Annotated in this window: 210 protein-coding genes, 9 tRNA genes, 1 other RNA gene, 1 pseudogene, 1 riboswitch and 1 other annotated feature (2 of these 223 only partly in view); of the genes and pseudogenes, 161 read left to right on the top strand and 60 right to left on the bottom strand. The window is 25.7% G+C overall.

Translation table 4 applies throughout. The features are described 5' to 3' along the window. The 4 genes in view from LT335_RS01410 to LT335_RS01395 are tightly spaced (at most 23 nt apart) and all read right to left on the bottom strand, a layout consistent with a single transcriptional unit that may run on beyond the window. Positions 1–506, bottom strand: the 5' portion of a protein-coding gene (locus LT335_RS01410) for a DUF4430 domain-containing protein (RefSeq protein WP_249728085.1). The gene continues 19 nt to the left of window position 1, outside the view; 506 of the gene's 525 nt are visible here — the first part of the coding sequence; the start codon lies at positions 504–506; the stop codon falls past the left edge of the window. Next, a complete protein-coding gene (locus tag LT335_RS01405) occupies positions 478–1,338 on the bottom strand; it encodes an ABC transporter permease (RefSeq protein ID WP_249728083.1) in 861 nt (286 codons plus the stop codon). Before LT335_RS01405 ends, LT335_RS01410 begins: the two co-directional genes overlap by 29 nt. Positions 1,339–1,361: 23 nt before the next feature. Then, the gene (locus LT335_RS01400; RefSeq protein ID WP_249728081.1) at positions 1,362–2,369 is read right to left on the bottom strand and encodes a hypothetical protein; all 1,008 of its coding nucleotides are present in this window, start codon (positions 2,367–2,369) and stop codon (positions 1,362–1,364) included. Positions 2,370–2,375: 6 nt separating this feature from the next. Continuing rightward, positions 2,376–2,759, bottom strand: a complete 384-nt coding sequence (locus LT335_RS01395; protein WP_249728079.1) for a hypothetical protein — start codon at positions 2,757–2,759, stop codon at positions 2,376–2,378. Between the two features lie 144 nt (positions 2,760–2,903). After that, positions 2,904–3,069, bottom strand: a riboswitch (cobalamin riboswitch). Positions 3,070–3,408: 339 nt separating this feature from the next. On the opposite strand from LT335_RS01395, the gene LT335_RS01390 reads away from it, so the two are divergent. The 10 genes from LT335_RS01390 to LT335_RS01345 all read left to right on the top strand — a co-directional run bounded on the left by LT335_RS01390 (position 3,409) and on the right by LT335_RS01345 (position 13,305). Further along, positions 3,409–5,007 (top strand): MATE family efflux transporter, encoded by a 1,599-nt coding sequence (locus LT335_RS01390; RefSeq protein WP_249728078.1) that lies wholly within the window; start codon positions 3,409–3,411, stop codon positions 5,005–5,007. A 133-nt stretch (positions 5,008–5,140) separates the two neighbouring features. Next, the gene (gene hprK / locus LT335_RS01385) at positions 5,141–6,094 is read left to right on the top strand and encodes an HPr(Ser) kinase/phosphatase (RefSeq protein ID WP_249728076.1); all 954 of its coding nucleotides are present in this window, start codon (positions 5,141–5,143) and stop codon (positions 6,092–6,094) included. 23 nt (positions 6,095–6,117) lie between these two features. Next, positions 6,118–7,329: a prolipoprotein diacylglyceryl transferase gene (locus LT335_RS01380; RefSeq protein WP_249728074.1), complete on the top strand. Its 1,212-nt coding sequence runs from the start codon at positions 6,118–6,120 to the stop codon at positions 7,327–7,329. After that, positions 7,313–8,272, top strand: a complete 960-nt coding sequence (gene trxB, locus LT335_RS01375) for a thioredoxin-disulfide reductase (RefSeq protein WP_249728073.1) — start codon at positions 7,313–7,315, stop codon at positions 8,270–8,272. The genes LT335_RS01380 and trxB overlap by 17 nt, the downstream gene beginning before the upstream one ends. A 27-nt stretch (positions 8,273–8,299) precedes the next feature. Then, on the top strand, positions 8,300–9,214 hold the full coding sequence (whiA, locus tag LT335_RS01370) for a DNA-binding protein WhiA (protein ID WP_249728071.1): 915 nt from the start codon (positions 8,300–8,302) through the stop codon (positions 9,212–9,214). Between the two features lie 35 nt (positions 9,215–9,249). Next, entirely contained in the window at positions 9,250–9,552 is a 303-nt protein-coding gene (locus LT335_RS01365; RefSeq protein ID WP_249728069.1) for a helix-turn-helix domain-containing protein, read from the top strand. Between the two features lie 153 nt (positions 9,553–9,705). Then, a complete protein-coding gene (locus LT335_RS01360; RefSeq protein ID WP_249728067.1) occupies positions 9,706–10,134 on the top strand; it encodes a hypothetical protein in 429 nt (142 codons plus the stop codon). A 21-nt stretch (positions 10,135–10,155) separates the two neighbouring features. Beyond that, a complete protein-coding gene (gene tyrS, locus LT335_RS04485; RefSeq protein WP_249728065.1) occupies positions 10,156–11,766 on the top strand; it encodes a tyrosine--tRNA ligase in 1,611 nt (536 codons plus the stop codon). A gap of 141 nt (positions 11,767–11,907) precedes the next feature. Next, positions 11,908–13,044 (top strand): hypothetical protein, encoded by a 1,137-nt coding sequence (locus tag LT335_RS01350; protein ID WP_249728064.1) that lies wholly within the window; start codon positions 11,908–11,910, stop codon positions 13,042–13,044. Between the two features lie 87 nt (positions 13,045–13,131). Continuing rightward, positions 13,132–13,305, top strand: a complete 174-nt coding sequence (locus LT335_RS01345; RefSeq protein ID WP_249728061.1) for a hypothetical protein — start codon at positions 13,132–13,134, stop codon at positions 13,303–13,305. Positions 13,306–14,138: 833 nt separating this feature from the next. On the opposite strand, the gene rpsD is transcribed toward LT335_RS01345, so the two are convergent. Then, positions 14,139–14,750: a 30S ribosomal protein S4 gene (gene rpsD, locus LT335_RS01340; protein ID WP_249728060.1), complete on the bottom strand. Its 612-nt coding sequence runs from the start codon at positions 14,748–14,750 to the stop codon at positions 14,139–14,141. A gap of 332 nt (positions 14,751–15,082) precedes the next feature. Between rpsD and LT335_RS01335 the strand changes: the two genes are divergently transcribed. The 11 genes from LT335_RS01335 (at position 15,083) to fakA (ending at position 25,389) form a co-directional block, all read left to right on the top strand. Continuing rightward, a complete protein-coding gene (locus LT335_RS01335; RefSeq protein WP_249728058.1) occupies positions 15,083–16,480 on the top strand; it encodes a hypothetical protein in 1,398 nt (465 codons plus the stop codon). A 117-nt stretch (positions 16,481–16,597) separates the two neighbouring features. Further along, positions 16,598–16,894 (top strand): citrate lyase holo-[acyl-carrier protein] synthase, encoded by a 297-nt coding sequence (locus LT335_RS01330; RefSeq protein WP_249728056.1) that lies wholly within the window; start codon positions 16,598–16,600, stop codon positions 16,892–16,894. A gap of 50 nt (positions 16,895–16,944) precedes the next feature. Beyond that, complete coding sequence (locus LT335_RS01325; RefSeq protein ID WP_249728054.1) at positions 16,945–17,919, top strand: L-lactate dehydrogenase; 975 nt, start codon at positions 16,945–16,947, stop codon at positions 17,917–17,919. Positions 17,920–18,206: 287 nt separating this feature from the next. After that, a complete protein-coding gene (locus LT335_RS01320; RefSeq protein ID WP_249728052.1) occupies positions 18,207–19,037 on the top strand; it encodes a DUF3800 domain-containing protein in 831 nt (276 codons plus the stop codon). 108 nt (positions 19,038–19,145) lie between these two features. After that, complete coding sequence (rplM, locus tag LT335_RS01315; protein WP_249728051.1) at positions 19,146–19,580, top strand: 50S ribosomal protein L13; 435 nt, start codon at positions 19,146–19,148, stop codon at positions 19,578–19,580. A 15-nt stretch (positions 19,581–19,595) separates the two neighbouring features. Beyond that, positions 19,596–20,000 (top strand): 30S ribosomal protein S9, encoded by a 405-nt coding sequence (gene rpsI, locus LT335_RS01310; protein WP_249728049.1) that lies wholly within the window; start codon positions 19,596–19,598, stop codon positions 19,998–20,000. 89 nt (positions 20,001–20,089) lie between these two features. Continuing rightward, positions 20,090–20,166: transfer RNA gene (locus LT335_RS01305), tRNA-Ile, on the top strand. Positions 20,167–20,266: 100 nt separating this feature from the next. After that, positions 20,267–21,379, top strand: coding sequence for an ABC transporter ATP-binding protein (locus tag LT335_RS01300; RefSeq protein WP_249728047.1), 1,113 nt, complete (start codon positions 20,267–20,269; stop codon positions 21,377–21,379). 8 nt (positions 21,380–21,387) lie between these two features. Beyond that, complete coding sequence (locus tag LT335_RS01295; protein WP_249728045.1) at positions 21,388–22,809, top strand: ABC transporter permease; 1,422 nt, start codon at positions 21,388–21,390, stop codon at positions 22,807–22,809. 77 nt (positions 22,810–22,886) lie between these two features. Next, entirely contained in the window at positions 22,887–23,306 is a 420-nt protein-coding gene (gene hpf / locus LT335_RS01290; protein ID WP_249728043.1) for a ribosome hibernation-promoting factor, HPF/YfiA family, read from the top strand. A 421-nt stretch (positions 23,307–23,727) separates the two neighbouring features. Continuing rightward, positions 23,728–25,389 carry a fatty acid kinase ATP-binding subunit FakA gene (gene fakA / locus LT335_RS01285; protein ID WP_249728042.1) on the top strand — a complete coding sequence of 554 codons (1,662 nt, stop codon included), beginning with the start codon at positions 23,728–23,730 and terminating at the stop codon, positions 25,387–25,389. A gap of 93 nt (positions 25,390–25,482) precedes the next feature. Here the strand turns inward: fakA and LT335_RS01280 are convergent, their stop codons facing one another. Beyond that, positions 25,483–25,620 (bottom strand): hypothetical protein, encoded by a 138-nt coding sequence (locus LT335_RS01280; protein WP_249728040.1) that lies wholly within the window; start codon positions 25,618–25,620, stop codon positions 25,483–25,485. A gap of 150 nt (positions 25,621–25,770) precedes the next feature. Between LT335_RS01280 and LT335_RS01275 the strand changes: the two genes are divergently transcribed. Next, entirely contained in the window at positions 25,771–26,586 is an 816-nt protein-coding gene (locus LT335_RS01275; protein ID WP_249728039.1) for a hypothetical protein, read from the top strand. A 16-nt stretch (positions 26,587–26,602) separates the two neighbouring features. Here the strand turns inward: LT335_RS01275 and LT335_RS01270 are convergent, their stop codons facing one another. The 9 genes from LT335_RS01270 to polA all read right to left on the bottom strand — a co-directional run bounded on the left by LT335_RS01270 (position 26,603) and on the right by polA (position 36,951). After that, positions 26,603–27,232 carry a hypothetical protein gene (locus LT335_RS01270; RefSeq protein ID WP_249728037.1) on the bottom strand — a complete coding sequence of 210 codons (630 nt, stop codon included), beginning with the start codon at positions 27,230–27,232 and terminating at the stop codon, positions 26,603–26,605. Between the two features lies 1 nt (position 27,233). Continuing rightward, positions 27,234–27,962, bottom strand: a complete 729-nt coding sequence (locus LT335_RS01265; protein WP_249728036.1) for a hypothetical protein — start codon at positions 27,960–27,962, stop codon at positions 27,234–27,236. Between the two features lie 154 nt (positions 27,963–28,116). Next, complete coding sequence (locus tag LT335_RS01260; RefSeq protein ID WP_249728035.1) at positions 28,117–28,788, bottom strand: hypothetical protein; 672 nt, start codon at positions 28,786–28,788, stop codon at positions 28,117–28,119. Next, positions 28,788–29,981, bottom strand: coding sequence for a phosphoglycerate kinase (locus LT335_RS01255; protein WP_249728033.1), 1,194 nt, complete (start codon positions 29,979–29,981; stop codon positions 28,788–28,790). The genes LT335_RS01260 and LT335_RS01255 overlap by 1 nt, the downstream gene beginning before the upstream one ends. Before the next feature lie 117 nt (positions 29,982–30,098). After that, complete coding sequence (gene gap / locus LT335_RS01250) at positions 30,099–31,103, bottom strand: type I glyceraldehyde-3-phosphate dehydrogenase (protein ID WP_249728032.1); 1,005 nt, start codon at positions 31,101–31,103, stop codon at positions 30,099–30,101. 110 nt (positions 31,104–31,213) lie between these two features. Continuing rightward, positions 31,214–32,092 (bottom strand): ATP-binding protein, encoded by an 879-nt coding sequence (locus LT335_RS01245; protein ID WP_249728031.1) that lies wholly within the window; start codon positions 32,090–32,092, stop codon positions 31,214–31,216. Between the two features lie 49 nt (positions 32,093–32,141). Next, entirely contained in the window at positions 32,142–33,254 is a 1,113-nt protein-coding gene (locus tag LT335_RS01240) for a DnaD domain protein (protein WP_249728030.1), read from the bottom strand. Positions 33,255–33,459: 205 nt separating this feature from the next. After that, on the bottom strand, positions 33,460–34,290 hold the full coding sequence (mutM, locus tag LT335_RS01235) for a DNA-formamidopyrimidine glycosylase (RefSeq protein WP_249728028.1): 831 nt from the start codon (positions 34,288–34,290) through the stop codon (positions 33,460–33,462). Positions 34,291–34,326: 36 nt separating this feature from the next. Further along, a complete protein-coding gene (gene polA / locus LT335_RS04480) occupies positions 34,327–36,951 on the bottom strand; it encodes a DNA polymerase I (protein ID WP_249728027.1) in 2,625 nt (874 codons plus the stop codon). A gap of 162 nt (positions 36,952–37,113) precedes the next feature. Between polA and LT335_RS01225 the strand changes: the two genes are divergently transcribed. Both LT335_RS01225 and LT335_RS01220 read left to right on the top strand, forming a co-directional pair. Further along, on the top strand, positions 37,114–38,340 hold the full coding sequence (locus LT335_RS01225; RefSeq protein WP_249728026.1) for an AAA family ATPase: 1,227 nt from the start codon (positions 37,114–37,116) through the stop codon (positions 38,338–38,340). A 64-nt stretch (positions 38,341–38,404) separates the two neighbouring features. Beyond that, on the top strand, positions 38,405–38,944 hold the full coding sequence (locus tag LT335_RS01220) for a hypothetical protein (RefSeq protein WP_249728025.1): 540 nt from the start codon (positions 38,405–38,407) through the stop codon (positions 38,942–38,944). Between the two features lie 402 nt (positions 38,945–39,346). Here the strand turns inward: LT335_RS01220 and LT335_RS01215 are convergent, their stop codons facing one another. Continuing rightward, entirely contained in the window at positions 39,347–41,341 is a 1,995-nt protein-coding gene (locus LT335_RS01215) for a hypothetical protein (protein WP_249728024.1), read from the bottom strand. A gap of 177 nt (positions 41,342–41,518) precedes the next feature. Here LT335_RS01215 and LT335_RS04475 point away from each other — a divergent pair, with 177 nt between their 5' ends. The 9 genes from LT335_RS04475 (at position 41,519) to LT335_RS01170 (ending at position 54,913) form a co-directional block, all read left to right on the top strand. Continuing rightward, complete coding sequence (locus LT335_RS04475; protein ID WP_249728022.1) at positions 41,519–46,339, top strand: ABC transporter permease; 4,821 nt, start codon at positions 41,519–41,521, stop codon at positions 46,337–46,339. Between the two features lie 132 nt (positions 46,340–46,471). Further along, positions 46,472–47,473, top strand: a complete 1,002-nt coding sequence (ftsY, locus tag LT335_RS01205) for a signal recognition particle-docking protein FtsY (protein WP_249728021.1) — start codon at positions 46,472–46,474, stop codon at positions 47,471–47,473. Beyond that, positions 47,466–47,780 carry a YlxM family DNA-binding protein gene (gene ylxM / locus LT335_RS01200; protein ID WP_249728020.1) on the top strand — a complete coding sequence of 105 codons (315 nt, stop codon included), beginning with the start codon at positions 47,466–47,468 and terminating at the stop codon, positions 47,778–47,780. The genes ftsY and ylxM overlap by 8 nt, the downstream gene beginning before the upstream one ends. Before the next feature lie 29 nt (positions 47,781–47,809). Next, positions 47,810–48,643 (top strand): TIGR00282 family metallophosphoesterase, encoded by an 834-nt coding sequence (locus LT335_RS01195; protein ID WP_249728019.1) that lies wholly within the window; start codon positions 47,810–47,812, stop codon positions 48,641–48,643. Positions 48,644–48,660: 17 nt separating this feature from the next. Continuing rightward, positions 48,661–49,632 carry an alpha/beta fold hydrolase gene (locus LT335_RS01190; RefSeq protein WP_249728018.1) on the top strand — a complete coding sequence of 324 codons (972 nt, stop codon included), beginning with the start codon at positions 48,661–48,663 and terminating at the stop codon, positions 49,630–49,632. Positions 49,633–49,670: 38 nt separating this feature from the next. Beyond that, positions 49,671–50,873 carry a methionine adenosyltransferase gene (gene metK, locus LT335_RS01185; protein WP_249728016.1) on the top strand — a complete coding sequence of 401 codons (1,203 nt, stop codon included), beginning with the start codon at positions 49,671–49,673 and terminating at the stop codon, positions 50,871–50,873. A 158-nt stretch (positions 50,874–51,031) separates the two neighbouring features. After that, on the top strand, positions 51,032–52,729 hold the full coding sequence (locus LT335_RS01180; protein WP_249728015.1) for a phospho-sugar mutase: 1,698 nt from the start codon (positions 51,032–51,034) through the stop codon (positions 52,727–52,729). Then, positions 52,722–53,684, top strand: a complete 963-nt coding sequence (locus LT335_RS01175) for a 3'-5' exoribonuclease YhaM family protein (RefSeq protein ID WP_249728014.1) — start codon at positions 52,722–52,724, stop codon at positions 53,682–53,684. The genes LT335_RS01180 and LT335_RS01175 overlap by 8 nt, the downstream gene beginning before the upstream one ends. 188 nt (positions 53,685–53,872) lie before the next feature. Next, positions 53,873–54,913: a hypothetical protein gene (locus LT335_RS01170; protein ID WP_249728012.1), complete on the top strand. Its 1,041-nt coding sequence runs from the start codon at positions 53,873–53,875 to the stop codon at positions 54,911–54,913. A 179-nt stretch (positions 54,914–55,092) separates the two neighbouring features. Here LT335_RS01170 and LT335_RS01165 read toward each other — a convergent pair whose 3' ends face one another. The 4 genes from LT335_RS01165 to LT335_RS01150 form a co-directional block, all read right to left on the bottom strand. After that, positions 55,093–55,461: a hypothetical protein gene (locus LT335_RS01165; RefSeq protein ID WP_249728010.1), complete on the bottom strand. Its 369-nt coding sequence runs from the start codon at positions 55,459–55,461 to the stop codon at positions 55,093–55,095. Continuing rightward, complete coding sequence (locus LT335_RS01160; RefSeq protein WP_249728009.1) at positions 55,445–55,900, bottom strand: HIT family protein; 456 nt, start codon at positions 55,898–55,900, stop codon at positions 55,445–55,447. Before LT335_RS01160 ends, LT335_RS01165 begins: the two co-directional genes overlap by 17 nt. Positions 55,901–56,014: 114 nt before the next feature. Next, on the bottom strand, positions 56,015–57,691 hold the full coding sequence (locus tag LT335_RS01155) for a hypothetical protein (protein ID WP_249728007.1): 1,677 nt from the start codon (positions 57,689–57,691) through the stop codon (positions 56,015–56,017). A gap of 18 nt (positions 57,692–57,709) precedes the next feature. Then, positions 57,710–59,752, bottom strand: coding sequence for a hypothetical protein (locus LT335_RS01150; RefSeq protein WP_249728006.1), 2,043 nt, complete (start codon positions 59,750–59,752; stop codon positions 57,710–57,712). A gap of 212 nt (positions 59,753–59,964) precedes the next feature. On the opposite strand from LT335_RS01150, the gene LT335_RS01145 reads away from it, so the two are divergent. From LT335_RS01145 to LT335_RS01095, 11 genes are all read left to right on the top strand, one after another. Further along, positions 59,965–61,248: an aminotransferase class V-fold PLP-dependent enzyme gene (locus LT335_RS01145; protein ID WP_249728005.1), complete on the top strand. Its 1,284-nt coding sequence runs from the start codon at positions 59,965–59,967 to the stop codon at positions 61,246–61,248. Beyond that, positions 61,232–61,687, top strand: coding sequence for an iron-sulfur cluster assembly scaffold protein (locus LT335_RS01140; RefSeq protein WP_249728004.1), 456 nt, complete (start codon positions 61,232–61,234; stop codon positions 61,685–61,687). The genes LT335_RS01145 and LT335_RS01140 overlap by 17 nt, the downstream gene beginning before the upstream one ends. Further along, positions 61,680–62,240 (top strand): 5-formyltetrahydrofolate cyclo-ligase, encoded by a 561-nt coding sequence (locus tag LT335_RS01135; RefSeq protein WP_249728002.1) that lies wholly within the window; start codon positions 61,680–61,682, stop codon positions 62,238–62,240. The genes LT335_RS01140 and LT335_RS01135 overlap by 8 nt, the downstream gene beginning before the upstream one ends. 159 nt (positions 62,241–62,399) lie before the next feature. Then, positions 62,400–62,729 (top strand): S1 RNA-binding domain-containing protein, encoded by a 330-nt coding sequence (locus tag LT335_RS01130; protein ID WP_249728000.1) that lies wholly within the window; start codon positions 62,400–62,402, stop codon positions 62,727–62,729. Between the two features lie 118 nt (positions 62,730–62,847). Further along, on the top strand, positions 62,848–64,161 hold the full coding sequence (locus LT335_RS01125) for a glucose-6-phosphate isomerase (protein ID WP_249727998.1): 1,314 nt from the start codon (positions 62,848–62,850) through the stop codon (positions 64,159–64,161). 35 nt (positions 64,162–64,196) lie between these two features. Then, positions 64,197–64,448 carry a hypothetical protein gene (locus LT335_RS01120; protein ID WP_249727997.1) on the top strand — a complete coding sequence of 84 codons (252 nt, stop codon included), beginning with the start codon at positions 64,197–64,199 and terminating at the stop codon, positions 64,446–64,448. A gap of 118 nt (positions 64,449–64,566) precedes the next feature. Beyond that, positions 64,567–65,361 (top strand): ABC transporter permease, encoded by a 795-nt coding sequence (locus tag LT335_RS01115; RefSeq protein ID WP_249727995.1) that lies wholly within the window; start codon positions 64,567–64,569, stop codon positions 65,359–65,361. A 64-nt stretch (positions 65,362–65,425) separates the two neighbouring features. Then, positions 65,426–66,025, top strand: a complete 600-nt coding sequence (locus LT335_RS01110; RefSeq protein ID WP_249727993.1) for a hypothetical protein — start codon at positions 65,426–65,428, stop codon at positions 66,023–66,025. A 114-nt stretch (positions 66,026–66,139) separates the two neighbouring features. Beyond that, on the top strand, positions 66,140–67,045 hold the full coding sequence (locus tag LT335_RS01105) for an ABC transporter ATP-binding protein (RefSeq protein WP_249727991.1): 906 nt from the start codon (positions 66,140–66,142) through the stop codon (positions 67,043–67,045). A 68-nt stretch (positions 67,046–67,113) separates the two neighbouring features. After that, positions 67,114–67,716, top strand: a complete 603-nt coding sequence (locus LT335_RS01100) for a hypothetical protein (RefSeq protein ID WP_249727990.1) — start codon at positions 67,114–67,116, stop codon at positions 67,714–67,716. A gap of 209 nt (positions 67,717–67,925) precedes the next feature. After that, the gene (locus LT335_RS01095; RefSeq protein WP_249727989.1) at positions 67,926–68,531 is read left to right on the top strand and encodes a hypothetical protein; all 606 of its coding nucleotides are present in this window, start codon (positions 67,926–67,928) and stop codon (positions 68,529–68,531) included. Positions 68,532–68,659: 128 nt separating this feature from the next. On the opposite strand, the gene LT335_RS01090 is transcribed toward LT335_RS01095, so the two are convergent. Next, positions 68,660–68,965 carry a hypothetical protein gene (locus tag LT335_RS01090; RefSeq protein WP_249727987.1) on the bottom strand — a complete coding sequence of 102 codons (306 nt, stop codon included), beginning with the start codon at positions 68,963–68,965 and terminating at the stop codon, positions 68,660–68,662. Positions 68,966–69,135: 170 nt separating this feature from the next. Between LT335_RS01090 and LT335_RS01085 the strand changes: the two genes are divergently transcribed. The 12 genes from LT335_RS01085 (at position 69,136) to LT335_RS01030 (ending at position 72,530) form a co-directional block, all read left to right on the top strand. Then, positions 69,136–69,209 (top strand) — tRNA-Val (locus LT335_RS01085). Positions 69,210–69,223: 14 nt separating this feature from the next. Beyond that, positions 69,224–69,299: transfer RNA gene (locus tag LT335_RS01080), tRNA-Thr, on the top strand. Between the two features lies 1 nt (position 69,300). Continuing rightward, positions 69,301–69,385, top strand: a tRNA-Tyr gene (locus LT335_RS01075). Between the two features lie 8 nt (positions 69,386–69,393). Further along, positions 69,394–69,471 (top strand) — tRNA-Gln (locus LT335_RS01070). Positions 69,472–69,478: 7 nt separating this feature from the next. Further along, a tRNA-Lys gene (locus tag LT335_RS01065) sits at positions 69,479–69,553 on the top strand. Between the two features lie 21 nt (positions 69,554–69,574). Further along, positions 69,575–69,662: transfer RNA gene (locus tag LT335_RS01060), tRNA-Leu, on the top strand. 61 nt (positions 69,663–69,723) lie between these two features. Continuing rightward, positions 69,724–69,805: transfer RNA gene (locus tag LT335_RS01055), tRNA-Leu, on the top strand. A gap of 139 nt (positions 69,806–69,944) precedes the next feature. Continuing rightward, positions 69,945–71,477: a sodium-dependent transporter gene (locus LT335_RS04470; RefSeq protein ID WP_249727986.1), complete on the top strand. Its 1,533-nt coding sequence runs from the start codon at positions 69,945–69,947 to the stop codon at positions 71,475–71,477. Between the two features lie 3 nt (positions 71,478–71,480). Then, positions 71,481–71,618, top strand: a complete 138-nt coding sequence (locus LT335_RS01045; RefSeq protein WP_249727984.1) for a hypothetical protein — start codon at positions 71,481–71,483, stop codon at positions 71,616–71,618. A 79-nt stretch (positions 71,619–71,697) separates the two neighbouring features. Beyond that, positions 71,698–71,772 (top strand) — tRNA-Gly (locus LT335_RS01040). 84 nt (positions 71,773–71,856) lie between these two features. Beyond that, positions 71,857–72,315: a DxFTY motif-containing membrane protein gene (locus tag LT335_RS01035; RefSeq protein WP_249727982.1), complete on the top strand. Its 459-nt coding sequence runs from the start codon at positions 71,857–71,859 to the stop codon at positions 72,313–72,315. 77 nt (positions 72,316–72,392) lie between these two features. Continuing rightward, on the top strand, positions 72,393–72,530 hold the full coding sequence (locus LT335_RS01030) for a hypothetical protein (RefSeq protein WP_249727980.1): 138 nt from the start codon (positions 72,393–72,395) through the stop codon (positions 72,528–72,530). Positions 72,531–72,570: 40 nt separating this feature from the next. Here the strand turns inward: LT335_RS01030 and LT335_RS01025 are convergent, their stop codons facing one another. Continuing rightward, complete coding sequence (locus LT335_RS01025; RefSeq protein WP_249727979.1) at positions 72,571–73,248, bottom strand: MBL fold metallo-hydrolase; 678 nt, start codon at positions 73,246–73,248, stop codon at positions 72,571–72,573. A 165-nt stretch (positions 73,249–73,413) separates the two neighbouring features. On the opposite strand from LT335_RS01025, the gene LT335_RS01020 reads away from it, so the two are divergent. The 22 genes and pseudogenes from LT335_RS01020 to LT335_RS00915 all read left to right on the top strand — a co-directional run bounded on the left by LT335_RS01020 (position 73,414) and on the right by LT335_RS00915 (position 99,021). Continuing rightward, entirely contained in the window at positions 73,414–73,959 is a 546-nt protein-coding gene (locus LT335_RS01020) for a type II toxin-antitoxin system antitoxin SocA domain-containing protein (protein ID WP_249727977.1), read from the top strand. After that, positions 73,943–74,416, top strand: a complete 474-nt coding sequence (locus tag LT335_RS01015) for a hypothetical protein (RefSeq protein ID WP_249727975.1) — start codon at positions 73,943–73,945, stop codon at positions 74,414–74,416. The genes LT335_RS01020 and LT335_RS01015 overlap by 17 nt, the downstream gene beginning before the upstream one ends. 241 nt (positions 74,417–74,657) lie before the next feature. After that, complete coding sequence (locus tag LT335_RS01010; protein WP_249727973.1) at positions 74,658–75,164, top strand: type II toxin-antitoxin system antitoxin SocA domain-containing protein; 507 nt, start codon at positions 74,658–74,660, stop codon at positions 75,162–75,164. A gap of 3 nt (positions 75,165–75,167) precedes the next feature. Then, complete coding sequence (locus LT335_RS01005) at positions 75,168–75,641, top strand: hypothetical protein (protein ID WP_249727971.1); 474 nt, start codon at positions 75,168–75,170, stop codon at positions 75,639–75,641. A 703-nt stretch (positions 75,642–76,344) separates the two neighbouring features. Next, positions 76,345–78,690, top strand: a complete 2,346-nt coding sequence (locus LT335_RS01000) for a hypothetical protein (protein ID WP_249727969.1) — start codon at positions 76,345–76,347, stop codon at positions 78,688–78,690. Then, positions 78,671–78,970 (top strand): hypothetical protein, encoded by a 300-nt coding sequence (locus LT335_RS00995; protein ID WP_249727967.1) that lies wholly within the window; start codon positions 78,671–78,673, stop codon positions 78,968–78,970. Before LT335_RS01000 ends, LT335_RS00995 begins: the two co-directional genes overlap by 20 nt. Before the next feature lie 172 nt (positions 78,971–79,142). Further along, positions 79,143–80,486, top strand: a complete 1,344-nt coding sequence (locus tag LT335_RS00990) for a hypothetical protein (RefSeq protein WP_249727966.1) — start codon at positions 79,143–79,145, stop codon at positions 80,484–80,486. Positions 80,487–80,657: 171 nt separating this feature from the next. Then, complete coding sequence (locus LT335_RS00985) at positions 80,658–82,097, top strand: hypothetical protein (protein WP_249727964.1); 1,440 nt, start codon at positions 80,658–80,660, stop codon at positions 82,095–82,097. Between the two features lie 127 nt (positions 82,098–82,224). Continuing rightward, positions 82,225–82,306, top strand: a sequence feature (ribosomal protein L21 leader region). 6 nt (positions 82,307–82,312) lie between these two features. After that, a pseudogene (rplU, locus tag LT335_RS00980) lies at positions 82,313–82,603 on the top strand (50S ribosomal protein L21); the annotation flags it as partial. A gap of 270 nt (positions 82,604–82,873) precedes the next feature. Then, the gene (locus LT335_RS00975; protein ID WP_249727962.1) at positions 82,874–83,188 is read left to right on the top strand and encodes a ribosomal-processing cysteine protease Prp; all 315 of its coding nucleotides are present in this window, start codon (positions 82,874–82,876) and stop codon (positions 83,186–83,188) included. Between the two features lies 1 nt (position 83,189). Further along, on the top strand, positions 83,190–83,474 hold the full coding sequence (gene rpmA / locus LT335_RS00970) for a 50S ribosomal protein L27 (RefSeq protein ID WP_249727960.1): 285 nt from the start codon (positions 83,190–83,192) through the stop codon (positions 83,472–83,474). Between the two features lie 167 nt (positions 83,475–83,641). After that, positions 83,642–84,922 carry a GTPase ObgE gene (obgE, locus tag LT335_RS00965; RefSeq protein WP_249727958.1) on the top strand — a complete coding sequence of 427 codons (1,281 nt, stop codon included), beginning with the start codon at positions 83,642–83,644 and terminating at the stop codon, positions 84,920–84,922. 35 nt (positions 84,923–84,957) lie between these two features. Next, entirely contained in the window at positions 84,958–85,704 is a 747-nt protein-coding gene (nadE, locus tag LT335_RS00960; protein ID WP_249727957.1) for an NAD(+) synthase, read from the top strand. 23 nt (positions 85,705–85,727) lie between these two features. Beyond that, complete coding sequence (locus tag LT335_RS00955; protein ID WP_249727955.1) at positions 85,728–86,447, top strand: YebC/PmpR family DNA-binding transcriptional regulator; 720 nt, start codon at positions 85,728–85,730, stop codon at positions 86,445–86,447. A 137-nt stretch (positions 86,448–86,584) separates the two neighbouring features. After that, a complete protein-coding gene (secDF, locus tag LT335_RS04465) occupies positions 86,585–89,524 on the top strand; it encodes a protein translocase subunit SecDF (protein WP_249727953.1) in 2,940 nt (979 codons plus the stop codon). Positions 89,525–89,561: 37 nt separating this feature from the next. Beyond that, positions 89,562–90,083, top strand: a complete 522-nt coding sequence (locus tag LT335_RS00945) for an adenine phosphoribosyltransferase (RefSeq protein ID WP_249727951.1) — start codon at positions 89,562–89,564, stop codon at positions 90,081–90,083. Positions 90,084–90,087: 4 nt separating this feature from the next. Continuing rightward, positions 90,088–92,322 carry a RelA/SpoT family protein gene (locus LT335_RS00940; protein ID WP_249727950.1) on the top strand — a complete coding sequence of 745 codons (2,235 nt, stop codon included), beginning with the start codon at positions 90,088–90,090 and terminating at the stop codon, positions 92,320–92,322. A gap of 77 nt (positions 92,323–92,399) precedes the next feature. After that, the gene (gene hisS, locus LT335_RS00935) at positions 92,400–93,683 is read left to right on the top strand and encodes a histidine--tRNA ligase (RefSeq protein WP_249727948.1); all 1,284 of its coding nucleotides are present in this window, start codon (positions 92,400–92,402) and stop codon (positions 93,681–93,683) included. Beyond that, the gene (gene aspS, locus LT335_RS00930) at positions 93,683–95,446 is read left to right on the top strand and encodes an aspartate--tRNA ligase (RefSeq protein WP_249727946.1); all 1,764 of its coding nucleotides are present in this window, start codon (positions 93,683–93,685) and stop codon (positions 95,444–95,446) included. Before hisS ends, aspS begins: the two co-directional genes overlap by 1 nt. Positions 95,447–95,523: 77 nt before the next feature. Continuing rightward, positions 95,524–97,533, top strand: coding sequence for a transketolase (tkt, locus tag LT335_RS00925; protein WP_249727944.1), 2,010 nt, complete (start codon positions 95,524–95,526; stop codon positions 97,531–97,533). Between the two features lies 1 nt (position 97,534). Then, complete coding sequence (locus LT335_RS00920) at positions 97,535–97,771, top strand: YneF family protein (RefSeq protein WP_249727942.1); 237 nt, start codon at positions 97,535–97,537, stop codon at positions 97,769–97,771. A gap of 113 nt (positions 97,772–97,884) precedes the next feature. Further along, a complete protein-coding gene (locus LT335_RS00915; protein WP_249727940.1) occupies positions 97,885–99,021 on the top strand; it encodes an acyltransferase family protein in 1,137 nt (378 codons plus the stop codon). Positions 99,022–99,150: 129 nt separating this feature from the next. Here the strand turns inward: LT335_RS00915 and LT335_RS00910 are convergent, their stop codons facing one another. From LT335_RS00910 to LT335_RS00875, 8 genes are all read right to left on the bottom strand, one after another. Next, complete coding sequence (locus tag LT335_RS00910) at positions 99,151–100,083, bottom strand: hypothetical protein (protein WP_249727939.1); 933 nt, start codon at positions 100,081–100,083, stop codon at positions 99,151–99,153. Positions 100,084–100,268: 185 nt separating this feature from the next. Continuing rightward, entirely contained in the window at positions 100,269–101,189 is a 921-nt protein-coding gene (locus LT335_RS00905; protein ID WP_249727937.1) for a hypothetical protein, read from the bottom strand. 32 nt (positions 101,190–101,221) lie between these two features. Then, positions 101,222–101,464, bottom strand: coding sequence for a hypothetical protein (locus LT335_RS00900; protein WP_249727935.1), 243 nt, complete (start codon positions 101,462–101,464; stop codon positions 101,222–101,224). A gap of 149 nt (positions 101,465–101,613) precedes the next feature. Further along, on the bottom strand, positions 101,614–102,342 hold the full coding sequence (gene plsY / locus LT335_RS00895) for a glycerol-3-phosphate 1-O-acyltransferase PlsY (RefSeq protein ID WP_249727933.1): 729 nt from the start codon (positions 102,340–102,342) through the stop codon (positions 101,614–101,616). A gap of 111 nt (positions 102,343–102,453) precedes the next feature. Then, positions 102,454–102,762 (bottom strand): SWEET family sugar transporter, encoded by a 309-nt coding sequence (locus LT335_RS00890; RefSeq protein WP_249727931.1) that lies wholly within the window; start codon positions 102,760–102,762, stop codon positions 102,454–102,456. After that, positions 102,762–103,079: an SWEET family sugar transporter gene (locus tag LT335_RS00885; protein WP_249727930.1), complete on the bottom strand. Its 318-nt coding sequence runs from the start codon at positions 103,077–103,079 to the stop codon at positions 102,762–102,764. The genes LT335_RS00890 and LT335_RS00885 overlap by 1 nt, the downstream gene beginning before the upstream one ends. Positions 103,080–103,151: 72 nt before the next feature. Continuing rightward, positions 103,152–103,562, bottom strand: coding sequence for a hypothetical protein (locus LT335_RS00880; protein WP_249727928.1), 411 nt, complete (start codon positions 103,560–103,562; stop codon positions 103,152–103,154). 18 nt (positions 103,563–103,580) lie between these two features. Then, positions 103,581–103,733, bottom strand: coding sequence for a hypothetical protein (locus LT335_RS00875; RefSeq protein ID WP_249727927.1), 153 nt, complete (start codon positions 103,731–103,733; stop codon positions 103,581–103,583). Between the two features lie 161 nt (positions 103,734–103,894). Between LT335_RS00875 and LT335_RS04460 the strand changes: the two genes are divergently transcribed. From LT335_RS04460 to budA, 4 genes are all read left to right on the top strand, one after another. Beyond that, positions 103,895–105,802, top strand: a complete 1,908-nt coding sequence (locus LT335_RS04460) for a DNA gyrase/topoisomerase IV subunit B (protein WP_249727925.1) — start codon at positions 103,895–103,897, stop codon at positions 105,800–105,802. A 25-nt stretch (positions 105,803–105,827) separates the two neighbouring features. Beyond that, positions 105,828–108,452: a DNA topoisomerase IV subunit A gene (gene parC / locus LT335_RS00865; protein ID WP_249727924.1), complete on the top strand. Its 2,625-nt coding sequence runs from the start codon at positions 105,828–105,830 to the stop codon at positions 108,450–108,452. Positions 108,453–108,568: 116 nt separating this feature from the next. After that, complete coding sequence (locus tag LT335_RS00860) at positions 108,569–110,023, top strand: sulfite exporter TauE/SafE family protein (protein WP_249727923.1); 1,455 nt, start codon at positions 108,569–108,571, stop codon at positions 110,021–110,023. A gap of 44 nt (positions 110,024–110,067) precedes the next feature. Next, positions 110,068–110,793 (top strand): acetolactate decarboxylase, encoded by a 726-nt coding sequence (budA, locus tag LT335_RS00855; RefSeq protein ID WP_249727922.1) that lies wholly within the window; start codon positions 110,068–110,070, stop codon positions 110,791–110,793. A 55-nt stretch (positions 110,794–110,848) separates the two neighbouring features. Here the strand turns inward: budA and LT335_RS00850 are convergent, their stop codons facing one another. After that, positions 110,849–111,334, bottom strand: a complete 486-nt coding sequence (locus LT335_RS00850) for a UU032 domain-containing protein (protein ID WP_249727920.1) — start codon at positions 111,332–111,334, stop codon at positions 110,849–110,851. A gap of 222 nt (positions 111,335–111,556) precedes the next feature. On the opposite strand from LT335_RS00850, the gene LT335_RS04455 reads away from it, so the two are divergent. Continuing rightward, positions 111,557–113,350: an APC family permease gene (locus tag LT335_RS04455; RefSeq protein WP_249727919.1), complete on the top strand. Its 1,794-nt coding sequence runs from the start codon at positions 111,557–111,559 to the stop codon at positions 113,348–113,350. A 45-nt stretch (positions 113,351–113,395) separates the two neighbouring features. Here LT335_RS04455 and mnmA read toward each other — a convergent pair whose 3' ends face one another. The 4 genes from mnmA to LT335_RS00825 form a co-directional block, all read right to left on the bottom strand. Continuing rightward, positions 113,396–114,508 (bottom strand): tRNA 2-thiouridine(34) synthase MnmA, encoded by a 1,113-nt coding sequence (gene mnmA, locus LT335_RS00840; RefSeq protein ID WP_283778543.1) that lies wholly within the window; start codon positions 114,506–114,508, stop codon positions 113,396–113,398. Between the two features lie 93 nt (positions 114,509–114,601). Continuing rightward, positions 114,602–115,102 carry a hypothetical protein gene (locus LT335_RS00835; RefSeq protein WP_249727918.1) on the bottom strand — a complete coding sequence of 167 codons (501 nt, stop codon included), beginning with the start codon at positions 115,100–115,102 and terminating at the stop codon, positions 114,602–114,604. Positions 115,103–115,170: 68 nt separating this feature from the next. After that, on the bottom strand, positions 115,171–115,995 hold the full coding sequence (locus LT335_RS00830) for a DUF3800 domain-containing protein (protein ID WP_249727917.1): 825 nt from the start codon (positions 115,993–115,995) through the stop codon (positions 115,171–115,173). A gap of 188 nt (positions 115,996–116,183) precedes the next feature. Continuing rightward, positions 116,184–117,566 carry a DEAD/DEAH box helicase gene (locus LT335_RS00825; protein ID WP_249727915.1) on the bottom strand — a complete coding sequence of 461 codons (1,383 nt, stop codon included), beginning with the start codon at positions 117,564–117,566 and terminating at the stop codon, positions 116,184–116,186. Between the two features lie 546 nt (positions 117,567–118,112). Here LT335_RS00825 and LT335_RS00820 point away from each other — a divergent pair. Together LT335_RS00820 and LT335_RS04450 are read left to right on the top strand one after the other, a co-directional pair. Next, complete coding sequence (locus LT335_RS00820) at positions 118,113–118,376, top strand: hypothetical protein (RefSeq protein ID WP_249727914.1); 264 nt, start codon at positions 118,113–118,115, stop codon at positions 118,374–118,376. A gap of 27 nt (positions 118,377–118,403) precedes the next feature. Beyond that, the gene (locus LT335_RS04450; RefSeq protein WP_249727913.1) at positions 118,404–121,607 is read left to right on the top strand and encodes a PDDEXK-like endonuclease domain-containing protein; all 3,204 of its coding nucleotides are present in this window, start codon (positions 118,404–118,406) and stop codon (positions 121,605–121,607) included. Positions 121,608–121,686: 79 nt separating this feature from the next. Here the strand turns inward: LT335_RS04450 and LT335_RS00810 are convergent, their stop codons facing one another. Genes LT335_RS00810 through LT335_RS00790 form a run of 5 tightly spaced genes read right to left on the bottom strand, consistent with a single transcriptional unit; the run spans position 121,687 to position 129,127 of the window. After that, positions 121,687–122,781, bottom strand: coding sequence for a hypothetical protein (locus LT335_RS00810; RefSeq protein ID WP_249727912.1), 1,095 nt, complete (start codon positions 122,779–122,781; stop codon positions 121,687–121,689). Between the two features lie 17 nt (positions 122,782–122,798). Beyond that, positions 122,799–123,791: a hypothetical protein gene (locus LT335_RS00805; protein WP_249727911.1), complete on the bottom strand. Its 993-nt coding sequence runs from the start codon at positions 123,789–123,791 to the stop codon at positions 122,799–122,801. Positions 123,792–123,802: 11 nt separating this feature from the next. Then, positions 123,803–125,509 carry a hypothetical protein gene (locus LT335_RS00800; protein WP_249727909.1) on the bottom strand — a complete coding sequence of 569 codons (1,707 nt, stop codon included), beginning with the start codon at positions 125,507–125,509 and terminating at the stop codon, positions 123,803–123,805. 13 nt (positions 125,510–125,522) lie between these two features. Then, a complete protein-coding gene (locus tag LT335_RS00795) occupies positions 125,523–128,099 on the bottom strand; it encodes a hypothetical protein (RefSeq protein ID WP_249727908.1) in 2,577 nt (858 codons plus the stop codon). 32 nt (positions 128,100–128,131) lie between these two features. Continuing rightward, on the bottom strand, positions 128,132–129,127 hold the full coding sequence (locus tag LT335_RS00790) for a hypothetical protein (RefSeq protein WP_249727907.1): 996 nt from the start codon (positions 129,125–129,127) through the stop codon (positions 128,132–128,134). 222 nt (positions 129,128–129,349) lie between these two features. Between LT335_RS00790 and LT335_RS04445 the strand changes: the two genes are divergently transcribed. From LT335_RS04445 to LT335_RS00740, 9 genes are all read left to right on the top strand, one after another. Then, positions 129,350–131,497 (top strand): ATP-dependent Clp protease ATP-binding subunit, encoded by a 2,148-nt coding sequence (locus LT335_RS04445; RefSeq protein WP_284069517.1) that lies wholly within the window; start codon positions 129,350–129,352, stop codon positions 131,495–131,497. Between the two features lie 70 nt (positions 131,498–131,567). Continuing rightward, the gene (gene hrcA / locus LT335_RS00780) at positions 131,568–132,578 is read left to right on the top strand and encodes a heat-inducible transcriptional repressor HrcA (protein ID WP_249727906.1); all 1,011 of its coding nucleotides are present in this window, start codon (positions 131,568–131,570) and stop codon (positions 132,576–132,578) included. A 21-nt stretch (positions 132,579–132,599) separates the two neighbouring features. Further along, on the top strand, positions 132,600–133,229 hold the full coding sequence (locus tag LT335_RS00775) for a nucleotide exchange factor GrpE (RefSeq protein ID WP_249727904.1): 630 nt from the start codon (positions 132,600–132,602) through the stop codon (positions 133,227–133,229). A gap of 10 nt (positions 133,230–133,239) precedes the next feature. Beyond that, entirely contained in the window at positions 133,240–135,078 is a 1,839-nt protein-coding gene (gene dnaK, locus LT335_RS00770; RefSeq protein WP_249727902.1) for a molecular chaperone DnaK, read from the top strand. A 40-nt stretch (positions 135,079–135,118) separates the two neighbouring features. Then, positions 135,119–136,276 carry a DnaJ C-terminal domain-containing protein gene (locus LT335_RS00760; protein ID WP_283778541.1) on the top strand — a complete coding sequence of 386 codons (1,158 nt, stop codon included), beginning with the start codon at positions 135,119–135,121 and terminating at the stop codon, positions 136,274–136,276. A 112-nt stretch (positions 136,277–136,388) separates the two neighbouring features. Continuing rightward, the gene (locus tag LT335_RS00755) at positions 136,389–137,318 is read left to right on the top strand and encodes a hypothetical protein (protein ID WP_249727901.1); all 930 of its coding nucleotides are present in this window, start codon (positions 136,389–136,391) and stop codon (positions 137,316–137,318) included. Positions 137,319–137,421: 103 nt separating this feature from the next. Continuing rightward, positions 137,422–138,456, top strand: coding sequence for a zinc-binding dehydrogenase (locus LT335_RS00750; protein WP_249727900.1), 1,035 nt, complete (start codon positions 137,422–137,424; stop codon positions 138,454–138,456). A 399-nt stretch (positions 138,457–138,855) separates the two neighbouring features. After that, positions 138,856–139,722 (top strand): hypothetical protein, encoded by an 867-nt coding sequence (locus LT335_RS00745; protein WP_249727899.1) that lies wholly within the window; start codon positions 138,856–138,858, stop codon positions 139,720–139,722. Positions 139,723–139,787: 65 nt separating this feature from the next. Further along, entirely contained in the window at positions 139,788–140,579 is a 792-nt protein-coding gene (locus tag LT335_RS00740; protein WP_249727897.1) for a hypothetical protein, read from the top strand. Between the two features lie 72 nt (positions 140,580–140,651). On the opposite strand, the gene LT335_RS04025 is transcribed toward LT335_RS00740, so the two are convergent. Continuing rightward, positions 140,652–140,777, bottom strand: a complete 126-nt coding sequence (locus LT335_RS04025; protein WP_283778540.1) for a hypothetical protein — start codon at positions 140,775–140,777, stop codon at positions 140,652–140,654. 382 nt (positions 140,778–141,159) lie between these two features. On the opposite strand from LT335_RS04025, the gene LT335_RS00735 reads away from it, so the two are divergent. The 5 genes from LT335_RS00735 to lpdA all read left to right on the top strand — a co-directional run bounded on the left by LT335_RS00735 (position 141,160) and on the right by lpdA (position 146,471). Then, positions 141,160–141,324 (top strand): hypothetical protein, encoded by a 165-nt coding sequence (locus LT335_RS00735; protein ID WP_249727896.1) that lies wholly within the window; start codon positions 141,160–141,162, stop codon positions 141,322–141,324. A 128-nt stretch (positions 141,325–141,452) separates the two neighbouring features. Further along, a complete protein-coding gene (locus tag LT335_RS00730; RefSeq protein ID WP_249727895.1) occupies positions 141,453–142,652 on the top strand; it encodes a thiamine pyrophosphate-dependent enzyme in 1,200 nt (399 codons plus the stop codon). Continuing rightward, positions 142,619–143,656 carry an alpha-ketoacid dehydrogenase subunit beta gene (locus LT335_RS00725; protein WP_249727894.1) on the top strand — a complete coding sequence of 346 codons (1,038 nt, stop codon included), beginning with the start codon at positions 142,619–142,621 and terminating at the stop codon, positions 143,654–143,656. Before LT335_RS00730 ends, LT335_RS00725 begins: the two co-directional genes overlap by 34 nt. Positions 143,657–143,682: 26 nt before the next feature. After that, a complete protein-coding gene (locus tag LT335_RS00720; protein ID WP_249727892.1) occupies positions 143,683–144,975 on the top strand; it encodes a dihydrolipoamide acetyltransferase family protein in 1,293 nt (430 codons plus the stop codon). A gap of 29 nt (positions 144,976–145,004) precedes the next feature. Further along, a complete protein-coding gene (lpdA, locus tag LT335_RS00715) occupies positions 145,005–146,471 on the top strand; it encodes a dihydrolipoyl dehydrogenase (protein ID WP_249727891.1) in 1,467 nt (488 codons plus the stop codon). Here the strand turns inward: lpdA and LT335_RS00710 are convergent. Beyond that, positions 146,461–147,423, bottom strand: coding sequence for a hypothetical protein (locus LT335_RS00710; RefSeq protein WP_249727890.1), 963 nt, complete (start codon positions 147,421–147,423; stop codon positions 146,461–146,463). The two genes, lpdA and LT335_RS00710, sit on opposite strands and share 11 nt — an antisense overlap. 362 nt (positions 147,424–147,785) lie before the next feature. Between LT335_RS00710 and rpsP the strand changes: the two genes are divergently transcribed. From rpsP to ribF, 15 genes are all read left to right on the top strand, one after another. Beyond that, positions 147,786–148,220: a 30S ribosomal protein S16 gene (gene rpsP, locus LT335_RS04020; RefSeq protein WP_283778539.1), complete on the top strand. Its 435-nt coding sequence runs from the start codon at positions 147,786–147,788 to the stop codon at positions 148,218–148,220. An 18-nt stretch (positions 148,221–148,238) separates the two neighbouring features. Next, complete coding sequence (locus LT335_RS00700) at positions 148,239–148,484, top strand: KH domain-containing protein (protein ID WP_249727888.1); 246 nt, start codon at positions 148,239–148,241, stop codon at positions 148,482–148,484. Beyond that, on the top strand, positions 148,485–149,000 hold the full coding sequence (rimM, locus tag LT335_RS00695; protein ID WP_249727886.1) for a ribosome maturation factor RimM: 516 nt from the start codon (positions 148,485–148,487) through the stop codon (positions 148,998–149,000). After that, positions 148,993–149,805, top strand: a complete 813-nt coding sequence (gene trmD, locus LT335_RS00690) for a tRNA (guanosine(37)-N1)-methyltransferase TrmD (protein WP_249727884.1) — start codon at positions 148,993–148,995, stop codon at positions 149,803–149,805. The genes rimM and trmD overlap by 8 nt, the downstream gene beginning before the upstream one ends. Then, a complete protein-coding gene (gene rplS / locus LT335_RS00685; protein ID WP_249727882.1) occupies positions 149,756–150,127 on the top strand; it encodes a 50S ribosomal protein L19 in 372 nt (123 codons plus the stop codon). The genes trmD and rplS overlap by 50 nt, the downstream gene beginning before the upstream one ends. 62 nt (positions 150,128–150,189) lie before the next feature. Next, the gene (gene ylqF / locus LT335_RS00680) at positions 150,190–151,062 is read left to right on the top strand and encodes a ribosome biogenesis GTPase YlqF (protein ID WP_249727880.1); all 873 of its coding nucleotides are present in this window, start codon (positions 150,190–150,192) and stop codon (positions 151,060–151,062) included. 147 nt (positions 151,063–151,209) lie between these two features. Then, on the top strand, positions 151,210–153,354 hold the full coding sequence (locus tag LT335_RS00675) for a hypothetical protein (protein WP_249727878.1): 2,145 nt from the start codon (positions 151,210–151,212) through the stop codon (positions 153,352–153,354). 40 nt (positions 153,355–153,394) lie between these two features. Next, on the top strand, positions 153,395–155,587 hold the full coding sequence (locus tag LT335_RS00670; protein ID WP_249727876.1) for a hypothetical protein: 2,193 nt from the start codon (positions 153,395–153,397) through the stop codon (positions 155,585–155,587). A gap of 267 nt (positions 155,588–155,854) precedes the next feature. Further along, positions 155,855–158,218 carry a hypothetical protein gene (locus tag LT335_RS00665; RefSeq protein WP_249727875.1) on the top strand — a complete coding sequence of 788 codons (2,364 nt, stop codon included), beginning with the start codon at positions 155,855–155,857 and terminating at the stop codon, positions 158,216–158,218. 153 nt (positions 158,219–158,371) lie between these two features. Beyond that, complete coding sequence (locus LT335_RS00660; protein ID WP_249727873.1) at positions 158,372–158,785, top strand: hypothetical protein; 414 nt, start codon at positions 158,372–158,374, stop codon at positions 158,783–158,785. Then, on the top strand, positions 158,766–159,029 hold the full coding sequence (locus tag LT335_RS00655) for a hypothetical protein (protein WP_249727871.1): 264 nt from the start codon (positions 158,766–158,768) through the stop codon (positions 159,027–159,029). Before LT335_RS00660 ends, LT335_RS00655 begins: the two co-directional genes overlap by 20 nt. Beyond that, positions 159,004–159,636 carry a ribonuclease HII gene (gene rnhB / locus LT335_RS00650; RefSeq protein WP_249727869.1) on the top strand — a complete coding sequence of 211 codons (633 nt, stop codon included), beginning with the start codon at positions 159,004–159,006 and terminating at the stop codon, positions 159,634–159,636. The genes LT335_RS00655 and rnhB overlap by 26 nt, the downstream gene beginning before the upstream one ends. 122 nt (positions 159,637–159,758) lie before the next feature. Continuing rightward, positions 159,759–161,735 carry a type I DNA topoisomerase gene (gene topA, locus LT335_RS00645; protein ID WP_249727867.1) on the top strand — a complete coding sequence of 659 codons (1,977 nt, stop codon included), beginning with the start codon at positions 159,759–159,761 and terminating at the stop codon, positions 161,733–161,735. Positions 161,736–161,756: 21 nt separating this feature from the next. After that, entirely contained in the window at positions 161,757–162,656 is a 900-nt protein-coding gene (gene truB, locus LT335_RS00640) for a tRNA pseudouridine(55) synthase TruB (RefSeq protein WP_249727866.1), read from the top strand. Beyond that, complete coding sequence (gene ribF / locus LT335_RS00635; protein ID WP_249727864.1) at positions 162,637–163,554, top strand: riboflavin biosynthesis protein RibF; 918 nt, start codon at positions 162,637–162,639, stop codon at positions 163,552–163,554. Before truB ends, ribF begins: the two co-directional genes overlap by 20 nt. Here ribF and LT335_RS00630 read toward each other — a convergent pair. Then, on the bottom strand, positions 163,547–164,353 hold the full coding sequence (locus LT335_RS00630) for a phosphotransferase (protein WP_249727862.1): 807 nt from the start codon (positions 164,351–164,353) through the stop codon (positions 163,547–163,549). The genes ribF and LT335_RS00630 overlap by 8 nt on opposite strands. Positions 164,354–164,432: 79 nt before the next feature. Here LT335_RS00630 and LT335_RS00625 point away from each other — a divergent pair, with 79 nt between their 5' ends. Together LT335_RS00625 and rdgB are read left to right on the top strand one after the other, a co-directional pair. Continuing rightward, a complete protein-coding gene (locus LT335_RS00625) occupies positions 164,433–164,966 on the top strand; it encodes a cob(I)yrinic acid a,c-diamide adenosyltransferase (RefSeq protein WP_249727861.1) in 534 nt (177 codons plus the stop codon). Further along, positions 164,966–165,562 carry an RdgB/HAM1 family non-canonical purine NTP pyrophosphatase gene (gene rdgB, locus LT335_RS00620; RefSeq protein ID WP_249727859.1) on the top strand — a complete coding sequence of 199 codons (597 nt, stop codon included), beginning with the start codon at positions 164,966–164,968 and terminating at the stop codon, positions 165,560–165,562. Before LT335_RS00625 ends, rdgB begins: the two co-directional genes overlap by 1 nt. A gap of 22 nt (positions 165,563–165,584) precedes the next feature. On the opposite strand, the gene LT335_RS00615 is transcribed toward rdgB, so the two are convergent. Beyond that, positions 165,585–166,229, bottom strand: a complete 645-nt coding sequence (locus tag LT335_RS00615) for a hypothetical protein (protein WP_249727858.1) — start codon at positions 166,227–166,229, stop codon at positions 165,585–165,587. A gap of 209 nt (positions 166,230–166,438) precedes the next feature. Between LT335_RS00615 and LT335_RS00610 the strand changes: the two genes are divergently transcribed. From LT335_RS00610 to LT335_RS00600, 3 genes are all read left to right on the top strand, one after another. After that, positions 166,439–167,740 (top strand): hemolysin family protein, encoded by a 1,302-nt coding sequence (locus LT335_RS00610; protein ID WP_249727856.1) that lies wholly within the window; start codon positions 166,439–166,441, stop codon positions 167,738–167,740. A gap of 199 nt (positions 167,741–167,939) precedes the next feature. Then, positions 167,940–168,431: a Panacea domain-containing protein gene (locus tag LT335_RS00605; protein ID WP_249727854.1), complete on the top strand. Its 492-nt coding sequence runs from the start codon at positions 167,940–167,942 to the stop codon at positions 168,429–168,431. Between the two features lie 15 nt (positions 168,432–168,446). Further along, positions 168,447–168,833: a hypothetical protein gene (locus tag LT335_RS00600; protein WP_249727853.1), complete on the top strand. Its 387-nt coding sequence runs from the start codon at positions 168,447–168,449 to the stop codon at positions 168,831–168,833. Between the two features lie 224 nt (positions 168,834–169,057). Here LT335_RS00600 and LT335_RS00595 read toward each other — a convergent pair whose 3' ends face one another. Together LT335_RS00595 and trpS are read right to left on the bottom strand one after the other, a co-directional pair. After that, a complete protein-coding gene (locus tag LT335_RS00595) occupies positions 169,058–169,921 on the bottom strand; it encodes an HAD-IIB family hydrolase (protein WP_249727851.1) in 864 nt (287 codons plus the stop codon). A 21-nt stretch (positions 169,922–169,942) separates the two neighbouring features. Further along, a complete protein-coding gene (gene trpS, locus LT335_RS00590; RefSeq protein ID WP_249727849.1) occupies positions 169,943–170,956 on the bottom strand; it encodes a tryptophan--tRNA ligase in 1,014 nt (337 codons plus the stop codon). Between the two features lie 282 nt (positions 170,957–171,238). Here trpS and LT335_RS00585 point away from each other — a divergent pair, with 282 nt between their 5' ends. The 3 genes from LT335_RS00585 to LT335_RS00575 are packed head-to-tail and all read left to right on the top strand — an operon-like array spanning position 171,239 to position 172,943. Next, a complete protein-coding gene (locus LT335_RS00585) occupies positions 171,239–171,634 on the top strand; it encodes a Spx/MgsR family RNA polymerase-binding regulatory protein (RefSeq protein ID WP_249727848.1) in 396 nt (131 codons plus the stop codon). 39 nt (positions 171,635–171,673) lie between these two features. Further along, complete coding sequence (locus tag LT335_RS00580) at positions 171,674–172,507, top strand: NAD(+)/NADH kinase (protein WP_249727846.1); 834 nt, start codon at positions 171,674–171,676, stop codon at positions 172,505–172,507. A 19-nt stretch (positions 172,508–172,526) separates the two neighbouring features. Further along, positions 172,527–172,943 carry a PTS sugar transporter subunit IIB gene (locus tag LT335_RS00575; RefSeq protein ID WP_249727845.1) on the top strand — a complete coding sequence of 139 codons (417 nt, stop codon included), beginning with the start codon at positions 172,527–172,529 and terminating at the stop codon, positions 172,941–172,943. Positions 172,944–173,104: 161 nt separating this feature from the next. On the opposite strand, the gene LT335_RS00570 is transcribed toward LT335_RS00575, so the two are convergent. Both LT335_RS00570 and LT335_RS00565 read right to left on the bottom strand, forming a co-directional pair. Then, entirely contained in the window at positions 173,105–173,443 is a 339-nt protein-coding gene (locus LT335_RS00570) for a type II toxin-antitoxin system PemK/MazF family toxin (RefSeq protein ID WP_249727842.1), read from the bottom strand. A 76-nt stretch (positions 173,444–173,519) separates the two neighbouring features. Then, positions 173,520–173,828, bottom strand: coding sequence for a rhodanese-like domain-containing protein (locus LT335_RS00565; RefSeq protein ID WP_249727841.1), 309 nt, complete (start codon positions 173,826–173,828; stop codon positions 173,520–173,522). Positions 173,829–173,934: 106 nt separating this feature from the next. On the opposite strand from LT335_RS00565, the gene LT335_RS00560 reads away from it, so the two are divergent. The 3 genes from LT335_RS00560 to LT335_RS00550 all read left to right on the top strand — a co-directional run bounded on the left by LT335_RS00560 (position 173,935) and on the right by LT335_RS00550 (position 178,926). Then, positions 173,935–176,043, top strand: coding sequence for a polyribonucleotide nucleotidyltransferase (locus LT335_RS00560; protein ID WP_249727840.1), 2,109 nt, complete (start codon positions 173,935–173,937; stop codon positions 176,041–176,043). A 66-nt stretch (positions 176,044–176,109) separates the two neighbouring features. Beyond that, the gene (locus tag LT335_RS04440) at positions 176,110–177,933 is read left to right on the top strand and encodes a ribonuclease J (protein WP_249727839.1); all 1,824 of its coding nucleotides are present in this window, start codon (positions 176,110–176,112) and stop codon (positions 177,931–177,933) included. 15 nt (positions 177,934–177,948) lie between these two features. Continuing rightward, complete coding sequence (locus tag LT335_RS00550; RefSeq protein ID WP_249727838.1) at positions 177,949–178,926, top strand: hypothetical protein; 978 nt, start codon at positions 177,949–177,951, stop codon at positions 178,924–178,926. A 76-nt stretch (positions 178,927–179,002) separates the two neighbouring features. Here LT335_RS00550 and LT335_RS00545 read toward each other — a convergent pair whose 3' ends face one another. Then, positions 179,003–179,629 (bottom strand): hypothetical protein, encoded by a 627-nt coding sequence (locus LT335_RS00545; protein WP_249727837.1) that lies wholly within the window; start codon positions 179,627–179,629, stop codon positions 179,003–179,005. 246 nt (positions 179,630–179,875) lie between these two features. Here LT335_RS00545 and uvrC point away from each other — a divergent pair, with 246 nt between their 5' ends. Next, positions 179,876–181,645, top strand: a complete 1,770-nt coding sequence (gene uvrC / locus LT335_RS00540; RefSeq protein WP_249727836.1) for an excinuclease ABC subunit UvrC — start codon at positions 179,876–179,878, stop codon at positions 181,643–181,645. A gap of 37 nt (positions 181,646–181,682) precedes the next feature. Here uvrC and rpsO read toward each other — a convergent pair whose 3' ends face one another. Together rpsO and LT335_RS00530 are read right to left on the bottom strand one after the other, a co-directional pair. Further along, complete coding sequence (gene rpsO, locus LT335_RS00535) at positions 181,683–181,952, bottom strand: 30S ribosomal protein S15 (RefSeq protein ID WP_249727835.1); 270 nt, start codon at positions 181,950–181,952, stop codon at positions 181,683–181,685. A gap of 148 nt (positions 181,953–182,100) precedes the next feature. Beyond that, a complete protein-coding gene (locus LT335_RS00530; protein WP_249727834.1) occupies positions 182,101–182,790 on the bottom strand; it encodes a DUF4145 domain-containing protein in 690 nt (229 codons plus the stop codon). A 446-nt stretch (positions 182,791–183,236) separates the two neighbouring features. On the opposite strand from LT335_RS00530, the gene LT335_RS00525 reads away from it, so the two are divergent. After that, a complete protein-coding gene (locus LT335_RS00525; RefSeq protein ID WP_249727833.1) occupies positions 183,237–184,010 on the top strand; it encodes a DUF3800 domain-containing protein in 774 nt (257 codons plus the stop codon). Between the two features lie 100 nt (positions 184,011–184,110). Here LT335_RS00525 and LT335_RS00520 read toward each other — a convergent pair whose 3' ends face one another. Both LT335_RS00520 and LT335_RS00515 read right to left on the bottom strand, forming a co-directional pair. Continuing rightward, positions 184,111–184,416 carry an HNH endonuclease gene (locus tag LT335_RS00520; protein ID WP_249727832.1) on the bottom strand — a complete coding sequence of 102 codons (306 nt, stop codon included), beginning with the start codon at positions 184,414–184,416 and terminating at the stop codon, positions 184,111–184,113. A 134-nt stretch (positions 184,417–184,550) separates the two neighbouring features. After that, positions 184,551–185,405 carry a formate/nitrite transporter family protein gene (locus tag LT335_RS00515; RefSeq protein WP_249727831.1) on the bottom strand — a complete coding sequence of 285 codons (855 nt, stop codon included), beginning with the start codon at positions 185,403–185,405 and terminating at the stop codon, positions 184,551–184,553. Positions 185,406–185,682: 277 nt separating this feature from the next. Here LT335_RS00515 and mraZ point away from each other — a divergent pair, with 277 nt between their 5' ends. The 6 genes from mraZ to LT335_RS00485 all read left to right on the top strand — a co-directional run bounded on the left by mraZ (position 185,683) and on the right by LT335_RS00485 (position 191,829). Next, a complete protein-coding gene (gene mraZ / locus LT335_RS00510) occupies positions 185,683–186,129 on the top strand; it encodes a division/cell wall cluster transcriptional repressor MraZ (RefSeq protein WP_249727830.1) in 447 nt (148 codons plus the stop codon). A 3-nt stretch (positions 186,130–186,132) separates the two neighbouring features. Next, positions 186,133–187,074 carry a 16S rRNA (cytosine(1402)-N(4))-methyltransferase RsmH gene (gene rsmH / locus LT335_RS00505; protein WP_249727829.1) on the top strand — a complete coding sequence of 314 codons (942 nt, stop codon included), beginning with the start codon at positions 186,133–186,135 and terminating at the stop codon, positions 187,072–187,074. A 16-nt stretch (positions 187,075–187,090) separates the two neighbouring features. Further along, entirely contained in the window at positions 187,091–188,362 is a 1,272-nt protein-coding gene (locus LT335_RS00500; RefSeq protein WP_249727815.1) for a cell division protein FtsA, read from the top strand. Between the two features lie 44 nt (positions 188,363–188,406). Further along, the gene (gene ftsZ / locus LT335_RS00495; protein WP_249727813.1) at positions 188,407–189,561 is read left to right on the top strand and encodes a cell division protein FtsZ; all 1,155 of its coding nucleotides are present in this window, start codon (positions 188,407–188,409) and stop codon (positions 189,559–189,561) included. Next, entirely contained in the window at positions 189,562–189,867 is a 306-nt protein-coding gene (sepF, locus tag LT335_RS00490; RefSeq protein ID WP_249727812.1) for a cell division protein SepF, read from the top strand. A gap of 123 nt (positions 189,868–189,990) precedes the next feature. Continuing rightward, positions 189,991–191,829: a hypothetical protein gene (locus LT335_RS00485; RefSeq protein WP_249727810.1), complete on the top strand. Its 1,839-nt coding sequence runs from the start codon at positions 189,991–189,993 to the stop codon at positions 191,827–191,829. A 60-nt stretch (positions 191,830–191,889) separates the two neighbouring features. Here the strand turns inward: LT335_RS00485 and LT335_RS00480 are convergent, their stop codons facing one another. The 3 genes from LT335_RS00480 to LT335_RS00470 are packed head-to-tail and all read right to left on the bottom strand — an operon-like array spanning position 191,890 to position 197,851. After that, the gene (locus tag LT335_RS00480) at positions 191,890–192,786 is read right to left on the bottom strand and encodes an ABC transporter ATP-binding protein (protein ID WP_249727808.1); all 897 of its coding nucleotides are present in this window, start codon (positions 192,784–192,786) and stop codon (positions 191,890–191,892) included. 10 nt (positions 192,787–192,796) lie between these two features. Continuing rightward, positions 192,797–196,981: an ABC transporter permease gene (locus tag LT335_RS00475; RefSeq protein ID WP_249727807.1), complete on the bottom strand. Its 4,185-nt coding sequence runs from the start codon at positions 196,979–196,981 to the stop codon at positions 192,797–192,799. Positions 196,982–197,026: 45 nt separating this feature from the next. After that, on the bottom strand, positions 197,027–197,851 hold the full coding sequence (locus LT335_RS00470; protein ID WP_249727805.1) for a hypothetical protein: 825 nt from the start codon (positions 197,849–197,851) through the stop codon (positions 197,027–197,029). 221 nt (positions 197,852–198,072) lie between these two features. Between LT335_RS00470 and LT335_RS00465 the strand changes: the two genes are divergently transcribed. The 21 genes from LT335_RS00465 to LT335_RS00365 all read left to right on the top strand — a co-directional run bounded on the left by LT335_RS00465 (position 198,073) and on the right by LT335_RS00365 (position 219,612). Further along, a complete protein-coding gene (locus tag LT335_RS00465; protein ID WP_249727796.1) occupies positions 198,073–201,051 on the top strand; it encodes an SMC hinge domain-related protein in 2,979 nt (992 codons plus the stop codon). A gap of 44 nt (positions 201,052–201,095) precedes the next feature. After that, the gene (locus tag LT335_RS00460) at positions 201,096–201,749 is read left to right on the top strand and encodes a hypothetical protein (protein ID WP_249727790.1); all 654 of its coding nucleotides are present in this window, start codon (positions 201,096–201,098) and stop codon (positions 201,747–201,749) included. A gap of 50 nt (positions 201,750–201,799) precedes the next feature. Beyond that, positions 201,800–202,165: a hypothetical protein gene (locus LT335_RS00455; RefSeq protein WP_249727789.1), complete on the top strand. Its 366-nt coding sequence runs from the start codon at positions 201,800–201,802 to the stop codon at positions 202,163–202,165. 31 nt (positions 202,166–202,196) lie between these two features. After that, positions 202,197–202,583: a hypothetical protein gene (locus LT335_RS00450; protein ID WP_249727787.1), complete on the top strand. Its 387-nt coding sequence runs from the start codon at positions 202,197–202,199 to the stop codon at positions 202,581–202,583. Between the two features lie 47 nt (positions 202,584–202,630). Further along, entirely contained in the window at positions 202,631–203,299 is a 669-nt protein-coding gene (gene cmk, locus LT335_RS00445; RefSeq protein WP_249727785.1) for a (d)CMP kinase, read from the top strand. 2 nt (positions 203,300–203,301) lie between these two features. Next, positions 203,302–204,633, top strand: a complete 1,332-nt coding sequence (gene der / locus LT335_RS00440) for a ribosome biogenesis GTPase Der (RefSeq protein ID WP_249727784.1) — start codon at positions 203,302–203,304, stop codon at positions 204,631–204,633. A gap of 117 nt (positions 204,634–204,750) precedes the next feature. Next, positions 204,751–205,020: an HU family DNA-binding protein gene (locus LT335_RS00435; protein WP_249727783.1), complete on the top strand. Its 270-nt coding sequence runs from the start codon at positions 204,751–204,753 to the stop codon at positions 205,018–205,020. Between the two features lie 160 nt (positions 205,021–205,180). After that, complete coding sequence (locus LT335_RS00430; protein ID WP_249727781.1) at positions 205,181–205,510, top strand: DivIVA domain-containing protein; 330 nt, start codon at positions 205,181–205,183, stop codon at positions 205,508–205,510. Positions 205,511–205,539: 29 nt separating this feature from the next. Further along, positions 205,540–205,908, top strand: an RNA gene (gene rnpB, locus LT335_RS00425) — RNase P RNA component class B. Positions 205,909–205,971: 63 nt separating this feature from the next. After that, positions 205,972–206,457, top strand: a complete 486-nt coding sequence (locus LT335_RS00420) for a CinA family protein (protein WP_249727779.1) — start codon at positions 205,972–205,974, stop codon at positions 206,455–206,457. Positions 206,458–206,507: 50 nt separating this feature from the next. Further along, positions 206,508–207,509 carry a recombinase RecA gene (gene recA, locus LT335_RS00415; protein ID WP_249727773.1) on the top strand — a complete coding sequence of 334 codons (1,002 nt, stop codon included), beginning with the start codon at positions 206,508–206,510 and terminating at the stop codon, positions 207,507–207,509. A 119-nt stretch (positions 207,510–207,628) separates the two neighbouring features. Beyond that, complete coding sequence (gene rny, locus LT335_RS00410) at positions 207,629–209,185, top strand: ribonuclease Y (RefSeq protein ID WP_249727770.1); 1,557 nt, start codon at positions 207,629–207,631, stop codon at positions 209,183–209,185. 103 nt (positions 209,186–209,288) lie between these two features. Beyond that, on the top strand, positions 209,289–210,650 hold the full coding sequence (gene ffh, locus LT335_RS00405) for a signal recognition particle protein (RefSeq protein WP_249727768.1): 1,362 nt from the start codon (positions 209,289–209,291) through the stop codon (positions 210,648–210,650). A gap of 20 nt (positions 210,651–210,670) precedes the next feature. Beyond that, positions 210,671–211,300, top strand: coding sequence for a CDP-diacylglycerol--glycerol-3-phosphate 3-phosphatidyltransferase (pgsA, locus tag LT335_RS04435; protein WP_249727766.1), 630 nt, complete (start codon positions 210,671–210,673; stop codon positions 211,298–211,300). A 24-nt stretch (positions 211,301–211,324) separates the two neighbouring features. Further along, complete coding sequence (locus LT335_RS00395; protein WP_249727765.1) at positions 211,325–211,546, top strand: hypothetical protein; 222 nt, start codon at positions 211,325–211,327, stop codon at positions 211,544–211,546. Then, on the top strand, positions 211,539–212,345 hold the full coding sequence (locus tag LT335_RS00390) for an SDR family NAD(P)-dependent oxidoreductase (RefSeq protein WP_249727763.1): 807 nt from the start codon (positions 211,539–211,541) through the stop codon (positions 212,343–212,345). Before LT335_RS00395 ends, LT335_RS00390 begins: the two co-directional genes overlap by 8 nt. Positions 212,346–212,397: 52 nt before the next feature. Then, positions 212,398–212,694 (top strand): hypothetical protein, encoded by a 297-nt coding sequence (locus LT335_RS00385; RefSeq protein WP_249727762.1) that lies wholly within the window; start codon positions 212,398–212,400, stop codon positions 212,692–212,694. Positions 212,695–212,801: 107 nt separating this feature from the next. After that, a complete protein-coding gene (frr, locus tag LT335_RS00380) occupies positions 212,802–213,347 on the top strand; it encodes a ribosome recycling factor (protein WP_249727760.1) in 546 nt (181 codons plus the stop codon). 22 nt (positions 213,348–213,369) lie between these two features. Next, a complete protein-coding gene (locus LT335_RS00375) occupies positions 213,370–214,377 on the top strand; it encodes a phosphatidate cytidylyltransferase (RefSeq protein ID WP_249727759.1) in 1,008 nt (335 codons plus the stop codon). A gap of 94 nt (positions 214,378–214,471) precedes the next feature. Beyond that, positions 214,472–218,776 carry a PolC-type DNA polymerase III gene (locus tag LT335_RS00370; protein ID WP_249727757.1) on the top strand — a complete coding sequence of 1,435 codons (4,305 nt, stop codon included), beginning with the start codon at positions 214,472–214,474 and terminating at the stop codon, positions 218,774–218,776. A 53-nt stretch (positions 218,777–218,829) separates the two neighbouring features. After that, complete coding sequence (locus tag LT335_RS00365; protein WP_249727755.1) at positions 218,830–219,612, top strand: Pr6Pr family membrane protein; 783 nt, start codon at positions 218,830–218,832, stop codon at positions 219,610–219,612. A 433-nt stretch (positions 219,613–220,045) separates the two neighbouring features. Here LT335_RS00365 and LT335_RS00360 read toward each other — a convergent pair whose 3' ends face one another. The 4 genes from LT335_RS00360 to LT335_RS00345 all read right to left on the bottom strand — a co-directional run bounded on the left by LT335_RS00360 (position 220,046) and on the right by LT335_RS00345 (position 223,471). Then, positions 220,046–220,306, bottom strand: coding sequence for a hypothetical protein (locus LT335_RS00360; RefSeq protein ID WP_249727754.1), 261 nt, complete (start codon positions 220,304–220,306; stop codon positions 220,046–220,048). 193 nt (positions 220,307–220,499) lie between these two features. Next, positions 220,500–222,572 carry an autotransporter outer membrane beta-barrel domain-containing protein gene (locus tag LT335_RS00355; protein WP_249727753.1) on the bottom strand — a complete coding sequence of 691 codons (2,073 nt, stop codon included), beginning with the start codon at positions 222,570–222,572 and terminating at the stop codon, positions 220,500–220,502. A gap of 185 nt (positions 222,573–222,757) precedes the next feature. Then, on the bottom strand, positions 222,758–223,069 hold the full coding sequence (locus tag LT335_RS00350; RefSeq protein ID WP_249727751.1) for a single-stranded DNA-binding protein: 312 nt from the start codon (positions 223,067–223,069) through the stop codon (positions 222,758–222,760). A gap of 78 nt (positions 223,070–223,147) precedes the next feature. After that, positions 223,148–223,471, bottom strand: coding sequence for a holo-ACP synthase (locus tag LT335_RS00345; RefSeq protein ID WP_249727749.1), 324 nt, complete (start codon positions 223,469–223,471; stop codon positions 223,148–223,150). Between the two features lie 104 nt (positions 223,472–223,575). Between LT335_RS00345 and rnhC the strand changes: the two genes are divergently transcribed. The 7 genes from rnhC to LT335_RS00310 form a co-directional block, all read left to right on the top strand. Further along, positions 223,576–224,454, top strand: coding sequence for a ribonuclease HIII (rnhC, locus tag LT335_RS00340; protein WP_249727737.1), 879 nt, complete (start codon positions 223,576–223,578; stop codon positions 224,452–224,454). Positions 224,455–224,588: 134 nt separating this feature from the next. Then, on the top strand, positions 224,589–225,788 hold the full coding sequence (locus LT335_RS00335; protein WP_249727735.1) for an arginine deiminase: 1,200 nt from the start codon (positions 224,589–224,591) through the stop codon (positions 225,786–225,788). 18 nt (positions 225,789–225,806) lie between these two features. Continuing rightward, on the top strand, positions 225,807–226,805 hold the full coding sequence (gene argF, locus LT335_RS00330) for an ornithine carbamoyltransferase (RefSeq protein ID WP_249727733.1): 999 nt from the start codon (positions 225,807–225,809) through the stop codon (positions 226,803–226,805). A gap of 30 nt (positions 226,806–226,835) precedes the next feature. Further along, positions 226,836–228,392, top strand: a complete 1,557-nt coding sequence (locus LT335_RS00325; protein ID WP_249727732.1) for a YfcC family protein — start codon at positions 226,836–226,838, stop codon at positions 228,390–228,392. Between the two features lie 39 nt (positions 228,393–228,431). Next, entirely contained in the window at positions 228,432–229,364 is a 933-nt protein-coding gene (gene arcC / locus LT335_RS00320) for a carbamate kinase (protein ID WP_249727730.1), read from the top strand. A 142-nt stretch (positions 229,365–229,506) separates the two neighbouring features. Further along, positions 229,507–230,103, top strand: a complete 597-nt coding sequence (locus LT335_RS00315) for an SAV1803-related protein (protein ID WP_249727727.1) — start codon at positions 229,507–229,509, stop codon at positions 230,101–230,103. 30 nt (positions 230,104–230,133) lie between these two features. Next, a protein-coding gene (locus tag LT335_RS00310) for a thymidine phosphorylase (RefSeq protein WP_249727721.1) crosses the window boundary here: on the top strand, positions 230,134–230,686 show its 5' portion. The gene runs 755 nt beyond the window's last position; only the first 553 of its 1,308 coding nucleotides appear in the window; it begins with the start codon at positions 230,134–230,136; the stop codon falls past the right edge of the window.

The raw sequence follows: 230,686 nt of genomic DNA, 5'->3' as shown, positions 1-230,686 counted from the left end.
TGTTTGTCCTGAGCAATTTTTTCGTAATATAAATCTATTTTGTCATTCATATGTAGTTTTAAATTATCAATTCCGACTGGTGCTTCTTTGCCATTATAATATATTTTTCAAAAATCTTGACTACCATTAATAAAGTCTCCTTCAATTCATTTTTTATTTGAATCATCATAAATTCCAGTTAATATTCTTCCCAACCCGGCATTTTTTAAATGATAAGTATTAGTATATGATGCCATTAAATCACCAACAGTTGCCATTGTTGATTGATAATGAAATAAGAATAATAAATTTGTGTTTAAAGTATCATCTGAATTATTATAAGCAGTGATATCAATATTTAAAGTATGATCACTACGATTTTTTAAAATAAAGTATTTTGGTAAATAAGTAATATTAACAATTATTGATACTCCTAAAATTACTAAAACTAAATTTCAAATCGTTCATTTTCAAATTTTTTTATTTTTTAATATTTTTTTATTTAGTTCTTTTTCATCTTTTAGCATTAATTTTCTCCTGCAAATTCTTTTTTATTTTATAAGGTAAAGTTTTAATTGCTTTGTGAAACAAAATAAAACTTAATAAGACAACAATAATAATTAAAGATATTATTAATGGAATTAAATAATTAGTAAAGATACCATAATCTTTATAACTAATTAATTCTTTACCATTATAAGTTGGGGTAAAGTGATACCAACTATAAATCATCAAGGAACTAGCATATGTTCCAGGTATAATTAAAGCTAAATATTTTAAAATCGCACTCGTTCTAATAACAAATAAAGGCAAATAACAACCTGATAAAAAAACTGTTAATAAGAAAAAAGCAATTGCAATAATTAAATTAATCTTAAAATCTTCAATGAATATATTAAAAATAAAACCAATTAAACACGAAGTAATACTGTTGATAATAATAGTAACAAAAAGTCATGCTCAATTGATTCAGTCAAAATGAATTTGTTTATGATAAATTGCGGCACTAAAACCAAGCAATTGAGCAGAAATAATTAAAATGATTAGTAAATGATAAAAAACAAGACTATAGAAAAATTCTGACATTTTTAAAGGCATTGATTTTAAGCGTTTAAAAAATAATGTTTGTTTAAAATCAGTTAAGATTAAAGTTAAATTTAGAATACCAATTGTTGGTCCAATACTAATAATGACGCCAGGTAGGGCTAAAAAAGCACCATTACTACTAATAGGTTGTTGGATTGTATTAGAAAAAGCAACACAAAAAATTAAAAAAATAAATGGCAAAATAAAACAAAGTAAAAAGCTAAATCATGATTTAACTTGGTATTTAAATAGTAATTTTAAAACGGCAATCATTTGAAATAGCTTTCTGAAATATTTTAAGCAATATAATTTGCTTTAAATTTGGTTTGTTCTTGACTATTGAAAGATCAGAATCCTTTTGTAATAAATAAATAATTAACAATATCTGATTCATTAAAAGCATTATCTAATTTAAGTAATTGTGGTGTTTGAAAGATTGTTTGATTTTTGTAGTTAAGTTTTAAAGTAAATCCTCAATGTGGTGTTGGAATATTAATTACATTCCCAGTATTATCAATTCATGCTTCTTTAATTGTGTTTTGCAATAAAAAAACATGGTTAAGATCAGTTGTCTTAATTGTAAAAGAATTTTCATTAATTAAACTTAATGGTACATTCATCCCAATTCCTGATTGTCCAATTCATTTGTCATATAATTCTTTTTGCGAATGATTATTTGGTAAATCATTTTTAGTTCTTAATAATTTTTCTCAACCATTTGAATTTCATCAATCTTGTTGTCCAACTGTAGGTCGACCTGGAAAACTACCAGTTTCACTAAATCATTTTTTTTCATCTGCAGTTCATGTTGTTAGTGCTTTCTTACCGGTCTTAATTTCTTGATATTTTTTAATATCCATTAAAGCATTACCATTTATCGTTGTATCTTCAGTAATAAAACTCTTATTAGTATAAGTTGTTTCATTAACTTTTTTTCAAGTGACAGGTTCTTCAATACCAATTGTTCATTTTGGACTAGCACTGTCATCAATAGTAATTTCTTGAACTGCTTCAGTAATATTATTTGCTTGTGGTAAATAAAGATATAAATTATTATTAGTATTAAGATCAACTCAATCATATTGTTGTCATGGATCAGTTTTATCTGTTTTCTTGTTAACTAAATAATAGTGATCATAACCAATATTAATTGTTCCTGAATTATTTTGACTCATTTTATGAACTCAATCAGGAGTTTTTTCTACTAAATTAATTTGACTAATGTTTTTATTAGTATTTACGATACCAAGTGGTGTTAGTGCTGCTACTAAACTAGTTGAAAGTAGCATTAAAAACTTACGCATTATTTTTTACGCTCCTTCTAATAATATGCCGGTTTTAATAAAATAAGGTTGAGAAGAATTTTGCTTTTTATCTTGATAATTAATATTGATAATTATTTGATTAAACATATTGTCTCTTGATATTTTAAGATTTATTATTGAAATTGCATCAAAATTTTTAACATGTTTTTGTAAATAATTTAAAAAATCTGATTTAATTGTTTCATCTAATGTATCTTTTGTTCAGTCATACGGATTAAAAGCAGTTTCTTTTTCTAATTTTGCTAGTGTTTCATTTAAAATTGGTATTATTCCAATTTGATTTTCTTCTTGATTATTACAAGCAATTACGGTTGTACTTACTAAAGTTGTTAAACTTAAAGTATTTAAAATACTTAATATTTTTTTCATTAATTAATATACCTGCTTTCTCTTATAATTGTGATAAAAAAATGTCCATCTCTAGGATAATGGACACTATTTAAAAATTATTTGTTTTTTACAAAGTAAAAAAAGCAATAATATTTTAAATATTCAAACCCCAGGAATAATAAATTACTTTTTGAAAATCAGACCGGTCTACTGGCTTAACCTCATTTTACTAGTTGTCCTTCTCAAAATTGGATTTCAATGGATAATTCAACGTTCATTAGTATTACAGTTGCTGGGACAGCAAAGAGTTTTCATCTTTTTCCCGAACATCTAAGTTTCAATTATTTATATTTAGTTGTGAATTTATGTTATTACAATATTTTTTGTTTGTAAAGCAATTTAATTTATCAAAAATATTTTTTTGATTCTATTTTTATTAATAATAATTTTTATTAAAAAAATATGTTAATAGAAACTTTTTTATTGCTTAATTAACTTTTTTCTGCTATAAATAAATTACAATTTATTTTTGCTTTTTTAATATTTTTTGGAAAAATTTTCATTTTATCAAAAAATTATTTGTCTTTATTAGTAAGTAAAAAAAGATAAAATAATTTTTTTATTGAATAATAATTAAAATTTAACTTTTTATTAAAGAATAAAATCTAATGAAAGGAGCAATATTATAATGGCAGCATTGCTAACTACTCGTGAAAAAAAATTGCGTTATGGAGCCCCATGAAAAGTAATTGCTTATTTTTGTATTCCAACAATTTTAATTATGGTAATTCAAGGTTTTTATAATATTATTGATAAAACTTTAGCTTTACAATTTGCTTCTCGTGACTTAGCTCATGATCCTTGATATATTGATCAATATAATCATCTGACTAATAGTAATGTATCAGTTGTGCCCCTTGATCAAATCAAAATTTATATTAATGTTGCAACACAATATGCATCGCAAACTTATAATTTAATGATTGCTTTTGGTGTTATGGCAGCGATGGGTTGCGCGATGACTTTTTCTTATGCTTTTGGAAAAAGAGATATTAAAAAAATGAGTGAACTTACAGGTAATGGTTTTTCATTTACTTTGCTTTTTTCAATTTTAATTGCTTTTCTTGTTTTTTGTCTAGTTTTTCCTGGCTTTCATTCCGTTCTTATTACGAGTCAAATGGGAAGCCGTTATAATCCGATTACTGAACAATTAGCTTGACAGTACTCTTATCCAATGTTGTTAGCAGCACCACTGGCATTTATTAGTTTTTATTTTACTGCTTTATTAAGAAATGAAGGAAGAGCAAACTGAGTAATTATCATTATGGTTTCTTCTTTATTAATTAATGCTGGAGCAGCAATTTTATTTATGCGAGTTTTACATTTAAAAATGCAAGGTGCAATGTTGGGAACGATAGTTTCTTGATTAGTACAAATAATTTGAGGATTTATTATTGTTTTTGGTTTTAAAAAAAGTTATTCTCGTTTTACTTGACATGATGTTTGATATTTAAAATGAAGTAATATTTGACAATTTCTTAAAGCAGGATTTCCTAATTTTATTTCAGGTGTTTCTTTTGTTGTCTTTTCTTATTTTTCAACGATGCTCGTCGTCCAGTTACCAAATCAACCAGAAACTGGCAATGGCGTTTCGTTATTACAAGAATTAATGTCTGCTTATTCACCTTGAACTACTTTAATTTATTCTGCTGGAATTGGAATTTCACAAGGTTCACGAGCAATTCTTGCTTATAATTATGGTGCTCAAAAGTATCGCCGAATTTGGGAAATTTTATGACGAAGTAGTGTTTTATTAATTACTTGATTCACTCTTGTTTTAATTATTTTAATTGCTTTGGGTGATAAAATGATGTTAGTTTTTGCCTTTCCAAAGCAATATGTTAGCCAATATCGTTGATGATTAGTTTTATCTTTCTGTTCTTATCCTCTTTCTTCACTTAGTTTAATTGCTTTTACTTTTTATCAAGGAATTAATAAATCATTATTAGCATCAATAGCTAATAGTTTACGAGCTTTTATTGTAGCATTACCAATGATGGGACTAGGATTGCTTGTATCAAAATTAACTGGTAATCCAATTTATTACTTTTTATTCTTTGGCTTAGTTGATTTTGGTTGTGCTTTAGTTTTAATACCAATGTTAGCTTATAGTTGATATAAATATCATAATAAAATAGTTGATATTCCTGATCATTTTGATAAAGAAGCTTCTGTAAAAACTACAGCAAAAAAACCTGAACCTGTTAAAAAATATCAACACTTTTAATATGAAAATTTCAAATAAATTATTATCATTTATGTTATAATTAAAGTCTAGATTATTTAATAATTAACAATACTTTGGTTAAGAATTTTAAATTTAAAGTATAATTAATTAATAATAGTCAATAGGTGAAATAATGCCAAATTTTACAGTTGCAGAAATTGTTAAAGAATTTAATTTAAAAGTTTTATATTGTAATGACGAAGTTGATTTAGAACAAAGATTGATTACTACTTTAGGAATTAATCGTGGTGGTTTAGAATTAAGTGGTTTTAAAAGTAAAAGAATTACTTTAGCAAGAAGAGTTATGTTGCTAAGTAGTAAAGAAAATGAATATCTTGATACTTTAAAAACTGATACTTATCAAGATCATTTTGTTAATATTTTAGAAGAACATATTCCGGCTGTTTTTATTACTGCTAACTTTAACTATGAAAAAGAATTATGTCAAATTGCTAAAAAGTTAAAAAGTAAAGTTCCAATTATTAAATTTCTTGGTAATACTTTTGATTTTTCTAGCACTATTAATTTGTATATTACTGAGCGGTTAGCACCTACTACACAAATTCATGGTACTTTTGTTAATATTTTTGGTTATGGTGTTTTAATTACTGGTCCAAGTGGTATTGGTAAATCAGAAACAACTTTAGATTTAATTCGTAATGGTCATCTTTTTATTGGTGATGATAGTATTAATATTTTAAAAATTAATAATAAGATTATTGGTAAAACTAATGAAATTGTTAAAAACTTAATTGAAATTAGAGGAATTGGCATTTTAGATGTAACAAAAATGTATGGTTATCATATCGTTTTACCTGAAAGTCAAGTTCACTTAGTTATTAAATTAATTCCTGCTAATAGTAGTTCTTGAAGTAAAATTGACCGTGTTGGTGATAGTTTAAAATATTCTGATTTTTTTGGTGTCAAAGTTCCATTAATTCAAATACCTGTTACTTCAGGAAGAAACTTGGCCGATTTAATTGAGTCAGCTGTTATTAGTTTAAAATTAAAAGCAGCAGGACAAGATAGCGCGATAAAATTTCAAGAGGATTTAATTGCAACTTTGAGAAAGCGCGATAAAAAATAAATGAAATAAGGCGATGATTAATAATGTACTTTTTTGATAGTTATAATGATTCAATTGCTAATATCCCAGGAACATCAATTCATATTTATTCAATTTTGATGGGTCTGGCAATTTTAGTAGTTTTTTTTACTTCATGATTTAAAATGCATCGTAGGAACATTCCAACAAGAACGCTTGAATGAGCAGTTTTAATTATTGTTCCAGTTGGTTTAATTGGTGCGCGGTTATGATTTGTTTTAAATAATCTGCAATCAATGCACAGTTTTCTTGATGTTATTGCCATTTGAAGAGGTGGTATTGCTATTGAAGGTGGAGTTAGTTTTGGATTAATTGTTGGATTAATTATTTTTTATCGTGCTTCATTAAAATACAAAATTTCAATGTGAGTTTATTTAGATTGTATTATCTCTAATGTTTTATTGGGGCAAGCAATTGGTCGTTGAGGAAACTTTTTTAATCAAGAAGTTTTAGGTTGAAATGTCGGTCATCCATTTGCTGGGTTACCTAGTTGAATTAATAATCATCTTCATTATCCTGATGAAGCAATTGGTATTTATCGTCAACCATTATTTTTATATGAATCAATTATTTCTTTATTTGGGTGAGTTACTTTAACATTTATTGTTCCTAAATTTGGATTTTGAATTAGCAAAAAACCTTGAAAAGTTGCACCAGAAAAATTTCAACCATTATGAATTACTGAACCAATTATCAAAAGTGATTATTATCAACCATGAAAATTAGTTAGCAAAATTTATCGTTATTCTCGTTGAAAAAAAACTTGTTGAAATCAAGCTTATTATGATTTTGAACCAGAAAGAACAATGATTAAAGATGCTATTATTAAGCCTCTAAAATTGCATAAAATTACTCCAGATATGAAGTTTAATACTAAATTTCTTTTAAAAAATAAAAATTTTTATCAAAAAACAACTCATAAATTAAAGTTTACTCAAGATGCAACTTTATTAAACAATAGTTATAATCCGAACCATTATCGAGTAACTGCAACAGGAACTGCTGGATCATTGTATTTTGCTTTTTATGGTATGATTAGGTTAATAATGGAACCTTTCCGTGATACACGAGATATTATGATGATTGGTAATGTTTCAACTTCGATGGTGGTTTCAGCTTTATGAATTGTTTTAGGTATTACTTTAGTAATTTTTGCTCAAATTATTGCGAAAAAGAAATTTAGAAAAAAAGGATGATTATATGAACGCCAATACTAAACCAATTAAATATGATTATGATTTAATTATCGTTGGAGCCGGACCAGCTGGCATGACGGCAGCAATTTATGCCCAAAGAGCTAGTTTAAAAACAGTAATTATTGAAAAAGAATTAGTTGGTGGCAAAATGACTAAAACTTCGGAAGTTGAAAATTATCCTGGAATTGATTTTATTATGGGTCAAGAATTAGCTTTAAAAATGCAAGAGCAAGTTGAAAAGTTAAAAGTTGAATTTATTTATGATGAAGTTGTAAAAATTACTGATGGTTTAAAACATCTAAGCAAAATAATTAAATTACTTAGTGGTAAAACAATTACAGCAAAAGCAGTTATTATTGCTACTGGATGTGTTGAAAAACGAATTGCTGTTCCTGGTGAAGATGAATATTATGGTAAGGGTGTTTCTTATTGTGGTGTTTGTGATGGTTTTTTATATAAAAATAAGATTATTACAGTTGTTGGTGGCGGTTATGCTGCTTGTGAAGAATCATTGTTTTTGACAAGAATGACAAATAATTTAAATTTAATTCATCGCAGTGAAAAATTTCGTGCTGATGATATAACTTTGAAAAAAGTAAAAAATAATTCTAATATTCAATTACATCTTAATTGAGAAGTTAAAGAAATTATTGGTGACAAAGACCTTGATAAAGTTGTTGCTGTAAAACTTTTTAATAGTAAAACTAAGGAAATTAAAGAAATGAAAACCGATGCTTTATTTCCTTATATTGGTAGTGTTCCAATTACTGGGTTTGTTAAAGACTTAGGAATTTGTGATAAAGACGGTTATATTCTCGTTGATGACATTTGTCAAACAAAAATTCCCGGTTTATTTGCAGCCGGTGATGTTATCAAAAAGAAATTAAGACAAATTGTTACAGCAACCAATGATGGTGCTATTGCTGCACAATATATTATTAATTATATTGATAATATTAACTAATGTCTGTAAAATAAAGAGGTGATAACAATGTCATCATTTACAATGATGATAAAAGATGAAATTTGTCAAAAATCTTTTCAAGATTGTTGCCAAAAATCATTACTATCGGCTTTTATTAGATTAAATTACTTAACTAATAACAACCAAGAACAACAAAAAATTAAATTATATAGTTTTCATGAACCAACAATCAATTTAATTTTTCAATTATTAAATCGTCAAGGTTTAGAAAATTATTCTCAAATACTCACAACAAAATATAAAAAAACTAAAAGATATCTAATTGAAGTAAACCACTTAAGTAATGATCTTTGACTAAAAAGCATTGATTTTGATATTTTAGATCGGAATGTTAAGAAACATTGTCTTAGAGCATATATTGCTGGAATTTTTTTAGGATCAGGAAGTATTAATTCGCCGACAACTTCAAATTATCATTTAGAGTTGCAGTTTAATAGTTATCACTTTGCCAAAATAATTCAAAAATTATTATTAGATAATTTTAATCTAGACTTTAAAGTTATTATTCGCAGAAAAAAATTTATTCTTTATTTGAAAAAATCTAATGATATTTCTGAATTTTTAAAATTATTAGACTGCCCACAAGCAGTGTTTAGTTTTGAAGATCAAAGAATTAAACGAGAATTATTAAATACAATTAACCGGTTTAATAACATTGATATTTCTAATCAGCAAAAAACGCTTATTGCAAGTTTACAACAAGTAAAAATGATTACTAAGATTAAAGAGTTAAATCAATTTAATCAATTATCTAATAAATGTCAAAGTTTAGCTGATTTGAGATTAGAAAATCAAGATGCTTCTTTAACTGAGTTAAGTATCTTTTATTATGAAAAAACTGGTGAAATTATTACTAAATCGGGAGTTAATCACTTAATGCGTGAATTAAGAAAAACATATCGTGAGTTGTTATCAATGTAAATTTCAATTTTGAAATTCAATATAGAGGTGGAAATATGATTAAGGTTACTGAGAATAAAGAAATTATTGAAATTGATGAAGCAGAAGCAAGAAAATTATTATTAGATACTTTTGGTAAACGAATGAAAACATTACGAAATGGTAAAGGGAAAAAGTTTTCACAAGAAAAATTAAGCGAAACAAGTGGTCTTCATCGTAATTATATTTCTGATGCTGAAAGAGGAACAAGAAATGTATCTTTAATTGCAATGTTTAAAATTATTCAAGGTTTAGATATGTCTTTTGCTGATTTTTTTTCTGAAGGGTTTGATGAAGTTTTAAAAAATTTGGGTGAATAAATAAAAAATAGATTAATTTTTTATGATATAAAAAGAATGTCAAAGCGGAAAAAAGCCAAGGCATTTTTTTATTAATTGTTAATTTCTCACTAAGAGAAAGTGTTAAAGTGTTATAATTAAATAGATTAGTCTAACTTTAAAGAGGTGATTCAAGTGGATAATGATAAAGATAAAAAAGATAATTATCTTTTAGATGAAATTATTTCACCTATTTTTGGTCATGAATATAAAGATCGTGTTGTTGAAAATAAAAATTTAGTTCCTCATGTTACTCAAGATATCAAAGAAACTAATTATTTAGAAAAACAAATTGAAGAAGAATTAGAAGCAAAAAATAAAATCGCAAAAGTAAAAGCATATGAAGCAAGTTCTAAAACAAATACTGATGTTTTAAAACAATATCAAAAAGAAAAAGAAGCTAAAGAATTACAAGCTGCTCTACCTTCTAATTATTTAAATTTTCGTGATAGCTTAGAAAAAACAACTGATGATTTATCAATTATTTCTGATTTTACTGCTAATTATACAGAAACAATGAGTAATTCAGTTTTAGAAGTTGTTGATGACATTTTCTCTAATTAAAAAAATCTAAGAACTGGAGTAATGATGACAAATAATATTATTGATGAATTAAGTTGACGAAAAATAATTAAAGATATTAGTAATTCGGAGAAAGTTTTAACTGCGCAAAAATTACAAAAAGCAATTTATTGTGGGTTTGATCCAACTAATGATTCTTTGCATTTAGGAAATTTAATTCAAATTTTGTTATTAAGAAGATTTGCTTTATTTGGTTTTCAATCACTTGCTGTTATTGGTGGTGCTACTGCGATGATTGGTGATCCAAGTGGTAAGAGTCAAGAACGAAACTTATTATCACAGGAACAATTAAAAAATAATATTAAAGGTATTAGTAAACAATTAAGTAGTTTAATTAATCAACAAGAGTTTAGTGATTTGAATCCTTTAGATTTAATTCGTGATTTTAAAATTTTAAATAATCATGATTATCAACATTTAGAAATGGTTTTTAAAAGTATTAATCCTAATGCCCAATATAAAGATTCTTTAATCACAATTTTAAAAGAATTGCCTTTACCATTGCAAGAATTAAATTTGTCAGAACAAGAGTTAACTGAACTTTATCAAGGATTGAACTTAAATGTTAATTATTTAAAACAACAAGCAAAGTTAGCTGATTTAAATTTTCATCAATTATTAAAATACTTGAACACTTGAATTGCAGCTTGAAAAGAATTTTGCCAATTAGCTTGAGGACAAACTAAATCAACAAAAGTTAAGGATATTAAAATTTTAAATAATAGTGATTGACTATCAAACTTTAAACTTTTTGATTTTTTGCGTGATGTTGCTAAAGATTTTAATATTAATCAAATGCTTAGCAAAGAAATGGTGTCAAAAAGATTAGAAACTGGAATTTCTTATACTGAATTTTCTTATATGGTTTTACAAGGATATGATTTTTACCATTTATATACAAAAGAAAATTGTTATTTACAATCAGGTGGTAGCGATCAGTGAGGTAATATTACTGCTGGTCTTGATTTAATTCATCGCAAAATTGGTGCTGAGTCGCAAGCTGCTGGTTTAACAATTAATTTGTTAACAAAATCAAATGGTGAGAAGTTTGGGAAAAGTGAAAAAGGAGCAATCTTTTTATCAGAAGCAAAAACTTCAACATACGAATTGTATCAATTCTTATTTAATCAAGAAGATAAAGATTTAGAAAAATTATTCGCTAGTTTAACTTTTTTTGATCAAAAACAAATTGCTTTTATTAGTCAATTACATCGCAAAAATCCAACCTTGAGAATTGGTCAAAAAGTTTTAGCAGCAACGATAACAATTTTTGTTCATCAATTACCTGGTTATTTTAAGGCTTTAAAAATTACCAATGCGTTATTTAATAATGAAATTCATCAATTAACAACATCAGAAATCTTATCAATTTTTAAAGATGTTCCAACAATTAAACAAACTAGTGATGAAACTTTAATAGCAATTTTAGTTAATCATAAAATTTGTAATTCAAAACGACAAGTTCGTGAATTAATTCATGATCAAGCAATAGTTGTTAATGGTCAAAAAATTACTGATGAAAATCTTATTATTAGTAAGAAAGCAGCGATTAATCAACAAATAACTTTAATTAAAAAAGGAAAAAGAAATTATTATTTAGTTTTTCATCAATAAAAAATAATAAAAAAGTCATTATTAAATTATTTAATAATGACTTTTTTTGTTAAAAAAATATGTCAAATATAAAAACCGTTGAGATAATTTTTTATGGTTAACCAATAGAAAATAAAGTTTTTTTATCAAAAGGAGTTTATTATGAATAATAATCAAAATCAACAAGCAGATTTAAGTCAGGCAATTATTACTGACATTGAATATGCTACTAAAACAGAATTGAATATTGAAGCGGGTATTCGTGCTGAAAATGATGGAGTGTTAACTAATCAAATTAACAATAAGCAAGATAAAACTGATAATACTTTAACTACTACAAACAAAAATATTGTTGGTGCCATCAATGAAAATTTAATGTCAATCAATACAAAACAAGACACTCTAATAGACAGTGGCGATAATCAAAATATCAAAACAATTAATAGTCAATCAATTTTAGGCGTAGGTGATGTCATTATTAATGATGGGAGTACAAATTTAGATGACAATATTGAAATCTATGACAATGAAGATAACAACTTTGTCCAATACAAAGCAACTGATTTAGACTGAACTGCTGCTAATGATGAAACACTAACAAGTAAAAGATATGTTGATCAACAAGGCATAACAATCACAAACTCAATCAGTACAAAAGCTAACATAACTTATGTTGACTCACAAGGTGCCCTAAAACAAAACATTATCGACAACACATTGAATACTACAAGCAAAACTATTGTTGGAGCTATTAATGAATTAGTAACAGCCAAAATAAACAAAGATTATCTTAATGATCAACTATCAATAAAACAAAATACTTTAGTTAATAATGGCAACAATCAAAATATTAAAACAATTAATGGTCATGATATTTTAGGTCAAGGTGATTTAACAATTAAAACACCAGATGTAACTAAATATTATGTTGATAGTCAAAATGAAAATTTACAAAGACAAATTAATAAAGGTTATTATTGAAAGCCAATTAATATTACTGGTGCAAAAACAAGAAATGTTAATGTTATTGGAAATTTACAAGTTAATAAAATTTATAAAATTGCTTATACATGAAGTGGTGATGCTCATAGTAATATTACTTATAAAGAGTATCTTCATCTAAATAATAAAAATGTTGATCTTGAACGATATCTTCATAGTTCACTTATTGGATTATTACCTAATGTTTTAGCATTAGAAAATAATGGAAATACTGGATTTCGAATTTACGAAGCAATTGGTGTTCAAAGTACTGATGGTTTTATTGTTGCTGTTTATATTTTAAGTAAGTTAGATTAAAAAAATTATTTCAATAATTTAGGACGAATAACTTTTTCATAGGTATTCGTCCAAATCTTTAAAGATATTATCAGTAACGAATTGATTTTGAATAATGAAAAACCACTTGATGCAATTACAGGAATTGAAATCAGTGGCATTTTTGGCAATGGTAATTATGATTTATCGTTATTAACTGGTGATAAAAAAGAAATCCCAATTAATAATCTTAATTTATTTTCACAAAACGAAAAAATATCATTAATCAAAATTGAAATTTAATCATTAAAATACCCTTTTGGATAAGTTCCGTCTCATTTTATATCATCTTTATAGCCATGTTTAGCAAAGTAAAAACCAGCACCATTCAAACTTACTCAAATAGTACCTTTCCCTCAAACAGCTTCTCTTGAAGGTTTTAAATAATAATTTAATCCATCATTATGAACAGCAACACTACCTATAATTAATGAAATTGAACCAGTAACTGCACCTGTTAAAGCTAATGCTAAAATTAATTTGTTAAGCGGTTTAACTAAAATTTTTCTTTTTGATTCAGATTCTAAGTATTCTTCTACTATTTTTTTTCTTCTGTATATTCCATTATCGTATACTCTCCTTTTGTTCTTTCTTTCAAAAAAATAATACTATAAACCAGGTCTTTTATAAAGACCCGAAAATTAACGCATAAAACGGCGTATATGCCGTTTTTTTGTTTCAGTATTGATTTTAATTTTTCTTGGTTAATTATGCTCCTAATAAAAGCGATTTTTTGCTAGATCAATGTTTTTATTGGCAATTAAATTTCGGTAAGGATAAGTATAATAAAAAATTGAATCTAAAGCATCATGTAACATCTTCTTGCCAATTATTTACAATCAGGTAATTAATTTTAGATGACGGCAAAAGGTATCGTGATATCCAAGACACTATACCTAAGACAAATATCTCTTTAATGACAATTGGTCGTTGATTTAAAAATATCGTGTTAAAAATATATTAACTTTAATAACTCGTGGCCCTATGAAAAAGTTAATCGCCTATTGATTTAAACAATAATTAAGGTTAATTAATGAAAAAAATCATTGTTAGTTTAACAATGATTTTTATTTTGATTAAGCACGACCATATGATTCAATTACTAAAGCTTCTTGTAGATCAGAATTTAATTCTTCTCTTAATGGTGTTCTTAAATATTTACCTGTAAATGTTTTTTTATCAAATTCAACAAATGGTAATGTTGATGCGTTAATTTGTAATGATTCTAAAATCTTAACATTTTTCTTTGATTTTTCATCAATTGTAATTGTGTCACCAACTTTTACTAGATATGAAGGAATATTAATCTTCTTACCATTAACTAAAACATGACCATGGTTTACTAATTGACGAGACGCATTTCTAGTTGTTGTTAGTCCAAAACGGAAAATAATATTATCTAATCTTGATTCTAAAAGAATTAATAAATTTGTCCCTGTAACACCATGTTGTAATTTTGCTTTGTTGAATAAGTTTTTTAATTGACGGGCATTAATTCCATAAGCAAAACGAATTTTTTGCTTTTCTTGTAGTTGTTGTCCGTAAGTTGAAAGTTTAATTTTTTTTGTTCCGTGTTGACCAGGTGGATAACTTCTCTTTTTTCCTTTAGTAAATTCTTTACCTGATTCTAAAACCGAAAAACTTAATCTTCTTGATTTTTTAAACATTGGTCCTGTATATCTTGCCATAAAAAAACCTCCTTATGTAAGCAATTAAGTGAACAAACACAAAGAAGTTAATAAATCCTTATTAAGAGAGTTTTTCTTTCGCCTGAACAGCTCAGGTTACTTTATAAAATAGACCAAGAAGTTGTGAAAAACTATTTTAAACTTAATAATATTTATTTGCTGCTTTTGTGATTTGCTAATTAATTATATTAAATGTGTATTTATTTGTCAAATATTAATAATTAGGTAATTTTATTATTTTAATTTATTGATTTGTAACTTATAATAACTTTATTATTTATTATTTGATTTGAATTTTGTCATTCAAATAATTTAAAGATTAGGGTTATTTTATGTTATCACAGTTAAAAATTAGTAAAAAAACATTACAAAGTAATTTTAAAACTATTCTTCGAATTAATAAAATTGATTATTTAATGTATTTTTGTGTTTTTCTTTTCACAATTTTACCAGCAATTTGAAATTTATTAAGAACTCATATTATTGCCAATTATATTGATTTTAGTGTTGAAACTTATGCCCAATGAACATATCTTGAAACCCTATTGGAGATGTTGCAAGAAGGAATGATTTTACCTTTGTTTTGATGATTTGGTACATCAATGAAAAATAAAAATGAAATAATGGGAAAAATTAAAACTGCTTTTATTTTAGTAGCAATAATATACACATTATCTTTAATTTTAACTTCAATATTTTCTAATAAATTTGTTCTCTTTTTGAATAATGATAGTCATGTTGAAAATTTATCATTTTTTGTTTTGCAATTGTGATCAAAGTTACCAGAAGTTTTATTGTTAATTTGTACAACAGTATTAGTTTTATTTCAAAAATATATTTATACATTAATTTTAGCAATAGTGAAAATTTCAATTGGGATTTTTTGTGATTATATTTTTTCTACTAATTTAGTCATAACTCCAAAGTTATCATTAGTTGGTGTCAGTTCTTTGTTAGCTAATTTTATTGTTTTTATTATTGCTTTAGTTTTAGTTATAAAAATTTTTGGTTTTAAAATTTTTTTTAATAATAAAAATTATGTTAAGCCAAAGAATGTTTTATCAACTTCATTGTGGAGTTTTTTAGATTCTTTTGTTCGAAATGTTTTTTATTTATTTGTTTTTGCAAAATTAATGAATAATATTGATGGCTCACAAGCTTATTATATTGCTAATGCTATTATTTGAAATTGAATGTTAATTCCTTTAATAACATTATCGGATGTTCATAAATCGCAAACAGCTAAAACATTAAAAAATAAAAGTGAATCAATAATTTTATTTTTTCAATATCAATTGATTTCCCTTTTCGTTTTTTTACTAATGATGAGTATTTTTTTACCATTATGAAAACCTATGGCTTTTTTCATGAGTAATAATCAAACTACGACTTTGTTATCATGAAAAATTGCTAAAATCGTTATTGGCTTTTATATTTTATATGCTACTTCTGCAACTGCTGATTCATTTTTCTATGGATCAGGTAAAACAATTAACTTGTTAATTCAAAGTTTAATTGTCAATATATTAGTTTATGTACCAGTAATTATTTATTGACAGATTGCTGATAAAAGTTTAAGTTTAGATGCAATTGTTTTAATTTTTGGGAGTACGATGGCATTAGATAGTTTTATTGGTTATGGTTTAATATTTTTTACTTTTTTGAGATGGAAAGAAAAAGCAACAGATAAATCTTTAATAGTATTTAAGCAAAGTGCAAAAATAAATTAATAACTTTAACTTTGAGTTATTTATTAAGATTTTTATTTTTTTATTTAAAAACTTGTGATAATCTTTTATTTAAGAAGTAAATAAACTATCTATTTTGGTTGTAAATGGGGCGGTAGTTTGATTAATGGGTTTTTAATTGAAGAAATAGATATTGAAAATAAAGAAATAATGAAAAAAGTTCAAGATTTCTTAAAACAAGAAGCATTGGTAATCAATGATCAAATTGATTATTGTGCAGTTATTAATGATGAAAAAAATCATAAAATTTCTCGAAGCGAACTAAATTATCCATTAAAAAAATGTTATTTATGTTCAAATTCGGCCAAATTATGTGCAAGAACGAAAAATCATCCGCTAGATTTATTACTTTCATATATTAATAAAGTTATAATTCAAATATTTGATATTAAATAAAGTTAAAAAGTTTTTATTAAAAGTAAAAAAATATTGGGAAGGAAATAAAGATGAAAAAAATTGTTTTAGTTGGGTGTGGTGCAGTTGGTAGTAGTTTTATTTATAGTGCAATTAATCAAGGTTTAGCAGAAGAATATATTTTGATTGATAAGTTTAAAAATTTAGCTGAAGGTAATGCTCTTGATCTTGGCGATGTTCAAGCATCATTGGAATACCCTTTCACGGCAATTAAAGTTGGAGATTTTCAAGATTGTCACGATGCTGATTTAATTGTTATTACTGCTGGCAGACCAAGAAAAGTTGGCGAAACGCGATTAGATATGGTTAGTGATAATGCAAAGATAATTAGTGATATTGCTTTAGAAATAAACTTATCAGGTTTTAAAGGTATTACTTTGATTGCTTCAAATCCTGTTGATGTTATGACAGCAGTTTATCAAAAAGTTACTGGTTTTGATGTTCATAAAGTTTTAGGAGCAGGAACAATTCTTGATACTTTGAGATTAAAATATTTACTTGGGCAAAAATTAGAAATTAATCCTGAATCAATTTTTGGTTATGTCCTTGCAGAACATGGTGATTCTGCTTTTATTCCGTGAAGTAATGTTATTGTTGCTAATCAATCTATTTTGGAAGTTATGACAAAAGAAGAATTAGAGTTACTTGAACAAGCAGTAAAAACAAGAGCTGGAGAAATAATAAAACTAAAAAATGCAACTTTTTATGGTATTGCTGCTGGACTAACTTTTTTGATTAAAATGATAATGAAAAATCAAGACACAATGTCAATTGCTGGTGCTTATCTTAATGGTGAATACGATAATCAAGGTTTTTATATTGGTGTTCCAGTAATTTTAAATCAAAATGGTTGAAAAGAAGTTGTTCAATTACCATTAACAAATGAAGAACAATTGAAGTTTAATCATTCTTGTCAGATTATTAAAGAAAATTTAAAAGTTGCTTTATCAGCAATTGCTGATAAAGTTATTAAATCAGATGAAAGAATTGAGAAAAGTAGTTATTAAAGAATAGATATTTTTGTTTTTGAATTTTGCTATTATCGCGTCGCTACTTTTTGTTTTTTCTGTTAATTTCGCAATTTAAATATTATCGCTTGAAATTTGTTTAAATTGTAGTAAACTTTACTTAAGTGTATAGCTTAAATTCGTCGTATACACCATTAGCCTCACGAGAGGGATGTTTGCCATATCGTGGCCACTCAGCAATGTGATTATATTACAACATTGCTGTTTTATTTTGTTTAAATTTGTGATATCTTTAAATAAGAAAATTTGCGTAAGGAGTTTAAAATATGATTAATGATGATGAAATTAAATATTTTCAAGGTAATTTAGATTCAAATACCGTTTATATTTTTATTGATGAATCGGGTAATCCTAATAATAAACTTTTTGAACATATAACAATGGATATTCAACAAAATGGTAAAGTTTCAAATGAAATTAAAACTTATACATTAACTGCTCTCGTTATTAAGTCAGTTAAACAATATGGTTTTTTAGAAAAAGAGATGAATGATATAAAAAAAGATTTTTTTCCTAATCAAAATCCTGAGTTAATTACTTTACATAGAACTGATTTAAGAAATGATTTATTTAGAAAAGAAAATAATTTATCATTGGAACAAGTTTATTTATTGGAAAATAAAATTTATAAATTAATTAGAGTTCATCGATTAATTACTTTTTCTATTTCATGCAATCGTGAAGTTTTACTAGATAATCCAAATTATCAATATGATGAAAAAACTAATTGAAAAGAAGTTCTTTTTCATAATTTATTAATGAAAATTCAAAGAAATATTAAGAGAAAAAATCGTCGTCAAAAACTAGTTTTAGTTATTGAAACAACGCAAAAAAAGAATGACAAAAAAATAGTTAAATTCATTAATGAATTAATTCAAAAAAAAGATTTATGATTATTTAAAAAAGTATTAATAACTAATAAAGTCAACAAAAAACGTGAGTCAATATTGGGAAATGAATTAGTAGATTTTATTTGTTATTCATATTTTTTATGAGCTTGTAATTCTTTATTTCATTATTCAAAATTTTCGTTAAGTGGTTATCCTAATCATTATAAAAAAAGTTTGACATTAATTGATACTTTAAAAATAAAATAATTAAAATTAAATTCACTTATACTTGCTTAAATTGTTAATATTATATATAATTATTAATGCTTTAAGCAATTGTAGCCCCGGTAAAGTTACAAATGCAAGGAGAAAAATATGCGTCAAACAACAATGAAATTCAATAACATTGAAAAGAAATGATATGTTATTGATGCTAGTGGACTTGTTTTGGGACGTTTAGCAACAGAAGTTGCTAAAAAATTGCGTGGTAAAGATAAAGCAATTTTTACACCATATATTGACTGTGGTGATTCTGTTATCATTATTAATGCTAACAAAATCAAATTAACAGGCAAAAAGCTGCAAGATAAGAAGTATTACAACCACTCACAATATCCAGGTGGGTTAAGAGTTCGTAAAGCGCAAGACATGTTAAATAAAAATGCTGCTGAAGTAGTTGAAATTGCTATTAAAGGAATGTTACCAAACACAACTTTAGGACGTAAACAATTTACTCATTTACATGTTTATAATTCTGATCAACATCAACATCAAGCTCAAAATCCTGAAGTTTGAGTATTAAAAGATTAATAAGGAGTAATGACAATGACTAATAAAATTACTAGTTACAGTAGTTCTGGTGGTAGAAAAAGTTCAATTGCTCGAGTACATATAACAAATACTAATGATAAAGGTAGTGTTTTAGTTAATGGTACTGAACCAATGAAATTTTTTGCTCAAGAATTATTAGTTAAAGATATGTTATTACCTTTACAAGTAACTAATACTTTAACAAAATTTGATGTTAGAATTAATGTTGATGGTGGCGGAAAATCAGGTCAAGCAGGAGCAGCTCGTTTAGCAATTGCTAAAACTTTAGTTAAAGTATCAAAAGAATATAAGGAACTATTACGTGCTAATGGTTTATTGACTAGAGATGCTAGAATTAAAGAACGTAAAAAATATGGTTTAAAAGCAGCTAGAAAAGCACCGCAATTCTCAAAACGTTAAAAGGGTTTTATCAAAAAACTCTTTTTTTATTTTCAATTAAATATTGCAATAAAAAAATATTACATATATAATTATTTTGTTGCTTTTTTGGGATTGTAGCTCAGCTGGTTAGAGCGCACGCTTGATAAGCGTGAGGTCGTTGGTTCAAGTCCAATCAGTCCCACCATTAAAATAAATATTTTCTTAAAATAAACTTTTAAAAAGTTTATTTTTTTTATATAAAAAAGTAAAATGAATATATAAGGATACGAGAAAGGATAGAATTAATGGTTCAAAAGATTAATTTTGCTCATCAAAATCAAATTTTTAAAATTGAAGATACTAATGAAGATAATAAACAGCATCTAGAAGTTCAAAAAAAAGAATTATCAAAATCAAATAAAGTTTCTTTTAAATCACGACTTAATCGAATTTTTAATATTCATAAAGGAAACAAAATTAATCAAGAGTATGCTGATTATGCAATTTATATTAAAGATTTTACGAAGCAATTTAGAAAATTTAAAGCTGTTGATAATGCGACAATTAAAGTAAAAAAAGGCACTATTCATGGTTTTATTGGTCCTAATGGTTCAGGTAAAACGACAACAATTAAATGTTTAATTAGTGCCATGGTTCCAACTAGTGGTCAATTATTAATTCATGGTCAAGATTCTTGAACTGTTGGTGCTAAGAAACATATTGGTTATATTCCAGAAGCAGCAAGATTTCCAAGAAAAATTTCGGCTTATGATTACTTAATTTCTATGGCTCAAATTAGTGGTATAAGTGTCAAAGATGCTAAACTTAGAGCTGAAAATATTTTAAAAGATTTAGGTTTATGAGAAAAAAGAAAACATAATCCCAATGCCTATTCTTCAGGAATGAAAAAGAAAGTTTTATTGGCACAATCATTATTAAATGATCCTGATGTTTTAATTTTAGATGAACCAGCGGCGAATTTAGATCCTACTGCGCGAACAGAATTATTTAATGAATTAAGAAAATTACGCGAACAAGGTAAATCAGTATTTATTTCTTCTCATATTTTGTCAGAGCTACAAACATTAGCAGATGAAATTACAATTTTAAATTATAGTAAAGTTGTCTTTCAAGGACCAGTTAATCAAAGTGATTCTAAATATCAAGTTAGTACTAATGATAATAAAAAGTTTAAGAAAATTTTAATAGCAGCGAAGTTTCATGTTGAAACTGATGAAGAATATTTATTAGTTAAAATTAGTGAAAGAACTGACATAGATCTTAATAAAATTATGACACTAGCTTTAAAAGAAAAAATTACTATTACATTTTTAAAACCATATATTGTTGATTTACAAGAAATGTATGAAAAAATTGTCATGGAAAATCGGCCAGTACCAAAAGAAAGAGAAAGGTAAGTAAGGAAATGCCAATATTTCGTTATACAACTAAAAAAATTTTTATTTCCCCTTCAACTTGAGTTGTCTTATTTCTTAGTATTGTAATTTTAGCTTTAAGTTGAAGTTTACCCTTTGTTTTAGCAAATGCTCAAGCTCCAATTAAAATTTCTTGAACTAAAAATTTAGTTTTATCGACTATGTTAAGCACATGAAAGATATTTACTTTTAGTACTTTTATTAGTTTTACTTTAATCATTTTCATTGGTGTTAAAGCAACACAAATTTTTCGTGATGAAATTGATGATGGGACTTTGTTAATTTTAGTTTCAAAACCAATTAGCAGAAATAAAATTTGAAGAGAAAAATGATTATCTTTTCAAGTTACTTTAATTTTGTATGTATTTTTAACAATTTTAGTCTCAGGTTTGTTTCTTTTAATTCCTAAAATTGGTAATGCGACAATTTATGGTGCACTTGTACCTTATATGGGAATTTTATTTGGAATTGCTTTACTTTTTGATTTAATCATTTCTTCAATTATTTTATTATTATCTTTAGTTCTTAATAGTAAAGCAACAATTGCTATTTCAGTTGGGTTCGCTGCTTTAATTGGTATTTTTTCACAAACATTAGAATTTTTAATTCCGATTTCAGATAACTACTTTAATGCTTCTCATGCTGTGGCAGTTTTACATAATCTTGAAGATCAATTAGATACTACTGAGATTAGTTGGGTAAAAACGCAATTAACCGGAAGTGATTATCGAAGTACGATTAAAGATATGTTGGAGAGAATTTATAACGAAAATATTACTGATGTTGATTATCCAACTTTTTATGATCCTGCAAAAGAACAAACAGTTTTAAATGATATTATTAAAAATCCTAGTAATTATTCAAACTATTCAGCAGATGATGTTACTTTAATTAGTCATATTGTTAAAGTTTCTAATGTTTTTCGCCAATGAAAGCAACAAAGTTATGAAGAATTGATGACTTCAATTCAAGTTGGTATAGGAAATGGATCAACAATAATTATTATTGATAATGGAACTAATGTTGTTAATTATAGTTTTTATAATCTGTATCATGATATTAATCTTCACTTTTCACAATTAGATGTAAATAGTATTAAAACAAAAATTTTTCAAAAACGAATGTTACGATATTTTAATATTTTTTATCATTTTTATTACTTGTGAGTAGGTACTTGAAATGATACTCATAGTTTATATGTTGATGATGCTACTTATATTGGCTACAATGATCCTTATTTAATTTCATTTAAAGAAGTTAGCAGTGACCCAGCGACTAAATATCAAGTTAATGATAGTTCTGGAAATAGTAAGATTCTTAGTTTTCCAATTTTACTTGTTGTTTATTTATTAATTGGTTTTGCATTGCTTGGGACAAGTTGATATATTTTTAATAGTCGTGATTTTACATAATTATTATTTTTTTGAAAAATTATTTTTTTCATGGCAAAATAAATATACAAAATGATTAAAAGAAAGTAGGGGAAATTATGATTATAACTATCCATGGTAAAAATATGGAAATTACTCCAGCAATTAATAAATCAGTTGAAACTAGTTTAAGTAGACTAGAAAAATTTAAAAAATATATTCAACCTAATACACGAGCTAAAGTTGAAATTCGTAGTTATTCTGAAAACTTATATAAAGTTTCTGTTAATATTAATATTCCATTTAATAAACACTTGCAATGCGAAGTGAAGCATGAAGATTTATATTTAGCAATTAAACAAATAGTTAATCCTTTAACACAACAATTAAATCATATTAAAACTCAAACAGAAAGTAAAAATTCGATTAGAACTGGCGAAGTAATTTTAGAAAATTCTCAATCAATTGATTCTGATTATCAGATTGAGGAGTTATCAGATTCGCAAGAAGAATTTGATGATTTTGAAAATAAATTTTAAATGAATTAGAAATCCTACTAAAAATAAAATAGTAGGTTTTTTTATTTTTTTATCATATTATTTTTCAATTAATTAAAGTTATTATGTTAATATTATGCAGTTTAATGTATAATATTAAATGACTTAGATAGTCTGAAAGCAATTTGAAATTAGTAAAATCAATGATAAAAGCAAATATTTTATTTCTTTTAGAAAATTAGATTTAATAGTGAAAACGAAAATTATAAATTAAAAAAATTATCTTATTTAAAAAAACAAGTTTTAATAATAATAGCAATTATCCTTTTTTCTTAATGTTAATTTTTGAAAAAATTATTAATTTAAAATAAAATAAAGGTATATTGTTTTAAAGGATATTAAAAATAAATTATTTTGAAATTTTATTAATTAAGAAATTATTGATTATAAAGGTGAAAATAGAATGAAAAAAATTGATCTAAAGATCTTAAAAACAATGTTAATTAGTGGTGCTAATAATTTATATAATCATCACTATGAAGTTGATAAATTGAATGTTTTTCCTGTTCCTGATGGTGATACTGGAACAAATATGAATTTGACAATGATGAATGGTGTGAAAGGATTAGATAACAAGGATTTTACAACTTTTAAAGAATTTGGTAAAGAGTTTTCTCGTGGTTTGATTATGGGCGCTAGAGGAAATTCTGGTGTAATTTTGTCACAAATTTTTCGTGGCTTTTTTCATGATTTTGTTCATAATAAAGAATATACTGATATGAAAGTTCTTAAACCACAATATATTTTGAAAGCATTAATGCAAGCTAAAGAGTATGCATATAAAGCAGTAATGAAACCAGTTGAAGGGACAATTTTAACTGTTATCAAAGATGGTGCTACTAAAGTTAATGAAGAATGTAAAGATGAAAAAGATTCGTTAGTTATTTTTCAAGCATTATTGAAAGCAATGCAAGATTCACTAACTTTAACTCCAACATTATTACCAATTTTAAAAAAAGTTGGCGTTGTTGATTCTGGTGGTGCTGGTTTAGTTTATATTATTGAAGGTATGGTATATGGTTTAAAACATAATAAACCAATTGCAATAAGTAAGAAATTATCGCCAGAAAATAATAAATTTGATTTTTCAGTTAATAATGATGAAGAATTTGGATATTGTACTGAATTGATTGTTAAATTAAATCATATTGATAGTCCTGATTTTGATTTAAGCAAAACACGAAGTGATTTAGAAGAAATGAAAGGTCAATCCTTAGTTGTTGTTGAAGATCAAAATTTACTTAAAGTTCATGTTCATACTTTGCAACCAGGAGAGATTTTAAATTATTTACAAAAATTTGGAGAATTTTTAGCAGTTAAAGTTGATAATATGACTGAACAAGCTAAAGCACATTCGCAAACAATTATTGCAACAAGAAAATTAGCAAATCCGTATGCTGTTATTGCTTTTGTTCCTGGCAAAGGTATTGATGCTTTTTTTAAAGAACAATTAAATGTAGCAGAAACAATTTTTTATTCTAATAAAATAAACCCTGCTACTGATGATATTTTAAGAACAATTGCGGCAGTTGATGCTAAGGTAGTTTATATTTTACCAAATGATAGTAACTTACTTTTAACTGCAGAACAAGCAAAAAAGTTGGAAAAGAAATCAAAGGTTTTTATTATCCCAACTGTTAATATTGCTCAAGGGATGCGTGCTGCTTTAAGTTTTAATAGTAGTTTATCAGGCAAAGAAAATAGTCGTATTATGACTAATGAAATTAATAATGTTAATTATGGTTATCTTTCAATTGCTGACCGCAATGTTGAAATTGATGATATTGAGATTAAAAAAAATCATTATATCACTGCAGGAATAAGTAAAAATAATCGAAAGTTAAAAATTCTTGCTTCTAGTGAAGATTTTAATGTAACAGTGAAAAAATTATTTGATAAAATTTTATGAAAATCAACAGAAATTATTACAATTTTTAAAGGTAAAACTGCTACTGAAGAACAAATTGCTAATCTTACTAAAATTCTTGAAGATAATTATGACATTGAATATGAATTTGTTGATGGTCAACAAAGTGTTTATAATTTCTTGTTTGTTGTTGAATAGTTAAAAATAATAATTAAAGTAAACATAATGATTGGTTGTTTATTTTTCTATCAAAAAAACAGTTTTAAGTATCTCCTTAAAACTGTTTTTTATTTATCTAGTTAAACTTCTTTGACATTGTTTACATGTTTTCATGTGATTAGGATATTTTTCTTTATTTTTTAAATACTGATTGTGTTGCTTCATCTTTAGACGATTATTAAATTTTTTAAAAATATCTGAAAATTGCATTTTTACCCTCCCATTAATAAATTATTCCCTTATTTAATTTTAATGAAATAATGATATCATATTTTGATTTTAAAAAGTTGTTTTTTCTTTTCTTGTTATGATATATAATTATGATATTAATTTTTAACAAAAACTAGAAAGGATGTTAATATGAATTACTTAGGAGTTGGATTTGATTCGGGTAATCCTGAAACTTGAAGTACGGGATTAATAGCTTTTGCTTCTGTTGTTGGATTCATTGGTCTAATTTTAGCGATTGTCACGATAATATGATTTGTTACGTGAATTAAATATTCTTTATTTAATCGTACTAATAGTGCTAATTTAACTGGTGGACAACTATCACAAATATATTTACAACGATATGGAGTTAATGCTAAAAGAATTAGATATAAGAATAAAGGTGATGGCTCAATTAATAATATTAATGTTGAATCAAGGTATTTTTATTTAAATCCTTATATTATTAATGGTAATAGTTTAACATTACGATTAGTGCCTTGAACATATCATCGAAGTTCAATTTATACTTTAGCAATGGCAATGGAAAGTACTTGGGCAATTAGTAGTTCTAAAAGTACTCGTTTTAATAGTTTTTGATGAGATTTTACAAGAAAACTTACTTTAATTTTTGTTTTAATACCATTGGTCTTTGCTTTAATTTTTGTTCTTGCACCTTATCTTAATTGATCTGGTTTTGTTAGTTCAAATTCTAATACAATTGCGATTGTTTTATCAATTATTGGAGCAATATTTTTAATTGCCTTTTCACTTTCACAATTAGTCTTTTATGCTAAGTCAAGAAAAGAGATTGCTGAAAACTTAAAAGGAATATTGCAACCAAAGGAAATTAAAGCTATTAGTTGAATTTTTCAAATTAAATTTATTTATTATTTAATTAGAATGATTTATGAAGTATTAAGATTTATTTTACAAATTATTATTTTGATTGAAAGTGATCGATAAAAAGAGCAACTAAGTTTTAGTTGCTCTTTTCTTTTGTATTAAATTCAATTATTTCTTTATAAAAACGGTAATTGCGAAAGTTTAAAGTAATTATTGTTAATAATATTAAAAACTTATTCTTAGTTCCTTGATATTTTCAAATAAAAATCATGATAATCAAATTAATAATAAAAACTACAGTTTCAATTGATAAAGTTATTAATAATCAAAATACTTTTTTATTATCATGAATAATAGGATAAAGGCTAAGCAGAGTTGTTAAAGCACAAATAAAAAATCATAATAGCACATAGAACCGTCATTCTTTTAAGACAAGATAGTAACGGTATTTTTTCTTATCAAGTTGATAAAATGTTAAATAAAGCATTAAAAATAAGCCAGCAGTAATTCTAAATCATTTTGGTATTGTTTGATTATTTTTTTGATATTGAGCACATTTTCAGTATAAGGAAAAAAGGATGCAAGAATAAAATAGGAAAAAAGCGCCAAGAACTATTGAAAAAATATTTGGAGTTTTAGGTATTTTCTCAGTCATTTGAATAGTAGCAGGTACAGTTAATAATAATCCACCAATAATTCCAATTGGAGCAGCAATTTTCATTTCTTTGTATTGTTTACTAAAAGGTTTTTGATATGTTTTTACCATTTTAATTGCTTCCTCATTTTACGCCTGGAACAACTCCCATTATACCTAATCAACATCCTTTGACACTGTTACTATAAAATAATAAAATAATTATGCTTTTTACTATAAATCCAGCAATAATGGCAGCAATAACTGCTGTAAAGCCTGAAGTTATTAAGGTAGCAGCAATTGTACTAGCTGCGGATATAAAGCCAGGAGAACCAGACATTTTAGAACCAATATCGATAATTTTGTCAATTGCATTAATACTTAAATGTAATTTTCAATATATAAATCAATATCAATGTCATTCTTTTCAGAAGTTAGGATTATGTTGTATTGTTATTACAGAATTGTTAAAGTTAATATGATTATTGCTGTCAAAACTAACTAGATTAAGTTGCTGTTGTACTTTTAAATTTTCTAAATATTGTTTGCTTAATATCATTTGATAAACTTCTTTTGAATATAATTTTGGATTTAAAATTTGATAATTAATTGTAATTTGATTATTGGTTAAAGTAATACTAGCAACTAAATTATTTTCCATTTCTTGATTTACTTGATTAGTTCTAGAGTTATATTCTTGATTTAATTTTTCAATTTTAATATCATCTTGATTTAAAGTTGTAGAGATTTCAGTTTGAATCACATTTTCAGTAGTTTTCTTAGAATATTTATTACTTAATAATTGGTTTATTGTAATTGATGTTGCACAAATTGCTAAAGTAGTTAAAATTACTTTTTTCATTATTTATACCCCCTTTTATTAAAGATAATATCATAATTTTATTTTTTATCAATTTATTAAAAATGTTTATTTTTTGATTGCAAAATAAAAAGTAGTAAGTGCTGTTTAAATACTTACTACTTTAGTTGCATTATAGCTAACTATTCGCTTTTAATTAAAATAATAATTCTGAACCTGGAAATAAAGTTTTATAACCACTAATTCTTTTAACCATTTTTAATAAATTTTGATTATCAAAAGTTTTAGTTAATTGAATAACTTCTTTTCTTAATTTTTCATAACTCATTGTTCAAAGTAATCAACTTAAAACTAAAAAAATTAACACAATAAAACTTAAAATACTTATGACATTTGTATCAACTTGGTTAATAGTTTTTTGTGCTAAATTAATATAATAAATTAAACTTAAAGTAATTGTAGCTATTGCACTTAAATAAAAAATTAAGGTACTAATTATTAATATAATATTAGTTTTTCTGTTAGTTTTTTTTCATTTAATTAATAAAATATTAACTAAATTTTGGTAAACATTTCAAGTTGTTTTTTCTTCAAAATTTCGGTTTGATAATTTTAAACAATTATTTTGCTTGTGATAATTTGCAAATTTAACTGCTAGTTTTACTTTTTTTACTTTTACATCTTGATAATCTTGACTTATTAACAAAGTTTCATAGGTTTTATTTGTTAGTTTAATTTTTGTTTTTTTAGCAGTAATAACAATAATACTTCAAACAATTAATTGAATTATTAACATTACAGAAATTACTGCTAATAAAAATAAACTTACAATGATAAAAACATTATCATTTTCGGAATTTGTTGTCATTAGTTTTTGTTTTTAATTGCTGTAATTCCTGGCAAGTCTTTGCCTTCAAGATATTCTAATGAAGCACCGCCACCAGTTGAAATAAAGCTAACTTTTTTTTCATAATGAAACTTAGTTACAGCAGCAGCACTATCACCACCACCAATTAAACTAAAAGCACTTTTTAAATTTGCAATTGCTTCACAAATTGCTTTTGTTCCATGAGCGAAGTTATTCATTTCAAAAACTCCCATTGGGCCATTTCAAACAATTGTTTTAGCTGATTTTAATTTATCTTGGAATAATTTTTCTGTTTTTGTTCCAATATCTAAGCCCATTAAATTATCGGCAATATTTTGATCAGTAGTATTTGTTCCTTTAATATCTTTAAATTCTGGTGCAGCAATATAATCAACTGGTAAAACTAATTTATCCTTACCTAAATTAATTAATTCTTTTGCTAAGTCAACTTTGTCATTTTCTACTAATGACTTACCAATTTTATAACCTAGTGCTTTCATAAATGTATAAGCCATGCCGCCACCAATTAAAACTGAATCAGCTTTAGTTAGTAATTGTTTTATAACATCAATTTTATCAGAAACTTTAGCGCCACCTAAAATAGCAACAAATGGTCTTTCAGGATTAATTACAACCTTATTTAACATTGTTAATTCTTTTTCAATTAAAAAACCAATACAACTATCTTTAATATAAGTTGCAATACCAACATTAGAAGCGTGAGCACGATGAGCAGTTCCAAATGCATCGTTAACAAAAACTTCTCCTAGGCTAGCTCAATATTTTCCTAATTCAGGATCATTTTTACTTTCTTTTTTACCATTTAAATCTTCAAATCTAGTATTTTCAATTAATAATAAATCTTTTGCTTTTAATTTATTAACGGCTGTTTCGAGATTTTTACCTCTAGTTTCATTAATAAAAATAACTGGATGATTAATTAGTTCTTGTAATTTTTTAGCAACTAAACTGAGACTACGAGTTTTTTTGTCTGCTTCGGTTTTAATTCTTCCCAAATGAGATAACATGATAATTTTAGCATTATGATTTTGTAAATATTTAATTGTCTCTAAAGCTGCTTTGATTCTTGTGTCATCCGTAATTTTATTATTTTCGATTGGAACATTAAAGTCCAAACGAACAATGACTTTTTTATTTTCAAAATTAATATCTTTTAATGTTTTTTTATTCATTTTTTTCTCCTAGCACTAAACTATTATATTTTATAGTTTATAATTTAATATTTCAATATTTTAAATATTCGGTAATAAAAAAATGCACCTTTGAGATGCATTTTAAATTTTTAGTTTTTACAATTGAGCAAAGTATAAAACAGTTCTAACAAGTTGTGAAACATATGACATTTCATTATCATATCAAGAAAATACTTTAACAATTTGTTTACCATTAATAGTCATTACTTTAGTTAAAGTAGCATCAAAGATTGAGCCAAAACTTGAACCAATAATATCTGTTGAAACAATTGGATCTTCTGTATATCCAAGTGATTCATTTGCATGTTTTTTCATTAATGTATTAATTTCTTCAACTGTGACATTTTTCTTTAATTCAATTGTTAAATCGACGATAGATCCAGTAATAAGCGGCACACGCATTGCTGTTCCATCTAATTTACCTTTAACATCTGGAATAACTAGACCAATTGCAGCAGCAGCACCTGTTGAAGCAGGAACGATATTTGCTAAAGCACTTCTTCCTCTTCTGAAATCAGAGTGCTCAAGGTCTAATAAGCGTTGATCATTTGTTGCAGCATGAATTGTAGTCATTCAACCTTTAACAATTCCGTATTCATTTTCTAAAACATTTACTACTGGTGCTAAACAGTTAGTTGTACATGAAGCAGCTGAAATAATAGTATCATTTTTATTTAAAGTTTTATGATTAACGTTATAAACAATAGTCTTTAAATCACCTTTTGCTGGCGCAGAAATAACAACTTTTTTAGCTCCGGCATCAATGTGAGCTTGAGCCTTATCTTTTTCAGTAAATCTTCCTGTTGATTCAATAACAACATCAACACCTAATTCTTTTCATGGTAATAATTTAGGATCTGTTTCTTTACATACTTTAATTGTTTTACCAGCAACTGTAATTATGTTTTTACTTGCATCTGCTTTAATTTTGTCAGCATTTCATGATCTATGTGCTGAATCATATTTTAATAAATAAGCCAAAGCTTCAACCTTACCTAAATCATTGATTGCAACAATTTCAATGTTTTTTTGGTTGAATAATTGGCGAAAAGCTAGTCTACCGATTCTTCCGAATCCATTTATAGCAACTTTTACTGCCATATTGATAATTCTCCTTCTACTATTGAGTTTCAAATAAAATTATAGCAAAATATCAAAACAATAATAAGGGTATTTGGAAATTTTTTTCTATTTTAAATATTTTATAAAAATTAATTTTTATTATTTAAGTCTTGCTTTGTTAATTTTATTGGCAAAGTTAACTTTTTAATTCTTTCAATTAATCTTTTAACTTTAGTTTCTTCAATTTTATTATTTTGTTTACGATAACAATCTGCTAATTCATTAATACTAAAATTTGAATTAATAAATGTTGTTTTTAAAGGTAAGATTCTAGCATTAAGAATCGGAAATAGTAATTCATCACGTTCTCAAGCAGTAACTAATTCACTACCTAAGTCATCAATGAACAAAAAATCACAATTTTTTATTTGATCAATTTTATTACTATTATCATTCTCATTATTAAAATTTTTTTTAATTTCAATAATGAATTCTGGTCAAGAAATAAAACAAACAGTGTGTTTTTTTTGGATTAGTTTATTAGCTAATAAAATAAAAATAAAAGTTTTACCAACTTGAGAATCACCATATAAATATAAACCAGGATAATTTTTTGCTTTTAAAGTTTGTTTTAAGTAATTAACAATTTCTTGACGCTCTCTGCCAACTACTAAAAAATCTTTATTTCAGGAAAGTGATAATAAAGCATCATCATAATGACGAATTAAAAACTTATTCATTACTTGTTTTTGATCTAGATTATTAATTCGATGTAGACAATCAGTTAGAATTGTATTAATTTGTTGATTACTATTAATAATTAGTTTTAAACGATAACCGGGAATTTCTTGTTGACATTTACTAATATTTTCTCGTTTCTTACATAAATTATAACTAGTTAAATATGCTTCAAATAAGTGATAATTATCGTTAAGTAATTTATCAGTAATTTTATTTGTCTCAATAAATTCTATAAATTCTTTATTATTTTCATTTGTTTGAAGTAATTGACTTAAATTTTCTGTCATAGATTTAAACTCCTAATTAAAAATGATTATCTACTATAATTTAATTATATTAGTGATTATCAAATTCTTTTAAAATTTCTCTAATTTCTTCTTCTGACATTAAATTTTGATCTTCGTTCTTTTCTAGTTCTTGGAAATTAATGTTTTTTTTGTGTAAATTAAAATCAAATTGATCATTAGTTCATAAAACATCTTGACGATAAGATTTACTATTAGCAAAAGAATGCTTTTTGCTTTTTAAATAAGCTAATTTTAAATGTTTTAAAGCGTCATTAGCGTTATCAATTTTATTTTCTTGAAATGTTTTAGCAATTTTTAAAATATAATTAGGTTCAATTCGTTTATCATTTTTGAATCAGGTATATTCAAAAAGACAATTAATTACTTCATTATTAAGTTGATATTCAAAACTTAATGATTTTAAAGTATTTTTTAATTTATTATCAATTGGTTTTTTAGTTAAGTATTGAATATAATCTTCAGGACTTTTTTCTTGAATTAGATTTAAAGTTTGATTTAAAACATTTTTGTTATTAATATTAAAAGTTTGTCGCGTTGCTTCTAAATTTGCTCGCATTTGATAAGGTTTGATTGTTTTTTCAGGTTGATTAATGATAATAGTTTCTTCAGTTTTATTTAATTTATTAATTAATTGTTGTAAATTGATTCTTGAAGGACTAATTTCTTCTTCTTGAGTATGGCTAATATTAATAAAGTCTTCAGTAATCTCTGGTTGAAATTTTAAAAAATAATATTTTTGTCTTTCAAATTGTAAAGCTCCTAATTTATTTGTTAATTTATTTTCTAATTCGGGATTTGCAAAAAATTGTTTTGGTAGCAAAGGTTTTTGTAATTTATAAATATAAATTGATTTTAAAGGAAAATAATAACTAATTAACAATTTATAAGTTTCTAATTTTTGAAATGCCTGTAATAATTCAATTTCATTAAGACCTAATAATAACATTAATCTTTTATGGTTAAATTCTAAATTAATTCTATTAGTTAAATTTTTTTCTTGAATTAAAGTTAGATATAAATTTATGCTATTAACGCCAACTATTGGTTGATATAACATAAAAAGATATTGGTAGTCTATGATATCAATATTATCATCAAGTATTAACTGAAAAGTATCAGATTCGTTAATTATTCTTTGCATTATTACTCCCTTAGCACTTAAAAAATTGGTCTTAGTATAAACCTATCATTAATTATATTAATAATAAAATATAAATAAAGAAATATGATGACTTCACATCTTTATCCACATTTTATCCACAATGAATTTTTACATTAATTTATATTTGTTAATTATTATTATTTTTTCCACACTAATTAAATTATTTTATCCCGATTTAATTAAATTATTTTTTAGTTTGACAATAAGAGCAGAAATAAGTTCCTCGATTATTAACTTTAATTTTTTTAATAATATTTTGACATATAAAGCAAGGTTGATTTACTCTAGTATGAACTTGTAAATGGTTTTGAAAAGTGCCTTTAATACCTAAACTTGAAGTATAAGTAGCAATTGTTGAACCACCTAATTCAATTGATAATTTTAAAATTTTAATTGCATTATTAATAATTGCATTAAGATCTTCACTAGATAGTTTATTGACAGGTGTTTCAGGGTGAACTTTAGCTGCAAATAAAACTTCGTCAGCATAAATATTACCAAGACCACTAATAATAGTTTGATCAAGCAACGCAGTTTTAACTTTTTGTTTTTTATTGTTTCATTTTTCTTTTAAATAATTAACTGTTACTAATTCATTTCATGGTTCTGGACCAATATTAGTATAGGGTTTTAAAGATTGATATGTTTTTTTATTTTGCAAATGAAAAGTTCCAAATCTTCTTGTATCGTGATAGCGTAATTGATAGCCATTATCTAAATCTAAAACCAAAAGAACATGTTTTCAATTAATTTTTTCATCTTTTTTTTGATAATAGTATTTTCCTTCCATTCTTAAATGACTTAATAAAACGTCATCATCCAAAACAAAAATTATTAGTTTTGCTTTTCTTTCAACTTTATGAATTGTTTGACCAACAATTTTGCTTTTAAAAGTTAAAATATCAGGATTTTTAACAATTTTATTAAGAAAAATTCTTATGTTAGTAATTTTATGATTAATTAATAGTGGTTCTAAAGTTTTTCTTACTGTTTCAACTTCTGGTAATTCTGGCATTATTTTGTTCCTTTATCTTTTTAGTTTTTTTTATTATTATTTTAAATCATATCAGTTATTTCCAGAAACACTATTAACTATTAATGGAACTTTTAATTTAATAACTTCATTCATAATTTGGTCAATTTTTTTTGTTTCACTTGCTACTATTTTTTCATCAACTTCAAAAATTAGTTCATCATGAATTTGAGCAACTAATCTTGCTTTAATATTATTTGTTTTAATTTCAGTATCAATTTCAATCATAGCAATCTTAATAATATCAGCTGCAGTACCTTGAATTGGTGTATTCATGGCAATTCTTTGACCAAATTCTCTAATTAAAGAATTTTGATTATTAATTTCAGGTACATCTCTACGACGATGATAAAGCGTTTCAACATAACCGTGTTCTTGGCAAAATTTAATTGTATCGCTAATATAGTTTTTAATTTTTGGATAAATTGCTAAATATTTATCAATAAATTCTTTTGCTTCTTTTACTGAAATTTTTAGTTGTTGTGCTAAACCAAAGCTAGATATCCCATAAATAATACCAAAATTAACAGTCTTAGCACGGTTTCTTTGTTCTTTTGTTACTTGACTTAATTCAACATTAAAAATTTTACTTGCAGTTTCTAAATGAATATCATGACTTTGTAAAAAAGCATTAATTAAATTTTCATCATTGCTAATGTGAGCTAAAAGTCTTAATTCAATTTGTGAATAATCACAAGAAAGAATTTTTAAATTTTCTTTACTCGGAATAAATATTTTTCTTACTTCTCTTTGCTCAGTATCTTTAACAGTAATATTTTGCATATTAGGATCAGTTGAAGATAATCTGCCGGTACTTGTTTGAACTTGATTGTAAATTGTATGAATTTTATTATCAGGAAAAATATATTTTTCTAAACCATTAAGATAAGTAGTATAAAGTTTTTGTAATTTGCGGTATTCTATTAAAATTTTAATAACGGGATGTTCATCTTTTAGATTAATTAGAACTTCATAAGCAGTGCTGCCTTTTTTTAAATTGGGTAACTTTAATTCATTGAATAAATAGTTGCTAACTTGTTTTGGCGAATTTAGGTTAATTTTTTGGTTAGCAATTTGATTAATTTTATCTTCAATTTTTTCCAAATTAATCTTTGTTTGTTCAGTCATACTTTTTAATTGTTTACGATCAACAGCAATACCATTAATTTCCATAGTAATCAAAGGATAAACTGTTGGCAATTCAATTTCTTGGTATAGATTTCAACTATTAGTATTTTTTAATTTTTCAATTAAGATTGGATAAGATTCAACTAAAAAATTTATTTTTAATTCTAAATATTTAGCAATATCAATTTCTGAATTTGGAATTTTTTTCTTACTTGCCTTACCATAAAATTCAGCATCATTTAATTCACCATAATTTTCTGTTTCTAAAATATGAGCAATATTTTCTAATGTAATATTTTCATTAGCATATAATAAATAACTAGCTAACATATGATCAAAAATAAAACCATTGATAATAATATTAAAATTATTAATAGTAGAAATAATAGTTTTTTTAATGTCTCAAGTAATTTTTTGATATTTTTTATTAGTTAAAAAATTTTGCAGTTCTTTATCTTCGGCAATAATGCTTTTTCGGCAATAAAAAACACCAAATTTATTTTTAATTACAATTGCTAATAAGGGATCACGATGGTAATTATTTCAAAAAATTTCAGTTCATAAATAATTAACTTCATCATTAAATTTTGCATCTCATTTTTCAATAATTTTAATTTTGCTATTTTTAATTGCATTAACTTTTTTTTCGGTTTTAGTTCCGTCAATTAAACTTTTCATATCATATTTTTTATAAAATTCTTGTAATTCTGGTTTTTTTAATAAATTAATATCGTAATCACAGTCTTTTAAAGTTTTTTTTATTGGTGCATCTTTTAAAATTGTTGCTAATTCTTTTGTTAAAAGACCAGTTTTGCTATTTTTTTTAATTAAATTGCTTTCTTTTTCTGATAATTCATCAACATTTTTAATAATTTCTTCCAAAGTATGATATTTTTGTAATAATTTAAGTGCAGTTTTTGGTCCAATACCTTTAATACCAGGTAAATTATCGGAATTATCACCAATTAATCCTTTATAATCAGGAATTTGCTTTGGATCAAGCATTAATTCTTTTTTTAATGTTGTTTGATTAAATGTTCTTAGTTCACTTAATCCTTTTTCTGGTAATAAAATTTCAATATTTTGATCTAATAATTGATATAAATCTTTATCGCTACTAATAATATTAATATGATAATCTTTAGCTTTAAAAATAATTGTTCCAATTAAATCATCGGCTTCATAATTAGTTTCTTGTTCTCAAGGAATTTCTGCTAAATTTAAAAATTGCTTTACTAAATCAATTTGCACTAATAATTCGCTTGGTGTTGCTTTACGAGTTCCTTTATATTCGTTATATTTTTCATTACGAAAAGTTGTTTTACCAGCGTCAAAAGCAACAAAAATTGCATCATAATTATTTGCTGTAATAAATTTATTAAGCATTCTAATGAAAGCATATAAAGCATTAGTTGGAACACCATTAAATGAATGTAAATTAGCACCACGATATGCTGTTGCGTAATATGCTTTATAAATTAAATTATTACCATCAATAATTAATGCTTTTTTCATTTTTCACCACAAGCGATTTTTTTCTTTTTAATTATAACAAACAATAATTAAAAGAAGAGTCTTGAAATCAATTTTAAAAAATATTCTTTTTATGAATTTTTATCGTCATACTTTTTTATTTATGTTACAATTTTTTTGTAATAAGAAAAAGGAGGGGATACAATGATTACAAAAATTAATATTAAGGGGTTCAAATCTTTAAAAAATGCTGAAGTTGAATTTTATACTAATAAAAATATTGCTGATAAAAATAAGGAAGTTGTTAGAAAACATAAATTAGCAAATAGTAATTTTGTTTATACTTTTAATCTTGCTGGTATTATTGGTGTTAATGCTTCAGGAAAAACATCTTTTTTTGATGCAATTTATATGTATCAGCAAATTATAATTAATCAATTTGATAAAATAAAAAGTAAGAATTTTTTTGAATTAGAAAAAAAATCAAAAGAATTTAGTTTTGAATATTTAATTAATAAAAATATTGTTAAACATGAAATTCTTATTGATGAAAATTATCAAATTTTTTCAGAAAAATTGTATTTACAAGAAAAACAATTCAATAATAATTGAAAATTGATTTTTGATAATAAAAATAAGTATTCTTTATTATGAAGAATTGCTGAAATTTCGCAATATGAAAAAAATGAAACTTTTAATTTAAATAGTTTTGAAATTAATTTAATTAATCAGCTTTTTAATTTCATTAAAAATATTGCTTATTTTAAGAACAATTGAGGTGTTATTGAGGAAAATTATTCTTTATCTTGAATGAATAAAAAAATCAAAAGATGTTTTCTTGAACAAAAGAATCTTGAAAATCAAAAATTTTTAAATTTGTTTAAAATTTTAATGCTTGCTGCCGATTCTAATATTATTGATTTTGAATATGATCGATTAAGAGATGAAATAATTGTTTTGGTCAGAAATAATAATAAAATTATTAAAGTTTTTTTAGATAATCTTTCTGATGGAACAAAACGTTTTGTTTTTATTATGTTACCAATACTTTTAAATAAAATACACTCATCATTATATTTAATTGATGAAATTGAAAATTCTTTTCATCCAAGAATTATTGATACAATTTTAAGATTATTTTATTTTAATGAAAATAATCTTAATAATTCACAATTACTTTTTACGACTCATAATCCTTATATTTTTGATAATGTTGAAATTCATAATAGTTGTATTAATGTTAGTTTGTATGATTCTGATAAAAATTTTCAAAAGTTAAGTAATTTTGAAAATTATAGTATTAAAAGAAATGATAAATTATTTTCAAAAAATTATGTATCAGAAATAATTAATTCGCACCCAGATTCTAATAATATTAATGAAATTTATGATTTTTTTAGTAATAACAATGAGAAAGTTAATTTAGTGTAATATGTGAAGGGGTATAGAGTCATTAGCTTTATTGGTAATTTGTTGTGAGGGAAAAACAACACATTTGGATGAACAGAATTATTTTTGTCAGTTAAATAAATATATTAAACAATATCAACCAAAGTTTATTAAATTTACAGAAATTATTTTTATTAAAAGAGAAATTAATTGTATTTTAAATATTGAAAGAACAGTGAAGTTTTTGAAAAGAACTGGAATAAAATCAAAGTACGATAAAATAATACTTTGAAAAGATAATGATAATCAACCTAGTATTCAAAATGAAAATAAAAAAATTGTTAATCTTGAAAATAAACTTTTTGAAGAATTAAAAGAATATTTAGTTACAGATAAAAGAACTAAAGAAAATTTTGCAATTTGATTTTTACCTCAAGGTTGAAACTTTGAAATATTTTATTTAAATCATTTTTCTATGTCACCTAAATTTAAAAATAAAAGTAATTTAAAAGAATTGTTTAAAGAACATGATCATTTTATTAAGAAAGTGTTTAATGAAGAAAACTTTAGAAATATTGATACAAAGTTAAAATCATTAGATTCAAATATTTCTTTGTTTGATTTTTCGGATGATAAAGAAAGATAATAAAATATAAAGATAAAAAGAGTTTATTAAATTTAATAAACTCTTTTTTGACATAAAAAAAACAAGAGTCGGGATGACTCTTGTGATACAAGAATATCTAAGGCAATATGAATTATAAAAAAAGGGGGATTAATTTATTTTATAAATAAAACTTAAGGTTATTGGGGTATAGAGTTTAAATTAGGGGTTTTAGATTAATTTTTAATTTAAATTATTATATATTGTTTATATATTCAAGTATTCTTAAAAAGTTACATATTACCTTATTATAAAAGGACTTAAGGAATCTTAAATCCTAATAATAATTCTAACAAATAATCTTAAAAAAGCAAGGATTTTTTTTATTTTTTCTCTTTCTCAGTAAATAAAATCTCTTTTAATTTAAAAGGAAGGTAAAGTTGTTTATATTTTATAAATATCTGTGAATTTAAAGTTATGAGTTCCAGAAAAATCATCGTTATTATCAATTGCAGCACCTTTGATAAAGAAGTGGTATTTATTTGTTCCAATTTCATAGACGAAGTCATAACTAATATTAGTAATTGTTTGACTGTCATTTTTTGTTGTTTGATAGTTAATATTAGATATATTACTTTTTGCATAATTTGAGCTTAAATAATTTGTATAATTTTCTTTAATTCAATTTTCATTTTGATCCATAATAATGTTAGTTACACCTTTATATTGGTCATTTCGATAAATAACTTTAACTATATTACTCAAATCTGATTGATTATTTGCTAATTCAGTTTGTAATTTTCATAGAATTGAGTTTTTTCTAAAAGTAAGTTCTGTTGTATTATTTTTTGGTGTTTGACCACCAATACTTTCATATAAAGCTGCTAATTGTTCATTAGTAATTTCATCTTCTGGATTATTGGGACTAATAATATTAGCAATTGTATCAGCGACATCGCTTAATAGTGTTAATAGACCATTATCTTTGTTAGTTAAAAGATTTTTAATATTTTTTAAGTTTAAGTCAATACCATCTGAACCTTGAAATTGATCATTTAATTTTTCAATAACATTGAAAATATCATTAAAAGTATTGCCAAAATCTGAACCAGTTAAAAGATTAGTTATTGTTGTAATTAATTCATTTTTAGTATCAGATTTGACATCTAGTCCTGCAGGTAATGGAACATCAAAACTGCCTGAAGGAGGAAGTGAAAGTGAAATTTTTATGTCATAAAGAAATGGTGATGATAAAAGTTTTGTTGCAAGTGCTTCAACTTTTGTTTTATCATTTATAATTGTTTTTAAATCAGTAAAAACTGTTTTTAAATTATAACTATTATTATTTTTATTAGTTGGATGAGTGTTACCAAGTGTTAAATGTTCAATTCCTTGAGTTAAGTCAGGAGCATTAAAAATTAAGTCTTTAATTAAAGGGACAAGCCCTGTAATAAGTTGCAATAAGTATTTTGGATTAGTTAATAATAAATCAAGATAAGGTTGAAAAGCTGCTAATAATTGATTAGTTGGATTATTAAGATTATCACTAATAATAGCGCCAATATATTGTGGATTGGTAATTTTTTCTGAATTTTCAAGTCCCATTTCTTTAAATAGGTGATTAATAATTACTCCGCCACGATAAAGGTTTATGTCATTAGATTTTCAATTTGTAAAACCAGTAAGTTTTCATGCCGCATTAGAATTTACTCATTCACTATATGGTATACCTTGGTCGTCTTTTCAATTTTGAAAAAAGTTTACAAGTTCATCTGGTGTTGTTACTTCACTTCAACCATCAACTAATTCGTTTAGTAATTGTGTAATTGGTTCTAAAACATTTCCTTGATAGTCATTAATTAAATTGTTAAGCAATGAAGATCATGGTTCTGCTAAAGTACCAGTTTTTAAACTAGTAAGAAAATTTTTGACAATTGGCTGTGCAATCGCATTTTGCCCAAATAAAAGACCATAAAGTGTTGAATTATCAATAACATTTAAAGCACTAATATAATCAAAATATGATAATGTTTGATTAGTACTGTTTATACTATTAATTTGTTTTGTTAAACTACCTTGGCCGCTAGCAACAATGAAACTATCTTTTGTAAAACCTTTGGTTTTAATATTATTATTAAGACCTCAATTAGCTTGAAATTGATTTCAATTATTAATTTCAGTTATTTCTGTTTGATTTTTGATAATTGATTTATTTTTTATTGTTGGTTGTAAGGCGGCACTAATTGTTGCTTGAGTATCAGCATCAAGATTTTTAGCAGCAATTAAAGATTTAATTACGTTACTTGTTTCAGATGCTAGATTTGCTGCAACTTTGTTAATAACTTGGTTAGCATAAGAGTTAAATGTGCAGCCTACTAATGGTAAGGCACTGCTACTAAAAGTTAAGATTCCTGTAAGATTTACTAGTAATTTTCTCATTATTTCACCGCCGAATAATTTAACTATTTAAAATCATTTTACTTTATATTACTAAATAATTTTAAAAAAACAATGATTATTATTAAATTATTGATTGCCCTTTCTGATTATGTTATTATCTGAATAAATTAATTTTTATTATTTCAAAGAATAATATTTGAAAAATAAGGAGAAAATATGCATCAAGAAGAATTTGAACAAGAAACAGAATCAATTATTGATGTCCCGTCAATTGTTGAAGAAGAAACTGCTCCACTTCTTAACCAAAATTTTGAAAAAGCAAAGCAAAAAAGAAAGATTAGTTTTGCTTTCTTGAATAATTATTTACTTTTAAAACATACTTTAATATCAGCGTGAAAATCAAAATTACAATTGATAATTTTATTATTGTTAACTGCTTTTTCAACTGCGATTGTTACAGGTTCATGAGTTTCATATCAAAGAATTCGTCAGGGAGAAACTTATCTTGAAATGAATAAAGATAATTTTGATGCTGTTTTGCCATTAAGTGTTAGTAAGTCAGTTCAAATTGTTGATCAAGCATTTAGTTTAAAACTTGGTCGGCTTTATTATCAGGAAGACGACAAAGAATCATCATCGGCTGTTTACTTTGATAATTCAATTATTGGTCAACAAATTAATCCTTTAGAATCTACTGATTTAAAAATTGAATACCAGCGAACTAATAATATGATTAATGGTATTACTAGTTTTGAGTGAAGTAATCCTGAAAGACCATTAACTTTTAACATTGAAGATTCGTATGTTAAGCCTAGTCTTTATGGTCAATTAATGACAAAAGCGCAAACAACAAATAATGCAACTTTAGCAAATTATTATCTTTCAGCAGCTCAAGACTTGTATAATAATTTATTTGTTAATTATTCTGCGAAACAAATTTTAGATTCTTTGCAAACTTACTTTGCTCAATGAATAGAAGTTAATAGTAGTAGTTCTAAATTAACATTGTCGTCTGATGATTTTACAAATTGATTAATAAAACACAAAGTTAACTATCAAAGTTCTGATTCTGATAAAGATTTTAACATTCCAGATGATGTTAATGTTGCTTCCGATGAAGGTAAGGAAGTTTTGGCAAAAAAAATCTTTTTAAAAGATGATCTTTCAGTTAACCCTAAATATGTTACTACTAATGATGATAGTACTGAAAATTATGGCATGAATGGTCAATGAATGACAATTTATCGTGATTTTGAGTCTACATCAGAAAATTTAAATAATAAGGAAATAATTAGTAATTTTTCACAAAATTATCATTCAGTTTATTCTTTTAATAATGTTGTTGATGGAAACATTAAGACTGATAATGTTACTGAAGGTAATGATGAAGAAGATAACGACAAGAAATATAATGAATTAAACACTTATTCTTATCATTTTGCTGCTGCTGCTGCTGCTTTACAAAATCGTAGTATTAATATTGTTAATCAATTAGTTGGTCCTGCTGGAGCAGATGCAAAAACTGGACAACCAGTTAATGTTAAGCTTGTTGATTTGGGAACAAAAAAAAATCATAATAATGTCAATTTAAAGATTTTTCAAGGTCTTGCTCCTTCAAATAAAAATGAAGTTGTGATTTCGCCACAATATGCAAGACAAAAAAATATTAAGCCTGGTAACTCAATTGTTATTAATAACAAAACTTTTATGGTTAGTGGCATTGGTAGCGATGCTCGCAATATTTATCCAACGCTTAATCTACTTGATCCTGTTCCTAATACAAGAACAGAATTTATTGCTTATGTTTTACCTGATGCTTATCATACGGAAAATTGATTTGGCACTAATACGGTAACTAATAATAGTTTGATGTATTTTCTTCCTTGAGAAAATGTTCAAGTTGACGATTTTGATATTCCTTATTTTAATGATTATTATCAAAGAACAATTTTTAACAATAATAAAGTCGATGATCGTAATCAGGCTGATTATGACAAATATTTAATTGAAAAGTATAGTAAAAATAATGATAATATTCCAAGTAAATATCAGATTGAGAATAATTTAGTTGTTACTAAAGATAATAATCAGTTTTCTAATTATAATAGAGGAAATAAAGTGCTTAATGCTACTTTGGCTGGTTTTAAAGCTGGTGTTATTATTGGTGTTGTTTTTTTAGTAGTAATTATTATTTTTATTACTTATTTAATTATTAAAAAGGCAATTCAAAAAGATCAAGTTTCAGTCGGAATTTTAAAATCAACAGGTTATTCAACAGGAAAAATTCTTAGTTCTTATATTGCTTATCCAATTTTGGTTAGTTTACTAGCAGTGCCAATTGGTTGGTTAATTGGATTAGTATTTCAAATTTACTTTACGGAACTTTTCAATACAATGTTTAGTTTACCTTATAATGTTTTTAGTTTTAATGCTGTTCCTTTAGTTGTTGCTATTGCTTTAATTGCTGGTTTTGTTTTAGTTGCTACTTTACTTAGTGGATATCGTTTGTTAAAGCAACAAGCTTTGCAATTAATTCAAAATAATCTTGATATTTCAATTAGTAATACAAAAGTTCATAGTAATTCACAATCAAATTTAGGTTTTAAAGGTCGTTTTCTTTTATCTTTAACAAAAACTAATTGAAAGAAAATTGCGATTACTTCATTAGTAATATCTATTGCTACTTTAGCAATTACTGCAACAATATCAATTCCAGCAACAATTAGTGGTATGAAAAATAATTATTTTAAAACTCAAAAATATCAAAATTATTATCAGTACCAAGATCCAATTCCTAATATGCCATTAAGTAAGTATGGCCTTTCTGCTTGAAGTAATTTGGATAATTTAAATAATGAAAATTATTATCCGGTTGCTGCAACTATGCCATGACCAAATGATATTATTATTAATGATTCAGAGGGTAATAAATTAGCATATTACAATCCATTAGATTATCAAGGCGATGAAAATAGTAATAATTTTGCTAATATTATTAAGTTTTATGACTCAAATAATAAAGATCAAAATATGATTGATCGTGTTGGTGAGTATTTATCAACTTTAACTAACGGACCATTAGATTTAAATCTTGTTGCTTGAAATTATAGTTGATTAGGTGGCAGAAGTTTTAGTAATTCGATGATGAAAGATTTAGCAAGTATTGATCAAAGTCGTGATAAGAACTTTTCTTCTAGTGTTATTAATTTTGCTAGTACACTTTTACCAGGAATTTTAAATGTTACTAATCCAGGAGTACCACCAGGTATTGATGCGATTCCAGAAATTTTAAAAGAAACTTTACCAGGCTTTATTAGACAAATTCTAGATAATCAGAGTACAGATGCTTATGATTACTTTAGTATTGGTCATAATAACATTGTTTATAATCCACTCCATAATGATAAAATTGGTGGTGCTGAAGATGAGTTATTAACCCAATTACAATTGGGTTCTGCTGATAGTAATTTAGTTAAAGCTGGTTTTCTTGATGTTTCAGGAATTAATCCTGAAACTAAAATGTTAGTTATTAATTCAGATTTGGTAAAACAATTAAAATATGATAGTTCAAAGAACATTGTTCCAATGGTAATTAATAAGTCTTTTGCTGCTAAATATCATTTATCAGTTGGTGAAACAATTAATGCGGCACCAAATATTAAAACTTTATATTATCGTAATAATCAAGGTGTTTTAAGACCAGTGCCAAAAACAAGTTGATATTATGGTTCAGATCCTTTAACACAAACTAATGATTCAAAAACACTTTGAAATAATAATGCTAATCGTTGAAATTATCGTGGACAAAAACCAATTGGTGATACTGGTTATAATGATGCTTTTGGTTATAATTATGATGGTTTTTATGATTCTCAAGGTAAGGAAATAACAAAAGAAACACCTGAGAATTGAAATGATGTTAATCAGATTTGATTAAAATTACCTGATGATATTGATGCTCAATCTAAAAATGGTATGTTAGCAGACCATGTTTATAAGAATGCTAATTTCTCTTTTGATATTGAAAATATTGCGCGTCATGGCACTGGTGCAACATGAATTAAACCATTTTCATTTGATATTGCTGATGTTTATAAAGGAAAAGAACTTAATCCAGTTAATTTATTAACAGCAAGAATTCCTGAGTGATATGGTGCTATGTTGGAAAAAGGTATTTTAGTTGCTAGTGATTCATTACAAAGTGATAGTTTAAAAAATGAAGTTGCTAATAAATTTCCTGAATGATGAAGCAGTATTGTTGGTAGTTCCACTCCAATTACTAAATATCATATTATTGGTATGCAAAACTCTTATGATACTCCAAGAGCTTATATTGATCAAAAATGAGCTAATTTACTTAGTGGTTATAGTTATTATAATGATCGCAGTGAGACAAAAGATCCAGTTTATCGTATTGATAGCAAAGATGATAGCAAGGATGTTTATCAATATTTTAGTGGTAAGTTAAGTGCTTCTGATAATATTTATGATCTTGTTGGTCGAATGGCATTTAAACGACAGGCTGATGATTATTCAATGTATGGTTCACCTTTAGGTAATGCTGAAGAACCAATTGTTGCTGATAATGATTTAATAGCGAAAAAACAAGAGATGTTAAATAAAATGACTGATATTGCTACTCTTGCTAGTCTTTTATTTATTATTGTGACAATTATTTGTTCAATTTTAATTGTTATTATGATTACTGATACATTTTTAGAGCAATTTCGGCGATTTATGAATCAAATGAAAGCAGAAGGCTATACTAATACTGAAATTAATTCCTTTACTTTAGGAGTATTTACACCTTGAGTTTTCCTTAGTTATCTAGCGGGATATGGATTAGGCTATTTAATTGTTTTTGCTTTTATTAAGATTGTTATTAATATTACTGGTTTAGCTTTACCATTTGCCTTTATTTGGTGAATAATTCCGATTAGTTTTGCAATTATTGCTTTGATTTATTTCTCAACATATATTATTAATATTGTCCAATTAAGCAAAATGAATTTAATTTCATTATTACAAACTAACTAAGAACAAAAAATAGTAAGGTAATTCTTACTATTTTTTTAAATTAATCAATAATAACTTTTGATCGCATTTTTAAATTCCTTTACTTTATTGTATAATTAATTTTAGTAATATTAAAAATATAAGGTGAAAAAAATGGCATTTTTTGCAAAATTAAAAGCAAAATTACTTCATAATAACGAAAAAAAATCACAAGATAATAATTATCAACAAGGATTAAAGAAGTCTCGTTCATCGTTTACAACAAAATTAAAATTATTAGCAAGTAGACATCGAACAATTAATCAAGAATACTTTGATGAATTAGAAGAAATTTTAATTGCTTCTGATGTTGGACCAAAAGTTTCAGCTAAAATTGTTAAAGAAATTGCTGATGAAACTAGAATGTTGAAAATTACTAAAGCAGAAGATATTAATGACATTATTTTAGATAAAATGTTTATGATTTACACTGATGGTGAAGTACTTTCAACGAAACTTAATTTTAATCAAAAAACTGTAACATGTTTTTTAGTTGTTGGTGTTAATGGCAATGGTAAAACAACAACAATTGCTAAGTTAGCAGCAAAGTTAAAAATAGAAGGCAAAAAATCTTTGTTAGTTGCTGCTGATACTTTTCGGGCTGGAGCAGTAGAACAATTAAAACTTTGATCAGAAAAAATTGGCGTTGCAATTCAAGAACCAATAAGTCCAAAACAAGATCCAGCAAGTGTTGTGTTTCAAGGTCTTGATCAAGCATTAAAAAATAATTATGATGTTGTTTTAATTGACACAGCAGGAAGATTAGAAAATAAAGTTAATTTAATGCAAGAATTGAATAAAATTAATAAAGTTATTAAACAAAAACTAGGGCACGAAGCCGATGAAGTAATTTTAGTTTTAGATGCAACTACGGGACAAAATGGTGTGATTCAAGCTCAAGAATTTGCTAAAATTGTTCCTATTTCGGCAATTGCTTTAACAAAAATGGATGGAACATCAAAAGGTGGAATTATTTTAGCAATTAAAGAATATTTAGATATTCCGGTTAAATTAGTTGGTTTAGGAGAAAAAGTAACTGATTTAGCAGAGTTTGATTTAGAACAATATTTATATAATTTAACTCGTGATTTATTTGCTGGAGAAGCAAATGAGTAGATTAGATTTAGCAAAAATTGAAAGGTATTATAGTCTATTTACTCTTTATCAATCTTTATTAACAATAAAACAACAGGAATATTTTCGGCAATATTTTTTTCAAAATCTTTCATTACAAGAAATTGCTGATATCTTTCATGTTTCACGAAATGCTATTTATGATAGTTTAATTAAAACTATGGAAATATTAGATGATTATGAACAAAAATTGCACTTATTTAAAAAATATCAAGCAAGAAAAAAAATTTATGATCAGCATCAAGAATATCAATTTATATTAAAATTACAAGAAATTGATAAAATATAACTGAAACCTTAAAAGATGGGAGCAAAATAATGAAATTTTTAATAATCGGTGATATTTATAGTCAAGATGGTCGCAGAATGGTTCAAGAATGAATTCCTCAAATTAAGAATTATTTACAAGAACAAAATGAAAACCTTGACTTTATTATTGCTAATGGTGAAAATGTTACTCATGGTAAGTCAATTTCTTTACCACACTATCAAGAATTAAAGCAATTAGGAATTGATGTTATTACTTCAGGTAATCATATTTTTGCTCCAACAACAAATGCAATTAATTATATTAAAAATCATAAAGATCTTTTAAGACCATTAAACTATAGTCCATATCATCCAGGTAATGGGACAATTTTAGTCACGGCAAAGAATAAAAAGAAGGTTCGTGTTACTAATTTAATTGGTCGCACTTTTATGGATAAATCTGATAATCCGTATTTTGCTTTAGAAAATTTATTAAAACTAGAAGCAAGTAGTAAAAAAGAACGTAGTGATATTCATATTATTGATTTTCATGCTGAAGCAACTGCTGAAAAATTATCTTTAGCATGATATTTTGATGGTAAAATTACTGCTCTTGTTGGTACTCATACTCATGTTCAAACAGCAGATAATCGCTTATTACCAAAAAAAACTGCTTATATTAGTGATATTGGTATGTCAGGTGTTTATAATTCAATTATTGGAGCTAATCCAGAAGAAGTTATTTATCGTGAAAGAACTTTGTTACCTGCTAAATTTCAACCAGCAACAGGAGAAGGGCAGTTTTGTGCCGTTTTATTAACAACAGATGATAAAACTAATGTTGCTTTAAAATTGGAACGAATTTTTATTACTCCAGAAAATCAACAATTAATTTTGTATTAAAACATTAGGTGATTAAAATGAAAAACTTCTTTAATTTTTTTATTGCTAACAATGGTTTATATGGCATTATTTTTCTTGTCTTATTAGTTTGCTTATTGTTACTTTTAAGAATAATTAGGATTAAAAAAATTCCCAAAGATAAAGTTAATGTTATTCAAGCTTCAGAACTACGAGATGAATTTATTTTAACAAGAGATCAATATCAATTGAAAATTTATCAAGAAATTAACCAAAAAAGTAATGTTATTATTGTTGGTGTTCATAGTTTGCAAGGACAAAAAGATGATTTTAAATTGTTAAGTAATCTTTGTCAACAAGAACAATGGTCATTAATTGCTTTTGATCGTCGTGGTGTTGGTAAGAATGTTAGTAATGAAAAATTTCGTTCATTAAATACTAATATTAATGATACAAAAGATGTTGTTAGTGCCATTAAATTAAAGTATCCTAATCATAAGATTATTTTATTTGGCGAAGCAATTGGAGCAACAATTGCTAGTTATGCTTGTAAAAATAATTCCCAAGTTGATGGTTTAATTATTAGTAATTTAATTACAAAAAATAGTCTTTATCCTTTTTCTTTATTAGTATTTTTTAAATTGTTTTTTGCTTTTTTCTTTAATCGCAATATTACATTACCACTTTATATTGATCCAAAAGATATTTCAAGTAATGATGCTTATATTACTAATATGAGTCAAAGGTATACTTTAAAACAAGTTTGAAGTTTTAATTTTTTATGACAATTTAAACATCTTAATAAAAAAACCCCAAGAGTTATTCGTAACTTACAACAACCAACTTTAATTTTACAAAGTAGCGATGATATCTTTAGTGATCAGCGTCAGTTAAAAGTTTTAAATCGGAAATGAAAAGCAAAGCAAAAATATCATTTTGTTAGTTCTGGTAAACATGCTTTAATTAATGAACCAGAAATAAAAGATCTTTTTACTCAAATAATTCAGCCTTGAGTAACTAATTTGCTTTAATTTTATAAAATGTCAAATCTAAGAAAGAGGTCATCAACATGACAAGTAAAACTTATTCAAATCACCATTTATTTACTAGTGAATCAGTTTCATCAGGCCATCCAGATAAAATTTGTGATCAAATTTCTGATGGCATTTTAGATGCAATTTTATCAATTGATAAAAATGCTAAAGTTGCTTGTGAAGCTTTTATTACAAAAAATTTTCTTTTAATTGGTGGCGAAGTTCATAGTGATAAATTAGCAATGATTAATGTCAAAGAAGTAGCTAAACAAAAAGCAACGAAAATTTTAACTGATTTAGGATATGTTAATGATGAAATTGGGTTCAATATTAATAATTGTGAAATTAAAGTTTTGATTCATGAACAATCACCAGATATTTTTCATGCTGTTGAAAAAAAAGATCACGAAATTGGTGCCGGTGATCAAGGAATGATGTTTGGCTTTGCTTGTCAAGAGACAAAAACTTATATGCCGTTGGCAATTACTTTAGCACATCAATTATTAATTAGAGCTAATGAATTACGAAAAAAAGGTTTATTTAAAGATGCTCGACCTGATATGAAAGCACAAGTAACAATTGATCAAGAAAATCCCAAAGATTTAAAAATTAATACAATTTTAATGAGTATTCAGCATACACCAAATTATAATAAAGCACAATTTGAAAAATTTATTAAAGAAGAAATTATTTTTTATGTTGTTAAAAAATACCAATTAAATTCAAATTTTGAAATTTTAATTAATCCAGCGGGGAAATTTGTTATTGGCGGACCAGCTAGCGATACAGGTTTAACAGGTAGAAAAATTATTGTTGATACTTATGGTGGCAAAGCACCACATGGTGGTGGTGCTTTTTCTGGCAAAGATCCAACGAAAGTTGATCGCAGTGGTGCTTACTTTGCTCGTTATATTGCAAAAAATATTGTTGCTGCTAATTTAGCAGAAGTTTGTCAAATTCAAATTGCTTATGCAATTGGTTTGCCAAAACCAGTTTCAATTTTTGTTAATACTTATAATACAATTGCTCAAGGTTTAACAGAATCGCAATTAATTGCAATTATTTATGATAATTTTGATTTAAGTATTAAAGGAATGATTACTAATTTAGATTTATTAAATCAAGAATATCAACCATTAGCAGTTTTTGGTCATTTTGGTCGTGATGATTTGGATTTACCATGAGAAAAATTAGATAAAGTTAGTGAGTTAAAAAAGTATTTACCAAAAAGTAAATAAGAATTTAAAAAAAGATTTTAATTTTTATATAATTGTTAATTTTTTAATAAAAATATTGACAATTATTTTTTTTATTTCTAGTTAGAATAAAATTAAAATCTTTTAGTTGATGGAATTATTATATAATTAAAAGAAAGTTAGTTTCAGAAAGGAATAATATGAGTTTACCTGAAAATTATCAAATTTGAAAACGACAAGTTTTACCTAAACATCTCCAAGAGCAATTAGCAAAAATGAATCAACAAGAAATTATTGAAGCTTTTAGTAATGAATTAGAATTTGGCACAGCTGGCTTACGAAGTACAGTTGGTCCAGGTTCAAACAAAATTAATGAAGTAACAATTATTAAAACAACAACCGCTGTTGTTAAATATTTGAATGCGGTATTTTCTCGGCAACAGTTAGCAACTCGTGGTGTTGTGATTGCCCATGATAATCGTCATTTTTCAACTGAATTTGCCTTATTAACTGCGAAAGTTTTAGCTCATCATAATATTAATGCTTATTTATTTAAAGATAATAAGTTGCGTCCAACACCGGTTTTATCTTATAGTATTAGAAAAATTAATGCTCTTGCTGGAATTGTCATTACTGCTAGTCATAATCCACCAGAATATAATGGTTATAAAATTTATGATGAAAATGGTTGTCAATTATTACCTGATGTGACAACTGTTATTGCTAAAAATATTCGAGATTTACAAGATCAATTTGATTTTAATTTTCGCTATGATCAAAGTTTAATTAAAGAAGTCCCAACTAATGTTGAAGAACAATATCGTAATGATATTAAAAGTTTGCAATTTTATCCTAATGAAAAACGCAATCTTAAAATTATTTTCTCTAATTTACATGGCACAGCAAGAGAATGAGTTGTTCCAATTTTAGAAGCAGCAGGATATCAAGTGATTATTGTTCAAGAGCAAGCAGATTATGATCCTGATTTTAAAGGTGTTGTTTCACCGAATCCAGAAGTTAAGGCTACTTTTAATTTAGCAATTAAATATGCAAAAAAATATCATGCTGATTTAGTAATTTTAAATGATCCTGATGCTGATCGAATTGGGATTGCAGTTAAACATCAAGGTGATTATATTTTATTAAATGGTAATGAAACTGCTCCAATTTTGTTAGAATATCTTTTAAGTCATTATCAAATGAGAAAAATAATGCCAATTAATCCTGTTATGTATAATACTTTTGTTACTGGCACTTTATCAGATCAAGTTGCTAAAAGTTATGGTTGTCAAGTAATTAAAACCTTAACTGGTTTTAAATGAATTGGTGCTGAAATTTTAAAAGAAAAAGCTAGAGGAATTAATTTTGTTTTTGGTTTTGAAGAAGCTTATGGTTATGTAATTAAAGATATTACTAGAGATAAAGATGGTATTCAAGCAGCAATGGTTTTAGCAGAAGCTGCTTGATATTACTTAAAACAGCAAAAAACACTCGTTGATGTTTTAACTTGTATTTATCAAAAATTTGGCTATTATTATTGTTATACGGTTAATATTGTTTTAAAGGGACAAACGGGACAAAAGCAAATTATTAATATGATGGATACTTTAAGAAATTCTGAAGTTTCTAGTTTGGCAAATATTGCTTTAGCAAAGCAAGAAGATTATTTACATGGTCTTTATGATATGCCAGGGCAAAATTTATTAAAGTTTTATTTTATTGATGGTTCTTGATTTGCAGTACGACCAAGTGGCACTGAACCAAAAATTAAATTTTATTTTGTTTGCATTGATAAAGATCTTAAAACAGCAAAAGCAAAAATGAATAATATGTATCAAGAATTAGCAAAAAAATACTTAAAAATACCAGTAACAAAGGAGCAACTAAAAGATGACTAAAATTAAAGATATTGATGCTAACAATAAATATGAATTAATTACCCTAGTTAAACGAGTTTGACAAGGTGTGGCAAGTAATAGTAATGCTTATCTTAATTTACTATTACAAGATAATTCAGGAACAATTAATGCTCGATTATGAGATGCAAAAGAAGCAGATTTACAAGCATTAAAGATGGGTCAAGCAGTTAAAGTTGATGTTAATAGTTTGCTTTATAATAATGATTTACAATTAAAAATTAATAATTATCAAGTTTTATCAGATAAAGAAGCTGAATTATATTATCAAGATTTAATTTTGAGTGCTCCAATTAAAATTGAAAAAGAATGAAAAAATATTATTGAAACAGTTGAAAGTTTTGATGATGCAATTTTAAAAAAAGTTGTTTTATATTTATTGAAAAAATATCAAAAAGACTTTATTACTCGTCCAGCAGCAGTTAGAATTCATCATAGTGTTCGTGGTGGTTTATTATGACATACAACAACAATGTTAAAAGTTGCTAAAGAAATTGTTAAGATTTATGCTGATCGTAATATTAATTCCGATTTGCTTTATGCCGGAATTATTATGCATGATTTTGGTAAGATTTGAGAGTTAAGTTCACAGTTAGTAACTAATTTTACTTTTCAAGGTTCAATGGCAGGTCATATTGTTATTGGCAGCGAACAAGTTAAAGTTGCTTGTCATGATTTGAAAATTAATGATCAAGACCCTAGTATTATCTTATTGCAACATATGATTTTAGCAAGTCATGGTAAATATGAATTTGGTTCACCAACATTACCAAAAACATTAGAAGCTGAAATTGTTCATCATATTGATGATTTGGATGCAAAAATTGCTATTATTGATGAAAATTTAAAAGAAGTTAATCCTGGTGAAACAACAAATCGTATTTTAGTTTTGGAAGGTAGAAATTTTTATAAACCAGCAAAGAAAAATCAAAAATAATTTATTTAATCAAAATAAAAAAGTTAATTATTAGAGTTCACTCAAGGTAGTAAGTATTTAAAAAAACTTACTACTTTTTATTTTTGGGTTCTTGTAGAATTTAATTGTTACTTTAAGTTCATAGTTTTATAATTAAAATTGAGTGAAAAATAATTATGATGATATTTTAAAAGTAAGGAATATTAATAATGAATGATGTAAAAAAAGAAATTAAAATAATTCAAATAAATCCTAAACTGCGATTATTTTTATTAATTTTTTGTAATTGACTATGAATTCCATTGACAATTATTTTTGTAGGACAATGAGCCTCTTTAGCTGCTAAACTGCCTTTTTTTCAAGAACATAGATATTTAACTTGAATTTTATTAGGTTGTTGAACTATTTTAACATTTTTTAATTTATTTGTAAGTTTAAGAGTCGGTATTAAATATTTACCAAAAGATTTATATGAACATTATCTTCAAAAAAATAGTTATCAACTAAAAAAAATCAATAATCTTGAAGTTACTAATGTTACACAATTATTCAATGTCACGCCAATTTGTCAAGAAATTTATTTAAAAAAATCAAAAAGTAATAAAAAATGTATTCAACTATCTTGAATTGAAGAAAATAAAAATCGCTTAGTTGTAAACGGAAAAATCAATCATTTAGATTTTTCTTGAGGAATCATTACCAAAATGAAAAAAAATAATTTTAAAGGTTTTTTACTTGCTATTTTATATTTTGGTCCAATTTTTGGAATTATTTATGGATTATTACTTCTTTTTCTTTTTAATTCAGTAGATTTTTCTGAAAGAAGTCAAAAAAATAACTATACTAAATATACAAAACTAGGATCTTTTGATTTAGTTACAAAAAATATTGGTGACAAAAATTCTAAAAACTACTTGATTTTTGCTGCTAAACTTAAAAAACAAGTTGAGAGAATTACTTTAATTCCTAATAACAATAAATACGAATGACCAGCAAATCTTTCTGAAACACAAAAACAAGAATTACAAAATTTAATTAAAGAAATGCCATACTTACCAAGTATTTATATTAGTCAAGATAATATTTCAATTATTATGAAAAAATATCATTACAATGCCAAAGATAATAATGAATTACAAACATGAGAGCTTTTAAAACAAGAAGACTCTAATAATGATATTCAGTTTGATTACCTAAACAATGCCATTAAAATCTATCATATTTTTAATAAAAATAGTTTTGATTTATAAGTTTCAATAATATGTTTATTAACAATTTTTTGAATCAATTTTGAGTCTTTAATAAATATATTTTTTTGCATAAAAAATGCATCTCCAAAAATATTTTAGCAAAGACTTTTTCTTTACTTACTTTTTGCGATGCATTTGATTTTGACTCATTTTTATTACATCTTTTTAATTTTTTAATTTTATTTACCTTGAATAAATCAAAATACTGTCCCAATTATAATAATAAAATGTGGTAAAGGGTTAAGATAAGTTCAAACTAAACTATAATCAAGGCCACTACGAGTAAAACAATAGACAATGGCAAGAACTGATATCACACAAACAGCAATTGATCAAATTCTTGTTCAAATATCTGGTTTAACTGAATATGGCAAGATAAGATAAAGAATCCCAATTGTTAGCATTACTTGTCAATCAAGAATTCAACCATATTTATTTGGCGTATAAACTTTTGCAACAGCAAGAATACTATAAACAATAAGTCAAATTCCACCAAGAACAATTAAAATTTTACCAACTGTTAATTGATTCTTAATACTTTTTCTCATACTCATTCTCTCTTTCATTTAGATTTTCTTTTAATATTTTTCTTGTCATTTCAAGTTGTTTCATTTCATTTTCATTACGTTTATGAATAATTTCAAATCCTTGATTAGCATTAAATTTGGGAATAACATGAATATGAAAATGGAATACCATTTGATTAGCTATTTTTCCATTATTAATAACAATGTTGAAACCTTGAATTTTGTTAGGGAAAATGTTTAATAATTTTTTGGCTAACTTTTGAGCAGTAACATTAGTTGCAATAAGATCTGCTTTATCAGTTTCCAGTCAAGTATCAGAATGTTTTTTAGGAACAACTAAGATATGAGCTTTTTCAACTGGAAATATATCGAGAAATGCTGCTGTTAATTTATCTTGATAGATAAGATTTTTTTGCTCTTTAATAATTTGACAGAAAAGACAATCAGGTTTTTCTAACACAATTCACCTCATTCATACTTTAATTATAACTTATATAAAAAAAGTAAAGTAAAATATTATTTTATAATAAAAGAAAGATGGAATTAATATTTCATCTTTCTTATTTTTTATTAATTAGTAGTATGAACTTACAGCATTTCAAAAGTCAATGTTGTAAATATTAGTTTTTTTAATAAATTTTGGGAAAAGTACTTTCGCTGCTGTTGTAAAATTATCAGCTGCTTGAGTTTTGTTTGGATTACTGTCTACTTGAGCAGAAAGTCAATAAATCATTTGTCAGAAAATATTTCATTTCATCTCTTGAGTAGTAATATATTGGTCTTGAGTTGGTGTTGAGTCACCATTAAGATAATCAGCACGAATATATTGTGAAAAGTTTGTACTTGATATTGTACTATTATCAGGATTGTTATTTCACTTTGTTATTAGTTGATTAGGATCACTAACAAGTCATTGACTAGCTTGGCTTTGATTTTGATAAAAATTAAAGTTAAGATTTTGAACAACATCAATTCAATAAATTGGAGCAGTATAAGCAAAAGTTCCATTATTATTTTGTCCTCAATAATGACTACCATCAAGGTTTCTAGCTCAGCCACTAACAGTAGCATCTTTGACTTGTGTGTTGTAAAGTTTTGAACTAGTATCATTAACAAAACCATTAATTCCAAAAATTGCATCCGCAGAATTTTTTAATGTTTTATCAGTTCCTGCTAGTTCATTTAAGAAATTTGTGTTTAAAGTTTGATTATCTGACATTAATTCAGGTAATTTAGTTGGATTTGTCGTTGCATCTCAATTAGCATTAATATTAATTGCTGTTTTTTCATTAGTTGTATAATCTCATACTAAACGATAATTTGATGTTCATTTAGCATTCGGTGCTCATGATTGTAATTGCGTTGCAAAGACACCATTATCAATTGCGATTGTTTTTTTTGCAGCATCAACTTTTAAAATTGAATCTAAAATATTAGCCATAGTAAATAATGTTTGATTTAATTCAGGCAAAATAACTGAATAATAATATTGTTGGTATCGAAAACGTAATCATCACTTGAAACGTTCTAATCTTTTTTGATAGTTTTGAATATCATTATCAGAACCTAATACTGGTACAGGTGCAGCAGGAGTTGTTGGACTATTTCATTTAAGATTATTTGCTGTTAAACTAGAAAGTTCAAGATTGAAGTTTTCATCAGCGTGTTTTGCAACTGCTTTAATTTCTGCATCTTTAGTTGCATCGTCTAAATCTGTATATAAATTTGAATTTGAAAAGATATTATTAGGATTGTGTTCAGAGTAATATGGAACATTACCATAATTAAATCGCGTTGTTCCAAATTGATGTCAATTATCAGTTTGAAAGATTAATTTTGTTGTATCTTTATTATCAAAATTTTGACCATTATTAATTGTATTAAAATATTCTGTTGCTAAGATATTAAGTCCAAGATTATCTTTAATTTCTTCAAAAGTTGTTTTAGATACAGCTTCTGAGTAACCTAATTTATCTTGAAAGAAATTCAAGAATTCTTGTTCTGCCATAATTCCTTCAACTTCTTTTTTCAAAAATTCCATACCTTGTTTATAAATATTATTAAAATGTGATTTAGCATCAACATTATAATTAACACCAATAAAATCAAAAAGTAATCGGTCTTGGATGTCTTTTGGCAGAGCAGCATTGTAACGATTAACTTCAGAACTACAAGCACTAACTAAAACAACTGGAGCTGCTAGTAAAGTTAAAGAACCGATTAATGGTAATAGTTTTTTAGTTTTTTTCATTCTTCCACTCTTCCATTTTTAATTTTGGATATTATTTGGGTCATATCATCAAATAGTTTGACCAGCAACTTGATCTAAATAAGTTCTAATATCTTCAGCATTTAAACGAGCAGGTGGACCATTGTCTTTAGTTTCTTTATCACTATCTCAAGTATTATTTAAGTCATTAATATTTTTAACTAAAGTTTCAATATTTGTCCCTTGTAAACGATTTCATCTAATATTAAAAGTTGTTGTAAATCATTGTTTCATTAAGTCAACAAAATGATAAATTTTATCATCTGCTGCTGCAATTGCGCCTGTATTTAATAATTCAGGTAAGTTTCAATGAATATTATCAATATTTTTATTAAAGTATAAAATGTAATCTCATCAAGAATTACTAGAAATATCACTTGAACCACTAGTAAAGTTTTTTAAACTTTCATTTAAATCAAAGTAAGTTGTTAGATTATTAGCATTTCATAATAAATATTGAGTTTGTAAAAAATCAAGATAAGGTGTATTAGTTAATCCACCAGAACGATCACTTAAATTTTTAACATCATCTCAAGTTACTTCTTGGTTTTCATTAGAAACTAATTGAGTATATTTAGTAATAGTTTCTTGAATTGGTTCAGTGCTTACTGTTGAAGTATAGGCAATACCTGGAGTTTGAACAAAGTGAATGCCATCAGCATCAATAAAAATTGATATTTTATTTTCATCGGTACCACTATATCTTGCTACTGAATCATTGTCACTCATTCATACTAAATCATTATATTGACTTGTTTGTGTCGTAGTATTAGTAACTCTTGTTCGATTAATACTTGTAATTAAACTTGTTAAACCAGAAGTAGTATTTGCTTCAGATAATTGGTAAGGGGTAGTCGTACTAATATTTTGTCCAACTCCTTCAGTACTTGTTACATAACGATATAAATAATATAAAAATGAAGATTTAATATTGCTAGGTTCACTATTTAAAGTTACTAATCCCAAATCACCAGTTTCTGATGAAGTAGTAACATTTTTAATACTTCCTGGAGATTGATTTTTTAAAGCTGTTTCAAAACCATTGGTTTTAATATCATTAATAATATTATTTAATTCTGGTGCATGTTCACTAAAACTATCAGCAGTAATTGCTGTTTTTAGTGCTCTACTTTTAATATTATCATTAAAAGGAACAACAATTTGACGAGTTCAAATTGGTCCTTGATTTTTCATTCATACTTGAGCAATTTTTGCTTGTTGATTACTTAATAATCCTTTAATAGTATCTGAAGGATCAATTAAATAGTCATCGCCAGATTGTAATTCTTGATCATCTTTTGTTTTAGCTACTCGATTTACTAATTGAATATTACTTGCACTTGAAGCATTGTGAATTGCAGTTTCTAAATCTTTCTCAGCATCAGCAATTGCTGTGGCACTTGAAACACTTCTTGCAACAATTCAAACTCGGTCTTTGTAAATTCCATTTTGAAGGTAATCTGCTATTGTTCCACTTGGAGACATTTTATTGTACATATCATTCAATCAAATACTAATTTCAGTACTATTATAATATTGGTAATTATGATAATTATCATTAACATAATATTGAGTAACAATTGTGTTGGCTTTTGATTTTAATAGAATGTCAAAATAACGTTGATAACTACCTGTGTCACCATCGCCACCTTGTGCTGGATCTTTTAAAAATTTATTTCATTGTTTTTCTCAACCATGACCATATTTTGCTTTTAATGAATCTTGGGTATTAGTAATTTGGTTTTCAACTGATAATCGAGCAAATTGATAATCACTTTCAAAAATTGCATTAGTTTTTAAAATTGAAAGACTAATATAATCAACAATATCTTTATATAAAGTTTGACCAACGCCAGTATCAGGATTTTTTAATAAATCTTCAAAAAAATCACTTGCTGTTTTACCGTTTTTACCATTAATTGCATCGATTCATTTAAAGATAGTTGGTGTTGTATGACTTGTTGAACTTCCACAAGCAACAACAGAAGCTCCTGCCGATGTTGATAATGTAAAAGCTGCTAGTAAAGCCAACATATTACGCATTTGTTCACTTCCATTCAAATTAAATATTTACTTAAATAGATTTATTAAAATTATATTATCATAAAACTTTAATTAATTAACTCAAATTTTCTGATTTAATAAATATTTTAACAATATTTTTTTCTTTTAAAAACTGTCCTATTTATTAGTTTTTTATCATAATTAGCTTAATAATGTTTTATAATTTTATTATATAAATAAATGGAGTAAAAATGGCAACTAAAAATTTGAATGATTTTAAAATAAAAAATGATTTTCCTTGGTTTAAAAATCATCCTGATTTAGTTTTTTTTGATAGTGCTGCAACAACTTTGAAGCCAAAAGTAGTTATTGATGCGGTGACTAATTATTATCAAAACTATAGCACTAATAGTCATAGTAGTGATTTTCCTTTAGGATATGAAACAAATAAGATTTATCAAGATACTCGTGAAACTGTTGCTCAATTAATTAAGTGCCAACCGAATGAAGTTGTTTTTTGTGCTTCAACAACATTTGCTTTAAATCAAATTGCTTATAGTTTAAGTTTTTATTTAAAACCAGGAGATGAAATTTTATTAACAGTTTCTGAACATAGTTCTTTATTACTACCATTTTATCGTTTAGCTCAAGAAAAAAAGATTATTTTAAAGTTTATTGAAGTAACAGATGATGGTTTAATTACAATTGAAAATTTAAAAAAAGCACTAACTAATAAAACACGAATTGTTGCTTTTGCCAATGTTAATAATTCTTTTGCTACTGTTAATGATGTTAAAGCAATAACTAAAGTAATTAATAATTATCAATTAAAAAATTTAAGTGAAGTCGAGTGACCATTTGAAAAAATTTTAGTTGTAATTGATGGTGCACAGGCAGTTAGTCATATTGAAACAAATGTTAAAGATTGAGCAATTGATTTTTTTGCTTTTTCCGGTCATAAAATTTTTGGTCCAACTGGAATTGCTGTCTGATGAACAAAAGCAAAATGATTGCCATTATTAAAACCATTAATTTTAGGCGGTGGCATGAGTGGTCGTATTGATAAAGATGGACATTTTACATTATTAGAACCACCTGATGTTTTTGAAGCTGGAACACCAAATTTAGCAGGTGTTTTTGGGCTTAAGATAGCAATTGAATATTTATTAAAAGTTGGTGTAACAACTATTGCTCAACATCAAAAACAATTAAAACAATATACCCTTAGTCAATTTAAAAAGAATTTAGCTGATAAAGTTATAATTTATAATGAAAGACAAGGTGCTGCAACTTTATTATTTAATGTTAATAATGTTTTTGCTGAAGATGTTGCTAATTATTTAGGACATAAAAATATTTGTTTGCGAAGTGGTAATTTTTGTGCCCGATTATTATCAGATGTAATTAAATCTGCTTCAAGTTTAAGAGTTAGTTTTTTTATTTATAATACTGAAAAAGATGTTGATAAACTAGTTTTAGCGTTACAACAAGGTTTTAAAGATGGTGGTGATTTTTTAAATGACTTCTTTAAATAATGAAAATGAGCATTATCGTAAATTAATTGTTAGTCATTATAGTAATCCTATTAGTAAAGGATTATTAAAAACAAAAGATAGTTTAGTTTTTCACCATAATCGTAATGCTTGTGTTGATGATTTTTATATTGAATTAACTTTTAATCAAGATACAGTTGTTAATGCTCGTTTTGAAGGAATTGGTTGTGCAATATCAACATCATCAATTGATATTTTTAATGCTTTGATTATTAGTCAAAAAGTTAATCAAATAAAAGTTATTAATAGTAATTACCAAGCAATGTTACAAGGTAAGAGTTATCAAGAAAAATTACTAAAAGACTTAGTTGCTTTTAAAAATGTCTTAAAACAACCAAACCGAATTAAGTGTGCTCTAATTATTAGTGAAGCAATTACTGAAATTTTCTTAATGAAAAATAAGGTAAAAAATAATGAATAGAAATATTAAACAACAATTGCGAAATAAATATTTACAAATTTTAAAAAATATTAGTGCGAATGATAAAAGACAATGAGATGAAGAAATTTATCAACAGTTTATTAATAGTAAGTATTTTGCTAATAATCAAGTTTTTGCTTTATATTATTCATTGTCTTATGAAGTTAATACAATTAAAATTATTACCACATTATTAGCAGCAAAGAAAAAAGTTGCTTTGCCGAGAATGAATGGTAATAATCTTGATTTTTTTTATATTGATAGTCTTTCTGATTTAGTAGTTGATAATCAATGAAAAATTTATCAACCAAAAGTTAATAGTCAAAAAGTTAATATTACTAATATTGATGTACTAATTTTACCTTTAGTTGCTTTTAATGAAGATTACTATCGAATTGGACACGGTAAAGGTTATTATGATCGATTTTTAAGTAAAAGTAATTTTAAAGGTTTAAAATTGGTTTTAGCATATAAGGTTCAAAAAGTTACTGAAAAGATTAAATTTGTTAATGATTGAGATATTGCTTTTAATGTTTTAATTACTAATCATTAAATTAAGGCAATAAAAAAAACAAATTTTTTGAAAATTAATAAATAATTCTTAAAATTAGGACTTGTTAAAATTAATAAGATGGTATAATTACTTTTGTAATTAAAAATATTAAATTAATAAAAATAAATTTTTTATTAAAGAAAGAGGAAAGTAATTATTATGATTAGTAACGATAAATCTGTTGATTTAAATAATGCAACAGATAATCAAGCAAGTGATGATACTTCAAAACAATTAGTTTTTGCAGTTAATCAAGATATCCAAGTAACACCAACAGGATTTAAAGAATACGGTGTTTTTGTTGACTGCGGAAATGGATATACTGGATTAGTTTATATTAGTAGAATTACTCCAAAGTTTGTTCGTAATGTTTCTGATTATTTCACTATTGGTCAGCCATTTACTGCTAGGGTTATTGAAATTAATGAAGCAAACAAAAAGTTGAGTTTAAGTACAAAAGAATTTAACTTAGAATCAAAAAGAGCGTAAACTTAATTATTAATTAAAAGTATAAACTTGTAAAAGTTAAATTCTTTAAATGGGTAAACAGCAACTTTATAAGTTGCTGTTTCTTATTAATTATGTTAAAGGAGACAAATAATAAATAATGATAAATGTTGATTTAAAAAATGCTCAAATTAAAATTGAAGACTTATTAAAATATCAAGATCAAGTAACAACAATTCATCAAAAATTAGAAGCAAATATTGCAAATGAAGATGAATTTTGTGGTTGAATTGATATGCCATTGCGTTATGAACGCGATTTAGATTATCAAGCATCATGACAAAAAATGAATACCCTAGCTTTAAAATTACAAGAAGAAGTTGATATTTTATTAGTAATTGGGATTGGTGGTTCATATTTAGGATCACGAGCCGCAATTGAAATGGTACAAGGTTTATATAATCAAAAAGCACCAGTTAAAGTTATTTATTGTGGTAATACCTTAAGTTCAACTTATGTATCACAATTATTAGAGTATTTGACAGATAAAGAATTTGCGATTAATGTTATTTCAAAATCTGGAACAACGACTGAACCAGCAATTGCTTTTCGCTTATTTTATGATTTGATGGTTAATATCCAAAAGAAAGCAAAAGATGTTGTTAGAAATCGAATCATTGTTACTACTGATAAAGAAACAGGAATTTTACATCAATTAGCAAAAGATAAAGGTTATCAAACATTTGTTGTACCAAATGACATTGGTGGTAGATATTCAGTTTTAACACCAGTTGGTATTTTTCCAATGTTAGTAGCTGGACTTGATGTTGAAAGAGTGATGATTGGTGCTCAAAAGGCCTATCAAGAATGTAAAAATGATAAAATTCTAGCTAATCCAGCTTATAAATATGCTGTTAGTCGTTATTATTTATATCAAGAAAGAAATAAAAGTGTTGAAATTTTAGCAACTTATGAAACACAATTACAAATGTTTGCTGAATGATGAAAACAATTATTTGGTGAATCAGAAGGTAAAGAAAATAAGGGGTTATTTCCTGCTAGTGTGCTTTTCACAACTGATTTACATTCTTTGGGACAATTTATTCAAGAAGGCTCAAAAATTTTCTTTGAAACTGTTATTACACTTAAAGAACCAACTTTAGATGTTAATATTCCTAAATTTGAAAACGATGAAGATCAATTAAATTATTTAACCAAATATTCATTAAATGAAATTAACTATAAAGCATGTCAAGCAACAATTGCTGCTCATAGTGGTTATCAATTTGGTAATGTTCCTAATATTATTCTTGAATGAGAAAAAATAGATAGTGAAATGTTTGGTTTTGCTGCTTACTTCTTTATGCGTGCTTGTGCAATGAGTGCTAGTTTATTACAAGTAAATCCTTTCAACCAACCAGGTGTTGAAGTTTATAAGAAAAATATGTTTGAATTATTAGGAAAAAATAAATAAAAGATTATAATTGATAAAATAAGGAGGAAATTATTATGGCTAAAAATTTAAATGATGTTGTTGTAATTAATCAAGATACATCAAAAGCTGAAATTGACAATTTATTAAATCAAGGAAAAACATTGTTATTAACAGCAAGCAAAGGACCAATGGTTGAAGCGTCATTAGCAAAAGGTTATTCTGATTATTTTGCAGCAAATATTGAAGTAGCTTCTGAAGGGTTATATCAAGGGGTTTGCAGTTGTGGTGAACCAAATAATATAAAGTTATATTTCTGAAGAGATTAGACAGGATAATATTTTAAATGAGTTCTTTTTAAGAACTCATTTTTTATGTAAATATTTTTACGATTTAAGATTTTTTTAAATATAATATAAAATATCAATTTAAAGGGAGATTAATTTTATGATTAATTTTAAATTTTTAAAAATTCAAATAAAAAATACAATTTGAATTACAGTAATTTTTGCCATTATTTTTGCTTTAATTTCAATTCTTAGTATGAGTTTTACTAAGTATTTTTGAGATACAACTTTTTATCATAATGGTGAAACTAGTTATGAAGGTGCGATAGATCTTTTACATATGATAAGTTTCTTTGGGCCACTTGGTGAGGGATTAGCTGTTGTTTTTGCCATTGCTTTGACAATGAAATTAATTAGTACGGAAATTAATCGGAATTATATTAGTTCTTGATTGAGTTTGCCAATGTCAAGAAAGACTATTTTTTTAACAAAACTTTTTACAATATTTATCTCAAGTTTTATTATTGTTTTATTTAACTTAATCATTCAATTGTTAATTGCTGTGATTAAACCATATTCTGATTTTGCTGGTGCTGAAGTAGCAATATTAATAAAATTAAATTTTGGTTTATTGTTATCATTTTTATTTATTAGTTCAATGATTGTTTTATTTGCTGTTTTTTTCAATAAAATTTCTCATGTTCTTACTGTAAGTGCTTTGGTACCAGCTTTTTTTATTGTTTTATTTTTACTTGGTGATTTTGCTAATACTTTTGATGTAAAATTTTTACATTATTTAAAATATCTTACTTTTTTTTCTTTGTTTGACAATAATCAATTAATTAAAAACGCTAATTTACAATTTATTTGAAAGTTTATTTTATTGATATTTCTTACTGGTACTTTATTTTATGGTTCATTTTATTTATTTAAGAGAAAAAATTTGGATGTTTAAATTTAATATTAAGATGTATAATTTAAGTGCTTAGTAAAAAATAATTGCAAGGGGAGATGCAACTATGAAAAAAATATTGGTAACACTAGGATTTGTTGGAGCTTTGACTACTTCAACTGCTGCTGGAGTATTAAATATTAATAATCAAACAAATATAGTAACAACTTTGACAGATCAAAATTTAGATAATTCCATTAATACATCTGAAGCAATTTATGGATGGACAGATATTAATATTAATGATAAAGTTCAAACTAAGGCAACAGGAACACATAAATTAGAAAATACTAGTTTTGCTTACAAAGCAACAACAAAATCTTGAAATGATTATTTTATTAATTCTAAATTTTTACTTATTTCTGGTGCTTTTACTTTGCATACTAATAAAAATCCTAAAGAATTTAATAATATTGTTGTTAATATAAGTGAAACAAGATCTAATGATTTAGAACGAGTTTGAAGTTATTCAGAAACAAATGATCAATGACGTGGTTGAGGACATCAAACATCAACAATAACTTTAACTGTTACTGCTAAGTATGATGAAAAAGAAGCAACAACATTGTTATCAGTTAGTTCTTATATTTATGCTAGAACCGCTGGTTCAGTTCATGCTTGTTGAACAACTTCAGAAGTTGATACTATTAGATTTATTGTTGATTAATTTAGTAAATTAGTTTTTAATATAAAAATTAGTGGCTATTATGTTGAAGATGGTCTTCATTATTAGTCACTATTTAATTTTTAGTATAGTTAAATCAATTAAATGGAGGTTTAGATGAATCTAATTGAATTAGAAGCAATAACTAAAAAATATGGTGAAAATATTGGTTGTTTTGAAATTAATTTAGCAGTTAAAGCTGGTGAAGTTTATGGTTTTATTGGTCCTAATGGAGCTGGAAAAACAACAGTTATTCGACAAATGATGGGATTTATTCAACCTGATAATGGACAAGGGAAGATTTTTGGATTAGATATTTGAAAAGATTCAGCCAAAATTATGAAAGATTTAGGGTATGTTGCTGGTGAAGTGGCAATTCCTGAGTATATGACAGGAATTAGTTATTTAAAAGTTCTTGCTAATATTAGAAAAAATGTTGATTGAAGTTATACTAAAAAATTAATTGATTATTTTGATTTAGATGCAACAAGAAAAATTAAAAAAATGTCGAAAGGAATGAAACAAAAAGTTGCTTTAATTGCAGCTTTTATGCATAAACCAAAAGTTTTGATTATGGATGAACCAACATCAGGTTTAGATCCATTAATGCAAGAAAAATTTAATAAATTAGTTAAAACTTTTGAAAAAGAAGGAACTACTATTTTTATCAGTTCTCATATTTTTAGTGAAATAGAAAATGTTTGTAATCGCGTAGCAATAATTAAAAAAGGTAAAATTATTTCAGAAATTCTTATTGAAGAAATGAAAAAAGATTTTAATAAAGTTTATCAAGTTAAATTTGCTAATATTCTTGATTATCAATCTTTTCTTAAAAAGAAATGGAATATTCTTAAGAAAGATGATGTACTTAATCAAATTGAAGTTAAGATTAAAGATGAAGATATTAATGATTTTTTGAAAGCAATTTCACAATTTAATGTTAATAATTTTAAATTGATACCTTTTAGTTTAGAAAAGCATTTTTTAAAGTATTATCAAGATGAAATAAATTTTGATGATTAATTTCATCATTTTAAAAATAGATGTATAATTTAGTTAATAAAAAAAATAATTGCAAAGGGGATGCAAATATGAAAAAAATATGAGCGACATTAGGGCTTGCAGGTGTTCTATCTAGTTCAGCAGCTGTCGGAGTATTAGATATTAATCATCACACAAATGTATCAACAAAGTTAGTAAATACAAATATTGACAATCCTATTCATAGTTCTGAAGCAATTTATGACTGAGCAGATGTTAATATTAATCATCGTGTTGAAACTAAATCAGAAGGAATAGATATTGTACAATGAACTAATTATGCTAATAAGACAACAAAAGATTCTTGAAATGATTTTTTTGCTAATTCTAAGTTATTAGTTATTACTGGTACTTTTGATTTACATACTTATACAAATCCTGAATCTTTGTCAGTTATTAATGCTCAGCTTAATGAGGCAAAATCTGGAGAATTTGAAAAAGTTTGAGAAGTTACAGAAAAAAATGATCAATGAGAAAATTCTGACCATCATACTGTGACATTAATAACTTTAACTGTTACTGCTAAGTATGATGAAAAAGAAGGTGTGACTTCTTTAACAGTTAGTTCTTATATTTATGCTAGAACAGATGGTGTTGGTCATGATTCTTTCACCAGTTCTCAAATTAATGATATTCAATTTATTGCTGATTAATTTAATGAATTAGTTTTTAATAAAAGGTGACTGTGTTAATCATTTATTATCAGTCACCATTTTTATTTTGTATAATCTAATTATTAAGAATATGTTCTATGTAAAGTTTTAAATGAGTTCTTAAAAAGAACTTATTTTTTATTTTAATAAATTCAAAAATAGAGATATAATTTAATTAGTAAAAAAGCAATTGCAAAGGGGAGGCAATTATGAAAAAAATATGAGCAACATTAGGCCTTGCAGGTGTTCTATCTAGTTCAGCAGCTGTCGGAGTATTAGATATTAATCATCAAACAAATGTATCAACAAAGTTAGTAAATACAAATATTGATAATCCTATTCATAGTTCTGAAGCAATTTATGACTGAGCAGATGTTAATATTAATCATCGTGTTGAAACTAAAGCAACAGGAACAAATACAGTAGATAATACTGCTTATGCTAATAAAGCATCATCAAAATCTTGAAATGATTTTTTTGCTAATTCTAAGTTATTAGTTATTACTGGTACTTTTGATTTACATACTTATACAAATCCTAAAACTTTATCTACTATTACTGCTAATATTAATGAAGCAAAGTCTAGTAAACTAGAAAAAGTTTGAGAAGTAACAGAAACAAACGATAACTGAAAAGGTACAGGTCATCATACAGCAACAATAACTTTAACTGTTACTGCTAAATATGATGAAAAAGAAGCAACAACATTATTATCAGTAAGTTCTTATATTTATGCTCGAACAGCAGGGGCTTTTCATAGTTGTTGAACAAGTTCTCAAGTTAATATTGTTAGATTTATTGTTGATTATGTTTAGTAAATTAATAATTACAAAATTTAATTAGTATTAAAAAAATAGTGACTAATGTAAAAAATTAGTTACTATTTTTATTTAATATTAAACAAATTAAAAATATAGGGTGTATAAAAGAATTATTTTTCTTTTTAAAAGAATAAGCGATTAATAATAAATCATAAAATACTTATGCCACCAAAAATTGGCATGATAAAAATTGTCAGAATGATCCCAATTTTTAAAAATACTAAATTAACAAGATTATGTGCTTCATAATATTGGAAACTGTCAATTACACCAAGGTTATGTACTAAGTTAAAACCATTAAAAATTCCTTGATTAAGATTGACACTTAATAGCATTATTACTCCTGCGATTAAAGAAACTAGAGCTACTAAAAATAAAATAATAATAGTTTTATCACTTGTTGGAAATTTTTGTCATTTATTTTTCAAATTTATTTTTTTCATCATAATGTTAATTATAACATTATCAATTTTATTTAAAACTAGGATTTAAAGTTGTTTCAATTTTTAAAAATCTTATTAAAAAATAATTGTAAATATTAAAAATATCTATTATAATAAATAAGGTTTTTAAACTATAAATAGATAAAAACACTTTTGGAGCATTAATTTAATGGTAAAATGTTTGGCTTACAACCAAGTCACAGTGGTTCGATTCCGCTATGCTCCACCATTTAAATTTTAATTGCTGGCGTGGCTCAATAGGCAGAGCACTTGATTTGTAATCAAGGGGTTGCAGGTTCGATTCCTGTCGCCAGCACCATGGAAGGGTAGCGAAGTGGTTAAACGCGTCTGCCTGTAGATTAGATCTCAATGAGTTCGGGGGTTCGAATCCCTCCCCTTCCACCATTTTATCTTGGGATGTCGCCAAGCTCGGTTAAGGCACAGGTTTTTGATACCTGCATGCGATGGTTCGAATCCATCCATCCCAGCCAGTAAATCGCCCTCGTAGCTCAGTGGTAGAGCACCCGGCTTTTAATCGGGGTGTCGCAAGTTCGAACCTTGCCGGGGGCACCATTTATTTAATTTGTTATTACTGCCCAGATGGTGAAATGGTAGACACGCCGGGCTTAAGATCCGGTGGCTTTTAAAGGCTGTGCGAGTTCGAGTCTCGCTCTGGGCACCATAAATTATTTAAATTATAAAATTAAGAAAGATTTTAACTAACTCTTTCTTTTTTATTTCATACCCAGATGGCGAAATGGTAGACGCAGCAGATTCAAAACCTGCCGAGAAATCGTGTGGGTTCAAGTCCCACTCTGGGTACCATTAAAATATTAAATTTCAAAAACACATTATTTGTTTTATAATGTGTTTTATATTTTATTAAGATTTTTTATTAGACAAAAATAATTAAAATATAGTATTATTAACAAATAAATAAATTAGAAAGTCTAGGAAATAATTTATGGCAGTTAAAAAACGAAAAACCATTAGTAAATTTGGTTTTCTTTTATCAGTAATTGGCGCCACAGTTGGGCTTGGTGGCATTTGAGGATTTCCAACTCAAATGTATTTACATCGTGGAGCATTTTTTATTCCATTTATTATTTGTATGGTTATTTGTGCCATTCCAGTATTATTTTTAGAAATGACAATAGGTAATAAATCAAGAAAAAATCATATTGAGTTTTTTACTGAAAATGCTGGAAAAAAGGGAGCATTATTTGGTTGATTACAATCAACTACTGTTTTAGTTTTAAGTAGTTATTATAGTGTTTTGATTGGTTGAACTTTAATTAATATTGTCATTGCTTTTACTTCAAGTTTAAATCATCAAGATTTTTTCTATCATAATATTTTAAATATTAGTAATGATAATCCAACTAGTTTTAGTGCTTTAGGTAACTTAAATTGAAAAGTTTTAGTAGCAGTATTAGTTGTTTGAGCAATTTTAATTGTGATTTTAATTGGTGGTGTTGATAAAGGAATTAATAAAGTTAATCAAGTATTTATTCCATCACTATTTATTATGATTCTTTTCTTAGTAATTTATACCTCAACTTTAAAAGGTGCTGGTAAAGGACTAAGTGTTATGCTGGAATTTAAACCGAAAGAATTGTTAAACCCAACTTTATGAAAAGATGCTTTTGGTCAAGCTTTCTTTATGTTATCAACAGGAACAGGAACAATTTATATTTATTCAGCTCATGCGCCAAAGCATCAAGATAATACTAATCATGCGTTTGTTGTTGGGATTGGAACAAGTTTAGTTGGTTTTTTAACTGCAATGATTGTTTTCAGTGCCATTGGAAATATTGCTAATGTTCAAGGTAAAGCATTTGATGATGTCTTTGGTAGTGGTGGTCCTGCTTTAATTTTTCAAGTTTTTCCACAATTATTTGCCATTATTAATCAATCGGTACCAATTTTTGGTAATGTCGTTGCTGTTATTTTCTTTTTAACCTTAGCCTTTGCAGGAATCTCGTCGTTAATTGGTCAGGTTGAATCAATGGTTAACGGTTTGGAATATGAAGTTAAAATGTCACGTTTTAAAGCTTTATTATTTTCATCACTCTTTGCTATGATTCTTTCAATTTTATTTACTTTTAATAATTCTCCTGCTTTAATTAGTGCTGTCGGAACTTGAATTGCTCAAATGTGATTATTAATTTTTGGTTTAATCTTATTAATTGGTATTGGTCCATTAGGTTGAAAACTTTTCCCAAGTTTGAAAAAATTTAATGATCAGCACTCGTGAATTAAATGGAATAAATTTTATAGTTTATTAATTTTATTAGTTGCACCACTGATTGTTTTAGCTAATATTGGTGCTGGAGTATATGATGTTGTTAAAGGAATTGAAGCAAATGCCTTTACTAATGGTTTAATTGGTTTAATTGTTGGAATTGTTATTCCATTACTTCTAGCTTTAGGTTGAGTATTTCATAAAGAAATTGCTCGTTTCTTTGGCAAAAAACAAAAAGTGGAGGCAAAGTAAATTATGTCAACTAGTGCAATTATTTATTTAGTCGTTTTATTGGTTATTCACATTGGTGGATTTGGTTTCTTTATTTTTATGGATTTAAAAAAACATAGGGGTTCAAATAATAAGAAACCAAAAGAAGATGAAGCCGAATAAAAAAAATAATGAAAATTGAAGGGTTTTTCAATCGGATATTGACTTTATTATTAATAATTGATATAACTATTTATGGCTTGCGGGTGTCGTATAATGGCTATTATTCTAGTCTTCCAAACTAGCGATATGGGTTCGATCCCCATTACCCGCTCCATTCTATATTTTTATTAATTGATGTTTTTAAACATCTTTTTTTATTTTAAAATGATGTTATAATCAAAAATAAAAAGGAATTAATATGAGTAATAATGACGAATTAAATTTGAATAAACAAACAATCGAACATTCGCCTTTAAAAAGAACAAGATTTATTATTAGTTTTGCTTATTTGGTTATTCAAGTTTTGATTCCAGGATTAGTATTATACTTTTTAACATCAAGAGATTTTACTTTTAGTTTTCATTTACCTTTATGATTAATGTTTGTTTTATCTTTTGCTTTAATTTTCTTTGTAATTATTGCTACTTTAATAACTTATAAATTAAAGTTACACCAATTAGATCAATTTACTTATGTAACTCCGTTTACTTTTTTTATTCTTGGCTTATATTTATCTAGTTATTGATTGGGAACGAATTATTTTTTAGTTCGCTTTATTATTGCTTTTGTTTTGGCAATTGTTGGTGTTTTCTTAGCTAGTCTTATTTTGATGTTCGTTGTTAGAAAAAAGAATTTAAAATCAGTTGTTAAAAATTAATTATTTTTAAAAAATGACTATTAATTAATATTAAGAGTACTATAATTAATTTAGGAAAAGTGAAAGGGGTAATAATTATGGGATACAATAATAACAAAGCCAACCAAAAAAATAATAACAATACAAATCAAAGTCATAATAACAGTCAATACAATAGTACAAATAATAACAGAGCTAATCAAAAAAATCCAAATAACTCAAATTATAAAGGATAAATATTTTAATAAATGGTATTAATGAAAAAGAAGGATAATATTATCCTTCTTTTTCATTAGTTTTTAAAAATTCTTTAAGAACTTGATTATTAGATAGCATGGTTTTTAAATTATAGATTTGATGATGGCCTGGATAAACATTTAGTTTTTTATCTAATTGACTTAATTCAATTAATGATTTTTTAAAGTATTTATTATCACAATAATCAATATCATGAAAGCCAATTTTATCGTAAAAAATTGTATCACCAATAAAAACAGCATTATATTCTTTAATTAAAATATATTGACTGCCTGGAGTATGACCTGGAATATGAACAATATCAATTGTTAATCCGATTAAATTAATTGTAATATCACTTTTTAAAATAATTAAATTTTTAATTGGGTTTTTAACTGTAATATTTAAATCACGTTTTGATGAAAAATTGCGTTTCGCACTAAATAAACAATCTTCATCTCATTGATTAATATAAATTGTCACATTTGGGAAAGCAATTAATAGTTGATCAATACCTAAAATGTGGTCAAAATGACCATGGGTAATTATTAAATTAGTAATAGTAATTTTATTTTCTTTAGCATACTTAATTGCTTTTTCAACAGCATGAGAAGCATCAATTAAAATTGCTTCTTTATCTTTTATTACTAAATATGTTCCTTGATTATTAATATTAGGATCAATAAATTGTTTGATATTTTGATTGAAATTACTCATTCTTAAACTCCTTTTATTTATCTTAATAATTAGTATAAAGGCAATAAATAAAATTAAAAGTAAAAGTTAGAAAATAATTAAATCTTTTGTTTTAAAACTTAATTTTAAACAATATAATTAGTTTAAATCAAACTTATCATTTTTTAGAAAGGGGTTGAAGATGATATGGAAAATTTAAATATTGATATCAAAAAATTTAGCGAATATATAGTTAATCTTATTTATGATGTTAGTACTTTTGATATTAATAATACTGAAGAACAAAAAGTTTCACCTTTAAAATTACAAAATCTACTTTATTGTGCTTATGCTTGAGCTTTAGCAGCATGAGATAAAAAATTATGAATTAATAATTTTGAGAAATGAACAATTGGACCAATAATACCAGAAATTTATCATGATTACTCAAAAAATGGAGTTCAGTTATATGATAGAATAAAAAAATTTGTCAAATTTTCTGAAATAACAAATCTTGAAAGATTAAATTTAGAATTATTAATAATAGATTTAATTGAAAAATATACTGATATTGAATTAGCAAAATTAGTTTGTGATAATATTTGAAAAAATACAAATATAAGTTCAATCATGAAAGCTGAAGATATTGCAAAATATTATTCAAAAAATGATGATACTTTTCTTGATAAAATAATGTATAACCAAGCATTAGAAAATAATGTTAAGTTTTTTAAATATGGCAAAAAAAGATAATTATATCGCTAATGCTAGTATAATTCATATTGGTTTATCTTTTAAAAGTTATGATGGTAAAAAATTAAATAATCGATTTATGTGTGTATTTTCAATTGAAAATAATGATTTAATATTAATGCCAATGTCTTCTTTCCATAGTGAAGAAGCAAAAAAGCAAAAGTTGAGAATATCAGCAAATTTTGAATATTTAAAAATTCATGGTAATACTCGTGATGGTTATATTAAATATGATCAATTGTATTATTTAAATAAAGAAGAATTTAATAATTTTAATGAATTACAAGCATATCGTAGAATGAATGAAAAACATTTTAAAAAATTACAAAATCATGTTAAAAATTTACAAAAAAATCATATAAAATTTTTGAAGAAAAGAATTGTTTTTGAAGATTTATTTGTTTTTAATGAAAAAGAACAATGCTCTAATAGTATCTTACTAAAGAAAAATTATTAATAATGCAAAAAAATATGCAAAAAATAAGAAAATATGAAAAAGCATTGAAAAAATCACAGCAAGTAGCAGAAGAAGTAGATGAAGATAATAATGAATTTGATGACTATGAGCGCTAAAATTATTTAAAAGGAATATATTTAATTAAATATATTTCTTTTAATTTTTATTTATAATTTAATTTTAAGATTATATAATTAATTTATTCAAAATTTATTATTTGCAGAAGGGGGTCAAAAATAATATGAAAAATTTAAATATTGATATCAAAAAATTTAGCGAATATGTAGTCAACTTTTCGTATAATACAAGTAATTTTGAAAATAAAAAAAAGATTTCTTCTTTACGATTGCAAAATCTACTTTATCTTACTTATGTTTACGCTTTACTAGCATGAGACAAAAAATTATGAACAAATAGTTTTGAAAAATGAACAATTGGACCAGTGATTCCAGAAATGTATCATTATTATTCAAAAAATAACTTTAAGATAATTGATGATGAAAATCATTTTTTTAAAATTACTGAATTAAAAAATATTGAAAAATTAGAATTAGAATCTTTAATATTAGATTTAAATCAAGAATATAGTGATTTTGATTTAGCTAAACTTGCTTGTGATGATATTTGAAAAAATACTATAGTAAATTCAAAAATTAAAGACCAAGAAATGATTAAATATTATTCAGAAAATGAAACATTTTTAGATAATTTAAATGACCCATCATTAGAAAGTAATATTAGGTTTTAAACTATGAAAAAGATTAAAAAATCACTTGTAGGCACTGTGCTCCATATTGGTAAACCTTTTGAAAGTCATGATGGTGTTTCTTTAAATAATCGATTTATGTGTATATTTTCAGTTGAATCTGATCATTTGATGTTAATGCCAATGTCTGCCTTTCATAGTAAAGAACAAAAAAATCAAAGATTAAATGGTATAGTAAATTTTGAATATTCAAAAAAACATGGTAATACTTGTGATGCTTACATTAAATGTAATCAAATATATGTTTTAAGAAACGAAGATTTCAATAATTTTGATGAAATAAAATTATCTCGAAAAATAAATAAAGAACATTTTGAAAAATTACAAAATCATGTTAAAAATTTACAAAAAGATAGTAAAAATAAATTTTTTAAAACAGTGGTTAATTTCAAAGATTTACCTAGAACAATTAAAAAAGAACAAATTAATAAAAGAAAATTTGATGAATATGAACGCTAAATTAGAGAAAAAGTAACTAAAAATGAACTGAAATAAGCATCTATAATAAAGTTGGCACAAAAATAAACTCTTGTGTTTATAATTATTAGAGGTGCTTTTCTTATCGCTAAACAATGGACAAAAGATCAAAATAAGCATTTAATTATTCAATATAGTGAAAATCATACATCCATTTCTACTTCCGCAAAATTTAATATCAGTAACTCAACTTTAAAAAGATGATATTGAAAATGAGGATTTAAAAAAAATATTTGTTATATTAAATAATTTATTTGAGGAAAACAAAGTAAATGGTAAAGTTTTATTTTCTCAACTAATGGAACAGATTTATAAGAGAAAACCAGACTTTAATCCTAAAAATTATGGAGCAAAAAGTAATAAAGTATCAAAATTTTAAAGAGAGTTTAAGTAAAGAGTACAAATTAACAAAGGAAAAAATTATATTTTATATAGAAAAAATGAATTACAAAAATATTTTTGTAATGATGAATAAAAATAATATTTATTTAATTAATACTCTAATCCGTAAAATAATTAACTCAATAAGGGCGCATTATTCGTTGTTTCAGGATAGAATGACACTGTATCAATATTGTAAGCTTGTAGCTAGTGAAAAGAACAAGAAGGGTTGAAGGGTTTTAAATATATGATTTGTTTGGTACTATGTAAATAGTAAATTAAAAGGGGAAAGGCAATAAAAATAATGTGTGGCAAAATTAATAATAATATTACTGTAGATTTTCATATACATTCATATGCAAGTGCTCATAAGGAAGTTGAAGAAGTAGTAAAAAATTCTACAGTAAATAATCTTGACATTTTATTTCAAAAGTTAGAAGAAAATAATATAAATTTATTTTCAATAACAGATCATAATATATTTGATAACAATATTTTTTTAGAATGTAAGAAAAAAATAAAGTCTAAAGTTTATTCACAAATTAAAAATATTATTCCAGGTATAGAATTTGATATTAAATTTGAAGAAGAAAAAAGTAAATATGGTCATATAATTGCTTTATTTAATTTTAAAAATGACGAAATAGATTCTTCACATTTAGCACATGTTGTAAAAAATAAGTTTTCAAAGCAAAAAGTTTATTCAAAAAAAGAATTTGAAGAACTTTTGAAAGAAATTAATCTTGATGTTATTTTAATTTCTAGTCAAACAAATGCATTAGATAATTCAAATAGTAGTAGATCTTTAAATACACATTGTAGTAATCCTAAAGATTATATTAATTGTGGATATATAAGTGCATTTGAATTTCAAAAACCAAATATTGAAGGAATTTTGATTAATAGTTTGAATGAAATTAATATAGATGCTTTTGCTAAAATTATTAGTAGTGATTGTCATGATTGAGAAGCTTATCCATGACATGATAAAAATTCTGAAGAATATAAAAATCATGAAAAAAAACAATTTAGCCAAATACGATGTCTTCCTACTTTTAAAGGATTAATGATGGTTTTTACATCCCCAGAAACAAGATTTAATAGAAGAGATTATAAAAATCCTGTGATTAATAATATAGAAATAGGAAATATTCATTTGCCTTTAGTACAAGGAATTAATGTAATTATAGGAGATAATGGTTCAGGTAAAACAGCTATTTTAGAAAGTATAATTAGAGAACATAACAAATTGGTTCCTTATTATAAAGTTTTTAAAGAGAAATATAATATAAAAAGTCATTTCAATAGAGAAATAAAATATAAATATATTCCACAAACTTACATTATTCAATTAAGAAATAAAGGAATTTTACTTAAAGATTTAATTACATTAGGTGTAGGTGCTATAGAAGTAAATAATACTAAGTTTATAACAGAAAGTACAAATTATTTTAATAAATTAACTTTCTATATTAAAAATCAAATAAGTATAAATAATTTATTATTAAAGATGCATAATAATAATTTAGAATTGCTTACAGACGAATTGACAAAATTGTTTTTTATTACTATTTTTAATATTAATTATTTAAATTCTACTGAAAATTTTCATAAAAATAGAAAAATAGATTTAAAAAATATTTTTGAAAGTTTAGAATCAGAATTAAAAGAAAACGATGATTATTATAAAAATAATAAATTAGATAATGCATTTAAAAAGGTAATAATAGATTTAGAAAATTTGCTGAAAATCATTGAAAAAAAATCTAATGATTTAGAGAAAGAAATAAGTATTAAAAATATAATACTTAGCAAAATTAATGATTATAATCAAAGAATAAAAAAACAAAGTACAAGTGATGATAAAAAACAGCAAGATTATATTAAAAACTTTAATTTAATTAAAAACAATATAATTGATTTAGTAAAATTAAAAATAAATAGTACAGTTTTTCCTACTTTTCCAAATCCTATTAAAGGGTGTGAAATTGAAAATAAACAAGGATATAAATTTATAAAAAGAACTAAATATGATGATAAAGATTTTAAGGATGATTTTTATGAAACTCTATTCAATAAAGGATGAAATGAAGAAAAAATTAGAACGCTTAATACTGAAGATAAATATAAAGAAGCTATCAAGGGTTTAAATTCAAATGCTTTAAACTATGAAGAAAAAGTTAATGAAAATTTTCAAAAATTTCTTGAAAAAATGCAGAAAACTGAAGATTCTATTTTAATTGCTAGTTCTGATAAAAATATAGGAAGTACTCCAGGTGAATTATCTCTTGCATATTATAAATTTATAGTTCAAAACTCAAAGGATACTTGAGAACTTTTATTATTAGACCAACCAGAAGAAAATATATCAAATAAAAAAATCTATTCTAATTTAATTGAATATTTAAAAACTTTAAGAGATGAAAAACAAATTATAATAGTTACTCATAATCCTTTGCTAGTAGTAAATTTAGATGTGGATAATGTTATACATTTAAAAAGAGAAAAGGGGAAATTAAATATTAGTAATGGATGCTTAGAGTATGAAAGTTTAGAATATAATATTCTAGAGTTAATATCTGATGATATGGATGGAGGATATGAAGCAATTGAAAGGAGAATAAAAGTTTATGACAAAAAAAATAATTAAATTATCCTTGTTAAAGGAAGATAATAATTTTATAATAGAAATATTTTGTGATAATATTTCAAAACTAAAAGTTCCTAAAAACAATATAATTAATGCTAAAGATATTTATGAAAGTTTAGAATATAATACGGAAAGTACATATAAATTAGAAGAAGATTATAGTACTGATGATATAAAAAACTTTCCTGATAAAGTATTAAAACCTTTTAATGAATTGAAAGATCTTTATACAGAAATAATTAATGAAATTAATAATATAAATAAAATTAAAAAAGGTTAGTGAGAAGATGTAAATAAAATTTATATTAACAAAAAATATTTAAATTCAAGACAGTTTAATTATTAATTATTTTGTATGTTATAAGTCTAAAGATAAATTTGTATACTCTTTTAATTAATGAAAAAAATGTTTATTATATTTTTATATAATTTTTAATTGAAGGTAAGGTTAAATGAAGTTAAAAGAAGTTTTACCAGGATTACTTTTTATTCATAATAATAATCTTAAATATAAATGATTTGAAAATGATGTTAACTCTATATGTTATACATTTAGTTTTAATTTATTGAATTCTTCAATTAAAGAAAGTTTATCTAATTTACGTAATTCACAACAAATTAATAATAATGAAGAAGTTAATTTATGAAATATTAGTAATTTTGAATTAGATTTTTATCATGACGAAAGAGAAGGATGATTTCTTCATGATGGAGAAGAACAAATTTTGTATAATTTTTCTTGATGACAAGAATATAGGCATATTTTTGTATCCAAAATTCTTACTAAAAATCAAAATTTCTTTTATAAAGGAAAAATAAAATTTAATGTGATTAATGGAGAAATAAATCAAGAATCTATTGTATTTAGTTCTAATAATGACAATTCAATGGAAATATCAAAAGTTAATGGTCTTTTGTTTAAAGAATTGAATTCTATTGATAATCTTATTTTTAATAAGAAATGTATTTTGAATATTAATTTTAATAATAATTTATTATTAACATATATTAATGAAATTAATAATAAGTATTTAAAAGGAAATGATGCTACTTCATTTGAAATTAAGCAAACTTTAAAAATTATAAAATATTGTATTTTACAATCTGACTTTTATAATTGTTTAAATAATATTAGATCAATTAGAAATTTAATTTTTGCTTATATTAATGAAGAAATTTTTCATCCTATTTATTTAAATTTAGAAATACTAATTGACCGTGAACTTTTATGAAGAAAAGATTATTTAAAACAACTGCAAGAAAATGAAAAAAATAATGAATATCAAGAGAATGAAATTAAAAAAACTGAGAATATTATTAATAATAATGAACAAAAGCTTAATAAAATAATTAATTGATATAAACAGTTCAAAAAAATAAATGATATAAAAGATGATTATGAAATTGTTCAATCTTTAATCAATGAAAGAAAAGAGTATTATAAACAATCAATATATTTTTTTGAAGAAAGTTTTGAGAATTTAACAGAAGAGAAATTTTCTCCATATCAAGTTGAAAATAGTAAAATAATTAAGTTTATTGAAAATAAAGTCTTAAATAAAGATGAATTAATTTCTTTTAAAACAGCTAATTTATTAACTAATAATTCGGTTCATAAAAATAATTATGATCGAGAAAATTATGATGGATGATATTTAAATAATAATGAATTGAATATTTTAAAAGAAACTTTAAAAATTTATTTGAATATTTTTATTAAATTTCAAAATAACATTAGTTCTTATAAGCAAGAAATAGAAGAATTAGAAAAAGGATTAAAATTACAAATAAATTAAATTTTTCTAAAATATTAGACTGAATATTTTTTAAGTAGACAAATGAAATATAATTATTACTATAAGTATATATATTATTACAAATATAAAATTAAAGCATACTTTACTTTAATTTGAGTTTAAGTATTATAAAATAATGAAGAAAATCAGAAAGGTTTAAAACTATAAATAATGTTTATTAAAAATAAAGATAATAAGTTAGACATCAATGATTTAAAAACAGGAAATAATAAAAACTATAAATATTGAGAAAAAATTTTTTCGCAAGAACAAATGGAAAGTATAATTTCAAAAAGGAAAAACTATTTTATTTTATTAGGTAATGGAATTAATTATTTTTTTGATATAGAACGTTATTATAAATTTGATGATTTAGAAAATAATTTAAAAAAAACTATATTTTATAGTATTTTAGAAGCAATTAAAGATTATGGTAAAAATTTGTGATTTGATATTATAGAGATATCAGAAAGAATAAATCTTTATATAGATGAAAATAATTCAGCAAATTATGTAGATAATGGCAAGATATACTTAAATTGACAGCAATCTGAAAAAAATAAAAATTTTTTAGATTACAATGGTGAGGATTCATATTTTGGAGAAACTAAAGAAATTCCTCCAGAATATAAAAATTTTGAATATTGATTAAGAAGAATAAAAGGTTTAATTGGTCTTTTAGAACAATTAGAAGAAATATGCGAGCCAGAACAAATTCATAGTTATCCTAAAGAAATGGATTGAGTTCGATTTTTAAAAGGTGATAATATTGAAATTTTTACTCATAAAGTATTTGAAAATATACTTTCTGAATGTTATAAAATTTCAGAAAAATGTAATAATTTTAATTTAATTGATGAATATGATTTGAAAATATGATTTAAATATTATGACAAAATTTGTCAAACATTAAAATTTTTAAATGATTTAAAAATATATTATGAAAATTCTGTTTTAAAAAGTTTATTAATTGAAGATAAAAATAGTTCTTATCAAATAAATTATGAGAAATTTAATACTTTTATAGATTATTCGTCTAAAATTTTTACATTAAATTATGATTTAATGATGGAAAAATACTCTTCAGAAAGAAAAAAAGAAATTTGTATAGAGCATTTACATGGAAAATTTCATGAATTGTATGACAAGGATGTCATTAATAATTTTGAAAGTGAAGATTTTGACAAAATAAAGATAGAAGGTAATCTTTGCTTGGAAGGTTTTTATTTTGAAAAAACTGATAAGTGCAAGGAAAGTTATGAAAAGTTATTTGGAGAACTTGTAAAAGTTAAGAATGTTATTATTTTTGGAGTAGATACTAGAGGTGATTTGCAAATCTTACATTATTTTTTTAAGAAAATTATTGAAACTGATAATTATAAGTTAAGAATTTATTTTGGTATTTTTGTGGATAAATCAGAACAAGTTGATTCTAAAATATTTGAATTAATTAATTTAATAAAATCTTTTTATAAAAATAGTTGGGATTATAGTTCGAATTCATTTTTTGGTTTGTCTGAAAATGAAGAAAAAATGATAAAAAATATTGATAAAGCATTGGAAACTTTATATTTTTATGATTCAAATATTTTTGGCAATTCTTTTAAATAAAGTGTATTATTTTTGTTTTAAAAATTAAACTTGAATATTACTTTTTAAACAATTTAAATTACTAAAAATAACTCTTGCTTTCTCTTGCTTTTGCTAGCAATTATCTTTATAATTAATAATGCTGTGAAAACAGTTGCAACCGCACTTTTTTAGGTTTTAAGTGATAATAATTTGGTTATCCACCTTATAAGGCGAGTCTAAGCTGGAGGTGCAAAATGTTTGCAATAATTAAGACCGGTGGCAAACAAATTAATGTTGAAGTTGGTCAAGAATATTTTATTGAAAAATTACAAGGTAATCCTGAAGATAAAATTGTTTTTGATCAAGTATTAATGATTGATGGAACAGTAGGTAATCCAATAATTAAGGGTGCTTCAGTTCATGGAATCATTATCAAGCAAGATAAAGCGAAAAAGATTGTTGTTTTTAAATATAAACCAAAGAAAAACTCAAAAACTAAATATGGTCATCGTCAGCCATATACAAAGGTAAAAATTACTGATATTTTGTTAAGTGGTAAACCAACTGCAAAAGCAAAAACAACAGAAAACAAAACAACAACTAAAGCGACAACAAGTAAAACAACAAAATCAGAACAAACTGAAACTACTAAAAAAGTAACTAATAATAAAGTAGTGAAAGCACCAACAAAAGTTGCTGCAACTAAAAAAGCAACTACTGGTGAAAAGAAAGTAGTTAACAAAGAACCATCAACTGTAAAAAAAGCAAAAGTAAACAGTCCTACTAAAAAAGTAACAAAAAAATAGTTAATTAATATGGTAAAAACTAATTTTTATTATCAAAAAGATCAGATTGTTAAAGTTGAAGTTAGTGGTCATAGTAATTTTGATCAAGTTGGGAAAGATATTATTTGTGCAGGAATCTCTGCTATTGTCTTTGGTACTTTAAATGCTCTTGATAATTTAGTTTCACAACAAGAAGTAAAAATTGTTGAACCTAAAACAAAAGTTATCATTGAAGTTTTAAAACCATCGGATAACAATCAAATGATTTTACAAACAATGTTTTGACAATTAAAAACTATTAGTAATCAATATCGTAAAAACATTATTATTAAGGAGGTTTACTAAAATGCGTTTTCAATTAAATTTACAATTCTTTGCTTCTAAAAAAGGAGTTGGTTCAACTCGTAATGGAAGAGATTCTCATTCTAAACGTTTAGGAGCGAAAGCAAGTGATGGGCAGTTAATTCACGAAGGATCAATTATTTATCGCCAAAGAGGAACTAAAATTCACCCAGGAGTAAATGTTGGTCGTGGTGGTGATGATACTTTGTTTGCTTTAAAAACTGGTATTGTTAAATATGTTAAGTTTGCTAAAAATAAAACTAAAGTTAATATTTTAGAAGCAAAATAATAATATTAACAATTGTTAATAAAAGTTCTATTTTAAATAGAACTTTTTTATTAGTTAAAAAATCAAAACAAATAAATAATATCTATTTAATTATTGTTATTTTCAAGGTATCATTTATTTTGAAGATAGTTTAATAAAAAAATAAGAAAATTTTAGGAAAAATAATTATGAAGTTTATTGATTTAATCAAATTAAAAGTTAAAGCAGGTAAAGGTGGTGATGGAATCATCGCTTTTCGTCGTGAATTGTATGTTCCTAAAGGTGGTCCAAGTGGTGGCGACGGTGGCAATGGTGGTAGTGTTATTTTTGTTGGTGATGAAGGTTTAAATACTTTATTAGACTTAAGAAAAACAAGAGAAATTAAAGCCTTAGCTGGTGAAAATGGTAAACCAAAAAATATGCATGGTAAGAATGGTACTAATACGATTGTTCGAGTACCATTAGGAACAATTGTTAAGGATATTAAAACTGGCACAATTATTGCTGATATTACTAAAAATAAAGCAACTGCAGTAATCGCTAAAGGTGGAATTGGTGGCCGTGGTAATGCAAAATTTGCTTCATCAACCAATCGTGTGCCAAAAATTTCAGAAAATGGCACACCAGGTCAAGAATTTGAAATAATTTGTGAATTAAAACTTTTAGCTAATGCTGGTTTGATTGGTTTGCCAAATGCTGGAAAATCAACTTTCTTAAAAGTAGTTTCAGCAGCAAAACCATTAATTGCTGATTATCCATTTACAACTTTAGATCCGCAACTGGCAGTAGTAACAAATAATAATGATAGTTTTGTTATTGCTGATTTACCGGGTTTAATTGCTGGTGCTAGTGATGGCAAAGGATTGGGCTTACAATTTTTGAAACATATTGAACGTTGTCAAGTTTTAGTTCATATGATTGATATTAGTGACGAAAAAAGTGATCATTTTTTAACTTATCAATTAATTAAACAAGAGTTAAGTAAATATAATAAAAAGATTTTAGAAAAGCCAGAAATTGTTGTTGCTAATAAAATTGATTTATTAGCAGATTTATCAGCAGTTAAGAAATTAGCAGATGCAATTAAAAAACCAGTTTTTGCTATTTCAGCTTTAAAAAAAGAGAATCTTAAACCTTTAATTGCTGAGATTGCAAAATTTGTTAAAACTGTTGCAAAAGAAGAACCAGAAGAAGTTAAAGAAGAACATGTTTTATATAAATATCAACCAAAACCTAATGCTGAACCTGAAGTAATTGTTACAAAGATTAAAGACCATCAATGAGAAGTTACAGGTAGTGCTGTCAATAGAATTGCCCAAAGAAATCCTTTGAATACTTATCAAAATATTTTGTTGTTTAGAATTAAATTACAAGATTTAGGTGTCTTTGAACAATTAAGAAAAAAAGGTGTTAAAAAAGGTGACAGTGTTAAGATTTATAATTATGATATGATTTGAGAAACAGAATAAAATTAGCCAGAAAGATTAAAAGAAAGTGAATAATAATGAAATTAGAACAATATTTGGAACAAATTGTTAAATTTTTACAAGATGAAGTTAAGAAAGCTCATGCCAAAGGGGTAATTGTTGGTTTAAGTGGTGGTGTTGATTCAGCTGTTGCTGCTTTATTAATGAAAAAAGCATTTCCTAATAATCATTTAGTCTTGCTTATGCCTTGTCAATCTCCAGAGATTGATTTAGATTATGCTAATAATTTAGTTAAAAAACATAAATTAACATCGCAATTAGTTAATTTAGATGAAGTTTTTCTTAGTTTTAAAAAGAATTTACCAAAAAATATTCCATCAGAACAAGAAAAAACAATTTTTGGTAATTTAAAGTCACGATTAAGAATGAGTACTCTTTATACTTATGCTCAAATTAATAATTATTTAGTCGTTGGAACAAGTAATGCTGATGAATGACATACTGGTTATTTTACTAAGTATGGTGATAGTGGTGTTGATTTATTACCACTTGTTAATTTAGTAAAGCAAGATATTTTTCAAGCAGCAAAAATTCTAAATGTCACTAAAGAAATTATTGCTAGAAAACCGAGCGCTAGTTTATGAGCAGGTCAAACCGATGAAGCAGAAATGGGTCTTACTTATCAAGAATTAGATCAATTTTTATTAGGCGATATTAAAAAATTATCTGATCAAGTTCAGATAAAAATTACAACCATGCATGAACGAACACAACATAAACGCAAAGCAATTCCGCAAGCGCCAAAATGATGAAGTCGTAATTAAAAATTAAGAAAGAGTAAGAAATTATGTCAGGTCACTCACAATTTGCTAATATTAAACATCGTAAAGATGCTCAAGATATTAAACGTGGTAAAATTTTTCAAAAAATTAATCGTGAAATTTATACTGCTGTTAAATTACACGGTCCTAATATTGAAAATAATCCCAAGTTACGAACAATTTTAGAAAAAGCTCGTAGTTTAAATATGCCAAAAGATAATATTAATCGGGCAATTGCTAAAGCTAATAATCAAAATGATCAAGATAATTATCAAGAAGTAATTTATGAGGGATTTGGTCCAGGAACAATTGCTTTAATTATTCATTGTTTAACTGATAATAAAAATCGTACTACTGCTAATATTCGTGGTTATTTTAATAAATATCAAGCAAAATTAGGTGTTAGCAATTCAGTTCAACATTTATTTTTTAAAGCCGGTGTCATTGAATTTATTAGTCCTTTGGATTTAGATGATATTTTAGATTTGGTAATTAATTTTGAGATTTTAGATTTTAGTAAAGATGAAGAGATTGTGCAGTTAATTGTTGCTCAAGAAGATTTAGCAATCATTGTTCAGGCATTAAGAGCTGCAAAAATTGAAAATTTTGTTACTAATGAAGTTAGAAATGTACCATTTGAACCAATCAATGTTAGTGATGAAGATTTAGTTAGTTATCAAAAACTTTTTGATTTATTGGAAAATGATGATGATGTCCAATTTATTGAAAGTAATTTAAAAAAATAAGACTGATTTTGAATTAAACAACTAAAAAATTAATTGTCTTTTAATACTTTTGTTGGTATTCTTATATAGTATTATTAAGATATTTAATAAATCATTTTTTGATTTTATCTTAAAGATTTAGGAAGTGATTTTGCTTTATGAAAAAAAAATCATTAACGAAAGCAAAACGAGAAAAGAAACTTAGAGGTTTTTCTTTTTTTACGAGAATGACTTCTTTAATAATTATCGCTGCTGCAATTATTGTTAGTGCAGTTTTTAGTATTTTTTATTTAGACAGTAATCGTAATTTAAGTATTGAATTTGCTGGTGGCTATCAAACTCAAGTTAGATATGAGGGAGTTCACGAAGAAGATAGTAATAGTCGAAAAGTTATTACTTTATTAGAAAATCGAATTGATCCTTTAGGAACAAGTAATATTAATATTGAAAAAAGTACTAGCAATGGTGGTGATTTTTATAATTTATCAATTAGTAAAGATGCTGGGATTGATATTGCTAGTTTTATTAATAATGTTTCTCGTCGTGGGTATATTTATTTATTAGATGATCAAGGACACGATTTGTTAGCTAATAAATATGATGAAAATAGTAAAGCATGAAGTGCCAGAGAAGAAAGAATTACTACTAGTGATGCTTTTAGTAGCATTTCAGAAACAACTAATCAAAATTCTCATCAACCAGAAGTAGTTTTTAATGTTAATTCGCAATCAGACTTAGTTAGTACTATTCAAGCAATTACTAAAGATGGGTCTAATAAAGTTTATTTTTATTCTGATATTGGTAGTTTACTAAATTATATTCGTAATACTTTAACTGGTTTAGAAGATTTAGCATCAGTAATTGAAAGTGAAACTAGTCAAACTAAACAAGATGCTTTAAAAGTTTTATTGGCAAATGAAACAGTTGGTTTAGATGATGCTACTGGACAAAAAATGTATAATGCGATTAGAAATCCAAATTCATCGGCTGGTAAACAATTAAGAAATCTATTAGATCAAAGTAAAAATGGTCTTTATATGATTAATTGAATTTATTCTGATACTTCAACAACAACGCCATTATTAGTTGATACTAATAATAAAGATAATGTTTTTGACCCTAATAATCCTTTTGATCCATCAGAACCCAAAGGTTCACCAATGAATGCTTGATTGCCACATATTAAGGATTTAATTGTTTTACCTGACATTTCACAATTTCTTGATACATCAATTATTAGTTATAAATATGCACCATATTATATTGGTGAAATTGCTAGTCTTGCAAATTCTAATAGTAATCAAATTACTATTAATGATAATACTTTTAATAAAGCCAAAGTTCGTCAAATTGTTAATCTTTTAACTGCTGGTAAAGAACAAAATGATTTTATTGTTGAAGCGTTTTTAACAATTGATGCAACTTTAGGAGCACAAGCTTTAAAAATTGCGATAATTGCTTTAGCTGTTGCTTTGGCAGTTTTAGCAATTGTGATTATTTTTAATTATCGGTTCCTTGGTTTTATTGCTATTTTTACAATTATTTTATTTTTAGTTATAACTTTAGTAGCATTTACTTTCTTAAATAATGTTGTTGCTCCAGAAACTGGTATTGCTTTAATTATTGGTCTTGCTTTATTGCTAGATTTAATTGTTGGTTTATTTAATAATCTTAAAAAAGAATATCGTTCAGGAAAAAGTGTTTATGAGGCTTTTAAAGCAGCAAATAAAAAATCATTAGTTTCAGCTTTTGATTGTAGTTTGATTGTTTTAATTGTTAGTTTAACAATTTTCTGATTTGGTGCTCGTTCAATTCGTGGTTTTGCAATTATGACTTCAATTTCAACTTTTGGTGTAATTGTTTTAGGAGTATTAATTTTAAGGTTAGTCTTATATTTACTATTAAAAAATAATGTCTTTGAAAAAAGAGCTGCTTTGTTAGGTTTAACACCAAGAACTCGTTGAAACCCTAAGAAAAGTAAGAATTCTCGTTATAATCAAGCTAAAGTTAAATTAGCAGTTTTAGTTGCTCAAACTAAGAGTAAAACGACTAGTTTAAATGCTAGCAAATGAAATTATCATAAATTAACAAAATGAATTATTACTGGTTTTGCTGTAATTTTAGTTACTTCAGGAATTGTCTTTTTCACTGCTGGTGCTAATTTTAGTCAAGGTTTTGATAGTAGAATTGATTTTACTGGTGAAGTTGCAACCCAACAAGATCCAACTAACTCTAATAATTCTGATGGTTTTAATTTAATTAGTGAAGCAAATAGTCGTCGTAATGAAGTTATTAAGATTTTAAATGATAATGATTATTCATATCAAAAAGTTTATTATGCATTAATGACTAATTCACTAACTCCAGGTAGAAATGTGATTAGAATTATTATTGAAACTAGTGTTAAAGATAGTGCTGCTAGTGATTTTCGCCAGTTTTTACAAAGTGAAGTAACTTGAGCAAATTGAAACTATACAACTAATAATGCTTTATCAGGTAATCAGTTATTTAAAAGTATGCTAATTACAATTGCTATTGCTTTAATTACAATTTTTATTTATATTATTATTAGATTTCAATTTAGTTTTTCAATTCCACTGATTATTGCTTTAGTTTTTGCAGTTTTTGTCACACTAGCAACATTAGTAACATTACAAATTACAATTTCGACAATGACAATTGGTGTGATTTTAGCAGTAGTAATTTTAGTTTTAATTAATAGTGTCATTATTTTTGATAATATTAAAGAAATTAAATTAAACTTAACAAAAACAAAAAATGATAAGTTAACAAAAGATGAAATTGTTGCTATTAGTAATGAAGGTGTTAAACGATCATTAACAAGAACAATGCTAGCGAACGGTATTATAATTGTAACAGCATTAATCGTTTTATGCTTCCTACCAAGTTTCTGAGCAGTTAGTCTTGCTTTGATTCTTGGAAGTGTTGTTACCTTTCTTGTTAGCCATTTTCTTGCTCCTTGATTATGAACTTACTTTGAAAGATGAAGAATTAGAAGATTTCAAAAACGAGCAGAAAAAATTAAAAAACATTTTGTTGGACCTGATGAATATATTGTTTCTGGTATTAACGATTAATGGTTTTTTGAAAATATAAAGATTTAAAGGAAAAAAAATGAATTTAGATACAATAAAAAAAATGATTCGCAATGTTCCTAATTTCCCAAAATCAGGAATTCAATTTAAAGATATTACTCCTGTGCTTGCTAATCCTGAAGCGTTTTCGTTTGTTATTAAAACTTTTGCTGATTTAGTTAAAAAAGATCAAATAACAGCGATTGCAGCTCCAGAAGCGCGTGGCTTTATTTTTGGTAGTGCTTTAGCACTTGCTTTGAAAGTTAAATTTGTTCCAATTAGAAAAAGTGGTAAGTTACCTGCTAAAACTTATCATGTTGAATATCAATTAGAATATGGAACTGATAAGTTAGAAATTCATCAAGATGCTTTAACAAAAAATGATCGAGTTTTAATTATTGATGATTTAATTGCAACTTCAGGAACAATTCATGCTTGTATTGAATTAGTACAATTATCACAAGCACAAGTTGCAGCAATTGCGACTTTAATTACTTTAAAAGAATTTGAAGATCAACAAAAATTTGGTAAGATTCCTTTTCATAGTTTAATTGAGTTTTAAAAATATGAATAACATTACTTGTAAAGATTTTAATGAAGTATTAAAGCAAGCAAAAAGCTATATTAAAAATGAAAAACTTTTGGTTCAAATTGAAAAAGCATATCAATATGCTGAGTTGAAACATCAAGGGCAATTAAGAAAAAATGGTGATCCTTATTTATATCATGTTTTATCAACGGCATATACTTTAACTTTATGACACTTAGATCCTGCAACAATTCAAGCAGGTCTTTTGCATGATATTTTAGAAGATACACCAACTAGTGTTGATGATTTAGTAACAGAATTTGGTCAGGAAGTTGCGGCATTAGTTTCAGCAGTAACAAAAGTTAGTCATTTTGCTAAAGAAAAGCGAGCAGAAATTAAATCTGATTATTTAAGAAAATTATATTTAAGTTTAGCTGATGATATTAGAGTAATTATTATTAAGATGGCTGATCGTTTACATAATATTAGAACAATTGAATTTTTAGATTTAACAAAGCAAAAAGTTGTCGCTAAAGAAACATTAGAAGTTTATGCTTCAATTGCTCATCGTTTAGGAATGCGAGAATTGCAAGCAGAGTTAGAAGATCGTTCTTTTGCCGTTTTATTACCAGAAGAATATCAAAAAATTAGTAATCTAGTTAAAAAAGATGAAGAAAATCGAAAACAATTAGTTGATAATACAATTAAAGAAATTAGAAAAACTTTAGTTAAACATGAAAAGTTAAAGTTTGATATTTATGGGCGAAGTAAAAATCTATTTTCAATTTATCGAAAAATGTATTATTTTGCTAAAGATTTTAACCAAATTCATGATATTTTAGCAATTAGAATTATTAGTAATTCCGTTGATAATTGTTATGCAATTCTTGGTTATTTACATCAAAAATTCACACCATTACCAGGTAAATTTAAAGATTATATTGCGACACCAAAAAATAATATGTATCAATCATTACATACTTCAATTGTTAATAAAAATGAAATTTATGAATTACAAATTAGAACTGAAGAAATGGAATATTATGCCATGGTCGGTGCTGCTGCTCATTGACGTTATAAAGATGGTGAAGAAATAAGTCCTAAGAAAAAACAAGCAGAAATTGATGAAAAATTAAATATTTTTCAAACAATTTTGGATTTAAATACAGTTAAAAGTGAAGAAGCAAATGCCGATTTAGAAACTGAGATTAAGCAAGATTTATTTAGTGAATTAATTTATGTTTTAACACCTAATGGTAAAGTTGTAACATTACCACTTGGGGCAACAATTTTAGATTTTGCTTATAAAATTCATACTGAAATTGGTGAAACTGCCATGGGTGCTCGAATCAATGGTGTTTATTCTGCTTTAAATACAGTTTTAAAAACTGGTGATGTTGTTGAAATTAAAACTTCAAAAACAGTAAAACCAAATTATGACTGGTTAACAATTGCCAAGACAAATTTTGCTCGTCATAAAATCAAAAAATATTTAATTCAAACAACTCCTTTAAAACCTGAAACAAAAACTAAAGGGGTGGCTGATAATGATAAAAGAATTGTTAATGTTAAAGAGCAAATTGATAAATATCTTCAAGATCATAAATTACGCTGAAGAATTGCAAGTAGCTCAGTTATTTATAAACGCTTAAAGTTTTTAAAATATCCAACTTATGATGATTTTTGTTTAGCGATTGCTAATGGGACTTATACAATTGAAGATGCTGTTAAAGAAGTTTTATTTAAAGATTCATTAAAATTTAAAGATTTTAAAACCAGAAAGAGTGTTAATTTAAGTAAATCTAATAAGATTAATGATGTAATTGTTGAAAATGCACCGACAATTAAAACGCAATTAGCTCGTTGTTGTTTACCAATTCCTAATGAAATGATTATTGGTTATATTAGTAAAGGTCAAGTAATTAAAGTTCATCGTCCCGATTGTCCAAATATTATTAATGAAACAAAAGGTGACAAAAAAGCACGAACTTTACCAACAGTTTGAAATTTACCAGCAACAATTATGAGAACTTATGATGCTGGGATTAAAATTTATTATTTGGACCGACCAGGATTATTAGCCGATATTATTAATTTATTAAATCTTTTGAAAGTATCAATTCAAAATGTTGATGCTAATAATCAATTAATTAATCATAAGGGAGTTTTGAAATTAACAATCAAAGTCCCCGATATTGATCGGTTACAGCAAATTACTTCTTCATTAAAGAAGGTACCTGATATTATTGATATAACAAGAATAATTTTGTAAAATTTTAAGTATATCAAACTCTTTTATTAAAAATCTTTGTAAAATATAATTAAGCAATATAAATTTAAGGTGAAAAAATGAAGTTTCAGCGTCCGAAGGGAACAGAAGATTTATATAATCAACAAGTAATTATTTTTAGTAACATTATTAGTAAGTTAGTAACTGTTGCTAAAAATTTTAATTATCAAGAAATTATTACTCCGGTAATTGAATCAGCAGATTTATTTTTACGCTCAATTGGTTCAACAACTAATATTGTTGAAAAAGAAATTTATCAATTTTTAGATAAAGGCAAAAGAAATCTTGCTTTAAGACCTGAAGGAACAGCTGGTGTTATTCGTGCTGTTGTTGAAAATAAACTTTATAATAATCAAAAACAAACATTAAAATATTTTTATTATGGTAATATGTATCGTTATGAAAATCCGCAAAAGGGTCGTAACCGTGAATTTCACCAATTTGGTGTTGAAGTTTTAGGAACAAAAGATCCGTTATTAGATGTTGAAGTAATTATTTTAGCAGCAAAAATGTTAGAAGCATTAAATATTAATGATTATCAATTAGCAATTAATTTTTTTGGTTCTGAAACAACAAAAACTAAATTTAATCATGCTTTGTCAAAAGCTTTAATGAAAGTAAAATCAAAATTACCACTTGAATTACAAACAAAAATTAAAACTAATCCGTTACGAATTTTAGATGCTCAAGAATTTCAAACTTTAAATTTAGCGGTACCAGAAATTGCTCAATTTTATTCGCCAGAAGAAAAAGCATATTTTGCTACGATTACTAAGATGTTAACAATTTTAAAAATTAATTTTAATATTAATCAAACTTTAGTTCGTGGTTTAGATTATTATAATGGTGTTATTTTTGAATTTGTTAGTAATAGTGATGCTTTGGGTAAAAGTCAAAATACTTTAATTGGTGGTGGCAGATATGATAATTTGGCACAAGAGTTAGGAGTACCCTATCCTTATCCAGCAATTGGTTTTGCTTTTGGAATTGAAAGATTAATGTTATTATTAGCAAATAAACCAAAGTTCACTGAAACTAAAAAATTAGATTTATTTATTATTAGTCAATTTCAAACAGGATTAAGTCTATCGTTACTTTTGTTAAATGATTTACGAAAAATAAGGTATTTTGTTGATGGTAATTTTAGTTTATTTAATGATAAACAAAAAAGTAATTTAATTAAAAGTATTCAAACAACTAATAATCTTTTAGTATTAGAAAAAGTTAATCAAGCAACTTGTTATCAGTTAACAAAAAAAACAAAAGTAGTAATTAAATTTGAAAATCAAGAACAATTATTAACAAAAATTATTGATTTACTGAAAATAAGTGAGGTTAAATAATGAATACTGGATATCGTACTAATAATTGTGGCAGTTTGACAAAAAATGATTTGAAACAAAATGTTATTTTAAGTGGTTGAATTCATGCCATTAGAGTTAAAAAAAATGCAATCTTTTTAGACTTACGAGATCGATATGGTTTGACACAGATTGTTATTAAAAGTGATGAACCTAATTTTGATAATTTAAAAAAAATGAAAGTTGAATCAGTAATTCAAGTTACCGGTCAAGTTGTTGCTCGACAAGTTGCTAATCCTAAATTAACAACCGGTGCAATTGAAGTAGTTGCTGAAAAAGTTAAAATTTTAAGTGAAGCTAAAGCACTTCCTTTTGTCATTAATGATTCCAATAATTTTACTGCTTTAGAAGATTTACGCTTAAAGTATCGTTATTTAGATTTAAGACGAAAAGAAATGTTACAACAATTAAAATTTAAACATCAATTTCTTAATATTATTCGTAATTTTTTAATTGCTGAAGGTTTTTTAGAAGTTGATACACCAGTTTTGACTAAATCAACACCGGAAGGAGCGAGAGACTTTTTAGTTCCGGCACGGATTAAGAAAAATGCTTTTTATGCTTTACCACAATCACCACAGTTATATAAACAATTATTAATGATTAGTGGCATTGATAAATATTATCAAATTGCTAAGTGTTTTCGTGATGAAGATTTTCGTGCTGATCGGCAACCAGAATTTCAACAATTAGATTTAGAAATGGCTTTTGTTAAACAAGCAGATGTTATTGAGTTAGTTGAAAAATTAATGACAAATTTATGAAAGCAATTAAATTTACCAGATTTAGTTTTTCCTTTACCTTGATTAAGTTATCAAGAGGCGATTGATTTATATGGTAGTGATAAACCTGATTTACGATGTGTTTGTAAAATTGTTAATTTACCATCAACAGTGAAAGATTTATTTTTAAAAGGTTTTTGAGTTAATGATAAATTTACTGATGCAACAAAAAAAGCAATCTTACGAATTGTTGAACAACATCAAGGTAAGAACTTTTTAGTATACTCAAGAACAAAAGGTCGAATTATTTTTAGTACTAATAATAAAATTATTTTAAATGAAACACAACTTACAACTTTAGGAACAACAAATGCTGAAAAAGAAAAAGACCTTTGTTATTTAACTTATGAATCTGATAATACTGGTGCGATGGTTTTAGGTGCAATTAGAACTTTTTATTGTTTAGATCAAGAACGACAAGCAAAGCATCCAGATTTCTTAGCAAATATTAATACTTATCGTTTATTATGAATTGTTGATTGACCAATGTTTGAAAAAATTGATAATAAAATTTCTGCTTGTCATCATCCATTTACTAGTCCTTTATTACCAGAACAAGTTTTAGATTTAAAACAAAAAGATTTTGATCAATTACTAAAAATTAAAGCATCAGCTTATGATTTAGTTTTAAATGGTAATGAAATTGCTGGTGGCAGTGTGCGAATTTTTGACAAGCAATTACAAGCAAAGATTTTTGAAATTTTACAATTAAAACCAGAAATTGTTAAAGAACAATTTGGTTTCTTTTTAGATGCTTTTGATTATGGGGTGCCACCTCATGCTGGGATTGCTTTTGGTATTGATCGTTTATTGATGATTTTAGCTAAGAACAATTCAATTAGAGATACGATTGCCTTTCCAAAAAATAGTAGTGGTATTGATTTATTAACTAATAGTCCAAGTGCGATTGATGTTAAACAATTACAAGTATTGGGATTAAAAATTTTGAATGATAAAAAATAAATGATATTAACTTTATTTTTTTGAAAAAAATCATTAAGATTATAAGGGAAAATGGTTAAAGTTGGAGGAAGTAAAAAATGCCAAATAATATTGATCAATTAACAATTAATTCAATTCGAGTTTTAGGAGTTGAAGCAGTTAATAATGCTAAAAGTGGTCATCCAGGAATTGTTTTAGGTGCGGCACCAATGGTGTATGCTTTATTTAAAGATCATTTAAAATTTAATCCAAAGAATCCTTATTGATTTAATCGTGATCGTTTTATTTTATCTGCTGGTCATGGTAGTGCTTTATTGTATTCAATGCTATATCATGCTGGTTATAATTATAAAATTGATGATTTAAAGAATTTTCGTAAGTTAGATAGTAAAACTCCAGGTCATCCAGAATATGATTTAGATTTAGGAATTGAAATGGCAACTGGACCTTTAGGTCAAGGTTTAGCAACAGCTGTTGGTATGGCGATTGCTGAAAGTTTTTTAGCAGCAAAATATAATCAAGATAATCATAAATTAATTGATCATTATACTTATGTCTTATGTGGTGATGGTGATTTACAAGAAGGGATTACTCAAGAAGCTTTAAGTTTTGCAGGTCACTTTAAATTACATAAGTTAATTGTTTTATACGATTCAAATGATGTGCAATTAGATTCAGCAACTGATGCCGTTATTTCTGAAAATACTGAAAAAAGAATGAAAGCCTTAAACTGAAATTATTTAAAAGTTACTGAGGGCAATGATTATCAAGCAATTAGTAAAGCAATTGCAAGTGCTAAAGCAAGTGAATTACCAACTTTAATTGAAGTTAAAACAGTAATTGGTTTTGGGGCAACAAAGCAAGGAACTCCAGCAGTTCATGGTGCGCCATTAATGGATGATATTGCAACAGTAAAGAAAAATTTACAATGAAATACTAAAGAAACATTTTCAGTTCCCCAAGAAGTAATCAATAATTTTCAAAAAGCAAAAATTAATCAAGGTCAAGATGCAGAACGAAAATGAAATAAACTATTAAATGATTATCAAAAAAATTATTCTGATTTATATCAAGAAATTAGTTTTGCTATCAAAGGACAGTTATTTAATAATCCCTTTTTATTTAATAAAATTGACTGACAAAGTATCATTAATAATGAATCTGTCGCAACAAGAGTTGTTTCAGGAAAAATTTTAAAACTTTTATCACAACATTATCCAACATTAATTGGTGGTAGTGCTGATTTATCTAGTTCAACAAAAGCAATGGTTTCAGATCAAGATTATGATAGTAAAAATTATCGTGGTCGTCATCTTCATTTTGGTGTTCGAGAATTTGCGATGTCTGCAATTGTTAATGGTTTAACTTTACATCAAGGTTTAATTGCTTTTGGTTCAACTTTTTTAGTATTTAGTGATTATCAAAAAGCTGCTTTAAGATTAGCAGCATTAATGAAAATTCCTTCATTATTTATTTTTACTCATGATTCAATTGCTGTTGGTGAAGATGGACCAACACATCAACCAGTTGAACAATTATTAATGTTAAGAACAATTCCTAATTTTAATGTTATGCGTCCAGCAGATGTTAGAGAAACAATTGGAGCTTATAAAGTTGCTTTAATGGCAAAAACTTTTCCTAGTGCGATTGCTTTAACAAGACAAGATTTACCACAAATGACTAATAGTAATATTGATGCTGTTGCCAAAGGTGCTTATATTATTAGTGATGAAGATAAAACAAAAGCATTAGATTTAGTTTTTATTGCTACAGGTAGTGAAGTTCATTTAGCTGTTGAAGTACAAAAGATGTTAGTTAAAAATAAAATTAATGCTCGAGTTGTTTCGATGCCATCAACTTATTTATTTGATCGACAGGAACAAGAATATAAAAATAAAATCTTGCCAATAACAATTAAAAAGGTGGCGATTGAAATGGGTGTTAATGACTCATGATATAAATATGTTGGACTTGCTGGTTTAGTAATTGGTATAAATCAATTTGGTATGTCAGGTGAAATATCAGCAGTTTTAGATAAATATGGTTTTACAAGTAATAAAATTTATCAAAAAGTTATCAAGTATTTAACAAATAAGGAGGTAAAATAATATGATTCCGTGATGAGCAGGATTAATAATTGGCATTGTTGGTGCTTTAATTGGTGGTGGAATTGGTTTTTTAATTACTAAAAGAATTTTTGAAAAACAATTGGAAAAAAATCCACCAATTAATGAAAATATGATTCGTGCAATGTATTCACAAATGGGTCGTAAACCAAGTGAAGCGCAAATTAAATCAGTAATGCAAGCAATGAAACGACAACAAAGAATGACAAAGAAAAAATAATTATGAAAAAAGAGTTTTTATCATTTTATTTTTGCTAGTAATGATAAAACTCTTTTTTATTTTAATTAAATAGAATCTATTAGAATTAACATAGAAATTATTAGAGGATATATATGGTTGATTTTTTTAATATTAAACATAATCTTAATATTAAGACCCGTGAAAGTGGTGTTGAATTATTAAGAATTTTATCAATGTTTTTTGTTATTATTATTCATGAAATTTTTTATTTTTTACCTAGTGATAATTTGTTTGTTGTAATTGGCAGAGTTATTAGTTGACCAGCAATCTTTTGTTTTGCTTTTATTACCGGATATTTTTTGATTTTAAAAAATGATCAAGGTAGTAAAATTAAAAGATTTTTATTTTTAACTTTAGAAATTGTTATTTGAAGAATATTAATTTCTTTAATTTATTTAATTGCTGCTTCATTTATTGCCCATGATTCTGTTGCAAATTTTTTTTATGATTTTTTTGTTAATGTTATTATTGATTTGATTTCACCTAATTTTTGATATTTTTGAGCAATTATTTTTGTTTATTTAATCTTTCCATTTTTTGCTAGTTTTTTAGATAAAAATTATAAGAACGGAAAGCAATTATTAAAATGAATTTTATGATTTTTCTTTATGATTACTATTATCGCAACTCTTGGTCATGCTTTAATTAAGGTTATTCATTATAATTTTTCAGCTTATACTGACTGAGCTACATTTGGCATTGTTATGTTTCCTGCAGTTTTAGGTGGTTATTGACATTTAATTGAGCAAGAGAAAAGATGAGAATATAATTCCAAAATGCAGTTATATGGAGTTTTAGGATTAGTTATTGTTTATTTAATTAATTTTTCATGAGAATGATGAATGAAAGATGGTGGAACTGCTCGGACATATTTAAATCCTTTATGAACTTTAGCAGGATGATTTTATTTTTTAATTTTTAAAGGATTTAAATTTCATAATAAATTTATTAATTGGTGATCAGATTTAAGTTGATGAATTTATGTTCTTCATCAAGGTTTTATTTATCTCTGAGCATCAACATTAATGTCATATACTAATTTGGATAATTATAGTCGTACTATTTTAACAATTTTAATTTGTTATTTCTTAACAATTATTTTAGTTTTAGCAACACAAAATTTTGATCGTTTTATTTTTAAACCTTTTATCTGAGAAAAATGAAAAAAATGATTTAAAACTATTAATGAAAAACGAAAACAACAATCAAAATTACAAGAAGAAAAATAAATCTTAATAATGAGTCAATTATTATTTAATTGAACTCATTTTTTTAATTTTAATAAATATTAGGATTATTAAAGATTAATTTTAAGATAACAAAATGCTATTTTTTTCTCATTGTTTTAATAAAATTTTTTATCATTGTTGAATAATAAATTCTTGATAGTTTTCATCAAGTTTTAAAATGCTAATAAAAACAGTCATATAAGAAACACCAAAATTAAATCCTAGGAAGCGAATTATTATTAATAATAAATAATAATTTTCATCAATTAATAAATTCTTAAGCATTTTACGAACAATTATTAACCCGGTAATTTTTTGCAGTGATCAAGCTTGCAAAAAAGTAAAAGTTAGAAAAATAATTGATGCACAAATTCATTTAATAATATTAACTGAGACAAAATATCCAATTGGAATTGCTAATATTATTAATATTAAATTAAATAATAAAATCAATAATTCAATTTTAGTACTAATTTTGGAGAAATTTTTAATTGTTTCAGAATTTAAATTAGAATGTTTAATTTCTTGCTGCTTTAGATTTACATTTATCATAGATTTTTTATTTTTTAAAAAGATTAAACTTCCAATGACGCTAAAAAGATTTAAAGTGATAATATCTAATCATAATAACTTTAAATAATTATTACGATATTTGTCTCGTAATGATAGTTTATAATAGTCACTAATTCAGCGAATAAAAAATAAGATTACTAAAAGATTAATAATTAAAATTCCAATTCAAGGAATTCTAATAGGAGTTTCAGGAGCACCAGATATTTTAATTTTAAAAGCTTCAAGAACTAAAAAAAGCCAAGTATAAAACATATTTGCTATAATACTAAATGCCAAAAAAATACCGTCAATTCAATAGGTTAAAAAAAATAATCTTAATATTGCCGGTTTAAGATCAAGATTAGATTGAATTAACGATTTAATACTATATAATCTATGAGTTGCAATTATTTTTTTTCTTGTTGTTTCAATTTCTATTGTTGTAATTGAATTTTTTTTAGCAATTGTTAGTCCGATGATTCTTGCTAATCATATTGAAAATCAACCCATTATAAACCTACTTTCACTAAATATTGTTTTGATTATATTTTATTCAGTGGAAATTTTTCTTGGAATAATAAAATAAGTTCACTTTCATTTTACTCCTTTACCATAGTTTAGCATTATTGTTGCCTAAATCTTTAATATAACCATTATTATGGTATTGTAAATTATCTTTAAGAATTGTAGCAATTTTATCATTGTTGAATAATAAATTCTTGATAGTTTTCATCAAGTTTTAAGATATTAAAAAAAACAGCCATATAATAATCATTTAAAATAAATCCTCAAAAACGAATAATTGTTAATAATAGATAATAATTATCATCAATTAATAAATTCTTAAGCATTTTTTGAACAATTATTATTCCAGTAATTTTTAATAATGATCAAATTTGCAAAAAAGTAAAAGTTAGAACAATAATGCATGCACAAATTCATTTAATAATATTAACTGAGACAAAATATCCAATTGGAATTGCTAATATTATTAATATTAAATTAAATAATAAAATCAATAATTCAATTTTAGAGAAATCTTTAATTGCTTTGAAATTTAAATTAGAATGTTTAATTTCTTGTTGCTTTGGATTTATATTTGTTATAGGCTTTTTATTTTTTAAAAAAATTAAACTAGCAATAATATTAAAAAAATTTAAAGTAATTGTATCTAATCATAATAACTTTAAATAATTATTACGATATTTGTCTCTTAATGATAGTTTATAACAGTCACTGATTCAGTGAATAAAAAATAAGATTACTAAAAGATTAATAATTAAAATTCCAATTCAAGGAATTCTAATAGGAGTTTCAGGAGCACCAGATATTTTAATTTTAAAAGCTTCAAGAACTAAAAAAAGTCCAGTATAAAACATGTTGGCGGTAATACTAAGTACCAAAAAAATGCCATCAATTCAATAAGCTAAAAATAATAATCTTAATATTGCTGGTTTAAGATCAAAATTATTTTTAATTACAGTTTTTGTACTACGTAATTTATGAATAGCATCTAACTTTTTTCTTGTTGTTTCAATTTCTCCTTTTGTAATTGCATTTTTTTTGCCAATTACTAATCCGATGGTTCTTTCTAATCATATTGAAAATCAACCCATTGTAAACCTACTTTCCCTAAATATTGTTTTGATTATATGTTATTCAGTGGAAATTTTTCTTCAAATAATAAACCAAGGTCATTGTCATTTCACTCCTTGCCATTATCGGCATTAATCATTTGTCTTGTTATGGTAGCAAAAAGACCAGAAATTAGTTTAAGAAGCGGTGTAAGTCATCCAGTTGCAGAAGTTAAAGCTAAAATAAAACTTACTAAAGTACTAAAACCTTTTTCATATCTCCTCCAGTTTTTAATAAAAATATTTATTAAGATCAACTAGAAAAAATTAATCTCCTCTTACCCAATTGATTACATATGTTATTATATGAAAAGTTTATTTTTTTACAATATTAATTTTAAAAATTTGCAAAAAAATAACCCAGAATTAATATTCTGAGTTATTGATTTTTTTATATTTTTTTAAATTACTTTGTTTTATTATTTTGTTTTTCTTCTGTAATTTTTTTATTTTTGCGATCAAACATTGTTACTTTTCGTTCAGTTTTATTGAAAATTCGCATTAAATTAGATCAATGGCGCATGATAACAACAATTCAAGTTAACAAAATAATTCAACTAATCATATTGTATTGTATATCATGTGGTCATACATAAGCATTGACTGGCATATGAGGAATTCAAGAAATCGCAAAGGCAATTCCGACCATTAATACTGATGATAATGAAACCATTTTTCAAATATAAAGAATTGCTCATCAAGCAGCAACAGCAACAACAAAATAAATTGGATTAATTATTAGTAATAATCCTAATGATGAAGCAGCACCTTTACCACCACGAAAACCAAAATAAAGTGGTCAACAATGACCAATGATTGAACCAAATCCAGCATAATAAACAAAAGCATCATTAAATAAATGTGTTCATTTAGCATTTGCAATGTGAATGAATGTTAATCCTCAAGCAACTAAAACAGCAATCATTGGTTTAAATCCATCGGCAAATAAAATTATTATTCCTCATTTTTTACCTAAAACTCTTGTTGAATTGGTTGCTCCAGCATTATGTGAGTGATATTCTCGTACATCTCTTTTAAACTTTTTTTTACTAACAATAATTGAAAGCGAAAATGATCCAATTAAATAACCAATAATCATGAAAATGAAAGTTCCCAAAATATTAATATGTTGCATTTATTTTCTCCTTTTTTATTCTCGTTTAGATTATAACAAATTAAAATATTAAGACAAAATACAATAAAAAAAACAAAGTAAAAGCTAGTAAATTACTAGCTAAAATTTTATTTAATTATTATTATTTTCATTATTATTTGCTTTATTTAGTTTTTTAACTTTGTAAATGTTATAAAAAATTAAACCTAATAAAATCGCATTAACAATTCAACCAAAAGCATTTGCTGCTAGTAAAGCTCAGTTTTCTTGAAAACTAGCATAGACAATGAAAAAAGTTAAACCAAGATGGTAAATTACATAAGAAATTCATGATAAACCTTTGGTATTTTTTGTTTTTATTAGTTTATATGTTTGTGGTAAAAAGGCAACTGAAATCAGAAATGCACCAATGTAATTAATTATTTGAATGGCGATAGGCATTATTTTTGTTCTCCTTCTTTATGTTCTTCTTGTGGATTATTTCGTGCCTTAATAATATTAATTGTTGCGATGATTAAAATTATAATTGTGAAAAATCCAGTAATTGCTTCACAAATAATGATTGGAATATCTTTAGCATAAATTCCAAAGATTAAAAAACCAATACAACCTAGTAAAAAAATACTATAGGAAATAATTGAAATTCCTTTGGTTTCTTTTTTAATAATAGTTTTAAGAGTTTGCGGTAAAAAAGCTAATGGGATACAAATACTAGCTAAGTAACCGAGTACTTTAATAGCAATTTCTGTTGATGACAAAATGTTCCTCCTTGATTTTTCAAAAAACTCGTGCTAGTTGAAAATCTTAACACGAGTTTATTTTAATTGATTTTATATTATTTTTCTATTTTCTTGATTTTCATCGTTACTATCTTCTATTAATGAATTAGATGATTCATTAATAGTATTATTATCTTTTTTCTTTAATTCTTCTAATAGTTCTTGATTTTGTTTTAATAAATCTTTAATAACTTCTTTATCTTCTTTATTTGCTTCTTCTCTTTTAATGTCTTGTGCTTTTCGGACTGCTTGTTCTGCTTGGGTTTGTTTTTCGTTTTCAGCTTCTCTTGCTTTACTTAAAAGAACTCAACCAATTAGTAATCCAAGTAATCCTGTACCAAGAAAACATAAAATCATGCCGGCAGCATTATTTTTCTTACACATTACCGCGCCACCCCATGTAAAGCCAATTGCTCATCCAAAAACAATTATTAAAATGATAATTAATGTTACTGCGTACATTGTTTATTTCCTTTTTTATTATTGTTGATTGTCTTCTTGTTCTTCGTCTTCATTTTCTTCTATATCTGCTATATCTTCTTGCTCTTCAGATTCTTTTTCTTCTTGACTTTCGTCTTTTGAAGAATTGTCATCTTTATTTTTCTTTCATTTTTTTCAAAATTTTCAGTTCATTTTTTCTTTTGCCTTTCTTTAATTAATAGTTATTACTTATTTTTATTATAGCAAATAAGTTTAATTAAGTTAATTATTCTTTGAAATAATTCTTACTAAGAGTTTATGATAAAATTATTAAGAATTAAAATTTACTTTGAAGCAAAGATTGAAAGGATACTATGCCACAAAATAATATTTATAATGAATCATCAATTCAAATTTTGGAAGGTTTAGATGCTGTTAGAAAACGTCCAGCAATGTATATTGGTTCAACTGATGTTCATGGTTTACACCATTTAGCGTGAGAAATTGTTGATAACGCAATTGATGAAGCACTTGCTGGTTATTGCACTAATATTAATGTGACAATTAATCAAGATCATTCAGTGACAGTTGAAGATAATGGTCGCGGAGTTCCAACAGGAAAACATAAATCTGGGAAATCAACACCAGAAGTAATTTTTACAATCTTGCATGCTGGTGGAAAATTTGATGATCATAGTTACAAGAGTTCTGGTGGACTTCATGGTGTTGGTGCTTCGGTTGTTAATGCATTAAGTAAATCTTTAAATGTAACAATTTATCGTGATAAAAAAATTAGTGAAATTAAATTTACTAATGGTGGTCGTGTTGCTAAATCGTTAAAAACAATTGGTAAAACTAATAAAACCGGAACAATCGTTAAATTTTTACCTGATTTTGAAAAAATCTTTTCAGGTTGCGATTGAAATTATCATTTATTTGAGCAACACTTAAGAGAAAGTGCTTTTTTAATTAATAACTTAGCAATTAAATTAGTTGATAAAAGAACAAAGAAAGAAGCAACATTTCAATATAATAATGGTTTATCTTCTTTTATTGAATATTTAAATGTTAATAAAAACAAAATTTCACCAATTTTAACCTTAAAAGGTAAACAAAATAATATTGAAGTTGATATTGTTATGCAATATTGTCAAGATAATAATGACACAATTCTTGGTTTTGCTAATAATGTTAAAACAATTGATGGTGGTAGTCACTTAATTGGTTTTAAAAGTGGTTTAACAAAAGCAATTAATGAATATGCTCGTAGTAAAGAAATCTTAAAAGCTAAAGATAAAAATTTAGAAGGAAATGATTTACGCGAAGGATTAGTAGCGATTGTTTCATTACGAATTCCAGAAAGTTTAATTCAATATGAAGGACAAACGAAAACAAAATTAGGAACACCAGAAGCAAGAGTTGCTGTTGAAACTATTGTTAATGAGCGACTATCATTTTGATTACACGAACAACCTGAAGTTGCACAACAAATTATTAATAAGGCAATTAAAGCACGAGACATTAGAAATGCTTTAAGAAAAGCACGAGAAAAATTAACAAAGCAAGATAAAGAAAATCAAAGATTTTTAATTACGAAATTAATTCCACCACAAAAACATAATCCTGAAGCAAATGAACTATTTTTGGTTGAAGGCACTTCTGCTGGTGGTAGTGCTAAAACAGCACGAAATCGTGCCAATCAAGCAATTTTGTCATTAAAAGGAAAAGTTATTAATGCATTAAAAACTAATGTTGCTTATTTATTTAATAATGATGAAATTAATATGATTATTGCTGCTGTTGGTGCTGGAGTTGGAAAAGACTTTGATTTAGATGAAGTTAATTATCATAAAGTTATTATTATGACCGATGCTGATAGTGATGGTGCTCATATTCAACTTTTATTATTAACATTCTTTTATCGGTTTATGCGCGATTTAATTACTTCGGGAATGCTTTATTTGGCTTTACCACCATTGTTTAAACTTACTTATGCTAATAATAGTTATGAATATTTATGAACTGAAAATGATTTAAAAATTGGTTTAGAAAATGTTAAAGGTAAGTATGATATTCAACGTTATAAAGGGTTAGGAGAAATGAACTCTGATCAATTATGAGAAACAACAATGAATCCTGAGACAAGAAAATTAATTAAAGTTCAAATTGAAGATGCCAAAATTGCTGAAGAACAATTTAAAATTTTAATGGGTGATGATGTTGATTTAAGAAAAGCTTGAATTGAAAAAAATATTTCTTTTGAAGTTGAAGATCTTAATTAAATAAGAAGAAGGGAAAAGAAAAGTAATGTCTACTAATAATCAAGATTTAGTTAATGAAAGCAATCATGATGAACAATTATTAGTTTATTCAATTTCTTATTTATTAGGAAATCTTTTTAGTCGTTATTCAAAGTATATTATTTTAGATCGTGCTTTACCTGATGTTCGTGATGGTTTAAAGCCAGTACAACGGCGAATTCTTTATGCAATGAATGACTTAGATTTAAGTGCTGATAAACCTTATAAAAAGTCTGCTCGTGTTGTTGGTGAAGTAATTGGTAAATATCATCCACACGGTGATGCTCCAGTTTACGGTGCAGTTGTTAGAATGGCGCAACCATGAAAATTATATTTACCATTAGTTGATATGCAAGGTAATAAAGGATCAATTGATGGTGATAGTCCTGCTGCGATGCGTTATACTGAATTACGTTTAAGCCCAATTGCTCATTTATTATTACAAGATTTGAAAAAAAATGTTGTTGATTTTATTCCTAACTTTGATTCATCAGAAACAGAACCAGTAGTTTTACCTTCATATTTCCCTAATTTATTAGTTAATGGTGCGACAGGAATTGCCGTTGGTATGGCAACGAATATTCCACCACATAATTTAGCAGAAGTAATTAATGCTATTATTTATCGGATTAATAATCCGGAAGCAACTTTGTCAGAAATTATGAGAAATGGTATTAAGGGACCTGACTTTCCAACTGGAGGAATTATTCAAGGTCTTTCTCATATTAAAACAGCTTATAAAACTGGTAAAGGTAAAATTGCTATTCGTTCAAAAACAACGATTGAAACAAAGGCAAAAAATAATAAAGATCATCGAATTGTTATTCATGAATTACCTTTTGAAGTTGTGAAACAAGATTTAATTAAGAAAATTGATGATATTCGTGCTTTAAATAAAATTCATGGTATTAAAGAAGTAAGAGATGAAACTGATCGTCAAGGTTTAAGAATTGTTATTGATTTAACTCATGATGCTCATGCTGAAGAGATTTTAAATTATTTATTTAAAAATACTAATTTACAAGTTTATTATAATTTTAACTTAGTTGCAATTGCTAATAATAAGCCACAAATTTTATCATTAATTCAATTATTAGATTTTTATATTAATCATCAAGTTGAAGTTGTGACAAGAAAAAGTAAATATGATTTAAAACAACTAAAAAAACGTTTAGAAATTATTGAAGGTTTAATTATTGCTTTAAATTCAATTGATAAAGTTGTTAAAGTAATTAGAACAGCTAAGAATAAAAGTCTAGCTTGTGCTTCATTAATTAAAGAATTTGATTTAACAGAACGACAAGCAGAAGCAATTGTTTCTTTACGTTTATATCGTTTAACGGTTGCTGATGTTAATACTTTGTTAGAAGAAAAGGCATCAATTGAAAAAGCGATTATTAATTTAACTAACATTTTAAAAAGTAAAAAAGTTTTAAATAGTACAATTATTGAGCATTTTAACCAAGTTAAAGGTAAGTATTCAGTACCAAGAAGATCAGTTATTGCTGGTGAAATTAAAGAAATTGTCATTGATGAAAAAGCAACATTAAAAGAATTAGAATTATTTGTTACAGTTAGTTATGATGGTTGAATTAAAGCAATTAATAATCGTTCAATTGCCCAAACTGATATTGATTATAAGGAGTTTGGTCGTAAGCCAACTGATATTATTGTTAGTCAAGGTAAAATTGATAATTTAGATAATTTGTTATTAATTACTAATCGTGGTAATTATGTTATTATTCCGGGTTATAAATTAACTGAAAGTAAATGAAAAGATGTTGGAATTCATATTAATACTTTAGTGAAATTAATGCCATCAGAAAAAATTGTTGCTAGTGCTATTGTTAATAATTTTAAACAAGAAAATTGTTATTTAGTTTTAGTATCACAATTAGGATTAATTAAACGAGTAATGATTAATAATTTTGCTGATAAAAGTTTTAATCGCGCCATGAAATGTATTGGTTTAAAACCTAATGATCAGTTAGTTAGTGCTAATTTTACTAATGGCAAAGAATGAATTGTTTTAAGCACTAAAGATGGTTTTACATTAAAATATTTAGAAAATAATATTAATGTTTTAGGTTTAAGTGCTCGAGGAATTAAAGCTTTGAATTTAGGATTAAATGATAAAGTTATTGGCGCTGCAACAGGAAATAGTAATGATGTTTATGGAATTTTAACTGCAACCGGTCATTTTAAGAGAATTAGTTTTAGTAGTTTAGAACAGACAGTAAGAACAACAAAAGGGCAAAAAGTTCTTAATCTTCCAAAAAGAAAAATTGTTAATTTAATTTCAAGTTTTAAAGCCAATGACAAGATTAATATTAATTTATTAACTAATAAAGAAAAATGAACAATTTTTCCTGCTAATAAAGTTGGTGTTACTCGTGTTAATGAAGGTCAAGGAAAGGCAATTGCTGAAGGAATTATTAGTGCTAATAATATTTGTTTATGAGACTTAAGAGTTGCGAAAGAAAATAAAGCATCAAATCAATCAGATTTGATTACAAAAGATGCAGGTAATCACCAAAATCAAAGTGAAGAAGCAGCTAATTTAATTCAATCAGAAGTTGAAGACAATCTTGAACTAACAAAACCACAAATAATAAAATCAAATAAAAAGTAAATCATAGTGTGTTCTAATTTTGATTAGAACACATTTTTAAATTAATTTTTAAAGTTTAATTATTTTATAATAAACATGATATATTTAAGTAAATGAGGGAAGTAAAGAGGTTAATAATGTCAAATCGTTTAGAAGAAATTAATGATCAATTAAATATTGCTAATGATCAATTTAAGAATGATTTTTTGGTAATTGAAAATTTTAATAAACAAAAAAAACATTTTTTGAAATCATTATCTAATGATCGGAAACAAAAGAAAATTAGCAATGAAGATTATGCTTTTTACAAAAAAACAGCAATTCAAATTTTCAAGCAAGATTTATCTTACTTAAATAATAATTTAAATGCTGATTTAGTTAAGTTACAAGCAAAATATCAAGAGTGTCTAACAGCAAATAATCAAGCAGTAAAACAAAAACAAAGAAAATTTTATCAAATTACGCCAAAAACTTTTACAATTATTGCTTTGATTTTAATTCCAATTTGTATGGTAATTGGTTTATTATTAAATTATTTATTAGTTGCACCAATTAATTTTTCTGACAAAAATTCAATTATTGGATTTTCAATTTCAATGTTTATTATTGCAGTTGATTTGATTTTTTTATTTTATATTTGTCGTAATTCAACAAAAAAAATGATGCTAGATAGTTATAATAATGCAGCAAAAATTATGCCAATTGGTTTTATTGCTAACTTTTGTGATGTTTTAGGGATTGGTTCTTTTGCAACAAATACTAATTTATTAAAGGTAACGAAATCGATTAAAGATGATAAAACAATTCCAGGAACTTTAAATACTGGTATGGCAATTAGTAACTTATTTACCGGTTGTTTATTTATTGGAGCAGTGCAAGTAGAAGTGACAACTTTAGTTCCTTTTATTGTTTGTGCTGTTATTGGTTCTTTTATTGGTTCAAGAATTGTTAATAAAGTTAATACTAGAGTAGTGCAATTAATTATGGGTGTTATCTTAGCAGGTACTGCAATTATTATGTTAATGACAGTTAAAGGAATTGCTTTATTGCCTTCAGGAGATTTAAAAGGTGTTTTTGCTATTTGATGAAAATTTATTATTGGTTGTTTAGGATTTATTATTTTAGGTATTTTTATGAGTTTTGGTGTTGGTTTATATGCTCCAGCAATGGCGATTATTTCGTTATTAGGAATTGATTTTTTAGTAGTATTTCCAATTATGACAGTTAGTGCTGGTTTAACAATGCATGTTAACGGTTATCGTTATTCTAAGAATAATAATTATTTACCAAAGACAAGTTTTTGTATGACTTTGGGTGGAATAATTGGTGTTATTGCTTCTTTTAGTTTAATTTTTGTTGGTTTAGGAAAAGGATTAGGAGTAAGTACATCTGATATTAAAGTAATATTTCAGTGAATATCAGTTCCTGTTATTTCTTATGCTTCTTTCTTATTATTAAGAGGTTATTTTAAAGCACATAAAAAACTTAAAAATCAACCGAAACCAAAGGTTGTTTCGAATCCAATTTTAAACATTGATTATAATAATTTTAATAATTTTGTTACTAATTGATCGACTAATTTACTAAAATAATTATATAATGATTAGAATATCAATTAATTTTAACGAGGTGAATAATGCAAATTAAAGGTCATAACTTTTTTCAACATTCAATTTTTTCAGCATTAATGTCAGGTGATGTATCTGGCTCAATTAAAACAATAGAATTATTAAAACATGGTAATTTTGGACTTGGAACTTTTAATGCTACTGATGGTGAATTAATTATTTTAGATGGAAAAGGGTATCAAATTTTAGCTTCAGGTGATGTTAATATCATTAATAATCAAATGACTAGTCCTTTCGCTTCAGTAACTAATTTTGTTGCTGATTTGAAATTAACTTTTAATAATATTGGATTTTCAGAATTAAAAAAACAATTGGAACAAAAATTTCCATCATCGAATATCTTTTATGCTGTGAAAATGAAAGGATCATTTGAAAAGATTAGTACCCGAACTTTAACAAAACAAAAAGAACCATTTGTTGCTTTAAAAGAAGCAGCAAAGAATCAAAGTGAATTAGTTTTAGAAAATCTTTCTGGTGATTTAGTATCTTTTTGAGGACCGAACTTTGCAAATATGATGCTTGTTCCAGGATTTCATGCTCATTTTATTAGTTCTGATAAAAAAACTGGTGGTCATGTTCTTGATTTCAAAGTTAAAGCAATTACTGTTGAAATTTGTTATTTAACTAGTTTCAATTTGAATTTACCTGTAACAGAATCTTATTTAAAACATAAAGTTGATGAAATGAGTATTCATGCCGATATTAAAAAAGTGGAATCAGAGAGTCAAAAATAGTTACATATTAAAAAGTAGCAGAGCTAATTGCTACTTTTTAATATATTTGATTAATTTACTCATGACATTCTTTTTCTAAACAAACTACGCAAACTTGAAACTTTTTTGGAAAATGTTCATTATTATAAATTACATGATTGACATCTAAAAATAATGGTTTTAGGATAATTGTTTTATCATTCTTAGGTAATTTTAAAGTTTCAATTATATAAAAAAGTCTTCGTTCACCTTTAGTTTTGGTTTGATAAATGGAATTACTACCAATATATTGATCAATGTATTCATCTTTAAAGCCAAAACTTTTAAATATTTTTAAAATAATATCTCTTTGTTTTGCTTCTCTAACTTCATGGTTGTTTCTTTTACCAAAAAGGTCATTTAAGATATTTTCTGATGCATTTAGTTTTTTAAAAGTATCAAAAAGTTCATGATTAATTTTTTTAGCTGTATTTTCATCGGTTTTGTAAGTAAAAGTTTCGTTACCTTGATTAATTTCTATCCATTTATATTGAAATAAACTGAAATCAATTAAGGTTTTCATACTTTAACAAAATTCTCGATATCTTTAAATTTGATTTTTTCTGTTGATATTTGATTGCTAAGTAATCCTTTTCTTGCTTTAATTCAAGGTTTAGTTTTATGTGCTTCGTCTACTAAATCAAATGTATTTTTATTTGATGCGATTAATAAGATAAAAAAAGATATTTAATTATTTTTTTCTATATAATATAAATTATTAAAAGAAATTATTGGAGCAAGTTAGATGCCAAAGAAATTTACTTTCAATTTTAATTTTTTCAAAAGAAAAAAAGATGCTTCTAATAAATTGTCTTTAGGAGAACTTGTTTGATTTGGTTTTAATTATACTGCAGGAATTAGTTTCACTGCTGTTTTTGCTACGCTATTATATGGTAAAACTGGTGTAACTTTGGGAACTCATATGATTTGAATTTTCCTAGTTGAAGGTTTAATTGCTGGAACTTGTGCTTGAGCTTTTGCTCGTTTATCTCGAGTTCATCCAGGAACGAATGGTGCAGCATATATTTATACTAGAAGTAGTTATGGTCGTTTTTGAGGTTGATTAATTGCTTTTGTTCAGTACTCAACTTTGCCAGTAATTGTTACTTCACAAATTATTTCAATGATTCGAATTAATTTTACTGATCCTAGTTCTTTTTTATATGCTAATTGAGGTGTATGAAGTAATTTTGCTTTAGATTTAATTGGAATTGCAATTTATGGTTTAGTATCTTGTGTCTTATTTTTTGGGATGAAAGTTTTTAAATATTTTGTTAATATTTCAGCTTATATTAAATGAATTACAACCTTTTTATTAATTGCAGCAGTAATTACTTTATTTGTTAAATCAGGATTTAGTAATTATGAAACTGTAATTGACCATCAAAACTTAACAGCTAATTCTTTTTCTGAAGCTTTTACATCTTGTTTCTTTTTCTTTTTAGGTTTTGAAACTTATTCTACAATTGGGAAAAATGTTAAAAATCCACAAAGAAATATTAGTCTTTCAATTATTATTGTTATGTTTTTAGCAACTTTATTTTATGTTTTAGTAACAGTTTTAATGATTGGCGCTGTTGTCGGAAATTTTTCTGATAATCCAAATTTACAAGTCTTTGATTTATTGGGTAAAAAATTTAATGCCAAATGATTAGGACAAACTGGTATTTTAATTATGTTAATTTGCACCATTTCTTTGAAAGCAAATGCTGGAATGCAAAATGCTTTATATAGTGGTGGGATTTTAGAACCTTTAGCAGTTGAAGGTTATTTGCCTGACAAATTTAAAGATTTAAATAAAGATGGAATTGCTTATCGTGCTTCTCGCTTAAATTTAATTATTACTTTTATTTTTGCTCTTGTTTTTTTGGTCATTCCTGATTTAGTTCAAGCAATTACTGATACCTTTAATAAGGTTGATAAACCGAGTACGGTTCTTAACTATGGAACTATTACTGGTGAAGCTTCTTTTATTATGATTATTATTTATAGTTTTGTTATTAGTATTGCTTTAAAATTGTCATGGCAAAAGAAATTGCGACATAATAAATTTGAATTTGGAATTTGAACTTTTGCCCTTTTATTTTTACTTTGACAATTGGTTATGTGATTTCTTAATTTAGCTAATAGTTTTATTGATGGAGTTAATAATCTACATTCAGTAGATGCTATTTCTCATTCCGCTGGTATTGTTGCACTTGTTTCAAATAGTTTACAAATTTTCTATATTGTTTTGGTTTTCACTTTTGCAATTATTTGATATTTCACATACTATAAACCAAAATTGTTAATTAGAATTGAAACTAATCAGCAAGAACAATACGATCAAGAATTCCTACTTAAAGATGATTGAGCCTTTGTTGCTAAAAATTTACAAAGTGAAATTGAAAATTATTTAGATCGTAATACAAGAATTTATAATAATGAAACTAATAAAAATTATCAATTAGCACAAAAAGTTCGAAAAGAATTAATTGATTCTGAAGGCGAATGAAAAGAAGACGACGAAAATAAAGAAAAAGTAACTGGCGAGACATAATTGAATAATAAAAAATAGATTTAAGTAAATATATCTTAAAGCTATTTATTTTTCGATAGTATTGACAATACCTGAACCCAAGCAAACATCATTTAAATAAAATGCAGCAATTTGACCTGGAGTAATTGCTCTTACTGCTTGTAAAGATTTTACTTTAATTTCATTGTCATTAATGAAGGTAAGTTTTACAGGAATGTCAGATTGACGATAACGGAATTTAGCAAAACACTTAATGGTTTTTGGTTTATCTTTACTAATTCAATTAATATTATTAACGAAACAATTATTATGCATTAATCAACCATTTTCATTTTCATTGGCAACATACAAAATATTATTTTTGACATCTTTATCAACAACGAAGTAAGGATTTTTAAAACCTGATAAGTTTAAACCTTTTCTTTGACCAAGTGTGTAATAGTAAACACCATCATGAGTTCCAATTTCTTTTTTCGTCTTAATATCAACGGTTTTACCTGGTTTCGCTGGTAAATAGTTATCTAAAAAGTTTTTAAAGTTTCTTTCGCCAATAAAACAAATTCCTGTTGAATCTTTTTTATTAGCAACACTAAGATTTAAATCTTTAGCAATTATTCTAACTTCTGGTTTAGTTAAATTACCAATTGGAAAGATTGTATATTTTAATTGCTCTTGTGATAATTGTGATAAGAAATAACTTTGATCTTTGTTAACATCAACCCCTTTTAATAATTGATATTCTTTTGTTGCTTCATCAAAATTAATTTGAGCGTAATGACCCATAGCAATATAGTCTGCTTTTAATTCTTTAATAGCATAGTCAAGGAATGCTGAAAATTTTATGTACTTGTTACAAAAAATATCAGGGTTAGGCGTTCTGCTATTTTTAAATTCATCTAAAAAATAACTAAAAACATAATCTCAATATTCTTTAATAAAATCTTTTCGGATTAATTCAATTCCTAATTCTTGGCAAACTTTTTGAGCATCTAAATAATCTTGTTCTTGTGGACAAATATTAGTTAGATTTTCATTATTTAATTCATTGTTTAGAAGCGAATCTCAATTACGCATAAAAAGACCAATCACTTCGTGGCCTTGTTTTTTTAATAGATAAGCACTAACAGCAGAATCAACGCCACCACTAATACCAACAACAATTCTTTTTTTGTTATGCATAATTATTGCTCCTTATTAATTAATAAAATGCTTACTAATTATAAGGGTTTTTGTTTAAATAAGCAAATATAAAAAGAGAATTAAAATTCTCTTTTAAGCATAATAGTAATTAAAGTGATTATTTAAATTATTGTTAGGCATTAATAATTTAATTTTATCTTTTGTATTTTCATATAAATTATTGATATTAATGAAATTATTATTTTTTTCGATTGTTTCTGTTTTTAATTCATTGAAATAATCTAATAAATTTAAAAATAAAGTATCTTGAGCTTCTTTTGAAACTATTAAAAATAATAAGAAATTAAGTCTTTCACATAATGATTTAATATTTTTTTGTTTTGAAAAAGCTTTTTTAAGTTTTTCAATTTTTTTTACATTCATTTTAAATATTTTATCTTTAATAGAAAATTTATCATCAAGTTTTTTTAATTCAACTAAATTATCTAAGTATTCAAAGATTATTTCATAATTACATTGGTTAAGATTATTTAAATATTCATCTAATAATACATTTATATTGATTGAAATAAAATTATTTAGAATTTTTAATTGAAGTTCTTGATCAATGTAAATTGTTTTAGAATCTAACATTTTGGTAAGTTCCTCAAACTTTCTGATTTATTATATTTCATTATATATCTCTTTCATAATAACATGACTTAAATTGGATTTATTGCTTGGCATTTTGAGCATAAGTTAGATATTATTTGGCATTGATTTTTGATTGTTGGATAGCAATTGCACGCAATTTTTTTATGAATTGTCTCAAAAAATAAATCAATATCGGTATCTCAAATTTTTTGTGAACCAATGATAATTCGACACATAGAAGAAGTTAAACCAGCGTAATAATCAGCATATCTTATTAAAGCTGATTTTGCAGAATTTAATTGTGTTACTGTTAATTTTATTTTTTCAAAATTAGTATCAAGATATAGTGATGTATTAATATAGCCTTCAAGTGATTCAAGATGATTTTTATCATTTATTTTCGGTGTATATTTTCTTTGATCAATAAATATTTTAATTGAAATTTCTTCATCAAAATTAATCTTTAATTGCTTTAAATTATTTTTAATTAAGTGATAAACCATCATGTTATAAATTGCATCAATATTTATAATATGATTATTTTCTGTCATTCATTTTTTTAAATTAAAATGGATACTTGTATTTTGTTGATTAAAATTTTGAATATTTTTAATTAAAAATTTTTTATTATCATATGATAATTTATATCATTTTACTTCTTTGTGAAATTCATTTTTTCTTGAAGTAAAGATAAATTGGTTCAAATTTGGTTCATTATGTTTTCGATATAGTTTTATTGAATTTTCTGTTTTTAAGATGTTAGTTTTAATTTTATTTTCTATCATTTGAATTTGATTAGGATTATTAGAAATAATATAAAATCCGCCAATAGTAAAAAATTCTGATAAATTATTGCCACTTTCATCTAGATAAAAATGAATAAATCATTTCAAAATATCTAACCCCCAATTTAGTAAAAAAGAGAGTTGCCTCTCTTCTGCATAAAGTTGTCCGTACTTAGATTACGGTTAAGCTTTGCTACATTTACTCTATGTCTTACAAATAAATATTAACATTAAGTTTTAAAAAATAAAAGTAATTAGATTATAAAATATAAAAAATAACCCTTTCGGGTTATTAATTAGTTATATCGTTTACTACGATAGTTTTTAGAACTGTCAAAATTGTTTCTAGAATGATTAGAATTGTTTTTTGAACGACTAAAGTTATTTTTTGAACGGTCAAAGTTTCTTGGACGATCAAAATCGTTTTTAGAACGATCAAAGTTGTTTCTAGAATGATTAGAATTGTTTTTTGAACGACTAAAGTTATTTTTTGAACGGTCAAAGTTTCTTGGACGATCAAAATCATTTTTATAATCATCATTTTTTTTGAAATCTAATAGTTCTGAATTAATTTCTAATTTATTAATTGGTTGGTTTTGAAATTTTTCAATATCTTTCAGATCAAAATAATTATTTCTGTTATTAACTAAAGTAATAGCAGTACCTGTAGCACCAGCACGAGCAGTTCTACCAATTCGGTGAATATAATATTCTTTTTCTTTTGGAATATCAAAGTTAAAGACATAATCAATGCCATCAACGTGAATACCACGAGCCATTAAGTCAGTAGCAATTAAAACGTTAACTTGTCCAGTTTTAAATAATTTTATTGCTTGTTCTCTTTCTCTTTGTCTTTTATCACCAGTAATTGTTACAGCTTCAATACCATTTTGCTTTAATAATTCTTGTAATTTAGTTGTATATGCTTTTGTATTAGAAAAAATAATACTTAATTTTGGATTTAATTCTTTATATAAAGCAATTAAAGCTTTTTCTTTATTAAGATGTTTAGTGTCAAAATAAAATTGTTTTAGATTTTTGTGTTCTTCTGTTTTTAATTCGTTATTAAGGTTGATTGCGATTGGATTAGTTTGATAATCCGCAGTAATTTTTAAAATTGTTTTTGAAATTGTCGCAGAAAATAAAAGTGTTTGAATATTTTCTGGTGCATAAGCAAAGATTTCATCAATCTTTTCTTTAAATCCCATTTTTACCATTTCATCAGTTTCGTCTAAAACAATAGTTTTTAAAAATCCTAGTTTTAAACTTCTACGATTTAAATGATCAACAATTCTTCCAGGGGTTCCAATAACAATATTACTGTATTTTAAATCAGTAATTTGTCGTCTCATATTAGAACCACCAATTAATAAAGCAACTTTAACATTTTTTAAATACATTGCATATTTTTTTACTTCTTGTGAAATTTGTAATGCTAAATCTCTTGTTGGACAAACAATTAAAGTTTGATTTTTAAATAAGTTAGTGTCTAAGTTATTTAAAATTGGTAAGAGAAAAGCAGCAGTTTTACCAGTTCCAGTGTGACTTTTTCCAAGAATATCTTTATTTTGTAATATTTCTGGAATTGAAATCTTTTGAATTGGTGTTGGTTTAAGATAACCTAATTTAGCAACAGCTAAGTTTAGTTCATTTTTTAAGTTTAGTTCATTAAAATTCATATGTTCTCCTTTTTCTTTAATAAAATAAAATTTAGTTTAAAGAAAATTTAGCATATGAAAAATCATTATATGTTATATTTGGATTTTTAAGTCTTAAGATTTTATTTAATTAAGATAATTTTCTTTAAAATGGTCGTAAAATAATTTTTGTTTGTAAACAGTTTTTATTTACAAACTTAATCGATACTGTTAAATAAAGAAAATTGTAAATTAAAAAACAACTTATATATTATATTTTAATTAAAGGTTAAAGTCAAATAAAAGTGGTACTAGATTTTAGTACCATTTTCTTAAAATTATATATATTGTGGTAAATAAGTTACATTATTTTCTGCTATTTTCCTTTTTTCTCTCTAATGAAATAATTTTAATTATATATACTTTTTTAATTTAGAGTGAATAAAGTTTATGATTAGATTTAAAAATAAAATTTTTATCTTAAAAAAAATCTTATTTTTTTTTAAATATTGTTATTGCCTACCTCGATACTTTGCTATAATGACTAAAAAATAATAATTAATTTTATAAAAAGAAAGTTGGAGCGATATGAATAAACAATTAAAAGTGTCTTTAGAAGAGATTAATTCTATGTTAACAACAATAAAAAATAGTTTAGTGATGTTTAATAAATTAAGTGAGAGTGTTGATAATTTAAGTAAACAATTAAAAGAAACTAGTGAACATTTTTCTAAATTAAGTGAAATTAACAAGCAATTAACAATTGCATATACACAAAGTGAAGAAAAAAATCTATTATTAGAAAAAGTTTTAGAACAAATTAAATGGGCAAATAAGAGATTAGAAGATTAATTAATTTTAGTTTGAAGGGTTTTAGTAATGTTAATTAAAGAAGTTGAAAAAGATAAAAAATATACAAAACTTTTAAATAATTTATTAGATATTAAAAGAGGTGATTCTGCAATATTAACGAAAACATCACCGAAACATTTTGATTTATTTGTTAAGTTTAAAGATGATGTAAAATCTTTAGAACAAATTTTTACAAATAAAAATTTTACTTTAGAATTAACAACAGATTGAATTAATAATTTAATAAAAGAATTAGAAATTTTATTACAAAAAGATAATTTTATATATAATAATAATAATTCTTTATTATTAGGACAAGAAGTAAAAAGAATATGTAAAGAGAATGATTATAAATTAAAAAGAATTTTTGAAAATGGTTTACTAATTGCATCAGAAGTAAGAATAACTTTGGAACAAATTATTAAAAATTTAGAAGTTGAGAAACAGCAGTTTATTAAGAAATGAACAAAATATAAAAAAGAAGTAAAAGATGAAACTGATCAAAAAGGTTTATCGCCCCTTTATATTGGCACTTGTTTTATAAAAGGAACTGATTTAAATGAATTTTATGCTTTTAATGCTCCTTTATTATTAAAAGAAATTAATCTTGAGATTATTAAGAATAAAGTAAGAATAACAAATAATTCAAATTGGATAATTAATGAAAAGTTATTTTTTTATTTGGAAAGAATGGGATATAGTTTAGTAAATCCAATTGATGATGATGAAAAATCATTTTTAGAATTATTGAAAGAAATATTAGCTTCTATTCAAGCAGTAACACCAACAGACATTAATTTTTTTATTGATAGATTTGTAAACTTTAAAAAAGAAGAAATTAAAAATCAAAAAATTGAAATTAAACCTGGTTTAATAATGGGTTGATTTAATCCTGAAGGTGGTTACTTAAGAAAATTGCTGCAAGAAATTATTGATAATAATGAAATTGAAAGTATTATTGATACTAATCCAAATAAGGCAATTTATGAAAATAAAATTAAAAATGAAATAGAAAATAATTATGAATGATTAGTAAAGATTCAAGAAAGTAATTTTTCTCAAGATCGAGCTTTAGTTTCAGCATTGATCCAAGATACGATTATTTGAGGACCACCAGGAACTGGCAAGTCGCAAGTAATCGCTAATATTATTGCTAATATCTTGTATAATAATAAAAGTGCTCTTATTATGTCGCAAAAAATGGCAGCATTAAATGTCATTAAGAAAAGAATGGGTAAATTATCTAAATTTTTACTTTTTTCTTTTGATTCAAAACAAATGAAAAAAGAAGAATTTTATCAACAATTAAATGAATTTTTGGTAACTGTAGAACGTTCTAGTTTTGCTTTTAATTATAATAAAAAAAGTAGACCTTTAATTACAAATAAAGAAGTAAAAATGTTAAATATTATTCATGATTTAAAAATAAAGAATGAATACGATAGTATTATTGAATCTTATAAACTGTATGGTAATAATTATTCTAAAATGAAAAGAATGTCGTTATTAAATTTAAATTATGATTATCCTTTAATTGGTACTAGTGATGAGAAGATATTTTTAGAAAATTTGGCGAATTTAAATAGTATTAAGAAGAATGGTTATATTTTTTGATGAAAATATCAAGATAAGTTTATTGAAAATTCTAAAGCTGCTTATAAAATTGCTAGTGAAAGTCAAATTAATGATTTAGAAAAATATATTAGTCCTTTTAAAAAAACAAAATTTGAAAATATTCAATTAATTGCAGAAAATGCTCAAATATTAGATGATAGAAATAATGATCAATCATTTATTAGTGATGAAGATTTTTTAGAAAATTATTTATCTAAAAATATTATGGATAAAATTGATAATTGATTTTCATATGATTCTGGGAAACTAAATTTATATAAAAAATTTGCTAATGCTATTAGAGCAAAAAGAAGGTTACCTAATAAATTTATTAATGATCATATTACAATTATCAAAGAATTATTTCCAATTATTGTGACAACTCCAGAGCAAATTTTTATGGGTTATAGTAAAAATCATTTTGATTATGCAATTATTGATGAATCTTCACAAATTTTTCTTGAGCTTGGGTTACCAATTTTATATTTATCTAAAATTAAGGTTGTAGCAGGCGATCAAGAACAAATGCGACCAACAGCATGATTTTCAACTAGAGATATTGCTGATGAATATGATGAAGCAGATGTTGAGGAAAATGCAATTTCTTTACTTGATTATGTAAAAGATAAGGGTGTTAATGAGATATTGTTAGATCAAAATTATCGTGCTGATTCAGCAGCCTTAATGTCATTTTCTGCTAAAGAATATTATCAATCAAGTTTGGAAGTAATTGATAAGATTGGTAAAAATATTGAAACTCCAATTGAAGTAATTCAAATTAATGGGCAATGAGATAGAGGAACTAATGATGAAGAAGCAAATAAAGTTATTGAAATTTTAAAAGTAATTCATAATGACTATGACACTATTATTATTTTAGCTTTTAATATTAAACAAAAAAAATTAATAGAAGATAAATTATCTGATGAACCACGTCTTTGAACTAAAGTTATGGAATCTAAAATAAGCATTAGAAACATTGAAAATATTCAAGGTGATGAAGCAGATTTAGTAATTATGTCAATTGTTTATACACCAGAAACAAGAGTTATGAGTACTTATGTTGCTAGAAAAGGTGGTCGTAATGCTTTAAATGTTGCAGTTTCTCGAGCTAAAACTAAAATGATTATTATTAAATCTGTTAATGAAAAGACATTAGGTAATGGTTCGGGAGAAGATTACGAAAGTTTTAGAAACTGACTTGCTTTTCTTGATTGTGACCAAGATATTCAAAGAACTTATTCAATTCAAGAAATAAAAACTGCACGGAGTTATAGTGATTCTAATTTTGAAACTGAAGTTTATAACAAGTTGTTAAATGAACTTAGTTTAATTAAAAATAATTTAAAGTTGGGTCAACAATATCCAGTAGGATCAAAAAGAATTGATATTGTTGTTTTAGATGAAAATAATAATTATATTTTGGGAATTGAAGTTGATGGTTATCATTATCATTCAACAACAGATCAATATTTATCAGACTTATCAAGGGAAAAATTTATTAAAACTAAAGGGTATGATTTAGTTAGAATAAAAGATATAAATTGATATTTACATTCTGATAGAGAAATAAGAAAAATTCAAAATATTATCAATGCTAAATTAAATCAATTTTAAAAAATAGTAGTTAAATTTAACTACTATTTTTTGACATTATGTCAATATAGATTTAATTTTTACTCTTAACTTTGTTCTTCTATTTATCAATAGTTAAAGATTCTTTTATGCTAGGATTGCTTTTATTAAAAATATGATAAATTTTAATAGCATTGTTTAGATAATTAAAGTGAATTTCATTGTTGGAATTTTCTTGTTTTAGAAGTTCTCATGTTTGTAATTCATTATTATCTTTTTCATTATAGTGATATTTCTTCATCATGATTGAGATGTTATCTTGATAAATATAAATATTTGGTAAATCTGACATTTCTTTAATTAAAGTTTCAAGTTCTTCTTTTTGTATTTCAGAAAGGTTTTTTGGTCATTGATATTGGTTATTAATAGGGATTAAGGTGATTGAGTCACTTTGTTTCTGTAGCTTAGCTGCGAAGATTAAATAGTTTTCAGAGTTTACTCTACCAACATTATAGGGAAATAAGTCAATTCCTCCTAATTTTGTATAGCGATCAAATCCTGGATTTGTAGAAATAGGAAGATTATCTCATCATTTTTTTTGACCATAAATAGCATTAACAAATAATTGCGGAAAGAAACCAAAAACGATGCCGATAATTGGGCCAAAATATAAAATAGCAAGTAAAAAAACTTTAAAATTAGTTTTTTTCATTTCTGAAACAATTCCTCACGAAAAATATGAATTATTAATTTTACCATTCACAACTAAGCGATTAGCACTAACTTCAATTCATGATAATTTTTTAAACTCTTGTTTAGTTCTATTTTCAAAGTTTTTATTTTTTTGGTATGTTTCGTTACAAATTGGAATAATAGTAAATAATTGTGTAACATTATTAATTTCAAGATTTTTTATTTTTTGCAATTGTTGATTATTTTTTTTGACATAATGTGAGGCATAGTTTTCGGGCATATATTTAATTCCCATACTTAGAATAAAAATAAGATGGATTAAAACCGGAATACAAAAATCAAAAATAGATATAATCAAATCTCAAAATCAGCCTAAGTTAATTGTTAGCAAACTTATTGGAGCGAAAGCAAAAGTTATAATAGTTATGTATCAATTAAAGAAAATGAATAAAAATAATCTAAATTTAGTATTTAATTGTTTTATTTTAATGGCATTATTTTCATTATTATTAGTTTTTTTCATTTTTTTGTCTCCTTTAGTTAAATAGTTTTATTAAAAATATGGTAGATTTTAATAGCATTGTTTAGGTAATTAAAGTGAATTTCATTGTTAGAGTTTGCTTGTTTTAGAAGTTCTCATGTTTGCAATTCATTATTATCTTTGACATTGTAATGATATTTTTTCATCATGATTGAGATGTTATCTTGATAAATATAAATATTTGGTAAATCTGACATTTCTTTAATTAAAGTTTCAAGTTCTTCTTTTTGTATTTCAGAAAGGTTTTTTGGTCATTGATATTGGTTATTAATAGGGATTAAGGTGATTGAATCGCTTCGTTTTTGCAGTTTAGCTGCAAAAATCAAATAGTTTTCAGAATTTACTGCTCCGATATTTTTTGCAACTAAGTCAATAGAGCCTAATTTTTTATATTTGGTAGTACCATTGCTTTCACTTCTTTCTGAAAGATCAATTGAATTAAGAAGTCTTCTTATTGATATTGCAATAAAAATTCCGATAATTGGACCAAAATATAAAATAGTAAGTAGAAAACTTTTAAAATTATTTTTTTTCATTTCTGAAACAATTCCTCAAGAAAAATCTAAATCATTAATTTTGCCATTGACAACTAAACGATTATTGCTTGCTTCAATTCAAGATAGTCCATTTGAATAGATTTCCTGACAAATTGGTGTGACATTAAATAATTGAGTGACGTTAATAACTTCAAGATTTTTGATTTTTTGTAATTGTTGATTATTTTTTTGAAGATAATGCTCACGCAAATCTTTTGGCAGATATTTGATACCAATTCTTAAGCTGAAAAATAAACTAAAAAAAATTAAAACAGTTCAAAAACTTAATAAAATTCAAAAGACATAACTATGTTCTTGGAAAAAAGGCAGTGTGGCAGCTAAAGAGGCTCACTCACCGATAAAAATGATTGATAACGGAGTTCATAGTCAATTACAAACAATTAATAAAATTAATCTAATTTTTGGATTTACTTGTTTGACTTCAATATTATTCACTATTAATTTCCTTACTTTCTTAAAATATCATCATAGTTATTTCAGGTTAGATTTAAATCATTAAAGTATGTTGAATTATTTGTTAATGGGTTATCAATATATGATAATAAATTTTTGATGAAATATTCTTTATCATTGTTGTTATAGTTATTAATAAATTGTTGTTCTTGATTTTGAGCATTAAGATATTTGTTATTAAAGTTATTTTTTTCGTTAGTAAATGCCGTAATAAAGTCATCAGTAGTAGTTGAATTTTCTGTCAAATATCCATATTTTTTTTGAACTGCTTTTTCTCAATTTTCAGTTTGATTTGTTGTGAAAAGGTTTGTTTCAGTAAAGGTTTGAGTATTCATAGTATCAAATTCTTTGAGGAATTGATTTTGATTTGCTAGATCATTTAATTTATTATTAAATGATACTTTTTGGTTCATATAATCATTTTCTTTAATATTTAAATTCTTAACTGTTATTGAAATATCGTTTATTTGCTGATCAAGATTACTGATATAATCATTAATTGCATTTGATACTTTACTATCGGGATTAGCAACTTCTGTTTTTATATCAGCAAACATATTTTTTTCAATTGTATAATCTTCTTTTAAAATTTCCATTCCAATAAATGCCACTATTACTCCTACTAGAGTTGATGCAATTTTTACGATTCGAATTGCAAAATTACTAAGAATGTCTTTTATTAAATTAGTCACTATTGGATGTATTACTGCATTATATATTTTTAAATGTTTAAGATTGAATTGAAGCGAATTAGTTTGAATGTTTAAATCTTTATTGGCATTTGTTTCAGTTGTTGTGTAAGCATAACCACAAGCAATTGTGATTGGAACATATGCTCATGCTATTATTGGAAATCATGACAGAGCGATTTGAATAATAGATGCTCCTATAGTTAGTCAATATGTTGCTTTAAGTTTTGACTCTCATGAGTTAATTGCAGACAACATATTACTTACTAAGCTAGTTTGATTTTGAGCATCAATTTTAGTGACTAGTAATTGGTTTTTGTTTCCTAATAATGTTTTAATTTCTTGATTAATATTAGCAATTTCATCATTAGTTTCATCAATTAATGAGTTATATAAAACTATTTTTTTATTTAGGAAAGTTTTAAGAATGTAACTCATACTCATTTTACTAATTCAGGCTTCTTGGGCACTTGTTAAATAGTTTTTAATTAAACTATAATCACTAATAGTTGCTCCAATACTTCATTTATATAAATCAGTATTAGAACTTTTTAATTGCATATTATTTAAAGTATCATTTTGCAAGTTATTTTGTTTAACATAAATATAATCATAGTATTCGTAAAATTGCATTAAGATTGGTTTAACAAGATCAATTTTACTTTGCACTTGATAGGTATTTTCATTGTTTCAAATTATTCTTTGAGAAATTGAGTTGATAATTTTATTATCTAAATCTAATAGTTCTGACGCTTTAATAATTTCATTGGTTTTTGTGACACCAGTAATTTTTTTAGTTAATTCTAAATATTGAGTTACTAATTCTGGTGCTATTTCTGCTTTTAATAATGTATTTTTAACTTTATTAAAATCATACTTTTGATAAGGATTGATATTTCAATAATGAGTTTTATCAGAAGTTAATATCGTTGCAGTTAAAGTTCCAACAATTGTTCCTGACAAAAGTAATGTTCCACCAATGATTAATCAATAATGTCCTCGTTTTTTCATTTTTAATTTCCCCCTATTTTTCATTCGTATAAATTTTAGAACCAATTGTTAGTTCTCAAGTTCCATTTGGTAATACTTTTAAATATTGATTTAAACTATTTGGATCAGTTATTGAAAAGATAATTGCTTGATTTTTAACAACACTATATCTGTTATTAGCAGTATCACGGTATAAATAATAAAAATTCTCTTGATTATCGACTGTAAAATTATTAACAAATTTATAATTATAATCATGATCATATTCACTAATATCATATAAAAGATTAGGGTTTGGAGGTGTAGATTTAATTAATTCTCCATTGCGATATAAACCATCAATTTTTAATTGATAAATATTATTTTGATTATCATAGTCAAAGAAATAATTGTCGCTAATATCATATTTTTCAATAATTGGTTCTACTGCAGAAATGTCTTCATTAATTGCATATATTTTATTGTCGCTTTGAATATATATTTGAGAAGTAGTTTCTGAACTTCTAATTAAATTAATTTTAAATGGTGTTGAATTTATTAGTGATAAATCTACTTGAGTTAGTTCTTGCTTAGAATTCATAAGATATAGATTTCCAATGCCATCATGTTCTTCACTAATATCTGGTCGGACGTATAAAGTTTGGGAATATTTATTAATGGCAGCAATTACTCCATATCCTTCAAAGGTATATGTAGATACAATATTATTATCAATATAATAATCAATTTGGAAATGATTATCATTGATTTTGGTTTCGATAACTCAAAAGTCATGTTCGCCATCTTGTGAAATTTTATAGTCTAAAATAGTAGTTGTTTCTTTGTAATAATTAATTTTATACTTGATAGTATTTAAATTTTGGTTATAAACAGCAATTTTTGATTCATTAATTTGAGTCATTATATGAGGGTTATTATTTTCATCATAATCAACAAATTCAATTGGGGTCATTGAAACATTAGCGAATGAACTTTTTTCTTTAGCATAGTTAATATTAATATTTCTTGGATTTAATTCATTTTTAATGTATCGTGAGTTATTATTTGCTTTGATTGTTAATGAAATATTAGTTGCTTCACTTAATGAATCACTATCATTTGAATAACCATCTAAAGTAATATCTAAGTCATCACTAGTAATATTTTCATTAATATTTTGATTATCTGTATCTGAACTATATTCTTTAATTATTGTTAAAATTGCTGCTTTCAGTTCTGCTAAATTATTTAATGTTGAATAACCAATTCTTGAAATTGCTTTATTAATAAAACTAGTAATTGTTGGGTCTTTTAAATCAATCCGATTGTCAATTACAAATAAGTTAAAATCTAATTTACCACCAAAATATTGAGTTGTCATTGTTTCATCTGCAACGACATTAACTTGGACATTAGTTGGATCTAAATATTGATTATCATCAATTATTTCTGCATCATTTTGAGTTAAATTAACAATTAGATAATTTTCTATTCCTGGAAAACTAGCTGCAATGCTAATTTGACTTAAAACATCAGTTTTTAATGTTTTTGCTTGAGTGGCAATACTTGGTCTAATAACGAATGTATCAATTTTTAACTTGTCTAAGTGAATAACTTTATCAACAATATTAATTGTTAAATTAGAATTGATATCTTTTAAATACTTACTATTTGTTGCATCAACAATTATTTGATAGTTTAGACTTGTTAGCTTTGATTGATTATTACTTAATATATTATTATTATCTTTGATTGTAAGATTGAAATCAGATTGAGTTGTTGCATCTAAAGTATATAGATTATTAATAATATCTCTAATGTTACTATATAATGTTTTACCATTATCAATTAAATTATCAGGATGGTAGTTATCAAAGATTTGATTACTTAAATTTGCAACAGTTTGTCTTTCATCGCTGGCAAAGATTGTTAGTTTTGCAGTACCGATAATGAAACCATTAGCAATATTTTGATTTTCAGCAGTAGCAGAAATGATATAACTGCTATTAATATCTAATACTTCATGATTATTTTCATCGGCATTTGTGTAAATTTTATCTTGATGTTGAATTATGATTTTTAAGAAATCACCTAAGTGATATCTTGAATCTTTAATAGTTAAGTAAATTGCCATTTCAAATTTTGTCAATAAATCAGCAATTGTATTTCTAGATGATAAATATCAATTATTTTCATCATAATTAATTTTACTAATATCAGTTCGATCATCGATTACTGATAAATTAAGTGTTAAGTTTCCTTGTAAGTACTTACTATCTTGTGAGGCAGTTAAAATAATATTATAGTTGTTAACCATATTGATGTTTATGACTGGATTTCCATTTTTAGTAGTAAAAGTAATTAAATAATCATTTTGTGTTACCGATTTAATGTTATATTTTAGAATTGATAAAATATTGAGAGCAACTTTTTCTTTAGTTATAGTTAAATAACTATAAGTTAAATCATCGTTAGTAAATAAATTATTACAATCTGATAAATTAACAATATCATCATTACCAGGTTGATAATTATCATGCTTGATATTTGAATTAATACCACAGGCAGTTACTAATAAAGGTATTGTTAATAAAGATAAAATTGCGGTTGATATTATAATTTTTCTTTTCATTTTTATTACTCTTTTCCGTGAAAACTGATTTATTATAAATTACTAAAATAACGATTTTTATACATTATATTTATTGAATGTTTTTGATAGCTATTTCATAGTAACTGACTTCGTCAGATAAAGATTAATAAAAAGATTGTTAAGATTGAAAGAATTGGCAAAACTATTAATAAAATAATATCGGCAATTCTTTCAATCATAAATGCTTTAAAATACATTGGATAATAAAAATTTTCATTTATGATTTTTGCTTTTAAAAATTGAATATAAGATAAATCATTAATACTTCAATTTCCTAATAAAATTGGATTTGCAGTTGCGATTGATCCACTGATAAAGGCATCTAAAATTGTTAAGTAATTAGTATATGTATAATATTCATAATATTGTAGTCCTTGAAAATAAATCTGATTGCCTTCATTGTCAATTCAATTATATGTTTCATCACCACTGATTAAATAATTTAATTCAACTTTATATAAAGATTTATTTTTATAATCTGGTGCAATTAAATTGCTAATTGATTTACCATTACTTTTTCAACTACTATTATTAAACGAAAAATCAGTATATTTTTTGATTATATTAAATAACTGAATATTATAATCATTAATTATTGCTCATAAATCAATGTTGGAACTATAAATTGCTATTAATTTGTTATCTAATGTTTCTAATTCGTGATTCTTCTCTGCAACTGTTTGTTCTGAGTTGATTGCTAATTTATTAGCAATTAATCCAGTTAAAATATTTTCAGCATTCTTATTAAAAACATTTGTTAGTTGTTCTAAAACAACTTCATTATAATCAGGATAATTTTGATTTAATTGATATTTTTCTTTAGCAACATACTTTTCTAAAGCTTGATTTCAATTTTTTTGATAAATTAAAGTTTGATTATATAACCCAAATGGTGTTAGTACTAGACCAATTACAGTAAAAAGGATTAGAAAAAACCCTAAGACAAAACTAAATAATCATTTTAACTGTCTAACTTTTTGATAATAGAAATTAATAAAATCATTCATTATAACCTTTTTCTTTAAGTTTTAAATTTACCCACTGTTAATTTAATTGTAGTCTTATTAAAACTTAAAATCAATGCTGGAATAGTTATTAATGAAAAAATATTTTAGGTAAAAAAATTTTATAAAAATTAGCAGTTAATGATTGAAACTGCTAATTTTTTTTGATATCATATAACCAAGTTAGCAAATGGACTTAATAATTGCTAGAAAGAGGTTAAATACATGTTTAATTTTCAAGAACTTCCAAATTATAGCAACGATCCAAAAATTTTAGATAAGTTTGGTCGGAATTTAATTGCTGAAGCCAAGTCTGGTCGAATGGACCCAATTATTGGACGCGATGAAGACATTCGCAAAGTTGAAGAAATTTTATCAAGAAAAACAAAAAATAATCCAGTTTTAATTGGTTTACCTGGAGTTGGTAAAACAGCGATTATTGAAGGTTTAGCACAGCGAATTGTTCGTGGTGATGTTCCTAGTAATTTAAAAGATAAAATTATTTATGAAATTGATATGGGAGCTTTAATTGCTGGAGCCAAATTTCAAGGTGAATTTGAAGAAAGATTAAAGGCTGTGATTAATAAAGTTAAAGAATCTAAAGGTCAAATTATAATTTTTATTGATGAGTTACATTTAATTGTTGGTGCAGGCCGAACACAAGGAGCAATTGATGCTTCAAACTTGTTAAAACCAATGTTGGCTCGTGGCGAATTACATTGTATTGGTGCAACAACTTTAGATGAGTATCGTCAATATATTGAAAAAGATGCCGCATTAGAACGCCGTTTCCGTAAAATGATTATTAAAGAACCAACAGTCGAAGATACTTTGGCAATTTTACGAGGATTAAAAGAACGATTTGAAACTTATCACGGAGTAAAGATTCATGATAATGCTTTAAGATCTGCTGCTTATTTATCTGATAAATATATTACTGATCGCTTTTTACCTGATAAAGCTATTGATTTAGTTGATGAAGCGTGTGCAGGAATTAAAATTGCGATTGATTCATTACCAGCATCATTGGATGAGTTAAGAAGAAAAGTAATGCAATTGGAAATTGAAAAAGCTGCTTTAAACAAAGAACAAGATCAAACATCAGTTAATCGTTTACAAGAAGTAAATAAAGAATTAGCTGAAAAAAAGGTAACACTTGAAAATTTAGAAAACGAGTGAATGCAAGAAAAACAAGCAATTAATCATCTTAAAACTTTAAAAACAAAATTGGAACAAGCAAAAACTCAATTAGAACAATGTCAGTTAACTGGTGACTTTGGTAAAGCTGGAGAACTACAATATAGTATTATTCCAAAATTAGAAAAAGCTTTGAAAGACAATGAGAAGGTTACTAAAGCTGAAAGATTGTTAAAAGAAGATGTCACAAATGATGATATTGCTACTGTTGTTGCGAAATGAACTGGAATTCCTGTTACTCGTTTATTAACTAGTGAACGCGATAAATTATTAAATTTATCATTGATTTTAAGTAATCGTGTTAAGGGACAACCAACGGCATTGAAATTAGTTAGTGATGCTTTAATTCGTTCACGCAGTGGCATTAAAGATCCTAATCGACCAATTGGTTCTTTTATCTTTATGGGTCCAACTGGAGTTGGAAAAACTGAAGTAGCAAAGACTTTAGCAGATGCTTTATTTGATTCTGATAAAAATATTGTTCGTATGGATATGTCAGAATTTATGGAAAAGAGTGCTGTGAGCAAATTAGTTGGTTCACCTCCTGGTTATGTTGGTTTTGAATTAGGTGGTCAATTAACAGAAAAGGTTCGCCGTCAACCTTATAGTATTGTTTTATTTGATGAAATTGAAAAAGCTCATCCTGATGTCTTAAATATTTTATTACAAATATTAGATGATGGCAGATTAACTGATAGTCAAGGGCATTTAGTTGATTTTAGAAATACAATTATTATTATGACTTCAAATTTAGGTTCAGAGGCATTATTGGAAAATAAAGCAAGTAGTCAACAACAAGCTTTAAATATTTTAAAAACTCGTTTCCGTCCGGAATTTATTAATCGAGTTGATGAAGTTGTTATTTTTAATCCATTAAATCAAAATGTTATTCAAGAAATTATTCGTAAAGAATTAAATGATTTAGTAATGCGAGTTAATTCTGAAAAAGAATATCAAATTACTTATCAAGAAGACATTGTGCAACAAATTTTAAAAGATGCTTATGATCAAGAATATGGTGCAAGACCAATTAAAAGATATATTCAACAAAATATTGAAACTTTATTAGCACAGGCAATTTTAAAAGATCAGATAGTTCCTGAAAAACGATTTGCGATTGCTCTTGATAGTAAAACTAATGATTTTATTTTATCAACAAAATTAAAATTAAATTAGCACTTGATAATAATGAGTGCTTAAAGTTATAATTAAATTACTAAAGTTTTATTAGATTGGAGGTGTTAAGTTGTTAACAAAAAGACAAGAACAAATTCTAAAAATTATTGTTGAGCAATATATTAAAACAGGGGTCCCTGTTAGTAGTAAAGCAATTTTAACTAATGAAAATCTTAATTGCTCAAGTGCTACGATTCGTAATGAATGTGTTATGTTAGAAGAACAAGAATTATTAGAAAAAGCTCATAGTTCTAGTGGCCGAATTCCAGCAACAAAAGGTTATCGTTATTATGTTGATAAATTAATGTCTCAAAGCGAAGAAACTGATATTTTAATTTTAAAACAACGAATTGATCAAATTTTTAATAATCGTGATTTGGCAATTAGTGAAGTAATTAATCAAACTAGTACAATTTTAAGTGAAATGACAAAACTAATTAGTATTGTTATTGGACCAAATGTTAAAGAAGATACTTTAAAAAGAATTGAACTATTGCCACTTAGTGAAGAAAATATTTTGGCAATTATTATTACTAATAATGGTCATGTTGAAAATAAAATTTTTAATATTAAAGAAATTTCTTTAAATGACTTAACATTGGCAATTAATATTTTTAATAACCGATTAGTGGGAACAAAAATTAGTGAAATGAAGGAAAAAGTTTCATTATTGCAACCAATCTTAGCAAAACAAATTAAACAAGCAGAATATGTTATTCAAGGTTTTATTAATGCTTTACTTAATTTTTCAAAACCTTTGTCATCAACTCATGGTGTTCAATATATGTTAGAAAATCCTGAGTTTAATGATTTAAAAAAAGTAAAAACTTTAGTTAAATTTATTGAATCGCAATCACCTTGAAGTTATTTTGATAAGTTAAACGAAGAGCCAGTTCAAGTAAAAATTGGTGAAGAATTAGGTAAAAGTAATAAAGATATGGCAATGATTACAACAACTTTTAAAATTAATGATAATGATCAAGGTCAAATTGCTGTTGTTGGTCCAAAACGATTAGAATATGAAAAAATTACAGAAATTCTTAATTGGATTAATGACACAATTAAAAATAAGTTTGGTTAGAAAATAATGAGGTGAAAGATAATGCCAGATAAAAAGGAAAAAAAAGTGCAAGAAAATATTTCTGAACAAGCAACAGAGCAAGAAACTAAAGTAGTTAAAGAAAAATCAATTGAGGAATTAACAAAAGAAAATCAAGACTTGTTAAATCAAGTTGCAGATTTACAAAAAACTTTAACTAAACTAAAAGATGAACAAAAAAAATTAATTTTAGCAACGAAAGTAAATACTTTAAAAGAGCAAGAACTTCGGAATGAAGACTTTAGAAAATATGCTAATCAAAAAGTGATTAAAGAAACAATTTTACCTTTATTATTAGAATTTGAGCGGGCATTAAAGTTCAAAACTGATAATAAGGATGTGCAAAACTTTTTAATTGGTTTTAAATATATTTTTGATAATTTTAAAAATAATTTAAAATCAGAAGGGTTAGTTGCAATTACTGAAACGATTGGTAATCAGTTTGATAGCGCAAAAGCTAATGCAATTGAACAAATTGAAATTTTAGCAGAAACAAAAGAACAAAAAGATAACACAATTGCTGAAGTTTTATTAACTGGTTATCAATTAAATGATTGAGTTATTAGTCCAGTTCAAGTAAAAATTTATAAATTAAAAACTAATAACAAAGAAACAAAAGAAGAAAATAAATAAAAGAGGTGTAATGATGAAAGAAGTAATAATCGGAATTGATTTAGGAACAACAAACTCTTGTGTTGCCATTATGGAAGGTGACAAACCAAAAGTTATTGAAAATGAAAGTGGAGGAAGAACTACTCCTTCTGTTGTAACTTACAAAGGAAAAGAAATCTTAGTTGGTGAAGCAGCTAAAAGACAAGCTATTACTAACCCAGATCATACAATTATTTCTGTAAAAAGAGAAATTGGAACAAGTAAAAAGTTTCAAATTGAAAACAAAAATGTAACTCCAGAACAAGTTTCTGCTGAAGTATTACGATTTATTAAAAATTTTGTTGAATCAAAGTTAGGACAAAAAGTTAAAAAGGCAGTTATTACTGTTCCTGCTTACTTTAATGATCAACAAAGAAAAGCAACTAAAGATGCAGGAATTATTGCTGGATTAGAAGTTGAAAGAATTATTAATGAACCAACTGCTGCTGCAATTGCTTATGGTTTAGATAAAACTGATAAAGAACATAAAATCTTAGTATTTGACTTAGGTGGTGGTACTTTTGATGTTTCAATTTTAGAATTAGCAGATGGTACATTTGAAGTTTTATCAACTAATGGTGATAATCATCTTGGTGGTGATGACTTTGACCAAAAAATTATTGATCATTTAGTTAATAAATTTCAAAAATCAACAGGAATTAATTTAGCAAAAGATAAAATGGCTTTACAAAGATTGAAAGAAGCAGCAGAAAAAGCAAAAAAAGACTTATCAGGGTCTAATGAAACAACAATTTCATTACCATTTATTTCAATGGATGCTAATGGACCAGTTCACTTAGAAGAGAAATTAACTCGTGCTGAATTTGACCGTTTAACAGAAGACTTAGTAGCAAGAACAGTTGAACCAGTTCGTAAAGCTTTAGCAGATGCAAAATTAACTAAAGAAGGAATTGATGAAGTATTATTGGTTGGTGGATCAACAAGAATTCCAGCAGTCCAAAAAGTAATTAAAGATTTATTAGGAAAAGAACCAAACAAAACAGTTAATCCTGATGAAGTAGTTGCTTGTGGAGCAGCAATTCAAGGTGGAATTTTATCTGGTGATGTTAAAGACTTATTATTATTAGATGTAACACCATTATCTTTAGGAATTGAAACTTTAGGTGGTGTTATGACACCATTAATTAAAAGAAATACAACAATTCCAACTCACAAATCACAAGTATTTTCAACTGCTGAAGACAATCAACCTGCAGTAGATATTCATGTTTTACAAGGTGAAAGAGCTATGGCTAATGATAATCATAGTTTAGGAAGATTCCAATTATCAGGAATTGATCCAGCACCAAAAGGTGTACCACAAATTGAAGTTGGTTTTGATATTGATGCAAATGGGATTGTTTCAGTTACTGCAAAAGATTTAAAAACTAATAAAGAACAAAAAATTACAATTTCAGGAAATAGTAATTTAGACAAAGATCAAATTGACAAAATGGTGCAAGAAGCAGCAGCAAATCAAAGTGCAGATGAAAAACGTAAAGAAGAAGTTGATTTAACAAATCAAGCTCAAACTTATATTTATGACATTGACAAAATGTTAACAGAAACGCAAAAAGATGAAAATGCTCAAGTAGCACCTCAAATTGCTGAAATGCAAAAAATGCGTGATGATTTACAAAAATCATTAGAAGCAAAGAATTTTACTGAATTAAAAGCAAAATTGGAACAATTACAACAAGCATTTGCTGCAGCACAACAATTTATGCAACAACAAGGACAATCTGGAGTTCAATCAGAAGATAAGTCTGATGCAACTGATTTTCCAAAAAATTCTGATGATGTAATTGATGTTGAAGCAGAAAAGAAATAATATCTTAAAAGTAAAGTATTAAAATAAAGGAGAATAATCGATGGCAACAGCCCGCGGAAAAAAAGAAGATTATTATCAAGTTTTAGGTGTTAATAAAAATAGTAGTCAAGACGAAATTAAACGTGCTTTTCGTGCTCTTGCTAAACAAAAACACCCTGATATAACTAAAAATCCAGCTGATGGTGAAGAATTTAAGAAAATTTCTGAAGCATATGAAGTATTAAGTGATCCAGAAAAAAGAAAAATGTATGATAATTTTGGTCACGATGGTGTTAATGGTACAGCAGGTGGATTTAATGGTTTTAATTCGGGTGCTTATACTGATTTAGGTGATTTGTTTGGTGATTTGTTTGGTGATTTGTTTGGTGGTGGCGGCCAAAGAAGACAGCATCAAAGTCAACCACGACATAATCGTAATGCGCCTGGAGCTAACTATTTAAAAAATATTGTTATTAGTTTAGCTGATGCAGTTTTAGCAAAAAAACAAATAATTAATATTAATGTTGAAGTTCCTTGTGATGCTTGTAATCACACGGGTGCAAAAACACCAAAAGATAATGTCACTTGTCAACAATGTCATGGCCAAGGTGTAGAAATTCGAACAGGAAATTCAATTTTTGGTGGTTCATTCCGGCAAGAAGTAATTTGTAATACTTGTCAAGGCATTGGTAAAGTTGTTTTAGATAAATGTTTAAAATGTAAAGGTAATGGCTTCTTTTTAGATAATCAAAAACTAGAATTTAATTTACCTCATTTAGTTCAAACTGGAGATAGTTTAAGAATTAAAGGTAAAGGTGGAGTTAGCAAGTATAATGGACCACAAGGTGATTTGATTATTAGAGTTACAGTTCAACAAGATAAATACTTTACTAGAAGAGGATATGATTTATTAATTGATGTTCCGGTTTCTTATCTTGATATTTTATTAGGAAATACAATTGTAATTCCGACAATTGAAGGATATGCAATTAAACAACAATTAAAACCTGGTGTTCAAAATGGTAGTCAAATTATTGTTTCACAACAAGGTTCTTATTATGGTAAAAACAGTCGTGGAAAATTAATTGCGACACTTAAAATTAAAATGCCAAATAAAATTGGTAAGAATGAACGCGAAAAATTATGAAGTATTAACAATGAAAATGGTTTTACACCAAATGATGAGTTTATTAAGAAGTTTAATAAAGATCAAAAATAATTTTAGAGAAAGAATAACAAAATGTTATTCTTTTTTTTAATTTTCTGATGATAAAGTAAGGTTAAAGGTTTATAATAATTTTGAAAATAAATAAAAATAAGGGAGATTAAAAATGACTAGAAAATTAAAGTTTATTACAATTTTAGCTGCAGGAACTAGTGTTACTGCTACTGGTTTAGGAGTAGGATTAGGTGTTGGTTTAAAAGATTCATCATCAACAAATGTTGAATGATATGAAAATGGTTCATTAATTAAAGAACAAACCCATTTTAAAAAACAAAATTTAATTAAAATTATTGAAACAGTTTTTAAATATGATCAAAATAATCAAACTTGATTATATAAAAATCAAAAAACTATTCCTTTTGTTTATATTGATGATAGTGTTTATACAATAGTAACACCAAAAAAAATTATGGATAATACAGGAAAATCAATTTCTATGCCATCAGTAAAAAATAAAAATATTAAAATTATGTTTAGTCTTGTAACTGATGTACCAGAACCTCCTGCAACAGAACATACTTATACATTAAATATTGATAATAAACAAGTAAAAGAAACAAGCGAAGAAGATATAACTTATTTGGAATTATTTCAAAGAGTTGGTATTACTTATGATAGTGAAACTGATAATTGAATAAAATCTAATAATGGTCAAATTACTTATTATAGTATTAGTAATGGCAAGAGTTTATTACCATCTCAAAGAAATGAAATTGCATCAAATGGTATATATTTGATTACTTCTCACTCTGAACAAGTTCATAATGCTACTATGATTATGATGGATGTAGAACAATTGCCGCAAACAACAATATGATATGGTGACGAAACCTATGAAGAACTTTTTAAAAATGCTATCTCATTTTTTGGTATTCATATTGTTGCAGAAGATGGAAAATGAGTTTCACATGACCAAGGAATAGATATGACATGAGCTATTAAATTCAATGATGAAGATAATGGTCCAGAAATATTAGCAACTAATAAAGATGATAATGCTCAGAACGGAACTTATTATTTTGATATGGTGTTATAAACAATACTTATAATTAAAATTACTTATTTAACACTTGCCATAAAGTAAGATTAAGGTTTTATAATACTTTTATATCTTAATAAAAATAAAAGGAGAATAAAATATGGAAATAGCAGTTGCAAGTTCAAAAGCAAATGAAATAATTGAATTAGTGAAAGTTCCAGATCTTAAGAAAATTAAAGATGATGAAGTTCTTGTAAAAACTTTATTTTGCAGTTTATGTCATAGTGATTTACATGTTGCTTTAGATTTTAAAGCAGAAAAAAACTATAAGATTAGTGTTGGTCATGAAACAGTTGCTCAAGTTGTTGAAGTTGGTAAAGATGTTACAAATGTTAAAGTTGGTGATGCTGTTGCCTTTCCTGCTGGTTTGCATAATGCTTGTGGTAAGTGTAAAAATTGTTTAAAAGGTGAAGAAGTATTTTGTGATAATGCTGAGTTTGTAATGTCAGAAACAAAATCAGGAACTATGCAAGATTATTCAATTGAAAAAGGATCATTTTGTACAGTAGTACCTAAAAATATTGACTTAGCAAAAGCTTGTGTTATTACTTGTGCTGGATTAACTGTTTATAAAGCTTTGAAAGTTGCGGATGTGCAAGAAAATGATTATCTAGCAATTTATGGTATTGGCGGTTTAGGTCAAGTTGCAATTGAATATGCTAAAAATGTTTTTAAAGCAAAAGTAATTGCCATTGGTTCAAATCTTGAGAGTTTAAAAATTGCCAAAGATAAAGGTGCCGATTTTATTATTAATTGAAAATCAGAAAATGTTGATGAAAGAATCAAAGAAATTACTAATAATAAAGGATTTGATCAAGTTTTATTTACTTCATCATCAGCACAATTATTAGAAAATTCAATTAAAAATTTAGCTAAATTAGGTAAAATTACTGTTGTTGGTTTGGATCGTGCTGACTTTAATGTTAATATTGCTGACTTAGTTTTGAATGGTAAACAAATTTTAGGTTCATTAGTTGGAACAAGACAAGACTTAGTTGAAGCATTAGACGCCTTTGAAAAAGGTCTAGTTAATCCAGAAATTAATATTGAACCAATTGCTAAAGCACCAGAATACTTTAAATTAATGAATCAAGGAAAGTTATTTAAAAGAATTGTTTTTAAGTATGATAATTAGATAAAAAGATTAAATGCAAACAGAATTTGTTTGCATTTTTTATTTACAGACCTATTTTTTTATAATTTTGAGTGATAAAATAAATTATAAAAGTGGAGTTTAAAATTAAAAGGAGCAAGAATGCACTTTAGTTCACCATGAATTTGAATTAAATTAGGTCTTACTGTCGGTTTTATGATTATTTTTGTTCCTTTATATAGTATTATGTTATGGCAATATTTTCATGATAAAGAAAAGTACAAGTCAAAACTAAAATATATGTATAACAGTATGTTTATATTAATATTTGGAATTGGCATGTTATGATTTATCTAAGAAGAATTTAGCCAGTATCGCACTTTTTTATTTAAAGTATTAAAATAAATTTAGAATAGTTTATTTAGCAAAAGGGGAAATAAAATGAAGCAAATTTTAAGTGTTTTAAGTACTTTGACTTTAACAAGCAGTGCTGCATTAGTATTAACTAGTACTGTTGATAATCATATGCAACAAGTTAAAAATGATATTAACTGAAGTGATGTTAAAAAAAGTAATAGTGATTATTTTAAAAATTTAAGACAATCACAAGCAAAACAAAAAGTATTTTATACAACAAGTAATGGTGAAGTTGATATTAATCAAGTAATTGATTATGCAGAACAGAAATCAAACCAATATTTTGATCAGATGGTAGTACAAAATTTAGATTTAAATCAAATAATTAATTTTTTGTCACAAGAAAATAGTGATTTTAAAACAACATATGAAAATGCTTTAGCAGAACAAAGTCAAAAGAATCATCAAATTACTTTAGATTTTAAAGCAGCAAATTATTATACTGTTCAATCTTCAAATAGAGCTATTGCTGCAGACTTATCAAAAGGAATGGAATCTGTTAAAATTGCTGAACCAATCTTTAAAACGATATCTGCTGGTGCTGCAATTGCAGCTGCCGGATTTTGAGCAGCAGCATGATGATTTGGAATTACTATTCCTTGAGCTGTTGGATGTAGTATTTTAAGTGTTTCGGCAGGTTTAATTGCTGCTGCTCTTAATGAAGCAATATTATTTTTTGATCCAGCAATGAATCAAATTTTAAGAGAAATTGAATTAGAAGAAAATACTCGTAAACTTTATGAATTAGGAGCTAGACTTTATCAAATGTTATATGAAGTATTGATTGCTGGTCAAATATCAGTGACTTCAGAAATTTGAGCCTTTCCACCTGCTGCAATCGCAACTGCAGTTATTGGAGTAATTATTGATTGAGTAATGTTATATTGATAAAGTACTAATTTAATTAATTGAATAATTTTTTATATATTAAGCTTTAATTTTTTAAGGATAAACTTATGGCTACTCGTTGAATTATATATTCAATATTAATTGGTTCAACTTCAATTTGAGGTGCTTACCTTCCAGCAAAAATTGCTTGAATTGATTATTCAAAAAATTGTCTTGAGTTTTTTTCTCAGGAAGTAGATTTTAAAAATATTCCTTTATTGATTAAGGAATATAAATGAAAATATTTAACTTCTTTTATTTTTTTTATTATTATTTTTGTTATTTATTATACTTTTATGATTTATATAAATTGATTTTTATTATCAAAACTAATTATTATTTATGAAATTATTATTATGTTATTTTCTTTTATTGGTTTTGCTATATTTTTTTCTTTATATTGAAAAAATATTAAAGCACTTTCTGCGCAAACAAAAACTAAGGCAGAAGCAATAATTAATTTTGATAAATATCAAAATGAAAATAAAGAAAAACAAATTAAAACTTTTAAAATCTTTAAAGACGGACAAATTAATATTAATAATAGTCGTTTTCAATTAAATCAAAGATGATATAAATGAAGAATTAAACGATTATTAAAACAAAAAATCAGTCAAGAAAAATATAATTTCAAATTATTAAAACTTTATATTAAGTATTTAAAGGTGTATGGTGTTTTTTTCAAAAGAATGAAATATTTTTTATTCTTTAATCAAAAAATCAGGTCTGATTTTTATAATTATTATCTTGTTCTTGAAAATAATTACAACGAATCTTTAGAAACTTTACCTAAAATTTTAATTAACAACTTCTTTGCTTTTGTTCCAATAGCAGAACAAGAACTAAACTTAGTTAAATAGAATAATTAAAGTGCTAAAATTTTTTAATCAAGGTTATTATTAGGAACTATATTTGCTCGAATTGCTTGACAATTATTTATTACTGCCACTACTACGGGCAACTGCATTAAGTTGAGTTTTTCCAGCGGTTTTAGCTTTAATTCCAATTTTTTCTGTTCCAATGGAATGAATTAAATTATATAAGGAGTAATATGTCACAGATATCGCTTTTCTTTTTAGAATTTTTCATTTTTTTAGTTGCTATAGTTTCGATTCCAATATTTTTTTATGATATTGCGAAAACATTAATTGATAATATTAGTAATTGTTTTCTAATATTTGATCAAGAGAAAATTAAAGATATTGCTTTTTTTATTGAAGAAAAGGAATATAAATATTTATTAGGTTATTTTTGCTTTATCAATTTAAAATTGCTCTCAGAAATTTTCCATTTCAATTTCAACAAAAAAAATATCAGAAAAAAAATTTTAAATTAAATCAAAAATTTAATAATAAAAAAATTAGTCAAGAAAAGTATCAAATGAAATTGTTATTATTTTTTACTAAATATTTAAAAGTATACGCACGGTTTCTTATTTGAATGAAAAATGAAAATGAGAAAAAAAGTAAAAAAACTATTATTATAATTGAAGACCAAAAATATGAAGATGTAATAAATATTTTAAATAAAGTATTAATTAACAACTTCTTTGCTTTTGTTGAGCAAGCAAAAAAAGAATTTAAAAGCAATCAGAAAGTGGATTAATGCCACTTTTTATTTTTAAATTAAATAAATTATTTATTAAAAAAATAAAAATTAACTTTATTAAAGAAAATAAGTAAGTATAATAAAATTATTAAATTAATAGCGAATAATCGGAGGTATGGATTTTAATGTGAATTGAAAAATTTGATAATCCACAAAAAGAAGTTTTTCAAATTTTAAATGAAAAGCAAGTAATTAACCCTGAATATGTTAATTATGTCAAAAAAATTGATGATAAAGTTTTAATTGAGGCTTATCGTTTTATGACTTTATCAAGATTGCAAGAAAAAATGCAATTGGAAATGAATTACGAAAAAGATGCTAAAGGTAATGTTGTTTTAGTTAATGGTCAACCAAAAGTAAAAGCAAAGATAATTAATTTTTTAGCTTCATCTGGTCAAGAAGCAACTGAAGTAGGTTATGCAATTAATATTAGAAAGTCAATTGATTGATTAGTTCCCGCGTATCGTAATAATGCTGCTTGAATTACTGCTGGTTATCCAATGGAAAAAATTATTCAATATTGATTAGGAAATGAAGCAGGAAGTCAAATCCCTGAAGGAATTAATATTTTACCAGTCAATATTCCGATTGCTACTCAATATTCTCATGCAGCAGGACTTGCTTTAGCAGAAAAATATAAAAAAGGTAACGGAGTTATTTTCACAACAATTGGTGATGGTGGAACTAGTGAAGGTGAATTTTATGAAGCACTTAATTTTGCAGCAATTCAAAAATTACCAGTAGTATTTTTTGTTGAAAATAATCATTGATCATTAGATACGCCAACAAGTAAAGCGACAATGAGTCCAACTTTTGCCCAAAAAGCAAGTGCTGTTGGTATTCCTAATATTCGTGTTGATGGTAATGATTTTTTTGCTGTTTATCACGCAACTAATGTTGCAATTGAACGAGCAAAGAAAGGTCAAGGACCTTCTTTAATTGAAGCAATTACTTATCGTCAATATGCTCATTCAGCTTTTGATATTAAAAAAGATTATTTTACTGAAAAAGATTATGAAATTGAAAAAGCATGATTGAAAAAAGATCCAATTATTAGAATGAAAGATTATTTAGTAAAAAATAAATTATGAGATGAAAAAAAAGAACAAGCGTTACACGATAATAATTTAAAAACTATTACTAATGCAATTGCTTGAGCACAAAAACACGCTGCTGTTAGTATTGATGAGATTTTTGATTATACTTATGAGAAGTTACCACCAAATTTAGAAGCACAAAAAAATCAAGCAAAAGAATTTTTTAATGAAACAGAAAAGGAAGTGAGTAATCTATGAAACGAAACAACACACAAGCAATTAGCTTAGCATTAGAATTAGCGATGAAAAAGCATAATAATGTTATTGTATATGGTGAAGATGTTGGTAACGTTGGTGGTGTTTTCCGTGCGACAAGAGGTTTACAAAAGAAATTTGGTGTTGAAAGATGTTTTGATGCTCCAATTGCTGAAGCAGTAATTGCTGGTAGTGCTGTTGGTGCTAGTATTAATGGTTTAAGACCAGTTATTGAAATGCAATTTTCAGGCTTTGCCTTTCTTGCTTTTAATCAGTTGTTAGCTCACGCAGCAAGAATGCGTAATCGTTCTCGTGGTCGTTATTATTGTCCATTAGTTGTGAGAATGCCTTCTTATGATTGAAATAATGGTGCCAATGGTGCTTTAGAACATCACTCTGAAGCAATTGAAGCTTTGTTATGTCATATTCCTGGTTTAAAAGTTGTTATGACTTCAAAACCAAGTGATACTAAAAAATTATTATTAGCAGCGATTGAAGATAATGATCCAGTGATATTTTTAGAATGTTTAGGAACTTATTTTAATACTTATGTAAGTAATAAGTATCGTTATAATGTTCAAGAAGAAGTTAGTGATGCTTATGAAGTAGCACAATTAGGTAAGGCAAAAGTTTTGAAATCATACGATGAAACTTCAGATCCTGATTTAACAATTGTTACTTATGGTTCAAAAGTTTATGATTGTGAATATGCTGTAAAGATGTTAGAAGCAAAGAACTTTAAAGTTGAGTTAATTGATTTACAAACTTTACATCCATGAGATCAAGAAACTGTTGTTGCTTCAGTTAAGAGAACTGGTCGCCTTCTAGTTGTTCAAGAAGCAGTAAAATCGTTCTCTGTTGCTTCAGAAATTATTACTACAATTAATGAAAAATGTTTTGAGTATTTAAAATGTCCACCTGCTCGTGTTGCTGGTTATGACGTTACTGTTCCTTTGTCTCAAGGAGAAAAGTGATTTATTGTTGATCCAGATAAAATTATTACTCAAGCAAAAACAATGTTGGAATATCCAATTTAATATAGAAAATGGGGAGAAAAATAACTATGACAGAATTTAAATTTGCTGGAATGGACGGGGTTGATGAAGTTACTCTTAGTTCACTTCATGTTAAAGTTGGTCAAGCCTTAAAAAAAGGTGATAATCTTTTTGATATTGAAGCTGACAAAGCTGCTGATACAATTACTTCACCGTATGATGGAATAATTTCCAAAATTAATTTTGCAGCAGGTGATGCAATTAAAACAGGAGATATTATTATTGAATTTTCTAATGATTTAGAAGTTCAAACTAAGCACCACTCTGAATTATTGAAAGTAGCAAAAGATGTAGTTACAAAACTGGACAAAAAAGTAGAAGCTCATCAAGAGGCAGGTGAAGTTTTAGCACAAAAATTTAATAAGATTGTTCTAGCATCACCAGTTGCAAGAAAGGTTGCTCGTGATTTGGGTATTGATATTGCAACAATTAGAGGAACGGGACCAAATGGTCGAGTTCTAAGAGTAAATATTGAAGATGCTCATCTTACTGCAAATAAACAAACAACAAATGTTAATCAAGCAGTAAATAAAGGCAATGTTACATCTGGTGCTGATGCCATCAATGTTGCAAAACTTGAAAGTTTTGGAGCAATTGATCATTTACCTTTATCACCAATTCGTAAAGCAATTGCTAATCATATGGCGGTTTCAAAATATACTGCTCCTCATGTTAGTTTAATGATTGATGTTGATGCAACTAATTTGATTAATTTACGAGCAATTTTAAAAGATGAAGCAATTAAACCAGAAAATGGGGCAATTAAATTAACATTTATGCCATTTTTTATTAAAGCTGTTGCTAAAGCTTTAAGTGAAGATCGTTTTAAATTTTTAAACTCAACGCTTAATTTAAAAGATAATGAACTGCTAATTAAGAAATACTATAACATTGGAATGGCTGCTGATACTGATAAAGGATTACTTGTTCCTGTTATTAAGAATGCTGATAAGTTATCAGTTCTTGAAATTGCGAAACAAGTTAATGATTTAGCACAAAAAGCTCGTACAGGTACTTTGAATGCTTCAGAAATGCAAGGTGGAACTTTTACAATTACTAACTTTGGTTCAGCAGGTTTAAAATATGGTACACCAATTATTAATTATCCTGAAGTTGCAATTTTAGGAATTGGTATTCTTGAAGCAAAAGCAGTGCTTATTAATGATAATATTGTTTTTCATAATTTTTTCCCATTTTCAATTTCAATTGATCATCGTGTTGTTGATGGCGCTCCAGCAGGAAACTTTATGCAAAGAATTAAATATTTATTAGAAAATCCTGCTTTACTATTATTATCATAAAGATTTAATCATCAAAGGAGATTATTAATATGGCTAATTATAATTATGATTTAATCATCATTGGAGCAGGTCCTGGTGGTTATGTAACTGCTGAAAGAGCAGCAAAATTAGGTCTTAAAACAGCAATTGTTGAACGAGGAATGTGAGGCGGAGTTTGTTTAAATATTGGTTGTATTCCAACAAAAACTTTACTAAAAAATGCCAAGATATTTCATGTTTTAAAAGATAGTAGTAAATATGGGATTAATTTAAATCAAGATGCAATAACAATTGATTGAAGTCAAGCGCAAGCAAGAAAAGAAAAAGTAGTTAAACAATTAACTAATGGTGTGCAATTTTTAATGAAAACTAATAAAGTTGATTCATTAATTGGTACTGCTAGTGCAGTTGATCAACATACAATTAAAGTAACTGATAATGAAAATCATAGTAAAATTTATACAACAAAATATTTAATTATTGCTACTGGTAGTGAAGTTAAGATGTTTAATAATCCGAAAGGACCGAAGGGTTTAAGTAGTGAAGATTTAAAAACGAATAAAGCATTATTAACTTCAACTGAAATTTTGTCTTTAAAAGAAATTCCAAAATCTTTAACAATTATTGGTGGCGGTGTCATTGGAATTGAATTTGCTTGTTTATTTAGTAGTTTAGGAACGAAAGTAACAATTATTGAGTATTTAGATCGAATTTTAGCATTATTAGATCATGATACTAGTACTGAATTAACAAAAATTTTAACGAATAATAATGTTGATATTATTACTGAACATAGTGTTACTAAATTAGAAAAAAATACTTTAACTTATGTTCATGCTAATGATAAAGAACAAAAAAATCTGAAGACAATTAAGAGTGATTATTTTCTTTTAAGTGCTGGAAGAATGCCAATTACTAAGGGATTTGAAAATTTAGGAGTTTTAATTAAACCTAATGGTGCTTTTGCTGTTAATAATAAATTAGAAGCATTAGATCAAAACCAGCAAGTAATTGAAAATATTTATGTTATTGGTGATGCTAATGGTGAAAAAATGTTAGCACATGTTGCTTCAAGTCAAGGGTTAACTGCTATTAATAATATTATGGTGAAAGAAAAACCAGGAATTTATCAAGTAAAAGTAGTTGATTATTCTCGTATGCCAAGTTGTGTTTATTCTTTTCCTGAAATTGCTAGTGTTGGATTAACGGAAACTGAAGCAAAAGCAAAATATCCTGATTGTTTAATAAAAAAAATACCATACAACATTAATGGTAAAGCTCTAGCAGATGGCGAAACAAATGGTTTTGTTAAATTAATTGTTAGCAAAAAGTATGGTGAAATTTTAGGTGCACATATTGTTAGTGCCACAGCAACTGATATGATTGGCGGAATTGTTGATCTTATGGAAAGTGAAGCAACAGTATTTGAATTAGCTGATGCTTGTTATCCCCATCCAACTTTTTCTGAGTTGATTATGGAAGCAGCCCAAAATGTTGCCTTACAAATTAATCGATAATTTCATTTTTACTTTTATATTGATGAAGAATAGTTCAATACTTATCTTCATCAATAATTTTTTTTAAAACTAAATCTTCATAAATTTGATGATGATTATGTCCTTGAAGAAAGTAAGTTTCATATGCAAAAAGATGCATTAATAACTTACTTTTTTTTTCATCAATTAAATTATTTTTTCAAATTTCATCATATAACTTAATATTATTTTCTGTTAGTACATTATTCATACTAATTTTCAGTTTCTTTGGTTGATTGAAAATTAATTGCTTAATTTTTGAATTAAGGAGATTACTTTGTTGTGTAGTTTCAAAAATTTCTTCAAGTTGAAAAATGAAATTTATTAATTGAATTTCTTGAATTTCATTAAAAAAAATTTCATTTTCTTTTAGAATTAAGTTAAATAATGTGATTGGTTTTTGATTTTGTTCGATTACTACTTTTTTTTGTAAAATGTCAATTAGAGTTGTCACAGTTGGATTTAATTGATCTGAAAAAAGATAACTTAAATGATAATGAGTGGTATAAATTAATATTTGAAAATTCTCACTGAAGTTATTTGTTAGCTTAACTTTGCATTTTTGAAGTGAGTCAAGAAAAATTTTAATAAAATCATTAATATTTTTAATTGTTGTTTGATTTGAATAATTAATAAATAATGATGGTAATTCTTTAAAATCATTAATTTTACAATAAAATAAATTACAATTTTTAAATTCTTGTAAAGCATTTTGATAATAAATCGGAAGTGAATTTAAATTTAGTTTTTGCTCTAAAAAAATAATTTTCGCTTGATTGTTTATGTTAATTGCATCTTGATAATCAAGAAATCAACTAATTCATTTAGTATATTTTTGTTTTTCTTGTAGTGAAAGACTTGAGTCAGTACAACATTTTAATAAAGTTTTTGCATTTTCAACAATTGTTTCGTCAACAGTTTTGTTAATATTCATAAATCTACCCCCTAAGTAAGAATTTGAATTATTAAATTTTCAAAAAATAAACATAAATATTTTTTATTTATTTAGATTGCAATTTGAAATAAAAATATCATTAGAAATTTTATAATATTATTACTTTTTATTAAAGTCTTTTTACATAAAAAGTGTTTTTATTCCACTATTTATTTAAAGACTGGTAATTATTTTTAATTAATTATTAGTAAGCAAAAACATCTTTTTATTAAACCAATTTATTAGTTAATGTTAAGTAAAATACCTTGACATTATGATTGTTTTTAGTTAATATTTTATTATATTCATTTTAACAATGTTAATGATGAAATATTATATTATTTAATATATGAGGAGGAACTATGGTTAAATTAAGATTGATACCAACAGGAAAATCAGTACAACCAAGTTTTCGAGTTGTTGCAATTGATGCTAGAACAAAACTAAACGGTAAGTATATTGATATTCTTGGATTTTATGATCCAATTAAAAAGATTGTAAAAATCAATGAAGAATTAACTTTAAAGTTTTTATTAACAGGAGCTCAACCTACTGATACTGTTCGAAGTCTTTTATCAAAACAAGGAATTCTTGAAAAGTTTAATAATCTAAAAATTGAGCAAAAAAAAGCAGCAAGTAAAACAGCAACAAAAAAACCAAGTAAAAAAAGTGCTACTAAAACTGAAGCAACTAAAAAAGTTTCAGCAAAACCAAAAGCAGTAGCTGCAACTACTAAATCAACAAAAGATACTAAAGCAGATAAACCAAAAACAACTGCAAAAGCCAAAACAAAATAAGTAAACCATAGGTGAGATATGTATACTAAAATTGTTGAAGAACTAATTGCCCCAATTTTATTAGAAGAAATAAATCAAATTGAAATTCGTCAACTTGATAAAACTGAAAATGAGATTGAAATAATAATTTTAGCACCAAAAAAATTCTTTAAACAATTAGTTGGTAAGAACGGTAAGATTATTCAAGCTTTAACAACATTAGTTAATCTTAAAGCAGAAATGAATGATCAAAAAGTTAAAATTACCATTAATGAATTGGATTAAATGCAATATTTAGAAATTGCTAAGATTATTAATACTCATGGTCTTTTAGGTGAAGTTAAAGTTTTATGTAATTATTATGGTCAAAATTTTACGAAATGAAAATCAAATCAAATAGTATATTTAAAAAATAATGATGACTATCAAGCTTTAACAATTAGTAAAGTAAGACAACATAAAAACTTTCTTTTAGTAACTTTTGCAACTTATAATAAGATTGACTCAGTGTTATTTATGAAAAATAAATCATTAGTAATTATTGATGAAGAAAATTTGAGTGACCCTAATTTTTTATTTCAAAATCTTATTGGTTATCAAGCTATTAATAATGCAGATAAAGAAGTATTAGGTGAAATTGTGGCTTTAATTGATAATAATCATACTGGTTTATGACAAGTTCAAAATCAAGCAGGTAAAACTTTTTATGTGCCGAATAATCAGTTTTTTATTACTAAAGTTGATCAAACAAAAAAGATTGCTTATCTTAATTTAATTTCTGGAATGTTTAATTATGAGTAAAAAATTTACAATTTTAACTTTATTCCCAGAAGCATTTAATGATTTTGTTAATACTTCAATTATCAAAAAAGCAATTAAAGAACAAAAAATTGTGATTGAACTTATTGATATTCGTGATTTCAGTACTGATAAAAATAAACAAGTTGATGATTATCCTTATGGTGGCGGACCTGGTATGGTTTTAAAGGCTTTGCCAGTAATTAAAGCAATTGAAAATGCTAAAAGCAAAACTCCAAATGCTAAAGTTATTTTATTAACACCACAAGGTCAATTATGAACTCAAGAACAAGCATTCAATTATGCTCAAGTTGATAACAATTATATTTTTATTTGTGGTCACTATGAGGGTATTGATGAACGAATTAGTAAGTTTGTTGATCAAGAAATTTCAATTGGTAATTATGTTCTTACTGGTGGTGAAGTGCCAGTGATGATTTTAGTTGATAGTATTGCAAGATTAGTTAAAGGTGTTCTTAATAGTGAATCAATTACTAGTGAGTCACATACCGATAACTTATTAGATTATCCAACATATACTAGACCTGAAGTTGTCTATGATATGAAAGTACCAGAAGTACTACTTAGTGGCAATCATAAAGAAATTGCTTTATATCGTAAAAAACAAGCATTAATTAATACATATAAAAAAAGAATTGATTTGTTTAATCAACATCAATTAACAAAAGAAGAAGCAAAAATTATTGAAGAATATCTCGCTGAAACAAAGCAAGAAGACAAAGAAAGGAGAATTGAAAATGGAAAATCAAATTATGGCAAAAGTAAATCAAAGCCAACTAAATCTTAATATCCCAAAATTCCGTACTGGAGATACAGTTAAAATTACTTGAGTTATTAGTAATGAAAAAGAAAAAGAAAGAATACAAGTTTTTCAAGGAATTGTTATTAGTATCAAAGGTTCAACAATTAATAAAAATATTATTGTTAGAAAAGGAGTTAAGGGAAAAGGTGTAGAAAAGACATTTCCTTTACATTCACCATTAATTAAAAATATTGAAGTAGTTGCAACAGGACAAATAAGACAATCAAAACCTTTTTATTTACGTAATTTAGGAACAAAAGCGTTAAAGAAAAAGATTAAAGCTAATCTTAATACTAAGAATAGTTAAAAGTGATATAATAATTAGCACCGATTAAGGTGCTAATTACATTTATCAAAGGATAGATAGAAATGGAACAAGAAAAACAGTTACAATGATTCCCAGGCCATATGATGAAGGCTATGAGAGCAATTGAAACAAAATTACCAGTAATTGATGTTGTAGTAGAAGTATTGGACGCTAGAGCACCAATTGCTTGTCAAAGTAAAACATTAGAAAATTTAATTAAAAATAAAAAAAGAATTGTTGTTTTAAATAAAGCAGATTTGGCTGATCCAGTAGTTACTGAAAGTTGAGTTAAATATTTCCAAGCAAATAATATTAATGTTTTATTAACAGAATCATTAACAAAAAAGATTAAACCACAATTAATTGATGAAATTAATTTAGTTTATGGTGATAAAATTAAGCAACAAATTGCTAAAGGAATTAAAAATCCTCAAATTAGAGTTTTAATTTTAGGTTTACCAAATGTTGGTAAATCAACTATTATTAATAATTTATTACAAAGAAAAGTAGTAAAAGCAGCTGATTGTCCTGGTGTTACTCGTGGTCAACAATGAATTAGATTAAATCATATGATTGATTTATTAGATAGTCCTGGAATTTTAGCTCCAAAAATTGCGAATGATGATACAAAATTAGTTTTATCATTAATTAAATCATTACCAGCAAAACATTTATTTTTAGAAGAAATTGCTAGTTATCTTTTAAAATTTCTAATGATAAATTATCCTAATAATTTATTAAACTTTTATCAAATTCCTTTTGATAATAAAAATATTTCTAATGAAACTTTGTTAAACTACTATCAAAAATTAGCAGAAAAATATCATTTAAAGTTAATGGATGATCAATGTAATATTCATCGTGCAATGAATTTATTAATTCATGATTTACAAGTTGGTAAGTTAGGATTAATTTCCTTTGAAAAACCAAATTAATGCCATCTCAGTATAATTAGACACAAACATCAAAAATTTGTGTAAACTAAAACTGAGATGTTTTTTATTATCAAGAGTTTTTATAAATATTCCATTCGCTCGCCCGAAAATGCTATAATAATTTAAAAATGAAAGAGGTAAAAGGAAATGGCTGAAGATTTAACAAAAGAAGAAATACCTTTACAAGGAACAAAAGCAAGAACAACCAAAAAACAATATATAAAAAACTGAAAACTTTATGCTACTGCCTTGGGAATTGTCACAATTGGATTAAGTGTTGGATTAGGAGTAGGTTTAGGAACAATAGAGCATCATCAAAATGTTCTTGTTGCAAAGAAAAATTTAAGCGATCTTGGACTTAAGACGACAATTGATTTATCACCCGATACGACAATTTCAGATGTGAATCAATTAATTGATCAATTTTTACAAGATAATCAAGATGCTGCTAGTGATTTAAGAAATGGTAAAGATATTAAAATTAATTCATATGTTTTACCAGATTGAGGAAGTTCTGGTTGAGTTGAAATTAGTGGTACTGGAAAATATCAAGGAACATTAAGAATTAATTTCCCTGCTTGACAACAAATAGCTTTAACTACTCTTGATACTACTGCTATTAATGGTGTTATTGGGATGACACAAGATGATGCTTTTAATGCTTTTTTAGCAAATAATCAAAATATTAAAGATTTAGCAAAAAATGTTGATTTATTATTTATTGAACCAAGTTATACAATGTCAGGTTCATTAACGATTATTGCTAAGGCAAATGCTAAATATACCGGAAATATATCAATAACTATTGATAATATTAAAGGAACAGATTTGAGTACTCTTGATGATTCAATTATTTTAGGTACTGAAAATATGAAAGCAAGCGATGCATTGGCTGCTTTTATCAGTAATAATCAAAATCTAGATCTTTCTGATTTAGCAAAAAATGTTGATTTATCATTTATTCCACCAAAGTATGAAAGAACGGGTTTATTAACAATTAATGTTAACAAAACTGGTAAGTATTTTGGAACAATTGAATTAGTTATTAGTAGATGAGGACAAAAAAATATTGATGAATTAAATTTAAATACAGATAGTATTAATGGTTTTGAAAATATGTCAGAAGCTGATGCATGAAATGCTTTTATGGCAAATAATCAAGATCAAGATGCTAGTGATTTAAGAGCAAATGTTTCATTAATAATTACAGCACCAGGTTATACAAAAACTGGTTCGCTAACAATTGCTGCAACAGCAACTGGTAAATATAGTGGTAAAGTAATCATAGTAATTAATTCTCTTGGCCAAACAAATTTAAATACTCTTGACCTTAATCTTATGATTACAGATTCTGTTACAAATCAAGATGATGCCTTTGCTGCTTTTCTAGCAAATAATCAAACATCAAATTTAAGCGATTATGTTCAAGTTGGTTTATTCACTTTGCCAACTTATAATACGGCTGGTAAGTTAGTAATCATTGCTAGAACAGACATTGATAATAAGTATGTTGGTAGCGTTGGAGTAACTATTAATAAAATTCCACAGCAAGATTTAGTAGATTTAGATTTAGTTGTTTCATATAATTTTGACAAAGCAGTAAAACAAAGCGATATTTTTGATCAATTTATTAAACTTAATCAAGAAAAATATCCTGATTTGAAAGATAATGTTGAAATTGGTACTATTACTAAAAATAATAATGGTGGAACATTAGCAATTAAAGCTAAAACTAATGGTAAATATTATGGTAGTGTAAATTTTAATTTCACAGGGGAAATGATTAAGACCGATTTAAATGATCTTAATCTTGTAACTTCTTTAAATGATATCTTTATTGTTGAAGATAAGGCATTTGAAGCATTTTTAAGTGCAAATTCAAACATTCCTGATTTAAGAAATAGTGTTGAAGTTACTAATTTCATTAATTCAAAATATAATAAAGATGGTTCATTAACAATTAGTGCTAAGCCTGATAGTGAATATCAAGGTTCAATTACAATTAGTTTAGGACAAATTGCTATTCCGCTTGATTTGAAAAAATTTGATGGTTATGATGCCGGTGATCTTGAAGTTACTGAAGATACTATAAGTGTAATTCAAGCTGCTATTGTTAATAAAATTGTTGATCTTGCTGGTCCATTGCCAGTTGATTCTGGAACAATAGCTAGTGCGATAAGTATTGAAATCAATCCTAGCCATACTAGTGCTTTAATTAAGCCACAAGGAATCATAGGTGGTATTGCTGTTCGCAATCAAGCAACAGTTTACTTTACAATCAAAATAAAATAGTAATTTTCTTATTTAAAAATTGAAAGGTGGAAATAAGTAAATGGCAAAAGATTTAACAAAAGAAGTGCTTCCAATCGAAGAATCAAAACAAGAACAAAAGAAACAATTATATAAAAACTGAAAACTTTATGCTACTACTTTGGGAGTTGTGACAATTGGTTTAAGTGTTGGTTTAGGAGTAGGATTAGGAACAACGGGACATCATCAAAATGTTGTTGTTACAAAGAAAAATTTAAGCGATCTTGGACTTAAGACAATAATTGATTTATCACCTGATACGACAATTTCAGATGTGAATGAATTAATTGATCAATTTTTACAAGATAATCAAGATGCTGCTAGTGATTTAAGAAATGGTAAAGATATTAAAATTAATTCATATGTTTTACCAGACTGAGGAAGTTCTGGTTGAGTTGAAATTAGTGGTACTGGAAAATACCAAGGAACATTAAGAATTAATTTCCCTGCTTGACAACAAGTAGATTTAAGTACTCTTAATGCCACTACAATTACTGGTAGTGAAAACATGCAAGAAACAGATGCTTTCAACCTTTTCTTGGCAAACAACAAAGAAAACAATCTTACTGACCTAAAAGATAATGTTAATTTGTTGTTTACAGCGCCAGATTATAAAAATCTTGGTTCATTAGTAATAATGGCGAAACCGAATACTAAATATAGTGAAACAATTAAAATTGCAATTAGTATTTTAGAAAAAAAAGATATTAATCAATTAAATTTAAATACCGATAATATTAATGGTCTTGAAAATATGTCAAAAGAAACTGCCTTTGCTGCTTTTATGGCAAATAATCAAGATCAAGATGCTAGTGATTTAAGAGCAAATGTTAATTTGGTGTTTACAGCGCCAGATTATAAAAATTTTGGTTCATTGATAATTACACCAACAGAACATGGTAAATATAGTGGTGATGAAATTGTCATATCTATTAATCCGATTAGTGACCAAAAAGACTTATCAAGTTTAGATTTAGTTCTTAATTTTCCGAGTTCATTTCTTACTAAAGAAACTGCCTTTGCTGCTTTTTTAAAATTAAATCAAGACAAGTATCCTGATTTAAGCGATAATGTTACAATCGGTTCATTTAATATTGGTTATATGCAAGATAGTGTTTTAGAAATTAAAGGGATAGCAGATGATAGCAAATATATTGGTACTGTTAAATTTATTTTTAATGGTTTAGGCTCAATTGCTCAAGTTGCTTTAGATACAATTATTGATAGTAACTTTACAATTGATAGCACAGAAAATATGACAGCAGAAATGGCATTACAAGCTTTTTTAGATAGTACTAAGAAAGAACATCCTGATTTCAATAATAATATTGAAATTACTAATTTTACTGCTCCAACATATGATAATTCTGGTTTCTTAACAATTATTGCTCGAACAGATATTGATAATAAGTATACAGGAAGCATTACAGTAACTATTAATAAAATGTCACAACAACCATTATCAGAATTGAACTTAATTGATAACATTGAATTTGATGAACAATGACGAACAGAAAAAGATATTTTTGACCAATTTATTAAACTTAATGAAAATTTATATCCTGATTTAAGCGATAATATCACAATGGGAGCTTTTGATCGCGATAATGGAACATTAGAAATTCAAGCTAAGCCAGGGACAAAATATAGTGGCAGTGTTAATATTACTTTCACTGCGAATATTAAAACCAACTTAAATGAACTTGGTTTGCAAACCTCTTTAGTAAATTCAGAAGTTAATACGTTTTATGTTGATCAAACGATGGCGTTTGAAGCATTTTTGGCAGCAAATTCAAGTATTAATGATTTAAGAGATAATGTTGAAATTATTAATTTTGTTAATTCAGAATATAATGGCAAACATGGTTCTTTAACACTTGCTGCTAAAGCAGATAGTAAGTATGCAGGTGAAATTACAATTGATTTAGATGCAGTTACAACGCCACTTAATTTAGATTCATTTAATGGTTGAAATGTTGGCGAACTTGAAGTTGCTGATACTGATAGTGCAATTACAGATGCTATTATGAACAAAATTGATCAACTTATTAAACCAACAATTAGTGATGGTGGTGGGATTACTTTCATAAAATGGGGATTAAGTATTAGTGTTGATGCTAGTCATACTTCAATTACCCTTACTCCAGGTTTACTGTCAGTTGGTAAAATAATTGGTTCAGGAACAATTTATTTCACAGTTAAAGTTGCAAGTTAACAAATTAGAAATTAATAATTAGTAAAAGTGATATTTAAAAAAATATATCACTTTTTTATTTATATAAGATTGTTTAGATAATTCTTATAAGTTATTAAACATACGATATAAAGTATTAATAATTAAGAATTTCTTCATGTCTACTTTAAAGTAACATTTAAAAACAAAACCTAAGTTGTTTTTTCTATCAAGAATTTTTATAAATATTCTGCTTTGCTTCATTTTTAAAAATGTTATAATACCTTAAAAGTAAAAGAGGTAAAAACAATGGCTAAAGATTTAACAAAAGAAAATTTACCTTTAGGAGCAAATAAAGAGAAAAAACAATTATATAAAAATTGAAAACTTTATGCTATTGCTTTAGGAATCGCTACAATCGGTTTAAGTGTTGGACTTGGAGTAGGTTTAGGAGCAGGGCAACATGATTCACTTGTTGCAAAGAAAGATTTAAACGAACTTGGTTTTAAGACAACAATTGCTTTAACACCTGGTACGACAATTTCAGATGTAAATCAATTATTAGATCATTTTTTACAAAATAATCAAGATGTTACTAGTGATTTAAAAAATGGTAAGAATATTAAAATTAGTTCACATGGATTACCAAGTTGAGGAAATTCTGGATGAATTGAAATTACTGGTACTGGTAATTATAAAGGAACATTAACAATTAATTTTCCCACTTGAACCCAAATCGATTTAGATACTTTTGATATAAGTGCGATTGAGGGTGTGATTGGCATGTCACAAGATGATGCCTTTAATGCTTTTTTGGAAAAAAATAATGCTGTTACTGATTTGGCATCTAATGTTGATTTATCATTTGTTGCACCAAATGATGATAAAGTTGGCTCTTTGGCAATTATTGCTAAACCAAATACTAAATATACAGGAACGATTACAATAACTATTAGTAGGTTAGGACAAATAAAATTAGAAACATTAAATCTTAATACATCAGCAATTTCAGGTGTTGAAAATATGACAGCAGATGATGCTTTTAATTTTTTTATAGCAAATAATGCTAATATTGAAAATATTTCTGATTTAAAGAATAATATTGCTTTAGCATTTATTGCACCAAAATATACAAGCACAGGTTTATTACTAATTGATGCTACAGTAGATGGTCAATATAGTGGAAATATTAAAATAACTATTAATGCAATTGAACAAAAAAAATTATTAGAGTTAGATAATCTTGTTACAAAATTACCATGAAATGGAATTTTTAAAAATCAAGATGATGCTTTTGATGCCTTTTTATCCTTAAATTTTGAATACCCTGACTTAAAAGATAATGTTACAACTGGTTTATTTTTACTAGGTTATGGTCTTGATAATGGTTCATTAGTAATTGATGCTACGGTTGATGGTAAATATAGTGGTAATGTCACATTTCATTTTAATGGATTGCCACAAACAAATTTAAGTCAACTTAATACAACAATTCAAGGTACAGAAACCATGACACAAGATGATGCAATGCAAGCATTTATCAATGAAAATCCAAATTATCTGTCTTTAGATACTAGTCTTGAAATTAATTCATTCACTGCTCCAACTCATGATAATTCAGGTTCATTAACTATTACTGCTAAGCCAAATACTGGTTATACTGGAAGTGTTACAGTAACTATTAATAAGATTGAACGAATAAGTTTAGAACAATTAGATTTTGTTGATTCATTTACTTTTCAAAGATGAATTACCGATCAAAATGATATTTTTGATCAATTTATCAAAATTAATGAAAATTTATATCCTGAATTAAGAAATAATGTTGAAATTGGTTCATTAACAGTACCAACTGCTGATAGTGTTGGTTCTTTAACAATTAATGCTAAAGCAGATGGTAAATATACTGGTAGTGTGATATTTACTTTTTCAGGACAAATCCAAACAAATTTAAATACTCTTAATACAAGTGCTATTAATGGCAATGAAAATATGACAGCAGATGATGCTTTTACTGCTTTTTTAGCAAATAATGCTATTACTGATTTGAAAGATAATGTTGATTTAAGATTTATAACTCCAACTGCTGATAGTGCTGGCTCTTTAGTAATTACTGCTAAGTCAAATACTAAGTATACTGGAACGATTACGATAACTATTAATAAATTATTTACTGCAAAAAATTTAAATCAGCTTGGACTTAATAAAAGATTAAATGATGTATATATCATCCAAGAAAAAGCATTTCAAGCATTTTTGAATGCGAATTCAAATATTAGTGATTTGAAAGATAATGTTGAAATTACTAGCTTTATTAATTCAAAATATGATCAATCAGGTTCACTAGTAATTACTGGTAAAGGTAATTATACTGGTAGTGTTACAATTGAATTAGGAAAAATTTCGCTGCCACTTGTTTTAGACCAATTTAATGGTTATGATGCTGGCAAGATTTCAGTTAATGGAACTAGTGATAGTGATATCAAAAATGCTATTGTTCAAACAATTGTTGATTTAGCAGCACCTCCTGTTGGAGCAGGGATAATAAACAGTTTTATAAATATTTCTTTAAATTCTAATCGTACTGCGGCAACAATTACATCAAGTTTTCTTGGTAGTTTAACTGGTCAAATAAAAGGTAAAGCAACAATTTACTTCACTGTTGCAAATTAATAAATTAAAATTTTATCATTAAAAAGTGATATAGAAACATTAATATATCACTTTTTTATTGCTAATATTTTTTATTTTAAATATTAAATGATTGCTTTTAATAATGTATAATTATAGTGCAAATAAGTCTTTAGAAGTTGGAGAATTAAGATTGTGACAGAATCAGAAACAAAAATAATTGAAGTTGAAAAAATTAATCAAGAAATCAAAAATCTCGAAGCATCTTTGAGAGATTTTCAGTATGAGCAAAAAAAATATTCATTTAAGAAAACTGATTTTCAAGAAAATCCAAGTAATTTATGATTAAGATTCTTTTTGGGGTTTTTTACTTGCTTTCTTTCTTTTCTTGGGTTTGTTAGTAAAGAAGAAGCTTTAATACATAAGGAAAAAAATAAAAACAATTTAGAATGAAATCAAGAACATAAGATTGATATTGATCAACAAAATGAAAAAATCTTAAAAGAAATTAAAGCATTTAATAAAAAAGTGCAATTAAAAATTAATCGCTTAAAAGGTAAGTTAAATCAAATGGAAAGTAGCGAGGAAAATGATACCAATAATACATAAGTTGGCAAAAGAACTGGAAAATGATCATGTTATGGCATCATATGTTATTGTAATTGCAGCTGGTGTCATGATAACAGGTCTTTTAATATGATTAGTTGTTATGATGATAAAAAAAATCATAAGCATCCATCATAAGAAACAAAAAGCACTAACTAATAAAAAGCAGAAATCAGAGAAAACTAAAAATATAATCAAAAATTATAAAAAGATTGATTCCGATGGAACAAGTAATTTATCATTATAATTATGAATTAATTAATTATCCAAATTGTGATTTAATTGCTGGTTTTGATGAAGCAGGAAGAGGTGCTATTGCTGGGCCAATTGTTGTTGCTGCGGTAATTTTACCTTTAGGTTTTAAATCTAATTTAATTAAAGATTCAAAACAATTAACGGCTAAACAACGCGAACAAGCATATCAAATTGTGCTTGAAAATGCTTTAGATTATGCGATTACAATTATTGGTTTGGATGTGATTGAAAATATTAACCCAAAACAAGCTTCAGTTAAAGGAATGGAAATTGCTTTTGCTAATCTTAATTTACAACCAAATGTTTGTTTAATTGACTTTGAACAACCAAATTTTAATAATTTTCAAGGCATTACTGAGTCATTAGTTAAAGGTGATCAAAAATCACTTAATATTGCTGCTGCTTCAATTCTTGCTAAAGTTTTTCGTGATTGAATGATGAGTAATTATCATCAATTTTATCCTAATTATTGTTTTATAAATCATAAAGGTTATTACACGAAATTACATGCTGATAATTTAAAAAAATATGGTGTTTCTTTAATTCATCGTAAAACTTATCAGCCAGTTAAAGATATAATTAATCATAATAAATCATAGTAATCTATGATTTTTTTGTTACAATAATTAAGCAAAAGTTATAAAATTCCTTTGAAAATGGAAATTTTCATATTATACTTTATAAATGATAAAAAATATAAACTTAAAAAGAGGTTAATTAAATGAGTACAAAGTTAGTAATTATGGAGTCACCAACAAAATCTAAAACAGTTGCTAGTTATTTAGGTAAAGACTATTTGGTTTTATCATCTGATGGTCATATTAGAGATTTAGCAAATCGAGGTCAATATCGGTTAGGAATTAATTTTGATGATTATACACCAATTTACAAAACGCCAAGAAAGAAAATGCCTAAAATTAAAGAATTAAAAAGTGCTGCAAAAAAAGCAGAGCATATTTATTTGGCAACTGACCATGATCGTGAAGGTGAAGCAATTGCTTATCATTTAGATACAGTCTTAGAAACAAACAATAGATCTTCTCGAGTAACTTTTAATGAAATTACTAAAGATGCAATTTTAACAGCAATAAAAAACGATCATCAATTAGATTTAAATTTAGTTAATAGTCAAAAAGCACGACAAATGCTTGATCAGATGATTGGCTTTCGTTTAAGTAATTTATTACAAAAGAAAATTGGTTCACGAAGTGCTGGTCGAGTACAATCAGTTGCTTTAAAATTAATTTCAATGCGAGAACGAGAAATTAATGATTTTCTTCCTGAAGAATATTGAATAATTACTAGTGATTATCAAAAGTTTATTTTAACATTAGATAAATATCGTAACGAAGCAATTAAAATTACTAATGAAAAACAAGCAAATGAAATCAAAAATGCTTTAAGTGATAAGTATAAAGTTATTAGTATTACTAAGCAAAATCGAAAACGAAATTCTTTAAATCCTTTAACAACAAGTACAATGTTGCAAGCAGCAACTAGATTAAATTTTAGTACTGGCAAAACAACTTTTGTTGCACAACAATTATATGAAGGAATTGATATTAAAGGAAAATTACAAGGATTTATTAGTTATCCAAGAACTGATTCAATTCGTTTAAATGCAAATTTTGTTGAAGTAGCAAAAAAATTAATTGTTGATACTTATGGTCAAGAATATTTAGGTCAAGAAAAAAGTCAAACGAATAAAAAAAATGTTCAAGACGCTCACGAAGCAATTCGTCCAACTGATTTAGCAATGACACCAAAACTTGCTAGTCAATTTTTGAGTAAAGATCAATTAAAACTATATCAATTAATTTATAATCGTACTTTGTCATCATTGATGGCACCTGCGAAATTATGAACAACAACAATTTGATTTGATAATAATGAATATCAATTTAGATTATCTGGTCAGGAAATTGAATTTAAAGGATTTTTAATTATTGACGATAATAGTGTTGAAAAAGAAGAAGTAATTAATTTACCTAATTTGAAAGAAAACCAAGTAATTACTACTGATAAAATTAATTTACAACAAAACTTTACTAAACCAAAAGCTCGCTATAGTGAAGCAAGATTAATTAAAACTTTAGAAGATTTAGGAGTTGGAAGACCTTCAACTTATAGTCCAATTTTAAATACAATTCAAGTTCGTGGTTATGTTATTTTAGAAAACAAAGCTTTTAAACCAACTGAAAAGGGGTTATTAACTAATGACAAACTTCAAGAGTTTTTTTATGATATTATTAACGAGAACTATACATCACAAGTTGAAGAGGAATTAGATAGCATTGCTCAAGGTAAATTGGTAATGAACGAAGTTGTAAAAGATTTTTGATTAAAGTTTGAGCCAAGAGTTGAAGATGCTTTTGAAAATATGCAAGAAGCAAAGCCAGTACCAAAATTTTTAGATGAAATTTGTCCAAGATGTCAGGAACATTTATTAGTTGAAAGAGTTGGTCGTTATGGTAAATTTGTTGCTTGTTCTGGTTTTCCAAAGTGTACTTATATTAAAAAAGAAATTAAGGTTGTTAAACCTTGCCCAGTTTGTCAAACAGGAAATTTAGTTGTTAAATCAGCAAAAGGAAAAAGACAATTTCTTGGGTGTACTAATTATCCTGATTGTAAACACATTGAAAAATATCAAGAATCAGACGAAAAAAAAGCAATTAAAACAATGCAATTAGAAGATTAAGTTTTAGGTCGGTGAATTTTGTTGAAAGATTATATTTTATTAATTGATAAACCAGCTTATATGACATCACAAGATTGTTTAACAATTCTTAAACGCAAGTTAAAAGTTAAAAAAATTGGTCATACAGGAACATTAGATCCAATTGCTACGGGTTTAATGGTTGTTTTAGTTAATGAAGCAACAAAATTAAGTAATTTTATTTTAAATGCTAATAAAACTTATTTTGCAACAATGCAATTATTTATTCGTACTGATACGGATGATATTAGTGGTAAAGTATTAGAAACTAGAGCACCATTTGTCATTTCACAAGAAAGTTTAAATCGTGTTTTTAATTTTTATGATAATTCTGAATATGAACAAGTAGTACCACTTTATTCTGCAGTTAAAAAAGATGGCTTAAAACTTTATCAATATGCAAGACAAAATAAACCAGTTGAATTACCAAAACGACTTGTTACTATTAAACGATTAAGAATCGTTTCTGTTAAAGAAAATTTAATTCAATTTCAACTTACATGCTCTAAAGGTACTTATGTTCGTTCATTAATTAGAGATATTGCTCAAGATTTAAAAACAATTGGCACAATGGTAGCTTTAAGACGAGTAGAACAAGGTGATTTTAGAATTCAAGATGCTATTTTATTAGATGACATTGTTGATGAAAAAAGTATTAAAAATAAAATGATTCCAATTGTTAAGGGATTGAAAAATTCTTTAAAAATTGTTACGATTAGTAATAAAAATATGATTACAAAAATTAAAAATGGTCAAGAAATTAACTTACCAGATCTTGAAATTAAAAAAGAAATCTTATTAGTTAATAATAATAAACAACCTTTGGCAATATATGCTAATAATAAGGGTACAACTTATATTAGTAAAAAAGGATTCAATATCGATGAGAGTGATAAAAACTAATAATTTAAGCAGTAAAGTTAATCAAGAAAATAAACCTTTAATTGCGATTTGAGGTTTTTTTGATGGCTGACATTTAGGTCATCAAGCGTTATTAACTAAAATGATTAAAATTGCAAAAGATAATCATTATCAAACACTGGTAATTAGTTTTGATGTAAAACCACAAAATATTTTATTGCAAAAAGAATTTCCAATTATTTTAAATAATCAAGATAAAATTGCTTTTTTAACAAATAAAAATATTAATTATTATTGTCAATTAACATTTAGTCAAGAATTAGCACAAACTTCTGCTGAAAATTTTATTAAATGATTATTAAATAATGATGTTAGAGCAGTTGTTGTTAATAAAGATGTTCACTTTGGTGCTAAAGGACAAGGTGATTTAAAAACTTTACAAGATTCACAATTACAAGTTTTTCTTAGCCAAGATGTCTATGATCAAAATCAACAAAAAATTTCTTCAAGTTATATTAAAGGATTGCTAGAAAAGAAAGAAATAGTACATGCTAATAGTTTATTAGCTACTAAATATACATTAACGGGTAAAGTTGTTGATGGCATTAAAGAAGCGCGAACTTTAGGCTTTCCAACAGCAAATTTAGAATTAACTAATAATTATGTTATTCCTGGTGTTGCTACTTATATTAGTAGAACTGAAGTTGATAATAAATGGTATCAATCAATGACAGTAGTTATTATTCGTAATAATAAACCTTTGGTTGAATCATATTTATTAGATTTTAAGCAAAATATTTATGGTAAAACAATTAAAACGCAATTTTTGAATTATTTACGAGATAATATTAATTTTTCTAGTAAAGAGGTTTTAATTGAGCAAATTAAAAGTGATTTAAAAAATACAATTGCTTATTTTAAAAAAACTAAAATTAGTTAACTTGTTTATTTAAGTTAGCTAATTTTATTTTTGCAATTGTTTGATAGGTTTTATTATTAGTTTTTTGATATAAATATTCTGCTCAATGATATCAAATTAAATTTTGATATTTAATTCAATTATTGATTATTTCTAATTCTGATTCAGATATTTTAAATAATTGATATCAATAATTAATATCTTCCGATTTAGTTAAAGTTTCTGAAACAAAAGAAGCAATATCAAATAGGCGATCATTTAAAGTAGCAAAGTCTCAATCAATTAAATATCATTTTTTATCTTGATAAACAAAATTATCAATTATTAAATCATTATGTGCCAAAACTATTTGTTGGGGCTGATAAATTTTTAATCATTGGATTAATTCATTTTTAATTGTTTGAAAATTATCTTTTGATTTAATTAAATTACAATACAAATTTAATTGTTTAAGTGCATCTCATTGTTTAATATTATTTTTAATTTTTACTTGATGAAGTTGTTGCACTAGTTTTGCTAGTATTTTTAAAGTTTCTTGATTAATTGTTTGTTTTGCTAAAGCAGATAGGTTTTGATAATAAGGCATTAGAATTCATAATTTGTCATCTGCAATTGTTGTTTCCAAAATTGGCAAAGTAAATTTTGCATTTTTAATTTCATTAATAACATTAATTTGATTTTTTCAATTAAGAAATGCTTTAGTAATTGGTTTCGAACGTTTGACAAAATATTTATTGTTTAAAATTAATAAATCATTAGTTAATCCTTGTGCTTTACTTGGTTGAAAATTATAAGGTAATGCAACTTGTTTAAATTTCATCAAAATCTCCTTTATTGTTTCTTAACTAATAAAATTATACAATTTATTTAGTAAAAGATAGAAAGTAGTTGATTATTAAATGCTAGAAAAAGGTTATATTCATATTTATAAAGGTGAAGGTAGAGGTAAAACTTCAATTTTAAATGGCATGGTAATTCGAGCTTTAGGTAATAATTTACGAGTTTATTATTTGCGATTTTTGAAAAATCGCCCTTCTGGTGAAATTGATTTTCTTGAAGCGACTGGTAAATTAGAAATAAAAAGTTTTTATCAATCTTCACAAAAATTTTTTTGAGAAATGAATAATGAAGAAAAAAATAATTTAAAAATTGAAACTCAACAAGGTTTACAATATTTAAAAAATTTAACACAACGCAGTGATGTTGATTTGATTGTTGTTGATGAAATTTTAGGTTGTATTCAAAATGGTTTAATTAAAGAACAAGACTTAATTGAAATTTTAGTAACAAGAAAAGCAACAATTGAAGTTGCACTTTCTGGTCGCTATCTTTCTCCTAGTTTAGAAGCGGTTGCAGATTTAGTTAGCGAAATTAATAATAAAAAGCATTATTTTGAAACAGGACAAATTGCTAGAAAAGGAATTGATTATTAATGGATAAAATACTTTGATTTGCTTCAAGTAATCGTAATAAGGTAATTGAAGTTGAAAAATTTTTTCAACCTTATGGTTATAAAATTAAAAGTTTATTAGATTTAGATGATAATTTAACAATTGTTGAAAGTGGCAAAACATATCAAGAAAATGCTTTGATTAAAGCACGAACTTTAGCAAATTATTTAAATCATGATGCGATTGTTATTGCTGATGATACGGGATTAGAAATTACTGCTTTAGATGATTTCCCGGGGATTTATTCAGAAAGATGAAGAGGCGATATGAATTTTCATCAAGCAATGGAAGTTATTTTACAAAAATTATCTGATAAAACTAATCGTCAAGCAAGAATGATTACTGTTGTTGCTTATATTGATAATAAAAAACGAATTACAAAAACTTTTACTGGTGTTCTTAATGGTGAAATTGCTAAAGAAATTACTAGCGATGAAAAAGGTTTTGGCTATGATGGATTTTTTTATTTACCAAAACAAAAAGTAACTTTGTATCAAATGTCGAAAACAGAAAAAAATCAAATTTCCCATCGGGCACAAGCATTAAAACAATTATTAGATTACTTAAATCATCAATAAAAAATCACCACAAGGTGATTTTTTAATTAGTATATGAAATTAAATTACTTAAAACGAATTCTTCAACTGCTGCAATTTGTTCAGATCTAGTACTACTTTTTCCAAGTCAGTTTTCACCAGCTGTAATTAGTTTGCCATTTTTAACAATGAAAACAATTGGTAAAGTTTCAAACATATCATTATCATCACTATCTTTTTTCGGTTTAATTTCTACGACACTGCTTTTTCCTGATGAGGGGGTATGAAAATTTGAATCTTGTGCTTTAGCACGACTATAAACTCAATTGAAAATACCTTTTTGTCAGTTGATGCTTTTATCTGTTCAAAATGCATCAATTGGATCACTTGGTGCAGGATTGTGTGGTGATCCTTGATAGGCATTAAGAGTAATATTAGTTATTCCAGCAGCAGTTATTTCTGTTTGATATTGTTCAGTTCAATTTGCTCAACTATCTTTACTTGTTGTTGTATTAAGATAATCAAAAATATCGTATAAAGCAACAGATTCTTCATTATCAGCTGAACCTAAAAAACCAAAAAAAGCACTTTGATATTTTTCAGTGTTTGCAACATCAGTAGTGAAATTTTTGTAATAAGAATTATCTTGGCAAGCAACTACTTGTGCAGCTGTAATTGCTGTAATTGCTGTAATTGACATTAATTTCATTAATTTTCGCATTCTGATCATCCTTAATATTTTTTGTGTTTCCGCTTTTAAATATTATTAATTATATAATGTTTTTTTTTTTTTTGTAATAGTTCTTAATTATTTTTTTGTTAAACAAGAAAGCATTAATTTATTGAATTGTTTATGATATAATTAATTAACAAAAAGAAATTAGAATTAAAAGCAAAGGAATAAAAATTAAATAAATTATGGAACCCAGTTGGTATATTTATATAATCATTATTTTATTATTGACAGTTTGTAGTGGCTTTTCTTCGGCAGCTGAAACTGCCATTACTTCTTTAAATTTTGTTCGGATTAAATCGCTAGCTAAAGTAAAAAATAATAAGAAAAAGAAACGAGCAAGAATAGTTTTTAAATTAGTTAAAAACTATAATTCAATTTTAACAACAATTTTAATTTTTAATACAGTCGTTAACTTAGTAATTGGGACTTTGAGTACGATGTTATTTGTTAATGGTTTTAAATTAGGTCACATTGCTCCAATTATTGCAACGATTGTTTCAACTATTCTTGTGTTGATTTTTGGTGAAATTTTGCCAAAAAGTATTGCTAAACTTTATCCAGAAAAAATTGCTTTAAGACTTGCTTATTTACTTTATGGAGTGATGATTTTATTTTATCCTTTAACAATGGTTTTTAAATTATTGCAAGTGAAAAGTAAAACTCCAACAAGTTCAGAACAAGAATTAATTGAATTGATTTCAATTATTGAACGAGAAGGAGTATTAGAAAAAGGTGAACGAGATTTAATTGAATCAGCGATTAAATTTGATGAAAAATCAGTTTATCAGGCAATGCAACCAAAGCAACGAATTAGATATATTTATAATGATAGTCCTGCTACTGTTATTAAAGATATTTATTTAAAAGAAAAGTATAGTAGAATTCCTGTTTTAGATAGTAAAACAGAACAAGTAATTGGAATTTTAAATATTAAAGATTATATTGCTGAAATGTTAAAAAATCAAAAACCTGATTTGAATACTTTAATTTCTGAACCAATTTATTTATCAAGAAGAACAAAATTAAATCAAGCTTTAGAAATTTTACAAAGTGAAAGAACCCATATTGCAATTGTTTGTACTAATAAAGAAAAGAAAGATTTCAATGGCATTGTCACTATGGAAGATATTTTAGAAGAGTTGGTTGGTGAAATTTATGATGAAACTGATAAGATCGGTTTAGTACAAGAAGTTGGAACTTATAAGTTCTTAGTTGATGGCCGAACTAATTTAGATGTTTTATTTAAACGCTATTTAAAATCGTCACCACCTGCTATAAAGCAAACTATGACAGTTGAAGAATGATATCGGTTAAAGACAAAAAATAAAACTAAAGCAATTAAGAAAAATAGTCCGATGATTAAATATCGACATTATACTTTTCAAGTTGATAGGATTAGAAAATTAAAAAAGCAAAATCAACAAATAATTATTTTTAAAGTTGAAATTTTGACAAATAAGAAATTGAAAAATGAATGAGATTAAATTAATCTTTTAATCTCATTTTTTATTACATAATTATTAATATTATTAATTTAATAGTTTATAATTGCCAATCTTTATTTTTTAAAGTAAAATCATAATCATTTTATAATTAAAATATATTTTATTTATTAAATGCATATTAATTATTTATCAAGTTATTTTTATTATATACTTATAATATAAATAAAAGGAGTTCATTATGGAAAATAAAAATTTAAATTTAAATGATTTTGTTTTATTTTTATTAAAAACTAATGAAGATATTCAAGGAAGAATTAATATTTTACCAGAAGATAGAGAAGGTTTAAGTAATTTAAAAATTCAAAAGTTAATTTATTTTATTGAAGCGAGTTTTTTAGTTAAATTTAATAGAAAATTATTTTCTCAAAATTTTGAAGCTTGAGAATATGGTCCTGTTATTCCTTCTCTTTATCATGTATTGAAAAAATTTGAAAGAAAACCAATTTTTTATGAAGAATTTAAAAAGAATGGTAATTATAAAAATATAACAACTTCTTTAAATAAAGAAGAATTGAGTTTTTTAGAAGAAACTTTTATAAGATTTAATAAATTTAGTTCATTTGAATTAGTAACTTTGTCACATATTTATGGACCTTGAAAAGAAGTAGCAAAAAATGAAGAAATAACAAAAGAAGCTATGAAGAATTTTTTTCATAACATCAATAATTAAAGGTATTAATTTATAATGAATAATCTTTTTAATGATAGTAAAAAAACACAATTAGATAATTATTTATTGTTTCAATTTAGATTTATAAATAAAAGTAAAAAAGTTAGTGATGATTTTATTAATCATTTAAGAGAAGTTTCTATTCAAAATATTGGTCAAATGTTACAAGGTTCTAAACAACAAACTGGTTTTTGTACTATTGAAGTAGCAAATACAAATTTACCAAATCAACTCTCTGAAGATTTTATTAATTATATTTATCAAAAACATAATAATAAGTTAGATAAAAAAGTTAAAAAGTATGAGTATTTAAGAGTTGGCAAAGTTCAAAGACTTTATGGAAAAATGTATGATGGAATTTTTTATGCTCTCTTATATCAACATGATAAAAATAAACAGTAATTTTTAAAAACTAATAATTAAATTATCAAAAAAACATTCTAACAAGAACAATTATTAATTATGTATTCAGATAATAGAGATAAATATAATTGAATTAAAAACAAAAAGTACACCATACTTAATTGAAATGGTACACTTTATAAATTGTTTTATAATAAATATTTATTCTATATTTGATGGAATTCATACAAATTAAATTTGTATGTTTTTTTATTAATTAACAATTATTTTAAATTTAATAGTTCCATTAAATGATAACCAACTCCACCTTCATCATTAGTTTTCGTTGTAATATCATTAGCAATACTTTTAATATCAGCATGACCATTTTTCATTGCTACACCATAACCGACAGTTAGTAACATTTCTTTATCATTAACTTCATCACCATAAGCAATTACATCACGAATATCAACATTATAATACTGTGCTAAAATTTTTGCTGTCATTCCTTTATCAATAAAACGACTTGAGATATCAAAAATTAAACTATTTTTCTTAATTGGTTTTCATGTTGTAACTTTGATTGAATTAGAGTATTTTTCTAAATCACGACGAATTTGATCTAAATTAGTATTCTTCTTAAATTCAATTAAAATGGCATTGGCATTACCTTTTCATTCACGAATTCATTTGGAAATTGTAAAAGTATCGTTAGCAATTGAATCGAGATGAAAATAAGTTTCAAAGAATTCATCATGTTTTAAACAAATAGCTTTATTGTAATATTCAATAATAGCATTATTAATATTTTTATAAAGATAATCTTCGTTAAGAATTTTTTGAATAATTGTTTCAGAAATTGGAAAAATTAATCTTTTAAATTTTTGAACAACTGGATCATGGATATGGGCACCATTAAAATTACATAATAATGTTTGTAAACCTAAATCTTGATAAAACTTTAATGAACCACGATGGGGTCTGCCAGTAACAATACATACAATGTGTCCAGCTTCTGTTGCTTTTTTTAATGCTTTAATTGTAACAGGATGCATTTCTTTACCATTGCTTTTTAAAGTTGTTCCATCTAAATCAACTAAAATTAGTCTTTTTTGATTAATATTACCATTATAAAGTTTACTCATTTTTTATACCTTCCTTTTTAACTAACGATAATCAACACCAACTACTGCTTCAATTGCTTTAAGTTTTGCTGCAGCAATTTTTCTTGCATTATTAGCACCTTGTTCTAATAATTTTAATAATAGTGTTTTATCATTAATATATTGTTGATATTTTTTTTGAATTGGTATTAATAAATCTGCAACTGCTTTAGTTACTTCTTTTTTTAAAATACTATAATTTTGTTTTGAAAAATATTTTTCTGCTTGAGCAATTGTTTTATTTCTCAAACTACAATAAATTATTAATAAATTGCTAACTCCAGGTTTTCTTTCTGGATCATATTTAATAATATTTTCTGAATCAGTAACTGCTTTACTAATTTTTTCAGTGATTGTTGCTAAATCATCTGATAAGAAAATCACATTTTTTTGATTTTCATCTGATTTCGACATTTTTTTCATTGGATCTTGTAAAGCCATAATCTTACTTGTATATTGGTTTTGATATGGAGTTGGGAATTTTTTAAAAATTTCAGTTTGATATTTAGCATTGATTCTTAAAGCTAATGTTCTTGTTAATTCTAAATGTTGAGTTTGATCTTTGCCAACAGGAACAAAATCAGGATCATATAATAAAATGTCAGCTGCCATTAAAGTTGGATAAACTAATAATCCTGTTGGAATACTAATAGTTTTATTTGGTGATTTGATTTTTTGACTTTTATCTTTAAATTGTGTCATTCTTTCTAATTCACCAAGATAACTATGACATAATAAAATATAACTTAATTGTGTATGTTCTAAAACATCACTTTGAACAAAAACATTTGCTGTTTTGGGATTAATGCCACAAGCAAAATATCATGCAGCAATTTCCAAAGTATTTTCTTGTAAAGATTTTTTTGTTGTTGGAGTTGTAAGAGCATGAAGATTGGCAATAAAAATAAATAATTCATGTTCATTTTGTAATTTAACAAAATTATTAATGGCTCCTAAGTAATTACCTAATGTTAATTTCCCTGTACTAGTAATACCAGAAAGGACACGGTTTTTCATTTATTGTCAACTCCTATAGTTTTTATATAAATAATTTTAACTTATTTATTAGGAAAATCAGTAATTTTCTCTTGAAAAATTAGTTAAAGTTGTCAATAAAGCATAAAAATTAAGTTAATTGAAAACTATTATATAATTTTTATGTATTTAATAAATATAAATGTTATAGCTAAGGATGAAATTAAAGAGGGGGGCAATAATTAGATTTTTTTGCTATTTAATTTTGTAATTTTATCTTAGAAAATAATAAAACTTTTTGAAAAAGTAGGGGTGTGAAAGAGCATGATAAAAATTTATGTTTCGCCGAGTTGCTTATCATCAAAGAAAGTAATTCAATTTTTTGATAAACATAAGATTCCTTATGTTAAACGAAACATTATTCAAAATCCATTAACTGAAAGTGAAATTAAATCATTATTACAATTTGTTCCAAATGGAATTAATGATATTGTTTCAAATCGAGCAAAGTTTATTAAAACTCATGCAATTAATATTGAAAATTTAAGAATGGAAGAAATTTATAATTTAATTAAAACTTCTCCAACAGTATTAAAACGACCAATAATTTTACAAGAAAATAAGAAAAGAATTCAAATTGGATACAATGAAGATGAAATTGAAATCTTTTTACGCGGTAATTTAGAAAATGAATTAGATGATTATTGTAAAATATTCTAATATAATTAATTTATATTAAAAAGAATAGGGTATTTACAAATGAACAATAATTATCAATTTGCCATTATAACAAGCAATTATCAGGAACCAAAAAAGTTTGGTTTGCTTTTAAAAGAAAAATTATTACAAAGAAAAGTAAAGGAAAATAACTTATCTCCTGATATTGTTTTTATTATTGGTGGTGATGGAACTTTTTTGAAAGCTGTTAATAAATATAATCAACAATTGAATAAAATTAAATTTGTGACTTTTAATCAAGGTAATATTGGTTTCTATCATAATTTTTCTGTTGATCAAATTGACCAAGTTCTTGAATCTTTAGCTAAAAAAGATCAGAATTTAATTATTAAAGAACTTGATTTATTAGAAGTTGTTATTAATAAAAAAGTTATTTATGGAATAAATGAGTTTCGTTTAGTTAATTTAAGTCAAACTTTAAGTTGCGATGTTTACATTAATGATCAATTTTTAGAATTTTTCCGTGGCAGTGGTCTTATTATTGCTACTAAAACTGGTGCTACTGGTTTAATGAAAACCGCAGGTGGCGCAATTATTTTTGCTCAAACAAAATTAATGCAATATCAAGAATTATTTCCTGTTAATAATAGTAGTTATCGAACAATTAATAGTCCAATTATCTTTGATCAAGAGCAGAGTATTACTTTAAAAATAAAAAGTATTGAAGAAGATCAAAAAGAAGCAAAAGAAAGACAAAGTAATACCCAGATAGTTGTTGATACTTTTAATTTTTATGATAAACTAATTAAAGAAATTAAGATTAAACTTTCTAATCAAACATTAAAAGTTTTTTCTTATAAAGAAAATATTGAAACGTTAACGAATAAAATTAATAAATATTTTATTAAATCGTAAGTTTAAAAAGGTGATAAATATGCCAGTTTGACAAATTATTTTATTAGCAATTGCTTTGCTTTTTGCTGTATTTAGTGTTTTTATGTGAATTTGAAATGTAACACGAGCAAAAAAATTACGAAATGAAACTTTTGTTGATCAACAAAAAGATTCTGAAAAAGTAAAAATTCCATTTAAAGTCGATAAATTTATTGATGCATTAGGTGGTATTAATAACATTTCTAATACTTCAGTTAAAAATACTAAACTTAAAATTGAAATTTTAAGTCATGATAAAGTTGATTTTAGTCAATTAAAAAAAATTAAGAATAATGGAATTCTTGTTCAAAGCGATAATATTACAATTGTTTTAGGAGACTATGCAAGTAATGTTAGTGTTATGATTAATGATTTAATTAATTTGAATAATAATCCTGTATCAACTGAGATTAAATAAGATTTAAAATAAGCAAAAATATTCATTATTAATAATCTTGTGTTATTATCATATTAGCACAAAGGTGTGTATCTTATATTTATGATTTCGCCCTTATATAGGCCTAGTTTACTGTTAATTCAGTAAACAATAGAAAAAAGACCAGTTATGGTCTTTTTATATTATTCGGTAAATAATTTGTTTAAATTATTTATTATTTCTAATTTTTTATTTTTATTTAAGTAAATTATTTTTTTTGTTACTAAATTTTGATAAGGAGCAATAATATCTTTTTGATTGATTGATTGAATATTTCCAACTTTAATTAGACTTGGTAGATTTAAATTAATTTCTAAATCAAATTGATATTTTTTTTCAATATGACTAGTTATTGGTAAAATAATTACATCTCCACCGTGTTTTCTTATGACAATTACTGGTCGTGTTTCCCTTTTTCTAAAGTTTTCCGTATATGGTACTCATGCCAAGTATATATTCCATTGTCTAATGTTTATTTTCATCACTGCCCCTAATTTAAAGTTTTAATCATTAAATATTTTAAAACTTTTTATTTTTAGAAGGGTGAGATATGCTTATTTAGTGATAATAGCCATAAATTCCCATTGTTAGGACAAAAGCATTTTCATAGCCTTGTTCTCGTAATGATTGTGCTGCTGCTGTTGAACGATGACCTGCATTGCAAATGGTAATAACAATTTTATCTTTTGTTGCAATAAATTTTTCTGGATTAGCAATTAATTCTCGGTAAGGAACATTAATAGCATTGGGAAGTCTTTTTAATAATTGAAACTCTTCACGATCACGAACATCAATAATTAAGGCTTTGTTTTTAATTTTTTCAAATTCTTTTTTATCAATTTCGTAATCATTTTTTGTTCTTGCCATATTTTAATCCTCTTTTTTTCTTTTTTCCTAATTTTACCAGTTTTTGTTTATGTTATAATTTAATATAAAGTATTTTTTAAATTTTTAAGGAGCGTAAAAAAATATAATGTCAGAAAATATTTTTAATTTTTCTTTTGCTAATGAAAAACTAGTAATTGAATTAGGAACAATGGCCAATTTATCAGCTTCGGCTGTAACAATTAGATATGGTGATACCGTTGTTTTGACAACAGTTAATTATAATAATACTGCTAGTTCTTATGACTTTTTTCCTTTAACAGTTGTTTTTCAAGAAAAATTATATTCAATTGGTAAAATTCCTGGTGGTTTTTTAAAACGAGAAGGTTTTCCAGGTGAATATGCAACTTTATGTGCCAGATTAATTGATCGATCAATTCGTCCTTTATTTCCTAAAGGGTTTTATTATGATGTTCAAGTCGTTAATAATATCTTAGCTTTAAGTGAAAATCATGATGTTCGTTTTGTTTGTGCTTTTGCTACTAGTTTAGCATTAGCATTAAGTGGTTTACCATTTCAAGGACCAACAGCGACAGTAGTTATTGGACGAATTAATGAGCAATGAATTATTAATCCAACAAAAGAACAACTAAACAATTCACAATTGGAATTAGTAGTTGGTGGTACTTGTGATGCTGTTAATATGATTGAAGCACAAGCTTTAGAAGTGTCAGAAACAGATTTATTAGCAGCCGTAGCATTAGCTCATAAAGAAATCAAAAAGTTAATTGAAATTCAAACAAAGTTAATTAAAGACTTTAAAAAGTCAGACCTTGACCTGCCTTTATCAATTACACCAGATGTAATTAATAACTTTTTACAACAATATCAACCAGCAATTAAAGAACTAACAGCAATTAAAGAAAAAAATAGTCGTAATCAACAATTTAAAATAATAATTGAACAAGCTAAAACTAATTTTTTTGAGCAAAATCTTACTGAAAGTTTAGACTTTCCTGAAGAAAAGGTTATTAATTTTATTACTAATGGTTTAGAAAAATTATTAAAAATTGAAATGCGAACAATGATTTTAACAACAAACCAAAGAATTGATGGAAGAAATTTGACAGAAATTCGTCCTTTGTCAAATAAAATTGATTTATTGCCAATTGTTCATGGTAGTGCAATGTTTAATCGTGGTGAAACGCAAGTTTTATCAATTGTAACTTTAGGTGCTTTAGGTGAACAACAAATCATTGATGATTTAGGAAAAGATGATTATAAACGTTTTATGCATCATTATAATTTTCCACCATTTTCTGTTGGTGAAACTGGCAGAATTGGAAAACCATCAAGAAGAGAAATTGGACATGGTGCTTTAGGAGAAAAAGCATTATTGCAAATTATTCCTAGTGAACAAGATTTTCCTTATACAATTAGAATTGTTTCAGAAGTTTTAGCTTCAAATGGCTCAACATCACAAGCAGCAATTTGTGCTTCTAGTTTAGCTTTAATGGCAGCAGGAGTACCAATTAAATCAGCAATTGCTGGAATTGCTATGGGATTAATTAAAGAACAAGATCAATATGCAATTTTAACTGATATTCAAGGTTTAGAAGATCATTTAGGAGATATGGACTTTAAAGTTGCTGGAACTGATAAAGGAATTTGCGCTTTACAAATGGATATTAAAATTTCTGGACTTGATTTTAATATCTTAACTAAAGCTTTAAATCAAGCAAAAACAGCTAGAATGCAAGTTTTAGCAAGTATGAATCAAACAATTGCCAAACCAAAAGCTAATTTGGCTCCAAATGCGCCAAAAATTTTACAAAAGCAAGTACCAGTTGATAAAATTCGCGATATTATTGGTTCAGGTGGTAAAGTTATTAATAAAATAATTAGTGAATCAAATAATGTTAAAATTGATATTGAAGATGATGGAAAGATTGTGATTTATCATTATGACCAAGTAGCAATTAATAAAGCATGATTTTTAATTGAAGATATTATTGATTTAAAACCAGTGGTAGTTGGTGATCAATTTCAAGGTAAAGTTGTTAAAGTTTTAAACTTTGGTGCTTTTATTAATTTAAAAAATGGCACTGATGGTTTACTTCATGTTTCACAATTTGCTAATCACTTTAATAAAAAAAATATTACTTTAGCTGATTTTGTTAAAGTAAATGATGTTTTTAATGTTAAAGTTGCAAAAATTAATGAAAAAGATAAGATTGAATTAGAAATTATTAAATAGTTAAAAACTAGTAAAATTGAAAGGATATTAAAATTCAGATGAATAAAATAATAAATGGAGAAAATAATGGCAAAAATTAAATTTGTAGCATTAGGTGGTTTAGATGAACGGGGAAAAAATTTATATTTAATTGAAATTAATAATAATATTTTTATTTTTGATGTTGGCTTAAAATTTCCAGAACGAGAAATGTTAGGAGTTGATGTAATTATTCCTGATTTTTCTTACTTAAGAGAAAATCGTCAACGAATTAAAGCAATTTTTATTAGTAAACCTTCTGATGATAACTTTGGCGCTTTGCCTTATTTATTAAGAGATTTAACAAAAGATGGAAAAACTAAAATTGCAATTTATAGTAGTGATTTAACAAAATTTATGATTGAACAAAAATTAAAATATTTTCGTCTTATTAATAGTAATAATGTTCAATTTAAAGTTATTAATGTTAATGAACGAGTTTTTTTCAATGATATTAATGTTTTTGTTGATGCTTTTAATACCACAAGTTCAATTCCTGGTAGTTTAGGTTATGCAATTCACAGTCGTAACCATCCGTTAAAAGCAAATCAGGAAAATTATGCTGATGAAACAATTTTTTATTTAAGTGACTATATTCTTGTTGGAAATGAAAATAATGATTTCACAACAAAAATGGATCAAATTGCTAAAATTAGAGCAACTAATAAAGCAAATCAAGTTTTATTGTTGATTTCTGAAGCTCAAATGGCTTTAAGAAAAAATTTTACAGCACCAAATCATAAAATTCAAAACTTACTTGAACCAATAATTAAAGAAGCACCGGGTAGAATTATTTTAGCTTGTTATGATCAAGATTTATTTCGAATTAATGAAATTTTTCAAGCAATGTATGAAACAAGTTCAACAAGAAAAGTTGCTGTTCATGGGCGAACTTTAAGCGAAGTTTTACAAGCAATGGCATTGAATAATGATAAAACACAAACAAAAATAAATCTTAAAGGATTTAATGTTACTTTTAATCTTAACGATCCTGATAAAAATAAAATTAGAATTATTCCTTTACAAGCAGCAACAAAAAGCAAGGATAATGTCATTATTGTCACAGGTAGTGGTGAACGATTATTTGCCAAAATGAATAAAATTGCTACAAATAGTGATGATGAATTAAATTTATTGCCTGATGATACTGTTATTTTGGCAACACCACCAATTCCGGGAAATGAATTAGCACATGCTGGAGTTTTAGATGAATTGGCACGAACTGATGTTAAAGTAATTAGTATTTCTGAGAAACAAGCTTGAAGTTTGCAAGCATCTTATGAAGACATTAAGTTATTAACTAATATGTTAGAACCAAAATATTTCTTACCAGTTAAAGGTTTATATAAAGATTTAAATAGTGCTAGAAATGCTGCAATTGAAGCTGGAGTAATTCATAATAATGCTCTAATTCAAGATAATGGTGAGATTGTGACATTTAATAATGGCGTTTTATCTGATGTTAGTCATCATAATTCTAATCGTAATAAAGATAATCCAAATGTTGTTAATACTGGTGATATTTATGTTGATGGTATTGGTGTTGGTGATATTGGAGCAATTGTTATTGAAGAAAGACGAAGATTAATGAGTGATGGTGTTTTAATTACTGGTTTAACAATTGACCGAAAAACAAAACAAATTACTTCATTGATTGATGCACAAATGCGTGGTGTTGTTTATTTGGTAAATAATGAAGCAATGTTAAAAAATATTCAAAATATTATTATCAATATAGTCGAAAAAGCACAAAAGAGTAATAATTTTAGTACAATAGAAATAAAGAATCGAATCAAGATTGAGTTGCAAGACTTTATGAAAAAAGAGACTGGCAAGATTCCAATGATTTTACCAGTTATTAATGAGATTTAATCTTTAGGGTGAGTTATGAAAAAGTTGAAAAAGTTAGAACCAATTAAAATTAAAAAACTTAAAATTCGTGGTGATGAAATTGCGGTATTATTTTTTAGTTTATTGTTTCTAATTTTTTTATTTGTTAGTTTTTTTCGTTTATTTGCTGTTGGTAAATTATTTGATGATTTTATTTTCCTATTTTTATTTGGTTGAAGTAAGTATTTAGTTTACTTAATCTTGTTTGGTTTGACAATTCCAATTTGTTTTAATTATTATTTTAAGATTAGATTTTCATTTGTTTTTGCAATGATTTTTAGTTTAATTGCGGTTTCTTGACTTGTTAATAATATTAATTTAATTGCGATATCAAATCATAAAATTTGACTTAGTTTTCATTCTTATAATTTTACTAGTTTTAATAATTACTTTAATAATTGATGACAAAGTACTATTATTAAAAATTATCATGGGTTTTTTGGTCGACCGATTGCTTTTAATGATTGAACTAGTGTTAATAGTTTTTTTCCTACTTTTGCAGCGGGAGGAATTATTAGTAATTGTTTACTTGTAATTACTAGTTATGGAACTTTTATTACTAATTTAATTTTAAATTTCTTGTTACTTGTAATTAGTTTTTCATGATTATTTTTTAATAAACCTTGATTTTTCTTTACAACAATTTTATTCTTTTTTGTTAAGCCATTAGTTAATTATTTCCAAAAACAAAAAGTTGAAAAAATTAGCCAAAAATCATTACCACAAGAGCAAGTAGCACAAAAGTCTAGTTCTAAAGTAACAAAAACTCAAGTACAAAAGACAACTGAAATTAAAGTTAAAGAAATTAAAGATGAGCCACCAATTAAAAGTTCCACTCTATCATCGAAAAAATCAGAAAATCAACAACTATTAATCCAAAATGTTTTAAAGGAAAGTGGTAATTTAACGCCATTTGGTCAAGTTCAAAAAGATGTCACACAAAAGGTTGAAATAACACCAGATGAAGTGGAATAAGAAATTTAATAAGAGTTAAAAACCTGATTGAAACTAAAAAATAATTAAAGCCTTCTAGATTATTCTTAGAAGGCTTTTAAATAGTTTCTTTGTTTTGATTAAGTGTAATTATTTCTTTGTAAAAACGATAATTGCGATAATTTAGTGTCAAGATTGTTAAGAAAATAAAAAGTTTATTATTAGTTCCTTGATACTTTCAAATTGAAATCATTAGACTTAAATTAATAATAAAAACTATCGTTGCAATTAATAAAGATATTAACATTCAAAATATTTTTCCATTATGAATGGTATTATAAAGATTAGATAAGACAATAATAGCACCACAAAATAATCATAATAAAATATGAAATTTTCATTCTTTTAAAATAAGATAGGAACGATATTTTTTTTGATCAAGTTGATAAAAAGTTAAATAAAGGATTAAAAGTAAACCAGTAATAATGCGAAATGATTTTGGAATTTCTTGTTGCTTTTTTTGGTATTGAGCACATTTTCAATATAAAAGGGATAAAATTGAACTATAAAATAAGAACAAAATACTAAAAACTAAGCAAACGACACTGAGAGGATCAATTGCATTGGTAGTCATTTGAGTTATTACAATTAAAAGAAATACAATTCCAGCACCAATTCAAACTCGACTAGCAATTCTAACTTCTTTATATTGTTTATTAAAAGGTTTTTGAAATTTTTCTGTCACTTTTAATCGCTCCCTCATTTTACACTAGGAATAATTCGCATTATACCTAATTAGCATTCTTTTGCAGTATTACTATAAAATAATAATATAGCAGAACTTATTATTAAAAATCCCTGCAATAGTAAGAACAATAGCAGTACCAATTATTGTTGAAATACAATTGTTTTTTTGCTTTTTATTCGGTTATTTTGAGAAAATTATATAATATAATTATTAAAAGAATCAAAATTAATTGCTTGGTGAATAATGGAAAAAAAACAAATGTTGCTTGAACAAGTTAAGAATTTACCAAATGTTTCTGGTTGTTATTTGTATAAAGATAAAAATCAGCAATTAATTTATGTTGGAAAAGCAAAATCATTAAAAAAAAGAGTTAATAGTTATTTTACTAAAGTAGGCAATTTTAAAACAATGCAATTAGTAAATGACATTGCTGATATTGATTTTATTGCAACAAACAATGAAAAAGAAGCTTTGATTTTAGAACAAACTTTAATTAAAAAATATCATCCAAAATATAATATTTTGTTAGCTGATGATAAAAGATATCCTTATATTCAAATTACAAATGAAAAAGATCCACAATATCGTTATGTTCGTCGAGCAAGTAAAGATCAAGGGATTTATTACGGACCATTTCCTGATGGCACAGGAGCAAGGGAAGTTTTAAAATTATTAGAAAGAATTTTTCCATTGCGAAGATGTGCTGGTAATTTAGGTAAACCTTGTTTGTATTATCATTTAGGACAATGTTCGGGTGCTTGTTTTAAAGAAGTTCCTTGAAGTTATTATCAAAATCAAATTAATAAAATCAATCAATTTTTCAAAGGTAATGTTACTGATATTAAAAAACAATTACAAAATAGTATGAATATTAGTTCAGAAAACTTACAATATGAAGCAGCTAATCGGATTAAGATTTTATTAGAAAAGATTGATTTATTTTTATCACAACAAGTAGTTGAGTTCCAAGATTTTGGTGATCGTGATTTTATTAATTATTTAAAAGAAGATGATTTAATTAGTATTGTTACTTTATTTTATCGTAATGGTAAATTGCAAGCAAAAGATGAAAATGTTAGTGTTAATAATTTTTTGGATATTCAAGATTTTGTCCGAAATTATTGTACTCAACTTTATAATAAAAATACTTTACCAAAAGAAATTTACTTGCCTAAAGAAATAGAAATTGCTGATTTAAAATTATTATTTCCAACGGTTAAATTTTTACATCCAGTTAAAGGAAAAAAAGAAAATATTTTAAATATTGCTAAGACTAATGCTGTTTATGCTTGAAAAAATTATTTGGATAAAGCAAAGACTGCCGAAGTAAATATGATGAAAGTCTTAAGTCAATGATTAAAATTACCAGAAATTAATCATTTAGAAGTATTTGATGTTTCTAATTTATATAAAAATGCTAGTGTTGGCGCGATGATTGTTTATAAAGATGGTAAGCCAAGTTTTAATGATTATCGCCGATTCTTATTAAATCCAAAGTTAAATGATGATTTTCATCGTTTTGAGGAAATGATTTATCGCCGTTATTATAATTTATTAGTTAATAAGTTACCATTACCAGATTTGATTATTGTTGATGGTGGTAAACCACAAATTCAAGCAACTTTAAATCCTTTAAAATTATTGAATTTAGAAATTCCAATAATTGGCTTGGCAAAAAATAAAAAACATCAAACAGATCGTGTAATTAATAGTAACTTTCAAGTTGTTCATATTCCTAAAAATGATATTTGCTTTTTGTTTTTAGCAAACTTACAAGATCAAGTTCACAATTATGCGATTAAATATCATAAATTAAAACGAAGTCAATCAATGATTAATAGTTTTTTAGCAGCAATTCCAGGAATTGGTCCGAAATTACAAAAAGATATTTTAGTTAAGTTTCCTACTTTTAATGATTTACAAAATGCTAGTTTTGATGAATTGAAACAAGTTGTGAAATCAAAGACTGTTTTAAATAAGTTATGATCAGAACTTCATAGTTTTGAAAAATAAAAATCACTTTATTAGATAATAAAGTGATTTCTTTAATTTATTTTTTTAAATTTAATGCTTTAATGAATTCTTCATAAGTGTATTTTTCTAACTTTTGAGTTTTTAAATACTTTAAGTAAGTCTTTCTTGTTGCAACTATTTTTAATAAAGTTCTTTTGGCAGGTACATCTTTTTTTTGAACTTTTAGGTGTTCTGTTAATTCCAAAATTCTTTTTGTTAAATTAATAATTTGCACAGGTGTTGATCCTGTATCTTTATCATTTAAACGAAACTTTTTAATTAAACTTTCGTAATGTTTTTGATCCATAGTTTGTTCTCTCCTTGATGATAAAATTCGGCTTATTAAAGCGATTATTTGAGAGATAAATAATAACAATAATAAGTCACTAACAATATAATAATACTTGAAAATGAGAGAAAAAGCAAGAATTTATGAGTAAAGATAAAGTTAAAAGTTAAATTATATCTGGTTTAAAATGTGAGTTAATTAATTCTAACATGATAATTTTTATAGTTTTAAGTTCTTCATCGGAAGCAATTTTTACTTCATGAGCTTCTTCATTACCTAATTTTCTAATTTGATCTAATTTAGAATTTCATTTTTTGCCTAAAGTACCATCATTTTTAATAAATTCAACATAATAAACAAAGTTTTTATTTTTTTCTGTACAACCTAATTCAAAAGCAAAATGCATTAACATTTTTCTAGCAAGTAAAGTAGCAGCAGAGTTAAAATTTAGACTTAAAGTAAAAAAGTATTCTTTTAATAAATTATATAAAATTTCCTTATTATTTATTTTTAATAATTCTAAAATTTCAAGCTCATTAGAATTTAACTTAGAAATATTAAAATATGGGTTTCCATCTAGATTATTAACTGACATTTTATTACATCTAGCATTACTACAGATAAAAGCAACTTTGTCAATAATTTTTAAATAAGATTCTTGTTGAAGAGAAGTAGCATAAGAACTTGGGGAGCAGCCATTATGATTATTTCCTGTTATATCGCAATAACCGGAAAATAAATATTCGTTTATTATAAGTTGATTTGTGTCACAATTAGAACAAGTATAGTTACGATTTTTAATTACATTGTGTATACCTGAATTAAAATATTTAGTTTTAGATATGCAAGGGAACATAAATAAGTTCCTTTCTATTTATTAAACTAGTTTTATATTTTTTTATTATTAATAATAATTATTTTACTAATTCTTTTCAAAAAATTTAAAATAATTATTAATTTCTCTTTCAATTAATTTTTTATTATTAATCAAATCAATTGACATAATTATTTATTTTTATCATTATTTTGTGCATATTATATTATTTATTGTTAACTGATATGGCAAGCAAGTAATATATAATGTTTTGTTTGATTATCAAACTGGGTTTAAATTTAAAGAACTTACTTTGAATATGAATTGTAATTGTAAGTTCTTTTTATTATTATATAATAATTTTTTTACGTGGTAATTAAAATGGATTTAAATTCAAAAATTTTAATAAGATTTTTATATTTTTAAAAAATATTTTTCTTATTTTGAAAAAAACCTTATAATTATTATGAAAATAGGGTATAGAATGGATGAGATTTATGGAATACTGGTTGTATTTAGATGACAGTGGTAAATTTCTTAATAAAAGTGATAAACATGTGCTTTATGGCGGAGTTCTTTTTAATAATAAAAAGAAAAGAAATAATTTTATTAAGAATTTTAAAAATGCAAAAGATAAAATAACGAAGAAAGATGAAATTAAAGGAAATGATTTAGCTAAAAAATATGTTAATTATAAAAAAAGTCCATATAAAAAGGCAAATATAGAAAACTTAATCAATCAATATAATTTGGTTGATGCATTATGTTGTGTATGAACTTGTAAAGATGAGTTGAATGATTTAGATTTTGATGAAGAATATGCAAAATTAAAAATAAATGAAATGATAGCATTATTATTAGCAACCTTAATAAAAACACATAAAATATTATCTGAATCAACAATAAATATTTATATAGATAATAGTCATACAGAAAAGATTCTGGAAATAGATGACAAAATATTGTTAAATTATTTAAATAAGGATTATTCAATGAATGAAATAATTAAATTTTTACGATCTAAGAAAATATATGTTCGTAAAGTTTCACATTTAGATTCAAAAAAATCAGATTGTATACAAGCTGCTGATATAATTGTAAATTTTTCAAATAAATATTTAAATCAACACTCGCATTCTCAGAAATTATTAAATTTATTTGAAAATTTTGACTTTAAGATAAACGCTTGCAAATCTCCAAATGTTGTATATAATAATAATATATTAAATATTAAATGCTGTTGGTCAGAGTCTAGATGGTAAATACTTCTAGAAATTAAGTTGCTGGTGTGTTCTTCGAGAGCAGGTAAGCTGCCCAACTGAAAGAGACAGGTGTGAAATGCATTTCGCTAATTGTCTCTTTTTATTTTTCTTCAATTGTTGCTTCAAGCACTGAAATAGTTTCTTCTTTATTACCTTTTTTATGATTGCAATGAACATGAGTTGCTTGTAAATTATTAAGTTCGGTTTTTCCACCTTTTGAAAGTGGCAAGATATGATCGCGATTTCAGGCATAAGCACTATGTGGTTGATTGCTTTCATGGGCGGTATAAACAATTGTTTTATTACAAATACCACATAATTTATGGTTTGATTCGCAATCAGCTAAACCACATTTACAATCTTGTGCTTTATCTCAAACTTGTTTTGTTAAATCATCTAAATGCATATTTATTAGTCCCCTATTTTTTAAATCAATTTACTTTTATTATATAAATAATATGAGACTTATGTAAGAATTTTACTTTTGCAGATGTTAATTTAATTTTGCAATAAAAAAATCAATCATTTTACTGATTGATTTTATAGCTCAATATTTATTTTCTTTAAATCTTTTCTAAAGATTAGATAGTAGAATCCCATTAAGAAGATTGCTCCACCAATGAAGTTACCAAATAATGTTGGTAGTTGAACACTATAACCAAATTTTCCTCAATCACCAAATGTTGTATGGTACCCTTTGAAGAGATTAAAGATTGGTAGTAATGTTCAAGGATAGCTATTAGCAACAACATGAGAAAATCCTGATAAAGCAAATGGGAAAATTAACATTGCCATTAATGCAAATTTAGCAATTGAACTTTTTGTTGCACAAGTAATATAAAGACTTCCAGCAACTAGAATATTACAAATAATCGCACTAAAGAAATTATTATATCAACTTGTCTCTAATTTATGCTCTGCTATTGAATAAGCATTACTTAAAAATGCTGGATCTTTTAAAAATCCTGCACCTCAAGTTAACAAACCAAATAAAGCGCCACCAATGAAATTACCCATTAAAACCACAAATAAATTAGCAAACATTCTGCGTCATTTAACATGTTTTTTAATTACAGGAATAAACATTAATGAATTGGATGTGAACATTTCTCCACCCATAAAAATAATCATTGTAATAGCAACTAAGAATACTAAACCAAAAATAACATTATACATTGCTTGCCCTTGCATATTTCTTGTTGCTCAAATTGAGGCAATATAAGCAATGCCAATAAATGCTCCTGCTACTATTCCTAATAAAAAGGTTTTAATTAATGGATTGTGTGCTTTGTGTACTGATGCTTTATAAACTTCAATAAAAGTATCTAATGGACTGCGAGTTTCTTCTGAAACTTTTTTATGCTCATTATTTGAATTAGGGTTTATGTCACTCATAATTTTTCTTTCCTTGTTAAATAATTATTTGAATAATATTAATAAATTATTAATAACTATAAAGAATAATAACATAAAAATTAATAATTGATTTCAGGTTTTTCAAAAAAAATTTTAATATTTAGTTGTTTTATTTTAAAAATTAGTTTTTATTAAATACCTTTTGTGTTATATATAATACAAACTTAAAAATGGGTCTTTTAAATGTTAATAAAAATAAGCAAATCTTTTGTATTTTTTTACTATTAAAGTATAATTAGGGTAGTAGTGGGAAAGTATGGGTGGAACATCAATGCTACTAGGTCAAGTTACAACATCAATTGATAATAAGAAACGGATGATTATTCCGGCCAAATTTCGCGGATATTTTCAAGATACTCAAAACCTTATTGTTTCTCGTGGTTTTGAAGATTGTTTAGTAGTTCGTAGTATTGAAGAATTTACTAGATGACAAGAAAAAATTTTGCACCAGTCGGAAGGATTAAAAGAAAGTAGAATTTTATCACGACAAATTTTTGCTAATTCTGAAGAAGTAACAATTGATAATAAAGGAAGAATTACAATTCCTTCAATGTTATTGGAAATTAGCAAAATTAGTAATAAAGTTGTTGTTATTGCTTTGGCAAATAAATTGGAAATTTGGTCAGAAACTGCTTGAAAAGATTTCAATGATGAAACGAAAGACCAGTTAGTACAAGCTGCTGCTACTTTAAAAGAGTTTTAAATTATGAAAAATTTAGTACATATTCCGGTTATGTTAGATGAAACAATTACTTTACTTAATGTTAAGCCAAGTGGTACTTATGTTGATTGTACTTTAGGTCGAGCAGGACATAGTAAAGCAATTTTGGAGCGATTATTAACTGGCAAATTATATGCTTTTGATTTAGATCAAACAGCAATTAATGATAGTCAACGAATCTTAAATAAATATGATCGTGATTATTTATTAATTAAAAATAACTTTGCTAATCTAACGGAAGAATTAAGAGCAAGAAATATTACTAAAGTTGATGGAATTATTTATGATTTGGGAATTTCATCACCACAAGTTGATGATGAAGACCGAGGATTTAGCTATAAAACTAATAGTAGATTAGATATGCGAATGGATCAAAATCAAAAGTTAACTGCTTGAGATATTGTTAATACTTATAGTTATCAAGATCTTAAGGATATTATTAAAACTTATGGTGAAGAACCTTTTGCTGCTACGATTGCTAAGAATATTGTTAATTTTCGGAATAAGGAAGCAATTGATACTACGGAACAACTAACAAATATTATTAAAAATTCTTTACCAGCAAAGCAAAAAAATAAAAGTCATCACCCAGCAAAAAAAACTTATCAAGCAATTAGAATTGCTGTTAATGATGAATTAGGTAGTCTTAAAACATCATTAGTACAAGCTTTAAAATTATTAAAACCAAAAGGAAGAATTGTTGTGATTAGCTTTCACTCATTGGAAGATCGAATTGTTAAAAATGTTTTTCTAACAGTGGTTAAAGATCCGCAATATGAAGTATATGCAAAATTACCAATTGCTAGTAATTGAACTAGTAATTACAAGATTATTACTAAAAAACCAATTATTCCTACAGAGCAGGAAATTAGGGAAAATCCTCGCAGTCGAAGTGCTAAATTAAGAGTAATTGAAAGAGTTAGTTAAAAGAAAGGAAATAAAAATGTTTGATCAAGAACTATATGTTGTTTGTCAAATTGACGACTTTAATTTAAAAATTATGGTTAATAAGTATGTTGATAATCATATTCAAGTACTTTATAAAGAAATACTTAATACTGAACAATATGCTGAAAATGGTCTTGTGCTTGATTCAGAATTAACTGGTAAAACTTTAAGAACAATATTAAATAAAATTAACAAACTTTTAAAAATTAACATTACCAGAGTTGCTTTAAATTTACCATCTAATAATTTAAAGATTTATCAATCACGAGCAATGTTGGATTTTAAAGAAGTTAATCATGTTATTACTAATAGTGACATTAATCAAGTAATTGAAATGGCAAAAAATATTAGTATTGATCGAGATGAAGTTATTTGTTTAACAAAACCATATGATTTTAAAGTTGATAATAAAAATTTCCCTAACTCTTTTCCCTTAAATGCTCAAGGACAAATTATTTATCTTGAAAGTTTAATTTATACATTGCCAACAGCAATTTATAATTCTCAATTAGAAGTTTTAAAACAAGCAAAATGTGAGTTATTGTCTGCAACATTAGATCAGTTTGCGTTAGTTTTTAATTTTCATAATAATTTTAATAATTTGGTTTTAATTGATTGAGGCTGAAATAATACTAAAATTAGTGTTTTTTCTAATTCAGCATTATATGCGATTCATAATATTAAAATTGGTTTTAATCAAATTATTCAAGGTTTGATGGTAAAAATGCATTGTAGTTATAGTAAAGCATTGAAATACTTAACAAAAATTATTAATGTTAATAGTGATTATTTAGGTGATTTAATTGTTGATAAGTACTTTGATCAAGAAAGTAGAAGAATGGTTGTTTTAAGTAAAGCAGATTTACAAAATACTGTTCGTAATCAACTTGATGAAATTGTTGAACATATTGAAGGGTTTTTAACTGAAATTATTAATAATGATCCAAATATTGAAATTGCTTTTACAGGACAAACAATCAATTTACCTGGATTTAGTAGTTATATTAAAAATTTTGAGAAATTAAGTAAGGTTTCTTTTATTGCTAATATAATTCCAGGAATTGATAATTATGAATGAGCACCATTAATTGGTGCGACAAATTATCAACATAACTTGAATATTTTCAATAATGTTACTGTTTCATCAATTAGTAATACTGGCAAGGAAATAATAAATAAAACCCTTGCTCATGAAAAGAATGAAATTGATGCAAATCAACATCATTCACATTTAAATTTAAATTATCAGTATAATGATAATAGGTAATATTAATTAATCAGAACAAAAAAAGACTTTAAAAGGAGACAAAAATGGAAATTGATACTACTGCACAATTTGAACAAGTTGCAATAATTAAAGTTATTGGTGTTGGAGGAGCCGGGAATAATGCTGTTAATCGTATGATTGAAGCAGGTGTTCAAGGTGTTGATTTTTATGTTGCAAATACTGATGCTCAAGTTTTAGCAGCATCAAAAGCAAAAAATCGCATTATTTTAGGTAAGGAATTATCGAAAGGTTTAGGTGCTGGAGCAAATCCAGAAATCGGACAACAAGCTGCAATTGAAAGTGAATCAGAAATTAAAAAAGCACTTGAAGGTGCTGATATGGTTTTTGTTGCTGCTGGTATGGGTGGTGGTACAGGAACTGGGGCTGCTCACATTATTGCACGAATTGCCAAAGAATCTGGTGCTTTAACAATTGCGATTATTACTAAACCTTTTAAATTTGAAGGTCGCCAAAGAAACTCTTATGCAGCAATGGGAATTGAAAAATTACGAAAACAAGTTGATGCCATTATTATTATTTCTAATGATAAATTACTCCATGTTATTGGTAATATTCCTTTAAAAGATTCTTTTAGAGAAGCAGATAATATTTTACGTCAAGGAGTACAAACAATTACTGATTTGATTGCTGTTCCAGCTTTAATTAATTTAGATTTTGCTGATGTTAGAACAATTTTACAAAATAAAGGCAGTGCTTTATTTGGAATTGGAATGGGCAAGGGAGAAAATAAAGCTAAGGAATCTGCTTTAAAAGCAATTTCTTCACCATTATTAGATGATGTAACAATTAAAGGAGCAAAAAATTTAATTTTAAATGTTACTGGTGGTACAACTATGACATTGATTGATGCTAATATTGCTGTTGATGTTGTTAGAGAAGCAGCAGGAAATGACGTTAATATTATTTTTGGTGTGGCAATTAATGAACATTTAAATGATTCAATGATTGTGACAGTAATTGCTACTGGTTTTGAAGACCATAAAAGACCAGCAGCAAGTAATTTTAATAATAAAGTTAATATTTTAGACTTTATTAATAATACACAACATTTAAATAATGCTGCTCCTGCTTCAGTTAAAAATGTTCAAGAAAAAAATTACCAAAAAGATATAACAGAATCATTATTGGAAAATGATGATTTACCAGCTTTTTTGAGAAAAAGAAGAGAGGTAGACTAAATGGGTTGATGAAAGAGTAAAAATCAAACAACTGATGATACTGCTTCTTTACCAGCAACTAATCTTTATGATAATAAAGATGCAGCAATGGAGTTAATTAAAGAATTTACTCCAAAAACTTATGAAGAAGTTGAATTAATTGCTAATGCTTTGGTAGCAAGAAAATCAGTTAAATTAAATTTACAAAATACAATCATTGGCGATCGTAGAAGAATTATTGATTTTCTTTGTGGTATTGCTTATGTTTTAGATTTAGATATTAAAAAAAATGGTGTTGATATTTATGAGTTTAAACTTAATAAATAGTTGTAAAGTTGTTTTTTAGAAACAACTTTTTTATTTGCTTAAATAAAATATTAAAATTATTGACCGAAACTGACTGTAAAGATATAATGTTAATTAGCATTATAAATGCTTAGGGAGGGAATTATGAAAAAATCGAGTTTTAAAGTGATGTTGGCAACAATTAGCTTGTTAGGAGTTGTGCCAGTATCAGTTAGTACTTTTACTAATCATTCAGTAGCACCAGCATCAGATAAAAATACTTTAACTAATCATCATTCAGTTATTGTTGCTGCTAAGACATTATTGAATAATGTAATTAAAGTAAGAGAAATTGAAGGTAAGGATGCTAGTGATGAAACTTCTTTATTAGCACAACTTCTTATTTTAAATCCTGATTTAAGAATTGCTGATGTTGAAGTGACAAGTTTTTATAAACCAACTGAAATTTCACCAGGAGCAGCAATGGTTGCTGCCAAAATTGGAAGTGATTATAGTGGAGTAGTAGGAATTACTATTACACCTGTACCAAAAATTGAATTAAGAAGTGTTATTACTGTTGCTCAAGTTAAAGGACAAGTTGCTCCTACTGAAGAAGCATTACTTAGACAAATTGGATATTTGAATCCACGATTAACAGCTGAAGATGTTGAAGTGACAAACTTCACTAAAGCGACAGAAGTTAAAGAAGGAACAGCTGTTATTTCTGCTTTGGAAGGGACAAAATATACTGGTGAAGTTACTATCACTATTACAGTTTTACCAAAAATTAATTTAAATGATGTTATTGGTATTAGAGAAGTTGAAGGCGCAACTGCTAATGATGAAGATACTGTATTAAAAGAAGTTGCTAGATTAAATCTTGATTTAGATATTGATGATGTTGAAGTTGGTGACTTTAAAGCAGCATCACAATATGCATCAGGAGAATTTACAGTTATTGCTAAAGAAAATACTAAATATACTGGTGAAGTAACAATTGTTATTAATGCTTTACCAAAAACAGCGTTAAGTACTGTAATTACTGAAAGAACAATTGAAGGTTCAGTTGCTAATGATGAAAAAACTATTTTAGCTGAAATTGCTAGATTAAATCCTAGTTTAAATATTACAAATGTTGAAATTAGATACTTCAATAAAGCAACTAATATTACACCTGGTTCAGTGGTTATTTCTGCGACAACAAATAGTAAATATATTGGTCAAGTAGGAATTACTATTAATCCATTAATGAATTTTTTTTTTAACAAAGCAGTAGAAAATGATCAAGAAGCTGTTGATATAATTAATTCAACTAGATTTAGTAAATCAGTTAATTTAAATACGACAGTGAATCAATTAATTCCTACAATTGATACTAAATTTATTAAAGATCGTTTAGTAGCAACATCTAGTAATCTTATTAATGATAATTTATTTGTTGTAAATAAAATTTTTACTAACGAAGGTAATGAGTTAGCAGATTCTGATTTGATTGCTGCTAAAACATTATCATTAGTAGTTAATTATGATTATGGTTCAATTACAAATCAAGAAATGCAATTAATCCTTACAGTAAAACAAATTTCTATGACTACAGAACGTAGTAATCTATTAAGACAAATAAAAATTAAATTAGATAAAAATGAAGATGATAGTGAATGAAGTGATGCATGATTTAGTTATTTTAAGCAATTACAAATAGACATACGTTCATTCTCTTTTCAGTTTCCTGAAGAGGAATTAAATCAAAATGAAATATTACAAAATATTATTTATGACGAAGTTAAACTGGTAATGGAAGTAGATTTTAAATTTTGAAATATTGAAAAAGGTTATGATCCAAATTCAGTAGTTATTACTTATGATGATTTTAAAATTAATGAAGAAGATAAAGAATTTTCTGCAAAAGGTAGAATTGCTATGCAAATAGAAGCTTATGGTACTTATGTTAAGCATTCTATTCGTTTTGATTATCAAAGTGAACTAAATTTTATTCCGGTTTAATTAACAATTTAAAATTATAAAAAAATATGGTCAAATAAAATTGACCATATTTTTATTTTGTTATCCTCAATTAATTTCACTTGGTTTTTTCGGATTAGGATTATGTTTGACACTAGTAATTGCTCCATTACGAACATTAATAACTGTATCAGCAACATATTGGAAATTTGGATTATGAGTAACCATAATTACTGAAGTTTTAAATTCTTTATTAACGTTTAATAAAATTTCTAAAACCTTACGACCCATTTCTTCGTCTAAAGCACCAGTTGGTTCATCACAAAATAAGATTTTTGGATTTTTTGCTAAAGCACGACCAATTGAAACTCTTTGTTGTTGACCACCAGATAATTGACTTGGAAATTTATTCATATGTTCGTCCATTTCAATTACTTTAAAGATTTCATCAATCCCTAATGCTTTATTTTTTTCTTTTGCTAAGTTTTCACCAACTTCAGCATTTTCTTTTGCTGTTAAATTAGTTAATAAATTATATTGTTGAAAAATAAAGCCAACATTATCTCGTCGGAATTTTGTTAAGTGGTTATCTTTTAATAAAGACAAATTATAACCTGAAACAAAAACATCACCTTGATTAGCTTTATCCAAACCAGAAATAATATTTAACAATGTTGTTTTACCAGAACCACTAGGGCCTAAAATTACAACAAATGTTTCTTTTTTAATTGCTAAATTAACACCTTTTAAAACTTCATATTCTAAGTCTCCAGTTAAGTAAGATTTTTTAACATCAAATAATTCAATAATGTTTTCTTCCGTATTGGGAATATTGTTATTAATTGAAACAATTTTTCCTGTTAAAATTGCTTGTGAGTGTGTTTTAGTAATTTTATTTAAGTTTTTTGCACTATTTTTAAATTCTTTTCGTACTTTTTTTTCATTTTCTTTGATTAAACTTTGATCAGTATTTTTTTTGTTTTTTTCAATTTTTGCCATATTTTTCCTCCTAATTAGTTTCATTTAAGATTGCTAATGGTTGAATTTTTTTTGTTGTTTGTCATTCAATTACAAATGTAATTGCATAAATTCCGACAACAATTAAACCAATAACAACTGGTAATCACCAAGCAAAGAATAATGGTAATACTCAACTTGTATTATATGCTAATAATTTAATAATTGAACTAATAATTGCTCAACCAACAGGGACACCGATAATTCAAGTTACAACAATGGTTGGTAAATACATCCCAATAACAATATTAGTAATCTTAGCATTACTATACCCTAATGTTTTCATTGTTGCAATAATTTTGCGATTTTCATAAATAACTAAGTTACTTGTTAATAAAATAATAAAGAATGAAATGACTAATGAAAAAATTATAAAGAATAATAAAATTGTATCAACTAATTGGGTAATTTGTTCTAGTAATTGTTTGTGAATATACAATGGTAGGATATTAACAGCGGTTCCATCACCATAAACAGAATAGGCTTTATTTGGATTATTTGCATCAATGCCACCATTCATTCCAAGCGCACTATAATCACCATATGCTTGCGAAATTGAGAATGTTTGAGTTGTATCAACTAATTCATTAGAATTTGAAAATTTAAAATTAAAAATTGGAAATTCATTATTAAAGATAGTTTTTAATGGATCATTATCGCTGATGTTTTCGTTAAAGTCATTATAGCTTGCCATATTTTGTAAGCTACCAAAGTCAACACTTGTACCATTGAAACTAACAGTATCTTTATATTGTCATTCTCGTTTAAAGATTTGGTATAATGCTTTTTTTGATTCATCATAATGTAATAATTCGTCAGCATTATCTTTTGAAATATACGCTGTTGGTTGGCCGTAGCCATTATAGATTCCTGCAACTTTAAATTTACGCATTTCTGTATCATGATTAATGACAACATTACCTTGATCAACTTCTTTTACCATTGGTGTTGCATCAACACCTAAATTTGGATAAGCACCAGAACTAGTACTAGGAATTTGGTCATATGTTGTATTTTGTGTAACAAGTGAAGCATTGTTTTCTCCGGCAAGAGGTTGATCGTTATCGTCAAGATTATTAATATTATCAAAATTAATTTTATCAACATCAATGTTAGTATATTGATTTGGATAATTTGGATCTTGATTTGTCATTAAAATATTACCATTTGGTGCCATTAAAAATGTTTGATTTTCTTTCAGTTTTAATTGTTTAGCAACGGTTTGATTAATAACAATGTTTTTTGTTCCATCGTCATTATTTTTTTCTAAAAGATTATTTAAACTCTTACCTTTGCTATTAGTTAATTGCATTAATGATTTTTTTTGTAATTCACTTTCATTTTGTAAACCATAAATTTTAATTGGATATTGTTTATTATTAAATAATTTATTAGGTGTACCAACAAAGTAAGTTCCTAATTCATCAGTTTCTTTAGCAAAGGGAACAACATTGAAACTAACATTAAATTTACTATTTTCATTTTCAAACGCTGTTGCTAAGTTTTGTTTTATAAAGTATGGTGTTTTAGTATATGTTCCTTGTGCTACAGCTTGTCCAACTCGGTTATAAAATAAACTATAAAATCAAATTAAAATTTTTCTAATTCATTGATTTTGCATTTCATCATTACTTGGATTAGGATGAGCAAATAAATCTTGTTCATTTGTAATATGTCATGGATATTGTCCATCACTTGTATCAAAGGCAAAATTGTTTAATTCTGCTTGAAAGTTTGCTGGATCAGTATTTCAACCACCAACACCATAGCCAGCAGTCTTAGCAAAAGTTATAAGTTTATCTTTATTAAGTAATTTTTCATTATCATTATCACGAACTGCCGGATTTAAGTCCATAGCAATTGTTGAACGATAATTAATATAAAAAGTTCTTGCATTTTGATAATTTTCTAAATTGTAAATATTACCAGAAGTTTCAGCAAGCGTATGAATTGGTACTGCTTCAGGTCAAGCAAGATTTAGAATGAAACCAATCAGGAATGGACTGCTAGTACTTGTATCTAAACTAGTAAGAAAATCTTTTGTAACCATTTTACCGTAAAAATAAGATAAACCATTCATAGATAGCATAGTTAAAGCACTAGCATCATTTGGATTGGCATAAATTGGTGCGTAAGCCTCAGAATTAATACTATTGTTAAATAATTCTTGGGCAAATTTTGAATCACTTCTATCGGGATAACTATAAGTATTACCATCAATTGTTGTTGCTTTATATTTTCAAGAATCAGTATTAGGATTGTAAGTTTTATAAAAACTAAATGGTGAGTTATAAGTTGGATTAACATATTCTGTTAAAGTTTTATAATTCATGCCAGTATAAGTAACTTTTTGGTTGTCACTCATAATTTTTGGTCCAATGATTGCAGTTGTCATTAAGATTGTTCCTAAAAACATTGTTAAGAATACTGCTGACATTTTACCAATTGAAGAAGTAAATAAAGCTAATCTAAATCTTGTAAAGAATTTAGCATTGGCACTACTTTTTTTAATGACTTTAGTAAATTTTGAATCTCGTGAGACTGAAATATTTTTAATTAAAGCAATTGGATTTTGAATTACTGTTAAAGCACTAATAACTCAAGCAATAATTGATAAAAATCCAAAAGTTAAAAGTAAACAATAAAGATAACCTAAGCCATTAAAGACAAATGTACCAAAGTTTAGGTTGAAATAATTAGCAAAAGTATTGACAACTAAAATTTGTAAACCTGTTGCCGGTAGGAAAACAAGAATTGTCCCAATAAAAGCAGCAATCATTGGATAAGCTAAGGATGTAATTAAAATTTTTCAATTAGAATAACCAACTGATTTTAAAATTCCAATTTGTGGTTTTGAATTATCAATATTTTTATAAGTAACTAAAATAACGGTAATACCAGTAATAACTAAAACAATTAATAATAAAGCAATTAATAATGATTTAAAAGATTTAATTGTTTTTGGTAAGATTGCCGTACGACTATTAAAACGATAATTACTATCACCAAGACGATAGACTAAATTTGCTGTTGAATCAGTAGTATTAACATATCGGTCTTTAAAGAAGTTTGATATTTCAGAAATATTATTTTTCTTTTTCATTGTTGATTTACCAACATAATAAATTTCAGCATCACTGCTAGAACCAGCACTAATTAATTCTTTATTTTTATTATGAAATCATAATGAATTTCATTTTGTTGGATCTTTAATAATTGCTTGATCTGTTGGATTGTTTTCATCAAGTACCTTACCATTATTATCAACTTTTAATCTACTATCAAAACCAAACTTAGTTGGATCAACATATAAAATTCCTTCTTTAGATTTATTTGGTAAGGGAGTTGTTTTGTCAATAATTGGGGTAATAAAGTCAGCCGATGTTCCAAAACCAACAATTTTTAATCAATTATAATTAGCATATTCGGGATTATTAATATCAAAGTTTGCGTCTACTTTTAAAGTATTACCTTTATTATCTGATTGAACTCTAATAATATCGCCAATTTTTAAATTGTTTTTATTAGCAAATTCTTTATTAACAACTGTTTGTTTTTCAGTTGGAACAATTTCATTAGCATTTTCACCAATATTAAAACCTTTGCTTATTACTAATTTATCAATTCGAGCATCTTTATTATAAGTAACTAACTTTAAAACTTTTGGATCATTGTTATTATTAAGTTGCAAAGTTCTAGCTTCAATTCGTTCTCAAATAAAACTATTATTAGGATTTTGAGCAATTTGATTTAAATATAATTGTTGATCTTCAACAATTGCTGCATTATCATCAGGATGAGTTGGATGTTCTGGTTGTTCCAAATTATTTGTTAATTTTGCTGTATTATAAGGATCTAAAATAAAGTCATGAATATTAGATTGTTTTTCAGAAATTAAAGCATCATATTGGCTATCAACTCGTACTAAACTAGTTTGCATTAACGAAAAAATTGTTGATGAAAGCAATACTAAAACTGCTAAACCAATCAATTGGATTTTATTACGAAATGCTTGCTTAGCAGCATTTTTGAATAACAATAAGCTATGACGATTTTTCTTAACTGTGTCTGATTTTGTTAATGTTTCAATATTTGTATTTACTTCATCTTCTTTTGTCAAATCAGTTATTGTTGTTTCATTTTCTTGTTCATTAAGATTTTCTTTTGTCTCTTTCATTATTTTTTCCTTTCTTAAAATTTTCAATAAATTAAGCTAAGGACTTTATTCAATTAAACTAATTTTTCAGCCATTAATAATAATTTTTTGTAATTTAGTAATATTTTTATTAGTATGATTAATGCAAGCGATAATAAATAAAATCAATTGTGTTTTAATTGTTTTTTTATTTTCATTAAAAGGATTATTTACTTCATCTTGATTGTTACTTCGATTAGTAAAGTCTCATAAATTAGTAACTCCTGGGGGTGATGTTTCTCAGATTGTTAAAGATTTTTTTACTTTATTTAGTTCTTGATTTTTTTTATTAACTAAAATTTTATAGGTTTCACTTATTAAGTGTTTAATTACTAGTAAATTTTGTTTAAAAATTTTATAAACGAAAATAATAAAAATACTATAAATCATAGTAATACCAATAAAATTATTAATATTAGTAAATAATAAATTTTGTAATTTTCAGGAAATAATAATAAATTGACCAAAAATAATAATAATTAGAATCATAAAACTAAAATTTGAAATATTGTTTGTCATTTTATTTTTTTGATTTTTTTTAACTAAAAAAGTAAAACAAATTATAAATTGTAAAAATAAGATTAACGATAAGAATGGCACTAATTGACTTAAAAAGATGTTATTAATTTGTTTATTCAAAATAATAATTAAAACTTGAAAACTAATTAGTAAAATCTTTTCATAAACTAAATTTGTTTTATCTAAGTAATTTTTTTTTCAATGTTTTTTTTGATAATTAGTTATTAAAGTAAGATTAATTTTAACTACTAAAATTAAAAAAGAAAAAGGCAAAATTAATAGAAGCATTAATTCTGGTAAGTTATTAATTTGGTTATTAAGATTGCTTATCATAATTTATCTTGCTTAACTTTCTTATTTATCTAATATATATTATAATGGTTTTTTTCTGTAATATTAAATTTTGTTATAAAATTAACACTATTAGTTGAATTTATACTTTCCAATGTTTTAATATTTTTGCTTTTTTTATAATTACTATCTCAGTTTTAAAGGTTAATCCGTGATAAAATGAAATAAATTTATTAAATTCAATATTATAGGTGAGAATATTTATGGCATTTTTAAAAAGAATTGAAGCACATGGCTTTAAATCATTTGCTGATGATTTAAAAATTGAGTTCAATACTAATATTGTTGGCATTGTTGGACCGAATGGTTCTGGTAAGTCTAATATTAATGATGCAATTCGCTGAGTTCTTGGTGAACAATCTGTTAAATCATTAAGAGGTGAAAAAGCTGACGATATTATTTTTAATGGTGCACAAGGAAAGGCGCCATTAAATATGGCACAAGTAACATTAGTTTTTGATAATAGTAGTAAAATTTTTAACTCAGAGTTTAATGAAATTGCAATTACGAGAAAAGTTTATCGTAATAGTTCTGAAAATGAATATTATATTAATAAAAATCGTGTTCGTTTAAAAGATGTCCAAAATTTGGTAATTGATACTGGTTTAAGTAAAGGTTCATTAGCAATTATTAGTCAAGGTAATGTTTCAAAATTTGCTGATAGCAAACCAGAAGAACGACGAACTTTGTTTGAAGAAGCAGCAGGTGTAGCAAAATATAAAAAAAGAAAAGAAGAAAGTTTAAGAAAATTAGAACGAACTAATGAAAATTTAGTTAGAGTTGAAGATATTGTTAGTGAAATTTCAAGAAAAATTGAACCATTAGCTAAACAAGCAGAAAAAGCAAAAAATTATCTTGCGATTAGTAATACTTTAAAACAATATGAAATTACCCTTTTAGTAAAAGATGGTCAAATGTTTAAAAATCAGTTAAAAGTCTTAACTAATAATATTTTAAAAAATGAACAAATTGATCAATCATTAAAGTTAAAAATTAATAATCATCAAGAAAAAGTCAAATTTTTAAGAAATCGAAATTATGAATTAGAAAAAAATATTAATAGTGTTGAAATGAATTTAACTAATATTAATAATTTATTAAATATTTTGGAACAACAAAAAAAAGTTTTGCAAGATCAAGCAAAGCAAGCACAAGATAAAGCAAAAAATCTTTCCGAAATTAGTAAACTAAAAGCTAATATTCAAGATTTATTAAATATTATTAGTCATAAGAAAATAATTAAAGAACAAGAACAAGAAAATTTAAAACTATTAAATGATAAATTAGCTAATTTCATTTTACAAAGAGATGATGTTTCAATTTCCCGAAATGATTTATTTATAACTTTGGGTAAAGCACGAACTAGTTTAGATTTTTTTGTTTCGAATCAAGAGCGAGAAAGACAAAAAAACTTTGCTGTTGAAACAATTTTAGATAATCGTAATAGTTTATATGGTGTTATTGATACGATTGCTAATTTAATTGAAGTACCAGAATTATATCAACAAGCAATTGCTGTTATTTTTGGTAATAATTTAAAAAATATTGTTACTAAAACTGATAAAGATGCGACTAAAGCAGTTAATTTTTTAAAAGAAAATCGAGCAGGAATTGCGACATTCTTACCATTAAATACAATTCAAACCCGAACAATTAGTCAAGAAGATGTTATTATTGTTAATAGTCAATTAGGATTTATTGCTTTTGCTAATAATTTAGTTAAAACAAAAAGTAGTGAATATCAAAAAGCAATTGATTTTTTATTAGCAAGAACAATTGTTTGTGAAACTTTAGATAATGCTCGAGATATTTCTAAATTAATGGCTGCAAGATATCAATGTGTCACTTTAGATGGCCAATTGATTAAAGCAGGTGGAGCAATTGTTGGTGGCTTTCAAAGACAAAATAGCAATCTTAATTTATTAAGAAAAGATAATAATTTAGAAACAATCAGAACGGAAATTAAAGATTTAGAAGTAGAATTAGTCAATCTTAATGTTCAAAGTTCTAGTTTTGAGACAGAAATTAATTCTTTACAAGCACAAAAGGCAAAGACAGATTTAACGATTAGTAAATTAAATTCTGAAATTCTTGATTTAGAAAATCGTTCACAAGTATTGTCAACTGAATATCAAAGTTTAACTGGCAAAAAAATTGTTTTAGATGATAATCAAGAATTAAATGATATTTTTGCTCAATACCAAAAAAATAAATATCAACAAGAAAATTTTACTTTGCAATTACAAACCTTAAGACAAGAAAAACATCAAGGCTTAACCGAAATGCAAGGATTAGAAAATGAAGTTTATCAATTTACTCAAGAATATAATAATATAGTCGGTAATTTAAATAGTGATAAATTAGAAAAGGTTCAGTTAGAAAATAAACTTGAACAAATTTTAAAGCGTTTAGTTGACGCTTATCATTTAACTTTTGATCGTGCCCAAGAACTTTATCATAAACCATTGGATAATGAAGCAGAAGCACGAGAATTAGTATTCAAATTACGCAATGATTTAGAAGATTTAGGATTTGTTAATCTTAATGCGATTGAAGAATATGAAACTGAAAATGAACGCTATCAAAATTTAAAAGGTAAACATCAAGAATTAACAGCAGCTGTTAAAGAATTGTTGCAAGCAATTGATGAAATGGACAAAATTATGGTAGAAAAGTTTGATGAAACGATTAAACAAATTAATCATGTCTTACCTGAAACTTTTCAAACTTTATTTGGTGGTGGAAATTGTCAATTAAAATATAGTCAACCTGATAATATTTTAACAACGGGAATTGAAGTTTTAGCTAATCCACCAGGTAAAAGAATTAGTAATTTAAATTTATTATCAGGTGGTGAAAAATCTTTAGTTGCTTTATCAGTTTTATTTGCAATTTTAAAAGTTAAACCTTTGCCATTAACAATTTTAGATGAAGTAGAAGCTCCTTTAGATCCAGCTAACTTAGAACGATTTGCTCGTTATGTTCGCAATTTTTCACAAACAACGCAATTTATTATTGTTACTCACCGACCAGGAACAATGGAAAATTGTGATGTTTTATATGGCACAACGATGGAAAATCAAGGAGTGACAAAAATGGTTAATATTAAATTATCAGATGCTAAAAAAACAATAATTTCAGATCTTCAACAATCTGAATCGATTACTGTTAGTTTAGATTAAATTATTTTCTTAAATTAATAAGTTAATAAGTTGAGGTAGATAAAATGACAAGAGTTGAAAAATACCAACAATTAAGAATTCAAATTATGAAAGAAATTCAAGAAAATGCTTTGATTTGAGAGCAAGAAAAAAAACTTGAACAATATAAAAATCAATTATTAAAATTGAATAAAGATTATTTTGCTCCTGTTATTAAAAAACTTAATGATAGTTTAAAGTTAATTAATTTGGATAGTATGCTTTTAAAAAATAATTATCAATATTTAACACCAAAAGATAAATATTTATTAATTAAACTTTTATCTGATTTAAATAATATTTTTGAATCATATCAACCAAAAACACAAGACTTTGCGATTGATAAAACTTTAGTTGATTATCCTTTAGAGTATGCAACTTTAATTGGTAGTATTAATCAAAAAATTGTTGAATTTGAAAAGAATTTAGAAAGTAAGATTAAAAATATTAATACTTTTGTTTATGCTTTAGAAAAAAAATATCAAAAAGACAATTTGTCACAAGATTTTGAAAAAAGTATTAAAGAAATTAAATTCAATAGTAATAAATTGCAAGATGATTTTCAGCAGTTGAAAATTAAAGGGAAAAATAATTATAAAGTTAGCTTTGTTTTCTTTGCAATAATTATTATTGTTTTAATTACGATTGTTGTATTATTATTGTTGATTGTAATGCTATAATAGTCAAGATTAGTATTAATAAATTAAAAAAGTATTGAAAGGAGATTGTAATGTTAAAGGCAGTTAATAAGAGATTTTTGTATGTTTTACTAGCAGCATTTATCTTAATGATTTTAGGTTTAATTTTTATTGGTGCAGGTCATTTGCGCTTTTCTACTAATGAGTTTCCATCAATGAATGGTTTTGATGCAAATCAAATTTTTGGAGTTAGTAGAGTTCTTTCTAGTGAAATCTTAAGAAATCTTTTAGATTCTAAAAGTGGTCTAGATTTGATTAGATGTGGCATTGTTTTTGCTGTTATTTTTACACCAATTCTTTTTGCAGTTGGATTTGCTGGATTTGGTTATGATTTTATGACACTTATTAAAAGTAAAAAGACTATTAAAAATGAACAAGAACAAGTAGAAATAATTTAAAAACAAAATAAAGCAAAAAAGGGAGATTAAAATGGTAAATAAAAATAATAAGAAATTTCTATACATTATGTTAGTTGCATTATTATTTATGGTTTTGGGATTGATTTTAATTGGTGTTGCTAAAATTCATGATAGTGATGAAATAACAGGAATAACTACAAGTGTCAATGGTTTTGATATGCTTCAAGATGGACATATTGGTTCATGACTTTCTAGTAAATATATCTGAGATACATTTAAAGAATTTAATCAACTTAGTGCTTTAATGACATTAAGAGCAGGTATTGCTTTTGCAGTTATTTTAACGCCAATTTTGGCAGCAGTGGGTATTATTGGTTTTCTATATTACTTTATGCCAATTAAAAATAAAGCAAATATTGAAAATAAACAAGAACAAATTGTAGTAAATCAAGAATAAAAATTCAAAATTATCAAAATAAAAAGTAAGCAAGAATGGAGTTTAGTATGAGTCAAAAAATAAATATTGCAATAGATGGTCCAGCAGCTTCAGGAAAAAGTGCTGCAGCACAACTATTAGCAAAAAAAATTGATTATATTTTTGTTGACACAGGAATTATTTATCGTAGTTTTACTTTATTTTGCTTACAAAATAATTTTAATATGAACGATACACAACTTTTAATTTCAGCTTTAAAGACTTTTGAAATTAAATGAGTTAACAATCATTTTTTATTTAATAATCAACCAATTAGTGATGAAATTTATAGTTCAAGTGTCACAAAAAGTGTGCCAATTATTGCTGTAATTCCTGAAGTTAGAGCATTATTTGTTGAAAAAATTCAAGATATTGTTAGTGCTAAAGGTTATATTGTTGTTGGCAGAGACATTACTAGTGTTGTTTTACCTGATGCTGAACTAAAAATCTTTTTAACTTCTTCGTTAGCAGCAAGAAGTGAAAGACGATGAAAACAATATCTTTCTGAAGGAGTTAATATTACTCAAAAAACGGTTTATCAAGATATGGAAAAACGAGATAATGGTGATAAAAGTCGCGATATTGGGCAGTTAACAATTGTTGAAGATGCAATCGTTTTTGATAATAGTAATTATGACTTATCAACTACTGTTGAAAAACTTTTTAAAACTTTTGTTGAATATGGAGAAAAAAGTTAATTATGAAAGATTTACCAAAAGTTGTTATTGTTGGTAAGCCTAATGTTGGTAAATCATCAATATTTAATCGGATTACACAAAAAAGAACAGCAATCATTAGTGATCAACCACAAACAACTCGTGATCGAATTTATGGTAATGTTTATTGATTAACAAAACAATTTGTTGTTGTTGATACAGGTGGAATTAGTAGTGCCAAAATTAATTTTCAAACAGAAATTAATCAACAAGTAAATGTTGCTTTAAATGAAGCAGATGTTGTTATTTTTGTTTGTTCTTATCAAGATGGTTTAACAGATGAAGATGAAGCAATTGCCAAATTATTATATAAAGTTAAAAAACCAATTATTTTAGTTGCTAATAAGTATGATAAAGTTGATAATAGTGATTTAGTTTCTGATTTTTTATCTTTAGGTTTTGATTGACCAATTTTAGTTTCTGCTAGTCATGGTATTGGTATTGGCGAATTATTAGATCAAGTTATTGTTAAATTAGGTGATAAAAAGGCTGTTGAAACAGCAAAAATTACTAGTTTAGCAGTTATTGGTCGTCCTAATGTTGGCAAATCAAGTTTAGTTAATGCAATTTTAGCAGAAGATCGGGTGATAGTTTCACCAATTGCTGGAACAACAACTGATGCGATTGATACTTATTTTCAATATAATAAGGAAAAGTATGCTTTAATTGATACAGCAGGAATTAGACGAAAAGGTAAAATTACTAATAATGTTGAAAAATACAGTGTTATTAGAACAACTGAAGCAATTAAAAGAAGTGATGTTATTCTTTTTTTATTAGATGCTAAAGAAGGTATTATTGAACAAGATTTAACTGTTGCAGGTTTAGCAAAAAATTTAGATAAACCAGTTATTATTGTTGTTAATAAGTGGGATTTAGTTGCTCATAGTGAAAAAGCAATGAAAGAATTTACTAAAAAAATCAAAGAAGAATTTAAATATTTAGACTATGCCTTGATTACTTATTTATCAGCCTTAAAAAAAACAAGAATTAATATTTTATTTAAAACAATTAAGGTTGTTTTAGAAAATATGGATTTAAGAATTAAGACTAGTGTTTTAAATGAAGTAATTACAAAAGCACAATTAATTAATCAAGCACCAAATTTTAATGGTGGTAGATTGAAAATTTATTATGCAACACAAGTTGAAACTAGTCCACCAACTTTTATTTTAATGGTTAATAATCGTGATTATTGTCATTTTTCATACCAAAGATTTTTAATTAATCAAATTCGACATAATTTTGATTTTCAAGGGGTACCAATTAAACTTATTCTTAAAAATCGCAAATCTTTATATAAAGATAGTGATTAGAATTAATTATTATCGTTGATTTTTATCAATAAATCGGTTTATTTTATTAATTAATGATAAAATTAAAGAACAAACTAAGTGTAAGTTTGGAACAATGTAAGATAGGAGAATTTTTCAATGACTAAAAAAGAATTAGTTAATCTTGTATCAAAAAATACTAATGTTTCAGTAAAGGAAACAAGTGAAGTGCTTGATAGTTTTTTTGATTTAATTGTAAAGAAAGTTTCAGAAGATAAAATTAATTTACCAATTGGTACATTTAAACTAGCAACACGAAAAGCACGAGTGGGTCGTAATCCTCAAAATGGTGAAGAAATCCAAATCCCAGCTTCTAAAAGTTTAAAATTTAGAGCTAGTAAAGCTGTTAAAGAAGAATTAAATAAATAATTTAGGATTTTAAAAATCTAATGGAATGGGTATAAATTAATTTAATTTATACTCATTTTTATTTTATAAAATGCTTTTCTTTCAGTATTATTAGTTTCAATAGTATAATTAATAATAATTTTCTCAATAAAGTTTTCTTTAAGTAGATGGAGTTGTTAATATGAATATGAAAAATATTAATCTTAAACAAGAAATTCTTGATAAAGAATTTACTGTTGAATATAAAGGTTACAATCCAACTGAAGTTGATCAATTTTTGGATTGATTGACAGTTTATTTTGATTTGTTAGAAAAAGAAATTAAAAAAAACAAAGAACAATTAGTGCTTGAACAAAATAATAATAAAAAAATTTTACAAGAGTATTCAAAATTGAAAGAAAGTTTTTCTTTATTAAAAGAGCAAAAGACAGCTTTGGAGGCAAAAGGTGTTGAAAATGTTGATATTATTACGAGATTAAGTAAGTTAGAAACTATTGTCAATGAAGACTAATTATGTTATAATATTACCCGTAAAGAATAAAAAATGAGCTAATCGCTGCAAATGCAAATTTGTAGAGGAAAGTCCACGCTCACACTTTCTGAAATGAAAGTAGTGGTTTGTGTTAAAGGAAAAAATAACTTTAAGTAACATTTGTTAACGGCTGATGAAAAACCTAAGTTTTAATTTTTATTAAAATATGGTTCTAATCTATAAAAGTGCCATAGAGACGAGTATTAAGGAAACTTAAGAAGTGGAACGTGGTAAACCCCGCAAGTGAGAAACCCAAATTTGGTAGGGGAGTTTGCTTTCTAGAATAACAATGGAAAGCAGAACTGAAGTAATTCAGTAGATAAATGATTAGCGCTTGTATTATTTTTAGTACAAGATACAGAACGTGGCTTATGATTTTTTTATTCTTTTTTTTATTTTCTTATAAATTTTTTTTATAATTAAATAAAAAAGGATCGTTTATGGATAAAATTATTGAATTGTTAAATACTTTAAATTATACAATTAGTAGTTGTGAGAGCATTACTGGAGGTTTGTTTAGTAAAACAATTACTGATATTCCAGGTGCTTCTAAAGTATTTAAAGGAGCAATTGTTTCTTATAATAATGAAATTAAAATTAAAGTTGTCAAAGTTAAGGCAAAGATTATTAAAAAATATGGTGTTGTTAGCGCTGAATGTGCTTTAGCAATGGCAAAAAATGTTAGAAAAATTTTTCAAACTGATATTGCAATTAGTTTTACTGGTAATGCTGGCCCTGATAATTTGGAAAATAAGCCATCTGGTTTAGTTTATTTAGCTATTTTTCTTTCAAAAAAGCAATTTTGAGTTGAAGAATTAAATTTTAAAGGTAATCGTGATCAAATTCGTAAAGCAGTTGTTAAAACAGCACAAGAATTATTAATAACAAATTTAATAAAAGTAACAAATGAATTAAAAAATAATTAAAAAAGGAATCACCAATTAAATTTCTTAATAAATTTATGAGGTGATTTTTTATGACAGAAAAAATAATAGAAAATTCTTTAGTAAAAACGATTAAAGAAGTTGAAAAATCTTTTGGCAAAGGTTCAATTATGCTTTTTAATGATAGTTCTTTTACTGAAGTAAAGGTTACTAGTTCAGGTAGTATTTTATTAAATCAAGCATTGGGTATTGGCGGTTTTCCTCAAGGAAGAATTATTGAAATTTATGGTCCTGAATCAACGGGGAAAACGTCTTTAGCATTATTAACTTTAGCACAGGGACAAAGAAATCAACAAAAAGTTGCATTTATTGATGCAGAACATGCTTTAGATGCACAATATTGTCAAAAATTAGGAATTAATTTAGATGAATTTTTATTATCGCAACCAGATTCTGGTGAACAAGCTTTAGAAATTTTAGAAATGCTTGTTAAATCAGCAACAATTAATCTTATTGTTGTTGATTCAGTTGCTGCATTAGTTCCTGAAGCAGAATTAAAAGGTGAAATTAATGATCAGTTAATGGGTGCTCAAGCAAGATTAATGTCAAAAGCTTTAAGAAGATTAGCACCAATTATTGCTAAAAGTGGTTGCACTGTCTTTTTTATTAATCAAATTAGACAAAAGATTGGCATTGTTTATGGTAATGCGGAAGTTACTCCTGGTGGCAAAGCCTTAAAATTTTACAGTTCAATTCGTTTGGAAGTAAGGAAAGGTGAGCAAATTGTCACTAATCAAGAAGTGATTGGTCATAAGATTAAAATTAAAGTTGTTAAAAATAAATTAGCTTCGCCTTATAAAGTTGCAATGATTGATTTTTATTTTAAAACTGGAATTTCAATTATTAGTGAAATTATTGATTTAGCAGTTGAACGGAAAATTATTAATAAATCGGGTGCTTGATATAGTTATGAAAGTCTTAATTTGGGTCAGGGTAAAGATAATGTCAAAGAATATTTGGAAAATCATTCTGATTTATTAGAGAAAATAAAAGAGAAAATAGAAATTCCATTAAAAAATAGTAATTTATGCTAAAATTAAATTGGTAATATCCATTTAAAATTTAAAAAAATAAACAAAAATTTTAATTTAAGAAAAAAATAAAAGTGCTGCTTTTCTAATTTAAAAAGTTAGAAAAGGAGTGATATGAATTTATGACAGTTAATTTTTCAAACTTATCACAATCAGGGTGACTAGTAGCTTTGATTGCTATTATAACACTTATTGTTGGTCTTACTATTGGCTTTTTCATTAGAAAATTCATTTGATTAAAAAAAGAAAAAAATAGTTTAAATGAAATAAAAAAGAATGAAGCTAAAGCAAAGAAATTAATTCAAAGTGCTAAAGCAGATGCTAGACTTGAAACTAATCGTTTAAAAAATGAAGCACAACAAGAAATTGATGCAAGAAAAAAACAAAATTCAGATTATGAAAATCTTTTAACAAACAGAGAAAAGAAATTATCAGAACGAGAAGATAATTTAGAGATAAGGTTCCAAGAATTATACCAAAGAAAAGAAGCACTTAATAATCTTAAATTAGAATATAAACAAAAAATTGATCAAGAAATTCTTGAGTTAGAAAAAATTGCAGGAATTACAAAAAAAGAAGCAAAAGAGCAATTAGTTGCTAAACTTGAAACTAATTTAAAATTAGATTTGAATAAAATTGTTAAAAACGCTGAATATAATGCCAAGATTAAAGCAAAAGAAATTGCTAATTCAATTGTTGCTGAAGCAATTGAAAGATATGCTTCTAATTTCATTGTTGATAAATCAATTTCCTATGTCAAACTTCCTAATGATGAAATGAAAGGTAGAATTATTGGCAAAGAAGGTAGAAATATTAAGTCGTTTGAACAAATTGCCGGTGTTGATATTATTATTGATGATACTCCTGAAACAATTCAAATTTCTTCTTTTAATCCAGTTAGACGTGAAATTGCTACTAGAGCATTAGAAGATTTAATTAAAGATGGTCGAATTCAACCAGTTAGAATTGAAGAAATATTAAAATTTCATGAACAAGAAATAACTGAAAACTTTAAAGTTGATGGTCAACAAGTTATTGATGATTTAAAAATTGTTGATATTCATCCAGAATTAGTTTCTTATTTAGGTCGTTTGAAATATCGTACTAGCTATGGTCAAAATGTTTTAGTTCATTCATTTGAAGTTGCTAAAATCTCAGGTTTAATGGCTGCTGAATTAGGTTTAGATATTCAATTAGCTAAAAGAGCAGGTTTATTACATGATATTGGTAAAGCAGCTGATTATGAATTAGAAGGTTCACATGTTTATAATGGTGTGCTTTTAGCAAAAAAATATCAAGAAAATGATATTGTTATTAATGCAATTCAATCACACCACGGTGATGTTGCAAAAGATAATATTTATTCAGCGATTGTTTCTGCTGCTGATACTTTATCAGCTGCTCGACCTGGTGCAAGAAATAATTCTTTAGAAGCATTTATTACCAGAATTAAAGAAATTGAAGATTTATGTACTGCAATTGCCGGTGTTGATAAAGCTTATGCTGTTCAAGCAGGAAGACAAATTAGAGTAATTGTTGATCCAAAAGTAATTAATGATTATGATGCTCATGTCTTAGCAAAAAATATTAAAGAAAAACTTGAAAAATTTATTACAATTCCTGGTGATATTCATATTACCGTTATTAGAGAATTGAGAGCAACTGAATTAATTAGTTAATTCAGTTTTTCTTTTACTAATTTATTGTTTTTTTGTTGCTTAATTTGGTTGTATAAACTATTAATGGTATAATAATATTTGAATTTTATTCAGAGGTGACAAAATGAGTTTTGCTGATTTAATGGCAAAAAAGATGCAAAAAACTTTAGCAAAAAATATAAGTAAAAAAACTTTAACAGCAGAAAATATTGAAGATTTCTTAAAAGATTTAAGAATCATTCTTTTAGAATCTGATGTTAATTTTCAAGTTATTAAAAAATTAATTAATCAAATTCGTGAAAAAGCACTTGGTGAGTATATCAAAGAAGGTTTAGATCCGCAACAAATGTTAATTAAAATTATTCACGAAGAGTTTGTTGATATTATGGGAACTAAAAATGTTGATTTAACGACATCTAATAAACCAACCGTACTTATGGTTGCTGGTTTACAAGGTTCTGGTAAGACAACAACAACAGCAAAATTAGCAAATTATCTAATTAAAAAGCAAAATAAAAAATGTTTATTAGTTGCTTGTGATATTTATCGTTTAGCAGCTGTTGATCAATTAAAAACTTTAGGAAAACAATTAAATATTGAAGTTTTTCATCAAGAAAATACGAAACCAGAAATTATTGTTGCTAATGCTAAAAGATATGCAGAAGCAAATGGATTTGATATTGTAATTGTTGATACTGCTGGTCGATTACATATTGATGAAGCATTAATGACAGAATTAGTGCAAATTCAAAAACAAGTTAATCCTGATGAGGTTTTATTAGTAATTGATGGTATGGCCGGACAAGATATGATTAATGTTGCTCAATCTTTTATTGACAAAATTAATGTTAAAGGTTTTATTTTAACAAAAATGGATGGATCTGCTAAAGGTGGAATTGCGCTTTCATTAAGTTATTTAACAAAATTACCAATTAAATTTTTAGGTAGTGGTGAAAAAGTTAATGACTTAGAAGTTTTTTATCCAAAAAGAATGGCTGATCGTATTCTTGGTATGGGTGATATTGAAACTTTATTGGAACAAGCGCAAGATAACTTTACTTCAAGAGATGTTGAAGCGACAATGAATCGAATGATGCTAGGGCAATTTGATTTAAATGACTTATTAAATCAAATGAAACAAGTACAAGGTATGGGTAAACTTGGTTCATTAGTAAAAATGATTCCTGGTCTTGGTACAAAAATTAGTGATAATAAGATTAATGATGCTGAATTAGATTTAAAGGTTGCTGAAATTATTATTAATTCAACAACAGTAAAGGAACGCGAAAAACCACAATTATTACGATACCCAACAAGAAAAGTAAGAGTTTTAAAAGGTTCTGGTCGAACTGAGAAAGAATTAAATAAATTATTAGGACAATACGAAAAAATTAAAAAAACCATGGATCGAATTGCTAACCAAGTTAAACAAGGACAAATGCCTGATTTGCCTGGTTTAAATCAATTATTAAAAAATCAAGAATAAAGATTAGAATGAGGACTTAAATGAATTTACCAAATGCCATTTCTTTAGTTAGAATTATTTTAGTTCCAGTAATAATTGTTTTGATGTTAATCAATTGAAGTCAAGCATTAGTAATTAATAATTATCATTTAACAATTGCTTGATTAATTGCTGGAGTACTTTTTATTGTTGCATCTTTATCTGATTTTTTAGATGGATATTTAGCAAGAAGGTTAAATAAAGTAACAACTTTTGGTAAATTTTTTGATGCAATTGCTGATAAGTTTTTAACTAGTGCTGTTTTAATTGTTATGAGTTATGTTGGTATTGTGCCAATTTGAATTACTTTAGTTTTAATCTTACGAGATTTTTTAATGGATGCTTTAAGACAAATTTTAGCGACTAAAAATGTTGTTTTAGCAGCAAATTGATATGGAAAATGAAAAACTGCTTTTCAAATGATTGGTTTAACAATTTTATTTTTTGTTAGTTATCAAAGTTTTAATGGTAATGCTTCTGGTATAGGTCGCTATGATCAGTATGGTTTAATTAATCAATTGCTTTTAATTCCAATGTATATTGCAACACTTTTAAGTCTTTATAGTGCGATTGTTTATCTTGCAATGAATTATAAATATTTAATAACAAAATCTTCTGTTACTAAAAAATAAGAAAATTATTGAGGTTATTTAATAATGAAAAGAAATCATAGGAAAAAAGAAAAAGATTATGTACCTTTTTGATGAGTTTTTATTATCTTGTTAATTGAATTTTTTTCAGGCGGTGGTTCGATTGACCAAGATGGGTATATTGATCGATATCGTGAGCAAAGAAGAACATGAAAAAAAGAAAAAAGATTAGCAAAGCAAGAAAGAAAATTTGCAAAAATAGCAAAGAAACAAAATAATCATGAGTAAAAAAAAGCAAATTTTAAACCAATGAGCAATTGTCACAGGTGCTTCAACCGGAATTGGTTATTGTTACTGTCAATTATTATTAGCAAAAGGTTATCATCTTTTAGGAGTATCAAGGAATGCTCAAGGGATTTTAAAGTTAAAAAAAACTTATCCTAATTTACAAATTAAAGCTTATGATTTAGATTTATCAGATGCAGAAAATGTTTATAAATTATATAATTTAACTAAAAAGTTAAATGTCACAATTGTTATTAATAATGCTGGTTATGGTGTTAGTGGTGAATTTAAAAATACTAATTTAACATCAGAATTAAATATGTTAAATTTAAATATTAATGCTTTACATATTTTGACAAAACTTTTTACTGAAAGATTTTTAAAATATAATTATGGTCGGATTATTAATATTGCTTCAATTGCTGCTTTTCAACCTGGACCACTTTTTTCTAGTTATTATGCTTCAAAAGCATATGTTTTAAATTTATCTGTTGCAGTTAATTATGAATTAAGAAGAGCAAAAAGCAAAGTTCGAGTAATTACAATTTGTCCAGGGCCATTAAAAACTAATTTTTGAAAGCGTTCGCATGGTGATAATTCAAAGGCATATCAATCAAAAATTCCAATGATGAAAGTTGATAAATTTGCTCAGAAATCATTGCGTAAAGCGTTAAAAGCAAAAAAGAAAAATTATATTTTAATTGGTTTATCAAATAAATTAGTTTTATTTATTTATAAATTAATTCCTAAAAATGTTGTTTTAAGTTTTATTTATAAATATCAAACTAATCGTAATAAATAAAAAATTAAATGATATAATAGTTTATAAAAAAATTAGCAAAGGAAAAAACATTATGATAAAGCCATTAACAAGAGTAGGTTCTATTTTAATATTAATCATTTTTTTACTTGAATCACTTTTAATTATTCCATTACTTTGAACAATTCCAGCATTTAATAGAATTTCTAAAATTTCAAATGGCATTGCAACAGAAGAAGATAAACTTTTTCTTGCAGTTCTGGGAATTATTTTTGGTTTCTTTTTAGGAATTGTTGGTGGAATTTTAATTTTAGTTGATTATGTAACAAACGATAAAATAATTGTTTCTTATCAAGAAAATAATCAATATGATAACAATGAACAAATTTAAATCTTTTAATAAAAATCTTGATTAGACTAATCAAGATTTTATTTTATTTTTATTAGAATTATCTATATAATATTTATATTAATCAAAAGATAATAAAGGAGCAAAATATGGATGCATTAATTTTAGAAACAACGAATTGTATGGATAAAATAATTCAAAATTATGAAAAAGAAATTAGTAAAATTAGAACAGGAAGGGCAAATCCTGATATTTTAGATCATGTTAAAATTAGTGCTTATGGAAATTTTGAACCATTAAAATCAGTTGCTCAAATTAAAGTTCCAGAAGCAAGACAATTATTAATTAAACCTTATGACCCTAATTCAATTAAAGTAATTGTTGAAGCTTTAAATCATTCTGGTTTAAATTTACAATTTACAGTTGAAAATAATAATGCGATTAGAATTACTTTTCCGGTTTTAACGGAAGATGTTAGAAAACGATTAGTACGAGACTTGGCAAAAATTACTGAAGAATTTCGTATTAAAATTCGTAATTGTCGTCGTGATGCGATTCAGAAATTGAAAACACAAAATTTGCCTGAAGATAATGAAAAAAAGTCAGAACAATCAATTCAAAAATTAACTGATGAAAAAGTTAATTTAATTAATAATATTGATAAAGATAAAGTTGCTGATTTAATGCAAATATAATTTTTTAAATTTGGAGTAAGTAATGGAAAAAATACGAAGTAAAAACAATACTAAAACAGATAAAAAAGCAAAACTGGCAAATCTAAAAAGTAGTTTAGGTAAAAGAAGTGTTACTGGTATTTTTTTAGCAATTGGTGCATTTGTTTGAATGTTTATTGGCGCTGTTTATTTGACAGATTTGTTTGGTAATCATCCAATCTGAGCTGCTTATACTTTTATGGCTCTTAATACAGTTTTATTAATGATGGGAATATATGAAATTGTTAATTTAAGAAAGAGTCTAGGCTGAAATCTTTGAATTAAAATTTTAGTATTTGTTATGGCATTTATTTTATTTTGAATGCCTTTAGGCAATGAAACATTTGGACCTTATGTTTATAATTCGCATTGATTTCATTTTTGAGTTACTTTAATTGTTTGAATATTTTTTATTTTACTTTTTGTTGTTATTAGATTTTCTGTTAAAGGATTTACTAATAATGATTTAGCTTTTGTTTTATTTTGAACTTTTTATTTAGTATTTGTTTTTAAAGGAATTAATTTTTTAATGTTATATCAAGATGGATTTCAACAATTAGGTTGACCAACTTTTGTTTATTTATGAATAATTGTTTTAAGTAATGATATTTTTGCTTATTTAGGTGGATCATTATGGGGTAAACATTATATGGCACCAAGAATATCACCAAAGAAAACTTGAGAAGGTGCAATTAGTGGTTTTGCTTTTGGTGTTGTTTTAAGTATGACTGCTATTGCATTAATGTTAGAACTAGGTAATTTTAATCCTTTGCCAATTTATGAAGGAACAATTGGTAAAGCGCCAATCTATCTTGCTTATTTTGGATTATCTTGCTTTTTAAGTTTTTTAAGTCAAATTGGTGATTTAATGTTTTCATTATTAAAACGAAATCACAATGTTAAAGATTTTTCTAATATCTTTCCTGGGCATGGTGGGTTATTAGATCGTTTAGATGGTTTTTCATTAGTTGTTTTATTTACATTTATTTTGACAGTCTTAATATTTACTTAATTTTTAAAGAAGATTTTTATAACTATTACAATCAAAGATATTTTAATTTAAGGTAAAATGATTTTAAAGAAATAATTAAAAAGAAGGTTTAAGTATGATTTCAAAAGAATTAACAAATTTTTTTCAAGCGATTGATTTTCGAGAACATTGATCGTATTTTGCTAATAGTAAGTGTAAAGTACAATATTCTCACAATAATCAACAGGGAATTATTAATTTATTAATTGCAAAATTTTTACCAGTTGAAGTTTTAAAAACTTTAGAAGAAAAAGTTGCCAAAGCAAATCCTAATTTAATTTTAAATTTTCAAGTTTTAGAAACCAAAATTGATTTTGAATTAATTAAGCAATATTTTGAGTATATTAAAGTTTATAAATTAAAATTACTTGCTGGAATTTTTGCTGATTTACCTTTTTCTGTTTTTACTTATAATGATAATGATTTAATTATTAGAGTTCGTACTATTACTGAAACAAAATTGATTGATAAAGAACTTTCAAAATTTCATTATTATTTTTCTCATTATGGTTTTAAAAATTTAAAAATTAAAGTTAATTCTGATGATTCAATTCCAGAATTTAGTAATTTAGAAAAAGAACGAGCTGAAGAATTAACAAAAGTAAAAGTTAGTCCTATTAGTAGTAATGCTAGTCCTAAAAAAAGTTATTCTCCTAGAAGTTATAATAAAGTTGATTTAACTAAAGCTACTGATACTCATAAAATTACTGAAATTGTTAATGATGAAGATGTTATTATTACAGGTACTGTTTTTAAAATTACAAAGTTTTTTACAAAAAATAAAAAGTGATTTTATAATTTTTTAATTACTGATTTTGAACAAGCACTTGCTGTTAAAGCATTTTTAAGTTCACCTAGGTTAGAAAATTTAGTTACAGAAATAAAAGTAAATGATACGATTAAAATTTCTGGTCAAGCACGATATGATAGTTTTACTAAAGAACAAATAGTATGGGTAAATGACTTAATGGTTGTACCAGCAATTTTGAAATTACCAATTGATGAAGCAAAAGAAAAACGAGTAGAATTTCATCTTCATACTAAAATGAGTGCAATGGATGGTGTTACTAGTGCCAGTGATTACATTAAAGCGGCTGGACAATGAGGTCATAAGGCAATTGCTTTTACTGACCATTTAAATTTACAAGCTTATCCAGAAATTGCTCTTGCAGCAAAAAAATATCCAAAACTTAAGGTAATTTATGGCGTAGAAATGGAATTAGTTCCTGAATTGCAACTAATTCAAAATGCAACTAAAGATCAAATTGATGATGTTGAATACTTAGTGTTTGACTTAGAAACAACAGGTCTTTCGGTTAATTTCCATGAAATTATTGAATTTGGATATGTTGTCATTAAAAATGGTGAAATAGTTGAACAAAATACAATTTTAATTAAACCAGAAACACTAGTTGGCAAACATATTGAAGAACTTACTAATATTACTAATGAAATGTTAATCGGAAAACCAAGTTTAAAAGAAGTGATTTTTGATATTAAAACAATTGTTGGTAACAGAGTTTTAGTTGCACACAATGCTAATTTTGATATTGGCTTTTTAAAGGTAGCGTTTCAAAAGTTTGATTTGCCAGTTTTAACTAATCCTGTAATTGATACATTACAATTATCACGAATTTTAAAACCAGGTTTAAAGTCTTATCGTTTAGGGAAAGTTTGTACTGTTTATAGTGTTAAATATGATGGCGAAACAGCGCACAGAGCCGACTATGATGCTAATGTTTTGGCACAAGTATTTTTAAAAATGCTCAAGAATATTAAAGAAGAAAAAAATATTTTCATGCTAGAAGCAATTAATCAATTAATCGATGAAAACATTACTAATAAAATTCGTGGTGAACATATTACTGTTTATGCTAAAAATCAAACTGGAATTAAAAATCTTTATCAATTAGTTTCAGAGTCACATACAACTTATTTTTATAATAGTCCAAAAATTACTAAGGCTGCATTAGACAAGTATCGTGATTCGTTATTAATTGGTAGTGCTTGTGTTAATGGTGCAACTTTTGAACTTGCAATGAATAAGTCATTACCAGAGTTAATAGAAAAAATGAAGTGATTTGATTTTATTGAAGTGCAACCACCAAGTGTTTATCAGCATTTAATAGTAAGAAATAATATTACTGAACAACAATTACATCAAACTATTAAAAAAATTATTGCTGCAGCAAAAGATTTAAAAAAATTAGTTATTGCTACTAGTGATGTTCATTATTTATATCGCTATCAAAAAGTATTTCGTAAAGTTATTATTAATAATAAAGCAATTGGTGGTGTAATGCACCCATTGTATGATTATAAAAAACAAGATTTAGAATATCCAGATCAGCACCTAAGAACAACTAATGAAATGATTAGTGAATTTAATTTTCTAAATGATGGAAAGTTAGTTGATGAAATTGTTGTAAAAAATCCTAATTTATTAGCAGAAAAATTTGAACAAGTTATAGCATTAAAATCTGGATTATTTACTCCAGAAATTGTTGATGTTGATAAAAATTTACGAGAGTTATGCTTTAACAAGGCATGAGAATTATATGGTAATCCATTACCAGAAGTAATTGAAGCGCGCTTAAAGCAAGAATTAGATGCTATTATTACTCATGGTTTTGCTGTTGTTTATTGAATTGCTCATAAGTTAGTTGCTAAATCATTAGCAGATGGTTATTTAGTTGGTTCTCGCGGTTCAGTTGGTTCTTCTTTAGTAGCAACTTTAGCTAATATTACCGAAGTTAATCCATTGAAACCACATTATTTATGTTTAAAATGTCATTATTGTGAATTTGTTATTGCTGGTGATATTAAATGTGGATATGATCTACCTGAAAAACTATGTCCTAATTGTCATATTGAATTACACCAAGATGGTCATGATATTCCATTTGAAACTTTCTTAGGTTTTGATGGCGATAAAGTACCAGATATTGATTTAAATTTTTCTGGTGAATATCAGTTGAAAGCTCATGATTTTACAAAAGAAATGTTTGGTGAAAATAATGTTTTTCGTGCTGGAACGATTTCTACAGTTGCACAGCGAACAGCTTATGGATTTACTAAGAATTTTATTGATCAAACAGGATTTAATGCCAGAAATGCCACAGTTGATTGATTAAGTGAAGGTTGTGTTGGAATTAAAAGAACGACAGGACAACATCCAGGAGGAATTATTGTTGTTCCAAAAAAATATCAAATTACTGATTTTACACCAATTAATTATCCTGCTGATGATACTAATTCGACTTGAAAGACTACCCATTTTGATTTTGAAGCAATTCATGATAATCTTTTGAAATTAGATATTTTAGGTCATGTTGACCCAACAGCTTTAAAAATGCTCCATGATTTAACAAAGATTGATCCTAAAACTATTCCTAATAATGATGCTAAAGTTTTATCATTATTTTCAAATTTATCAGCTTTAGCAATTACTAGTGCTGACTTGAATGGTGAAACTACAGGAGCAATTGGCATTCCTGAGTTTGGTACTGGATTTGTTAGAAAAATGCTTTTAGCAACTAAACCAAATTCTTTTGCCCAGTTAGTCCAAATTTCTGGATTATCACACGGAACTGATGTTTGATTAAACAATGCTGAAGAATTAATTGCAAAACAAGGGTTAAGTTTAAAAGATGTAATTGGTTGTCGTGATGATATTATGACTTATTTAGTTGCTCAAAATTTACCATCTAAAATTGCATTTAGTATTATGGAAGATGTTCGTAAAGGTAAAGGATTAAAACCTGAGTATGAAAAATTAATGCAACAACATCATGTTCCGCAATGATATATTGAGTCTTGTAAAAAGATTAAATATATGTTTCCAAAAGCACATGCGACTGCTTATGTTTTAATGGCTTGAAGAGTTGCTTGATATAAGGTTTATTATCCACACGAATATTATGCTACTTACTTTACAACTAGATGTGATATTTTTGATATTACAGTAATGTCGCAAGGAAAAGCAGCAATGCTTGAAAAATTAAAAGATATTGATAAAAGATTAAAACAAGATGCGACAAAAAGATTAGTTACTCAAAAAGAAAAAGATTTAGTGCCAATGTTAGAAGTGGCTTTAGAAATGTATGCTCGTGGTATTAGTTTTAGTAATATTGATTTAGAAAATTCAGAAACTAAAACTTTTAAAGTTATTGAAAAAGATAATAAAAAATTTATTTTACCAGCCTTTATTGTTTTAGATGGTCTAGGTGAAGTTAATGCTCAGTCAATTATTGATGCAAGAAAAAACCAACAATTTAGATCATCAAATGATTTATTGGAACGAACAAATATTACTAAAACTAACTTTTCATTAATGGAAAAATTAGGGATTTTAAGTCATTTATCTGACTTAAAATCTTAAAATGTGATAAAATAATTAAGTTTATAATTTCTTATTAGGAGTAAAAAATAACAATGGTTTATAAATTTAGTAGAAGAACTACTTTTTATATTTATTTATCAGCATTAATTATGATGTTTATTTTTTTAATAGTTAATTTAGTAACAGCAATTATAATTCCTAATACTGTAGCTAAATCTTTAACTTATGGTGAAAGAATTTCTTATCATTATTCGCTTTTTACTACGCAAAGTAATTATTTAGTAATATTTTATTTTGCTTTTTACCTCTATACTTTGTATACTAATAAATCGTCACCATCATTTGTCATTCGCTTAGCTGTAACAGTTTATATTTCAATTACGATGTTAATTTTTTGAATGGGTCTTATTACTCATGCATATAAACATGAAGATTATTCTGCTTACAATTGAGTTAGTACAATTATTTTGCATTTATTTATGCCAATTATTATGATTAGTAGTTTTATTGTAACTTCAGGCAAAGAACAGATTCTTATTAATAAGTGATATCGTAAATATTTATGATTAATTGCAATTTATCCGGCATTATATTCGGTTATTAATTTAGTTCGTGGTTTAATAAGACGCTTGGATGGTAAAACAGTTGGTTTATATCCTTATTTCTTTTTTGATGTTAATCAACGATATGGTTGATTAATTGTTTCATCAGCGATTATTGTTATTTTTGGTTTAGTTTTTAGTTTACAATATCTTTATATTTGAATTAATAATTTAAGATTTAAACATTCACAAACTAAAGAAACTCGATTAGAAGTTGATTATCAAAAAACTTTAATAAAGATTGATAAAAAAGTTAAAAGAAAACAAAAATAATTTTAATTAAGAAAAAAGTGATATATGAGAAATTCATATATCACTTTTTAATAAATTTAATTTTTTAATTTGTTGCCACTACTGTAATAGTAACATTTTTTATATCATGAACTTGAAAAAAATTTCTCTTGTTCGTTATTGTCAATTATACGAAGATTAGCCGATCCGATATTATTTACAGCTGATACTTGTTCCTTCACTATTTAATTGGTCTTGAGTTGGTGTATCACATGAACTAACAATTGAAACTCGATTAATATTAAGTTTGCTTCAGTTAAAACATATTTAAATGTCACATTAATTGAACCAATAAATTTACTATTGATTCCTTCTTTAACAGGAATGGTTAATGTTTCATTTTGTAAATAATCAATTGTTTGAAAGTTAGATAGTTCAACTTGATCAGAAGTTAAATTATTTTACCAATAATATTTTATTTGTCTTTAAGAAGAGATTTAAAAGCATCATCTGCTGTCATATTTTCAATTCCATTAATAGTACTTGTATTAAGAGTATTTAAATTTATTGGTGCTATTGATGTTGTTGGATTATGTTTTGCACCTAATATTCTTACGCCAACACCTAATCCAATTACAATACTTCCTAAGGCACTAGCGTAAAGTTTTCAGTTTTTGTATAATTGTTTTTTCTTTTTTTGTCCTTCTTGTAAAAGAAGTTCATTGTTATTATCCATTTTTATCTATTTTTTCCTTTTGCTTATTTTGTAAAATGATACAACTATCCTTATTACATCATTATCGGCGGTGGTGGGGGAGTGAAGCATATTTTTTGTAAATTTTTCTTTCATTTAAAATTATTTTAATAAAAAAGTGATATATGAATTTCTCATATATCACTATTATTTTTTTAGTTTTGATTATAAGTAATTAAGCTACTGGTAATGTGAAAGTAATTACAGCTGAACCCTCAACAAAAGTGCTTGTAGTTCCTTCTGCAGCAGTAATTGTTGCTCCTTGATGAATTGAATTATTGTCAAGGGTAATAATAGCAGCTGTTTTAAGTACTGGTTCAACAACTGAACCAAATGAATCTCATTGTTCTCCTAAAATATCTTTTGTAATTACAAGAATTTGGTCAAGAATTGCATTTTTAATTTCAGTATCAGTTGAAGCAGTAGTTACTCCTTCTAAAGTAAAGTTTTTATTATCATCATTAACAAGTGAACCAATCTGAATTGGTAGACTTGCAAAAAGGTCACAACTCATTGTTAAGTTAGATGAATATTCTTTTGAATTAAACTCAAAGTTAATTTTAGCATCATATGTTCGCACTTTATTTAAATCACTATCTAATAATTCATGATTATCAATTGTAATAGAAGTGAATTTAAATACTCCCATTTCAAAGCCTTTAGCAATGCCTAAACTTGTTTCTTTTAATGTGTCAAAAATAAAGTTGTTAGTAATTGATTTACTAATATCAGCTGCTTTATCTTTAGTTAAACGATATGAAATTTGATATGTTGCATTTTCAATTGCATTTTCAATTGCATTTTCATCAACATTTTTAGTTGTGATTGTTAAGTTAGTTGTACCAGCAATTTTTTCTTTACCACCATATTGATAATTAATTTTAGTAGTAAGTGTTGTTGCTGTTGTTAAGTCACTATTTGCTAAGGCATGATTGTCTTCGACAACAATAATGTTAGAAAAACTAAATGAATTAGAATCAAATGAAGTTGCAATATTATCAGTATCAGTTAATTTTGCTTTAATAAATTCACCATTAATTTGATTAATAATGTTTTGTGCTGTATCACCAACATAAGCTTCAACAGTGTATGATAATGAATCAATGGCATTAACAATTTGTTGATCACTAGCATTAATTGTAATCGTTAAGGTAATATTTTGATCTTTAACTGAACCATAATCGTAGTTAACTTTAGTAGTAAGTGTTGTTGCTGTTGTTAAGTCACTATTTGCTAAGGCATGATTGTCTGTGCCGACAGTAATGCTATTAAGTTGGAATGATTCAGAGTTAAAGGAATTTTGTATGTCTTCACTTAATGAACTTTTAATAAAACTAGCATTGATTTTTGCACTTACAGTTGTTGCTTCATCACCGGCAGTAACTGTTGTTAATGTATATTCAGTACTATTGATTGCATTAGTAATTTCTGCATCTGTAAGATTAACTTTGAATGTTAGAGTAGTTGCTTGGTTAGCAATTGTGTCGTAACTATAATTGATTTTAGCGTTGATTGTTCCAGCTGTTGTTAAGTCACTATCTGCTAAGGCATGATTGTCTGTGCCGACAGTAATGCTATTAAGTTGGAATGATTCAGATTTAAATGCGGTTGCATTGTTACCAGTTAATTTTGCTTTAATGAAATCAGCATTAATTTGATCAGTAATACTTTTTGCTGCTTCGTTGACAGTAACTGCTGAAACAGTATATGTTATATCATTAATTGCATTTACAACTTGTTGTTGTTCAGTAACTGCGATAGTAATTGTTAAAATTGTTGTTTGATTTTTAATTGAATCGTAGTTGTAGTTAATTTTAGCGTTGATTGTTCCAGCTGTTGTTAAGTCACTATCTGCTAAGGCATGATTGTCTTCGCCGACAGTAATGCTATTAAGTTGGAATGATTCAGCTTTAAATACGGTTGCATTGTTACCAGTTAATTTTGTTTTAATAAAGTCGCCAGTAATTTGTTCAGTAATACTTGCTGCTGTTGCTGGATTAGTAGTATTTGCTGTTAGTGTATATGCAGTTGTTGTATTGTTAATTGCATTAACGATTTGTTGTTCTGGACTTGTAGTGTTATGAGAACTATTTGAAACTCCTAATCCTACTCCTAAACCAACAGCTAAACCAACAGTGATAACTCCTAATGCCGTAGCATAAATTTTTCAATTTTTATATAATAACTTTTTTTCCTGTTTTTGCTCTTCTTCAATTGGAAGAATTTCTTTTGTTAGGTCTTTTGCCATTTTCTTACTCTCCTTTTTGTTTTTTACTTTTTAAGTATTATAGCATTTTTTACAAAAAATAGGATGGAATGATTTATTAAAATAACTTTGATAAATAAAATACATCTCATTTTCGTTACTACAAACTTTTTCTTTTTGCCTGTATTAACTAAGTGAGATGCATTTCTAATGAAATTTTTTATTTTTTATTCAATATAAGTTAATTTATCAGCAATGATTTCAGTATAATGAAAATCATTAGTTTTATTACTAAAAGTTTGAATTCGACCTTTAATCGCAATAATGATTCCTGATTTTAATAATTCTTTAATTTCTTGGCAATTGGCTAATCAAGTTTTAATCGTAATGTAATCAATTTCATATTCATTTTGGCGATTTTTAAATGGTCGTTCAACTGCCATAATAAATTTTGCCCATTTTGCTGGCATTTGTTCTTTTGTTGGAACAATTTCAGGTTCTGAAACTAAGCGACCAACAAGAATTACATTATTAATCATTTTCTTTTCCCTCCTTAGTTTAGATTATAGAAAAGAAAATTAATAAATAAGTAATATTATTGTCTTTATGTATAAAAATTAGAAAATAACAGCAATGGCAATAACATTAGTTTGATTATGTGATAATGATAAGCTAATTTGATAATCTTTAATTTTTACTGTTGGTTGGCCATATTTATTTTTAGTAATATTAATTTCACTAAAAACTAAATGCTCGAAAGGAAGAGCTTTAAAGATTGCTTCTTTCAATGCTCATCTACTAGCTAAAAATTGTTTTTTTCCAACTTCACTTTGTAAACGTTGCAATTGAATTGCTTCTTCTTCACTTAAGTATCGTTCAATTAATTTTGCTTTCAATTGCATTCGATTAATTTCAATAATGTCAATACCAACATTTTTCATTTAGTAATTCTCCTTAATTGTTTTTAAATCTGGGGAAATAATAATTTTTCTTGTGCTTTTATTATATAATAAAAATATCAAAGTGCGATAAGGAGTAAATGATAATGGTTTTTTATTTGGAAAAAGAAGAAAAAGCTAAAATAATTAATCATTACCTTCCTTATGAAGTTAATAATAAAAATGTTCATGTTGAAAAAGTTTATAAATATAATAATTTAACAATTAGTTTGTACCATAATAAAGTTTTATTTCAGGGGCCTTTAGAAGAAATTGTTCGTGAATATCGTGATTACTGATATATTTTTGATGAAAAAGAAAAATCTATTATTGGCAATGATGAAGTTGGAACTGGTGATTATTTTGGCCCAATTGTTATTACTAGTTGTTATATAAGTTCAGCAATGTTGGAAAAATTACGATTATTGAATGTTAAAGATTCAAAAACATTGAATGATAAGACAATTTATCCTTTAGCTAATCAAATTATGAAAATTGTTACTTTTGAATCAGTTATTATTAATAATCGCAAGTATAATCAATGAATTGCTGAAGGTTATAATGCTAATGTCATAAAAGCTTGAGGTCACAATCAAGTTTTAGTAAAAATGTTACAACATAAAAATCAGTATAAAAAAATTGTTATTGATCAATTTGTTGATCGCAAGTTATACTATCAATATTTAGAAAATATGGCAGCAAATAAAAATAAGATTATTCAAGATAATGTTTTTTTTACGATTAAAGCAGAAAATAAATTTCTTGCTGTTGCTTGTAGTGCTATTATTAGTCGTTATTTATTTTTGGAAGAAATTAAAAAAATATCAATTGAGTTAGAAGTTCGGATTCCTTTAGGAGCAGGTGCTGAAGTTGATAAATTTTTTGTCCAACACCAAGATCTTTTTGATAAAGACATTAAGAAATTTTTACTTCGTCATACAAAATATCATTTTGCGAATACTAAGAAAATATTAAAAAAAATATAATTATTTTATAATAAGCATTTTTCACTATCTTTTTTTTAAAACCATTAAAATTAATATGTAAAAGATTTATTTTTTATTTCTATATTTGTGTGTTATATAGAAGTTAGGAAAAGAAAATTGAGGAGTGAAAATATATGAGTAATCCAATTAATGTTTTTTCAGAGATTGGTAAGTTAAAGTCAGTTTTAATTCATCGACCAGGACAAGAACTTGAAAATTTAACACCAGATTTATTAGAAAGATTACTATTTGATGAAATTCCATATCAAAAAGTTGCTGCTGAAGAACATGATGCTTTTAAAGCTCACTTGGAAGCAAATGGTGTTGAAGTTTTATATATTGAAGAATTAGTAGCAAAAACATTAGATGAAAATCCACAATGAAGAGATGATTTTATTAATCGCTTTATTAAAGAAGCAAAAATAAATAAAAAATATCGTGAGAAATATCGTACTTTTATTAGCAAGAAAAAGAATTTAGATATGGTTAAAACGATGATTGCTGGTACTAAAAAGTATGATTTAAAAATTAAAAATAGTAATGGTGATCCTTTTATTACTGAACCTTTGCCAAATATTCTTTTCCAAAGAGATCCATTTGCTAGTATTGGTAATGGAGCAACAATTCATAAAATGTGAGCTGAAACAAGAAATCGCGAAACCCTTTTTTGTGATTTTGTTTTAAGAGATAATAGTCGTTTTGCTAATCAAATAACATTTTATTATACTCGTAAAGACCGTCATAGTATTGAAGGTGGCGATATTATGGTTTTAAATAAAACAACTTTAGTTATTGGTCTTTCACAAAGAACAGAAATGAAAGCAATTAAGAAAGTAGCAAAGCGAATTTTTAACGATCCTAAAGCAACTTTTGAAAAAATTGCTATTCTTGATTTACCAAAAGCTCGTGCTTTTATGCATTTAGATACTGTCTTTACTAATATTGATTATGATAAATTTATTGTTCATCCATTAATTTTTGACTATATTGATCAATTCAAAATTTGAGAAATAACAAAAGATGATGGTAAAAAAAGAGTTAAAAAGAATTTACAAGTATATTTAGAAGAATTAGTTGGTAAGAAAGTAAAATTAATTAAATGTGGTGGTGATGATGAAATTGCTGCTGGAAGAGAACAATGAAATGATGGAACAAATGTTATTACCCTTGCTCCAGGTAAAGTAATTGCTTATGAACGAAATTATGTAACAATTGAATTATTAAAAAAAGCAGGAGTTAAAGTTTTAACAATTCCTTCTTCAGAATTATCTCGTGGTCGCGGTGGTCCAAGATGTATGTCAATGCCATTAATTAGAGAAGAACTTGAAAAATAACACAAAAGGAGCAAAGTAATGCCAGTAAATTTAAAAGGTAGAAATTTTTTAACATTATTAGATTTTACGCCAGAAGAAATTAATTATTTATTAGAACTATCAATGAGTTTAAAAAAAGCAAAAAAAGCAAAAACTGAAACACAAAGAATGCGTAATAAAAATGTTGTCCTGATTTTTGAAAAGACTTCAACAAGAACAAGATCAGCTTTTGAAGTTGGTGCTTTTGACCAAGGTGCTCATGTTACTTACATTAGTTCTAGTGGTTCACAAATTGGAGTTAAAGAAACAATTGCTGATACAGCAAGAGTTTTAGGAAGAATGTATGATGGCATTGAATTCCGTGGTTCAAAACATACTGATGTTGAAACATTGGCAAAATATGCTGGAGTACCAGTGTGAAATGGTTTAACTGATTCTTATCATCCAACACAAATTTTAGCTGACTTTTTAACAATTAAAGAACATGTTAATAATGATTTAAAGGGTGTTAAATTAGTATTTTTTGGTGATGCCAGAAATAATATGGGTAATTCTTTAATGATTGGTTCAGCCAAAATGGGATTACACTTTGTTGCTTGTGCTCCAAAAGCTCAATGACCTGATCCTAATTTAGTAAAGAAATGTCAAGAAATTGCTAAATCAACTGGAGCAAAAATTGAATTGAATGAAAAGCCATTGTTAGCAGCAAAAAATGCTGATGTTCTTTATACTGATGTTTGAGTATCAATGGGAGAACCTGAAAGTGTTTGAGCAGAAAGAATTAACTTATTAAGTCCTTATCAAGTAAATAAAAAGCTTATGGATCAAGCAAAATCTAAAGCAATTTTCTTACATTGTTTACCAGCTTATCATAATAAAGATACTAAGATTGGTAAAGAAATGGGTGATAAATTTAATCGTAACGACTTTGAAGTTACTGATCAAGTTTTTGAATCAAAACAATCAAAAGTTTTTGATCAAGCTGAAAATCGTTTACATACTATTAAAGCGGTAATGGTTGCAACAATCGGTGATTAATTAATAAATTACTAATGTGAAAGGTGTAGTATGACGGCGACAGAAGCTAAACAAACTGAAATCAAAAATCCAAAACAACCAAAAAAAAAGTCGTTTAAATTTAAAATGCTTTCGGCATTTTCAATTTTATTGATTATTATTTTCATTTTGATTGTTGTTTCATGAATTTTAAATGGGATTGGAATTACAACAACTCATAAAAATATTGATGCTAATACTTCAGAGACAGTCAAAATTGGTGCTGCTGGAATTGTTGATTTATTTTGAGTTCCAATTCAAGGATTTATTAATAAATCCGATATTATTATTTTCATTTTAGCGCTTGGTGCGTTCATTAATGTTGTATTAGTTTCTAAATCATTAATTGGCTCAGCGCAAGTAATTACGAGAAAATTAAAAGGTAAGGAAATTTGAGCAATACCTTTTATTATGGTTTTCTTTTCAATTTTAGGTTCAACTGAAGGGTTAGCTGAAGAATCATTAGGATTTTATATGATTATGATTCCGTTAATGATTGCTGCTGGATTTGATAGTTTTACTGGATTAATGATAGTTTTACTTGGTGCAGGTGTTGGCGTAATGGGTTCAACTGTTAATCCATTTATTATTACTGTTGCTGTTAATGCGATTAATGGTTCTGGTTCTTTTGATATTAGTGCTGGTGATGGTATTGTTTGAAGATTAATTTGTTGATTAATCTTAACTACTGTTGTAATTGCTTTTGTTATGATTTATGCAATGAGAGTTAAAAAGAATAGTAGTGTTTCAGTTACTTTTGCTACTGCTGAAGCCGATAAAGAATATTTTTTACAAAGTGCTAATGAAGTTATTGTTATGGATTGAAGAAAGAAAACAACTTTAGCAATTTTTGGATTAACTTTACTTATTATGATTGTTTATTTAATTGGTTGAGATTCAATTTTAGGTACAACTAAATTTGAAAACGCTGGTGCCTGAATGAATAAACATATTCCTTGAATTACTGCTTTTATCCCTGGTTTTGGGGTTGGTGGTTTAGGAGATGTTGGTGGTTTCTTCTTGCTTTCAGCAGTGATTTTAGGATTTATTAATTTTCGTAGTGAAGCTGATTTTATTAATAAGTTTTTAGCCGGTGCTGCTGATATTTTAAGTGTTTGTTTAGTTATTGCTACGGCTGCAGGAATTAGTGTTATTTTAGAAAAAACTTATATGCAAGATTTAATTGTTAATGGTTTATCAAAAGTAATTACTGGTTTAAATACAATTGGTTTAATGGTAATTTTACTCTTGCTATTCTTACCATTGTCATTCTTAATACCGTCATCAAGTGGTTTTGCTACGGCAATTTTCCCAATTTTGGGACCAGTCTTAATGACAATGCCAAGTAGTGATGTTACTGGTTCAGGAGCAATTACAGCATTTTCTTTTGCGACAGGAATTATTAATTTAGTCACTCCAACATCAGGAGTAGTTATGGGTGCTTTAGCAATTGCTCGTGTTAGTTATGATAAATTATTAAAAGGAGTTTGACCATTATTATTAATTTTAACTGGTCTTGCAGTTGTTTTAATCGTAGCAGGAAGTTTAATTGGTGGTTCAATTTTCTAATTAAGCAATCAAAAAATTTAAAATTATAGGAGAGAAAATATGGCAAAAGTTGTTGTGGCACTTGGTGGTAATGCTTTGGGAAATAATCCTGAAGAGCAAAAAGAAATTGTCAAAAAAACTGCTAAATACTTAGTTGATATTGTTGAACGAGGTAATACTTTAATTATCTGTCATGGGAATGGTCCACAAGTGGGAATGATTAATTTAGGTTTTAATATTGCTAATAAAAATGATAAAAGTATTTCCGTTATGCCTTTTCCTGAGTGTGGTAGCATGTCACAAGGTTATATTGCTTATCATTTACAACAAGCAATTCAATATCAATTACAACAAAGAAAAATTAAAAAGAATGTTGCTGGAATTGTGACACAAACATTAGTTAATATTCATGATACTGCTTTTTCTAATCCAAGCAAACCAGTTGGTCCATTTTATCAAGAAGATGAAGCAGAAGCTTTAGCAAAGAAATATAATTGAACAGTAAAAAATGATGCTAATCGTGGTTGAAGAAGAGTTATTGCTTCACCACAGCCAATTGATATTATTGAAAAAGATGTTATTGCTGATTTAGTTAATCATGGTTTTATTGTCATTGCTGCTGGTGGGGGTGGTATTCCTGTAATTAAAACTAATGCCGGTTATCAAGGAATTGATGCTGTGATTGATAAAGATTTTACTAGCGAAAAACTTGCTGAAATTCTTGATGCCGATCAATTAATTATTTTAACAGCTGTTGATAAAGTAATGATTAATTATGGTAAACCAGATCAAAAAGCATTAGATAAATTAAATAGTGCCGAAGTTGATCAATATATTTCTGAAAATCAATTTGCAGCAGGTAGTATGTTGCCAAAAGTTCAAGCAGCAAAAAAGTTTATTAGTAGTAAAAAAGGTCGTAAAGCAATCATTGCTAACTTAGAAAAAGCAGCGGATGCAATTGCTGGTAAGAGTGGAACAATTTTTGGTGATTAAAATTTAATTTTAAGTTATGATTTATGATAAAAAGTTCTAGTTTTTTTAAAATCTAGAACTTTTTTACTTATAATAAATATATTAAGTTAATAAATAATTAATACGATAAACAATAAAAATGAAAAGGATTTTAAGGGGAAAAGTGACTGAGATTGAAAAGTTATTGTTGATGAATTACGATCAATGTACTAATTATCTTAAGACAAAATATGGCAATGTTCCAAAAGATTATTTTGTTAATGAAAGGTGTACTCAAAATTCAAGAGGAAATACGCGAACAAATGAAGGATTGTATCTTCATCATATTGATGAAGATAAAGCAATTTTACTTTCTACTCCAGAGTGAGCAATAAAAAATCCATTTGATTATCAAAGAGCAGATCGATTAGTTTATTGTAATTTGTTAGAACATTTAGTTTTACATATTAAGATTTTTGAATTTCCTAATCCTAATAAAAATATTATTGATGATGTTGGAGTTGGGGGTATTTATGCTTTTATTGCTCCTGAATTAAATGATATTTATTCAGGAATTAAATATAAAAGACAATGAAAACAAAAGATAACAAATGTTGTTTTACCATTAAAAGATGATTATTTTAAATGCATTAAAAAATTGGTAGATCTTAATTTTCCATATCCTTTACTTACTTCTTTTAATGAAAGATTTGGTTTATGGAGCAATGAAAAAAATCAATTATTATATGATGAGTTAAAACAAATTGGAGTTAAAAAATAAAATACTAGTTAAAGGAGAACAATAATTAAAATGTATATGATTGATTTAATTCAGAAAAAGAAGCAAGGCTTAGAGTTGACCGATTCAGAATTAACATTTTTAGTTCAAGGGATTACTAACGGGACAATTCCTGATTATCAAATTACTGCTTGAGCAATGGCAGTTTATTTTCAAGGAATGACTAAACGAGAATTAATTGCTTTTACTAAAGCAATGCTTAATTCTGGGCAAACACTTGATTTAAAAGCAGTAAAAGGTTTTAAAGTTGATAAGCATTCAACAGGTGGTGTTGGTGATAAAACTAGTTTAGTTTTTGCGCCTGTTGCTGCGAGTTTAGGTTTAAAAGTATGTAAAATGTCAGGGAAAGGTTTAGGAATTACTGGTGGCACAATTGATAAATTATTAGCAATTCCTAATTTTAAGACTGAATTATCAACAGCAGAATTTATTGCGACAATTAATAAAGTTGGTTTTAGTATTACAGGACAAACTGCTAATTTAGTTCCTGCTGATAAAAAACTTTATGCTTTGCGCGATGTTTCAGGGACAATTGATATTTTAGAGTTAATAGCAGCTAGTGTTA

It is taken from the genome of Spiroplasma attinicola, from assembly GCF_023509825.1.
Classification (GTDB): domain Bacteria; phylum Bacillota_I; class Bacilli_A; order Mycoplasmatales; family VBWQ01; genus Spiroplasma_D; species Spiroplasma_D attinicola.
This window is presented reverse-complemented; position numbering and strand designations above follow the sequence as displayed.